General features: G+C 40.4%; 204 protein-coding genes and 5 tRNA genes (2 of these 209 cut by a window edge). 85 read left to right on the top strand and 124 right to left on the bottom strand.

Annotation, left to right across the window (positions count from 1 at the left end):
* From BBW65_RS04275 to fusA, 4 genes are all read left to right on the top strand, one after another.
* Positions 1 to 1,910: the 3' portion of a DNA-directed RNA polymerase subunit beta/beta' gene (locus tag BBW65_RS04275; protein ID WP_066340200.1), read on the top strand. Its footprint begins 6,736 nt before the window's first position; only the last 1,910 of its 8,646 coding nucleotides appear in the window; its start codon lies off the left edge, out of view; the stop codon is at positions 1,908 to 1,910.
* 102 nt (positions 1,911 to 2,012) lie between these two features.
* Entirely contained in the window at positions 2,013 to 2,396 is a 384-nt protein-coding gene (rpsL, locus tag BBW65_RS04270) for a 30S ribosomal protein S12 (protein ID WP_066340197.1), read from the top strand.
* 12 nt (positions 2,397 to 2,408) lie between these two features.
* Positions 2,409 to 2,876: a 30S ribosomal protein S7 gene (gene rpsG, locus BBW65_RS04265; RefSeq protein ID WP_066340194.1), complete on the top strand. Its 468-nt coding sequence runs from the start codon at positions 2,409 to 2,411 to the stop codon at positions 2,874 to 2,876.
* Between the two features lie 58 nt (positions 2,877 to 2,934).
* On the top strand, positions 2,935 to 5,013 hold the full coding sequence (fusA, locus tag BBW65_RS04260) for an elongation factor G (RefSeq protein ID WP_066340191.1): 2,079 nt from the start codon (positions 2,935 to 2,937) through the stop codon (positions 5,011 to 5,013).
* Positions 5,014 to 5,054: 41 nt separating this feature from the next.
* On the opposite strand, the gene BBW65_RS04255 is transcribed toward fusA, so the two are convergent.
* Positions 5,055 to 5,555, bottom strand: coding sequence for a flavodoxin (locus BBW65_RS04255; RefSeq protein ID WP_066340188.1), 501 nt, complete (start codon positions 5,553 to 5,555; stop codon positions 5,055 to 5,057).
* Positions 5,556 to 5,794: 239 nt separating this feature from the next.
* Entirely contained in the window at positions 5,795 to 5,923 is a 129-nt protein-coding gene (locus tag BBW65_RS08095) for a hypothetical protein (protein ID WP_267886400.1), read from the bottom strand.
* Positions 5,924 to 5,973: 50 nt separating this feature from the next.
* Here BBW65_RS08095 and BBW65_RS04250 point away from each other — a divergent pair, with 50 nt between their 5' ends.
* The 8 genes from BBW65_RS04250 to BBW65_RS04215 all read left to right on the top strand — a co-directional run bounded on the left by BBW65_RS04250 (position 5,974) and on the right by BBW65_RS04215 (position 13,163).
* Complete coding sequence (locus tag BBW65_RS04250) at positions 5,974 to 6,885, top strand: alpha-1,2-fucosyltransferase (RefSeq protein WP_066340185.1); 912 nt, start codon at positions 5,974 to 5,976, stop codon at positions 6,883 to 6,885.
* A 397-nt stretch (positions 6,886 to 7,282) separates the two neighbouring features.
* On the top strand, positions 7,283 to 8,371 hold the full coding sequence (gene prfB / locus BBW65_RS04245) for a peptide chain release factor 2 (protein ID WP_066340183.1): 1,089 nt from the start codon (positions 7,283 to 7,285) through the stop codon (positions 8,369 to 8,371).
* A complete protein-coding gene (locus BBW65_RS04240) occupies positions 8,361 to 8,858 on the top strand; it encodes a hypothetical protein (RefSeq protein WP_199919383.1) in 498 nt (165 codons plus the stop codon). Before prfB ends, BBW65_RS04240 begins: the two co-directional genes overlap by 11 nt.
* Entirely contained in the window at positions 8,858 to 10,126 is a 1,269-nt protein-coding gene (locus BBW65_RS04235) for a peptidase U32 family protein (protein ID WP_066340179.1), read from the top strand. The genes BBW65_RS04240 and BBW65_RS04235 overlap by 1 nt, the downstream gene beginning before the upstream one ends.
* A gap of 9 nt (positions 10,127 to 10,135) precedes the next feature.
* Positions 10,136 to 10,582, top strand: coding sequence for a DUF3972 domain-containing protein (locus BBW65_RS04230; protein WP_066340177.1), 447 nt, complete (start codon positions 10,136 to 10,138; stop codon positions 10,580 to 10,582).
* Positions 10,572 to 11,435, top strand: a complete 864-nt coding sequence (locus tag BBW65_RS04225) for a damage-control phosphatase ARMT1 family protein (protein WP_066340173.1) — start codon at positions 10,572 to 10,574, stop codon at positions 11,433 to 11,435. The genes BBW65_RS04230 and BBW65_RS04225 overlap by 11 nt, the downstream gene beginning before the upstream one ends.
* 31 nt (positions 11,436 to 11,466) lie before the next feature.
* A complete protein-coding gene (locus BBW65_RS04220) occupies positions 11,467 to 12,228 on the top strand; it encodes a leucine-rich repeat domain-containing protein (protein ID WP_066340170.1) in 762 nt (253 codons plus the stop codon).
* 329 nt (positions 12,229 to 12,557) lie between these two features.
* Entirely contained in the window at positions 12,558 to 13,163 is a 606-nt protein-coding gene (locus tag BBW65_RS04215) for a hypothetical protein (RefSeq protein WP_066340168.1), read from the top strand.
* Between the two features lie 69 nt (positions 13,164 to 13,232).
* Here the strand turns inward: BBW65_RS04215 and BBW65_RS04210 are convergent, their stop codons facing one another.
* Entirely contained in the window at positions 13,233 to 13,886 is a 654-nt protein-coding gene (locus BBW65_RS04210; RefSeq protein WP_066340167.1) for a hypothetical protein, read from the bottom strand.
* A 189-nt stretch (positions 13,887 to 14,075) separates the two neighbouring features.
* On the opposite strand from BBW65_RS04210, the gene typA reads away from it, so the two are divergent.
* The 4 genes from typA to BBW65_RS04190 all read left to right on the top strand — a co-directional run bounded on the left by typA (position 14,076) and on the right by BBW65_RS04190 (position 19,808).
* Positions 14,076 to 15,875, top strand: a complete 1,800-nt coding sequence (gene typA / locus BBW65_RS04205; RefSeq protein ID WP_066340164.1) for a translational GTPase TypA — start codon at positions 14,076 to 14,078, stop codon at positions 15,873 to 15,875.
* Positions 15,876 to 15,885: 10 nt separating this feature from the next.
* Positions 15,886 to 16,491 carry an NAD(P)H-dependent oxidoreductase gene (locus BBW65_RS04200; protein ID WP_066340160.1) on the top strand — a complete coding sequence of 202 codons (606 nt, stop codon included), beginning with the start codon at positions 15,886 to 15,888 and terminating at the stop codon, positions 16,489 to 16,491.
* Between the two features lie 11 nt (positions 16,492 to 16,502).
* Positions 16,503 to 18,869, top strand: coding sequence for a ribonucleoside-diphosphate reductase subunit alpha (locus BBW65_RS04195; protein WP_066341808.1), 2,367 nt, complete (start codon positions 16,503 to 16,505; stop codon positions 18,867 to 18,869).
* A gap of 210 nt (positions 18,870 to 19,079) precedes the next feature.
* Positions 19,080 to 19,808 (top strand): hypothetical protein, encoded by a 729-nt coding sequence (locus BBW65_RS04190; RefSeq protein ID WP_066340157.1) that lies wholly within the window; start codon positions 19,080 to 19,082, stop codon positions 19,806 to 19,808.
* Positions 19,809 to 19,817: 9 nt separating this feature from the next.
* Here the strand turns inward: BBW65_RS04190 and BBW65_RS04185 are convergent, their stop codons facing one another.
* The 11 genes from BBW65_RS04185 to purE form a co-directional block, all read right to left on the bottom strand.
* A complete protein-coding gene (locus BBW65_RS04185) occupies positions 19,818 to 21,146 on the bottom strand; it encodes an anaerobic C4-dicarboxylate transporter (protein WP_066340155.1) in 1,329 nt (442 codons plus the stop codon).
* 17 nt (positions 21,147 to 21,163) lie between these two features.
* Positions 21,164 to 22,585 (bottom strand): aspartate ammonia-lyase, encoded by a 1,422-nt coding sequence (gene aspA, locus BBW65_RS04180; protein WP_066341806.1) that lies wholly within the window; start codon positions 22,583 to 22,585, stop codon positions 21,164 to 21,166.
* A gap of 213 nt (positions 22,586 to 22,798) precedes the next feature.
* A complete protein-coding gene (locus BBW65_RS04175) occupies positions 22,799 to 26,386 on the bottom strand; it encodes a phosphoribosylformylglycinamidine synthase (protein WP_066340152.1) in 3,588 nt (1,195 codons plus the stop codon).
* A 9-nt stretch (positions 26,387 to 26,395) separates the two neighbouring features.
* Positions 26,396 to 27,637, bottom strand: a complete 1,242-nt coding sequence (gene purD, locus BBW65_RS04170) for a phosphoribosylamine--glycine ligase (protein WP_066340151.1) — start codon at positions 27,635 to 27,637, stop codon at positions 26,396 to 26,398.
* Positions 27,638 to 27,645: 8 nt separating this feature from the next.
* Complete coding sequence (locus BBW65_RS04165; RefSeq protein ID WP_066340148.1) at positions 27,646 to 28,809, bottom strand: phosphoribosylaminoimidazolecarboxamide formyltransferase; 1,164 nt, start codon at positions 28,807 to 28,809, stop codon at positions 27,646 to 27,648.
* Positions 28,810 to 28,811: 2 nt separating this feature from the next.
* Positions 28,812 to 29,504, bottom strand: coding sequence for an IMP cyclohydrolase (locus BBW65_RS04160; RefSeq protein WP_066340146.1), 693 nt, complete (start codon positions 29,502 to 29,504; stop codon positions 28,812 to 28,814).
* On the bottom strand, positions 29,501 to 30,088 hold the full coding sequence (gene purN / locus BBW65_RS04155; RefSeq protein ID WP_066340143.1) for a phosphoribosylglycinamide formyltransferase: 588 nt from the start codon (positions 30,086 to 30,088) through the stop codon (positions 29,501 to 29,503). The genes BBW65_RS04160 and purN overlap by 4 nt, the downstream gene beginning before the upstream one ends.
* Positions 30,082 to 31,104, bottom strand: coding sequence for a phosphoribosylformylglycinamidine cyclo-ligase (gene purM, locus BBW65_RS04150; protein WP_066340141.1), 1,023 nt, complete (start codon positions 31,102 to 31,104; stop codon positions 30,082 to 30,084). Before purM ends, purN begins: the two co-directional genes overlap by 7 nt.
* Positions 31,101 to 32,525, bottom strand: coding sequence for an amidophosphoribosyltransferase (gene purF, locus BBW65_RS04145; RefSeq protein WP_066340138.1), 1,425 nt, complete (start codon positions 32,523 to 32,525; stop codon positions 31,101 to 31,103). Before purF ends, purM begins: the two co-directional genes overlap by 4 nt.
* Positions 32,525 to 33,238 (bottom strand): phosphoribosylaminoimidazolesuccinocarboxamide synthase, encoded by a 714-nt coding sequence (purC, locus tag BBW65_RS04140; RefSeq protein ID WP_066340134.1) that lies wholly within the window; start codon positions 33,236 to 33,238, stop codon positions 32,525 to 32,527. Before purC ends, purF begins: the two co-directional genes overlap by 1 nt.
* Positions 33,231 to 33,734, bottom strand: a complete 504-nt coding sequence (purE, locus tag BBW65_RS04135) for a 5-(carboxyamino)imidazole ribonucleotide mutase (RefSeq protein ID WP_066340132.1) — start codon at positions 33,732 to 33,734, stop codon at positions 33,231 to 33,233. Before purE ends, purC begins: the two co-directional genes overlap by 8 nt.
* 215 nt (positions 33,735 to 33,949) lie before the next feature.
* On the opposite strand from purE, the gene rpsO reads away from it, so the two are divergent.
* Positions 33,950 to 34,222 (top strand): 30S ribosomal protein S15, encoded by a 273-nt coding sequence (rpsO, locus tag BBW65_RS04130; RefSeq protein WP_066340130.1) that lies wholly within the window; start codon positions 33,950 to 33,952, stop codon positions 34,220 to 34,222.
* Between the two features lie 1,674 nt (positions 34,223 to 35,896).
* A complete protein-coding gene (locus BBW65_RS04115) occupies positions 35,897 to 36,937 on the top strand; it encodes a bifunctional 3,4-dihydroxy-2-butanone 4-phosphate synthase/GTP cyclohydrolase II (protein ID WP_066340119.1) in 1,041 nt (346 codons plus the stop codon).
* On the opposite strand, the gene BBW65_RS04110 is transcribed toward BBW65_RS04115, so the two are convergent.
* From BBW65_RS04110 to BBW65_RS03930, 36 genes are all read right to left on the bottom strand, one after another.
* Positions 36,920 to 38,464, bottom strand: a complete 1,545-nt coding sequence (locus BBW65_RS04110) for a class I SAM-dependent methyltransferase (protein WP_066340116.1) — start codon at positions 38,462 to 38,464, stop codon at positions 36,920 to 36,922. The genes BBW65_RS04115 and BBW65_RS04110 overlap by 18 nt on opposite strands.
* 1,367 nt (positions 38,465 to 39,831) lie before the next feature.
* Entirely contained in the window at positions 39,832 to 40,620 is a 789-nt protein-coding gene (locus BBW65_RS04100; RefSeq protein ID WP_066340112.1) for a glycosyltransferase family 2 protein, read from the bottom strand.
* Positions 40,610 to 41,482 (bottom strand): glycosyltransferase family 2 protein, encoded by an 873-nt coding sequence (locus BBW65_RS04095; protein ID WP_066340110.1) that lies wholly within the window; start codon positions 41,480 to 41,482, stop codon positions 40,610 to 40,612. The genes BBW65_RS04100 and BBW65_RS04095 overlap by 11 nt, the downstream gene beginning before the upstream one ends.
* Complete coding sequence (locus tag BBW65_RS04090) at positions 41,475 to 42,800, bottom strand: UDP-glucose dehydrogenase family protein (RefSeq protein WP_066340107.1); 1,326 nt, start codon at positions 42,798 to 42,800, stop codon at positions 41,475 to 41,477. The genes BBW65_RS04095 and BBW65_RS04090 overlap by 8 nt, the downstream gene beginning before the upstream one ends.
* Before the next feature lie 46 nt (positions 42,801 to 42,846).
* A complete protein-coding gene (locus BBW65_RS04085; protein WP_066340105.1) occupies positions 42,847 to 44,541 on the bottom strand; it encodes a phosphoethanolamine transferase in 1,695 nt (564 codons plus the stop codon).
* Between the two features lie 3 nt (positions 44,542 to 44,544).
* Positions 44,545 to 45,549 (bottom strand): dTDP-glucose 4,6-dehydratase, encoded by a 1,005-nt coding sequence (gene rfbB / locus BBW65_RS04080; protein ID WP_066340102.1) that lies wholly within the window; start codon positions 45,547 to 45,549, stop codon positions 44,545 to 44,547.
* Positions 45,546 to 46,421 carry a glucose-1-phosphate thymidylyltransferase RfbA gene (gene rfbA / locus BBW65_RS04075; RefSeq protein WP_066340098.1) on the bottom strand — a complete coding sequence of 292 codons (876 nt, stop codon included), beginning with the start codon at positions 46,419 to 46,421 and terminating at the stop codon, positions 45,546 to 45,548. The genes rfbB and rfbA overlap by 4 nt, the downstream gene beginning before the upstream one ends.
* Positions 46,422 to 46,466: 45 nt before the next feature.
* Positions 46,467 to 47,558: a DegT/DnrJ/EryC1/StrS family aminotransferase gene (locus tag BBW65_RS04070; protein ID WP_066340095.1), complete on the bottom strand. Its 1,092-nt coding sequence runs from the start codon at positions 47,556 to 47,558 to the stop codon at positions 46,467 to 46,469.
* A complete protein-coding gene (locus BBW65_RS04065; protein ID WP_066340093.1) occupies positions 47,551 to 47,916 on the bottom strand; it encodes a sugar 3,4-ketoisomerase in 366 nt (121 codons plus the stop codon). The genes BBW65_RS04070 and BBW65_RS04065 overlap by 8 nt, the downstream gene beginning before the upstream one ends.
* On the bottom strand, positions 47,917 to 48,840 hold the full coding sequence (locus BBW65_RS04060; RefSeq protein WP_066340091.1) for a glycosyl transferase: 924 nt from the start codon (positions 48,838 to 48,840) through the stop codon (positions 47,917 to 47,919).
* A gap of 79 nt (positions 48,841 to 48,919) precedes the next feature.
* A complete protein-coding gene (locus BBW65_RS04055; protein ID WP_066340085.1) occupies positions 48,920 to 49,780 on the bottom strand; it encodes a methyltransferase, TIGR04325 family in 861 nt (286 codons plus the stop codon).
* Positions 49,777 to 50,697 carry a glycosyltransferase gene (locus tag BBW65_RS04050; RefSeq protein WP_066340082.1) on the bottom strand — a complete coding sequence of 307 codons (921 nt, stop codon included), beginning with the start codon at positions 50,695 to 50,697 and terminating at the stop codon, positions 49,777 to 49,779. The genes BBW65_RS04055 and BBW65_RS04050 overlap by 4 nt, the downstream gene beginning before the upstream one ends.
* Positions 50,691 to 52,109 carry a hypothetical protein gene (locus tag BBW65_RS04045; RefSeq protein WP_199919382.1) on the bottom strand — a complete coding sequence of 473 codons (1,419 nt, stop codon included), beginning with the start codon at positions 52,107 to 52,109 and terminating at the stop codon, positions 50,691 to 50,693. The genes BBW65_RS04050 and BBW65_RS04045 overlap by 7 nt, the downstream gene beginning before the upstream one ends.
* Positions 52,106 to 52,876: a flagellin modification protein PtmA gene (ptmA, locus tag BBW65_RS04040; RefSeq protein WP_066340076.1), complete on the bottom strand. Its 771-nt coding sequence runs from the start codon at positions 52,874 to 52,876 to the stop codon at positions 52,106 to 52,108. The genes BBW65_RS04045 and ptmA overlap by 4 nt, the downstream gene beginning before the upstream one ends.
* Positions 52,867 to 53,568: a GNAT family N-acetyltransferase gene (locus BBW65_RS04035; protein ID WP_066340073.1), complete on the bottom strand. Its 702-nt coding sequence runs from the start codon at positions 53,566 to 53,568 to the stop codon at positions 52,867 to 52,869. The genes ptmA and BBW65_RS04035 overlap by 10 nt, the downstream gene beginning before the upstream one ends.
* Before the next feature lie 40 nt (positions 53,569 to 53,608).
* Positions 53,609 to 54,643, bottom strand: coding sequence for a hypothetical protein (locus BBW65_RS04030; protein ID WP_066340066.1), 1,035 nt, complete (start codon positions 54,641 to 54,643; stop codon positions 53,609 to 53,611).
* A gap of 9 nt (positions 54,644 to 54,652) precedes the next feature.
* A complete protein-coding gene (locus BBW65_RS04025; protein ID WP_066340063.1) occupies positions 54,653 to 55,969 on the bottom strand; it encodes a glutamate-1-semialdehyde 2,1-aminomutase in 1,317 nt (438 codons plus the stop codon).
* A complete protein-coding gene (locus tag BBW65_RS04020; RefSeq protein WP_199919381.1) occupies positions 55,959 to 57,029 on the bottom strand; it encodes a nucleotidyltransferase family protein in 1,071 nt (356 codons plus the stop codon). Before BBW65_RS04020 ends, BBW65_RS04025 begins: the two co-directional genes overlap by 11 nt.
* A complete protein-coding gene (locus tag BBW65_RS04015; RefSeq protein ID WP_066340057.1) occupies positions 57,026 to 57,682 on the bottom strand; it encodes a cytidylyltransferase domain-containing protein in 657 nt (218 codons plus the stop codon). The genes BBW65_RS04020 and BBW65_RS04015 overlap by 4 nt, the downstream gene beginning before the upstream one ends.
* Positions 57,670 to 58,443 carry a Gfo/Idh/MocA family oxidoreductase gene (locus BBW65_RS04010; RefSeq protein ID WP_199919380.1) on the bottom strand — a complete coding sequence of 258 codons (774 nt, stop codon included), beginning with the start codon at positions 58,441 to 58,443 and terminating at the stop codon, positions 57,670 to 57,672. The genes BBW65_RS04015 and BBW65_RS04010 overlap by 13 nt, the downstream gene beginning before the upstream one ends.
* A gap of 122 nt (positions 58,444 to 58,565) precedes the next feature.
* Positions 58,566 to 59,276: a PIG-L deacetylase family protein gene (locus tag BBW65_RS04005; protein WP_066340053.1), complete on the bottom strand. Its 711-nt coding sequence runs from the start codon at positions 59,274 to 59,276 to the stop codon at positions 58,566 to 58,568.
* Positions 59,269 to 60,327, bottom strand: a complete 1,059-nt coding sequence (locus BBW65_RS04000; protein ID WP_066340041.1) for an N-acetylneuraminate synthase family protein — start codon at positions 60,325 to 60,327, stop codon at positions 59,269 to 59,271. The genes BBW65_RS04005 and BBW65_RS04000 overlap by 8 nt, the downstream gene beginning before the upstream one ends.
* Complete coding sequence (locus BBW65_RS03995; RefSeq protein ID WP_066340038.1) at positions 60,318 to 61,220, bottom strand: glycosyltransferase family protein; 903 nt, start codon at positions 61,218 to 61,220, stop codon at positions 60,318 to 60,320. The genes BBW65_RS04000 and BBW65_RS03995 overlap by 10 nt, the downstream gene beginning before the upstream one ends.
* Positions 61,217 to 61,981, bottom strand: coding sequence for a GNAT family N-acetyltransferase (locus BBW65_RS03990; RefSeq protein WP_066340037.1), 765 nt, complete (start codon positions 61,979 to 61,981; stop codon positions 61,217 to 61,219). The genes BBW65_RS03995 and BBW65_RS03990 overlap by 4 nt, the downstream gene beginning before the upstream one ends.
* A 119-nt stretch (positions 61,982 to 62,100) precedes the next feature.
* Positions 62,101 to 62,682: an acetyltransferase gene (locus BBW65_RS03985; protein WP_066340031.1), complete on the bottom strand. Its 582-nt coding sequence runs from the start codon at positions 62,680 to 62,682 to the stop codon at positions 62,101 to 62,103.
* A gap of 33 nt (positions 62,683 to 62,715) precedes the next feature.
* On the bottom strand, positions 62,716 to 64,509 hold the full coding sequence (locus tag BBW65_RS03980; RefSeq protein ID WP_199919379.1) for a formyltransferase family protein: 1,794 nt from the start codon (positions 64,507 to 64,509) through the stop codon (positions 62,716 to 62,718).
* 41 nt (positions 64,510 to 64,550) lie between these two features.
* Complete coding sequence (locus BBW65_RS03975; RefSeq protein ID WP_066340023.1) at positions 64,551 to 65,171, bottom strand: acyltransferase; 621 nt, start codon at positions 65,169 to 65,171, stop codon at positions 64,551 to 64,553.
* Entirely contained in the window at positions 65,168 to 65,926 is a 759-nt protein-coding gene (locus BBW65_RS03970) for an SDR family NAD(P)-dependent oxidoreductase (protein WP_066340022.1), read from the bottom strand. The genes BBW65_RS03975 and BBW65_RS03970 overlap by 4 nt, the downstream gene beginning before the upstream one ends.
* Positions 65,927 to 65,929: 3 nt before the next feature.
* A complete protein-coding gene (locus tag BBW65_RS03965) occupies positions 65,930 to 66,154 on the bottom strand; it encodes a hypothetical protein (protein WP_066340020.1) in 225 nt (74 codons plus the stop codon).
* Positions 66,151 to 67,194 carry a 3-oxoacyl-[acyl-carrier-protein] synthase III C-terminal domain-containing protein gene (locus BBW65_RS08090; protein ID WP_267886399.1) on the bottom strand — a complete coding sequence of 348 codons (1,044 nt, stop codon included), beginning with the start codon at positions 67,192 to 67,194 and terminating at the stop codon, positions 66,151 to 66,153. Before BBW65_RS08090 ends, BBW65_RS03965 begins: the two co-directional genes overlap by 4 nt.
* Positions 67,185 to 67,841, bottom strand: coding sequence for an acyltransferase (locus tag BBW65_RS03955; protein WP_233702139.1), 657 nt, complete (start codon positions 67,839 to 67,841; stop codon positions 67,185 to 67,187). The genes BBW65_RS08090 and BBW65_RS03955 overlap by 10 nt, the downstream gene beginning before the upstream one ends.
* A 266-nt stretch (positions 67,842 to 68,107) precedes the next feature.
* A complete protein-coding gene (locus tag BBW65_RS03950) occupies positions 68,108 to 69,448 on the bottom strand; it encodes an ANL family adenylate-forming protein (protein ID WP_066340016.1) in 1,341 nt (446 codons plus the stop codon).
* Positions 69,441 to 70,169 (bottom strand): SDR family NAD(P)-dependent oxidoreductase, encoded by a 729-nt coding sequence (locus tag BBW65_RS03945; RefSeq protein WP_066340014.1) that lies wholly within the window; start codon positions 70,167 to 70,169, stop codon positions 69,441 to 69,443. The genes BBW65_RS03950 and BBW65_RS03945 overlap by 8 nt, the downstream gene beginning before the upstream one ends.
* A 9-nt stretch (positions 70,170 to 70,178) precedes the next feature.
* Positions 70,179 to 70,463: a hypothetical protein gene (locus BBW65_RS03940; protein ID WP_066340012.1), complete on the bottom strand. Its 285-nt coding sequence runs from the start codon at positions 70,461 to 70,463 to the stop codon at positions 70,179 to 70,181.
* Positions 70,464 to 70,499: 36 nt separating this feature from the next.
* Positions 70,500 to 71,666 (bottom strand): LegC family aminotransferase, encoded by a 1,167-nt coding sequence (locus BBW65_RS03935; protein ID WP_066340008.1) that lies wholly within the window; start codon positions 71,664 to 71,666, stop codon positions 70,500 to 70,502.
* The gene (locus tag BBW65_RS03930; protein ID WP_066340005.1) at positions 71,659 to 72,663 is read right to left on the bottom strand and encodes an NAD-dependent 4,6-dehydratase LegB; all 1,005 of its coding nucleotides are present in this window, start codon (positions 72,661 to 72,663) and stop codon (positions 71,659 to 71,661) included. Before BBW65_RS03930 ends, BBW65_RS03935 begins: the two co-directional genes overlap by 8 nt.
* A gap of 88 nt (positions 72,664 to 72,751) precedes the next feature.
* Here BBW65_RS03930 and BBW65_RS03925 point away from each other — a divergent pair, with 88 nt between their 5' ends.
* Positions 72,752 to 73,027 carry a glycosyltransferase family 2 protein gene (locus BBW65_RS03925; RefSeq protein ID WP_066339999.1) on the top strand — a complete coding sequence of 92 codons (276 nt, stop codon included), beginning with the start codon at positions 72,752 to 72,754 and terminating at the stop codon, positions 73,025 to 73,027.
* Complete coding sequence (locus BBW65_RS03920; RefSeq protein WP_066339996.1) at positions 73,008 to 73,862, top strand: hypothetical protein; 855 nt, start codon at positions 73,008 to 73,010, stop codon at positions 73,860 to 73,862. The genes BBW65_RS03925 and BBW65_RS03920 overlap by 20 nt, the downstream gene beginning before the upstream one ends.
* 6 nt (positions 73,863 to 73,868) lie before the next feature.
* Here the strand turns inward: BBW65_RS03920 and BBW65_RS03915 are convergent, their stop codons facing one another.
* The 8 genes from BBW65_RS03915 to BBW65_RS03875 form a co-directional block, all read right to left on the bottom strand.
* Complete coding sequence (locus BBW65_RS03915; protein WP_066339995.1) at positions 73,869 to 75,116, bottom strand: hypothetical protein; 1,248 nt, start codon at positions 75,114 to 75,116, stop codon at positions 73,869 to 73,871.
* Complete coding sequence (gene panC / locus BBW65_RS03910) at positions 75,107 to 75,934, bottom strand: pantoate--beta-alanine ligase (RefSeq protein WP_066339993.1); 828 nt, start codon at positions 75,932 to 75,934, stop codon at positions 75,107 to 75,109. Before panC ends, BBW65_RS03915 begins: the two co-directional genes overlap by 10 nt.
* A complete protein-coding gene (gene pyrF, locus BBW65_RS03905) occupies positions 75,931 to 76,605 on the bottom strand; it encodes an orotidine-5'-phosphate decarboxylase (RefSeq protein ID WP_066339992.1) in 675 nt (224 codons plus the stop codon). The genes panC and pyrF overlap by 4 nt, the downstream gene beginning before the upstream one ends.
* Complete coding sequence (gene nusB / locus BBW65_RS03900) at positions 76,584 to 77,003, bottom strand: transcription antitermination factor NusB (RefSeq protein WP_066339989.1); 420 nt, start codon at positions 77,001 to 77,003, stop codon at positions 76,584 to 76,586. Before nusB ends, pyrF begins: the two co-directional genes overlap by 22 nt.
* Positions 77,004 to 77,471 carry a 6,7-dimethyl-8-ribityllumazine synthase gene (ribH, locus tag BBW65_RS03895; protein ID WP_066339987.1) on the bottom strand — a complete coding sequence of 156 codons (468 nt, stop codon included), beginning with the start codon at positions 77,469 to 77,471 and terminating at the stop codon, positions 77,004 to 77,006.
* A gap of 9 nt (positions 77,472 to 77,480) precedes the next feature.
* Positions 77,481 to 78,308, bottom strand: coding sequence for a 3-deoxy-8-phosphooctulonate synthase (gene kdsA, locus BBW65_RS03890; protein ID WP_083986050.1), 828 nt, complete (start codon positions 78,306 to 78,308; stop codon positions 77,481 to 77,483).
* Positions 78,275 to 78,904, bottom strand: a complete 630-nt coding sequence (locus tag BBW65_RS03885) for a carbonic anhydrase (protein WP_066339982.1) — start codon at positions 78,902 to 78,904, stop codon at positions 78,275 to 78,277. The genes kdsA and BBW65_RS03885 overlap by 34 nt, the downstream gene beginning before the upstream one ends.
* Positions 78,905 to 80,079: 1,175 nt before the next feature.
* Complete coding sequence (locus BBW65_RS03875; RefSeq protein ID WP_066339979.1) at positions 80,080 to 84,864, bottom strand: autotransporter outer membrane beta-barrel domain-containing protein; 4,785 nt, start codon at positions 84,862 to 84,864, stop codon at positions 80,080 to 80,082.
* Positions 84,865 to 85,144: 280 nt separating this feature from the next.
* Here BBW65_RS03875 and BBW65_RS03870 point away from each other — a divergent pair, with 280 nt between their 5' ends.
* From BBW65_RS03870 to BBW65_RS03835, 8 genes are all read left to right on the top strand, one after another.
* Positions 85,145 to 85,789, top strand: a complete 645-nt coding sequence (locus tag BBW65_RS03870) for a LysE family transporter (RefSeq protein WP_066339977.1) — start codon at positions 85,145 to 85,147, stop codon at positions 85,787 to 85,789.
* 64 nt (positions 85,790 to 85,853) lie between these two features.
* A complete protein-coding gene (locus tag BBW65_RS03865; RefSeq protein WP_066339975.1) occupies positions 85,854 to 86,609 on the top strand; it encodes a J domain-containing protein in 756 nt (251 codons plus the stop codon).
* A 10-nt stretch (positions 86,610 to 86,619) separates the two neighbouring features.
* Complete coding sequence (locus tag BBW65_RS03860; RefSeq protein WP_066339974.1) at positions 86,620 to 87,285, top strand: hypothetical protein; 666 nt, start codon at positions 86,620 to 86,622, stop codon at positions 87,283 to 87,285.
* A gap of 9 nt (positions 87,286 to 87,294) precedes the next feature.
* The gene (locus BBW65_RS03855; protein WP_066339973.1) at positions 87,295 to 88,101 is read left to right on the top strand and encodes an NAD(+)/NADH kinase; all 807 of its coding nucleotides are present in this window, start codon (positions 87,295 to 87,297) and stop codon (positions 88,099 to 88,101) included.
* A gap of 1 nt (position 88,102) precedes the next feature.
* Positions 88,103 to 89,602, top strand: a complete 1,500-nt coding sequence (locus BBW65_RS03850; RefSeq protein WP_066339971.1) for a DNA repair protein RecN — start codon at positions 88,103 to 88,105, stop codon at positions 89,600 to 89,602.
* The gene (locus BBW65_RS03845; protein ID WP_066339970.1) at positions 89,599 to 90,912 is read left to right on the top strand and encodes an NFACT family protein; all 1,314 of its coding nucleotides are present in this window, start codon (positions 89,599 to 89,601) and stop codon (positions 90,910 to 90,912) included. The genes BBW65_RS03850 and BBW65_RS03845 overlap by 4 nt, the downstream gene beginning before the upstream one ends.
* A 9-nt stretch (positions 90,913 to 90,921) precedes the next feature.
* A complete protein-coding gene (locus tag BBW65_RS03840) occupies positions 90,922 to 91,218 on the top strand; it encodes a hypothetical protein (protein ID WP_066339968.1) in 297 nt (98 codons plus the stop codon).
* A 2-nt stretch (positions 91,219 to 91,220) separates the two neighbouring features.
* A complete protein-coding gene (locus tag BBW65_RS03835; RefSeq protein WP_066339965.1) occupies positions 91,221 to 92,120 on the top strand; it encodes a glycosyltransferase family 2 protein in 900 nt (299 codons plus the stop codon).
* A gap of 1,262 nt (positions 92,121 to 93,382) precedes the next feature.
* Here BBW65_RS03835 and BBW65_RS03830 read toward each other — a convergent pair.
* From BBW65_RS03830 to ybeY, 8 genes are all read right to left on the bottom strand, one after another.
* On the bottom strand, positions 93,383 to 93,997 hold the full coding sequence (locus BBW65_RS03830) for an outer membrane beta-barrel protein (protein ID WP_066339963.1): 615 nt from the start codon (positions 93,995 to 93,997) through the stop codon (positions 93,383 to 93,385).
* 60 nt (positions 93,998 to 94,057) lie between these two features.
* Positions 94,058 to 94,708, bottom strand: a complete 651-nt coding sequence (locus BBW65_RS03825) for an outer membrane beta-barrel protein (RefSeq protein ID WP_066339958.1) — start codon at positions 94,706 to 94,708, stop codon at positions 94,058 to 94,060.
* A 70-nt stretch (positions 94,709 to 94,778) separates the two neighbouring features.
* A complete protein-coding gene (locus BBW65_RS03820; protein ID WP_066339955.1) occupies positions 94,779 to 95,438 on the bottom strand; it encodes an outer membrane beta-barrel protein in 660 nt (219 codons plus the stop codon).
* A 106-nt stretch (positions 95,439 to 95,544) separates the two neighbouring features.
* Positions 95,545 to 96,249, bottom strand: coding sequence for a uracil-DNA glycosylase (gene ung / locus BBW65_RS03815; protein WP_066339953.1), 705 nt, complete (start codon positions 96,247 to 96,249; stop codon positions 95,545 to 95,547).
* Entirely contained in the window at positions 96,246 to 96,527 is a 282-nt protein-coding gene (gatC, locus tag BBW65_RS03810) for an Asp-tRNA(Asn)/Glu-tRNA(Gln) amidotransferase subunit GatC (RefSeq protein WP_233702011.1), read from the bottom strand. The genes ung and gatC overlap by 4 nt, the downstream gene beginning before the upstream one ends.
* Complete coding sequence (locus tag BBW65_RS03805) at positions 96,514 to 97,386, bottom strand: shikimate dehydrogenase (RefSeq protein ID WP_199919378.1); 873 nt, start codon at positions 97,384 to 97,386, stop codon at positions 96,514 to 96,516. Before BBW65_RS03805 ends, gatC begins: the two co-directional genes overlap by 14 nt.
* Before the next feature lie 6 nt (positions 97,387 to 97,392).
* The gene (locus BBW65_RS03800) at positions 97,393 to 97,815 is read right to left on the bottom strand and encodes a DUF411 domain-containing protein (RefSeq protein WP_083986046.1); all 423 of its coding nucleotides are present in this window, start codon (positions 97,813 to 97,815) and stop codon (positions 97,393 to 97,395) included.
* Positions 97,816 to 97,828: 13 nt separating this feature from the next.
* Entirely contained in the window at positions 97,829 to 98,242 is a 414-nt protein-coding gene (ybeY, locus tag BBW65_RS03795; protein WP_066339939.1) for an rRNA maturation RNase YbeY, read from the bottom strand.
* A gap of 88 nt (positions 98,243 to 98,330) precedes the next feature.
* Between ybeY and speA the strand changes: the two genes are divergently transcribed.
* The 3 genes from speA (at position 98,331) to BBW65_RS03780 (ending at position 102,562) form a co-directional block, all read left to right on the top strand.
* The gene (gene speA, locus BBW65_RS03790) at positions 98,331 to 100,181 is read left to right on the top strand and encodes an arginine decarboxylase (RefSeq protein WP_066339937.1); all 1,851 of its coding nucleotides are present in this window, start codon (positions 98,331 to 98,333) and stop codon (positions 100,179 to 100,181) included.
* On the top strand, positions 100,181 to 101,164 hold the full coding sequence (locus BBW65_RS03785) for a glycosyltransferase family 9 protein (protein ID WP_083986044.1): 984 nt from the start codon (positions 100,181 to 100,183) through the stop codon (positions 101,162 to 101,164). Before speA ends, BBW65_RS03785 begins: the two co-directional genes overlap by 1 nt.
* A 189-nt stretch (positions 101,165 to 101,353) precedes the next feature.
* Positions 101,354 to 102,562 (top strand): argininosuccinate synthase, encoded by a 1,209-nt coding sequence (locus tag BBW65_RS03780; RefSeq protein ID WP_066339935.1) that lies wholly within the window; start codon positions 101,354 to 101,356, stop codon positions 102,560 to 102,562.
* 72 nt (positions 102,563 to 102,634) lie between these two features.
* On the opposite strand, the gene BBW65_RS03775 is transcribed toward BBW65_RS03780, so the two are convergent.
* The 3 genes from BBW65_RS03775 to BBW65_RS03765 are packed head-to-tail and all read right to left on the bottom strand — an operon-like array spanning position 102,635 to position 106,216.
* Positions 102,635 to 103,003, bottom strand: a complete 369-nt coding sequence (locus BBW65_RS03775) for an META domain-containing protein (RefSeq protein WP_066339933.1) — start codon at positions 103,001 to 103,003, stop codon at positions 102,635 to 102,637.
* A 17-nt stretch (positions 103,004 to 103,020) separates the two neighbouring features.
* Complete coding sequence (locus tag BBW65_RS03770) at positions 103,021 to 103,593, bottom strand: rhodanese-like domain-containing protein (RefSeq protein ID WP_066339931.1); 573 nt, start codon at positions 103,591 to 103,593, stop codon at positions 103,021 to 103,023.
* A 1-nt stretch (position 103,594) separates the two neighbouring features.
* The gene (locus BBW65_RS03765; protein WP_066339928.1) at positions 103,595 to 106,216 is read right to left on the bottom strand and encodes a valine--tRNA ligase; all 2,622 of its coding nucleotides are present in this window, start codon (positions 106,214 to 106,216) and stop codon (positions 103,595 to 103,597) included.
* A 145-nt stretch (positions 106,217 to 106,361) separates the two neighbouring features.
* Between BBW65_RS03765 and BBW65_RS03760 the strand changes: the two genes are divergently transcribed.
* Genes BBW65_RS03760 through BBW65_RS03745 form a run of 4 tightly spaced genes read left to right on the top strand, consistent with a single transcriptional unit; the run spans position 106,362 to position 109,834 of the window.
* Complete coding sequence (locus BBW65_RS03760; RefSeq protein ID WP_083986042.1) at positions 106,362 to 107,510, top strand: exo-alpha-sialidase; 1,149 nt, start codon at positions 106,362 to 106,364, stop codon at positions 107,508 to 107,510.
* On the top strand, positions 107,507 to 108,073 hold the full coding sequence (locus tag BBW65_RS03755) for a hypothetical protein (RefSeq protein ID WP_233702010.1): 567 nt from the start codon (positions 107,507 to 107,509) through the stop codon (positions 108,071 to 108,073). The genes BBW65_RS03760 and BBW65_RS03755 overlap by 4 nt, the downstream gene beginning before the upstream one ends.
* Positions 108,073 to 109,038, top strand: coding sequence for a tRNA 2-selenouridine(34) synthase MnmH (mnmH, locus tag BBW65_RS03750; protein ID WP_066339924.1), 966 nt, complete (start codon positions 108,073 to 108,075; stop codon positions 109,036 to 109,038). The genes BBW65_RS03755 and mnmH overlap by 1 nt, the downstream gene beginning before the upstream one ends.
* Positions 109,039 to 109,093: 55 nt before the next feature.
* Positions 109,094 to 109,834, top strand: a complete 741-nt coding sequence (locus tag BBW65_RS03745; RefSeq protein WP_066339922.1) for a tetratricopeptide repeat protein — start codon at positions 109,094 to 109,096, stop codon at positions 109,832 to 109,834.
* Positions 109,835 to 109,851: 17 nt separating this feature from the next.
* Here BBW65_RS03745 and rsfS read toward each other — a convergent pair whose 3' ends face one another.
* The 4 genes from rsfS to BBW65_RS03725 all read right to left on the bottom strand — a co-directional run bounded on the left by rsfS (position 109,852) and on the right by BBW65_RS03725 (position 113,724).
* Positions 109,852 to 110,199 (bottom strand): ribosome silencing factor, encoded by a 348-nt coding sequence (rsfS, locus tag BBW65_RS03740; protein ID WP_066339920.1) that lies wholly within the window; start codon positions 110,197 to 110,199, stop codon positions 109,852 to 109,854.
* Positions 110,200 to 110,248: 49 nt separating this feature from the next.
* Positions 110,249 to 111,178 carry a ribose-phosphate pyrophosphokinase gene (locus tag BBW65_RS03735; RefSeq protein ID WP_066339917.1) on the bottom strand — a complete coding sequence of 310 codons (930 nt, stop codon included), beginning with the start codon at positions 111,176 to 111,178 and terminating at the stop codon, positions 110,249 to 110,251.
* Between the two features lie 73 nt (positions 111,179 to 111,251).
* Positions 111,252 to 113,066, bottom strand: a complete 1,815-nt coding sequence (locus BBW65_RS03730; protein ID WP_066339914.1) for a menaquinone biosynthesis decarboxylase — start codon at positions 113,064 to 113,066, stop codon at positions 111,252 to 111,254.
* A 49-nt stretch (positions 113,067 to 113,115) separates the two neighbouring features.
* A complete protein-coding gene (locus tag BBW65_RS03725; RefSeq protein WP_066339911.1) occupies positions 113,116 to 113,724 on the bottom strand; it encodes a hypothetical protein in 609 nt (202 codons plus the stop codon).
* 153 nt (positions 113,725 to 113,877) lie between these two features.
* Between BBW65_RS03725 and ppk1 the strand changes: the two genes are divergently transcribed.
* The 8 genes from ppk1 to BBW65_RS03685 all read left to right on the top strand — a co-directional run bounded on the left by ppk1 (position 113,878) and on the right by BBW65_RS03685 (position 122,296).
* Positions 113,878 to 115,881, top strand: coding sequence for a polyphosphate kinase 1 (ppk1, locus tag BBW65_RS03720; RefSeq protein ID WP_066339909.1), 2,004 nt, complete (start codon positions 113,878 to 113,880; stop codon positions 115,879 to 115,881).
* A 58-nt stretch (positions 115,882 to 115,939) separates the two neighbouring features.
* Complete coding sequence (pyrD, locus tag BBW65_RS03715; protein WP_066339892.1) at positions 115,940 to 116,986, top strand: dihydroorotate dehydrogenase (quinone); 1,047 nt, start codon at positions 115,940 to 115,942, stop codon at positions 116,984 to 116,986.
* Positions 116,987 to 117,153: 167 nt separating this feature from the next.
* Complete coding sequence (locus tag BBW65_RS03710) at positions 117,154 to 118,404, top strand: M16 family metallopeptidase (RefSeq protein ID WP_066341798.1); 1,251 nt, start codon at positions 117,154 to 117,156, stop codon at positions 118,402 to 118,404.
* 1 nt (position 118,405) lies between these two features.
* Positions 118,406 to 119,284, top strand: coding sequence for a 4-hydroxy-tetrahydrodipicolinate synthase (gene dapA / locus BBW65_RS03705; protein WP_066339890.1), 879 nt, complete (start codon positions 118,406 to 118,408; stop codon positions 119,282 to 119,284).
* Positions 119,281 to 120,051, top strand: coding sequence for an enoyl-ACP reductase (locus BBW65_RS03700; protein ID WP_066339888.1), 771 nt, complete (start codon positions 119,281 to 119,283; stop codon positions 120,049 to 120,051). The genes dapA and BBW65_RS03700 overlap by 4 nt, the downstream gene beginning before the upstream one ends.
* Positions 120,052 to 120,063: 12 nt before the next feature.
* Complete coding sequence (gene pgsA / locus BBW65_RS03695; protein ID WP_066339884.1) at positions 120,064 to 120,591, top strand: CDP-diacylglycerol--glycerol-3-phosphate 3-phosphatidyltransferase; 528 nt, start codon at positions 120,064 to 120,066, stop codon at positions 120,589 to 120,591.
* 2 nt (positions 120,592 to 120,593) lie between these two features.
* Positions 120,594 to 121,640, top strand: a complete 1,047-nt coding sequence (gene rseP, locus BBW65_RS03690) for an RIP metalloprotease RseP (protein ID WP_066339881.1) — start codon at positions 120,594 to 120,596, stop codon at positions 121,638 to 121,640.
* Between the two features lie 2 nt (positions 121,641 to 121,642).
* Positions 121,643 to 122,296: a YggS family pyridoxal phosphate-dependent enzyme gene (locus BBW65_RS03685; RefSeq protein WP_066339877.1), complete on the top strand. Its 654-nt coding sequence runs from the start codon at positions 121,643 to 121,645 to the stop codon at positions 122,294 to 122,296.
* Here the strand turns inward: BBW65_RS03685 and BBW65_RS03680 are convergent.
* The 15 genes from BBW65_RS03680 to BBW65_RS03610 form a co-directional block, all read right to left on the bottom strand.
* Positions 122,286 to 122,666 (bottom strand): hypothetical protein, encoded by a 381-nt coding sequence (locus BBW65_RS03680; RefSeq protein ID WP_066339875.1) that lies wholly within the window; start codon positions 122,664 to 122,666, stop codon positions 122,286 to 122,288. The two genes, BBW65_RS03685 and BBW65_RS03680, sit on opposite strands and share 11 nt — an antisense overlap.
* Positions 122,667 to 122,873, bottom strand: a complete 207-nt coding sequence (locus BBW65_RS03675; RefSeq protein ID WP_066339873.1) for a PP0621 family protein — start codon at positions 122,871 to 122,873, stop codon at positions 122,667 to 122,669.
* Positions 122,867 to 123,403: a 16S rRNA (guanine(527)-N(7))-methyltransferase RsmG gene (gene rsmG / locus BBW65_RS03670; RefSeq protein ID WP_066339869.1), complete on the bottom strand. Its 537-nt coding sequence runs from the start codon at positions 123,401 to 123,403 to the stop codon at positions 122,867 to 122,869. The genes BBW65_RS03675 and rsmG overlap by 7 nt, the downstream gene beginning before the upstream one ends.
* On the bottom strand, positions 123,400 to 124,449 hold the full coding sequence (gene queA / locus BBW65_RS03665) for a tRNA preQ1(34) S-adenosylmethionine ribosyltransferase-isomerase QueA (RefSeq protein WP_066339865.1): 1,050 nt from the start codon (positions 124,447 to 124,449) through the stop codon (positions 123,400 to 123,402). The genes rsmG and queA overlap by 4 nt, the downstream gene beginning before the upstream one ends.
* Positions 124,446 to 125,174 (bottom strand): twin-arginine translocase subunit TatC, encoded by a 729-nt coding sequence (tatC, locus tag BBW65_RS03660; protein WP_066339863.1) that lies wholly within the window; start codon positions 125,172 to 125,174, stop codon positions 124,446 to 124,448. Before tatC ends, queA begins: the two co-directional genes overlap by 4 nt.
* A complete protein-coding gene (gene tatB, locus BBW65_RS03655; RefSeq protein WP_066339861.1) occupies positions 125,167 to 125,568 on the bottom strand; it encodes a Sec-independent protein translocase protein TatB in 402 nt (133 codons plus the stop codon). Before tatB ends, tatC begins: the two co-directional genes overlap by 8 nt.
* A 417-nt stretch (positions 125,569 to 125,985) precedes the next feature.
* On the bottom strand, positions 125,986 to 128,709 hold the full coding sequence (locus tag BBW65_RS03650; RefSeq protein ID WP_233702111.1) for an AAA domain-containing protein: 2,724 nt from the start codon (positions 128,707 to 128,709) through the stop codon (positions 125,986 to 125,988).
* A gap of 49 nt (positions 128,710 to 128,758) precedes the next feature.
* Complete coding sequence (locus BBW65_RS03645; RefSeq protein ID WP_066339852.1) at positions 128,759 to 130,120, bottom strand: McrC family protein; 1,362 nt, start codon at positions 130,118 to 130,120, stop codon at positions 128,759 to 128,761.
* On the bottom strand, positions 130,092 to 132,254 hold the full coding sequence (locus tag BBW65_RS03640; RefSeq protein ID WP_066339850.1) for an AAA family ATPase: 2,163 nt from the start codon (positions 132,252 to 132,254) through the stop codon (positions 130,092 to 130,094). Before BBW65_RS03640 ends, BBW65_RS03645 begins: the two co-directional genes overlap by 29 nt.
* Before the next feature lie 134 nt (positions 132,255 to 132,388).
* A complete protein-coding gene (locus tag BBW65_RS03635) occupies positions 132,389 to 133,165 on the bottom strand; it encodes a tRNA 2-thiocytidine biosynthesis TtcA family protein (RefSeq protein WP_066339848.1) in 777 nt (258 codons plus the stop codon).
* On the bottom strand, positions 133,140 to 133,346 hold the full coding sequence (locus BBW65_RS03630) for a hypothetical protein (RefSeq protein ID WP_066339845.1): 207 nt from the start codon (positions 133,344 to 133,346) through the stop codon (positions 133,140 to 133,142). Before BBW65_RS03630 ends, BBW65_RS03635 begins: the two co-directional genes overlap by 26 nt.
* 28 nt (positions 133,347 to 133,374) lie before the next feature.
* Entirely contained in the window at positions 133,375 to 133,995 is a 621-nt protein-coding gene (locus tag BBW65_RS03625) for an outer membrane beta-barrel protein (RefSeq protein WP_066339844.1), read from the bottom strand.
* Positions 133,996 to 134,200: 205 nt separating this feature from the next.
* A complete protein-coding gene (locus BBW65_RS03620; protein WP_066339838.1) occupies positions 134,201 to 135,205 on the bottom strand; it encodes a virulence RhuM family protein in 1,005 nt (334 codons plus the stop codon).
* 18 nt (positions 135,206 to 135,223) lie between these two features.
* Positions 135,224 to 137,026, bottom strand: coding sequence for an AAA family ATPase (locus BBW65_RS03615; protein ID WP_066339830.1), 1,803 nt, complete (start codon positions 137,024 to 137,026; stop codon positions 135,224 to 135,226).
* 23 nt (positions 137,027 to 137,049) lie between these two features.
* A complete protein-coding gene (locus BBW65_RS03610) occupies positions 137,050 to 140,886 on the bottom strand; it encodes an Eco57I restriction-modification methylase domain-containing protein (protein WP_066341797.1) in 3,837 nt (1,278 codons plus the stop codon).
* A 439-nt stretch (positions 140,887 to 141,325) separates the two neighbouring features.
* On the opposite strand from BBW65_RS03610, the gene ndhC reads away from it, so the two are divergent.
* The 13 genes from ndhC to BBW65_RS03540 are packed head-to-tail and all read left to right on the top strand — an operon-like array spanning position 141,326 to position 154,162.
* On the top strand, positions 141,326 to 141,685 hold the full coding sequence (ndhC, locus tag BBW65_RS03600; protein ID WP_066339827.1) for an NADH-quinone oxidoreductase subunit A: 360 nt from the start codon (positions 141,326 to 141,328) through the stop codon (positions 141,683 to 141,685).
* Positions 141,676 to 142,182 (top strand): NADH-quinone oxidoreductase subunit B, encoded by a 507-nt coding sequence (locus BBW65_RS03595; protein WP_066339825.1) that lies wholly within the window; start codon positions 141,676 to 141,678, stop codon positions 142,180 to 142,182. The genes ndhC and BBW65_RS03595 overlap by 10 nt, the downstream gene beginning before the upstream one ends.
* Positions 142,175 to 143,860 carry an NADH-quinone oxidoreductase subunit D gene (locus BBW65_RS03590; protein ID WP_066339823.1) on the top strand — a complete coding sequence of 562 codons (1,686 nt, stop codon included), beginning with the start codon at positions 142,175 to 142,177 and terminating at the stop codon, positions 143,858 to 143,860. Before BBW65_RS03595 ends, BBW65_RS03590 begins: the two co-directional genes overlap by 8 nt.
* Positions 143,857 to 144,348 (top strand): NADH-quinone oxidoreductase subunit NuoE family protein, encoded by a 492-nt coding sequence (locus tag BBW65_RS03585; RefSeq protein WP_066339821.1) that lies wholly within the window; start codon positions 143,857 to 143,859, stop codon positions 144,346 to 144,348. Before BBW65_RS03590 ends, BBW65_RS03585 begins: the two co-directional genes overlap by 4 nt.
* Entirely contained in the window at positions 144,335 to 145,561 is a 1,227-nt protein-coding gene (nuoF, locus tag BBW65_RS03580; protein ID WP_066339817.1) for an NADH-quinone oxidoreductase subunit NuoF, read from the top strand. Before BBW65_RS03585 ends, nuoF begins: the two co-directional genes overlap by 14 nt.
* On the top strand, positions 145,554 to 146,948 hold the full coding sequence (locus BBW65_RS03575) for a 2Fe-2S iron-sulfur cluster-binding protein (protein WP_066339814.1): 1,395 nt from the start codon (positions 145,554 to 145,556) through the stop codon (positions 146,946 to 146,948). Before nuoF ends, BBW65_RS03575 begins: the two co-directional genes overlap by 8 nt.
* Positions 146,945 to 148,222 carry a complex I subunit 1/NuoH family protein gene (locus BBW65_RS03570; RefSeq protein WP_066339811.1) on the top strand — a complete coding sequence of 426 codons (1,278 nt, stop codon included), beginning with the start codon at positions 146,945 to 146,947 and terminating at the stop codon, positions 148,220 to 148,222. Before BBW65_RS03575 ends, BBW65_RS03570 begins: the two co-directional genes overlap by 4 nt.
* Positions 148,212 to 148,709 (top strand): NuoI/complex I 23 kDa subunit family protein, encoded by a 498-nt coding sequence (locus BBW65_RS03565; RefSeq protein WP_199919480.1) that lies wholly within the window; start codon positions 148,212 to 148,214, stop codon positions 148,707 to 148,709. The genes BBW65_RS03570 and BBW65_RS03565 overlap by 11 nt, the downstream gene beginning before the upstream one ends.
* The gene (locus BBW65_RS03560; RefSeq protein ID WP_066339810.1) at positions 148,709 to 149,200 is read left to right on the top strand and encodes an NADH-quinone oxidoreductase subunit J family protein; all 492 of its coding nucleotides are present in this window, start codon (positions 148,709 to 148,711) and stop codon (positions 149,198 to 149,200) included. Before BBW65_RS03565 ends, BBW65_RS03560 begins: the two co-directional genes overlap by 1 nt.
* Positions 149,193 to 149,501, top strand: a complete 309-nt coding sequence (gene nuoK, locus BBW65_RS03555; protein WP_066339807.1) for an NADH-quinone oxidoreductase subunit NuoK — start codon at positions 149,193 to 149,195, stop codon at positions 149,499 to 149,501. The genes BBW65_RS03560 and nuoK overlap by 8 nt, the downstream gene beginning before the upstream one ends.
* Positions 149,491 to 151,293, top strand: coding sequence for an NADH-quinone oxidoreductase subunit L (gene nuoL, locus BBW65_RS03550; RefSeq protein WP_066339799.1), 1,803 nt, complete (start codon positions 149,491 to 149,493; stop codon positions 151,291 to 151,293). The genes nuoK and nuoL overlap by 11 nt, the downstream gene beginning before the upstream one ends.
* Positions 151,290 to 152,777, top strand: a complete 1,488-nt coding sequence (locus BBW65_RS03545) for a complex I subunit 4 family protein (RefSeq protein WP_199919479.1) — start codon at positions 151,290 to 151,292, stop codon at positions 152,775 to 152,777. Before nuoL ends, BBW65_RS03545 begins: the two co-directional genes overlap by 4 nt.
* Entirely contained in the window at positions 152,774 to 154,162 is a 1,389-nt protein-coding gene (locus BBW65_RS03540) for an NADH-quinone oxidoreductase subunit N (RefSeq protein ID WP_066339792.1), read from the top strand. The genes BBW65_RS03545 and BBW65_RS03540 overlap by 4 nt, the downstream gene beginning before the upstream one ends.
* Before the next feature lie 38 nt (positions 154,163 to 154,200).
* On the opposite strand, the gene BBW65_RS03535 is transcribed toward BBW65_RS03540, so the two are convergent.
* Complete coding sequence (locus BBW65_RS03535; protein ID WP_066339790.1) at positions 154,201 to 154,530, bottom strand: hypothetical protein; 330 nt, start codon at positions 154,528 to 154,530, stop codon at positions 154,201 to 154,203.
* Between the two features lie 473 nt (positions 154,531 to 155,003).
* On the opposite strand from BBW65_RS03535, the gene dnaJ reads away from it, so the two are divergent.
* On the top strand, positions 155,004 to 156,119 hold the full coding sequence (gene dnaJ / locus BBW65_RS03530) for a molecular chaperone DnaJ (protein WP_066339788.1): 1,116 nt from the start codon (positions 155,004 to 155,006) through the stop codon (positions 156,117 to 156,119).
* An 8-nt stretch (positions 156,120 to 156,127) separates the two neighbouring features.
* On the opposite strand, the gene BBW65_RS03525 is transcribed toward dnaJ, so the two are convergent.
* Positions 156,128 to 157,834 carry a cation:proton antiporter gene (locus tag BBW65_RS03525; protein ID WP_083986036.1) on the bottom strand — a complete coding sequence of 569 codons (1,707 nt, stop codon included), beginning with the start codon at positions 157,832 to 157,834 and terminating at the stop codon, positions 156,128 to 156,130.
* A 173-nt stretch (positions 157,835 to 158,007) separates the two neighbouring features.
* Between BBW65_RS03525 and BBW65_RS07865 the strand changes: the two genes are divergently transcribed.
* Together BBW65_RS07865 and BBW65_RS08085 are read left to right on the top strand one after the other, a co-directional pair.
* Positions 158,008 to 158,226 (top strand): hypothetical protein, encoded by a 219-nt coding sequence (locus BBW65_RS07865; protein WP_199919478.1) that lies wholly within the window; start codon positions 158,008 to 158,010, stop codon positions 158,224 to 158,226.
* A gap of 898 nt (positions 158,227 to 159,124) precedes the next feature.
* Positions 159,125 to 159,253, top strand: a complete 129-nt coding sequence (locus BBW65_RS08085; protein ID WP_267886406.1) for a hypothetical protein — start codon at positions 159,125 to 159,127, stop codon at positions 159,251 to 159,253.
* A gap of 1,085 nt (positions 159,254 to 160,338) precedes the next feature.
* On the opposite strand, the gene BBW65_RS03505 is transcribed toward BBW65_RS08085, so the two are convergent.
* Positions 160,339 to 160,497: a hypothetical protein gene (locus tag BBW65_RS03505; RefSeq protein ID WP_199919477.1), complete on the bottom strand. Its 159-nt coding sequence runs from the start codon at positions 160,495 to 160,497 to the stop codon at positions 160,339 to 160,341.
* A 99-nt stretch (positions 160,498 to 160,596) separates the two neighbouring features.
* Between BBW65_RS03505 and recR the strand changes: the two genes are divergently transcribed.
* Positions 160,597 to 161,172 (top strand): recombination mediator RecR, encoded by a 576-nt coding sequence (recR, locus tag BBW65_RS03500; RefSeq protein ID WP_066339777.1) that lies wholly within the window; start codon positions 160,597 to 160,599, stop codon positions 161,170 to 161,172.
* Here recR and BBW65_RS03495 read toward each other — a convergent pair.
* The 14 genes from BBW65_RS03495 to BBW65_RS03420 form a co-directional block, all read right to left on the bottom strand.
* A complete protein-coding gene (locus BBW65_RS03495; RefSeq protein ID WP_407645235.1) occupies positions 161,169 to 162,146 on the bottom strand; it encodes a tRNA dihydrouridine synthase in 978 nt (325 codons plus the stop codon). The two genes, recR and BBW65_RS03495, sit on opposite strands and share 4 nt — an antisense overlap.
* Before the next feature lies 1 nt (position 162,147).
* Complete coding sequence (nspC, locus tag BBW65_RS03490) at positions 162,148 to 163,344, bottom strand: carboxynorspermidine decarboxylase (protein WP_407645234.1); 1,197 nt, start codon at positions 163,342 to 163,344, stop codon at positions 162,148 to 162,150.
* Positions 163,345 to 163,357: 13 nt separating this feature from the next.
* Positions 163,358 to 164,320, bottom strand: a complete 963-nt coding sequence (locus BBW65_RS03485; protein ID WP_066339766.1) for a chemotaxis protein — start codon at positions 164,318 to 164,320, stop codon at positions 163,358 to 163,360.
* 263 nt (positions 164,321 to 164,583) lie between these two features.
* Positions 164,584 to 168,666, bottom strand: coding sequence for an autotransporter outer membrane beta-barrel domain-containing protein (locus BBW65_RS03475; RefSeq protein WP_083986034.1), 4,083 nt, complete (start codon positions 168,664 to 168,666; stop codon positions 164,584 to 164,586).
* A gap of 356 nt (positions 168,667 to 169,022) precedes the next feature.
* Complete coding sequence (locus tag BBW65_RS03465; protein WP_066339738.1) at positions 169,023 to 169,994, bottom strand: Gfo/Idh/MocA family protein; 972 nt, start codon at positions 169,992 to 169,994, stop codon at positions 169,023 to 169,025.
* The gene (locus BBW65_RS03460) at positions 169,981 to 170,457 is read right to left on the bottom strand and encodes an acyltransferase (protein ID WP_066339735.1); all 477 of its coding nucleotides are present in this window, start codon (positions 170,455 to 170,457) and stop codon (positions 169,981 to 169,983) included. Before BBW65_RS03460 ends, BBW65_RS03465 begins: the two co-directional genes overlap by 14 nt.
* A gap of 9 nt (positions 170,458 to 170,466) precedes the next feature.
* A complete protein-coding gene (locus BBW65_RS03455; protein ID WP_066339732.1) occupies positions 170,467 to 172,053 on the bottom strand; it encodes an N-6 DNA methylase in 1,587 nt (528 codons plus the stop codon).
* A 3-nt stretch (positions 172,054 to 172,056) separates the two neighbouring features.
* On the bottom strand, positions 172,057 to 172,746 hold the full coding sequence (locus tag BBW65_RS03450; protein ID WP_066339730.1) for an outer membrane beta-barrel protein: 690 nt from the start codon (positions 172,744 to 172,746) through the stop codon (positions 172,057 to 172,059).
* A gap of 42 nt (positions 172,747 to 172,788) precedes the next feature.
* Positions 172,789 to 173,160 carry a hypothetical protein gene (locus BBW65_RS03445; protein ID WP_066339729.1) on the bottom strand — a complete coding sequence of 124 codons (372 nt, stop codon included), beginning with the start codon at positions 173,158 to 173,160 and terminating at the stop codon, positions 172,789 to 172,791.
* A gap of 28 nt (positions 173,161 to 173,188) precedes the next feature.
* Positions 173,189 to 173,626 carry a type II secretion system protein gene (locus BBW65_RS03440; RefSeq protein ID WP_066339726.1) on the bottom strand — a complete coding sequence of 146 codons (438 nt, stop codon included), beginning with the start codon at positions 173,624 to 173,626 and terminating at the stop codon, positions 173,189 to 173,191.
* Positions 173,627 to 173,636: 10 nt separating this feature from the next.
* Positions 173,637 to 174,326: a 5'-methylthioadenosine/adenosylhomocysteine nucleosidase gene (locus tag BBW65_RS03435; protein ID WP_066339722.1), complete on the bottom strand. Its 690-nt coding sequence runs from the start codon at positions 174,324 to 174,326 to the stop codon at positions 173,637 to 173,639.
* Positions 174,323 to 175,264: an ACP S-malonyltransferase gene (fabD, locus tag BBW65_RS03430; protein WP_066339720.1), complete on the bottom strand. Its 942-nt coding sequence runs from the start codon at positions 175,262 to 175,264 to the stop codon at positions 174,323 to 174,325. The genes BBW65_RS03435 and fabD overlap by 4 nt, the downstream gene beginning before the upstream one ends.
* 64 nt (positions 175,265 to 175,328) lie before the next feature.
* The gene (locus BBW65_RS03425) at positions 175,329 to 177,308 is read right to left on the bottom strand and encodes a methyl-accepting chemotaxis protein (RefSeq protein WP_066339714.1); all 1,980 of its coding nucleotides are present in this window, start codon (positions 177,306 to 177,308) and stop codon (positions 175,329 to 175,331) included.
* A gap of 51 nt (positions 177,309 to 177,359) precedes the next feature.
* Positions 177,360 to 178,487, bottom strand: a complete 1,128-nt coding sequence (locus tag BBW65_RS03420) for a DegT/DnrJ/EryC1/StrS family aminotransferase (RefSeq protein WP_066339711.1) — start codon at positions 178,485 to 178,487, stop codon at positions 177,360 to 177,362.
* Positions 178,488 to 178,590: 103 nt separating this feature from the next.
* Here BBW65_RS03420 and htpG point away from each other — a divergent pair, with 103 nt between their 5' ends.
* Genes htpG through BBW65_RS03395 form a run of 5 tightly spaced genes read left to right on the top strand, consistent with a single transcriptional unit; the run spans position 178,591 to position 184,551 of the window.
* Positions 178,591 to 180,441 carry a molecular chaperone HtpG gene (htpG, locus tag BBW65_RS03415; protein ID WP_066339708.1) on the top strand — a complete coding sequence of 617 codons (1,851 nt, stop codon included), beginning with the start codon at positions 178,591 to 178,593 and terminating at the stop codon, positions 180,439 to 180,441.
* A 25-nt stretch (positions 180,442 to 180,466) separates the two neighbouring features.
* Positions 180,467 to 181,204 (top strand): hypothetical protein, encoded by a 738-nt coding sequence (locus BBW65_RS03410; RefSeq protein WP_066339705.1) that lies wholly within the window; start codon positions 180,467 to 180,469, stop codon positions 181,202 to 181,204.
* A 26-nt stretch (positions 181,205 to 181,230) separates the two neighbouring features.
* Positions 181,231 to 183,627, top strand: coding sequence for a heavy metal translocating P-type ATPase (locus tag BBW65_RS03405; RefSeq protein ID WP_199919476.1), 2,397 nt, complete (start codon positions 181,231 to 181,233; stop codon positions 183,625 to 183,627).
* The gene (locus BBW65_RS03400) at positions 183,624 to 184,202 is read left to right on the top strand and encodes a phosphatase PAP2 family protein (protein ID WP_066339704.1); all 579 of its coding nucleotides are present in this window, start codon (positions 183,624 to 183,626) and stop codon (positions 184,200 to 184,202) included. Before BBW65_RS03405 ends, BBW65_RS03400 begins: the two co-directional genes overlap by 4 nt.
* Before the next feature lies 1 nt (position 184,203).
* Entirely contained in the window at positions 184,204 to 184,551 is a 348-nt protein-coding gene (locus BBW65_RS03395; protein ID WP_066339703.1) for a fluoride efflux transporter FluC, read from the top strand.
* Here the strand turns inward: BBW65_RS03395 and BBW65_RS03390 are convergent.
* The 4 genes from BBW65_RS03390 to flhA are packed head-to-tail and all read right to left on the bottom strand — an operon-like array spanning position 184,548 to position 189,195.
* Positions 184,548 to 185,729 (bottom strand): cation:proton antiporter, encoded by a 1,182-nt coding sequence (locus BBW65_RS03390; protein WP_066339702.1) that lies wholly within the window; start codon positions 185,727 to 185,729, stop codon positions 184,548 to 184,550. The two genes, BBW65_RS03395 and BBW65_RS03390, sit on opposite strands and share 4 nt — an antisense overlap.
* Before the next feature lie 9 nt (positions 185,730 to 185,738).
* Entirely contained in the window at positions 185,739 to 185,960 is a 222-nt protein-coding gene (locus tag BBW65_RS03385; RefSeq protein WP_066339699.1) for a hypothetical protein, read from the bottom strand.
* Positions 185,957 to 187,003: a DHH family phosphoesterase gene (locus BBW65_RS03380; protein ID WP_066339696.1), complete on the bottom strand. Its 1,047-nt coding sequence runs from the start codon at positions 187,001 to 187,003 to the stop codon at positions 185,957 to 185,959. The genes BBW65_RS03385 and BBW65_RS03380 overlap by 4 nt, the downstream gene beginning before the upstream one ends.
* Entirely contained in the window at positions 187,003 to 189,195 is a 2,193-nt protein-coding gene (flhA, locus tag BBW65_RS03375) for a flagellar biosynthesis protein FlhA (protein ID WP_066339693.1), read from the bottom strand. The genes BBW65_RS03380 and flhA overlap by 1 nt, the downstream gene beginning before the upstream one ends.
* A 968-nt stretch (positions 189,196 to 190,163) precedes the next feature.
* Here flhA and argB point away from each other — a divergent pair.
* From argB to BBW65_RS03335, 7 genes are all read left to right on the top strand, one after another.
* A complete protein-coding gene (argB, locus tag BBW65_RS03365; RefSeq protein ID WP_066339689.1) occupies positions 190,164 to 191,009 on the top strand; it encodes an acetylglutamate kinase in 846 nt (281 codons plus the stop codon).
* 5 nt (positions 191,010 to 191,014) lie between these two features.
* Positions 191,015 to 191,479 (top strand): hypothetical protein, encoded by a 465-nt coding sequence (locus BBW65_RS03360; RefSeq protein ID WP_199919475.1) that lies wholly within the window; start codon positions 191,015 to 191,017, stop codon positions 191,477 to 191,479.
* Between the two features lie 94 nt (positions 191,480 to 191,573).
* Positions 191,574 to 191,993 (top strand): 50S ribosomal protein L13, encoded by a 420-nt coding sequence (gene rplM, locus BBW65_RS03355; RefSeq protein ID WP_083986030.1) that lies wholly within the window; start codon positions 191,574 to 191,576, stop codon positions 191,991 to 191,993.
* Between the two features lie 10 nt (positions 191,994 to 192,003).
* Positions 192,004 to 192,393, top strand: coding sequence for a 30S ribosomal protein S9 (rpsI, locus tag BBW65_RS03350; protein ID WP_066339684.1), 390 nt, complete (start codon positions 192,004 to 192,006; stop codon positions 192,391 to 192,393).
* A 35-nt stretch (positions 192,394 to 192,428) separates the two neighbouring features.
* Positions 192,429 to 193,238 carry a TIGR00282 family metallophosphoesterase gene (locus BBW65_RS03345; RefSeq protein WP_066339680.1) on the top strand — a complete coding sequence of 270 codons (810 nt, stop codon included), beginning with the start codon at positions 192,429 to 192,431 and terminating at the stop codon, positions 193,236 to 193,238.
* A gap of 7 nt (positions 193,239 to 193,245) precedes the next feature.
* Entirely contained in the window at positions 193,246 to 193,425 is a 180-nt protein-coding gene (locus BBW65_RS03340) for a hypothetical protein (RefSeq protein ID WP_066339678.1), read from the top strand.
* 514 nt (positions 193,426 to 193,939) lie between these two features.
* Entirely contained in the window at positions 193,940 to 194,650 is a 711-nt protein-coding gene (locus tag BBW65_RS03335) for a hypothetical protein (RefSeq protein ID WP_066339677.1), read from the top strand.
* Positions 194,651 to 194,660: 10 nt separating this feature from the next.
* Here BBW65_RS03335 and BBW65_RS03330 read toward each other — a convergent pair whose 3' ends face one another.
* The 4 genes from BBW65_RS03330 to BBW65_RS03315 all read right to left on the bottom strand — a co-directional run bounded on the left by BBW65_RS03330 (position 194,661) and on the right by BBW65_RS03315 (position 197,808).
* Positions 194,661 to 195,242 carry a hypothetical protein gene (locus BBW65_RS03330; RefSeq protein WP_066339674.1) on the bottom strand — a complete coding sequence of 194 codons (582 nt, stop codon included), beginning with the start codon at positions 195,240 to 195,242 and terminating at the stop codon, positions 194,661 to 194,663.
* Positions 195,243 to 195,398: 156 nt separating this feature from the next.
* Positions 195,399 to 196,631 carry a sensor histidine kinase gene (locus tag BBW65_RS03325; RefSeq protein ID WP_066339672.1) on the bottom strand — a complete coding sequence of 411 codons (1,233 nt, stop codon included), beginning with the start codon at positions 196,629 to 196,631 and terminating at the stop codon, positions 195,399 to 195,401.
* A complete protein-coding gene (locus BBW65_RS03320) occupies positions 196,624 to 197,259 on the bottom strand; it encodes a response regulator transcription factor (protein ID WP_066339669.1) in 636 nt (211 codons plus the stop codon). Before BBW65_RS03320 ends, BBW65_RS03325 begins: the two co-directional genes overlap by 8 nt.
* A 9-nt stretch (positions 197,260 to 197,268) precedes the next feature.
* Entirely contained in the window at positions 197,269 to 197,808 is a 540-nt protein-coding gene (locus BBW65_RS03315; RefSeq protein WP_066339668.1) for a PepSY domain-containing protein, read from the bottom strand.
* A 259-nt stretch (positions 197,809 to 198,067) separates the two neighbouring features.
* Between BBW65_RS03315 and BBW65_RS03310 the strand changes: the two genes are divergently transcribed.
* From BBW65_RS03310 to BBW65_RS03295, 4 genes are all read left to right on the top strand, one after another.
* Positions 198,068 to 203,338, top strand: coding sequence for a S6 family peptidase (locus BBW65_RS03310; RefSeq protein WP_066339666.1), 5,271 nt, complete (start codon positions 198,068 to 198,070; stop codon positions 203,336 to 203,338).
* 110 nt (positions 203,339 to 203,448) lie between these two features.
* The gene (gene dndC / locus BBW65_RS03305) at positions 203,449 to 205,206 is read left to right on the top strand and encodes a DNA phosphorothioation system sulfurtransferase DndC (protein ID WP_233702107.1); all 1,758 of its coding nucleotides are present in this window, start codon (positions 203,449 to 203,451) and stop codon (positions 205,204 to 205,206) included.
* Positions 205,206 to 207,224 (top strand): AAA family ATPase, encoded by a 2,019-nt coding sequence (locus BBW65_RS03300; RefSeq protein ID WP_066339664.1) that lies wholly within the window; start codon positions 205,206 to 205,208, stop codon positions 207,222 to 207,224. Before dndC ends, BBW65_RS03300 begins: the two co-directional genes overlap by 1 nt.
* Positions 207,225 to 207,232: 8 nt before the next feature.
* Positions 207,233 to 208,714: an FtsK/SpoIIIE domain-containing protein gene (locus BBW65_RS03295; protein WP_066339658.1), complete on the top strand. Its 1,482-nt coding sequence runs from the start codon at positions 207,233 to 207,235 to the stop codon at positions 208,712 to 208,714.
* A gap of 133 nt (positions 208,715 to 208,847) precedes the next feature.
* On the opposite strand, the gene BBW65_RS03285 is transcribed toward BBW65_RS03295, so the two are convergent.
* Positions 208,848 to 209,714, bottom strand: coding sequence for a hypothetical protein (locus BBW65_RS03285; RefSeq protein ID WP_066339653.1), 867 nt, complete (start codon positions 209,712 to 209,714; stop codon positions 208,848 to 208,850).
* A 224-nt stretch (positions 209,715 to 209,938) separates the two neighbouring features.
* Between BBW65_RS03285 and BBW65_RS03280 the strand changes: the two genes are divergently transcribed.
* A complete protein-coding gene (locus BBW65_RS03280) occupies positions 209,939 to 211,588 on the top strand; it encodes a DUF262 domain-containing protein (RefSeq protein WP_066339652.1) in 1,650 nt (549 codons plus the stop codon).
* A 1,601-nt stretch (positions 211,589 to 213,189) separates the two neighbouring features.
* Here BBW65_RS03280 and BBW65_RS07860 read toward each other — a convergent pair.
* From BBW65_RS07860 to lolA, 8 genes are all read right to left on the bottom strand, one after another.
* A tRNA-Glu gene (locus BBW65_RS07860) sits at positions 213,190 to 213,265 on the bottom strand.
* An 18-nt stretch (positions 213,266 to 213,283) separates the two neighbouring features.
* Positions 213,284 to 213,360: transfer RNA gene (locus tag BBW65_RS03275), tRNA-Asp, on the bottom strand.
* Positions 213,361 to 213,379: 19 nt separating this feature from the next.
* A tRNA-Val gene (locus BBW65_RS03270) sits at positions 213,380 to 213,455 on the bottom strand.
* Positions 213,456 to 213,490: 35 nt separating this feature from the next.
* A tRNA-Glu gene (locus BBW65_RS03265) sits at positions 213,491 to 213,565 on the bottom strand.
* A gap of 30 nt (positions 213,566 to 213,595) precedes the next feature.
* Positions 213,596 to 213,671 (bottom strand) — tRNA-Lys (locus BBW65_RS03260).
* A 125-nt stretch (positions 213,672 to 213,796) separates the two neighbouring features.
* The gene (gene thrC, locus BBW65_RS03255; protein ID WP_066339651.1) at positions 213,797 to 215,251 is read right to left on the bottom strand and encodes a threonine synthase; all 1,455 of its coding nucleotides are present in this window, start codon (positions 215,249 to 215,251) and stop codon (positions 213,797 to 213,799) included.
* Between the two features lie 30 nt (positions 215,252 to 215,281).
* Positions 215,282 to 216,808, bottom strand: coding sequence for a Na+/H+ antiporter NhaC family protein (locus BBW65_RS03250; protein ID WP_233702105.1), 1,527 nt, complete (start codon positions 216,806 to 216,808; stop codon positions 215,282 to 215,284).
* A 50-nt stretch (positions 216,809 to 216,858) separates the two neighbouring features.
* A complete protein-coding gene (gene lolA, locus BBW65_RS03245) occupies positions 216,859 to 217,371 on the bottom strand; it encodes a LolA-like outer membrane lipoprotein chaperone (protein ID WP_066339649.1) in 513 nt (170 codons plus the stop codon).
* 125 nt (positions 217,372 to 217,496) lie between these two features.
* On the opposite strand from lolA, the gene secA reads away from it, so the two are divergent.
* From secA to BBW65_RS03200, 8 genes are all read left to right on the top strand, one after another.
* A complete protein-coding gene (secA, locus tag BBW65_RS03240) occupies positions 217,497 to 219,989 on the top strand; it encodes a preprotein translocase subunit SecA (protein WP_066339646.1) in 2,493 nt (830 codons plus the stop codon).
* Positions 219,986 to 221,203 (top strand): ABC transporter permease, encoded by a 1,218-nt coding sequence (locus BBW65_RS03235; protein WP_066339641.1) that lies wholly within the window; start codon positions 219,986 to 219,988, stop codon positions 221,201 to 221,203. The genes secA and BBW65_RS03235 overlap by 4 nt, the downstream gene beginning before the upstream one ends.
* A gap of 95 nt (positions 221,204 to 221,298) precedes the next feature.
* Positions 221,299 to 222,969: a 4Fe-4S binding protein gene (locus tag BBW65_RS03230; RefSeq protein WP_066339639.1), complete on the top strand. Its 1,671-nt coding sequence runs from the start codon at positions 221,299 to 221,301 to the stop codon at positions 222,967 to 222,969.
* Positions 222,966 to 223,682 carry a TorD/DmsD family molecular chaperone gene (locus BBW65_RS03225; RefSeq protein WP_066339637.1) on the top strand — a complete coding sequence of 239 codons (717 nt, stop codon included), beginning with the start codon at positions 222,966 to 222,968 and terminating at the stop codon, positions 223,680 to 223,682. The genes BBW65_RS03230 and BBW65_RS03225 overlap by 4 nt, the downstream gene beginning before the upstream one ends.
* 78 nt (positions 223,683 to 223,760) lie before the next feature.
* A complete protein-coding gene (locus tag BBW65_RS03220; RefSeq protein WP_066339629.1) occupies positions 223,761 to 223,982 on the top strand; it encodes a twin-arginine translocation signal domain-containing protein in 222 nt (73 codons plus the stop codon).
* 11 nt (positions 223,983 to 223,993) lie between these two features.
* Positions 223,994 to 226,819, top strand: a complete 2,826-nt coding sequence (locus tag BBW65_RS03210; RefSeq protein WP_083986026.1) for a molybdopterin-dependent oxidoreductase — start codon at positions 223,994 to 223,996, stop codon at positions 226,817 to 226,819.
* Between the two features lie 10 nt (positions 226,820 to 226,829).
* Positions 226,830 to 227,444, top strand: coding sequence for a formate dehydrogenase FDH3 subunit beta (gene fdh3B / locus BBW65_RS03205; RefSeq protein WP_066339620.1), 615 nt, complete (start codon positions 226,830 to 226,832; stop codon positions 227,442 to 227,444).
* Between the two features lie 8 nt (positions 227,445 to 227,452).
* A complete protein-coding gene (locus BBW65_RS03200; RefSeq protein ID WP_066339618.1) occupies positions 227,453 to 228,454 on the top strand; it encodes a formate dehydrogenase subunit gamma in 1,002 nt (333 codons plus the stop codon).
* Between the two features lie 74 nt (positions 228,455 to 228,528).
* Here the strand turns inward: BBW65_RS03200 and gpmI are convergent, their stop codons facing one another.
* Both gpmI and uvrB read right to left on the bottom strand, forming a co-directional pair.
* On the bottom strand, positions 228,529 to 230,001 hold the full coding sequence (gpmI, locus tag BBW65_RS03195) for a 2,3-bisphosphoglycerate-independent phosphoglycerate mutase (RefSeq protein ID WP_066339611.1): 1,473 nt from the start codon (positions 229,999 to 230,001) through the stop codon (positions 228,529 to 228,531).
* Between the two features lies 1 nt (position 230,002).
* Positions 230,003 to 230,686: the end of an excinuclease ABC subunit UvrB gene (gene uvrB, locus BBW65_RS03190; protein WP_066339609.1), read on the bottom strand. 1,296 nt of this gene lie beyond the right edge of the window; only the last 684 of its 1,980 coding nucleotides appear in the window; its start codon lies off the right edge, out of view; the stop codon is at positions 230,003 to 230,005.

The raw sequence follows: 230,686 nt of genomic DNA, 5'->3' as shown, positions 1-230,686 counted from the left end.
TCCGCACTCCTGTCACTTGTAAGGCAGAAAAAGGAATCTGCTCTAAGTGCTATGGTCTCAATCTTGGAGAGGGCAAGATGGTCAAACCAGGGGAGGCTGTGGGAGTGCTTGCAGCTCAATCTATTGGTGAGCCGGGAACTCAGCTCACTTTGAGAACTTTCCACGTGGGTGGAACGGCTTCAAGAAGTGCAGAAGAGCGTCAAGTTGTTGCAAGCAAAGAAGGGATCGTGCGATATTACAATATTAGAACTTTCTCAAACAAAGAGGGCAAAGCAATCATTGCCAACCGCAGAAACGCCGCTATTTTGCTTGTTGAGCCAAAGATCATCGCTCCATTTGATGGTAAGGTGCAGATCGAATCTGTGCATGATGAAGCCATCGTCTCTGTCATAGCCAAAAAAGAACAAGCGAAGTTTGTTTTGCGTAAAGATGATATTGCCAAACCAAATGAACTTGCAGGAATCAGCGGAAATATCGAAGGTAAATTGTTCTTATCTTGTGAGGCGGGGGACAATATTCAGAGTGGGCAGTGCATCGTAGAAATCATCAACGATGGTTGGAATGTTCCAAATCGTATTCCTTATGGAAGTGAGCTTAATATCCAAGATGGGACATCGATCGCTCAAGATATTTTTGCACAAGCGTCAGGGGTGGTCAAGTATTATGCGTTGGAAGTGGATTCATTGCGTAGAATGGACAAAATCAAATCCGGCGAAGTGGTGAAACATCAAGGCTTGTTTGCTGTGATTATTGATGAAAACGACAGAGAGGCTTGCAGATATTATATTGCCAAGGATTCCAAACTTGCTGTTGCTGATGGATCAATGGTCAAAGTGGGCGATGCAGTTGCTCAAGCACACAATCAGTCCGAAAAAGTCATTGCGACTTGGGATCCTTATAGCACACCTGTGATTGCTGAACTTGCAGGACGCGTGGTTTATGAGGATATTATCCCGGGGATCACTGTTGCTGAGCAGATTGATGAGAGCACAGGGCAGACTTCTTTGGTGGTCAATGAGTATTTCTCCAATACTTATAAACCAGCTATCACGATTGAGGATAGCAATGGCAATAAGACAACTTATCGTTTGGAGGCACAGACATCGATTATGGTGGCTGATGAGAGCAAGGTGGAGTTGGCAGAGATCATTGCCAAAACTCCAAAAGCCCTTGCAAAATCCAAAGATATTACAGGAGGTCTCCCTAGAGTTTCTGAACTCTTTGAAGCGCGTAAGCCAAAAGACATCGCAATCCTCTCTGAGCTTGATGGTGTCGTGAGCTTTGGCAAACCTGTGAGAGGCAAAGAGAAAATCATAGTGACTGCCGAAGATGGTCGCGTCGGAGAATATTTGGTGGATAAAAACAAAAAAATCTTGGTGCATCACAATGAGTTTGTTCACGCAGGTGAGGCGATGACAGATGGCATCGTTTCAAGTCACGATATTTTGAGAATCAGCGGTGAAAAAGAGTTGCACAAATACATCATCAGTGAAGTGCAACAAGTTTATCGCCGTCAAGGTGTGAGTATCGCAGATAAGCATATCGAAATCATTGTGTCTCAAATGTTGAGGCAAGTGAAGATTGTTGATAGCGGTGATACCAAATTTATAGAAGGCGACTTGGTGAGCAAACGCCATTTCAAGCAAGAAAATGAGCGTATTATGAGGCTTGGAGGTTCTCCAGCTATTGCTGAGCCAGTATTGCTTGGTATCACAAGGGCAGCCATTGGAAGTGATAGCATCATTTCTGCTGCTTCATTCCAAGAGACAACAAAGGTTCTGACAGAGGCTTCAATCGCTGCCAAAACAGATTATTTGGAGGATTTAAAAGAAAATGTTGTCTTGGGTCGTATGATTCCTGTTGGAACAGGTTTTCATAAAAACTACAAATTCAAGGTAAGGGTCAATTAGTGAGGTTTCTTATGTAGTTTGAAGCTACATAAGATTAAAACAAGCAAAAATAGGATAGAATGTCCGCATTTTTTATTTTAATTTTATTAAGGGAGTTAAATCGTGCCTACGATACAGCAATTGATTAGAAAAGAAAGAAAAAAAGTTGTCAAAAAGACAAAATCTCCAGCATTGGTTGAGTGTCCTCAAAGAAGAGGCGTTTGCACTCGTGTTTATACTACGACACCCAAGAAGCCAAACTCGGCGTTAAGGAAGGTTGCAAAGGTTAAGCTTACAAGCAAATTTGAAGTGATTAGCTACATTCCGGGTGAAGGTCACAATTTGCAAGAGCACTCTATCGTTTTGGTAAGAGGCGGAAGGGTCAAAGACTTGCCTGGTGTGAAGTATCATATTGTTCGTGGAGCGTTGGATACTGCAGGTGTGGCGAAGAGAACTGTATCACGCAGTAAGTATGGTGCAAAAAAAGCAAAAGCTGATAAGAAATAAGGAGTATAGACAATGAGAAGAAGAAAAGCCCCAGTGCGAGAGGTTTTGGGAGATCCTGTGTATGGGAATAAGGTGGTGACAAAATTTATCAACAAAATGATGTATGATGGCAAAAAAAGTGTGGCTGAGAAAATCATTTATGCCGCATTTATGAAAATCGAGGAAAAAAGTGGAGAAAAGGGGATTGAGACATTTGAAAAGGCATTAGAAAAAGTGAAGCCTTTGGTTGAGGTCAGAAGTCGTCGCGTTGGTGGTGCAACTTATCAAGTGCCTGTAGAAGTGCGTCCTGCACGACAACAATCTCTCTCGATTCGTTGGATTTTGGAGGCAACACGCAAAAGAAATGAACGCACAATGATTGATCGTTTGGCAAATGAATTGATTGATGCAGCCAATGATCGCGGTGCAGCTTTCAAAAAAAGAGAAGATGTGCATAAAATGGCTGAAGCTAACAAAGCTTTTGCACATTATCGCTGGTAACTTACGCGCTCCTTTTTGCGGGAGCTGATTCTCCAAACATTAAAATTAAGGAAAAACAATGGCAAGAAAAACCCCATTAAATAAAATTAGAAATATTGGTATTGCTGCTCATATTGATGCTGGTAAAACGACTACTTCTGAGAGAATCTTGTTTTATACAGGTGTGAGCCATAAGATTGGTGAGGTGCATGATGGTGCGGCAACGATGGACTGGATGGAGCAAGAAAAAGAAAGAGGGATCACAATCACCTCTGCTGCAACGACTTGTTTTTGGAAAGATTGCCAAATCAACTTGATTGACACTCCGGGGCATGTGGATTTCACAATCGAAGTTGAACGATCTATGAGGGTGCTTGATGGTGCGGTAGCAGTTTTCTGTTCTGTTGGTGGTGTGCAACCTCAAAGTGAGACCGTATGGAGACAGGCAAATAAATATGGCGTCCCAAGAATGGTTTTTGTCAATAAAATGGATCGTATCGGAGCAAACTTCTACAATGTAGAGGAGCAAATCAAAGCAAGGCTCAAAGCCAACCCTGTGCCTATTAATATCCCTATTGGTGCTGAAGATTCTTTCAAGGGTGTGGTTGATTTGATTGCGATGAAAGCGATTGTTTGGAATGATGAAACAATGGGTGCAAAATATGACATCGAAGACATTCCTGCGGATTTGATTGAAAAAGCCAATGAGTATCGCGAGAAGCTTGTTGAAGCCGCAGCAGAGCAAGATGAGGCTTTGATGGAAAAATATCTTGGGGGAGAGGAGCTTAGCGTAGAGGAGATCAAAAAGGGGATCAAGGCGGGTTGTTTGAGTATGAATCTCATTCCAATGCTTTGTGGTTCCTCATTCAAAAACAAAGGTGTGCAAACATTGCTTGATGCTGTGATTGATTTCTTGCCTGCACCAACAGAGGTTGTGGATATCAAAGGGATTGATCCAAAAACAGAAGAAGAGATCAGCGTAAAATCTGGAGATGAGGGAGAGTTTGCTGGACTTGCTTTCAAAATCATGACAGATCCATTTGTAGGACAGCTTACTTTTGTGAGGGTGTATCGTGGAATGTTAGAATCAGGAAGCTATGTTCTCAACTCTACAAAAGGCAAAAAAGAGAGAGTGGGTAGATTGCTCAAAATGCACTCCAACAAACGCGAGGACATCAAAGAGGTTTATGCAGGGGAAATCTGTGCTTTTGTGGGCTTGAAAGACACTCTCACTGGAGATACACTTTGTTCAGACAAAGATCCTGTGATTTTGGAGAGGATGGAGTTCCCAGAGCCTGTGATCCACATCGCAGTTGAGCCAAAAACAAAAGCTGATCAAGAAAAAATGGCTGTGGCTCTTGGCAAACTTGCGGAGGAAGATCCAAGCTTTAGAGTAAGCACTCAAGAGGAAACAGGGCAAACTCTCATCGGTGGAATGGGTGAGTTGCACCTTGAGATCATTGTGGATCGCTTGAAGCGTGAGTTTAAAGTGGAAGCAGAGATCGGACAACCTCAAGTGGCATTCCGTGAGACTATTCGTGGCTCTGTAGAGCAAGAATGCAAATACGCCAAACAATCCGGTGGTCGTGGGCAGTATGGACATGTTTTCATCAAGCTTGAGCCAAAAGAAGCGGGAAGTGGATATGAGTTTATCAATGATATTTCTGGTGGTGTGATTCCAAAAGAATACATTCCTGCGGTGGATAAAGGGATCCAAGAAGCGATGCAAAGCGGTGTGTTGGCAGGTTATCCTGTAGTGGATTTCAAAATCACACTTTTTGATGGAAGTTACCACGATGTGGATTCTAGTGAAATGGCGTTTAAAATCGCAGGTTCTATGGCTTTCAAAGACGCTTGTCGCAAGGCAAATCCGGTATTGCTTGAGCCTATGATGAAAGTCGAAGTCGAAGTGCCAGAGGAATATATGGGTGATGTGATTGGGGATCTCAATCGTAGAAGAGGGCAAATCAACTCGATGGATGATCGTATGGGGCTAAAGATTGTCAATGCGTTTGTGCCATTGGCTGAAATGTTTGGATACTCCACAGACTTGCGTTCTGCGACACAAGGGCGTGGAACTTATACGATGGAATTTGATCACTATGGCGAAGTTCCATCAAATATTGCCAAAGAAATTACAGAGAAACGCAAAGGCTAACCTCTGTCAAGCACAAGAATCTCTCTTGTGCCAAACGACTATCACTGAAATTGAGGTTTGATATTTTCAACCCACTCTCTAATCCTACTATCTGTAAGATCATCTTGATTGTCTTCATCTAGAGCTAACCCGATAAATTCTCCATTGATAATGGCTTTGCTATCGCCAAAATCATAACCATCGGCTTTGGTTTGACCAATGATTGTGGCTTCTTTGGTTTTCTCATAAAGATAAAAAAGGCAATCACAATATGTGTCACTGTAGGTGTCTTGATCCCCCATTCCCACAAGTGCGATGACTTTGGATCCAAAGTCAGAAGGCGAAAATTGATCAAGGATCCTATCCCAATCATCTTGAAGCTCTCCGCTACCATAGGTGGAGCTTGCAAGAATCAGATTGTCAAACTTCAAAACATCTTCTTTGCTGGATTTGGCAATATCTTGCAACACGGCATTTTCCTCACCCAAAGCCTCCATAATTTTTCTACAAGCACTTTGGGTGTTGCCACCATCGCTACCATAAAAAATTCCCACTTTTTTCATCACGGACTCCTTTGTATGATTTCCACACCCCACACTAAGATATTTAGCAGAAAAAGATAAGTTTTTGTTTAAAGTTGAGAATAGTTATTGGAATCTTTTGTTGATGCAGACAGCAAAAGTTTGGAGGGAATGGCTATTGATCTGACATCTTGCAAGAGTGATTCTGATCTAGGCTAACTATTTTTTGTCTTTACTTCTTTTGCGATGAGCCCACTAAAAGCAAAATGTAAAGATTTGACTTAATCGCTGAGTGTCTTTTGCTTATCGTTATTGGGCATCGAGCTATACGCAGATATGGGAGTGCGAGGTTTGCGACATAAGTCATAATCGATGATTGATGGCATTGTTTTGTGAGATAAAAGTGACACAAATGCACTAAAATATCAAGATGATAAATTATTTGGCTTAAAGGTTTGCGATGTTTTCAGTTAGATTGATGGGTGGGCTTGGAAATCAAATGTTTATTTATGCATTTGCCAAGGCAATAAAGGCTCAAGGCTATCCTGTGAGGCTGTTTTATTATGATACCGATTACAATGTGCCTCAAACGCACAATATTCGCAATTTGGAGATAGTGGATTTTGGGCTTAATTTGCCTATACAACGCCTCTGTAGCAAAGGAATACATCGAAATGTCAAGAGAATCATTGCTTTTATACATCGCAAGATTGCAAAATATTTATTCACATTTGTCTCTGATTGTCACAATGTTTCCCCTACAAAAGATTTTCTAGATACTCTTAATCCTAATGCAATGTTTAATGGCTATTTCCAAAATGTTGTATTTTTCGATCATCTCAGAGAATCGTTGTTGCGGGATTTTACACTCAAAAGACCTCTCACACCTGCCAATGAGGCTTTGAAACATCAAATCTTGCAAACCCCCAATTCTTGCTTTTTGCATATTCGTCGCGGCGATTTTTTGCCACTTCCTGAGTATATTCAACTCGATTCCACCGCATACTACAACAATGCAATCAAGGCACTAAAAGACAAGATCTCAAAGCCCCATATCTTTGTTTTTAGCAATGACATTGCTTGGTGCAAAGAATTTTTCTTGGATTCTTTGGATCCACTTGTGATTGAAAATGTGACATTTAGCTTTGTAGAAAACAATGATGAAGGCAATGCGATTGAGGAAATGGAACTAATGCGTTCTTGCCAACACGCCATTATTGCTAATTCTACATTTAGCTGGTGGGCTGCTTATTTGATTGACTCTGCACAAAAACTCTGCATTATGCCACAGAGATTTTATGGCATACAACAAGAGGAGAATTGTGATATCCCCCCCCCCCCACATACTCTCGCCGTTTATTCCAAAAACTAATGGCAGTTGGATAGTGGTCGGCATTTAAGAGCGACGATTTTGCAAAGTTTGGTTTTTAATCAGAACTTCGTCGCTCAGAATCCATTGAGTCTTCTTGTGGGCTCTTGCTGTTTTCTAGTTTATATACACATACAACGCTGACAAAGAAAAGCTGTAGAAAAACTATTGTTTTGTATATGTTTTCAGGCTTATACGCATTTTAGGTCCTTATAAATTCTGCGTCAGAGCATTGCGAAAAGATTGCTATTTTGGGGCAGTGGAAAAAATAAAGCTTGGAAACAAAGATGAAACAAAAGAGTGGAATCTCAATACAATTCACTCAAAGCAAAACCATCAGAGTCTCACCAGTGTTTTGGAGGTTGTGATAAAATAAGAAAAACCCAAATAAAGTGAGACAATGGACCATTATCAATACAGCGAACTACTCAAAGAGCTTGACAACAAATGTCAAAATATCGCCCAAATCATCAAGCCCCACTCCATTCAAGCACAACTTGAAGACATTGCGGCTTTGGAGCAAGATCCAAGCTTTTGGAGCGATGTCAAGAGGGCAGGAGAGATGGGCAAACAGAAAGCGAAGCTTAAGCGTTTGTTGCAGACTTATGAGGATGCCAATGGGGCTTTGCAGGACGCTCAAGAGCTATTTGAGCTTGCAGAGGGCGATGAGGGGATCCTCCAACAGCTTTTCCTCCAAAGCCACGAGTTGGAGGAGGCGATCAAAAAAGTTGAGATCGAAGTGATGTTGAGCGATGAGTTTGATTCTGCCAATGCCATCATTACTATCCAGCCCGGAGCCGGTGGGACAGAGAGTCAGGATTGGGGGAGTATTTTGTATCGTATGTATTTGCGATGGGCAGAACGCAGGGGATTCAAAGTGGAGCTTTTGGACTATCAAGACGGCGAGGAGGCAGGGATCAAGGGCGTGGCTTTTATCATCAAAGGTGAAAATGCCTATGGATATATGAAAAACGAAAATGGCGTGCATCGTTTGGTCAGAATCTCCCCATTTGATGCCAATGCCAAACGGCATACGAGTTTTTCAAGCGTGCAGGTTAGCCCAGAATTGAGCGAGGACATCGAGATCGTGATCGAAGAAAAAGACATCCGAATCGACACCTATCGTGCCAGTGGGGCAGGGGGACAACATGTCAATAAAACAGAATCAGCCATTCGTATCACGCACCTTCCCACAGGGATCGTGGTGCAGTGCCAAAACGACAGAAGTCAGCACAAAAACAAAGCCACAGCATTCAAGATGCTACAATCCAAACTCTATGAGCTTGAGAAAGAAAAACAAGACGCCCCAAGCAACAATCAAGACAAAAGTGAAATCGGATGGGGACATCAGATCAGAAGCTATGTGTTGGCACCTTATCAGCAAGTGAAAGACTTGCGAAGCAATCTCGCTTATAGCAATGTTGAGGCGATTTTGGATGGGGATTTGGATGAAATGATTGAGGGGGTTTTGGTGCATGGTGCAAAATAGTATTTCACAAATCGAAGAATTACTATTGCTGATCGTGGGTGCAAAAGAAGACAGCCTTGAAATGCTCAAAGCCATTGACAAGCTTAGCGCTTTCACGACGCAAATGCAGGGCAGGAATTCTTATATCCAGCATTGTTTGCAAGAGCAGTTGCGACTTTTTGCCCTTTTGGCAGAGCAAAATCCTCAAATGCCGATTTTTCAGAGTGCCCAAGATCAGATCAAGGAAGCCTTGACACATTCTCTCGCACTTGATCAGTTGGGGCGTAGGTGCCTTGAGGTGCTAGATGTCCGTGCGAGTTCGATGCAAGGGAGCGAGGGGATCGGCAAAGCACAGACATTGCTCAAAAGCGTGATCGCTTGTTTGGATATGTTGATTGGGGAGAAAATCAAAGAGCTCAACCAGATCACCTCTTTTAATCAAAGTGCCAATCAAGATACGCCAAACCAAAGTTTGCAAAATCTCAAACTCCACTTTAAAGGAAAATAATGACAAGCAAAGCCGAGTTGCTATCCCCAGCAGGAAACCTCACCAAGCTCAAAATCGCCCTTGCTTATGGTGCTGATGCAGTGTATGGAGGGGTGAGTCATTTTTCATTACGCAATCGTGCGGGCAAAGAATTCACACTAGAATCATTCAAAGAGGGGATTGATTATGCACATAGTTTGGGCAAAAAAGTGTATGTCACAATCAATGGATTCCCTTTCAACTCCCAGCTCAAGCTTTTGGAAAACCATATTCTCAAAATGGCTGAACTCTCGCCCGATGCTTTTATCATCGCTACACCGGGGGTCGTGCGATTGGCAAAAAAACTTGCTCCACATATCCCCATCCACCTCTCCACACAGGCTAATGTTTTGAATGTCCTTGATGCAGAGGTGTTTTATGAGCTTGGAGTCAAAAGGATCGTAGCAGCGCGTGAGATGAGCCTCTCTGATGCGGTAGAAATCAAAAAGCACCTTCCAGATTTGGAGCTTGAGATTTTTGTGCATGGCAGTATGTGTTTTGCGTTTTCAGGCAGGTGTCTGATTTCATCTTTGCAAAATGGCAGAGTCCCCAATCGTGGGAGCTGTGCCAATGATTGCCGCTTTGATTATGAGTATTATGTCAAAAACCCCGATAATGGCGTGATGATGAGGCTTGTAGAAGAAGAGGGCGTGGGGACACATATTTTCAATGCCAAAGATCTCAATCTCGCCTCTCACCTTGTAGAGATCCTTGCAAGTGGGGCGATTGACGCCCTCAAAATCGAGGGACGCACCAAGTCCAATTATTATACAGGAATCACTGCTAGAACTTATCGCAACGCAATTGATGATTTTTATGCCAAGCGTTTCAATAGCTTGAAATACCAAGAGGAGCTTGCAACGCTCAAAAACAGGGGCTTCACCGATGGTTATATTATGCATCGCCCCTATGAGCGTAGCGATACACAAAACCACAAAACAGCAATTAGCGAGGGGAGCTATCAAGTCAATGCCGAAGTGAGCGAATGTGGCAAGTGGTTTTCTTGTCGTCATACGATCAGGGTGGGCGAGAGCAAAGAGATTGTTGCACCCCATCACACAAATATCGAGTGCGTCAATAATGAAATCGGATACATCTATGAGCAAAATGGAAGATGGTTTGTGCGATTCCATAAGCTTGTCCTTGAAAATGGTGGGGAACTCAGCGAGATACATAGTGGGAATGTCAATCGTGTCGCCCTCCCTCACCCTCTCCCTCCGTTTAGCTTCCTAAGAGAGAAGTTGCATTAGGAGCGATTGATGCGAGATTGGACAAATTTGGAGGATTTTATCACTCAAACCCAATGTAGCAAAAAGCAGGTTTTGGAGCTCATCAAAAAACAAGAAATTGAAGCCAAAAAAATCAATGGAGTGATTTGTGTGCGTGAAAAAACAAATGCCCTAAGCACGATCCCTCAAGCCTTTGATTCTGAAAGCAGTGCATTGTGTGTGCAAGAAAGCATTGGGGGGATTTTGGAGATTCATTCCAAGTTTGCTATTGCCAAAGATGAAACAATCGCAATGCTCAAAAACGAAAACGAGTTTTTGAAAAATATGATTTTGTCCATTCAGGAAAACTATTCTGAAGATAGAAGCACGATTGCTCTTTTGAAAAAGGAGATTGAGGCTTTGAGAGAGGAGCATCAAAACTTGCAACAAAAATACAAATTGTTATGGAGTAGAAAAACTTCCAAAGATGAAAGCTAAAAAAGAATGTTTCTCTTGCCTACTCAATCAGGCTAGGGTGTGGAGCGAGGATGTAGCGGGTTATCAGAAGCTCTTAGATAGTGTAGTGCGAGATGAGAGTGGGGCTAGTCTGTGGCTCTCTCCCCCACAAATTGCTATCGATCTTTATGGCAAGATTGCCAAAGAATGCCAAAGCAAAGATTTGTATCAAACCATCAAGCAAGAATGTATCGCGAAAGCCTCTGCATTGCTCAAGCGTTTCCATACAGAGGATTTGAGCTTGGAAGAGGCGGTGAGGCTGTGTGCTTTGGGGAATGTGATTGATTATGGTTCTGCAAGTGCATTTGATATTGATTCGTTTGATTTTGCCTCGACATTGGGGCAGTTGGATTTTTGTATTTTTGAGTTTGAGGCATTTGTAGAAAACATCAAACGGGCAAAAAGCCTCGTGGTGCTTGGGGACAATGCAGGAGAAAATCTTTTTGATGAGTTGCTGATCCAACGACTCAAAAGAGAGTTTGAGAATCTTGACATCTATTATTTTGTGAGGGGAGCGCCTATCATCAATGATGTGACTTTGGCAGATTTGGATTCCCAAGAATGTCGCGGGATTTTTGACATCGCTGAAGTCGTGGATAGCGGGGTGAGAAGCCCCGGTTTTGTCTATGAGGATGCAACCCCTAAGGCTCAAAAGATTTATGACACTGCTGATGTGGTTTTGTCTAAAGGTATGGGGAATTTTGAGTGCTTAGAATCTATGCAAGATGCGCGTGTGTTTTTTCTTTTGAAAATCAAATGCAATGTGGTGGCAGAGGTGCTTGGAGAGCCACTGGGCAAAATGGTTTTGAAGCAAAACACAAACCAACGCAGATGAGGTAAGTATCCAATCAAACAAGGAGTGATATATGGAAAAATGGGCAATAGATTTCATCAAATGGTGTGATCAACATCAAATCGAGGTTCCTAGGACACAAGAAGAGCTTGAGAATCTAGAAACATTCAAAGCTGTGGGTAAGCAACTCACGGAACTCCACCCAAATATTTTCTATCTGAAGCGTCTTTTTAGGCTTATTCTTGATGACAATCTACTGAAAGATCTGCCATTGCTACCACCTAATGTTTTCACAATCTCAATGAAAAAGAATCTACTCATCGAAGTGCCTCAAAATATTGCCAAGCTTGAGGATTTGAGAAATCTTGCGTTGGGACGGAATATGATCAGAGAGATTCCTAGTTGGATTGGCAAATTCCCAGCACTCTATTCTTTTGAATGCCACGAGAACCACATCAAATCCCTTGAGCCATTGTCTCAATCAACTTCTTTGAATATTTTGGCAGTGCCATTCAATGAGATTGAGGATCTGACACCTGTGTATCATCTGACAAATCTCACGATACTAGATTTTTCAGGCAACAAAATACAAGCCTTTGATTCTAGAATCAGAAATCTCAAAAATCTTGAAGTGTTGGCAGGGATCAAAAACAAAATCGTGAAGTTTGATTTGGTGTTTTTGATCAAGAGGTTTTACAAGATGAGGGTGTATCTTGAGCTTTCCTCAGGGATGAAATTGAACTGCTATCTCTTGATGAAAAACATATTGAGTTCGCCATTTGCTAAGGCACTTGCAATCAAATACTACAAGCGACAGCAATTAGTAGAGGAGTGATGACAAGTAACACAAGGGGCATAAGACTTGATCAGCTAAGAGAATCAAAAATGAACAAAACAAAAAAATGATCAAAAATCCAAAAAATGTTTTAAAATTCTACATAAATTTCACAAAGGAAAGGATATAGATATGAAAAAAATCATATTGTCGTTGGTTGTAGGTTCGATGTTTGCAACTTCAGTGTTCGGGGGGGGGGGGTTACTCAAGAGCAACAAAAAGAGCTAGATAGAATCTTTGAGCAGCAAAAAGAGCTTGATCGAATCTTTGATGGATTAAGGGAGGCAATTTTAAGTAAGCCAGATTTAACAGATGCGAAAAGAAATGAAATGCTTGAAACATTGGCATTACAAAAGAAAAAGATAGAATCAAAATCTGATAGAGAGATTCAGAGCTATATTGATTCGTTCTCCAAAGAGAAGCAGGAAAAAATTCGAGCAGAAAATAAGATTTTTGGAATAACATTGGGTTCTTTAGGATTGACATCGGATACAATGTTTAATCTGGGGAAAACAGCCGTAAGATCTACATTGCTTGTAACTGCTGGTCCAAAATATAATATTACAAGACAAGAGTGGTCTCCGGCATTTCAAGATGGTTTTTACATAGGAATGCCTGTCGGAATAGGAGTGATGTTTAAAGGTGCGAGTAGTGCATTTGACACATCGTTTGTGATGCCTATTGGATTGGAGGCAAGCTATAAATTGGGTGGTGGTGGATTTGGATTTACAATAGGAACAAAATATGAATTTGCGTTGGAGGAATTAGGAACATTGCATATTGCTGATGTGTATGCAGGAATTCATCTAAGCACTTTCTTTTTTAGTGTGGGTTATATATTCTTTAGCAAGCAAAATATAACTCTTTTTAATCGCTCATTTGAAACTGATCCATTGAGTGGTGGGTTTAGCTTCCAATTTGCTGTCAGAATGTAATAAAACAAACCATCGCTTCTTTGTCTATTGCATACACGACGGATTGGGGGGATCCGTGTCTAGCAGAGATCAGAATCGATAAAAATAAGTGAGGCTCAAATAATTGGTGTAGCTCACGCTTGGATTGAGTTTTTGGTTTTGAAAACTAATCGTGCGATTGGGGATTTTGAGTGTTTCGATGAAGCGATAGCCTATCTGTATCTGGTGTTTGTCATAATAATAATGCAATGCAAAAGTTGGGAAAAGATCGTGTTGGGTGAAAAACGCCAAAGATTGGTTGTTGATGAGGTAGTTGTGGTAGATTTCAGCGTTGTATCCTAGCCCTATGCTTAGCCCTAGCGTGTGGTTACCCTCTTGGAAATAATCCCACAAAAGATCAAACTCCGTCCCGATCCAAAACGGCAAAACGCTTTGCGTCTGCACGCTTGCCATCGTGCTATCGTGGATTGTCATCAAAGCACGCATACCAAAATCTTGTGTCACATAATACTGATACCCTGCCAAAATCCCACCCATCACCATTGAGTTTGTGTTTTGCACTCCCCCCTCTCGCATCGTGATCGTGCCAAAAGTCGCCTCAAGCCCCAAAACAAAGCCGTTTTTATCTATTGATTCTGTGGGCTTGTCTTGTGTGGGGGTGGTTTGTGGAGCTTGTTCTCTCATATCCTCTTGAGAGATAAGCAGTGTGCAAATGCACAAGATTGATAACAAAACTTTTTTCATCACTATTCCTTTGGAAATAAAACGGCGATTCTAGCACAAAGACTAGAGCCGATGAATGGTTTTGGATTGCTAGATTTGTCAATGCCGCCTTCAAAAAATTCCAAAATTTTAAGTTAAAACATAAGCAAAAACATATAAAATTACAGCTATCTTTTACAAATTTATAAATCAAAACAAATCGGAGAAATGATGCAAAATATTAGAAATATCGCAGTGATTGCACATGTCGATCACGGGAAAACAACACTAGTTGATGGATTGCTAAGTCAGTCAGGGACTTTTAGCTCACACGAGCAAGTTGATGAGCGGGTGATGGATAGCAATGACTTAGAAAGAGAGCGAGGGATCACAATCCTCTCAAAAAACACAGCGATTGAATACAAAGGAACCAAAATCAACATCATTGACACCCCCGGACACGCCGATTTTGGAGGCGAGGTGGAGCGTGTGCTCAAAATGGTGGATGGCGTGTTGCTCCTTGTAGATGCACAAGAGGGGGTGATGCCTCAAACCAAATTTGTGGTGAAAAAAGCATTGAGCTTTGGTATCCGTCCAATCGTGGTAGTCAATAAGATAGACAAACCTGCCGCCGAGCCTGATAGAGTGGTTGATGAGGTGTTTGATCTGTTTGTGGCAATGGAGGCAAATGATTTTCAGCTTGATTTCCCTGTGGTTTATGCAGCAGCACGCGATGGGTATGCGATCAAAAATCTTGAAGATGAGAAAAAAAACCTAGAGCCTTTGTTTGAGGCGATTTTGGAGTATGTCCCTGCTCCTACAGGAAGCTCTGATAATCCTTTGCAAATGCAGATTTTCACCCTTGATTATGATAATTATGTCGGAAAGATAGGGATTGCGCGCGTGTTTAATGGGCGTGTCAAAAAGGGTGAAACGGTAATGCTTGCCAAAAGTGATGGGAGCAAAGAAACAGGTAGGATTACAAAGCTCATCGGATTTTTGGGACTTGCAAGGACAGAGATTGAGAATGCACAGGCTGGAGACATTGTCGCGGTGGCAGGATTCAATGCGATTGATGTGGGGGATTCTTTGGTTGATCCCAATCACCCAATGCCCCTTGATCCAATGCACCTAGAAGAGCCCACAATGAGCGTGTATTTTGCCGTTAATGATAGTCCTCTTGCGGGGCTAGAGGGCAAACATGTGACTGCCAACAAAATCAAAGATAGACTTTTGAAAGAAATGCAAACCAATATCGCAATGCGTTGTGAGGAAATGGGAGAGGGGAAATTCAAAGTCAGTGGGAGAGGGGAATTGCAAATCACGATTTTGGCAGAAAATCTCAGACGCGAGGGCTTTGAGTTTTCGATCTCGCGTCCAGAGGTGATTGTCAAAGAAGAAAACGGCACAAAAATGGAGCCTTTTGAACATCTTGTGATTGACACTCCTCAAGATTTTAGTGGGGCAATCATTGAGAAGCTTGGGCGACGCAAGGCGGAGATGAAAGCGATGAATCCGATGGGCGATGGCTACACTAGGCTTGAGTTTGAAATCCCTGCAAGAGGGCTGATTGGCTATCGTAGTGAGTTTTTGACAGACACCAAAGGAGAGGGGGTGATGAATCACTCGTTTTTGGAGTTCCGTGCGTTTAGTGGAAGTGTGGAGAGTCGCAGTAATGGGGCTTTGATTTCTATGGAAAATGGCGATGCTACGGCGTTTTCTTTGTTTAATATCCAAGAGAGGGGGGTGTTATTTATCAACCCTCAAACCAAAGTCTATGTGGGAATGGTGATAGGTGAGCATAGCAGAGATAATGATCTTGATGTCAATCCTATCAAATCCAAGCATTTAACCAATATGCGTGCAAGCGGAAGTGATGATGCGATTAAGCTTGTGCCACCTAGAGATCTCACGCTTGAGAGGGCGTTGGAATGGATTGAAGATGATGAGATTTTGGAGATCACTCCTTTGAATATTCGTATCAGAAAAAAATATCTTGATCCCAATATGCGTAAAAGAATGAAAAAATAAGGAGCTAACGATGAAAATGGTTGAAGCAATGCGTTCTTTGCACGCCTGCAAAATATTTGATGAGACTAGAGAGATCCCAAGCGATGAGTGGGAGCAGGTCTTGGAGATGGGGCGTTTGACACCTAGCTCGTTTGGATTGGAGCATACGCGTATTTTGCTCATTCGTTCCAAAACCTTGAGGGAACAAATCCAGCCCTTGTGTTGGAATCAAAAGCAGATACCAACTTGCAGTGAGCTTGTGATATTCAAATCCAAAGTCAAAGACATCATTGCTCCATCAGATTATATTGTGCAATATATGCAAAAGCTTGGATTGGATGAACGCTTTATGAAGCGTTTGCAAGAGTTTCAAGCTCAAGCTGACACACGCAGAAATCTTGAGGATTGGAGTATGAAACAAGCGTATTTGATGGCAAGTTCGATGGTCAATGGAGCGGGACTTTTTGGCATTGATTCTTGCTATATAGAGGGGTTTGAGCGTGAAGCTTTGGAGCGATTGCTGGGGATTGATCCTGAACTAGAGAGGATCGCATTGCTTGTGGCGTTTGGCTATCGTGTCAAAGAGCCAAAAGCCAAAACCAGAATCTCACTAGATGAACTTGTAGAAATTAGATAAAGAGGTGGATGATGCTAACAGTAGTCAAGCGTAGCGGTAGAGTAGAGTTGCTAGATATTTCCAAAATCCAAAAATACACAAGCGATGCTGTAGAGGGATTGGAGGGAGTGAGCCAAAGTGAGCTAGAAGTCGATGCCAAAATCCACTTCCGCGATCAAATCACCACAGAGGAGATCCAGCAGACTTTGATCAAAACGGCAGTGGATAAAATCGATATAGATTCTCCAAATTGGACATTTGTGGCAGCGCGTTTGTTTTTGTATGACTTGTATCACAAAGTGAGTGGATTCACGGGTTATAAGCATTTGAGAGAGTATTTTGAACGCGGAGAGAGTGAGGGCAAAATCCTCAAAGGATTCAAAGAAAGATACGATTTGGACGCACTCAATGACTATATCAAGCCTGAACGCGATTTGCAGTTTAATTATTTGGGGGTCAAAACACTCTATGATCGCTATTTGCTCAAAGATTCCCAAAACACACCCATTGAGTTGCCCCAACAAATGTTTATGGCTTTGGCGATGTTTTTGGCGCAAAACGAAAAAGACTGCAATGCTTGGGCAATGCAGTTTTATGATGTGATTTCAAAGTTTGAGGTGATTACAGCAACGCCGACATTGGCAAATGGACGCACCCCACGCCATCAGCTCAGCTCTTGCTACATTGGCAGCACACCCGATAATATTGAGGGCATTTTTGATGCTTACAAAGAAATGGCACTTTTGAGCAAGTATGGTGGTGGGATTGGCTGGGATTTTAGCAAAGTCAGAGGGCTTGGAAGCTTCATCGATGGACACAAAAATGCTGCAGGGGGCGTTGTGCCGTTTTTGAAAATCGCCAATGATGTGGCGATCGCAGTGGATCAGTTGGGGACACGCAAGGGGGCAATCGCGACTTACCTTGAAATATGGCATACAGATGTGCAAGAGTTCATCGAGCTTAGGAAAAATAGTGGGGAGGAGCGACGCAGGGCACACGATCTTTTCCCTGCTGTGTGGATTTGCGATCTTTTTATGAAAAGGGTGGAGGAAAACGCACAATGGACACTTTTTGATCCTTATGAGTGTCCTGAGCTTACGGAGCTGTATGGGGAGGAGTTTGAGGCAAAATATATCGAGTATGAAAACAACCCTGATGTGCTCAAAGAACACATTTCTGCCAAAGAATTGTGGAAAAAAATCTTGACAAACTACTTTGAGAGTGGGTTGCCATTTTTGGGATTCAAAGACAATGCCAATCGTGCCAATCCAAACGCACACGCAGGAATCATCAGAAGCTCCAATCTTTGCACAGAGATTTTTCAAAACACACAATTTAGCACCTACAAAGTCAAAGTAGAGTTTGAAGATGGGAGCGAGGTGGAGTTTGGCGAGTTTGATGAGGTGAGGACTGATTGTGGCGTCATCAAAAAAGCAAACAAGCTAACAAGTATTGATAGTTTGCAGGGCAAAAAAATATTCATCGCCCAAAAAGTGCAATATGGTGGTGCTACAGCAGTTTGCAACCTTGCAAGTGTCAATCTTAGCAAGATCCACACACAAGAAGACATCGAGCGTGTCGTGCCTATTGCAATGCGTATGCTTGATAATGTGATTGATCTCAACTTCTACCCCAATCGCAAAGTGCGTGCGACAAACTTGGCAAATCGTGCAGTTGGCTTGGGGGTGATGGGTGAGGCAGAAATGCTTGCGAGTGCAAAAATCCATTGGGGCAGTGATGCGCATCTAGAAAAAATCGATGAGATTATGGAGATGATCAGTTTCAATGCGATTAAAGCAAGTGCAGATTTGGCACAAGAAAAGGGGATCTACCCACAATTTGAGGGCTCAAACTGGAGCAAAGGGATTTTCCCTATCGATGTGGCAAACAAAGAAGCACTCAAGATCGTGGATCGTGGAGGGTTGTTTGGCACTTCGTGTGATTGGAATGCTTTGAGGGAAAAGGTCAAAATTCAAGGAATGCGTAATGGGTATTTGATGGCAATCGCTCCGACAAGCTCTATCTCTATTCTTGTAGGCACCACCCAAACGATTGAGCCTGTGTATAAACGCAAATGGTATGAAGAAAACCTCTCAGGGCTTGTGCCAGTGGTGGCACCCAATCTGAATCTAGAAACTTGGGATTATTATGTGAGTGCTTATGATTTGGATCAAACAGCACTCATTCGTGCTGCGGCAGTGCGTCAGAAGTGGATCGATCAAGGGCAGAGTGTGAATCTGTTTATCAGTCTAGACACGGCAAGTGGAAAGGCATTGAATGATTTGTATATGACTGCTTGGAAATTGGGGTTGAAATCAACTTATTATCTTAGGAGCCAAAGCCCCGAGGCAAAAGAACAAGTGATGGATCGCAGTGTCGAGTGTGTGAATTGTCAGTAGGATCCTCTTGATCTTGCTGATCTTTGCCCATTTTGTCACATATTTTGGTGCTGAAATCCCCACTTTTGATTGACTGATTAAACTTCTTGTAACTTTCACATGCTCTTTGTGTAACTTTATTTTATAAACAACGATGTTCTGCAATCTTTTCAAGTTTGATTCTTGAGTTTTGGAGTATAGTTATTGGCAACTAAAGCTTAAGGAGACAAAATGAATAGTAAGGTTTTAAGCGTATTGCTTGGTTGCTCTTTGTTGATCCCTGCGATTGCACAGGAAAAGCCCCAAAATGACAAAAGTGGGTTTTTGATGGGATTTGAGTTTGAAACCACACAAGTGGATATTTATCAAAAATTCACAACTACAACTGGAGGGCAGACAGAGTATTATGGCAAAAAAGATGAAACCCTATTCCTAGCAAGTGCTGTTTTGGGGTATCAGCATTATTTTGGAGAGATACAAGGGATTGCCACCAAAGTGACTCTAGGTGCAGGGCTCTATCCTGTTGAAGTGAGTACAAGTGGCATAAAGGTGGGGCAGAATCAATCTGTAGATTTCACCACGAGTTTTCTCCCTATCAAAAGCTCTGTGGAATTGAGTTATCTCCTTGATTTTGTCAATAGCGGTCTGCATTCTTTGGGGCTAGATTTGACATTGGGCTATGAGTTTGGTGTCAATCTTGTCGCACACTCTATGCAGCCGGGTGACAAAAATATGCTCACCACCCTTTTCACTCAAAACCTATACCCAAAGGTGGGATTGCACTATATTTATGGCAACCACCAATTCAATTTGAGTTACAAGTTTTTGAGGCTTCTCAACAAAGCCCAGCTTGAGATTCTCAATGGAGATGTGGTGTCTGAATGGAAGTTTCAATCATTTGCTTACAATCTCAAAAACAAGCCTTCTGACTTGAGTTTCAGCTATATTTATCGCTATTGATCCTGCCCCTTATATCATCAAGGGGGCAAGGATAAAGCCCAAAGACACAGAGAGGGCGATGGCTAACACTCCGGGGATGATGAAAGAGTGGTTGAATATGTATTTTCCGATTCTAGTCGTTCCTGTGTCATCCATCTGCACAGCTCCCAAAAGTGTAGGGTAAGTTGGCAAAACAAAAAGCGCACTCACTGCCGAAAACGATGCCACAAGGATATAGGCGTGTTCTGCGTGTTCTGCACTAATCCCCAATGCCACAATCACCGCAGGCATCAACGCTTTGGCTGTGGAGGCTTGAGAGTATAGGAGCATTGAGCCAAAAGCAAGTCCGACAGCAAGCAAATAAGGATACGCACTCACGATGTCTGAAGCATAGGTTTTGATTTCATCGATGTGAGCTTTGACAAAAGTATCGCCAAGCCACGCAACTCCAAGCACACAGATACAAGCCACCATTCCACTTTTGAACACACTAGAATCAGGAATCTTAGAGGGATTGATTTTGCAAAAGATAGTGATAAGTGAAGCCACAACTAGCATAAAAGAGATGATCGCTCCATCTCTTGGTAGTATGACAGGATCGATGAGTGCGATATTTTTGGAGATCGCACAAGCATAAAGCACCACAGCCAACACCCCAAGTGCAAAAAACAAAACAGAGAGTTTGGCTTGAGGAGTGATGATCCTTTGGGTATGTCCTTGTGGCTCTTCGACCAAATGCTGTGCTAGACGCTCTTGGAAGATTTGGCTATCTGAAAGTTTGGTATTGCTAAAAGTGCTGATGATGAATGCTGTGAGCATACACCCTGCAAAAGTCGTCGCAATCCAAATGCCCAAAAGACTAAGATAGCTCATTCCCAAAGGCTCTAGCACCCCTGTCATATAGATGACTGCTGCAGAAATAGGGGAGGCGGTGATTGCGATTTGAGAGGCAACCACTGCTATGCTGAGTGGCACAGAGGGCTTGATGTTTGCACTTTTGGCAACATCAATGGTTACAGGAATCATAGAAAAAGCCGTGTGCCCTGTCCCTGCAAAAAGCGTGAGAGTGTAGGTGATGAGCGGGGCTAGATAATTGATGTATTTTGGGTTTTTTCTCAAAATCTTTTCTGCAATATCGACTAGATATTCCATCCCACCTGCTACCTGCATAGCCGAGATAGCAGAAATGACAGAGGCGATGATGAGGATGACATCTGTAGGAATGCTCCCGGGGGTTAAGCCCAGTCCAAGCGTAAGGATGACTACGCCAATCCCTCCAGCATAGCCGATGCCAATCCCCCCAAGTTTCACCCCGATAAAAATAGCACCAAGCAGAATGATAATCTCTAAAATCAACATACCCTCTCCTTAGTGAGTTATTTTTGCATTTTTGCCTTATCTTCGATTGTCATGTGAGGCTTGAGCATATTTTCAGGTCGGAAAATTTCATCAAGCTGTGCTTGTGTGAGCAAACCTCTCTCTAGCACGATTTCACGCACTCCCTTTCCAGTGCTCAATGCCTCTGATGCGATCGAGGCGGAGTTCTCATATCCGATATAAGGATTGAGTGCAGTAACAATGCCAATGGAGCCAAAGACATAATCACGACAAACTTCCTCATTTGCAGTGATTCCATCGATACATTTACTTGCTAAAGTTTTCATCGCTTTGCCAAGCATTTCAATCGAGTTAAACAAAGAATATGCGACCACAGGCTCCATCACATTGAGTTGAAGTTGCCCAGCCTCTGCTGCAAAAGACACAGTGACATCATTACCAATCACCAAAAAGCACACTTGATTGACCACTTCAGGAATCACCGGATTGACTTTGCCGGGCATTATGGAGCTTCCGGGTTGCATTTTGGGTAGAGTGATCTCACCAATCCCTGCTCTTGGACCTGAGCTAAGCAATCTCAAATCATTGCAAACCTTTGATAGTTTCACTGCCACTCTTTTCAACACTCCGCTCACTTGGACATAGGCTCCATTGTCTTGCGTAGCTTCAATGAGATTGCCTGCAGTGATAAAAGGGCAGTTTGTCACTTCTTGAAGTTTTTTCTCTACGATTTTGGCATAGTCGGGGTGGGAGTTCATCCCTGTGCCGATAGCAGTCCCTCCCATATTCATTTCGCGGATAAGATTTCTAGCCTCTAGCACGCGATCGATGTCTTCGCCAATCATAATCGCAAAGGTTTTAAACTCTGCCCCCAAAGTCATTGGCACGGCATCTTGAAGTTGTGTTCTTCCCATTTTGAGAATATCTTTGAACTCTTCAGCCTTGCGTTCATAAGAGGCTTGCAAAAATTTCATATCTTCTGCAAGGGTGGTGAGATAGTTATAAATCGCAATCCTCATTGCTGTCGGATAGGCGTCATTTGTGGATTGGCTCAAATTGATATGATCGTTGGGGTGGCAGTATTTGTATTCTCCCTTTTTGTGCCCCATCAGCTCCAAAGCGATGTTTGCGATGACTTCGTTTGCGTTCATATTGGTGCTTGTGCCTGCTCCACCTTGTATCATATCCACTACAAATTGATCATTGTATTTGCCACTCATCACCAAATCACAAGCTTGAGAGATATAGTCTTTGAGCTCATCGCTGATGAGTCCTAGCTCATTGTTTGCCAACACTGCAGATTTTTTGACTTGTGCCAACGCAGTGATGAACTGCGGGAAGTTGGAGAGTCGGTCGTGGGAAATGTTGAAGTTTTCCAACGCTCTGCAAGTTTGCACTCCATAATACACATTCTCATCAATTTCTAGATTGCCTAGAAAGTCGTGTTCGATTCTTTTCATTTGCACTCCTTGAATATTTTTGAGGAATCTTAAAAATACAAACAAAATACTTAGTGCGAAAGCTTGTGCTTGTGGTTTTGTTTTGATCTGTGGATTCACAAAATGTTACCAATTTATTTTCGGGGTTTTGGGGAAATAACCAATATTCTCAATTTGATTGATGTGTCAGAAAAGGGTTAAAAAAAGATAACCCTATCTGATCCAACCCCCTTGTTATCGGAAGTAATGCACTGCTCCCTTGAAGATTTGCATATCAAAATTGCCTTGAATGTTTTTGAGCAAGTTGGGTTTGTAGCGTTCGGGATGTCCCATTTTCCCAAAGATTCTTCCATCTTGTGAAGTGAGGGCTTCAATCCCATAGCTTGAGCCATTTGGGTTGTATCTGATGTCATTGCTCACATTGCCTTCCAAATCCACATATTGCATCGCAATTTGCCCATTGCGTGCAAGCTCTTCTATGACTGAATCTTGAGCATAAAATCTCCCCTCTCCGTGAGAAATGGGTAGAGAATAAATCTCTCCGATTTGCATTTGAGAGAGCCAAGGTGAAGAGTTGGAGCAGACTTTCACACGCACGATTTTGGATTGGTGACGCAAGAGGGTGTTGTGCAGTAGTGTAGGGTGGTCTGCTTGTGAGGGTAGTATTTTGCCAAAAGGTAGAAGCCCTAGCTTGACAAGTGCTTGGAAGCCGTTGCAGTTGCCACCTATGAGACTATCTTGAGATTCCAAAAAGTGTGAAATGCTTTCTTTGATTTTGGGATTAAAAAAGAAAGTTTTGATCATTTTGGCTGATCCATCAGGTTCATCTGCTCCAGAAAATCCACCTGACAAGAAAAGGATCTGACTGCGTTTGAGCGAGGCGGAGAAGTTTTTGATTGATTGCTTGATGTGTTCTTGTGTGAGATTTTGCAACACTAGGATCTCAACTTCTGCCCCTGCCTCTTCAAATGCGTATTGAATGTCATATTCGCAATTGGTGCCAAAAAACACAGGGAGCAACACTCTAGGTTTGGCGTATTTTTGGAGAGGGGTGGGGGCAGGGGTGTGTTTGGCTGGTGGTAGTGTGGTGGGCGTTGAGGCGTGTTGGGTTTGCGTAGGATAGACTGATTGCAATGGCTGCTCATAGAGCTCTGATAGCACATCCAAAGAGAGTGAGGTTTGTTTGTGCGTGATGTGTGGAGCAAGAGTGGTTTTGCCCAAAAGGAGCAAAGGAAGCTTTTGTTTGCTCTCGATGATAAAAGAGCCATAAGACATATCAAAAATCTCTTCTAGTGCCACATCTTCAAACGCAAAACCAATGCGATTGCCCAAACACATTTTGAGTATGGCTCCTGCTATGCCACCAAAAGTCGGAGTGTAGCAAGAGAGTGCTTTGTGCTCTTTGATGAGCGAGTGGATGAGGTCAAAATGTGGTTTGAGGTTGGTGGGGAGATGGTTTGTGTCAAGCTCGGGTTTGATGAGATAGACAAAGCTATCGTGGGATTTGAATTCTGGTGCAATGAGATGTGTGCAATCTGATGCTGCAAAAGCAAAAGAGACAAAAGTCGGAGGGACATTCAACTCTTCAAAAGTCCCGCTCATTGAGTCTTTGCCTCCAATCGCACAGATTTCTAGCCTTTTTTGTGCTAGAAATGCCCCAAGCAAAGTCGCAAAAGGTTTGCCCCACTTGACTGGATCCTCGCCTAGTTTCTCAAAATATTCTTGAAAGCTTAGATAGATTTCTTCAAACTTCACGCCTGTTGCAATGAGTCTGCACACAGATTCTATGACGGCAAAATAGCCCCCTTTGAGTGGGTTTTGCTCACACAAGAATGGGTTGAACCCAAAGGACGCCACAGAGCAGGTTGTGGTTTGTGCAAATGGGATTTTGTGTGCCATCGCTTGGATGGGGGTGCTTTGGTATTTTCCTCCTAGTGGCATAAAAATCGTATTGCCCCCGATTGTAGAATCAAATTTTTCAATCAATCCACGCTTGGAGCAAATGTTGAGATCTTGAGCCAAGGATTGAAAATCTTGTATGAAGTTATATTGCTTTTTGGTGGATTCTTTGGGTCGTGTGATTTGCACGGCTGTGCTTCTTTTGGCTCCATTGCTAGTGAGGAGGGCTTTGGGGAGTTTGGCAACGACTTGCTGATGATGATAAAAAATAATCACTTTTTCATCGATCACTTTTGCAATGCAGCGGCATTCTAGATTTTCTTCCTCTGCAAGTTTGGCAAATAGGGCTACATCATTTGGGTTGAGCAAGATTGCCATTCTCTCTTGAGATTCGCTGAGTGTCAAATCATAGGCAGTCATCCCCTCGTATTTGCAAGAGATTTGATCTAGGTGGATTTCCAATCCATCGGCTAATTCGCAAAGTGCCACACTGATCCCCCCTGCACCCAAGTCATTGCATCGCTTGATGAGTTTGATTGCATTGGGATTGCAAAAGAGCCTTTGTATTTTGCGTTCCTCTGGGGCATTGCCTTTTTGGACTTCGCTCCCACAAGTGCTAAGAGAGTGGATATTGTGAGAGAGTGAGGAGCCACTTGCTCCACCGCAGCCATCACGCCCTGTTTTCCCTCCAAGCAACACGATGACATCGCCACTTTGGGGTGCTTGAGAGGACACCCATTCTTTGGGTGTTGCTCCCAAAACCGCTCCAAGCTCTAGATGTTTGGCTTTGTAGCCCTCGTGGTAGATCTCTTCTACCATTCCTGTAGCAACGCCGATTTGATTGCCATAAGAACTGAATCCATCTGAAGATTTGATGGCAATACTGCGTTGAGGGAGTTTGCCTTTACGCGTTTGTGAGATCGATTCTAATGGATTGGCACTGCCTGAGATTCTCATCCCTGCATACACATAGCCTCGTGCGGACAAAGGATCGCGAATCGCCCCGCCAATACAGGTAGAAGCCCCGCCAAAAGGCTCGATTTCTGTGGGGTGGTTGTGCGTTTCGTTTTTGAAAAACAAATACCATTTTTCATCGCCTTTGGGGGTGGTGACATTGATTTCAAGGGTGCAAGCATTTTGCTCTTCTGTTTGGGCGATTGATTTGGCTTTGCCCTGTGAGGTGAGATATGCACTCATAATCGTTCCCAAATCCATAAGAGAGATAGGCTTTTGTCTGCCTAGCTCTTTTCTTGTCTGCAAATAGTCTTGATAGATCTGCTCTGCCAATGGATCTTCAAAGGCGATCGAGGAGATCTCTGTGAGAAATGTCGTATGTCTGCAATGATCAGACCAATAGGTTTCGATGATTTTGAGCTCGAGTGGGTTGGGGTGTTGCAAGTATTGCTCGATGAGTTTGAGATCCTCTGCTGCAAGGTTGATAGGGGCTTGTGGCACATCATCTGTGGCTTGTGGGGTGTGATGGGATTTGCCAAAAACCTCTGTGGATTCTATGGGATTGATGAGGTAGGAGAGGATCGCCTCTTGCTGTGCCTGTGTCAAAGTGCCATAGAGTTTGAAAACCTGATGGTGCTTGAGCGTGGTGGGGGGGAGATTGAGCATTTGGAGGCATTGTATCGCTGAATATGAACGCTTGTCAAACTGCCCCTCTAGTGGTGCGATGCCAAAGAAAAAATCACAATCTTGCAAAGAGAGTTCTTCCAACATCTCATCGACTTGAGGTTCGCAAAAAACGATTTCTTGCACCTTTTGCAAGTCTTGTTTGCAAACTCCATCAATGCTATAAACATTGATGATTTCTAACTTCTCCAAAGTTTGGATTGCGAGGAGCTCTCGGATTTCTTGTGCTAACTTCTCTGCCTCATAGGCAAAAGCTTCTTTTTTTTGGACATAAATCTCAATCATAGCGATTCCTTATAATTTCCCAATGTCTTTGCGATAGTAGGCATTGGCAAAGCGTATCGATTTGAGTTGCTTATAGACTTGCTCTCGTGCGATTTGGAGTGTGGGTGCGGTGCAAGTCAGACTTAGCACCCTTCCACCAGAATTGACCAATCCCTCATCAGTTTGCTTCACTCCTGCAAAAAAAAGATTGGGCATATCAGAATAAGAAATCAGATGATTGGTTTGAAACTTTTGGGGATAGCCCTCTGAAGCAACGACGACACAGCAAGAAGAGAGGGGCTTAAAACGCACCTGCTCTTGCTTGAGGGTTTCATTATGAATGCTAAGCATAATTTCAAACAAATCACTCTCTAGTAGTGGCAAAATCGTTTGGGTTTCGGGATCTCCAAAGCGGCAATTATACTCAATGACTTTCACTCCATTTGTTGTAAGCATTAATCCAAAATACAAACAACCTTTGAATCTCCTCCCCTCTTGATTGAGACCTTTGAGTGTTGGCAAGAAAATGTTTTGCATACATTCTGCTTGGATTGCTTCAGTGTAATAAGGATTTGGTGCGATGCAGCCCATTCCGCCTGTATTGAGCCCCTCATCCCCATCCAAAGCCTTTTTGTAATCCATAGAAGAAACCATTGGGACAATCGTTTTGCCATCAGTAAAAGCCAAAATTGTCGCTTCTTTGCCCTCCAAAAACTCTTCGATCACAATGCGTTTGCCACTCTCGCCAAACACTGCATTTTCCATCAAGTCCTCAATCGCTTGGTGTCCTTGAGTGAGGTTTTTGGCGATAATCACTCCTTTGCCAAGTGCCAAACCATCGGCTTTGATGACTTTGGGAAATGATGTGGTGCTTAGAAACTCTTTGGCTTTTGTGGGGCAATCAAAAACCCAGTAGGGAGCTGTGGGGATAGAATGTCTATGCATAAATTCTTTGGCAAAGATTTTGCTTCCCTCCACAATGGCTGCATTGGCTCTTGGACCAAAACAAGCGATCCCATTGGATTCTAAAACATCAACCATTCCTTCCACTAGGGGGTTATCAGGAGACACAATCACAAAATCTATCCCCTCTGATTGGATACATTGAAGCACTTCAGTGTGATTGGTAATATCTGCTTTGAGACATATTGCCTCTTGTGACATTCCCGCATTGCCGGGTATTGCAAAGAGGGTAGAGATGTTTGGATTGTTTTTGATGGCTTTGAGGATGCTATGCTCTCTTCCTCCGCTTCCAATGATTGCAACTTTCATTTTGACTCCTAATGGTGGAATAGCCGACAATGCGTGAAAATCATCAATAGTTGATGTTTGTCGCAATATTCTATCAAGGAAGTATCTTGTTTGCTTCCGCCGCTTTGGGCGATGTAGCTCACACCGCTTTGCTCTGCTCTTTGGAGGTTATCCACAAATGGGAAAAACGCATCGCTCCCCAAGCTAACCCCTTGAATCTTTGAGAGATATTCTTGCTGTTCTTCTTGTGTGAAATGATTGGGTTTTGATGTGAAAAAATCCTGCCAAGTGTCAAAAAATGCCGGTTGGTGTGTGAGATAGGCATCGATGAGATTGTCTTTGGTAGGGCGATTGAGTGAGGGCAAAAATGGAAGCTCTAGCACTTTTTGATGTTTCCTCAAATGCCAAAGATCTGCTTTGGCACAAGCTGTGCGTGTGCAGTGAATCCGCGACTGCCCTCCAGCACCCACTCCGATAGCTTGACCTTGGTGGGCTAAAACAATGGAATTGGATTGCGTGTATTTGAGCGTGATAAGCGAGAGGATGAGATCGGTTTTGGCTTCTTGGGGGAGGTTTTTGTTTTGTGTCACGATGTCTTGCAAAACCCTCTCATCTAGCACGATTTCATTGCGTTCTTGCTCAAAGGTGATTCCAAAGACTTCTCTTTTTTCAAGAGAGGGTGGCGTGAATGTGGGATCTATTTCGATGATGATGTATGCTCCGTTTTTTTTGGTTTTCAAAATATTGAGTGCTTCTTGGGTGAAGTGTGGGGCGATAATGCCATCAGAAACTTCTTGAGCGATGAGCCTTGCTGTCATCTCATCACAACTATCACTCAATGCAATAAAATCACCAAAAGAGGACATCCTATCAGCCCCTCTAGCTCTTGCATAAGCTGTAGCGATGGGTGAAGCATTGACATCCAAATCTTGCAAAAAATAAGCCTGTAGCTCTGTTTGAGACAATGGAGAGGCGAGTGCAGATGAAGTCGGACTGAGGTGCTTGAAAGAAGTGGCACAAGGGGTGTTTGTCGCGTTTTTGAGCTCTTTGACAAGTTGCCACGCATTGAGTGCATCCAAAAAATTGATATACCCAGCATTTCCATTGAGGACTTGAAATGGTAGTTTGGTGCTATAGATTCTAGCACGACCTTGATTGGGGTTGCAGCCGTATTTGAGTGTGATCTCTTCCATATTTATTCCTTGTTTAAAATGATTGTGTTGGTTTGTTGGGTGGTAGGATGGATGCTTTGTGCAAACAGGGCGATTTTGTAATCTTTGTCTAGATTGTCCCATACTTCAGTGGCTAGTTCCTCTAGCGATTGTGGGATCTGTAGTGCTTTTGGTTCGCCGATAAAAGAAGGCAGTGGAGACCAATCTTGTGCATAAGTGTGCAAAAAATGCCCATAGCCCTCTACGCTAGGGTATTCATAGAAAAATCTATGGCAATAATGGGTTTGAAAAGATTTGATCAGACTCATTTTGTAAGAAAAGTCATCACCCTCTAGCGTGATGAGTGTGCTAATCCTTGGGGTGAAATGTGGGGCGTCAGGCTCAAACTCTCTCATCCTCAATGCTTCCTCAAAGCTCCCTCCCTTTTGAAGGGCGTCAAAGATGCTTTGGGTTTGATCGCCATTGCCTAGAATGATTTGGTTTTGGAAAGTGAGAAGTGGGGGATAAAAAGTCAGCGAGGTGTCTGCATCGGTGTCTTCTACCCGTGCTTGGATGTGGATTTGCCCATCTTTGGCGACAAATGTGCGATTTTGGCTATTTTGGCTACGCCCACTCAAAAAATACAACAAAAACGCCTCCTGTGTTTTTGGGCTTTTGCCTACGATGATTCCGCGTCCGAAGTAACGATGTGTCCGCAAAAGTTCTTGGATGTTCATTTGTTCTCCTTTAGGATTTGATTGATGAGTGTTTGCAAGGCTTGAGGCAAGATTTTTTGCTCAATGGTTGCTACTTTTTTCTGCAAAGATGAAGGAGTTTCTTTGGCAGAGATACGCACGGCTCTTTGTGCGATGATTTGACCGCCATCGACTACTTCATTGACCAAATGCACGCTTGCTCCACTGACTTTCACCCCGTATTTGAGAGCTTCTTGATGCACTTTGATTCCATAAAATCCTGCACCGCAAAAGCTCGGAATCAATGAGGGGTGGATGTTGATGATTTTGTTGGGAAATGCTTGGATGAATCGGGGGGATAGGATTTTGAGAAATCCTGCCAACACAATGCAATCGATTTTGTATTCCCTCATTTTTTCTAGAGCTTCTGTTTCAAATGTCGCAGGGTTGGTGAGTGCAAAAGAGGGGAGGTTTGAATCACTCGCACGCGTGAGTGCGTAGGCGTCTGCTTTGTTTGAAATCACCAAAGAGAGTTTGCCGTTTTTGAGTTTGCCTTGATTTTGATAATCGATCAAAGATTGTAGATTGCTTCCATTGCCTGAAACCAAAATGGCAATGTTTAGCATAAAAACACACCTTCATTTTGGCAAATCTCTCCCAAGATACAAACCTGCTCACCAGAGGATTGGAGGGTTGAGAGTGTGCGATCCACTTGAGAGGGATCGATGATGATACACATCCCAATCCCCATATTAAAAATCCCAAACATTTCCTCTTGAGAAATGCCACCCTTTTGGGCTAGAAAATCAAAAATAGGTTGATGAGGGATGGAGTTTTGGGAGATTTTGATCCCCAATCCTTGTGGCAAACTGCGTGGAATGTTTTCATAAAAACCACCGCCTGTGATATGGGCAATGGACTTGACCTCTAGCGTTGCTAGAAGGTTGAGCACAGAGGAGACATAGATTTTGGTGGGAGTGAGCAGGGTTTCTATGATGGGTTTGCCTTGAAAATCATAACTAAGCGGGTTGATGTGGTTGTCTTGCAAAATCTTACGGACCAAAGAAAATCCATTGGAGTGCAAACCGCTTGAGGCTATGCCAATTGCTATATCTCCTTGCTTGATCCTTGCTTTGTTGGGGATTTTGCTTTTTTCTACGATACCCACACAAAATCCTGCCAAATCGTATTCATCTTTGGCATAAAATCCGGGCATTTCTGCTGTTTCTCCACCCAAGAGTTGGCACCCAGATTCTATACACCCTTGAGCGATCCCCTCCACGATGTCTGCCACTTTGGTGGGGGTGTTGCAATCTAGAGCGATATAATCCAAAAAAAACAAAGGCTTCGCACCAGAACACAAAATATCATTCACACACATTGCCACACAATCAATCCCTATGCTCGTGTGCCGATCAAGCAAGAATGCAAGTTTGAGTTTTGTGCCTACTCCATCTGTCCCACTCACCAAAATCGGCTCTTGCATTCCTTGTAGTTGGAGTGGGAAAAACCCTCCAAAATCGCCGATTTGGTTGATTGTCCCTTGAAGTTGTGTTTTGGCGATATGTTTTTTGATGAGGTTTGTTGATTCGTATCCTGCATTGACATTGACCCCTGCATCCTTGTAGCTTGAGTGCTTCATTTCTGCTCCTTGTTTTCAAACTGATTTTTTTTGGTATTGTTTGGAATAGGCGTGGGGTAATTGCCTGTGAAACAAGCACTACAATAGCCTTGCAAACCTTTGGTTTGAAGCATATAATCCATTCCTTCTAGCGTGAGATAGCCTAAGCTATCAAGTCCCAAGAGTTTTTCTATCTGAGAGACAGAGTGTGCACAAGCGATAAGATATTCTTTTGAATCGATGTCTGTGCCATAAAAGCAGGGGTTGAGAAAAGGAGGCGATGAAACTCTCATATGGATTTCTTTTGCCCCTGCTCCTCTTAGGAGTTTCACGAGACGCTTGGTGGTATTGCCTCTGACAATAGAGTCATCAATGAGGATGATTTTTTTGCCTTTGATGTTTGGGAGGATGGGGTTGAGTTTGAGGCGTAGTTTTTCTATTCTTTCTTCTTGTGTTGGGGAGATGAAAGTGCGTGCGATATAGCGATTTTTGATGAAACCTACGCCATAGGGAATGTTTGATGCTCTAGCATAACCAATCGCTGCATCGATCCCAGAATCAGGGACCCCGATGACAATATCAGCTTCTACCGGATAGGTTTTTGCCAAAAACTCTCCTGCCCTCATTCTCGCCAAATGGATACTCTGCCCATCCAAAGACGAATCAGCTCTTGCAAAATAAATATACTCAAAACTGCAAGTTGTTTTGGGTTTTTGGTTGCAAAAAGTTTGGATGCTATGCACCCCTTGTTTGTCAAAGACAACAATCTCTCCGGGGAGAATGTCGCGAATGAAATTTGCCTCCACTGCATCAAGTGCGGAGGTTTCTGATGCGATGATGTATTCTCCCCTTGATGTTTGCCCATAGCAAAGAGGACGGAAGCCGTGAGGATCCCTCATCGCAATGAGTTGTGAGTGATCCATTAGGACCAAAGAGTATGCACCATTGAGGCTTTGGGCTGATTTTTGGAGTGCATCTTGGAGTGATGAGGAGGAGAGTTGGTTTTTGATGATGAGATGAGCGATGACTTCAGTGTCGTTGGTGCTGTGAAAAATCGAGCCTTCTAGCTCTAGTTTTTTTCTCAATTCATAGGCATTGACGATGTTGCCGTTGTGTGCTAGTGCTAGAGAATGTGCAATGCGGTTGATGAGTATGGGCTGGGCGTTTTGTATGTGGTTGCCCCCTGTTGTGCAATAACGCACATGCCCGATACAAATATCGCCATTCCCCAAATCTTGCAACGCTTGTGGGGTGAGCACTTCATTGACAAGACCGGTATTTTTGCAGGATTTGAAACAATCATTTTCATTGATGACGACACCACAGCTCTCTTGCCCACGATGTTGCAATGAGGACAATCCAAAATAGGCAAGAGAGGACATAGAAATACTTGTCGGAGAAAAAACACCAAAAACCCCGCATTCCTCTTTGATGTGTCGCATTATTGCCCTTTGGACAGAATTTTTTCTAGCACTACGCGATAAGATTCTGTGAGATTGCCCAAATCCTCCCTGAAACGATCTTTGTCTAGTTTTTCTTTGGTTTGCATTTCCCAAAAGCGGCAAGTGTCAGGAGAGATCTCATCTCCTAGACAGATCTTGCCCTCATCATCGATACCAAACTCTAGTTTGAAATCCACGAGTTGAATCTGGAGTTTTGCAAAATAAGGACGCAAAATCTCATTGATTTGCAGAGCCAAAGCTGAAATGCTTTCGATTTCTTCTTGTGTGGCAAGATTGAGAGCGATGATGTGATAGGTGTTGATCATCGGATCGCCCAAGTCATCGTTTTTGTAGCAAAACTCTAAGATCGGGCTATCAAATACTTTGCCCTCACTCACGCCGAGCTTTTTGACCAAAGAACCTGCTGATATGTTACGCACGATCACTTCTAGCGGGAACATTTTGAGTTTTTTCACTAGCGAGTCTGTATGATTGAGCTCTTGAATCAAATGCGTGTTGATATGGTGTTTGTGTAGCTCCTGCATCACAAGGTTGGAGATGCGATTGTTGAGCTCACCTTTTCCTGCGATTGTCTCTTTTTTGGCTCCATTAAACGCTGTAGCTTCATCTTTGTAGGAGAGTAGGAGTTGGGATGGGTTGCTTGTGGCGTAGAGTTTTTTTGCCTTGCCTTCATAAAGTGGTGGATTAGTCATTGTTGTCCTTTATCTGTTGGGTTAGTGTGGCGTTGTTTTGAAGGATTTTTTGAGCTTCTTTTTGGCGTTTGTTCAAGATTTTTTCATAAAGATCTGGGTGGTTTGTTGCCAAGATTTGTATGGCAAGTAACCCCGCGTTTTCTGCCGCATTGATACCGACACAGGCGACAGGGATCCCGCTAGGCATTTGCACGCTTGAGAGCAGAGAATCCATTCCTCCCAAATCGCTTGTTTTGATAGGGATTGCAATCACAGGAAGCGGGGTGAGAGAGGCTAAAACTCCGGCTAGATGAGCGGATTTGCCCGCCGCGGCAATCAATACAGAAAAACCATTTTGGATAGCATTGGACGCAAAGTCTTTGGTTGCTTGTGGGGTGCGATGGGCAGAGAGGATTTGGACTTCAAAATCTATCTGGAATTCTTTCAAAATCTCAAAGCACTTCTGCATTATTGGCAAATCGCTTTGACTTCCCATAACTACAGCTACTTTTTTCATTCTTTCAACCTTGGAAATGTAGTGTTGTGCCATATCCATAAAAAGATAATGAACAGATTATACATAAAAAATTAATTTTATTTTGAAAAATAAATCATTGGTCAATTTTGATGTGTTTGTGTGCCCATCATTGAGTAAAAAAAAAGTTTTTATAGTAGAATTACGCTCTCTTAAATATTATTTAAGTGAAATTAATACCATTCTAGGAGGTCATTATGGCTCAAGATATGGCGGATAAAAAAGCACTGATTGCTAAATTTGCCCGTGATTCGAAAGATACAGGTTCTAGTGAGGTGCAAGTCGCACTTCTAAGTCATCGTATTGCAAATTTGACAGAGCATCTTAGGGCAAATCCCAAAGATCACTCAAGTCGTTTGGGTTTGCTTAAACTCGTCGGACAAAGACGCGGTTTGCTCAAGTATCTCAAAAGAACGCAATATGAGCGTTATGCCAAATTGATTCAAGAACTTGGAATCAAAGATCGATAACCTTTAGCTCACTTCTCTTGGGAAGTGGGCGTGGTTGGCTATTTCTCCTTTCTCTCAAACTCCAATCAATCATCAAACCTCACCATTTCATCTAAGCACGGCAATTGGATTCCCAAACCAATCTTGTAGAATCAAAAGATTCAAGCGTTGCCACAAAGCTCATTTTGCAAAACGCTGTTCGCTGTCTCTCTTTTCGTTTCTTGCTTTTGCACAAGCACACTTTTGGGGGATTCTAGAATCTCCCAGATTCTCTTTTTTGGCTTGACAAAGCACACTCTTTGGAGGATTCTTGATTTGTTTCCTAGTTTTTGAGATTGCTTTTGCACAAGAACACTTCTTAGTTTCCAAATCCCACTTTGCTTTTTCTATAAGGGGGACAAGGGGGTTTATTGCGAGGCACCCCCCTTATCCCCCTTAAAATCCCCCAAACCCCTGCCCGCTTTTTGTGTGTTACCCACATTAGTTTGACTTTGTTTTGATTCTTTGGTGTTTTAAAGTTTGATTTTTAGATTCTTAGAATCTCTTTGCAATCTTTTAAAACTCCAAAAAATATAAACCCTCACTATTTTAATATAAGCACAAACAATCGCTGACCAAACCAACCTTGCAGAACCAAAAAAGATTCCAAGTCAATGTAATCTTGAACGAGCCTTGCTAATGCAATGCTGGGGTTATGGGGGTTGTTAAGGGGGATAAGGGGAACGCTGCTATAAGTTCCCCTTGATCCCCTTAAGAGAAATCCTAGGGGATTCTAGAATTGCATAAAGGGTACTTTGCTCAAGCCAACTTGAAAAGAAAGAATTCAAGCCGAGCCTGAAACACCAAAAGCCGTGCTTTCCCCAAAGCAACTCAAAGAAAAAGAATCCCAAGAGATTCTAGAATCGCTAGAAAACATTTCCCCAAGCCAAACTTCACAAGAAAAACACCAAGCCAAGCTTGAAAAATTAGAAAATGTGCTTTTGCAAAGGCAAGAATCAAAACAGCGAATCCAAAAGATTCTAGAAATACCAAAAAGAAGTATGAGGGAACAAGCAATGCAAAAACTGCGTAAGAAAATTTACAAGGGGGGAGAGACATTGGGAATAATCCCAACTCAATCTAGCCTCCATTTATGGACTTACTTCCTTGTATAGTTTGCTGTGTTGAAGAATCAATCAAAACTTTAGCTAGATTGAGTATAATGCCTCTTGAAGATTAATTTATTGAGCCAAAAGCTCAAGGATAGCTTTTACTAGCTCTACCAAAGCTAGCAGAAGCCTTATAAGTTGGAATACTAAATCCATACTTACCACCTCCTTTCACAAGGAAGCGTCCTTCTCCAACACAAATATGATTATACAAAATCAAAACTTCAAAACTCTCTCTACTTCAAAAAATCCATAGCAAACCGCTGACCAAACAAACCTTGCAGAATCAAAAGATTTAAGCATTGCCACAAAGCTCATTTGTGCAAACATCATTTGCTAGTCATTTTTGCGATTGGAATCTTATGGGATAAAATCAACATTCACCGCCACTTCCTCTCGCAAGGAAGCCCCCTCCTCCGACACAAATGCGATGATACAAAGCCAAAGCGATTCATCTCTCTATCAATCCACCCCCTCCCCCATCAAAGTTAAAAACTTATTTTAGATTTCTGATACAATCCCTCCAAAAATATCAATAAGGCTATGTATGTATAAACAGCGTGTCAAAGAGGCGATAGAAGCATTCAAAAATGGTGAAATGATCATCATTATGGATGATGAGGACAGAGAAAATGAGGGGGATTTGGTGTATGCGGGGATTTTTAGCACCCCGCAAAAAGTGAATTTTATGGCTCAAGAAGCTAGAGGACTCATCTGCGTTTCTCTGACGCAAGAGTTGGCAAATCGCTTTGAGCTCACCCCTATGGTTTCTTGCAATGATTCCAACCATTGCACAGCTTTTACCATCTCAATTGATGCAAGAGAGGCAACTACAGGGATTTCGGCATTTGAGCGTGATATGACGATCCGATTGTTGTGTGATCCTCAAGCGAGTGCGAGAGACTTTGTGCGTCCGGGGCATATTTTCCCCCTTGTGGCAAAAGAGGGGGGTGTGCTTGTCCGCACTGGGCACACTGAAGCAAGTGTGGATTTGTGCAAAATCGCAGGGATCGCCCCGATTGCCGTTATTTGCGAGATGATGAAAGAAGATGGGAGTATGGCAAGACGCGGAGATAAGTTTTTGGTTGATTTTGCACACAAACATCAACTAAAGATTCTTTATATTTCTGATTTGGTGCAGTATCGCCTAGCTTATGAGAATCTCCTCTCTCCTCAGCCGCCCATTCCCTCCACTTTGCTTGGCAAAGAGTGCCAGAGGATAGATTATGTCGATCATTTGCAACGCACCCATAGCGTTTTTGTCTTTGATACTTCTAGGGTTTCTAGTCAGCCTTTGGTCAAATTTTTTCACATTGGCAAAGATGTGGATTTTTTGAGCGATTTGCGTGCGTATCAATCTCTTGTAGGGGCGATGGAGTTGATAAGTAAAGATTGGGGGGTTTTGATTTTTTTGCAAACCCAAAACGAACTCAAAGGCAAAGAGTTTGGGATCGGAGCCCAGATCCTCAAAAGTTTGCAAATCAGTGATTTCCGATTTATCAGCTCCAAAAAGGAGGTGAGCCAAATGGGATTTGGCGGGTTTGGAGTGAATATCACCGAAGTGATTGCACTAGGAGAGAATCTGTAGTTTTTGCAGCACAGGAATCCAAGCTTGGATATTTTGGATTTGTTTTTCTAGCTCTTGCTTCACTTCCGCATCGCTCAGTGCTTTGCCATCTTTGGAGATTTTCTCCCCTTGTTTTTTGAGCTGCTGCATAATCAATTCCACTCGTTCGTTTTGAGATTTTTTGTGCAAACTTGCATAGATTGCAATCAGCTCAAAACGATTGAAAGAAACCGCTTCTGCAGTGAGTGGGCTGATGAGATGGTTGATGGAGTTTGGAGAGTGGAAGGCTTGTTCCAAAATATAAGTATTGAGTCTTTGGGTTTGTGGCATTGCTTGAGCTACCTTATCCTTTTCTTGCACGAGCTTGACATATTCTTTTTGTCCCAAAGCGATGAGGGATTCGATCATTTCTGTGAATTGCACTTCACGCTTGAGTTTTGAGGCAAGTGTCTCTCTAAGTTCTGCGACGCTAATGGGCTCATAGTTTTTGATCGCATCAAACAATGGCTCATAGAAGTCTTGATTGAGCTTGAGTGTGCCGCGATGTGTTTGGAGCGTGTAGTCCAACTGCTCAAATGGGTGGCTTAGGACGATTTGTAGTTTGTTGAGCTCCTCATTGCATTGTGCGTCGCTAAGCTGAACAGCACCTTTTGCAAAATAATCACTTCTAAAACTTGTAGCAAACATAAGATCTTTGAGCATTTCATAAATGGTGCGATTGTTAGAAGTTTGAGAGAGCAGTTGCTTTTCGTCATTAGAGAGTTGAAGCCCAATGAGGTGGTTGGCATAATTGCAGTATGAAGCAAAATCTAGCTTGGCACCTTGGAGTTGTTGGCTCATTTGTAAGAAATTGAGAGAAACTTGATATTCATTTAGTAGCTCGTGTGCGAGATACACATCATCCATTTTTTGCAAGGTTTGGAGCATTGCAATGCTTTGGGGGTTTTTGATCGATTCTGTAGAGGGTAGGGCGAGTAACTCACCAACAAACTCCAATCCCTCTCTTGCACGCACTGCACTTGGTTTGCCACTAGGTGTGAGGTAAGTGGCATACGCACGCAACAAATCACGCATCGGAGCCATAGCAGCCCAACCGGGTTGGCAGTTGTAGCTGATGAGACAAGCACCACCTACTGCGAGTTTTTGGCGGAGAAAATTGACGATTTGCTCACGCACTTCAGGAGAAACCCAGCTATAAATCCCGTGCAATGCGATGAAATCAAATTGGGGCAAATCTTTGCGATTCAAAAACTCCTCAAAGGAATCATCATAGATTTTCACATCAGCCCCAGAAATATTTGCAATGCTTTGTGCATAGGCAGCTTGAGAGGGATTGAAATCTGTGCCATACCACGAGGCATTGCCACTTGCAGCATTGAAATTGAGCGTGATCCCCTGCCCAAATGCCAATTCACACGCAGTGTCAATTTTGGGAGGCAGAAGCTTTTGAGCTAGGAAGCAGAGCTTGATTCTTAGGGGGTTGAGGGTGGCATAATAGCCTTTTGTGTAGGTAATGTCTGTCACATAGCCGTGATTCCAGTTTGACATAAGCACTCCTTGTGTAAGTATTTGATAAGGCAGGTATTGTAGCATTTTTGAGAGGAGAATGGGTGGTGTTGCGAAGTCTATCGTTTGGGGGGTTGCAAAGTGCAACATCAAAGGTTTGGGAATCTGTTTTAGCGATTCTAGAATCTCTTGGGATTCTTTTTCTTTGAGTTGCTTTGGGGAAAGCACGGCTTTTGGTGTTTCAGGCTCGGCTTGAATTCTTTCTTTTCAAGTTGGCTTGAGCAAAGTACCCTTTATGCAATTCTAGAATCCCCTAGGATCTCTCTTAAGGGGGGCAAGGGGAACTTATAGCAAGCGTTCCCCTTATCCCCCTTAACAACCCCCATAACCCCAGCATTGCATTAGCAAGGCTCGTTCAAGATTACATTGACTTGGAATCTTTTTTGGGTTCTACAAGGTTAGTTTGGGAAGCAGTTGTTTGTGCTTATATTGAAATAGTGAGGGTTGATAATTGATTAGAGTTTTTTGAGAGTTTGCAAAGATATACTAAAAATCAAAAACAAAATTTTTTACAAAGATTCCAAGAATCCAAGAATCCAAAGAATCAAAAATGCTTTCAAAAAGATTCCAAATATTCTGAGAATTTAAAGAATCTAAACAAAAACAAGAAACTAGAATCTAGTTTCAAATCAAAAAACCAACAAACAAGAATCAAGCTCAAACATTGCACTCTATCGTTGGGTTGTCACACAAAAAGCGGGCAGGGGTTTGGGGGATTTTAAGGGGGACAAGGGGGGTGCCTCGCAATAAACCCCCTTGTCCCCCTTATAAGAAAAAAAGCAAAGTGAGAATTGGTGACTAGAAAGTGTGCTTCTGCAAAACCAACTCCCAAAAACTAGCAAACAAATCAAGAATCACCAAAGAGTATAGAGCCTCTCAAGCTAACATCAAGAGCAGAAACTAGTCGCACAAAATGACTAGCAAATGATGTTTGCAAAATGAGCTTTGGAAATGATTTTGTTGAATCTATGGTTTTGTTTTTGAATCTTAATGTGGGCAAAGCACACTTGTGTTTCTCAAACTTGGCTTGTTTTCAAAAGAGAATGAGGTTTGTTCTGAAGTTTTCTTGTAGGCATTGCGTTGCACTCTGCAAATTTGCAAAAAGTTCATCGCTTTTGGCACTTTTCCCCAATAATTTTGCCTTCTACCACATATTTTGATTAAAAACTTGAAGCATTATTCTATATCTTTTAAGATTCTAATGGCTTCTATGAAATCCCCAACCCCTTTATCCCAGAGCATTCTGGCAATAAGCAAAAAACTTATTTCATCGTGTTGCTCCTTTTGGGGATAAAAATATTTTGTGTCAATTCCTTCACTATCTAAGAGTTTTGCAAAACAACTAATTGCTATATAAAGGAACTAAAAAATTTTGCCTTAAAAACGCTGATTAGCTTTCTTATTGGTTTTAGAATGATGAAGATTGGAAAAAATGAAAGTTTGTTGTTTCGCCAAGATTGAAAACATTCAAGATTTGCTTTTATGATATTCAAAAAGCTTTTGTTGGAAGTTCCACCAATACGCATCGTTACTAAAATATGTGGAATGTATGAGGAGCTAATGTTGTATTTTTGTAAGAATCTCAACATCAAATCATAATCTGCAGATATTGTATAGTGTAGGTTAAAATATCCAAATTGTTCAAAAATCTCTCTTTTAGCATAGAAAGTTGGATGTGCAGGATGCCATCCCAAAAAAAACGCATAGGGCGTATATTTTGATCCTATCCAATAGCGTGTGATTTTGTTTTTATCATTGATAAAACAGAGATTGCCAAATACACAATCTGTTTTTTGTGCATTAAAAGCTTTGGCAATGTGTAAAAGTGTGTCTGGAGAGAAAAAAAAATCATCAGAATTCAAAAAACCTATTACATCTCCACTGGCTTTTTGAATACCTTTGTTCATCGCATCATAGATTCCCTTATCTTTTTCACTAAAAATTTTTAAATCAATATGATTGGAGTCAAATTTTTCTTTATATTTTTGAATAATATTAAGAGTTTGATCTTGACTTGCTCCATCAATAATAATGCATTCAATGTTTTTATAATTTTGCTCAAGTATTGATTGAAGTGTATCTTTGATTGTTTCTTGACTATTAAAGGTTGTTGTGATAACTGATATTTTAGGACACATGTTTTGTCTTTTGATACAAAGCGATGAGGGGTGTCAGAATTTTTTTTGGGAGATAAATTTTTATCAATCGTTTTATGGTTGCATAAGGATAGTAAAAAAGAATGATTTTTGTAAGAATTATGGGGCTGTTAAGATTATGTTGCATAGCTATCTTAAAAATTTCGTTTGTGCAAGACAATTTAGCACTATCACTAGCTCCACCATTTGCAAAAGATGCAATAACGATGTCAATTTTTTTGAAGTTATACTTGTTGTCAAGAATCGTGTGTATTGTATTGTAATCGGCGGCGATTTTAAACATAAGATCAAATGGATATTGTTTTTGGATTTTAGTTTTAAGAAAGAAGCTTTGATGGCAGCAATTTCTAAACATTAGGCGAATATTGGAGCAATGAATTGGAGCTAATACAACGCGTTTTGCTTGATGGTTATAAATGATTTGAGTGTCCCCATACACTACATCATATTGAGAGATATTTTCTTTTGAGATTTTTTCAAGCACATTGCAATCATAAAACCTATCTCCACAATTCATAAAATTAATCCATTCTTTTGTAGCAAGAGCGATTCCTTTGTTCATCGCATCATAGATTCCCTCATCTTTTTCACTTAAAAACTTAAAACTAAGATTTGGATATTGAAAATGTAGTGCCTCAATATAGAGTTTGGAATCTGTTTGATTTTGCAGCGTGATTTGGGTATTTGAGTGCAAATACTCCAAAATAGCTTCCTTTGTCCCATCATTACTCCATCCATCTATAAGAATATATTCAATCTTATGATAGGTTTGAGAAGTAACAGAGCGTATAGTCTCTAGGATATGAGAGACATCATTATAGACGACTGTGACTATGCTAAACATCGATTTTTCCGATACATCTGTAAGTCAAATCAAACTTTTCAAAATCACAATTTGTATAGATATTGCGTCCATCAAAGATGATTTTTGCTTTTAGATTTGAGGCAATACGCGTAAAATCAGGAGAGCGGAACTCTTGCCATTCTGTCAGCACACAGAGTGCATCGCAATCTTGAAGTGCCAAATATTTATCTTGAAAATAGCTAAGATTTTTCAAATCCTTGAGATAAAATTTTGCATTTTCCATAGCTTTTGGGTCATAAGCTTGGAGTTTTGCCCCCATTTGATGTAGGGAGCGGAGGATAAAGAGCGAGGGGGATTCTCGCATATCATCTGTCTCTGGTTTGAAGCTAAGCCCCCAAATAGCAAAGGTTTTGCCCTCAAGTTTCTCTCCAAAATATTGTGTGATTTTATGCACGAAATGGATTTTTTGCTCTTGATTGACTGCTTGGACTGCTTGTAGTATTTTTGGTTGCAATTTGACATCTTTGGCAATTTTCTCAAGTGCTTGAATATCTTTGGGAAAACAGCTCCCCCCATAGCCAATACCAGGATAGATAAAATCATAACCAATTCGAGGATCGGATCCTATCCCGATTCTCACTGCATTAATATCTGCACCGACTTTTTCACAAATTTGACTCATTTCATTGATGAAACTGATTTTGGTTGCAAGCATCGCATTGGCTGCGTATTTTGTCATTTCTGCTGATTTGATGTCCATCGTGATGAAACGCTCTTTTTTGAGGGTGAATGGGGTATAAAGCTCTTGCATTATCTGTGTTGCTTTTGAAGAATCTGAACCGATGACAATACGATCAGGACTCATAAAATCTGCGATTGCTTTCCCTTCTTTGAGAAACTCCGGATTGCTAATCACATCAAAATCTATATGAATTTTGCGTTTTTTCAATTCGCTTGAGATCGTCTCTTTCACAAGGGTTGCAGTGCCAATAGGGACGGTGGATTTATCTACAATCACACAATATGAATCGATGTATGCACCTATTTGTTTGGCAACTGCAAGCACATAGGAGAGATCAGCACTTCCATCTTCGCCCATAGGTGTGCCAACGGCTATGAAGATCACCAAAGCGTCTTTGTAGGCATCTTGAGGATTGGTGGTGAAGAATAGGTTTTTGTTGAGATTTTCTTGGACGATTTCTTTTAGACCGGGCTCATAGATAGGGATAGAAGCTTGATTGAGGGCAGTGATTTTGTGTGTATCTACATCAAAGCAAGTGACACAATTCCCCATCTGTGCAAAACACGCACCACTCACCAAGCCAACATAACCTGAACCTACAATTGTGATTTTCATATACTCTCTATTTTTTGGATTTGAGAGATTATAACAGATTTATATTTTAGCGATTGATTGCATCGTAATTTTTGCCATTTTTGCCACCAATCATTCTGATTCTATTGGGATTGAATTTTTGATTGATGATACTTCGTGTCGGATCAAATCCGAGAGTTTTGATCCCTGCAATATCCAATATAGTATGGATTAGATCATCAGTCATATATTTGGAATCAACCGATGATTGAAGCTGTGTATAAAGTATGGGGTGATTTTGTATAAAAAGATCGGAGACATATACTAGCATTGGGATTTCAACCATAGGTTTGCTGATTCTGTCATCAGAATGACCGGCAAAATCGCTATTATTTTCATAAAGTTCTTCGCCGTGATCTGAGATATAAATCACAATCGCATCGCGATTTGTAAACTTTTTGATAATTTCACTCACGACATAATCATTGTATAGCACCGCATTGTCATATCGAGCGATTGTGCGTTGTTTTTTTCCGTGATAAAGCGAATCATCAAAAAAAGAAAAATGCGGAGGGTATCGATTCCCATAGGAAGCGTGTGTTCCCATCAAGTGAATTACAAAAAGATTGTATTTTTCCTTGTTGCTGTTTTGTTCCATATCAATGATTGGCAATAGTTTGCCATCGTGGAACACTTCTTCGAAATTTTGTTTATATTGTGAGGCAAAGTTGTATTTTTTGCTACTTGTAGCAATGACTGAAGTAACTCCACCATGTGTTTTTCCAAGTTGATTAGAGATCCAAAAAGTTGAATAATTAGCCTGATTAAAAAGAGTGATTAGATTTCCCAATGTATATACATCTTGCTTGTTATCTTCGTTTTCGTAGTTGAGAAATGTTAGCACTTTGCGAAGAGAGAGTGTTGTCTGTGCGTGAGGAGAAATCACATTGTTGTAGATGATGAGATTTTTTGTATCGAGTTTTGCCAAATTGGGGGTAGTGGGTAGATCATAGCCATAAATTTGCATATGATTTTTTTGCGTGGATTCGCCCAAAATCAAAACGATATTTTCGATTTTGTTTTTTCTTGTGAATTCGGTGCTTTGTGTTTGAAAATCAGTTTTGAGTTTGTCCAATAGATCTTTTGTTTGCTTGTTGTCATTGAAAGCTAGGTTGAAAGCACAGATTTGTCGCATTGGGATAAGAAAGGAGAAGGATTTTTTGTATTGACAACCGCTAAAATCATTTTTTAATGTATAGAAATCATATAGTGCAAAACACAAGCCTAAAAGAACAAATGGGGACAAAAAGAGTAATCCCCCCCCCCCACTATATTTAAAAGTTTTTTGGTTGCCAACAAAAAAACAAAGATATGCATAAAGGCTTGTCAGTAAGAATGCTCCAAGTATCCTAAAATTGAAATATAGTTCAACAAAAGATAGACTTTCTTGCAAATTGGTTTCAAATGCAGTTATTAGCATTGTCGCACTCAATGGTGCTTCAAAAGTGATCCAGCAAAAAATATCAATCAAAAACACAGCACAAGATATGAGGCTTGAGAGCCACATAAGGTAGCGACTTATCTTTTTGGGGAACATAGCAATGAGACAGAGAAAAGCCGCAAGAATGCAAGAAGAGAAAAAGCCAAAAAACAAACTACCTAATGATACATTGTTGTCAATCAGCAAAAGGAGATAGTCATAGGCGTATAACCCAAAAATAAATATATAAGTTCTAAAAAACAACATTTGATTGTCAAAGAAATTCCGATAAATTTTTTGCATAATTTATCCTTGTGATTTTAGATACCAAAGTATTGTTTGGTGTATTCCTGATACAAACGGGTAATGGGTGGTCCAATTGAGCTGATTTCTGATTTTTGACGCGTCGATTGCGTAACGATGGTCGTGCCCCAAACGATCTTTGACATAAGTAATTTGGTCTGAATATTTCCCTTTTGCTTTTGGATGCAGTTCATCTAGAATCTTGCACACTAGATGAGCGATTTGTATGTTTGTATGCTCGTTGTTACCACCAATGTTGTAAGTCTCTCCAAAATTTTGGCTATGGAAAACAAGATCGATCCCCGCACAATGATCCAAAACATAAAGCCAATCTCGAATATTTAAACCATTTCCATAAATTGGAATATCTTCTTGATTGATGGCTTTGCGAATAATGGTCGGGATGAGTTTTTCATCGTGTTGTTTTGGTCCATAATTATTGGAGCAGTTGGTAATGAAGGTTTTAAGTCCATAAGTGTGATGATAGCTTTTCACAAGCATATCGCTAGATGCTTTGGAGGCAGAATAGGGAGAATTTGGGGCGTAAGGTGTTGTTTCTGTGAAATATCCAGTGTCCCCCAAACTACCATAAACTTCATCTGTGCTAATGTGGTGGAAGATCCCATAAGGGGTTTTGTAATCAAAGGGATTTTTGAGCCAAAAATGCAATGCGGTTTGCAACAAAGAAAATGTGCCGTTGATGTTGGTTTGGACAAAAGCATTGGGAGAGGCAATGGAGTTATCAACATGAGATTCTGCAGCAAAATGAATGATAGAATCGATTTTGTATTTTTCAAAAATCTCTCCCAACAAATTAAGATCGCAGATGTCTCCTTGTATAAAAGTATGATTTGGGTGATGATAAAACTCATTCATATTTTCCAATTTTCCTGCATAGGTCAATACATCGAGATTGAAAATCTTGTAATGAGGATAGCGTTTTAAAAAATAATCAATAAAGTTGCTTCCAATAAAGCCTGCTCCACCTGTAATTAGAATATTTCTCATTGCTCTGCAATCTTTAAGATATATTGTCCGTATTGATTTTTTTCCATATTTTTTCCCAAGTTTTGAAGATCTTGGCGTGAAATATAACCCATTTTGTAGGCAATCTCTTCAATACAGGCGATTTTTAGTCCTTGTCGCTTCTCAATAATCTCGATGAAATTACTTGCTTCCAAAAGATGATCGTATGTGCCAGTGTCAAGCCAAGCGTAACCACGCCCCAAAAACTCCACCTGAAGTCTTTGCTCTTGTAGATAGAGCTGATTGATCGAGGTGATTTCAAGCTCTCCTCGAGAGGATGGGACCACTTGTTTTGCTTTTGTTGTGACATCATTGGGATAAAAATACAATCCAATCACTGCGAAATTGCTTTTTGGGCATTTTGGTTTTTCTTGAATCGAAATAACTTGATTGTTTTGATCAAATTCTACGATGCCATAATCAGAGGGATTATTGACATAGTAGCCAAACACAACTCCTTCCCTTTTTTCTTTGACTTTTGCCACACTAGATTGAAGTGTTTTGATGAGCCCTTCTCCATAAATCAGATTGTCTCCAAGGACAAGGCACACATCATCTCCTTGAATGAATTCTTCTCCCAAAATAAAAGCTTCTGCAAGTCCATTTGGATGATTTTGAATAATGTATTCAAATCTAAGTCCTAATTGCGAACCATCACCCAAAAGATCTCGGAATCTTTGAATATCTCTAGGAGTTGAGATGATTAAGATTTCTTTGATCCCTGCAAGCATAAGGATTGAAAGAGGATAATAAATCATTGGTTTGTCATAAATAGGCAAAAGCTGCTTAACAACACCTTTTGTCAATGGAAACAAACGAGTGCCACTTCCTCCAGCTAAAATAATTCCTTTCAATCAACTTCCTTTATAAAAATATGCAATTCTATCAAGTTTTGTGTTTTAGGTGATGGATTTCCATTTGTTGAGCGTCTCGATGACTTGCCAAATCTCTTCTTGGGTATGAGCAAAAGAGATAGGAAGGCTAAGGGTGGTTTGATGTATTGTTTCGGCAATGGGATAATTTGTATCAAAAATCCCTTGCATAGCTTCTTGCCTATGGGATGGGATGGGATAATGTATCTCTGTAGCGATATTTTGCTCAAAAAGATAGGATTTGAGCTGATCTCTTTGGGAATGCCTGATGTTAAAAATATGATACACATCAAAAAAATCTTTTTCGACAATAGGGCAGATAAAATCTTTCTTCAAATTTTCTAAATAGAGGCTTGCAAGTGTGCGTTTATGGGCAATAAGTTCATTCAAAGATTTAAGTTTGATACGCAAAAAACAAGCCTGGAGCTCATCAAGTCTTGAGTTGTAGCCAATATATTGATTGATGTATTTTTGTTTGGATCCATAATTGCGTAAAGCCCTAAGTTTTTCTGCCAATTGTGGATCATTTGTTGTGATGCCTCCAGCATCTCCAAGAGCCCCAAGATTTTTTGTGGGATAAAAGCTAAAACAACCAATCCCAAATGTCCCCACTTGCTTGTTTTTGTATCTTGCTCCGTGTGCTTGAGCACAATCTTCTACGAGATGCAAGTCATAATCTCGGCAAATAGAGAGAATAGGATCCATTTCACACGCTTTGCCATAGAGATGCACTATGACAATCGCTTTGGTTTTGGAGGTGATTTTTTCTTTGATTTTGTGTGGATCGATATTGTATGTGTGGATATTGGGTTCTACCAAAACGGGCTTAAGATCATTCCTCAAAATAGACAAAATGGTAGCGATATAAGTGTTGGATGGGACAAGCACTTCAGAATCTTTTGGCAAATTGAGTGCTTGTAGGGACAAAATTAGAGCATCAAGTCCTGATGCTACACCTACACAATATTTTGTGCCAACATATTGGGCAAATTCTTCCTCAAACTTTGAGACATTTTCTCCCAAAATAAACCACCCTTTTTCCAAAAAATGATGAAATTGTTCTTGGAACTCTTGGGAAAATCTTGCATTGGCTTTGCTTAAGTTTTCATATTCAATCATTGGGAATCTCCACAATATAGTCTGATGGATCGTAGTATTCTGATGCAAGGACAAGCAAGAAAGCTTGTGGTGAAAGGTTCTCAATCGTATGCCATTCGTGAGGCTCCAAAACTAAGCATTTTTGAGGAGAATCAAGCAGGAAACTTTGTCTGCATTGTTTTGTCTGTGTAACGATTTCGCAACTTCCCCCCAAACACACAAAGGCTTGAGTTGTTTTGATGTGTGCGTGTCCTCCTCGAGTTTGGGAAACATCATACATATAATAAACACGCTTGATTTCAAAAGGCAGAATCTTTTCAATAACACTCAAACTCCCTCTATCATCATTATGCGTAGGTATTTGTAGATAACAAGCCATTTAGATTCCAAAGTTTTTGAGATTATAGATATTGTATGTGTTGAGAAGTTTGCGTTTGATCCATCGCAAAGGCGTTTTCCAAGTGAAGTGTGGCTTGGTGCGTCCATCAAAATTTTGGGGATAAAATCGCATTCTCAATTGGAGCAAATGTTGGATGTAGGGAGCATAAATCGTTTTGATTGTGTGTGGGGGGAGAAAGTAAGGACACAGATCGATTTTGTCCTCATCGATAAATTTGAGATGATGAAAATGATAAAAAATAGGGGATATGTCGTGGTATTGTTGGATATTCCAAGGAGCAAGTCCGCCTCGAATATTTTGCAAAACATGCACACCCTCAAAGCGTTGTGTCCAATCATCAAGATACTTTTGATCTCCAAACTTTCCATTTTCAAAGCGTGCATAGCACCACTCAAAACAACGATCTTTCCACCATTGCAAAGCTTCCAAACCTTTTTGAGTAGCTTTAAAAGTCATAAATTGGACGCAATAGATTCCACTTGTGGCTTCTTGATTGTATTTTGGAGTGTAGTTGTGTTTGGTTAGCAAAACCGAATTATCTTGCATTTCATCTATCAAAATATTGGGATTATCAAAAAAGTATAAATCAGCATCAAGATAAGTGCAATGTGAGAGATTAAAAGTCTGAATGCAATAATCAATGATAAATGGAGTGCAAGTCCAGCAATATTCTCCCCTTGTGCGATCTTGCTTGACTTGAAGCAAATCTGGCGTCTCAAATTGTTCCATACTGATGATGGTGGTTTTGGGATGATTGATGTTTGTGAGAATATTGTAAGCGAGTGTATCAAAAGCCAAAATATAGAGATGGAAGTCTTGCGTATGTCGATTGAGGCTCTCAAGCATCGCAATGCCCCTTGTAAGATAGTTGGAATCAAAAAGAGTGCAGTAATTGTAAATCATACTTTTCGTGCCACAACAACAATGTTGAGAAAGATTCCAAAAAAGTTTGGGTGGAATTGTTGTTTTCTAAAAAAAAGTTTTAGTTTTTTAAGCATTGCTCCCTCCTTTTGAATGCAAAGCCCAAGAAAAATAATTCTTTTTGGTTGCAATCAATGTAGCTATCAAATTCATCAAACAAATCATACCCCCCCCCCCTGCTAGTTGTGAAATTTTGGAAAAAGTCTAGAAAGAAATGTTTGCTAAAAAGATGACAAGGGTAAGAAGAATGATAAATACGCTTTGGGACTTTTTGAATCGCAATGCGTGCTTGATGGTTTGTGCTAAAGGGTGTGCGATCAACAAGAATGCAATCAAAATCAAAATACTCTAAGATTGGCTTGAGTGTTTCAAAGGGTTTTTCAAGATATTGTAAAACACTTGATAAAACAAGGATTTTTGTATCTGAAGCTTTGAGTCGTGTCCCCGCCTCTTGATATGAGGAGTGGAAGAACAATGTGTGGTTTTGAAATTCTTTTTTACCTATTTGGATGATCTGCTCTTGTTCTAGAATATTCCAAGTAAATTTTGGAAGCAAACTCAAAAACTTGCGATTCTGATAATAAAGGCTTCCCAAACTACCTCCAAGATCAAGAATGAAAAGACTTTGTGCTTGAGTATGGGTGCAAAAAGCAAAAAGATTGCTAAGCAATGGATAGGGATAGGTGACCTCTGAACGATTGAAAATCAAGCTATCTCTCTCGACTTTTTCCTCATCATCTCTTGCTATTTTTGCTGATTGGACAAGCTGATGGATAAACATATTTGGATCATAGCCAATCGCATTTGTTTGTGCTTCTTGCCAAGATGTGTAGTTTCCAGTCCATTGAATGTTTCTTTGCAATAAAAGATTGAAACAATCTTTAATGATTGGAGGGCATAGTTTTTTAAAAATTGTTTTCACGAAATCCTCAAAAATTGCTTTGCTTTTTTTAATATTCTACAAAAAAATAACCCTTTTTGATTTTTAAAGAAAAAAATCAAAGCTTGTCTTGCTTCAAGATTCTCACGACACTTAAGCTTTGTGATACAAAACGATGTATCAGAAATAACCCCAAAAAACTCATTTTTTTTCGCATTTTTGAAATGTGTGCCATCTGTGCCAATATTTTCGACTAAAGAGTGTTTGGGGTATAGACAAAGCATATTTTTCAAAAAAGCAGAAGCATACCAACGGACCGCCCAAGAATTGTTTTTGCCTTTGATCTGATTTTTTAGCATTTGGGTGTAAGGGTAGGAGTTGTCAAGATCAAATTGTTTTTGCAATTTTTTTTCTTGAATCTCTTTTAGAAGTTGGCTCCCATCCTTTTGAAAATGTTTCCACGCTCTTTCCCAAGTGCCCCATCCCCAGCAATCCGCTCCTTTGAGGAAAAAAGTTGTATCTTGCATATTTTGAGGGTATTTGAGAGGAAAATTAAAAGCAGAAATACAAGCCACTTTTAGATCTTCTTCATACATAGCAAGTGCTTCATTCATATACTCCAAAAAACAAGGAGAGACGACAATATCATCTTCCAAAACAATGATTTTTCCATATTGATTCACAATGGAAGTTACACCATCGATGATAGAATCAGCTAAGCCAAAATTTCTCTCCCTCTCAATGATTGTGATGTTTTCAAAGCCCTCTATAGTGTGGATATATTCTCTTACTTCTTCAACGGCTTGTTTTGTTTTGGTGTCTTTTGGAGCATCTGAATAGATGAAAAGCTGACTTTGTGAGGCAAGGGGATTTTGCAAAAGTGCTTGTATCGTTTGGCGTGTGTGTGATGGACGATTATAGACAAATAGGACAATGGGGGCTAGAGATCGTTCTACCAAAGCTTCTCTCCTGTGGGTTTGATTGTTTTGGCATGTTCTTTGATAGTGGCAAAAAGATTATCATAAAAGTTAGCATCATTGGGATTGGCTAAATAAGGATTGATTTTTTGGATATTGATTTTTTTGTCTTTCAAAAAACCATCTTGAATCTTTTGGATTGCTGTGAGTAAATCAGCATAGGAAGTTACATGCAAAGTATGATCTAGCACTCCATATACACTTTCAAAGGGATTGAATAAAATAGCTGGAATATTATCAAATGCAGATTCTAAACTAATAGTTCCACCAAAAGTAGCAATTGCTTGTGCATTTTGCATCAGCTCTTTTGAGGAAATTTTGAGCGAAACTAATTCAACATTTTTCAATTTTTTGATCTCTTGATAGAGGCTGATGTTTTTGAAAAAATCCAAGTTGTTGATGAAATAATGAGAGACTTCATTGTTGAGCATAAATTGGTGTGGATGTTCTTTGACATATAATCTCCACCCATTAGGGAGGGCTTGGGAGAGCATTTTGATGATGGTAAGCTGACTTTCTAGGATCGTTTGTCCTATGATCGCAGCCTCTGGTTCAAGATGAAGGCTATAATAAATATATTTTTCTTTCAAATTAGGAATCACGGAGTGCTTGTCATAGTATCTTTTGAGTTGTTTGTATCTAAAAAAATAATAGAGTTTATCCCAATAAGAATAGGGGATGCCTAGTCGATCTTGCTTAAAATTTAACCTTGATAAACAAACAAGAAATTGTGAGAGCATCTCACCCCCAAGTTTTAATGCAAAATTTTTGATGATTCTTTTGATGCTCATTTTTTGATATTCTTTTGAAGTTTTGAGTGTGTAATAAATGATATTTTCTGCAGAAGCACAGATTGTCTGACTAACAAAAGGAATGTTTTTTTGTGATGTTGCGTAGTTTTCCTTGCGATTATTGTGGTTTTTGAGTGCTACAGCGGTATAGTGATAACCTTCAAGAGAATAGCAAGGGATTCCAAGTAGGCAGCATAGAGCAAAAGGGATATGATGATTAGGTGAAGCAAGATTGGCTTCTGCAGAAACCAAAATATCAATTTGATTTTGTTTGAAAATTTGTGCGAAAAAAGAGAGATGTTGATGATAGATATCTTTGGCTAGAGGATTATTGAGCATGATGCGATGGAGCATGGTTTCAATATCAATTTGAGCAAATTTCATTTTTGCAATCAAGCTATAATCAATACATTCAACGCTTTGAATATCAAGCAAAGCATTATAATCAATGATATGCAGAATCCTCTCTGGATATTGAGAAATAAGATCTAGGATTTTTTTGTGTTTTTCACATACTAGTGCGACAATCTTATCTTGAGAATGGGCGAGAATATACTCAAGCATATCGCCATCTCTATCGAGCAAAAATATATTATGTTTCACAATCCCCATCCATCATCAACAATAAGAATTTGTCCATTGACATATTTGCTCATATCACTCAACAGATAAATCAAAGTGCCATTAAGATCTTGAGGATCAAGCATTCCTTTGTTCGTGCAGCAATTGCGATATTTTTGCAGGAAACTTTGAGGTTGGTTAGCAAGGATTCCTCCCGGTGCAATGGCATTAACTCTAATGCCAGTGTTGGCAAGATATTTTGCCATCCAGCGTGTCATGTGATTAATCCCTGCTTTGATGATAGAATAATCCACTACGCTATCCATATCCGTGCCTACATAGTTTTCAAATTTTGGAGCATAAACTCCCATAATCGAGGACATCGATATGATATTCCCCCAACCTTGTTTTTTGAAATAAAGAGCAAATTGTTGGCTTGTAAGCACATAGCCCCCAAGCTGGAGTTTGAGATTTTGGCAAAAATCCTCAAAATCAAAATGATAAAAATCATTTTTCCCCCATAGCTTGGTGCGTGGATAGGCATTATTCACCAAAGCATCAATCTTGCCATATTCTTGATGAATCTTTGCAATCGCACTAGCAATACTTTCTTTTGCAGTGATATCCATTTCTACAAAAAGTGAATGCTCCTTTGAAGGATCGATTTGATGTTGAGCCTTTTCTCCAAGCTCTTGAGAAATATCTGCTATCACTGCAATCCCTCCATTTTGAATAATGGCTTGGCACAGAGATTTTCCGATAAGTCCAGCACCCCCTGTGATGATAACTATTTTGTCTTTTAGAAGCATTGTTTTTCCTTATGATGTAAAAATATTATGATAATACTCTTGGGATTCTTCAAAAAACTTTTGAAGTTTTTTGTGGATAGATGGCTTTGGAAGTTTTTTAACACGCTCAAGCATTTTTTCTTGAGAATCCCATAACCCCCCCCCCTTGAAGCAATAATCTTTTCATAGTCATCATAATGAGCAGAGATTCTTAAAACATCTACAACTTCAATACCTTTCACAAAAGCTTTTTGGAAAATCCCCTCAAGACGATAACCAATCAAGCTCATACGATGCGACCAAGGAATGAGCTTGATATGTTGTGCTGCTTCAATGCGTTTCAATCCAAGTTTGCAAAATCCATGTTCAGTGATTCTTGCAACAGCTTCTAGGGCTTCAAGAGGGTTTTTGCATATAAAATCTCCAATCACCAAGCCACTTCCAGCAGTGCGTGTTTTGTAATCAATATTCATTAAGCTAGTGGATCCAATAATTGTCCCATCTTTGTTTGTAACCATCAACAAAAGTCTTTCGTCCATCGCTCTTTTGAAAAACTCTATTTGTTTTTCACGAGTGTTTGGAAACACCCCGTGTTCTAAGAAAGCTGTTGTATGTGGATGATTAAACCATTTATACCAATCAGATGTTTCTGCAAGCTCTAGCGTTGGGATTCTCAAATCAATCACTTCACCTTCAATAAAAATATCTAACATTTTTCTAATCCTTCTTTTTTAAAAAAATCAATCTCTTCAATTAAGCATTCTTTATCAAAATATTTAATCCCTCGAATAAGAGGAGTAGCCCCCCCCCCACACCTCTTTTAAAGCTTGCAATATTGATTTGTTTCTCATCACTATAATCTCCAAAACCTTGCAACACTGAAAAATTAGAGGGTTGGCTCATATTGCAACTTACATAGCCCATCTTATGAAAATCACAAAAGGCATTCCAAAGTATGAGATGATAGATTGGAATCTTGCTTCCTTCGTATTTGGGATCATCAGCTCCACTATGATATGTAACATAATGAAAATGATGAAAAAAGTAGCAAAATCCAATAAAATCTTTGTTGTAACAAAGTCCAAATAGTGTTGCAAATCCATCTAAAAGCATTTGATATTGAATCTCAAAGCTCTCATCACTTCTAGTTTTGCGTCCAGAGCAGAGATGATGGAAATGGACATATTGATCGTGAATATCTTTGTTTGGATTGCTTTGGGTTATTTTATGAATTGAATAACACGATTTCTTCATATACGAATTAATAAGTGGTTTATAACTTTTTCTCAAGCGTTTTCGCATCTCTTCTTGAGGGAGAGTGAGATCAGCAATTGTATTGATAGATGAAGTATCAATATATCCATATTTTTTTAACAAAAGCATGTTTTCTGTATCAGACATCATTCTCTGATTGATAAATTGTGTGCTATATTGTGAATCAACATATAAACGAATGCTAGAGCAAGAAGTTTGGATTGCAATCTCATCTAAGAGATTGAAAAGATGCTTGGTTATCCTTTCATTCTCCCCAATAGGAATAGGAGTATAGCCACCATTATTGCTAATATGTTTCTTTCCATTAATTTCATAAATAGGACAATAGCAGATTCCTACACATTGTTGATTTTCGATTACTACAAAACTCTTGTCTTCTATGGGCTTAGCAATCAGGTGAAAATATTTGATGATATAAGGATGATAGCTTAGTGGCAATTGTTTCTTTTCTAAGAAACTCATGTAGTGTTTGAAATACTTCTGTTTATCTTGTTGTTTGTATAAAACTTCCATTTGCTACTCTCAATTATATTTTCTAAATACAGGTTTGATAGGAGAGCCTTGAAGTAAGGAGCTAACACTATTGTTTTCAATAGCTATTGCAAGAGTTTTGAGTGATTTTTCAAATGCATCAATTGTTTGTGATATTTCAGATTCTTGATGAGAAAAAGATGGATTGAGCGTTTGGACTAAAACATTATTTTTAATCATTTCTTGCATAAAGAGTGTTCTAAGAATAGAATCATTTTCTCCTTTTTGATTTGTAAAGACGAAGTATGGGCGACAATCAATTCCTGTGATTTGTGTGTATTGTGCGATATGGCATTCTTGGGCAATCTTATTGTAGGCTTCTTTTAAAGTTTTGCCTGTGTTCCAAATATGTTTTGTAATCTCATAATCATTTTGCATCAGTAATTCTATGGTCTTTTGTGCAGCTCGCAAATGATGTGTTTCTCCACCATAGGTTGTAGAGAGCAAAAATACGCGTTCTTGATTGTGGTTGATACCACCTAATTCCATAATTTCTCTTTTTCCAACAAGTGCAGATATCGAAAAACCATTTCCCATTGCTTTTCCAAATGTTGAGAGATCTGGGGTAACTCCATAAATGAATTGTGCACCTTTTGGATGAAATCTAAATCCTGATACCACTTCATCAAAAATCAACACAATATTGTGTTGTGTGCAAATTTCCCTAATTTTTTGGAGAAAATTATCAGTAGGCTCTTCTGTGGCTGCTGGCTCTAGGATAACACATGCAATATTTCCGTTATGCTCTGTGATTTTATCAATGAGACTTTGTGGATTATTATAATAAAAAGAATCTGTCAAAATTTGTGTGCTTTTTGGTATCCCTGCATTAACTACGGTATTTCCCATAAACCAATCATCTATGCTAAAAAACGCATGATCTTGACATCTTAGAACCATATCTTTTTTTGTGTATGCTCTAGCAAGTTTTACGGCTGCAGTTGTTGCATTAGAACCATTTTTGGAAAATTTTACCATTTGTGCTGATGGAATTGTATTGCAAAGAAGTTCAGCAACCTCTGCTTCGATGAATGAGGGGCGTATGAAATTACATCCATATTCTAATTCTTTGCGAATAACTTCCAATATAGGCTCATAAGCATGTCCTAATAAAACAGAGCTTAAGCCCATACCCCAATCCACAAATTCATTATTGTCAAGATCCCAAACTCTTCCTCCCTTGCCTCTCACAATAGCAAAGGGGCTAAGTTCTGGAAATTGGTCATCACCCTTGCTATAAGTATGTCCTCCACCAGGAATGAGGGCTTTTGCCTTGATTCTCCATTGATTTGATTTGTCAAAATTCATTTTGTTCTCCTTGTTTAAGATGTTTTTTGTGTTTTGCACGATAAAAATCTTCAAGATTTCCTATGTCAATCCACTCACTAATGGTGAAAAAACCGACTTTACCCTGTTTGTCAAGCACCTTTTGAATCAAAGTCGGCATATCCATAGGACTTTTATCATCAATTAAGGTTATAACTTCAGGATTGATGATATAGGCTCCGCAATTTATCATATAAGAATATTGTGGTTTTTCTACAATTTGACTGACACATTGTTTGTCATTTGATTCAATAACACCAAAAGGAATATCAACAGCGTATGGAAAAGCACAAAGTGTAATATCATTTTTGTTTTTTTGGTGCTGTTGAAGCATTTTGTTGTAATCAATGTTTGCTAAGACATCTCCATTGATGACAAAAAAAGGATGTTGCAAGAAGCGTTGAGCAAGTTTGATACTTCCACAAGTTCCAAGCTCTTTTTCTTCTTCAAGATATTGGATTTTGACATTGAATTTCTTGCCATTCTCAAAATATTCTTTTATGATTTGAGCTTTGTAATTAATGCTGATATAAAAATCCAAAAAACCTTGTTCTTGAAAGCTTTCAATAATTTCTTGCAAAATAGGCTTTGATCCTATGCGTAACATTGGTTTTGGGGTATGTTCAGTCAAAGGTCTCAATCTTTTTCCCAATCCACCTGCCATAATGACAACTTTATTTGGATAGAAATAAACTTCGTAATTTTCTTTGAAACCAAGTAAAATATTATTTTCATCAACAATAGGGATATGTCGAGATTTTTTCCAAGTTTTAAAATCATTATTTTGCTTTGTTTGCCCATAAATGATTTTTCTAGGATTGAGATTCATAATCTCTTTGACCTTTGTATCAGATGATAGATTTTTTTCAATCAAGGCTCTTCTCAAATCAGAATCCATAATCGATCCTAATAATTGTTTGTCATCATTGAGAACATACAAAACGGTTTTTCCATCACCATAAAAATCATTTTTTTCTAAAAAACTTGCAGCTTCACTAATCGTAGCGTTTTCGTCCAAAATAATTTCAGGAATAAACTTCACAATAATTCCTTCCATGAAAAAGTATTGTTAGGTTGAGATTCTATGATATTTTTTAGTAATTTATAATCTTCTTCATAATCCAATGTCCATCGAATATGTGAAAAATCTTCATCATTGAGATAATGTTGAATGTTAAATTCTTGCGGATGTGTATAAATATAATGTGTTACATGTTCAAGATCTTTTTGACTTACTGCTCTTTGATGCACTTTTTGGAGTGTTGCAAATGTCATAATTTCTGTATCTAAACCATCGGGGAATGTTCTTTTTAGTCCATTGGTTGTGTAATCTGCTAATGTTTTTAAATGCAATTCAATAATATCATCAATGATGCAAGGATCAATAATGGGGCAATCCCCAGTAAGTCTTACTACATGTGAGGGTTGATATTTTATCGTACACTGAAAGTAACGATCTAAGACATTATGCAGACTACCTCTAAAACATTCTACATTACTATGTTTTGTTATCTCTTCGATAATATCATCTTCATTGTTAGTTGATGTTGCCACTACCAATTTATCAATTTTTTTTGCTTGGAGGATTCTTTTGATTTCATATTCAAGCATGGTTTGATTTTTGACCTTCATTGCAACTTTCCCTGGTAGTCTTGTTGAACTCATGCGTGCTTGAAGAATTGCTAGGATTTGCATTTATTTAGAATCTCCTGACCTTTGATAAGAATTTCCATTTGTTTGAGTGTTTTAAGATTATTTTGAATTTCTGTTTGTCCTTTGATGCTTTGAACAAAATATTCTAGCATTCTTTTGAAGGATACAAAAGCATTGAGACAATTTGCTTTTTCATAATTTGTAGAAGAAAAAAACTCAAGTTGCAGCATCGGATATTGCATATTTCCCAAACAATCAAGCTGTATCAAAATATTCTCTTTTGTATAAATTGTTAAGGATTCATGTTGGCATCTATTAATCACAATATCTTGAAAATCAAAATCCAAAACCCCTCTAATGCCATCTAGTAGATGAATGGCATATTTTTCCCATGTTTTAGGAGTAATGCCTCTAATAAGTTTGATTTCTCCAAAATCTTTAATTCTTGTTTTGATAGAATCAAGTTCTGGAGAAAATTTAAGACTTGAAAAGCTAATGAGTTTGCCATTTTTTATATAGGGTTGAAAAATCTCACATTCTTCAAATGAAAGAGATAAAGGTTTGTCGATGAAAACATTTTTTCCAGCTTCAAGAAATGGAAGAGCAATTTCTATATGAGACCGCCAATCATCTCTAGCAATAATCACTGCTTGGACTTGATCAATCATTTCATGATAGGTTTGGCATATATGAGTAATATTTGATGCTTGTGCAATTTTTTGGCTTTCATTTAAATCCTGTGTCCAAATATGAGTGATATTTGCATCTTTGATTCCAAAATTATCTTTTTCTTCCTTTTGCAAATAGTTGAATATATTTTCCCAGCCACTCTGTCTCATTTTTTCTGCATTATAGTAATTGAATATTGCAGAAAAAGAATATGGATGTCCATTGCCATCACTTACCCCAATCATTCCAATTTTGATCATAAAATTTTCTCCTTTAATAGCATAAAAGCCTCTGCGTATTTTGGGGTTGCATTTGTTTCCACACCATTCTTATTGAATGCTCCCATAGTGCTACCACGATAAAGGGCTAGAGCCTTGATATTTTCTATTGAGCGAGGAAAGGGTGGAGGGGCAATCTCACTTGCATAGATAGACATAATTTCACATTTTTTTTCAATAAAATCAGAAATATCTACAAAAACATTAGGAATGAAGCTTTGATGTGGAAAACTTGGGGCAAAATCTGTTTCACTAAGTGTTTCCATCATCAAAACGCGTTCAATGCTTGGATAACGGAAAGATTTTGTGCAAGAAAAGGCACATTCAAAGATGATTCTATGATCACTATGGACATCATAAGCAAAGGGTAGATAGATGATATTTGGTTGAATCTCTTGAAAGATTTGAGAGATTTTGCCAATAATCTCACTGCGTGTGTATTCATCAACTCGCATTGTTTTGAGATTGAGAAAATGAGTAGAAGTGAAGCCATAGGCATCACTTACTTGTTTGATTTCTTCTTGGCGTTTTTGAATGACTTCAGGATGAAAACCTTCATCTTGAAAAATACTTGTGCAAAAAATGCAATGGATTGCATCTCCTTGTGCCTTGTGTCTAAGAAGAGTGCCTCCTGCACCAAGTGTTTCATCATCTGGATGGGTGGAGAGAATAAGAACTTGTTTAGACAAAGTAATCCCATATAAGCGTTGTGTCTTCAGCAATATCGTGCTTTGCTTTTCTTCCAATAAGCCATTTAGTCTCTGCTGGCGTGATTCCAGTGCCTGGGCGTTTATAGACAATATCATTTTCTGTAACAATTCCTCCCTCTTTGATACTGCGTGCTGTTGTCGCACTGCGTCTAAACTTTTCTCTTTTTTCTACTTCATCTTGAGAGATAACTTTGTATTTATTTCCTAAGCATTCAAAGATTCTTTGTCCCTCTTTGCAAATAATTTCCAAATCTTTTGAATCTGCAGAAACTTTGTGATCCCATCCTTCCATATCTTTATCAAGAGTAAAATGCTTTTCGATGATTTTAGCACCTTTTGCAATTGCAGCAAGAGTGATAGAATATCCTAATGTGTGATCTGAGTAGCCAATCTCACAATCATAAATTTTTTGCAATGTATTGATAAAATTGAGATTGACAATCTCATTGCGTGGAGGATAAATAGACACACAATGTAACATTGCAAAATTCTCATATTTTGCTTTTTTAAATAAATTGTAAGCTTCATCAATCTCTGAAAGAGAGGACATTCCTGTAGAGATGATGATGGGAAGTTTGGTTTGAATTGCTGAGAGAATCATTCTTGGATTATCTACATCCATAGAAGCGAGTTTGATAAAATCACTTTCAATCGAAGCTAAAAACTGAATACCATCTTCATTCGCTGCTGTGCAACCAAAATCAATACCTATTTTTTTGCAATGTTCTCTGAATATTGTGAGCTGTTCTTTTGAATTAATAAATGCTCTTATCTGCTCTCTTATGTTTGTAAGCCCTAATTTTTTGCTTTCCCATTTAGACACATTTTCTAACTTGACTTTGCCGCTATCAAGTTCATCTATGTATTGACTCGTTGATAGATTTGTTTCATCAAAAAACTGAAATTTGACAGCATCTGCTCCACATCTTTTCGCTTCATCAATCATTTTGATTGCCAAATCTGTATCTCCATTATGATTACAACCAATTTCTGCGATGACATATGGTTTAGTAAGTGCATTCAAATCCATTCTTTTATTTCCTCCAATGTTTTAATATTTTCCCACCACCACATAGGCTGTGGATCAAAGTGAGAATTAATGATGTGAATATATTTCTCACTATTATATCGCAAGAATTTTTCGAGCTCTATGATTTGATGGTATTTGTTTTGATACGCAGGGTGAAATTCACGAAAATGTTGGTAGTGGTTTTTTTTGACACGAATTCCCAAATCCAGGGAATGTTGATCAAGATAATGGTTGGCTCCGACAAAGGATTCTGGATGTTGCCTATAGTTTGTAAATGTATTTGATATGGCAACTCCAGACGCTCCTTGTAGAAGCATATGGGTTGCCAAAAACCAATCAAAGACAATGATATTTGATGGTAGGCGAAAATCATAAAGCTTTGTTTGTCTCAAATTAAGAGTGATGGCTCCAAGTCCGATGAAATTTTTATCTAGGATTTCTAAATGATTGTTGGTTGTTGCGGGTATATTTTTGGCTTGATGTATATTTGCAATTTTATTATTTAGTGCAGAGTCTGTGATCCGTGCATTGCAATAGCTAAAGTCATAGCTATGCATATTTTTTAATGTCATTTCAATGCGATTTGAATCTATTTTTTCATCAAAATCAACAAAGCAGAGATAGTCAAAATTTTGTTGGATTGAAGATTTGATGATGAAATCCCGAATTGCCGATGGAGTGGTTTGTCCTAATGGCTGAGAATAAAATATAATTGGCTGTGTATAATTCATTTGCTCTAGTTTTTTTTGAATCGCACTTTCTGAGATACCATCACAGAATAAAGCAAGTGTAAAATCTTTGTATGATTGAGCAAAAATACTTGTAAGACAATCATCTAAAAAATTATCAAACAATTTAGAAGGATATAAAACAACAGCAACGATAACTTTCAAAATACATCCGACATTAAAAGTTCTATCCTAAAAGAGGGATTTTGAATCAAGGGATTTAGAACTTTATATCCAAATGGATAATCAATGCTTTTTTGATTCTTCAATGCTTGATCTTGAGTGAGCACATTGTATAAGCAATCCGTTTTTTCCAAAAATGTGGCTTTTTCAAAATGCATAATATCTAGTGAATCTTCATATTTTTTCATAATCAAACCATTAGGCTTAGTGATATAGCTTACATTTGGTTTGGAAAGTCTCCAATGCATGAATTCTAAATCCTTTGTATCAAGATAAATCATCTCTTCTTTATGTTCAAGATGATAATTATTAACACTAGCAATAAAGGTATCTTCAATTTGCCAATCTAGTAATACCTTATGAACGATTACTGCAGTTTTATTGGGAAATCCAATAATGATATCGCAGTTTAAATCTCTAGCAAAATCATAGCTTTTTGTAGCAAGACTGCAGAAAACATCGTGTTTTCTTGCATTTTTGGCAACCATTGTTGTAACAGATAAAAAGACATTGTATAGATTTGTTTTTAGCGGAATGAAGGCATAGTGTCCAACAAGTTTGCGGTTTAAAAATGCAAGATTGACAATTGGATAATTAAGCGGATTTTCAAGATAGAGCCAAGTCCAGAGTTTTTCATCAAACTTTCTATCAAAGCATTCATAGAAAAGATTCAGAATTTCTTCTTTGAAAGGCAGAAGTTCTTCTTTTTTGTTGATATGTAAGTATTGAATATCTATTGACACTTGTTGATTTCCTATATCTTTTTTATTAAATGCACCTATTTCAGCTAATTTCTGATTTTATTATTAGTAAGGCTATATTTTACAATAACTCCACTGAATCTCTTTTGTGATTTGTATCTTCAAAATGGCAAGTTATGATAAATGATTTGTTCAGAATCGATAATTTTTCCATGTTTGATGTGCGTGTTGCTTCCTACAAAAGTTTTTTCTCCCAAGACACAATTGCCATTGAGAATAGCTCCTGTAGAAATATGGCAAAAATCTCCAATCACACAATCATGTTCAATGAGAGATTTTGAATTGATGATGCACATTTTTCCAATTGAAGTATTGGCGTTGATAAGTGCGTGGTGCATAATAATGCTTCCTTCTTGGATATGAGAATACTTTGAAACATAAGCTAGAGGAGAGATGATGATAGGGAGTGAAAAATCAAGTTTTTTGAGTGTGTGATAGACTTGCAAACGCGTATAAGGAGTTTTGATTTGACCAATTGTAATGAACGCATAGGGAATTGTCTCTCTAATGTTTGGAAGTTGCTCATCTCCACCTAAGATTGGATAATCAAAAATTTTTTGTATCCCTTGATGAAAAAGATTGGCATCTAAAATCCCTATAATACGGAATCTATTTTCTTGTTCAATCACATCAATACAAGATTTGCAATGCCCTCCTCCTCCCAATAAGATGAGAGGTTTCACGCACAATACCTTGCTAAGAAGAGGTATTCTGTATTATCCCCCCCCCCCACTTAGATTATCAGCAAAACGATATTTCAAAAAAAACGGATTATTATAATCTGCACAAAGTTCTTGATAAATTGCTTGATTATAAATCTTTCCTCCAATATAAAAAGGTTTGAGAATGGGTGAAAATTGTTTTTTGAATAAAAATAAGCTATCTTCTTTTGATGAGGTTCTGCCACCTCCTAAAATACAAGATTGAATGCCTTTGGATGATGCGATTTGAAAAAAACTCTCAAAAAGACCACACATAGGATTGATATTATTTTGGATAGAGGAATCAGAAGTAGCTCCAAGATGGTAATAACTTGTGTAATCATCATATAAAAACATTGCCATTCCACAAGTTTGCCCATTGATTTTTGCTTCCAATAGAATACATTCTTTAAATTTAATGAGTTTTTGAAAATATTCAAGATTGAAATAATAAAAGTTTTGAGCATTATTACGCTTCATAGTTTGGGTGTAGAGATAGTGAAATTGATGAGCATCATAGCTTTGATTGATAGATAGCTCTCGTAATGCCTTTCGAATTTTGCTTCTTATTCTTGATGGATAGTTTTGCCATCTTGTTTGTGGATTTGTTGTAACCTCTATAACTTCTCTTTCCATTTGAAATAAATCAAGCAATTGTGAAAAATTTTGAGAAAAATGACATAATGGGTGAAAGCGTATAAATTCTGCGATAATGTTTTCTTGCTGTGCTTTTTTTTCTTGCTGTAAAAGAGCTTCTTGAATAAAATCAAGATTTGATGTATTTGTGTAGTATCCAGCAAAACCATAAGGAGAGGCAATATCAAAATATTCACTCTTGTTAATGCGTGATTTGATTGCACGATTTGAAAAAACATAAGATCCTTTTTGGTAATGAAAATCAAAAATTTTTTGCTCTGTTTGTTTTGTTGCTTTGATATATGGGGTGGTTTGGTAAATATTTGTTTTTTGAGCAAGATTGATGCCAATTTTTAAAATATTGATATATTTTGATGGAATTTGAAGTTGCAGAAATACCTTATCTCTATTAAGCAAGATACAATCCTCATATACCATTACGATTTCATTTAAAACTGCGTTACAAAAATGTTTTTTCAAAAATGTATTTTTAATGATTTTCGCATCATAGATAGGAATAATATGATGTTTAAATATGATTTTTGCATATTGTTTTTTGATGCAAAAGGCTTGTATGTTTTGCATTATTTTGTGGGTATCCATATCCTCAAAATTGATATGCATCAAATTTTCTGTTCTAGTAAAATAACTCTCTTTTCTCACAGGTTGTATAGAACAAATAGAAAAATTTCGTTTTAGAGCTTTTTTGAAAGCCTCCACTTCTGCTAGAAAACACATTTGATAAAGCAATTTAAGAGGGATATTTGAGGAGTTATAGACTTGAATCTGACTGATTATCGCACCATCATCTATATTATCATTCATAATATGACATGTTGCACCTGTCGGTTGATTGAATAGAATCGCTCCATTGATTGGATGTGCTCCTTTGAGACTTGGAAGTAGAGAGGGGTGAATATTAATAAATATTTGATGTGGTTTTTTAAGCCTTTTAACAGGAAGTATAAAGGGGCATCCATTGGATACAAGAATATCAAAAGTATGTTGTTGTATCAGTTTGATAAGCTCTTCTTTTGTTGCAAATGATTGATGGGGTAAATTATTTGAGATGGAAATACCTTTTGGGATGAGTATGGAAGTCTCAAGTTGTGATTTAAGCATAAAATCCAAAACGCAGAATCGACTTCCGATAAAAAGAAATCTTTTATGCACATGTCACCTCTTGTGTTACATTGACAATGTAACTAAAGAGATTATGAGATGGTTTTACCCCCCCCCCCCATTATGTTTAAAAGCATTTCTTTTTCAAAACTTAAAACTCGTTCTGAAGAAATAGTGTAAATGCTTTTGGCAGGATTGCCACAATAATAATTCCATTTTTTAAATTTTCTTCCTAGATTTAAACTCATAGGTCCAAGACAAGATCCGATTTCAAATACGCTTCCGGGCATTACTAGACTATGGCTTCCTATATGAGAATGCTTAGTCAATACCACCTCTTTTGCTATGATGTGTCTGAATTGATTTGGGATACAAGGACCGATAAGATAGCCATTGACAAAATCATCACTAAGTGCAAATATTTTTGAATAAGAACTCATTCCACAATAATCTCCGATTTTTACCCCGATATTTCCTCCAGTAATTGATGAAAAAGCTCCAAGATGCACAAAATCTCCAATTTCTATTTTTCCACTTAGGATACAAAAATCATCGATTCTGACATAATTCCCAAGGCTAATTTTGCTTGGCGTATAGATTTTGGCTTGACGCGAGAGAAGGATATTTTTTCCAAGAGAAGCAAAACCGATATTTAATAGCTCTTCATAAGAATAAAACCCTTCATTATATTGTTTTTCAAAAAAGCATTTCACAAACTTGCCCCTCCATCAATAACGATATTTTGTCCTGTGATCCAATTAGAATATGGGCTTAGTAAAAAGCAAATAAGCGGTGAGATTTGCTCTACTTTTCCAAGCCCAAGGGGATATTCTTTTGTGATTTGTTGGATATAGGCTTCATCATACACCTTGCTCCATTCTTCAATCATTTCTGTCATTACAAATCCCGGAGATATAGCATTGATCGTATATTTTGGAGCAATTTCTAGTGCAATAGATTTGATTGCTGTATTGATTGCTGATTTTGTTGCAGAATAATTTGCCAATCCTTTTTGGGCTTTCACGCTAGAATTTGAGCTAATGATGACAAAACTTGAACCTTCAGGCGTTTTGGCTCGTCTGTCAATGAGGGCTTTGAGGATTTGTAGATTGCCAAAATAATTTGTATGAAAAAGTGTGAGCGCGGATTCTACAGACAGCACCGATGAAATCGGTGCTATCTGCTGGATTCCAGCAGATAGCACTGCTCCATTGACACTGCCATATTTTTTGATAATCTCTAATATCTCTTTGTCAAATGCGTTAATTTGAGTGATATCCTTGGAAATGCAAATAAAATTTTGAGGGTTTGGCATACTTTCTTTTTTTGTTTGTAGTTTATTTATATCGCGAGCAATTGCTAAGATTTTTGCACCCATTGCATTAAGGACATAGGCGACATGTGCCCCCATTCCACTACTTGCACCACTGATGAGAATTTGTTTGCCAGTAAAATCAAAACGATACATAAGCTAATCTTGAAGCTTTGCAAGTGCAATCAAATCTGAAACAGACTGACATTCTCTTAGGGTGTTGCCAGTTACTTGGATTGCAAAAAGCTGATCATAAAGTGCAATTAATGAAACGATTGCCAAAGAATCCCATTCTTCTAATTCATTCAATTTCATATTCTCTTCTAATGCCTCATCTCTTTGCAAAGCATCTTGTAATGCTAAAAGAAATTCTTGTTTTTTCATTCTAACTCCTTGTTATAGAATATGGGGTGAAATATTTGTGTATGTTTATCAAGATGAATAAGAGCTGTTGCCCAACTAAGTCCTACACCAAAACCACTCAAAATAACACGCAAATTTTTTTCTCTTTTTTGAGATAAAAGATCACAAATGGCTAATGGAATTGAAGCTGAGCTAGTGTTTCCATATTTTCCAACGCATTCACTAGGAGCTTTTGAAACATCTAATTCAAGCCTTCTTGCGATGTTTGAAATGATATAAGCATTGGCTTGATGAAAAAAGATATAGTCAATATCTTCAATTTTGTTTTGCGAAAATTGCAAAATCTCTTCAATAGCTTTAGGTTCTTTTTCAATAGAAAAATTGAAAACTTCAGCACCATCCATACATAAAAACGATGGATACTGATAATTTTTAGACAAATAAGGATTCTTTCTAAAACCACTATTTGGAACAATAATATTTTCCCATCCAGCCCCATCAGAATGAAGTGTGAAATAACTTTTTGCATTTGTATTTGAAATAAGTGTAGCACTTCCTGCATCTCCAAAAATTGGAGTTGTATTGCTATCATTGGGATGAAGCACTTTGCTCATTGTGTCCCCCACACAAAGAAGAATATTTTCTGCACCAGAAGATAGAAGCATAAAAGCCAAAAATAAACCATAAACATAGCCACTGCAACCTTGATTAAGATCAAAACAAGCACAATTTTGCGAGAGATTGAGTTTTCCGTGTAGCAGATGAGCATTATTAGGTTGAGAAAAATCAGGAGTTTGTGTAACAAAAATCAAAACATCAATTGGAGCATTAGATGTTTTAAGTAGAGTTTTGCTTGCTTGGAAACACAAATCTAATGTTGTTGTTTGATTATCAGCAATATAGCGTGTATCAAGTCCGATTGATTTTTTGATTCTCTGAGCTTTTTTGATATCCCCATTATAAAATTGTTGTGCTTGATCTTCAAGCTTTACTGCATTAGATGGGATACAACAAGCAATGGATTGAATCGCCCCAGAATGAAAAATTGTTTTCAAGCACACACCTTCTTTGAAGAAGGTGATATTATTTGTCTATCCCCCCCCCCCATTATATTTTGAGTTTTTAAGAATTCTTGTTCTAATTGCAAAATATCTTTTTTTCGCTCCTTGATGCGTTTGGCAGGAATCCCAAAATAAACACCCCAAGGTTTTGTTTCTCTCACAAGAAGACTCATCGCCCCAACGGCTACACCCTCTGCAAGATATGCTTTGGGAATAATCATAGATCCTGAACCAATAATGCAATGTTTTTCAAGAATAATTCTTTGTTTTTGAATTTGTTTAAAATGATTAGGAATGCAGGGATTTGTCATGCCTTCACCTGTATAATCATCACTGATTGCAAAAATTCTGACATGGCTACTGATACTACAAAAATCTTTAATAATCACTCCAACATCAGATCCTGTGATATTGCTTGATGCTCCAAGATGCACAAAATCTCCAATCTCTATTCTTCCACTTAGGATACAAAAATCATCGATTCTGACATTGCTACCGATTGATATTTTGGAAGCACCATAGATTTTTGCATTTTTTGAAATCAAAACATTTTTTCCAACACGCACAAAGCCTAATTCTTGAATCTCATTTTGGGTGTAAAATCCACAATTATTTTGTGATTGCATAAGAAAATCAATATTTTTCATCAATAGATAATCTTTGTTGAGTGATTAAATTTTTGAGAGTTGATAATTTTTTCAATCTTTTTACCATTTTTTATTATTTTTCTAAAGTCTATTGCAAAATTATATCATAAAATGCTTTGTTTATAAGAGGATTGTAAAAGCTCATAACCTTTGACACTTTTTCTCCAATGATTCTTGATATGCTATCACGCATTCCATAGGTGTTTTACAAATAATTCAAGCTCTTATTTGGTTTCTAAAACAAGAATGGCTCTAATGATTCTTATTTAGCTCTGTTTTGCAATATTCCTAACTTTTTTGAATCTCTCACTAGCTTGTAATTCTTCTTTTACAAGAACTTTTGATGGGATTTTGTAATTATCTATCTTTCCTTTGCAAAAACTTCTAATCATTTTTTTGATTTCATCTTTTTTGATTTTTTTAGAATCAATTACAACTTCACAACAAATACTTTGACCTGTAATGGCATTTTTTTCTCCATAAACTAGGCAATCTAATATGCCATCAATCTGCAAAATAATGCTTTCAATCTCTTGAGGCAAGACTTTTTCTCCTCCCACATTAATCATTTCTTTATTTCTGCCAATGATGCGAATGTATTCTTCACCATTTATCATTTTTGTTTCCACAAGATCGCCAGTTTTAAAATAACCATCTACAAAATTTTCCATACTTGCATTAAGATAGCCTAAAACTTGAGTTTGAGATTTGATCCATAATTCTTGATTAACAATTTTATATTCAATATTTGGATCAGAGATTTTCATAAAAAGAGAGCCTGATTTTTCACTAATTGTTTGCATAATTCCAACTTCGCTTGTTCCAAAGGTTTGCAAAAATTTTGTTTTTGGAAAAGCATTTTGCAATTTTTTCAAAAGAGTTTCGGGCATAGATTCTGTTCCATAAGAAATCATTTTTAGAGATGAAAGATTATGGTGTAGATGCACTTTGTTTAAAAGCATGAGATTGAGAAATGTAGGTGAAGTTGGAAGAATTGAAATTTTATGAGTTTCAATAAGATTTGCAATATGATGCACATCTTTTCTATCATTTGGGATAATGGCTGTTTGTCCTGTTGAAAGAATATTAAGAAGTGTATTGATTCCTCCAATGTGATCAAACATCAAAAATAAAAGCATACTGAGTTGCTTTGATTTTTTATTTTCAAATTTTTTGAGAATATGAGAGAGATTGTGGAGCATCGCTTTGGGTTTTCCTGTGCTACCACTACTAAAAAGAATTAATCCTGCATCATTAAGTTCAAAAAGATTTTGCTTAGGTTGAGAAATATGGATAATTTTTTCCATATCAGATTGTGCAATGAGAAATTCTGCATAACTTTCTTGTAATTTCTGATCTAATTCCTGAGGAGAGATAATAGGAATAATTGTATGTTGATTTTTCAGTAGAGCTAGAAATAAAGCAATGCTTTCAAGAGAATAATCACTTTGTATTGCGACTTTACTATGAGCTGGAATAGAATCAAGTAATTGATGATATTTGCTAATCTGCTCTAATAAATCTGCATAAGAATAAGAATGATGATTTTGCCAAATCGCAATTCTCTCTTTATAATCTTGTAATTTTTCAAATAAAAAATTATCCATTAACTCCCCCAAGATAAATGATTTGTCCACTAATAAAATCACTCTTTTCGTCTAAAAAAAACTCAATCACATTAAGACAATCTTGAAAATTTCCAAATCGCTTAATTGCCTGTCTTTGAAGTAGTGCATCTATTTTTTCTTTTGGAACATTTTTAATCAAATCTGTTGGAATAGGCGTAGGACCTACTGCATTAACTGTGATTCCAAATTCAGCAAGCTCAAAACTTGCGACTTGTGTTAAATTGGCAATTGCGGCTTTTGAGCTTGCATATACAGCCTCTCCTTCAAGTCTCAATGGAGTAGCAACTGTTGCAAAATTGACAATTCTAAAATGTGAAATATGTCCATTAGCTTTATTTTTCCTGCTTTGTTGAATCATAACTTTTCCAACTTCTCTTAAAAATAAAAAACTTCCAAAAACATTGGTGGAATAAATGTTTTTCATGGTTTTATAAGGAGTTAATAATAAGTGATTCATCGAGGCAATTCCAGCATTATTGAGCAAAACATCAATATTCCCAAATTCTTTTTTGATAGCTTTAATCATAGCAGCTACCTTTGTTTCATCGCTTACATCAAGTTCAAAATGGCAATAATTCTTGTGGGTAATGCTTGTTTCTCCTCTTGAACAACCACAAACAATATGCCCCAAAGACAAAAAGTGTTGGGCAAGTTCCTTCCCTATCCCTTTTCTAGTTCCAGTGATAACAAATACTTTCATCCCAAAACTTTATAAAAGACTTTGAATATATTGTGTGAGTGATGCCACATCTTTAAATGGAGAATTTCTTGAACTCATTGCTTTTTCATCAGCAAGAGTGATATTTTTGTCCATTTTTTCATCAATAAGCTGTTCTACATCAGTGATAAAACTTACAAGAGCTAGTGAATCTAAATTTCCATCTACACCATAAATTTTAGTTTGAGAATTTGGATTTTTTAATGCATCGTTTTCAAGCTCATCGGCTAGATTTTGAAGAGCTTGATAGATGATTTCTTCAATCTTGTTTTGCATCTTTATTTCCTTGAATTATAAAATTAAAACAAAAAATTATACCAAATTCACACTACTTGGCAAATTCACAATCCGCTCTTGTAGAAATATAGAATTGGAGAGATTATCGCATTGACATTTTGCAAACATCGGGGTTTGGTGATTGAGTTTCCAGATTGGGCGTGTCATAATGCCTCTTTTGTGGCTTTGGATCAAAAATGTATCTCTTTGATTGCTATTGTCAAGCAAAAGTGCATTAAGCCAAAAATTTGGATCTGTGCCATTGCGTGCTTGGATAAATTCAAATGCAGAATGAGAAAAGAAATCTTGATAATTTTTGGCAATTTGTTTTTTTGATTCTAAGAAAAATGGGAGCTGTTCTAATTGAGCAAGGGCAAGAGCGGCATTGATATTGGGCAAACGATAGTTAAAGCCTAATTGATTGTGATCATATTCATAAGGATGAGGAAGTTTTGCAGTGGTTGTGATGTGCTTGAGGAGCTTTGCAAATTCTGCATCTTGTGTGAGGATAATCCCACCGCCACCTGAAGTGATGATTTTGTTGCCATTGAAACTAAGAATGCTAGCAATTCCTTGAAGCCCTGTGTGGATTTTGCTTGTATCTTTGAATACATAGCTTCCCAAGCTTTCTGCACAATCTTCTACAAGCAAAATGCCCCATTCTTGGCAAATTTCTTGAATCTCAAAGATTCTTGCAGGATGCCCAAAAGTGTGCATAGGAATACAGGCTTTGATTTGTTTGCCTGTCTGATTGTTGAATGCTTTGTTGTCTTTTTTGGTTGCATTGTGATTTAAGAAGTGTTGCAATGCCTTGGGTGATAGAGAAAGAGAATCTAAATCCACATCAATATAAATAGGATTTGCTCCAGTATAAGCAATGGCATTGCTTGTAGCAATAAAGCTCAAAGATTGTGTAATCACTTCGCATTCTTGATTGATATGAAGTGCATGTAGCGTGGCATGCAAAGCACTTGTCCCATTTGTCGTAGCGATAGCATAGGCACTGCCACAAAACTTTGCAATCTCTTTTTCAAGGCGATTGACAAATTCCCCAACACTTGAGACATAGCCACTATCAATGCATGCATTGAGGTATTTTTTTTCATTGCCCAAAAACTTCGGTTCATGAAGGGGTATCACTTCCCCGTTTTTTGGTTTGTACAAATCGCAAATGAAATCAAAAATGCCTTCAAATTCACACATTATAAATGCCACTTTTATATTTTGCTAGATTTTTGCTCTCTTTAAACCAGTCAATCGTGATTTGGAGACCCTCTTTGATAGAATATTTTGGAGTGAAGCCTGTGAGATTGTGAATTTTTGAGTTATCACACCATAGCCTAAAAACCTCACTATTTTTAGGGCGGATTCTTTGGTTATCGGTGAGAAATGTAACATCACTTTGCATTAGCTCTTTGATGAGGTTGAGTGTATCACCGATACTAATTTCATAATTTGAGCCAATGTTAATGGTTTGACCGATACACTCTTGTGCAAGTGCAAGTGCGATGAAGCCCTCACAAGTATCTTTGACAAAATTAAAATCCCTTGTTGGTGTCAAATCCCCAAGCTTGATTTCCTTTGCTCCATTGGCAATTTGCGTGATGATAGTAGGAATCACAGCTCTTGCACTTTGGCGTGGTCCGTATGTATTGAATGGGCGTGCAATGGTGAGTGGCAAAGAAAAGGAATGATAAAAACTCATCGCAATGCAATCAGCACCGATTTTGCTTGCACTATAGGGGCTTTGGGGTTGTAAGGGATGCTTTTCATCAATTGGCACATATTGTGCTGTGCCATAGACTTCGCTTGTGCTTGTGTGAATGATACGCTTCACTCCATTTTCAAGAGAGGCTTGAGCAATATTGAGAGTGCCTTTGATATTGGTGTCTATGTAGCTATCTGGAGCGATATAGGAGTAGGGAATCGCAATAAGGGCTGCAAGATGAAACACCAAATCAACGCCTTTTGTGATGTGTTTGCAAAAGTGAGGATCGCGAATATCCCCACTAATCACTTCTATTTCTTGCAAGCAAGAAATATCCTCAAGCCAGCCCCAAGAATTAAAAGAGTTATAAAAATTCAAAGCCTTGATTTTGGCTTGGAAAAATGGAGATAGGGGATCTTGTGTGTGAGAATAAAGCATCTCAACTAAATGCGAACCGATAAAACCATCAGCTCCTGTGACGAGGATAACCATTTGCTTCCTTTTTTGTTTTGATTTATAATTATATACATAATTTGTTTAGAGGTATTTTGAGATTTTGAAATATAGCGAGGTGTTTGAAATGAAAAAAGTTGCGATTGTGATTCCAATCTATAATGTTGAAAAATATCTTAGAGAGTGTTTGGAATCTGTCATTCATCAAACCTATAAAAATCTTTGTATTGTTTTGGTTGATGATGCATCAACGGATAAAAGCTTTGAAATTGCAAAAGAATATTTTGACAAAGATTCTAGAGTTGTATTGATTTCTCACGATCACAATAGGGGTTTGAGTGCGTCTAGAAATACAGGATTGGATTATCTGTCTTGCAAAATAGGTGGGGGGGGGTATTTATGAGCATACAAGATTAACATCTCTCCCCGATTATCTGCATTTTTTGGATAGTGATGATTATTTGAGGCTTGATTGTATCGAGAAATGTCTAGAATTGGCTGAAGGATTTGATGCACAGGTGGTGTGGCATAGTCTTACAATCTACAATGAGCAGACTCAAGAGATGAGTAGTTCTAATACTTTTGCAGAGCTTGGTTTGAAAGAAGAATGCATATATGATGGTTTGGAGATTTTTGCAAGTCTTCCAGAACCACCTTCTTTTTCTTGGGCTTGGTGTGGAATGGTTCATTTTGATTTTTTGATACAGAATAACCTTAGATTTATAGAAGGTATTGAATCAGAAGATGCTCCATTTGGAATGCAGCTCTTTGCTTTGTCTTCAAAGATTATCATTTCTCATCTTGAATTATGTGTATATCGCATACGCCCAAACTCTATTAGTCAGCACACTTTGAGCAGGACATCAAAATCAAAAGATATCAGTTTCCCAGAATCTCTAAGTGATCTTGTTTGTGTTTTTCAGACTCCTTATGAGGTGAGACATTATAATTTTGCTTATTCTGCTTGTATCATTTGTCTTGTTATGGATGAATTTTTGAAAAATACAAATTTAAGCAAGGAAATGAAAGAGATATTGACTAGAATGATTGAACATCGAGCTATTTATGCTTTTGGGGGATTGACTTTTGGGGCGGATCCTAGAGATTGTCGTGCTATGTGCAAACAACTTCTTCCCTATTCTTCCAAAATACGCTTTGGTTCTAGAATGGCTTTTTATTTCCCATTAGTGTTTGCATTGCTTAAAAAGCTCAAAAATATGTTTCGCATCCAATCATAAGCTAGATCAGAAATACAGGCTCACGCCCCCTTGCACTTGGGTGATATTGGGGATTGCGTCATTGCCCAAATGTGTATTGTAGAGATTGAAAAACCCTTGCACATTTTGCGTGAAATTGAAGCCAAAGGTGAGATCAACCTCGTTTTGGCGATGGTGCAAAGCACTCAAAGCCGGATTGACAAAGGAAGCCGTGCCATAAAGCAGTGAGACAGACACAGCATCAATCTCTGTATAAAGCGTCCCATAAAAAAGCGTCGTATCTGTGATGCCACTAGATAAAACCTTGCCAATCCCCAAAGGAGAAATCGTATTGTTGATGAAATTGAGGCTTCCCCAACCGCTATATTTCCCACTTTGGATATACCCTACATTAAATCCTATCGTCACATCCTTGACTTTGCCCTCTATGTAGAATCGCGTGTCAAAATCGATACCATCGCCCCCTTTTGCACCATTTCTAAACTCAAAACTTCCCGCACTATTGAGATTGATCCCTAGCTTTGAGTTGGAAAACTTGTATTCTGCATTCGCACTTGCACCCATACCAAATGCGACAGAATACGAGGCAAAGGTATAAAACTTCGCCCAAAAAATATCTTGGAGATAGTATTTGACTGCGGTATAAAAATACCCGCTGTAGTTGTCGTTTGGCTCCACAAATCCCGACATTTGCGTCGCACTTGCCTCCCCATAACGCTCAAACCAAAAAAACTCAAGCATTAGATTTTCCAAAGAGCGATTGCGTATCCAAATCCCATCGACTTGATTGTCAATCCACTCATTTTGGATAGCAAACCTCCCTCCCTTGATACTCGTATCCCCATCAAAATATTCCATATAAGTATCGCTCAAAAGCATTTGGTTGAGTGGATCAAAATCTAGAGAGATGTCTCCTCTTTTGATATACCCTTGATTGCTAGAGGGTCCCCAATCTGAGTTTGTATGCCATTGCCAAATCGGATAGGCTCCACGAAATCCCACTGCAAATCGCATATTTTTGTAAAAAGCCGATCGGTATTGGATCCCCATCGTCAAAGCAAGGAAATAAGCGTCTTGGATGTAGCCGAGAGTTTGCGGTGCGGTGATGGAGTGTTTGGGTTTGTAATAATCGTTGAAAAGCCCGATGTCTCCTTTTGTCACCCCGTTTTTGAGAGCCTCATCAATAGAATCATAAGCCTTGAGCGAAGAGAGTAGGGGGATACCAAACAAAGCAATCGATGTGCAAACGCGTAAAAGTGTGGGGGTTAGAGCCATAGATTGTCCAATAATCGCGTATTGCCGACTTTGCAAGTCAATAGCACAATGGTTTGGTTGGGGATAATGTGGCTTATTTCCTCTAGGGAATGGTTGCAAAACGCAAGATACTGCACTTCAAGGTTTGTAAGTCTAGCAAGAGCTTGGGTTTTGAGTGTTTGTGTGTCGGTGATTCCTTGCTGGATGAGTGCTTGGATGTGTTGGAGGGTTTGGGGGATCGCCTGTGCTAGAGTGCGTTCTTGCTTGGAGAGATAGACATTTCTTGAGCTAAGTGCCAAACCATCGCTATCACGCACAATCGGACAACGCACGATCTCAATATCCAAAAACAAATCTTTGATCATTTTTTCAATGAGCAGGAGTTGCTGTGCGTCTTTTTGCCCAAAATAGCTACGCGTAGGTCGCACGAGATTGAAAAGCTTGAGCACAATTTGCAAAACGCCATCAAAATGCCCCAAACGATGAAAACCCTCAAACACATAGCCCATTTGCTTTGGGGGATTGAGAGTGATTTCATCATTGGAAGCATACATCGTGCTGATTTCTGGGATAAAGACTGCATCGATCCCCAAACTTTGTGCCATTTCCAAATCCTGCTCTAGCGTGCGTGGGTAGCGTGATAAATCTTCATTAGCCCCAAATTGTGTGGGATTGACAAAAATGCTTAGGAGTGTGTGTTGATTCTGTGTCTTTGCTTGTTGCAAAAGGCTGAGGTGTCCTTGGTGCAACGCCCCCATCGTCGGCACAAACCCCACGCTTGTATTTTGCAACGCCTGACGCCAAATCAGCAAATCGTTTATTGTTTTGAGGATTTTCATTGTGCGATCTCATCAAGGATTTGTTGTGCGATTTTTGCAGGATTGGCATCATTATAAATCGGACGCCCCACCACGATGAAGTCTGCAAGAGCCTCTTTGGCATTTCTAGGCGTAGCGACGCGTTTTTGGTCTTGAGTGTGTTGCAAATCTAGGCGTATGCCCGGCGTGAGCGTGAGGAGAGAAGTTGTGTTTTTGATGTGCAAACTTTCAAAAACAGAGCACACGACACCATCGCACCCTCCCTCTTGAGCCAAAAGAGCGAGAGTTTGGGCGTGGGTTTGAATCGGGGCATTATACACTGGCACAAAGCTTGGATCATCAAAGCTCGTGAGGGCGGTGACTGCAAAGATGAGGGGTTTGTCTCCACCAAGACTTGTGACTGCACGCATTGCTTCAACCCCTGCACTTGCGTGGATCGTGAGGAGATCGATCCCCAAATGATTGCATTCCTCAACGGCGGTTCGCATAGTGTTGGGAATATCATAGAGTTTGAGATCCAAAAAAATCTTGAAACGCGGATTGATGGCTTTGATTTGCTCCAAAAACTCCTTGCCATCGCGGATGAAGCTCCTCAAACCCACCTTCACCCAAATCTCAAAAGAGCTAAGTTTGTCCAATAGGGCTAAGTTTTGTGCCCTAGATTCCATATCTAATGCGACACAGAGCTGCACTTATGTTCCTTTTGTATAGCGTCCAAAACCCCATTGATGAAGCGTGGAGCGTGATCGCTGCCATAGAGTTTGGCAAGTTCGATTGCTTCATTGATGATGACTGGTGCGTCTGTGCAAGTGAAACAAATCTCATAAACCCCCAAACGCAAAATCGCCCTCTCGATTTTCCCAATCCTCTCGATATCCCATTCTTTGAGGTGCAGACTGATTTTGTCATCTAGAGTTTGCAAAGCACCCAAAACGCCATTGAGTAGCCCAAGTGCAAACTCTTGTTGTTTGTTACGGATCTTTTTTTCTTCCAATAGGTTTGGTGCTTCAGAGAGTATGTTTTCATTACCGCTGTCATAGGCATAGAGCAGTGTCACAACAGCTTCCCTAGCTTGAGCTCTTGTCGCCATTTATTGCAACGCACCATAAAGATTGATAAGCTCGATGAGGGAAGTCATCGCTTCAAACCCCTTGTTTCCTGCCTTGCTCCCTGCCCTCTCAATCGCTTGATCGATGTTGTCTGTCGTAAGCACACCAAAGCTCACAGGCTTGTTGTATTGGAGTGCCATATTGGCAATCCCTTTTGTCGCCTCTGCTGAAACATAGTCGAAATGTGGAGTCCCTCCACGAATGACAGCCCCAAGAGTGCAAACCCCATCGTATTTGTCGCTTTGTAGCAATCTTTGGAGCACAAAGGGGAGTTCATAAGCACCCGGTGCCAAGACTAGAGAGAGGTTTTTTGCCTCCCCTCCGTGACGCAGGAAGCAGTCTTTTGCCCCCTCGATCAATCGATCTGTGATGATGTGGTTGAATCGGCTTGAGAGTATGGCTACTTTTTCTGTGCCATTGAGTTGGAGTGTGCCTTGAATGATTTGCATAATAGTCCTTTAGTGTGAAATAGAATCGATGAGCAATAGTTTCTCAATGAGCGGATTGAGCTCTTGGGTGGGGATCATATTGGGTCCATCGCTTAGGGCGATTGATGGATCAAAATGCGTTTCCATAAAAAACCCATCAACACCCACCGCCGCTGCAGCCCTAGAGAGCAATGGGACAAAAGAGCGATCTCCACTGCTTTTGCCGCCCCCTCCACCGGGCATTTGCACGCTATGAGTGGCATCAAAAACCACAGGAGCAAATCTCCTCATAATCTCAAGACTTCTCATATCCACGACTAGATTGCCATAGCCAAAAGTGCTACCACGCTCTGTGAGCCACACTCCTAGCCTTTTGCTCTCCTCATAAGTCGCCTCTTGCCCCCCTCGCGTTTTGATGGCTTTGAGCACGCTGTATTGCATATCTAGCGGATTCATAAACTGCCCTTTTTTGATATTGATGATTTTGTCTGTTTGGGCAACAGCGACAATCAAATCGGTTTGACGGCATAGAAATGCAGGGATTTGGATCACATCAGCGACTTTGGCGATGAGTGGGGCTTGGTGGGATTCGTGAATGTCGGTGATGATTTTGTAGCCAAATTCTTTTTTGATTGTGGATAGAAGCTCCAAGCCCTCCTCAATCCCCGGACCACGATAAGAATCAAGGCTCGTGCGATTGGCTTTGTCAAAGCTTGATTTGAAATAAAAATCAATTTTTGGATTTTTGGCGATTGGCTCAAGGAGACTCGCGACTTTTGAGAGATTTTCATAGCTTTCGATGACGCAAGGTCCGCTCATTAGTATCATTGTTCTTCCTTTGGTTTGATCACTCTGAATTCTTTTGTGTGCAAATCATAATTCATTATTTCTCCAGTCGGGATTATATAATACCAACCAAAAATATTAAGTTGCTTTTCCTCCCACTTTTTTTTGATAAACGGGTAGTTGAGGAGGTTATCCACTTGCACTTCGATGTTGATTTGCTCTGTGAGCCAAATGCGTTTGGCAAATGAGTTGGGCTTGAGGATATCGACTTGATGACGCACGGGCTCTAGAAGCCTGATCCATTTTTTGAGATGTCTGGTTTCATCGCTGATGTCATTGTAGATAGCTTGACAAGCCCCGCAATTGCTATGCCCACAAACGATGATGTTTTGGACATTGAGCACCATCACTGCGTATTCTATCGCCGAAGTGATAGAGATGAAATGATTGTGTTGTGCATACGGAGGGACGATGTTGCCCACATTTCTGATGACAAAAAGCTCTCCGGGTTTGGTGTTGGTGATTTTGCTAGGTACGACTCTAGAATCCGCACAGCCGATGAAAAGTGTCTCGGGATTTTGCGTGCGTTGCAGACTTTCATAAAGCTCTTGATGTTCTAGAAAGTCTTCTTCTTGAAATTTAATCGCCCCTTGAATGAGTTTTTCCAAATATTGATTCCTTGAATTGAATTTAAACTAAAATGATTATAGCAACTCATTTTGTTTTTTTGTCTTTTTGGTGTCAAGCTTGTGGGATTTCTTGACATCCCTCTCTGACACAAATGTGATTATACAAAACCAAAGCAACCCAAACTTGAGGGAATCGATTTTGGAGCTTTGTTTGTGGGGGGTGGGGGGCTATGGCTTTGGGGGATTCTAGAATCTCTTGGGATTCTCTTTCTTTGAGTTGGCTTGGCTTGGATTCTTTCTTTTGAAGTTGCTTTGAGCAAACTACCCTTTATGCAATTCTAGAATCCCCTAGGATCTCTCTTGAGGGGGGATAAGGGGGTTTATTGCGAGGCACCCCCTTATCCCCCTTAAAATCCCCCAAACCCCTGCCCGCTTTTTGTGTGTTACCCACATTGCTTTGACTTTGTTTTGATTCTTTGAGTTTTTGAGTTTGATTCTTGTTTGCCGTGATTGTATGAAATAGTGAGTTTTTTTGAAGTTTTGATTTTGTATAATCATCTCTGTGTTGGAGAAGGACGCTTCCTTGTGGAAGGAGGTGGTGATGATGGATATATTTATTCTCATCATAAGGCTTTTACTAGCTTTGGTAGAGCTAGCAGAAGCTATTCTTGAGCTGATAGCTCAATACTAATTCGTTAAAGAGGCATTATACTCAATCTAGCCAAAGTTTTAGTTAATCTTCAACACAGCAAAAATATACAAGGAAGAAAGTCCTAAACGGAGGCTAGATTGAGTTGGGGTTTCCCAATGCCTCTCCCCCCTTGTAAATTTTCTTACGCAGTTTTTGCATTGCTTGTTCCCTCATACTTCTTTTTTAAGTTGCTTTTGCAGAAGCACGCTTCTTAATCATCAAATCTTACTTTGCTTTTTCTCTTAAGGGGGGCAAGGGGAACTTAGGGCAGCGTTCCCCTTATCCCCCTTAACAACCCCCATAACCCCAGCATTGCATTAGCAAGGCTTGTTCAAGATTACATTGACTTGGAATCTTTTTTGGTTCTACAAGGTTAGTTTGGTTAGCAGTTGTTTGTGCTTATATTGAAATAGTGAGGTTTCATATTTTTTGGAGTTTTTAAATGGAGGATTAGGGTTTGATGATTTGTGAGGGGTTTGCCCCTCACTTTTGATCTGCTACTCAAGCGGGAGGCTTGAGTGGATTAGTTGGAGGATCCTTTGGCTTCCTCTTGCTCCTCTGTTATTTGGACTTTGAGAGGTGCTTTGTTGTCCTCTTTGTCTGTCATTGTAGCTTTTGTGGCTTTGTCTCCGAAGCTATATCTTGCTCCAACATTCACTTGATAGAGCTTTTTGTATGTGTCTCCGAAGTTTGTCTCAACATCAAGATAAATTCTTGTTGCCTCTGCCACTTCGACATTGGTCCCGACATTTAGCACGAAGCGTCCATTGGAAGTGTAGGATTCTGTAGGTGTTGCCAAGTTTTCATTGGCAAAAGTGATTTTGTTTTTCCCTCCATTGATGACATCGTATTCATAGAATGTCCCCACATAGAGTGAAGTCGCCCAATCCTCACCTCTAAACTCTTTGCCAAAACTCGCACCTGCACGAGAACGCACAAGGAGGACTGATTGTTGGGTGGCTTTGAGATCACTCTCGCCAAGTTTGGCATTGAAATGAGAGGCACCAATATATCCCAATCCCAATTCCACTTGCGGATCTATAAACCAATCGTTGCCTGCACCTAGGGCAAAGCGATAGCCCACTTCATTGGAGAGTAAGAAAGCAGGGGTGTTTGCGTGACTAGATCCACCACTGATTTTGAAATCAGAAGTGATGTAGCTAAATTTGGCAATCGTGTCATTATACAAGCCTACATTGCTGATGTAGGAGTTATATACCGCCACTTCAAAAGCTCCAGATTTGATGTCATCTAGACTTCGACTAGCACCATCTTTGTCTTTGAGTGTGAGGCTTTTCCCAGATGATGTGGCATAAGAGAGTGCGACACCTATGTAGTTTTTGGCATTATCCAAATCAAGTGCATAGTCATAGCCTCCTTGTGCAGTCACATAGCTTGTTTCGACTTTGGCACCGAAGTTAGATTCTTGACTTCCACCAAACACTCTAGCCCAAGCCCCTTGATTGTAGGGGTTGTTTCTGAGATCTCCAAGTCTCTTGTTGATAGAGTTGAAGTTAGCTGTGAATAAATCAAAATTGAGTGCGAGGGCAGAGGAAGAGACTTTTTGGGTCACTTCACTTGCTCCAGAGAAGCGAATGTTTTTCAAGAAGTAGGTGGTGTAATCGCTTCCTGTTTTCGCATCGGAATCGGTTTCTTGTGTGTCCAATACAGCTATGAAGTTTTTGCCATCGCTAGTTGTGTTTGCTGTTGTTTTGAATTGAGCTACCGCAGAATCACCCTTTCCTTTTACTATGGCAAGGGCGATTTTTTCTGTTGTGCCATTTTTTCCGCTAGCAATGTTGTTGAGCTCTGTGGTATCGCCATTTTTGACGACAAGCTCAAGCGTTTGAAGATTCTCATTTTTTTCTTGAACACTCTCGATCACAACGCGATCTGCGTAAGTGTTGTTGCTAGATTTGGTTTTGGAAGCATAGAGTTTGAAAGTGTAGCTATGATTTGACAATCCTGTGCTATCACCAGCAGTTCCGATCGTGAGAGTGTTGTATGTAGCTGTGTCACCAGTGTTGTTGTTCTCACTAGAAATATCCACTATGGCGACTTTGTCATTAGAGCTAGCCTCTCTTGATAGTGAAGTGATTTTGTTGTCTGTTCCTCTCAATGCAAGAGTCGCACCATTTCCAAGAGTGGCATTAATTGCTCCGCCCGTAGTGAAGCTAAGTCCCTTTTCAAAAATCAGTGTATTGCCTGATTCTGCTCCTGTGCCTTGGACATTGAGATTTAAAACTTTGTTAGCTCCACTCACACTCACCGCGTTACTAATTGTTGTCGTGCTTGTGCCTGTTGTTTTGCCTACTTGAAGTGTGGGATCATCTCCTTGAGCTGCAACATCACTGCCAAGCGATAGAGAAGTGATTCTATTCTCACTGCCCTCTAGAGCCAAAGTAACTTTTTTACCAAGCTCTATGGCAAGCTCTGCATATTTACCAACTTTTACATCACCTGCAAAAGTAGTAGTGGTTTCACTAGCCCCATTAAGAACTAACTTTCCATATTTTTTATCACTATCACTATTACCATTAGTTACCGTGAGAGTGTTGAGCTTATTGGTTTGATTGGCTAATGTAAGCACGCCATTAGTTGCTGAACTTCCATTAAGAATCGCATTAATGTTTCCAGTTCCACTAAGTGCATTTGTAAAGCTAAGCTTTTGCCCCTTAACTTCGAGATTGAGGGTTTTGCCACTATCTACACTTACTGCATTTGCAATTGTTGTTGTGCCTGCACCTTGTGTAATCAGAGTGGATTCTGTAACATTGGCAGTAAGGGTGCTGATCGTATTGTTCGCACCTTGAAGTGTGAGGGTGGCTTTGCCATTCTCTCCTGCTGTTGCTCCCAAAAGGATCGTAGTGCTTCCGCTACCACTATTTGCAATCTCTTGTTCAAAGATTCCACTATTGCCTTTTTCTCCTTGTCCTGCAGTGACTTGAATCTTTGTTATGCCACTTGTTGTTGTAACTTTGTTTTTGAAAGTTCCATTTTCGCTATTGAAGTTGATTGCAAGTGTGCCTGCAGAGTGGGCGATGTCTTTTAGAGCATCACCATTCTTAAGTGTGAAACTTGAATCTTTGCTATTGAAGCTAATGGTTGTGCTTCCTTTCTCCTGTGTGCTAACCTCTCCTTTGATAATGGCATCGACTTTTTGTGTGGGGGTGCTAGTTTGTCCTATGATGATAGAAGTCAAACCACCAGCAGTAGATCCTTTTGCTGTGATTCCGCCTGTGAGGGTGAGGGTGGAATCTTTGTTGAAACTAATAGTAGTTTCTCCTCCATTACTACTCTCAATTGCCTGCTCTATTGTGGCATTGGCATTGTTGAGATTGAAATGTGTTTTGCCTGTTCCTGTGGTGGTGATTTTGTTGGTATCACCATTAGCTTCTATTTTCGAGCTATCTGTATTGAAACTAAAAGCGAGATTCCCTGCAGCGTTGCCGATGTCGCTTTTGACTTTGAGAGAAACCCCTGTTGCTTTGGGAGTGGTGGCAGATTCTGCTAAAGTGCCAAGATTGATTGTTGCGTTTCCTGATCCGCTAGTAGCAAGAGTGGTGATTGTGTTGGCTGCACCTTCTAGGGTGAGAGTGGTGTTGGTGCCATTGAGATTGAAAGTTGTTGTGCCACCATCAGCTGTTTCAATGTTCTTTTTTATGGTGAGGTTGGCAGAATCTTCTAGGGTGATGGCGTTGGTGCCACCAGCTCCAGTGTAAATAGCATAGTTGCGATTACTGCTAGTAGCTCCCCCTTGATTATCAATCCCATTTGTTCCTATTGTGCTATTGCCACTGCCAACAAAGATAGTGTTGCTAGAGCTAGCATTTGCAAAGATTCCATTATTGACGACTAACTCCTCTATAAGAATCGTATTTTGCCCACCACCCTTGCTAATGATAGTTTCGGCAGTGAGTGTGCCTGTGGCAATGTTGGCTGTTTTGGGTGTGGTTGTGGCTGTTGTATCGACAATCAAATCTTTGGCATCAGGGTTACTTATTTTATCTTTAAATTTCAAAAACCCCTTGCCGATGAAATTTTTCCTACCAGAACTCTCTGCTTGGATTGTGCTAATCTTTAGAGTGTTGTTTCCACCCTCAAGACTGATAAGATTGTGGCGATCACCCTGCTTGGTTCCTTTGGCTTGTAGGTTGTTAAGATGAAGAGTGGCATCTTTTTGGAATTGAATGAGGTTTTTGGCTTTTGTGCCTGCTGAATTGTTGGCTTCCTCAATTCCATCAGATTTATAAGCTGATGATGCAATGATGCTAACAAGTTTGCCCTCTTCTCCAATTTTTCCATTGTTTTGGAAAAGGATTCGATTTAGAGCATTGTTATACTTGGTATCGCCACTTGTAGTGACTGCAATTCCAGCTTCAGCTAAGATTGTCCCCTCATTTCCATTTTTTCCCTTAATGAAATTGGTTGAATTGTTAAATTCTTTGAAAGTGATATTGACATTAGTGCTACTTCCTTTTGGACTTCCTATAAATTTTTCTCCTGGACTATTGTGTCCATAAGTTTTGATATTCCCCTCAATCCCCCCATTTTCGCCTTCAAAAATGAAGTATTTTTCTGTGTGGCTCATAAGCTTTGTAGTGAGATTTCCTTTGAGCTTTGCTCCCTCTTGAAAGGTGAATGTTGCTTCAGTGCTAAGCTTCAAGTTTCCATTATAATCACCATTAATAATCTCAATATTGCCCTCCATATTTCCTTTGAAAATAGCATTTAATGAATTATTAAGAGAATGCCCAACTATGACTTTAAGATTGCCTTTGAGAGCAGTGCCATTTGTCACACCATTAAAATTTAAAAAAGTTTTGTGGTAAGTATCTGTTTTCATAGTTTGACCTACAAGCTCTGCATGCTCTCCAAAATCAATGGTGAGAGTGCTATCTCCACTTCCTAATTGGAGTCCTTTGGTTTCGTTAGTGAGTTTGAGTTGGGCTTTTTTTCCACCTACAGAGGCTGTGGTGGCATCTCCTGAATGAGTGCCACCACCATTTTTTATAAATTTGAGAGTGAAGTCAGTGATAGGGGTGGTTAGAGCGGAAAATTGCAGTTTGTTGAATTCTGAGCCATCTTTTGGCTCAATCTTTAGGGTTGTGAATTGCTGAAAATTTGTTCCTGCAGTTGTATCCCAACAAACCGCACTGCCACTAGTAGGACAAGAGACGGGATTTGCACTTGCAAAAGAAGTGCTGAGAGCTAGAGCCAAAGAAGTGGCAACGATAGGCTTGAAAAACTTAGAGGAATAAGCTTTGTTAATCCCCCCCCCCCTCGCTATTTGTCTGATTGAGTTCATATCAATCTCCTTTGTTTGAAACATCTCTCATCGTCTGAGACTATACGATTGTATATGAAAAGTTAATGACAAAAGATTTCAAATCAAAAAAAATTACAAAAAGTGTATTGTCGTGGAAGCAAATCGATGAAAGCCCTTTTGCTACAAACGCCTATTTATCGCGTTTGTGGGCGTTATTTTGAATGTTTGTAACAATTCTTCCAAGTTGTTGTGTGTTGTTGTATTGGATTGATTATCATTTGCGTTTTGGTTTGGGTGGGATGTCGGATAAAGGAAAACAATGCTTGAATTTTTGCTCTCTAGTGCTGTGCTAGGGATATTGTCTATTTGGGTGAGTGCGGTGGTGATGCCCGGTGCGGATATGTTTTTGGTCGTGAGGACGACAATCGCCAAAGGCAAAAAATACGCTATTGGCTCTGTGGCTGGGATCGTGCTAGGCACTTTGGTGTGGCTGGTGCTTGGGTTTTTTGCAATCGCACTTCTGCAGGAGGCAAATCTGCTTGTCGTGATTCAGATGTGTGGGGGGATTTATCTGGTGTATTTGGCGTTTGGGATTTTCAAATCGCTCGGGAAACAAGCGTGGGATCTAGAAAATGAGTTGCGGTTTGAGGAAACGGCGTGGAAAAGCTTCATACAGGGCTTATTGACCAATCTTTTGAATCCCAAACCCATCGTGTTTGTGAGTATTATTTTGAGTCAGCTTCCTCCAAAGGTGCCACTGGATTGTTTGCTATTGTTGCTTGGGATTATGCTGTTGATCCCTAGTGTGTGGTTTTGTTGTGTCGTGGAGTTTCTGAGCATCAAGAGGGTTTTTGAGCTGTTTATGCGTTATTCCAAACGCATCGATCAGGTGACGATGATTGTTTTTTTGGGCTTTGGGGTGAGTTTGGTGTTTCAGAGTGGGATGAAGTTGGCGGGGTTTTAGGTTTTGTCCCAAAGATTCAAAAATTTAAGTAAAATATCTCATCTTTCTTTAGGGTCAAAGGGTTATGAACATCGGCATTTATCCAAAATACATTCAAATACAAATTTGCGAAGATAATATGTTCCTCAACAAAATATTAGAAAATGCCAAGAGATATTTTAGCCACACACACAAGCTTTCTAATACGCTGTTGATTTTGGATGACAAACGCAAGGTCAAAAAAGAATATTTTTTGAATTGGGTTTATCATCTCCAAGAGTGCAAAAGTGAAATACGCGTGGTGGATTTGTTCAAATTCTCTCTTTTGCCCATTCGTATCAAAATCCTTAGACAAAACAGCATTGCACATTGCATTCGTATCCCTGTGGAGGTGCTTTCTCCATCGAGGATCCGACTCAAAATCCCTGCCAAAGATTTGAGGGTGAAGCGTGCGATTTTGGGATTGTTTCAGAGATTTATTTGTGATATTACAGAGGATGAGGTGTTGCTCAATAGCAATGCGAAGGGGTTTTGGGAAGAGTTTATGATACTCATTCAAGAGAGGATTGTGGGGAATCTTTTGTTGAGTTTTGATTTCAAAAGACGCCAGAAGCACTTGACACGCCAAGAGTTGCATTTGGAGAGTGAGTATTTGCTCCTAGATTCTCAAATCGGCGATGATTTTGAGGCTGTGCGTAAGCGTTATATCAGACTTGTGCGTCAATACCACCCTGATAATGTCTTTGGAGAAAATGCCGATTTGGTGCAATGTTATCAGCAAAAATTTTTACTCATTCGCAATGCGTTTGAGACAATTCGTGCGAGTTTAGCAAAAGCATAAAGGAGAAAATATGGATTTGAGTAGCAACAATAATGCACCAAGTGGAGAAAACAAAAGAAAAGGGTTTTTTGCTTTTGTTTTGGGGTTTTTGAGTATTTCGATTTTGCTGGGGGTTTTGTGTTTTGGGGTTTATTATTTTTTTGTGAAGCCTAGATTGGCTGTGCAGATACAAGATATAAGTGCCATGCAGACTTCCAAAGAAGTCAAGATGGAACAAAAAATCAATACTCTCACCAAAGAGATAGAGGGCAAAAACGAAGAGATCGCAAACTTGCAGAAAGAAAACCAACTTCTCAAAGATCAAACAAAAGACGCGATCCAAAGATTGCAATATGTGATCAAGCCACAAGCCAAAGTTGTCGCAGAATGCTATGACGCAAGAGTGGGGCAATACACCCTTTCCAAACAATGCAAAGCCAATCTGACTGCAGGGATCAAAGCATTGCTTGTGCAAAAACAAAAGATTATAGCTCTTGAGGTTGTGGGTGTTGTCGATGATTTGAAATATCGCGGTCCCGGGTCAAGACTCAAACAAGAGGGATTGGCTTCATTCCGTGCCAAAGAGGTGTTTGTCTATCTCAAGTCATCTTTGCCCAATATGGCAGTGTTTCAGGGATTGAGCGTGCAGAAGAAAAACAAACGAGGGTTTTTCATCCGTGCTTATGTTTTGCAATAGTGTGAGAGAATGCTAACCCAAAAATGTATCGGCATTTTTTTGCGTCCCAATGTTGCCCAAGCCAAGCTCACAGAGTGCCTTGAGGTGCTTGAAGAGTTTGGGTTTGAGGTGTTGTGCAAGGGGCTGGATTTCACAGAGCAAGACATCAAGAGGATGGAGCAAGAATGCGATTTTTTGATTTCTCTTGGTGGGGATGGGACTTTGATTGCCACAATGCACCAAACCCACGCATTGCCAATTTTGGGGGTGAATGCAGGGTGGCTTGGATTTCTGACTATCCCACTATCTGCATTTAGGGCGTTTATCCAAGATTTGTGTGAGGGGCAATACACCCTTGAGAGATACAAAATGCTTAGCGTATGGCTTGATGAGCAAAAGATATGCAATGCAATCAATGAGGTTTTGATTTCCAAAAAGGATCTCCCCACGATGGTGCAAATCGATGCCAAAATCGATGCCAAAATTTTCAATCATTATCGTTGTGATGGGTTGATTGTCGCCACCCCTTTGGGTTCTACGGCTTATAACATTTCAGCAGGGGGGAGTGTGGTGCATCCCAAATGCAAAAGCATTTTGCTCACCCCTCTTGCTCCTCATTCTTTGACACAACGCCCGATGATCCTAGATGAAGAGGTGGTGCTAGAGTTTGGAGTGCTTGCAGATTCGCAAATCATCATCGATGGGCAAAAAGCTTTTGATTTGAAGCCTGATCAGTGCCTTAGGATTTGTTGCGAGGGGGATTGTATGTCTTTGCTTTATCCCAAAAATCACGATTATTTTGAAGTCTTGAGAGAAAAGTTTCATTGGGGCGTTTGAGATGAAAATCGAGAGAATGTTGATCAAAAAATCCCCCGCATTTGATGAGGCTTTGCTGTATTTTGACAAGGGGCTCAATGTCATTAGTGGGGCAAGTGGGGCAGGGAAATCAGTTTTTTTTCATTCCCTTTTGGCGATTTTTGGGCTCAAAGAGTGTAATGCTTTGGCACTTGAGGCGAGTTTGGAGGGCGTGGAGGATCTGGGGGAGTTTCTGGTAGAAGATGAGCTCGTGTTGCAAGTGTTCAAAAAAGACAAAACCCGTTATTTTCTCAACCACCAAAGTGCTTCCAAAAAACGCTTCGAGCAGATATTCAGCCCATATCTCAAATGGTTGAGCCACAAAAACTCCAATGAGTTGCAGAGTGATTTTTTGTTGAGATTGCTAGATAGTAGGATCGCAGGGCAGTGTGTGGAGGAGTATGCAAGGGGCTTTGAGCGATACCAAACAATCCAAAAACAGCTCCAAGAAGTCAGACTCCAACAAAAAAACATCGCAGAGCTTGTGGAGTTTGCACAATTTGAAATCGAACGCATAGAGAGTGTCAATCCCAAGCCGATGGAATATGAGGAGCTACTAGAGTATAAAAAACGACTTTCCAAAAAAGACAAGATAGAGCAACAGGCATTTGAGGCGTTGAGGGCGATTGAGGGAATGGTGGAGGTGCGTAAGTTTCTGACACTTGTGCAACAAGAAATCCCTCATTATGATGAGGTGCTATGCGAGGTGGAGGGACTCATTTTGAGCGAAAAAGAAAAGCTCAATGAGCTAAATGAAGAAAACGCTGAAGAGGTTTTGAATCGTTTATCGGCAATATCGGCGTTGATCGGGCGTTATGGTGGGGTTGAGGAGGCACTCAAACGCCTAGAGGAGCAAAAGCAGAAACTATCCTCTTATCAAAACCTAGACACAGAGGAAAAAGCCCTAGAGGAGCAAAGGGAGAGAATCTACCAAGAGTTGATGGCACTAGGGAGCAAGATCTCTATCAAACGGCAGGAGGCTCTGCCCTCTTTGATCGCTGAGCTCAATGCGTTGGGAGGGCTTCTCAAGCTTAGCAAGATCGATTTGAAATGGCAGGAAGTGGAGTTGCATCCTTTGGGGCTTGATGCACTTGAAATCGTGCTCAATGATTGTGGCTGTGAGAAATTGAGCTCTGGTGAATACAATCGTTTGCGTTTGGCGGTTTTGGCACTCTCCAATACGCAGGGGGTGCTGTTGCTTGATGAGATTGATGCCAATCTGAGTGGCGAGGAGAGTGAGGGAGTGGCAAAGGTGTTGCAAAAGCTCTCTAAGCAATATCAGATTTTTGCTATCTCTCATCAGCCCCACTTACCTGCACTGGCTGATAGGCATTTTGTCGTGCAAAAGACGGAGCAGGGGAGCGTGATGGCGGCTCTAGATGATCAGGGACGCGTGTATGAGATCGCTAGAATGATTAGTGGATCAAAGCTCAGCCAAGAGGCACTAGATTTTGCCAAAATGAAGCTGGGGGTTAGGGAGTGAAACTCTCAAGGCTTAAAGCAATCGCACAGATGTTTGGGGGCTATCAGCAGATGTATTCTTTGCGTCGTGTCGAGGAAAATCTGTTTTGTCTGTGTTTGGATTTTGATACTTTTTATTTGGATATGACAAGGGGGAGAAGTGCGATCTTTGTGAGTGAGGCGAAGATTTTGGGGAATGTCTATCAGTCGGCGTTTGATTTGGCACTTTTGCGTTATTGCTCTAGATCCAAGATAGAGCGTGTTTCTGTGGATGGGAACAATCGGATTTTGGTGTTTGAGTTTTGGTATGTGTTGCCCTATAAGCAGGAGAAGATGTATTTGCATTTTGAATGCACGGGGCGTTATACCAATGTGATTTTGTGCGATAGTGCTTATAGGATTGTGGATTGTTTGCACCATATCACTCAAGGTGTGCGTGTGATCCGTCCCAAAGCCCCTTTTGTCCCATTGCCCCAACCTCAAGAATGTGTGTGCAGTGAGGCAGAGCCATTGGAGGGGCTAAGAGATAGGCTTGGAGAAGTGTGTGAGCAACGCAATGCCCAAAAAATCTCGACCCAAAAAGCCAATCTCAAACTTGCTGTGCAAAAAAAATACGAGCAAACCCAAGAGATGTTGTGTGCCTTGCCCCAAGAAGAGGAATTACAACAAGAGGCAGACAAAATGCAGAAATGGGGGAGTTTGATTTTGGCACATTTGCACAAGCTAGGGCATTTTGAATCAACAATCAATTTGCAAGATATGGAGAGTGGGGAGTGTGTGGAAATCGCGTTTCCATCCAAGGTGTATGCCTATGCTCAAGGGGCAAATTACTTTTTTGCCCAAAGCAAAAAGGCAAAGAAGCGATTGCAAAACTTGCATTTGCAACAAGAAAGCCTCAAGGGCAAAATGGATTTTTTGCTCAAAAAACTTGCATTTATCGATCGGGCAGAGAGCTATGAGGCGTTGCGTATCTTTGAAACCAAAACTTCCAAAAGAAAAAAAGAGGGCAAAAAAGACTATGAGAGCTTTTTTTTGGACGCGTTCAAGGTGTCGATGGGACGCAATGCCAAAGAAAACATCAAGCTATTGCAAGACGCCAAAGGAGAGGATCTGTGGCTGCATTTGCAGGGGATCCCATCCTCTCATATGATTATCCATTGTGGGAAACAAGCCGTGCGTGAAGAGGTGATTGCTCAGAGTGCCAAGATTTTGGCAGGATTAAATGGGATTTTGGATAAAAATATTGTGGTCGATTATACAAAACGCAAGTTTGTGAAAATCGTTGAAGGGTCCAATGTGGTCTATGCCAAACAAAAAAGCCTAAGGGTTTGAGGAGGATTTATGTCAGTTACAGGAATCGGAAATCTTACTTATATCAACCAAAACGCACAAGTGAGCTCAAGTGTGCAATCTGCCAATCAACATCGGGCAGATATTGCAAATCTTGCCAATATGCAAGACTTCCAAAACAAGCTCGATGCAGTCGCAGAGGTGAGGAAACTTGAGGAAAACGAGGCAATCAATCCGGATGCAGATTCTCAAAACCAATCCCAACAACAAGACAGGCAAGAGTCGCCACAACAGCAAGAAGAGCAAGAGGCGGCTTCATCAGAACATTTGCTAGATATTAGGGCGTAGCGATGAGAATCAGTGGTTTCACTTTTATCAAAAACGGAAGTATTTTGGGCTATCCCTATATCCAATCCATCCTTTCTATTTTGCCTTTGGTCGATGAGTTTATCGTGAATGTGGGGGGGGGTGAAGATGACACTTTGGAGCAAATCCAAAAACTCGCCCAAGAGCATAGCAAAATCAAAATCATCACATCGGTTTGGTGTGAAAATATGACTGCCAAAGGCTATGTGTATGGACAGCAAAAGATGATCGCACAATTCCAATGCAGTGGGGATTGGGCGTTTTATCTGGAGGCTGATGAGGTGTTGCATCAGGAGGATTTGCCCAAGATTAGGAGTGCAATGGAGGCTTATCTTGATGATGATGAGGTGGAGGCTCTGGCGTTTTCTTATCTCCATTTTTATGGCAATGCTCATACGATTGCCAACTCTCCGGCGTGGTATCGTAGTGAAGTGAGGGCGATCAAAACTAGCGTGAGGAGCTATGCTCCTGATGGATTGTTTTGGGTGGTGCTAGACAAAGATAACAAAAACGGACGCTACCCTCGGGCGGTTTTGGTCGATGCGAAGGTGTATCACTATGGTTGGGTGCGTAGTGAAGCACAGATGACGCTCAAGCATCGCAAAGTGGCGAAATATTGGAAACATCAGCCTAGAGCTTATTCTTATGCAGAGATTGATTCAAAGGTGTTGGAGCGTTTTGAGGGCACGCATTCTTTGGTGGTGCAAGAATGGCTCCAAGAAAACACAGATGACTATGGGACTCCCAAGCTCTATCAACCCAATCCAAACCACAAGCTCACAAGTCGTGAGAAGCGTCATCGGATGATGATGTGTTTGGAGAAATGGCTGGGGTTGAGATTTTCCAAAAAACACTATCAGTTGGTTTCAAAACCTCCCAAATGATCCCCCTTCCGTCTCTCTGCCCCTCCTCTCCCTATCTGAAATTTCAAAATGTTTGTTGAGGCTTTAAGGGGCTTTGGTGCTTTGACAAAAGCACATTTTATAGTTTTCAAGCTTAGCTTGGGTTTCTTTTGAAGTTGGTTTGTTGGGAGTTATGCTTTTTTGGTGATTCTAGATTCTCTTGGATTCTCTTTTTTGGCTTTGGCTTGGGGGAACTCTGCTCTTTAGCAATTCTAGAATCTTTTGGATTCTCCTTCTTTGAGTTGCTTTGGCAAAAGCATATTTTCTAGTTTCTCAAGCTTAGCTTGGAGTTTTTCTTTTGAAGTTGGTTGTGGGAGTATGGCTTTTTGGTGATTCTAGAATCTCTAGGGGCTTTCTTTTCAAGTTGACTTTGAGCAAACCACCCTTTATACAATTCTAGAATCCCCTAGGATCTCTCTTAAGGGGGGGCAAGGGGAACTTATAGCAAGCGTTCCCCTTATCCCCCTTAACAACCCCCATAACCCCAGCATTGCATTAGCAAGGCTCGTTCAAGATTACATTGACTTGGAATCTTTTTTGGTTCTACAAGGTTGGTTTGGTCAGCAGTTGTTTATGCTTATATTGAAATAGTGAGGTTTGATGATTGATTAGAGTTTTTTGAGAGTTTGTAAAGAGATTCTAAAAATCAAAAATAAAACTTCTCAAAAAGATTCTAAGAATCCAAGAATCCAAAGAATCAAGAATTAAAAATACTTTCACAAAGATTCTAAAGATTCTAAGAATTAGTAAAGAAATACTAGAATCTAGAATCTAGATTCAAATCAATCAAATCAAAAAACAAACCTAAAACACCAAAGAATCAAAACAAAGTCAAACTAATGTGGGTAACACACAAAAAGCGGGCAGGGGTTTGGGGGATTTTAAGGGGGATAAGGGGGGTGCCTCGCAATAAACCCCCTTGTGTCCCTTATAGAAAAAAGTAAAGTGGGATTTGGTGATTAAGAAATGTGCTTGTGCAAAAGCAATCTCAAAAACTAGCAAACAAATCAAATCAAGAATTCCCCAAATCCGTGCTTCACTCAAACTAAGATTCAACAACCAAAGAATCCAATCGCACAAAATTACTGGCAAATGGCGTTTTGTAAAATGAGCTCTTTGGCGATTCTAAAATCTCTAGAGTTCTACAAGGTTAGTTTGGGAGGCGGTTTGCCGTGATTGTATTGAAGTAGTGGGGTTTGATGATTTTTGGAATCTTTTGGGAAAATTTGAAAAAGATTCAAAACTCAAAAAACATATTTATAACTCCCCAAAAAACTTGTTCTCACAAACACTCTCTTACCTCCGATCAGCATTTGTTTGCCATCAAAAAAACTGACAGAAGAAAGAGGGAGCTTCGCCACAAAATCCAAGCGATGGTGTCTAGCAATCAAAAAACTAAATCCCGTATTGCCGTAGAGATTTAGCAAATGGGGGCTTTGGGTGGCAATAGGCTTCTCACGCATCACATATTGATAGCCCACTTCAGCTCCACCAAAAATCCCTGCACTATAGTTGCCATCATTATACAGATCCAACATCAAAGCACCATTGAGGCTCAAATCCACAAAACGATAATCAGTCTGATCGTGTGTCTGCGTATAGCCAACGCCAACGCCAATCCTTGAGCCAAAGACATTGGCGACAATATGCTCATTACCAAAAACGAGATTCAATGTGTATCCACGCGATTGGTTTTCCAAACTATCAGCTAAGCTATTGAGAGTGATTGCTGAAACAGAGAAATTGTTTGGAGCTTCTGCGGTTTGTATCCCTTGAGTGCTATACCCAGCCTCAAAACCGACATACAATCGTGCCTCAAGCATTGCCAAAAAAAATGCGATAACACAAAGAATCCTCATTGATTCCCTTATTTTGGATTTCCCCTATACATTTTGGGCTCATAGCCCAAATGACATTTGTTAGAAAACAAACTTATAACTTGCCATCAAACTAGAATGCACAGGCACTCTAACGCCACCTAACACAGCCCTATCTGTAGCAATATTTAATGAGCCAAGATACATTTTTGCCAAAAATTCCAAACGATGATGATTGGCAAGCATTGCACTCACTCCTGCACGCCAAGAAAAATCAAGCAAATGTGATGCTATAGCTTTTTGGTTTGCACATCGTTCTGATGCTCTCATATCGTAATGATAATCCGTGCTTGCTCCACCAAAAATCCCCAAGCTAAACGCCCCTGTATTGACAAAATTGACCAATACATCAGAGCTCCAACCCACATTCAAAAACTCTGATACAACATTCGTGGCTTTTGTATATACCGAAGTGTAGCCCACATCAATCCCCCAGCGTGTGCCCAAATAATCTCCCCAAAAATTTTCTGATCCAAAAACTCCGCCAACACTATACCCCTTGACCCCATGATCAAAAGCTTTGAAAACGGTATCTACAGCAGGTAGCACCAATCGCATACTATTGGCAGTCAAACCTGTGCCATCAGCAATTGTGGCAGTATAGCCACCCTCGATTCCAACAAAAAATCGTGCTTGAGATACAGAGACCAATGCACAAGAGGCAAGAATCAAGCTCAATAATTTCTTTTTCATTTTTACTCCATTTAACACTATCAATCAAAAATGCTTGTTGCTAAGCGAGTGGGGCTAAGCCCACCACTTTTTAGAAGAGATATTTGTAACCTGCACCGATGGTTACAGCAGGTAATGCGGCAAAGGTCTTCTCCTTATTGCTTTTTGTTGCTGAAGCCATGTCCATAAAAGGAAGTTTGGCAAAGATTTCAAAGCGATTGCGTTGTCCGATAAGCGTAGTGACACCAGCACGCCCTACAAAAGTAAGAGTGTGTTGTTTGCTTTCGCCATTAGGGAAATAATATCTATAATCTGCCCCCACGCCTCCAAAAACACCAAAGCTAAAGTTCCCACGATTGACAAGATTTACCATCAAGTCCAAATCTGCCATAGAAACCAGTGCTCCAAGTTTTTCTTTTGCAAAACCCTTTGCATTTTGACCAAGATCTCCCAAACCAATAACAACACTACTATATCCTACTCCAGCATCCCATCTCAATCCGACATAATCACCGAAAAAATACTCCGAGCCCAAAGTCAGATTGAGCAAAAATCCTTCAGGATTGTTTTTGAACATATCTCCAATCTCTCCAACAGAGACGGTTTTGAAAACCATTTTGTCTGTAGTGGAATTGCTGTCAGGAATACCCAAAGCAGTGTAGCCACCCTCGATTCCAACAAAAAATCGTGCTTGAGATACAGAAACCAATGCACAAGAGGCAAGAATCAAACTCAACAATTTCTTTTTCATTTTTACTCCTAGTTTTGAGGTATCTGAACCATTTTCAGTTCTATGGAGTATATCGTATTTAAAATCTAAAATTTAAATTCCATTTACTACAAAAAGATAGAGAGTTTTACAAAATTTCCCACTTAATCGGTGACTTGCCCATTTGCTTCAATGCCTCATTGGCTTTGACAAACACTCCACTCCCCACAAAACCTTGTGCCAAAGGGCTAGGATGAGGAGCAGTGATCACGCAATGAGCTTGAGTGTCGATCAAACTTGCTTTTTTCTTCGCATAATTCCCCCACAACATAAAAACCACGCCCTGCAAATGCGTCGCAATATAAACAATCACAGCATCGGTGAATTGCTCCCACCCCCAATGGCGATGAGAAGCGGGCTTGCCCTGCTCTACGGACAAAATGCTATTGAGAAGCAACACCCCTTGATCGCACCATTTGGTGAGATTGCCACTTTTTGGCGGGTGGATCCCTAAACTTAGGTGCAATTCCTTATAGATGTTTTGCAAGCTTGGAGGAATTTTCAATCCATCAGGCACACTGAAACTTAGCCCCATCGCTTGAGGAACGAATCTACCATCAATCATCTCTCCTCCGTGATAAGGGTCTTGCCCCAAAATCACCACTTTCAAATCACTAGGCTTGACGCGATTGAGGGCTTCAAAAGTGTGTGAAGCCTTTGGGAAAATCACGCCCCCATTGGCTTTGCAGGCAAGATAAGATTCTTTGATTTTTGCAAAATATGGCTTCTCAAACTCTGTCCTAAGAGCCTGTTTCCACTCATCGCAAATCGCTATCGCATCGACATTAATCATTCGATAATTTTTGGAACAATGAAAAATCCATCTTTGGCATTGGGTGCTGTTGATAGCACCATATCCCTCACTCCGCCATCACGCACGACATCCTCCCTCATCGGCGTTTGCAAGTCATTGTCTAGCACTATATCATCCAAATCCAAAGCACCAAGATTATCCATAAACCCCACAATCTCAGAGAGTTGCTTTTTGGTGTCTTCTTTTTGATCCTGTGCAATCTCAATCATTCCAAGCTTCTCTAGTTTGCCCAACAAGACATCATCAATCTTCATCATTTCCTCCATAAAATATAGCTTCCATCGCCTCAAAATCTTCATCACGCCGTGTGAAAATCAAAAAGGCAAAAATTGCTTGATATACTAGCATATCTAACCCATCGATACTATGGCACTTCTGATCCAACGCACAAAATGCGGTTTTGGGACGCTGTGACAAAAACCCCCTCAAATCACGCAAGGTTTGGATTTGCGAGGAGTTGGCATACATCAAATCAATATTCATTTTGGAGTTTTCAAGGAGAGGGGAGAGGATAGCCTCTGCCAAAGGGAGAGATGAGCCATCAACCCCTGCACTTGTGGCATTGACAACCAAATCAAAGGATTGATTCTGCAATGTTTGGCATTGGTGTATCACCTCAAACCCCTCTTGTGCAAATGCTTCGAGCCTCTCTGCATTGCGATTATAAACACTTGCGGGGATTTTTCTGCTTTTGAGGGCATAGGCGACTGCTTTGGCACTCCCACCCGCCCCAAGAATCAAAGCATTTTCAAACTCCATCCCCTCGATACATTTCAAAAATCCCAAAACATCGGTGTTGTAACCTATGATTTTTTGATTTTCCCAAACTATGGTATTCACAGCACCGATCTCAACAGCCTCCCCTCTCACTTCATCGCAAATCGCAAACGCGTTTTGTTTGTATGGCAAGGTGATATTCGCTCCATTGAGCCTCAAAAATGTCGGCAAAAACTGCTCGAAGTCTGACAAAAGGATTTTTTCATACTTTGCATTGATGTGGAAATGCTCAAACAACGCAGAGTGAATGATAGGGGAGAGAGAGTGGGAGATGGGGTTACCCATCACGGCATAAGTTTGCATTTTGCCTCCTGTATCATACAAGCCAACATCTGTCAAACTCTCTCAATGCTGTGCCCAAACCCCAGTGCTCCCGTCTTTTTTGATGAAATACACCTTGTAAGATTCTTTTCTCCATCCTTGTTCCATACCCGGACTCCCTATAACCATACCCGGCACGCTAAGCCCCACAACACCTTGAGGTTTCTCCTCAAGCAAACGCTTTATATCTTCTGCAGGAATATGTCCCTCCAAAAAATACCCCTCCACTTCTGCAGTATGACAGCTTTGAAGTTCTTGAGAGATCTTGTGCTTCTCTTTGAGTTGAAGCCACTCATTTGTTTTCACCTCTTTCACCTCAAACCCATTTTCTCTCAAGTGCTTTGACCAAAGCTTACAGCAAGAGCAAGTGGGATTCTCATACACAACAACCTTCTCTTGAGCAAATGCAAACCAAAACACACTCAAAATAATCAGTAAAAAACGCATTTTTTCCTCCATATTAAGAATTACGGACTATGAGACTAGAGGGCAACCCCAAAGACACGATCATCTCTTCTTCTTTGGCACGATGCTCTCCATAATCCACCTCATGATCATATCCTAGCAAATGTAAAAATCCGTGAATGAACAACAGCCTGATCTCATCTTCTATGCTATGTCCATATTCTTGAGCTTTTTTGGCAATCAAAGTCGCACTCATCACAATGCTTCCCAAAGGGAGATTTGGCACATCTTGTTCATAAGGAAACGACAGCACATCGGTGATCCCCTCTTTGTTGCGATAGGTTTGATTGAAATGGCTCATCTCTTCATCTCCAAGGATCAACACTTCAATATCTTTTTGGCAATCACACAACGCTCCCCAATCAATCTCTTCGCACTCCAAAGCACTTCGATTCTCAAAATAAACCACTTCTTTTCCCTTGAATGATAAAACCTAAATTCTACATCAAAATGATATAATTTTGGCTTAGTCTAGATTCTCGCATAGGGGCTTACAAATGGTTGATTATGGCATAAATCTTTGGTCCAACAATGACTTCATTATCGAAGATGGCGTAGTAAAAGTCGGAACGCACACCAAACCCGCACTTATTGATATTGTCAAAGACATCAGGGAACAAGGATATAGAGGTCCTTTGCTTTTGCGTTTCCCACATCTGATCAAGAATCAGATTGATAAAATTTTCTCAAGCTTTACATCCTCTATCCAAGAATACAATTATCAAGGGGCGTTCAAAGCCGTATTCCCCCTCAAAGTCAATCAAATGCCCAATTTTGTGCTCCCCCTTGTAGAACTCAGCCAAGAGCTTTGCTATGGGCTTGAGGCAGGAAGCAAAGCCGAGCTGATCCTTGCGATGGCTTACACCAACAAAAACTCTCCAATCACGGTCAATGGATTCAAAGACAAAGAGATGATTTCTTTGGGGTTTATCGCTGCTAATATGGGGCATGACATCACCCTCACGATCGAGGGACTTAACGAGCTTGAGAGCATTATTGAAGTTGCTCAAGAGTTCAATGCCCCCTATCCCAAGATCGGCTTACGCATTAGACTCCATAGCAGTGGGATCGGTATCTGGGCAAAAAGTGGAGGGATCAATTCCAAATTTGGTCTCAATAGCACAGAGCTATTGGAGGCGATTGCACTGCTAGAGAAAAACAATCTTTTGCACCTTTTTACGATGATCCATTTCCATATAGGTAGCCAAATCAGCGACATTTCCCCACTCAAAAAGGCTCTGAGGGAGGCGGGGAATATTTATGCTGAGCTTAGGAAAAAGGGAGCCAAGCATTTGACTTGTGTCAATATTGGTGGGGGATTGGCAGTGGAATACACCCAACACTCCCAAAATCATCATCGCAACTACACGCTCAATGAGTTCAGTGGCGATGTCGTTTTTTCACTGCGTGAGATCGCCAAAAACAAAAAAGAACCCGAGCCTGACATTTATATCGAATCAGGACGCTTCATCGCCGCTTCTCACGCCGTTTTGATAGCCCCTGTGCTTGAGCTATTTTCACAAGAATACGATGAAAAAGCCCTCAAACTCAAAGACAAAAACCCCCCGCTCATCGAAGAGCTACTCGATCTCTATCAAAGTATCAATGAAAAAAACGCCATAGAGTATCTCCACGATAGCCTAGATCATATGGAATCTTTGCTGACACTTTTTGATTTGGGGTATATTGATTTGCAAGATCGCAGCAACACAGAAGTGTTGGTGCATTTGGTGATCAAAAAGGTGATCAAGCTTCTAAGACACAAAAACCACAATGAAATCATCAGAATCCAAGAGCAAATCCAAGAACGCTACCTGCTCAACTGCTCGTTTTTCCAAAGCCTGCCAGATTATTGGGGATTGGAGCAAAATTTCCCTGTAATGCCTCTTGATCGCCTCAACAAACGCCCAACACGCAGTGCGAGTCTTTGGGACATCACTTGTGATAGCGATGGGGAAATCGCTTTTAACCCCTCCAAGCCTTTGTTTTTGCACGATGTGGATGTGACAAAAGAAGAATATTTTTTGGGCTTTTTCCTCGTGGGTGCTTATCAAGAAGTATTGGGAATGAGGCACAATCTATTCACACACCCCACAGAGTTTAGCGTCGTGCTTGATTCAGAACTCAACAAAGGCTATGAAATCACAGATATTTTGGAAGCCCAAACGATTTTAGATGTTTTAGATGACATTGATTATGACACCAAAGAGATCGAAAGACGCCTCAAGCTCAGAATCGAGGAGCAAGAGAGCCTCAACGACGAAGACAAAAAAGACATACTAGGGCGTCTATATGTTATGCTTAGCGAAAATGTCTATCTCAAAACCATTGCTCCATTGGATAATTGATGAACATAGCATTTTATCGCGATGCACTGATTGGGGATAATCTTGTCTCAATCCCTGCGATGTATGCCATCAAAGCCCTTTATCCCTCTTGCACTCTTATCGTCTATACCAACACAATCGGCATTGAGCTTTATGCACAATACCGCTTCATCGACGCACTCTACAACCTTGACACATTCTCCCACCAAGAGCTCAAAGCCCATATTGATTCTTATCATTTTGATATTTTTATCCTCACCCAAGCCAACCGCTGGAGATGCAAACTCATCAACCAAACCAATGTCCAAAAAGTCATCTCGCTTCTAAGTTTGGGGAGTGTGTTTAAGCAAAAATTTCATACGATTTTCATCTCAAGAAATTTCAGCCCAACTCCTCAATACCAAAGAATGCTAAAACTTGTCAGAGAAATCAACCCTAGCCACTTTGATACACATTTCCAAGAGATTGATTTCAGCCCTATCATTTTGCAAACACAACCCAAGCACCAAGAGTTCGTGCAGAACTTCCTCTCTACCTATCCAAATATGCAAACCCTTGTGATGATCAATCCTTTCTCACGCACCTGCTCTCACAATCTAACCCTGCAAGGTTGGCTCCACCTTGCAACATCTTTAGCCTCTCTTTATCCACAGATTCTCTTCATCATTCCCACCTATGAGGGCAATCCTCAAACCCTAGAGCTCACCGATACTCCAAAAAATATTGTGATTTTTTACAACACCCCAGATTTGTTCAATCTCATCGAGCTCATCAAACGCCTCAAACTCCTCATCTCCCCTAGCACAGGCAACGCACACATCGCCAACAATCTCAAGATCCCTTTGTTGGGGCTTTTTTCTAAACGCGATACTATGCTTTGGAGGGGGGAAAATATGCAAATAGAAAATCTCATCATCATTCCTTGCAAAAAAGAAAAAATGACGCCAGATGTAGAACAAACTCTTATCAAAAAGGCTATACAAAAAGCTCAAGAGTTGCTATAAGCACCTTCTTGCACACTTTTAGCTTGTGGTAAGGTGGCACAAAAGCCCAAAAACTCCACAAAATCACAACAAATCATTTCCGCTAAGCCTTTGGCAAATGGATCAAGAATCGCCAAAAAAATTCTCAAAAGTGATGAACTTTTGCAGGGTTTTATATAATTATGCTTCAAATTTGACAAAGGAGACAAAATGAAAAAAGTCAAAAAAGTTGTATTGGCTTACTCTGGGGGACTGGATACAAGTGTGATATTGAAATGGCTTGGGGATACTTATGGTTGTGAAGTGGTGACTTTCACTGCAGACATTGGGCAGGGGGAAGAGGTCGAACCTGCAAGGGCAAAAGCACAACTGCTAGGAATCAAGGCAGAAAATATTTTTATCGAGGACTTGAGAGAGGAGTTTGTCAGAGACTTTGTGTTCCCGATGTTTAGAGCCAATACGCTTTATGAGGGGGAGTATTTGCTAGGCACGAGCATCGCGCGCCCATTGATTGCAAAGCGTTTGGTTGAGATTGCCAAAGAAGTCGGAGCCGATGCTATCGCACACGGAGCGACAGGCAAGGGCAATGATCAAGTGAGGTTTGAGCTTGGGGCTTATGCACTCAATCCTGCTATCACCATCATCGCACCTTGGCGTGAGTGGGATCTCAATAGCCGTGAGAAGCTCCTCTCCTATGCCCAAAATGCAGGAATCCCTATCGAGAAAAAACCCAATCAATCCCCATATTCTATGGATGCCAATTTGTTGCATATCTCTTATGAGGGGCAGATTTTGGAAGATCCTTATACGCAACCAGAAGAGAGTATGTGGAGATGGACTTGCTCACCTTTTGACGCACCTGATGTCCCCGAAGAGATTGAGATCGGTTTTGAGAAAGGCGATGCGGTGAGTATCAATGGTGAGAGGCTCACACCTGCCAAACTTCTAGAGCGTTTGAATCTCCTTGGAGGCAAACACGGCATTGGACGCCTTGATCTTGTAGAAAATCGTTATGTTGGAATGAAATCTAGGGGTTGCTATGAAACGCCGGGTGGAAGCATTTTGCTCAAAGCACACCGAGCAATCGAATCCATCACGCTAGATCGCGAAGAAGCACATCTCAAAGATGAGCTAATGCCTCGCTATGCTTCATTGATCTACAACGGCTATTGGTTTTCAAGAGAGAGAGAGGCTTTGCAGGCTTTGATTGACAAAACTCAAGAGTTTGTGGAGGGTGAAGTGAGATTGAAACTTTATAAGGGCAATATCATTGTGACTGGACGCAAATCTCAAAAATCTTTGTTTGATGAAGCATATTCTACTTTTGAAGAGGACAATGTCTATCATCAAGGCGATGCAGAGGGATTTATCAAGCTCAATGCTTTGAGATTTATCATCTCAGGGAAAATGCGTCGCTAGTTTGAATGGGGGGGCAAGTCGAGCTAAAGCAAGTGTGGGGCTAAAGCAGGTAGGGCTAAAGCAGAGAGTGTGTCATTGGGCGTAGGCATTTTTGAATTTGAGCACCCCTGCTTTGCTCCTTGCGATCAAGGTGTGATTGTCGCTTTTGATAAATGTGGCATTTTGAAAGGTGGCAAATAACTCTCGCTCCAAATCCATCGTTGCCACATCACAAGCCATCATCGTCGTGGCAAGATCTTGGATTGTGCGTTTTTGGATATTTCCAAAAAAACTATTGCAAAATCCGACGCCAAAAAAATCATTGCCCTCAAATTCGATATAGGGCTTGTTTGGGGTGTTGAATCCATCGATATTTTTGCCATTCATTGCCACCAAAAAATATTTTTCATTGGCAAAGAGGGCTCCCAACAATAGCAACAAGATATATAGATATTTTTGCATCAATTAGATTCTAAATATCAGCGGCAACAATGTGGTTTGGATTGCGTGATAGGATAGTTTGCCTCTTTCCAAGCTTTCAAGCCACCCACAAGTTGATAGATGTGTTTATAGCCAAGTTTATGTGCCCAGATACACGCTGAAGTCGCACGCGTTGGTGTGATTTGTTTCCCTTCATCATAAAACACAAGGATCGCTTCTTTGTCGGCACCGAGTTTTTTGAGAAAAACTTCTTGACTATCTCTGCTATTCCATTGCGTGGGGGCTGTATGATCATAGGGTGCAAACTCTAGAGTTTTGGCATTTTCTAAATGTCCTAGCAAATATTGCCCCACAGCCGATGTGTCAATCACTACGACTTGATGGTTTTGGAGGAGTGTGTGCAGTTTCTCTGCAGTGATCCATTTGAATCCATCTTTTTGTGCTGACTGGATCAATGCCTGTGCCTTGTTTTGCAACTCTTGACTGATTGGCGGTGTTTTTTTATCAAGTGTGGCACTCAAGGCTTGAGTGAGGCTATCATCAGATTTTTGATCCTGAGCATAACCTATGAACAACGACGCTAGAAATACAAGTGAAAAGATTGCTTTCATTTTAGCTCCTTAGATTTTGTAATTCTTCTTGCACTTTTTGCAATTTTTCTTGTGCGATTTTTAGCCCTTCTTGATTGCTAAGAAGCACAGATTCGGGGGCATTTGCTACAAACTTTTGGTTTTGAAGCAAAGCAGTGAGCTTTGCCACTTCAGCTTCGAGCTTGCCTTTTTGGTTTTCCAAACGCCCAAGGATTTGTTGGAGATTGGCTTCATTGAGCACAACATAGCATTCGCACAATCTCCCAATGTCTCCGATACTGCCTTGAGGTTTGGTATCGACAATCTGACATCGCGAGATTTTGGTCAGCTTCTGCAAAAAAGCAAACAGCCAGTCTGGGTGAGTGACTTTGGCTTTGACAAACACCTCTTTGATTTCAATGTTGCCAAGTTGGAGTTTGAGGCGACGCGTAGAGGTGATGATGTCTTTGATGATAGCAAACTCTTCTTGGATTTGTGTATCTAGAGTTTGTGGTTTTGGAAAGGGAGTGATCATAATGGAATCATCTTGAGTGAGCGATGTTTTGCGTAGTTTGTGGTAGAGATAATCGCTCAAAAACGGCATAAATGGATGCAAAAGCTTCAATGCACTCAAAAAGATACTTCCAAGCTCTGTAATGCTTTCTTTTTGCACTTTGGCAAACTCAATCCCCCAATCACAGAATTCATCCCACAAAAACTGCTCGATGATTTGTGTAGAATCATTGAATCGGTAGGTATCAAGTGCCTCTCTGAGTTTTTGTGTGGTTTGTGAAAATGATGAAGCAAGATAGCGTCCTAATGGAGTTTTGAAAGTTTCAAGCTCTTTGAAACAGGCGTCCTCTCCCTCCTGCTGTTGCAAATACAAAAGCAAAAAATTCCCCGCATTGAAAATTTTGTTGGCAAAATTTTTCGCCAAGTCTAGAGCTTTGGGATCGAGCCTGATGTTTCTACCTTGTATGCAGAGTTTGGCAAGTGTAAATCTCACAGAATCAGCACCATAAGTTTCAATCATCTCAAGGGGATTTACCACATTGCCTAGACTTTTGCTCATTTTACGCCCGTATTCATCGCACACAAGGGCGTGTAGATAGATGTCTTGGAATGGCAGGTTTTGGAGCGTGGATTGCCCTGCCAAAAGCATTCTTGCCACCCAAAAAAACAAAATATCAAATCCTGTGATGAGCAAGGAGTTGGGGTAGAAGTTTTGCAAATCCTCTTTGTTCCACACAATGCCCTCTCCCCAAGTCCCATTGCCCCACCCCAAAGTGCTAAAAGCCCATAGAGCAGAGCTAAACCAAGTGTCTAGCACATCGGGATCTTGGGTGATGTGAGAGCCGCCACATTTGGGGCAAGAGCAGGGATTATCCTCTGTGCTGACAAACTGCTCTCCACATTCACAATAAAATACAGGGATCTGATGTCCCCACCACAACTGCCTTGAAATACACCAAGGGCGTAACTCCCTCATCCAAGCATTGTAGTTGTTTTTCCATTGAGAGGGGAAAAACTGGCAACCTCCATCATTGACAGCCTTAATCGCAGTTTCTGCGATTTTGGGGGAGATGAACCATTGTTTGGAGATGTATGGCTCGACAATGTTCCCACAACGATAGCATTTGCCCACTTGATTGGTGTAGGGCTCGATTTTTTCTACAAAGCCCAAATCTTGCAGTTTTTGCACGATTGGCTCACGCGCCTCAAGGCGTTCAAGCCCCTCAAATTCTAGAGCATGGTGGTTTAGAAATCCGTTTTTGTCAAAAATAGTCAGAGATTCTAGTCCGTGTTTTTTGCCCACTTCATAGTCGTTCATATCGTGTGCGGGGGTGACTTTGACACATCCTGTCCCAAACTCCATATCTACTTTTTCATCAGCGATGATGGGGATTTTGCGATTGATGATAGGGAGGATGACATTTTGTCCGATAAGATGTGTGTATCTAGAATCATTGGGGTTAATCATCACAGCCGTATCCCCAAAAAAAGTTTCAGGGCGTGTGGTGGCGACGACTAGGTATTGGTCGCTATTTTCGATAGGGTATTTGAGGTGATAGAGGGAGGTTTGATTTTTTTCGTATTCCACTTCAATATCAGAGAGTGCGCCATCGTGGGTGCACCAGTTGATCATATAGTTGCCTTGATAGATATAGCCCTCATCATACCATTGCTTAAATGCAGTTTTGACAGCATTTCTCAAGCCCTCATCTAGAGTGAAACGCAATCTACTCCAAGCAGGGCTAATGCCCAAATGCTCCATTTGGGATAGAATCATCCCTCCACTCTCTTCTTTCCATTCCCAAACTTTTTTGACAAAATTCTCACGCGACATTTCTTCTTTTTTGATTCCTTGCTTGAGGAGTTGTTTTTCTACGACATTTTGTGTGGCGATCCCTGCGTGGTCCATACCCGGCTGATAGAGGGTGATATATCCATCCATACGCTTGTATCGCGTAATGATGTCTTGCAGGGTGAAAGTCAGAGCGTGTCCGATATGTAGGACACCTGTCACATTTGGGGGAGGCATCATAATGGCAAAATGCTTGTCTTTTTGGGCGATTTTGTGATTGCCATCAATTTCAAAATAGCCTTGTTGTTTTGTGTGCTGATAGATTTCTTGTTCGATCTGTTTTGCGGAATAAGTTTTCATCGGTGTCTGTGTCCTCGATACAAATATTAAAATTTGCTGATTTATTTGATTAGTTTGAGTTGATATTATGCCATTTTAAAAATTCAAATGTGCTAAAATCGGTGATTAAGAATACAATAATCAAGTTTTTGCGGAAGTGTATCGAATGGATAAAATATTTTTTTGCGGTATTTTGCTAGTGTTTATTGCTTGGAGTTTTTTGGGCAAACAAGAAAATGTGCCACCTAGTTTTTCTCTACCCACTATGACTCAAGCAACAGAGATTCCTATTTTCCTCAAAAACAATCTTGCTTCAATTAGCCACGCTCCTTCGGCACATTCTGCGACAATTGCGTCTTTGGATAACAATCGTTTGCTGGCAATGTGGTTTGCAGGGACTGGTGAGGGCAAAAGTGATGTTGAGATTTATGGAAGCGTGTATGATCCCCAAAACAATGCGTGGAGCGAGCCAAAGAGCTATTTGAATCGCAATCGATTGAGTTTGGATTCGCATCAATATATCAAAAAGCTAGGCAATCCCGTATTGTATAAAAGCCAAAATGGCACAATCCACTTGTTTGTGACAGCTGTGAGTCTTGGTGGATGGGCGACTAGCAAAATCTATCACTATATTTCACAAGACAATGCTCAAAGCTTCAGCTATAAGCAAGAGTTGCAATTGGGTGCTTTGATGAATCTAAGCTTTTTAGTGCGTACTCAACCTGTTGGTTTGCAAGATGGGGGGTTTTATTTGCCTATCTACCACGAACTTGCCAAAAAATATGCTTTGATTGCACACTTTGATCCATCGGGCAATATGCTTGAAGTGCGGAGGATAAATCCTGAAAATGGATTGTTGCAACCCTCAATCACAGCGATCAACCAAAAAGAATGTCTCGCAGTTTTTCGCAATTATGAGAGCGGACCTATGAAGGTGCAGAAATGTAGCAATGGCGGAATGTTGTGGGGAGAATTGCTTGATAGTAATGTGCTTAATGAAGGGAATACTGCAAATGTTGTCAATTTTGATGGAGAGATTTTGCTCATCCACAATACGCGTGAGGGTGTCCCAAGCGAATCTAGAGGGACATTGATTCTATCAAAACTCCAAGATCTGAAGTCTTTGAACGAGTGGCAGCAGCTTGAGATTCTTGATGTCGCACAAGGGGTGAGGAGTGGTGATCAAAGTGTAGAGGTTTCTTATCCCACAACGATTGTCAATGGGGATTTTGTAGATATTGTCTATACCAACAATCGCACGCATATCAGTCATATTAGATTCAACAAAAAATGGCTGATGCAAAGGGGTAAATGATGATTTTTTCTGCTGTGGTTTATACATTTTTGATCCTTGCCATTGTCGCAACTAGCCTCCAAAAGATTGGTAGAGAGATGCGTATGGTGCTTCTTGCTTTGGTTGGGGTATTGGTCAATCTCCCAATCATTTATCATTTGAGCATTGTGGAGTGGATCGTGAGCTTTTTGGCGACACCTAGCGTGTTTTTGGGAGTTTTGGCGGTTAGCTCGTTGATAGTTACTTTTTATGCACCCAAAGAGGTGCTTCTACCACCAACATCCAAAATCTTTATTGTGATTTTTGGGTTTGTTTTGTATCTTGGCTCTTTGAATCTACTATTTGGGTTTGATTTGACTGCGTTGAATTTTGAGTATCAGATTGTGATTGCCTCGATCATTATGCTTTTTGCATTTGTGGTGGATAAGTTTTTGGGCATTGTGTATTTGATATGTTTTTTCTTTTTTTGTCTTGGAATCGGAGAAAACATCTTTGTTTCGATGATTGATGTTTTGGTATGGGGCTATGCGATATTTGGGATTTTCCTTGATGGGGCAAGGAAAAAAGCACACCAACGATTTTGATGCGTCAATCTTTTCTACTTGATGTGCGTAGCCCAAAGGAATACAATGCCTCACACATTCCTACGGCGTTGAATTATCCTGTTTTGAATGATTGGCAGTATGCAGAGATTGGGAGTCTGTATCATCAAGATGCGTTGAGTGCCAAAAAACAAGGCAGTGTGTATGTGTGCCAAAACATCGCACGATATTTGCAAGAGGATTTGATTTTTCATCCAAAAAACAAGATTGTTTTGTATTGTGCGAGGGGAGGGCAAAGGAGTCGGAGTTTTTGGCATATTCTAAAAGAGATAGGGTTTGATTGTGAGCGTTTGGATGGGGGGTATAAAAGCTATCGCACCAAAGTTGTCAAGGCTTTGCAAACTCCGCCACGCCAAACATTTTTGACATTGTATGGAATGACAGGTTGTGGCAAAAGCGACTTGATCGCACTCAATGATTCTTGGAGCATTGACATTGAGGGCTTGAGCAAACATTATGGATCAAGTTTTGGAGATCAATCCAATGGCTTCCTATCTCAACCTAGCGGTGCGATGTTTGAAAACTCACTTTTTGAGGAGCTTGCTAGAAAAGAGGGATTGGTATTGGTAGAAGGAGAATCCAAAAAATTAGGCAAGATTGTTTTGCCCTCTCCTTTTTTTGAGGCTGTGCATAGGGGTAGAAAAATACTAGTGAGCACTTCGATGCCAAAGCGTGTAGAGAGGATTGTCAAAATGTATCACACCATCACGCCAGAACAATTCACAAGCAGTATGCACAAAATCAGACCCTATATCCACAAAAAATATTTTGTTGAAGTGCTAGAAGCTTATGATCGTGGGGATCTTGAGAGGGTGGCTTGGATTTTGCTAGAGAAATATTATGATTGCGTGTATCGTCAGCAACAATGCGAGTTTGAGGTTTTTGGCGATGATTTGCAAAAAGCAAATATGCAAATTGCGAGTATTTACAAAGAGTTGGCGTTCTAGGAGTAAAACTTCATAAATTATGTTTAGCCATTTGAATGACTGGTTAGGAGTGTTTATGAGAGTATTGCAGATTGTGTGTTTGTTGCTTGGTGTTTCTTGTGGGCTTTGGGCGATGAGTGAAAATGAGTGGAAGAGGACTTATCAGAAGTGCAATATGGGATCTGATCGTGCAGAGTGCCAAACATTGCTAGATAAGTTTCCTAGAAGCTTTGGTGCCCCATCCAAATGCTTCAGGGATCAGTGTTATAAGCTTGGGAATATTTACTATCATCTTGATTTGTTCAAACAAGCTGTGAAGTTTTATCAAAAAGCTTGTAAAGATGGCGAGGGGGATGGTTGCAATCGTTTGGGCTTGATGCAGGAGGCAGGGGAGTATTTCAAACAAGATCCCAAAAAAGCATTTGATTTCTACCAAAAAGCCTGTCAGGCTGATTCTGCGTTGGGGTGCTTCAATCTGGGTTTGATGTATTTTAATGGCGAGAGTGTGCCGCAGGATTTCTCCAAAGTTGTCAAGTTTTATCAAAGGGCTTGTGATTTGGGGGATTATGAGAGTTGTAATGCGTTGGGAATGATCTATCATAGCGATCAATGGATTGAGCCAAATGAAGATAGGGCGTTGGAGCTTTTTACAAAAGCTTGTGATGGCGGTATCGCACTTGGTTGCACAAACTTGGGTGATATGCACATCAAAGAGAGGCGTATCGGACGGAATCTAGAAAAAGCCAAAGAATCCTTTGGCATGGCTTGTGATCTTGGCGATGAAGAGGGGTGTGAGCTGTATGAGGTAATCAGATAGAGATCGCCCCTCTTTGCTTAATGTGTGTTTGGGGTGGAATGGATAAGAGAGTTCAAAAACTCTTCAAGATTGAACTTCTTGCGATGTTCTTCTGTGAAAATGTGGATCATAATCTCCCCCAAATCAGCAATAATCCAATCCTCACTTTCTTCCTCTGTCCCATAAAATGTTTCACCAAGTGGCTTGAGTTGGGTTTTGAGTGTGTCAAGCAACGCAAAGGAATGTTTGCCCACAAGTGCAGTTGCAATCACAACTACATCTGTAATGTATTCTTTGCCCTCCAAGCTAATCACTTCAATATTTTCAGCCTTTTTGTCATCCAAAATCTGTGTAATCCTTTGAACACGCGTTTGTAAATCAGTCATTGCAACCCTTTTCTTAAATATGTCATTGTATCTAGTGATGCCAAATCCCCTAGCTAAAGAGGGAATTCACGCTCTCATCATTGTTGATTCTGCGAATCACTTCTGCAAACAATGGAGTGACGCTAAGAATCTTGATTTTTGAAGATTGTGCAGGAAGTGGGATTGTGTCTGTGAGAACCACTTCATCCAAAGCACTCTCATTGATTCTCTTGATCGCTCCTCCGCTTAGCACCGCATGTGTTCCAAGTGCCATTACGCTTTTTGCACCGCGTTTTTTGAGCACATCTCCTGCCTTGCACATCGTCCCAGCAGTGTCAATCATATCATCAACCAAAATCACATCTTTTCCTTCCACTTCTCCGATGATGTTCATCACCTCGCTGATATTAGCCCGTTCTCGCTTTTTATCCACAATCACAAGATCAAGCCCTAGTTGATCGGCAAAATATCTCGCTCTGGCAACTCCTCCAATGTCTGGTGAAGCGATGACAGGTGCGGGGAGGTTTTTTTGTTTGATATAGTCGCGAAATACGATGGAGCCATAGAGGTTATCCACAGGAATATCAAAAAATCCTTGAATCTGCCCTGCGTGCAAATCCATTGTTACGATACGATTGACACCTGCTGTTTCTAGGAGATTGGCTACAAGTTTGGCAGTGATTGGCACTCTTGGAGCAGCTTTGCGATCTTGTCTTGCATAGCCAAAATAAGGAATGATAGCATTGATTGTGCGTGCTGAACTGCGTCTAAACGCATCAGTCATCACCAAAAGCTCCATTAGATTATCATTTGTTGGAGCACAAGTGGGCTGAATGATGAAAATATCTTTGCCTCGCACAGATTCTGTGATTTGCACGCTGATTTCTCCATCACTAAATTTGCCAATCATTGCATTTGCCAAAGGAATATCCAAAAACTTCGCAACCTCTTGACTAAAATCTTTGTAGGCAGTCCCAGTAAAAACCTTAAAATCTCGCATCATTAAATCCTTGTATTAAAATAACTGAAAGCATAAAACAATCTAACCTAAAACAAACTAAAATCTTCCAAAATCAGCCCAAATTTTGTTGCCCCAAAATATCAAACTTCTTCAAAAACGCTTCATCAACTTCTAGCAACCCCATTTTGCGTAATTTTTCAATCACTTTGGGAGAGCAGTTGGTGTCTTGGGGCCACTCTCGCAAATGCCCATCGCACTCTTCTTTGTCTGTCGCATCGATGTATAGCACTCCTTGATGAATCAATACATCGCGTTTGGCATCAATGTTGTTTGCCACCCTCCACACAAGCATATAGGGATTGCAAATATCGTTTTTCTCTGCATCAACGGCGACTACAATGCCTAGATGATTAGAGATCGGATAGAGTGATTGGAGCATAATGCGTTGATGATTTTTCTCTACAGCAATGACACAGATTGGCGTGTGTGTGTGGGTGAAATATTGGTGGATTTGTTGAGTTTGAGGGAGGAGGGAGGAGATTTTTTGCTCCAACTGCATATCATCAAGGATTTGCAAATCTGTGCGTTTGTATTCTGTTTCCAAAACCTCAAGCCCTAGTTTCCCCCCTTGTGCATAATGAGGCGAGGAGTGATCAAGGGCATCGCACACTCCCTCTGTGATCAATAGATGATCAGTGTTGAAGCGATTGAGGATGTATTCTGTGATTGCTGTGTAGTGTGTGAGTGGTGGGGAGGAGTGTGGGAGGAAGATTGCGTGTTTGACAAAACTCATCTGTCCTATTCCCCAAAAAGCGTGCATAAGTTGCTTGGAATGTGCGGGGTATTCTGGTCGTATTTGAGCCAAAATGAGATTGTGGAACACTCCATTTTCAGGCATATGATAATCCACCAATCCGTGTGTGGTGGTCTGAAGCAAGGGCAAAAATACGCGTTCTGTGAGATAGCCCATATATTTGTCTTCTAATGGGGGTTTGCCCACCACCGTGGCAGGAAATATGGGAGCATTTTTGCGTGTGATGGCACTCACTTCAAGCACAGGATAAGGTTCTATCGGCGTGTAATAGCCGGTATGATCGCCAAAGGGTCCTTCATCTTGAAGTGCATTCACATCAACCCAACCCTCAATCACAAAATCTGCATCATAGGGCACCGCAAGTGGATTGGTGAGGCATTGCACAAGTTGGGGATGTTTTTCTCTGATCAATCCATACAATGCAAGTTCAAAGGCTCCATAAGGCATAGGGGCTTGACCACACCAAGTATAGAGTGGATCACCTCCCAATGCGATACTCACAGGCATTTTTTGGTTGGCTTTTTTGTAATCGTGGAAAAAATGATTGGAATCTTTGTGGATTTGCCAATGCAGACCTAGATGTTTATCATCATAGACTTGCAAACGATATAAGCCTAGATTTTTCAACTCTCCATTGAGGCTTTGGGTATAGACTTGCCCCATCGTGATAAAAGCCCCACCATCAAGCTCCCAAGTCTTAAGCACAGGGAGGTTGAACAGCGAAGTTTCCCTAGATTCTTGACACATTGCTTTGCCTTTGTAGATTTTGGGGATGGCGTGTCTTAGTGCAAACAATTCCCGTGCTTTTGTGAGCTTTTGCATTAGGGTTTTGGGGGGATTGAGCTTGAGCAGGTTTTGGATTTGTTGGGCGATGTCTTGAGGATTTTTCTGGAGAATCAAAGAGAGAAGTTCAAAAGAGCCAAAAATATTAGTTAGCACGGGATAGTCGAGCTTTTGTTGATTCCTAATAGGGTGGGTGAAAAGCAGAGCTTTGGGATTGTGCTTCTTGACTTCGATATAAGAGAGATGAGGGATTTCAAGCTCAACATCAAGAGGGGTATCAATGATTTCGAGAAGATTGTGTTTTTGTGCCAAATGGATGAAGTTTTGCATAATCGACCTTGGGGTTGGTGTGTGGGGGTGGGGAGGAGCCTCCCCGAGCTTAAAACGCTAGACCTAGTGTCAGGCTTGTTGTGAGAAGTTCTAAATCAAGAGAGTGTCCGTTATCATTGCCTCCAGGGAAGTGAATGCCTGTTTTTTGCCAACTCCCATTGATGCCAAGGGTGAGAAATGGGATCAAAGGCACATCAAGCTTCGCACCAAAATTCACAGCCCAAGTGTCCTTGAGGCTTGAATCCCCACCATAACCGCGTGTGAAATGAGAATAACTTGCTCCAATGTAGGGAGTGAGATTGATAAGTGGGATTTGATAGCCAATCACCCCACCATATTGCAAGTTGCCAAATTTTACCTTATAGTCGATTGCTTCTATATCATTGAAGCGATTCTGTAGTTCTTCATAAGTCACCTGTGGGGCGATCATCAAGCCTCCGATCCCTAGCCACAAACGAGCGTAGCCACCATAGGCTAAATGATCTTTATCGGCAATCGACGCCTTGTGTCCGTTTTGAGTTACAATCAAATCACCCTTTTTGTATCCCACACTTCCTCCCAACTCCGGAGAGATCACAAAGAATCCGAGATTGATGGCACTTGCCACACTTGCCAAAAAGCCACTCATCAAGAGAGCTACTAACCATTGTTTTTTCATCGTTATACTCCGATAGATTGAAATTGATTCTTAAATCAAGAATAACTCTTAAATGTTATCACATTTTTTTGTTTGCTATAATCCTTGGATTAGAGAGTTTGATACACCTTGCAACATTTGGAAATGAAGTAGTCTTACAAAGGGCATTGTTAAATGAAAGAAATATTTTTTAATCGAGAATTGTCTTGGCTCAAATTCAATCAGCGTGTTTTAAACGAGAGTGAAAACCCAAACGAGCCTTTGCTTGAGCGTTTGAAATTTATCGCAATCTATGGAATCAACTTAGATGAGTTCTATATGATTCGCGTAGCAGGACTCAAAAAGCTCTACAATCAGGGGTTTGGTAAGATAGGGATTGATTTGATGACCCCCAAAGAGCAATTGCTCAAAATCGAGCAAGTGCTAAGAGAGCAGAAAAAGACTTTGGAAAAAAGCTATTTTCAAATCCGTGATGCTCTGAAAGATGAGGGGTTGCATATCCTTTCTTTTCAAGAACTTGGAGCAGAACAGAAAAAAAGGGCAGAAGAATATTTTTATGCAAACCTATATCCTGTGATTGTGCCTTTGGTGGTGGATTTTGTCCATCCATTTCCACATCTCAACAATTTGAGCTTTGGGATTGTGTTGCGTTTTCAAAACATCACAGATCCCCAAGTGTCCAAATTCGCCCTCATCAGAATCCCAAGATTTTTCCCGCGATTTGTTGAGGTGGGAGCGGGGCAGTTTGTCTTGTGTGAGAGTATCGTTGGAGAGTTTTCTAGAAGTATTTTTGAGGGCTATGATGTCAAAAGCTGGTGTCCTTTTAGAATCACGCGTAATGCAGATCTAGAGATTCAAGAAGAAGAGGCAGATGATTTTATCGAGTTGCTCAATGAGAGCCTCAAGGCAAGAAAAAATGGTGAGATCGTGAGGCTTCAAGTGGGCAGATATACAGATGAAGCTTTGCTCGATTTTTTGAAAACCCACATCCCCTTGCAAGATCAAGATATTTTCCAATATGACTTGCCTTTGAATCTTGGTGCATTGTGGGAGATTGTGACAGAAGTGCAATATCCGCATTTGCGTTCTCCTCATTTCCAGCCCGTTCTCCCCAAAAGTTTGCAAGATTGCGATATTTTTGAGGTGTTGGATCAAAGAGATGTGATGCTATTCCACCCTTATGAGAGTTTTGATCCTGTGGTGCAGTTGATCGAACAAGCAAGTTGCGATCCTGATGTTCTCTCTATCAAAATGACACTCTATCGCGTAGGCAAAGATTCTCCGATTGTTGAGGCATTGATACGGGCAGCAGAGCATAAGCAAGTCAATGTGCTTGTGGAGCTTAAAGCAAGGTTTGATGAAGAAAACAATTTGGAATGGGTCAAGGCTTTGGAGGAGGCAGGGGCACATGTGCTGTATGGGGCGACAGGGCTAAAAGTGCATTCCAAAATCGCTCTAGTGTTGAAACGCGATGCAAATATGGTGCGTGGGTATATCCATATTAGTACAGGCAATTACAATATCAAGAGTGCCAAAGTCTATACTGATGTGAGTTTGCTTAGCTCAAGAATGGAGCTAGTGGAAGATGGGGTGAAGTTTTTTCATTCCTTGTGTGCAGGGTTGGCTAATGAAACTAGGCTCAAAACAATCTTTATGGCACCTTTGCAAATCAAACAAGAGATGTTGAGATTGATCGCAGAGGAACAAAGGCAAGGGGAAAAAGGGGAGATGATTTTGAAAATGAATGCCCTAGTCGATGAAGACATCATCAACGCTCTTTGTGCAGCTTCTTGTAGTGGGGTGAAAATCACTTTGATTGTGAGGGGGATTTGTGCTTTGCGTCCGAAGCTTAGGGGGGTGAGTGAAAACATCCGCGTGATTTCAATCATAGGTAGGTTTTTGGAACACGCAAGGATTTATTATTTCAAACATAGCGGAGTTTTTTTCTCTAGTGCAGATATGATGACAAGGAATCTCCAAAGGCGTGTGGAGTTGCTTGTGCCTATTGAGGATGCAGAGTTTCATCAACGGCTTTTGGAGTTTTTGGAAATGCAGAGCCGAGACAATGTGGGGGCGTATGAGCTTGGAGAGGATGGGGAGTATAGCAAGATTCTTGGGGGAGATTATAGTTCGCAAAAAGAGCTTGAAAAGCTAATGCGTTCTATGCAGGGAAAATAAGTTGTTTCTTAGGCAATGTCAAAAAATGGTAGCATTGCAAAATAAAATCGTGGAGTGAGTGATGTATGGTTTCTTGAAAAATTTCATATTCCGATTTGATCCCGAATTTGATCATCGTATCGCCGAGTTTTTGCTCAAAAATGTCGTGCCATTGCCGTTGATTAGCGATTGTGTCGCAAGTCAATGTTGTTTTTTTGATGAGAGTTTGCGTAGCGAGGTGTTGGGTTTGCGATTTGCCAATCCTGTGGGGCTTTCTGCAGGATTTGACAAAAATGCCACAATGCTCAAAGGGCTTTCTACTTTGGGGTTTGGGTTTGCAGAAGTGGGGAGCGTGACTCTTCAAGCACAAGAGGGCAATCCAAAGCCACGGATTTTTCGCTTTGCTGATGAAGAAAGTTTGCAAAACTCTATGGGATTCAATAATGATGGTGCAGAAGTGATGATGCAACGCCTCAAAGCACTCCGTCCTTTTGTGTTGCCACTTGGGGTCAATCTAGGGAAAAACAAAGACGCTCAAGATGCCTTGAGCAATTTTGAGCAAAATTTGGACAAGCTTCAAGAGGTGGGGGATTTTTTCATTTTCAATCTCTCTTCGCCCAATACTCCAAATCTGCGTGATTTGCAAAATGAGGATTTTGTGGCTGAATTGTTTGCAATGGCGTGTGCAAAAACAAACAAACCGCTTTTGCTCAAAATCTGCCCAGACAATGAAATCACTCACTCTCTCAAAGTCGTTGAGCAAGCAATCAAAAGTGGAGCGAGTGGAATCGTCGCAACAAACACAACCAAAGACTATTCTTTGCTCAAAGCTCCCAAAGAAAGCGGTGGCGTGAGTGGCAAAGCATTGCGTAACAAAAGTCGCGAAGTGTTTTATGAACTAGCAAAAGCGTTTTTTGGCAAAACCACTTTGATTGCTTCAGGTGGGATTTTTGATGGTGAAGAGGCTTATGATAGGATCAAGATGGGGGCGTCTTTGGTTGAAGTTTATTCTGCATTGATTTTTGAGGGTCCTAGCGTGTGTGCTAGGATCAATCAAGAGATCTTGCGTCGATTAAAAAAAGATGGATTTTCCAATATTTCTGAAGCAGTCGGAGTGGATTTATGATGAAAAAATTATTTGTAGCGAGTGTTTTTGTATGTAGTTTGTATGCAGAGGGGTTTATCACGGATTTTTCTCAGGCAGGGGGTCAGTTGCAGCAGCCCCAAACTACGCAAGAAAAACCACAGAATCAACATCAAACAATCACACCACAAGAGGAGCAACCTTTGCAAATGACATCAGTGTTACCCAAATATTTTTCCAAAAAATTAGAGAATGGTTTGGAAGTCTATGTGATTCCTATCAAAAATGGCAGTTCTGTGATTGAAACCAATGTGTTTTATAAAGTCGGAAGTCGCAATGAGGTGATGGGGAAGAGCGGGATTGCTCACATGCTTGAGCATCTCAATTTCAAATCCACAGAAAATCTCAAAGCAGGTGAGTTTGATGAGATTGTCAAGAAGTTTGGAGGCTTGACAAATGCCTCAACAAGCTTTGATTATACGCGTTATTTTGTCAAGTCAAGTGCTAGAAATTTGGATAAATCTTTGGAGCTTTTTGCAGAATTGATGCAAAATCTCAACCTCAATGACGCAGAGTTCCAGCCTGAGCGAGATGTCGTGGCAGAGGAGCGTCGTTGGAGGACAGATAACTCTCCGATTGGTTATTTGTATTTTAGATTTTTCAATACAGCTTATATTTACCACCCTTATCATTGGACACCCATTGGGTTTATGGATGATATTAAAAATTGGAAAATTGAAGACATCAAAGAATTCCACAAAACCTATTATCAACCCCAAAACGCCATTATTGTGGTAGCAGGAGATATTGAGCCACAAGAAGTCTTTGATGGGGCACAGAAATATTTTGCTTCTATTCCAAATCACGCAGAGATCCCAGAGGTTTATACGATTGAGCCCAAGCAGGACGGGGCAAAGCATATCGAGATCAGCAAAGATTCCCAAATCCAATATTATGCCTTGGGTTACAAAATCCCAAACTTCAAGCACGAAGATCAGGTGGCTCTTGAGGTGATTAGCTATCTTTTGAGTGGTGGCAAAAGCTCTCTTTTGCACGCAGAGCTTGTGGATAAAAAGCAAGTCGCATCAGAGGCTTATGTCTATCCTATGCAATTGCGTGATGGCGGGGTGTTTTTAAGCATTATTGCAGGAAATTCAGATGTCAAAGCAGAGGTTTTGAGAGATGAGGTCCAAAACTTATTGCAACAACTCAAAGATGGCAAGATCTCCCAAAAAGATCTCCAAAAAGCCAAAATCAATATGCGTGCAGATTTTATCCGCAGTTTGGAAGATGCCTCCAGCGTGGCTTCAATGTTTGGGGAATATTTGGCAAAAGGGGATTTGGAGCCATTGCTCAATTATGAGCAAAAACTACAAGAGATCGATATGGCAAAAATTATTGATGTGGCAAACAAATATTTTGTCTTACACAATCAAACAAGTGCGATTTTGAGGAAATAATATGATCTCAGGAGCAATGAGTGCATTGATAACACCTTTTAAAAATGGAAAAGTGGATTATGCTACTTATGAGAGATTGATCCAAAGACAAGTCCGCCATGGAATGGATGCTTGTGTGCCTGTTGGCACAACTGGAGAATCCGCCACATTGTCACATCAAGAGCATATGGAGTGTATTGAAGTGGCAGTGAATGCATGCAAAGGCACTCAGATGAAAGTTTTGGCAGGGGCAGGGAGCAACTCCACACAAGAATCCATAGAACTTGCTCAATTTGCACAAAAAATCGGAGCCGATGGGATTTTGTGTGTCACGCCTTATTACAACAAGCCTACGCAAGAAGGCTTGTTTGAGCATTACAAAGCAGTGGCTCAAAGTGTGGAAATCCCATTGATGCTTTATAATGTTCCCGGACGCACGGGGGTCAATATCCAGATAGAAACAGCCTTGCGACTTTTGGAGATAGAAAATATTTTTGGTATCAAAGAGGCGACAGGAAGCCTTGAGCGTGTCGTAGGTATCCATAGAGAAGCCCCAAAAAGTGTGATCGCAAGTGGGGAGGATGCCATCAATTATCCGATTTTGGCAAGTGGGGGGAGTGCCGTGATTTCTGTGACAGGCAATTTGTTGCCTGATAAGATTGCAGATCTTACACATTGTGCGATGCGTGGCGAGTATCAAAAGAGTCGAGAAATCAATAGCACATTGTATCCGCTCAATCAAGCAATGTTTTGTGAAACCAATCCTGTTCCGGTGAAAACGGCAATGTTTTTGGCGGGATTGATAGAGGATTTGGAATTTCGCTTACCTTTGGTAAAATTAACCAAAGAAAATCTCTGTAAGTTGGAGAAAATTCTAGAAAAATATGAGGTGTTACAATGAAAGGAAAAACTTTAGTCATTAGTGGAGCAACAAGAGGGATAGGCAAAGCGATTTTGTATCGTTTTGCTCAAGAGGGTGTGAATGTTGCTTTTACATACAACAAAAATGAGGAGGAGGCACAGAAAATCGCTCAAGATCTTCAATCGCAATTTGGTATCAAAGCCAAATATTATCCCCTCAATGTGTTGGAGCCAGAGCAATATACAGAATTGTTTCAAGAGATTGACAAAGATTTTGATCGTGTAGATTTTTTTGTAAGCAATGCGATTATTTATGGGCGTAGCGTTGTGGGGGGATTTGCTCCGTTTATGCGTCTTAAGCCTAGAGGATTGAATAATATCTATACTGCCACAGTCCTTGCGTTTGTTGTGGGTGCTCAAGAAGCTGCCAAAAGGATGAAAGAAGTAGGTGGTGGAGCGATAGTATCATTGAGTTCTACAGGTAATCTTGTATATATGCCAAACTATGCTGGACATGGGAATTCCAAAAATGCAGTGGAAACTATGGTGAAATATGCTGCTACAGAGCTTGGCGAGTTTGGGATTCGCGTAAATGCAGTGAGTGGGGGACCGATTGACACAGACGCACTCAAAGCATTCCCTGATTATGATGAAGTCAAAGCCAAAGTTGAGGAGCAATCTCCTCTTGGTCGTATGGGACAGCCACAGGATTTGGCAGGGGCTTGTTATTTTCTCTGCGATGATTCACAAAGTGGGTGGCTTACAGGACAGACAATCATTATCGATGGTGGCACGACATTTCAATAATATGGGGTGGCAATGAGAAATATACCTAATGCTTTGACGATTTTTCGCATTTGCCTAGCTTTTTTGGTGATGGCAATTATTTTGTATATGGATTTATCAAGCGGCATTACGCGTTTTATGGCTTGTAGTGTGTTTTTTGTTGCAAGTGTTACAGATTTTTTTGATGGCTTTATTGCGAGGCGTTATGGTTTGCAATCAAGGTTTGGAGAGGTGTTTGATCCATTGGCAGACAAAATGCTAGTTTTGGGGGCTTTTATCGCATTGCTTGTGGTCAATCTAGCGAATCCTTGGGCGGTTTTTCTGATTTTTAGCCGTGAGTTTTTGATCACAGGGTTACGCACCGTGATGGCAAATACCAAAATCAGCCTTGCAGCTAATATGATGGGCAAAGTCAAATCCGTATCTCAATATTGGGCGATTGGGTGTTTGATCGCAAATATTTTGCCCGGAATGTGGAATGATTTCTTTTTGTGGCTTTCTGTTGTCCTAACAATCGTTTCTGGCTATAGCTATGTGCGTCAATATTTTAAAGAGTTTTAGAGATGATTTCAGCACTATTGGCGTTGTCATTTTTGATTTTTTTTCACGAATTGGGACATTTCCTCGTTGCGCGTTTTTTTGGGGTAAAAGTTGAGGTTTTTAGCATTGGCTTTGGCAAAAAGCTAGTGAGCAAAACGATTGGAGATACAGAATACGCCCTCTCTCTCATCCCTCTAGGTGGATATGTGAAAATGAAGGGGCAAAATGATTCTAATCCTTTGGAGCAATCTCAAGATGTAGATAGCTACACGAGCAAAACTCCTTTGCAGAGGATTTGTATCTTGCTTGCTGGTCCTTTGTTTAATATCTTGCTTGCATTTTTGATTTATTGTGGATTGGGGTATGGGGAGAGGCAGGTGCTTTTGCCCATTGTGGGTGAGGTGGAGCAGGGTTTCCCTGCAGAGCAAGCAGGAATCTTGAGTGGGGATAAGATCGTAGCGATCAATGGGCATTCTTTGCGTTCTTGGAATGATCTTGTGGAGAGTGTTTTGGCTTCCAAAGCGTTGCATATACAGGTGCAAAGAGATGGGAAAATGCTAGATTTTGAAGTGATACCTACACAAATGCAAAGGCGTAATATCTTTGGCGAAGAGCAAGAGGTGAATGTCATAGGGATCAAAGCTTCAAATCAGATCGGTTATGCACATTATGGGGTGGGAGAAGCGATTTATAATGGTTTGGTTTTGACTTGGAATAATAGCTTGTTGATTTTTGAGGGGATCAAAAAGCTGATTGTGGGTGTGGTGCCTACAAGTGAGGTGGGGGGTGTGGTGTCGATTGTGCAAGTGATGGACAAAGCGAGTGCAAGTGGCATTGTGAGTTTTTTGGCTTTGCTTGCATTGATTTCTATCAATTTGGGAGTTTTGAATCTATTGCCAATCCCTGCATTGGATGGTGGGCATATTGTGTTTAATCTTTATGAGCTTGTGAGCAAGAAGCCTCCGAGTGAAAAGGTTTTTTTGTATCTGACTTTGGGGGGATGGGCGATTTTGTTTGCTTTGATGAGTTTGGGGCTATATAATGATTTCAATCGCTTGTTACAGGAATAAGTATGAGTGGTTTGCAAAGTGTGATTGCCAAAATTGAGAAGGCGCGTCTAGCATACGATGCACACCAAATCATCAATCTTGTCGCAGTGAGCAAGTATTGGGAAACCTCACAAATCATCGAGCTTTATTCTCAAGGGCAACGCGCGTTTGGAGAAAACAAAGTGCAGGATTTGAAAACCAAACACCAATTGCTTGAGGCATATCCTTTGGAATGGCACTTCATCGGCAGAATCCAAGAAAACAAAATCAACGCATTGATTGATTTGAAGCCAAGTTTGATCCATTCTATCGAGAGCTTGAAACTTGCAGAGGCTTTTCAAAAAAGACTTCAAAGAAGTGGGATCTCTCAAAGAGTGTTGCTGCAAATCAATTCCTCTCAAGAGGAGAGCAAAGCAGGGGTGCATCCTCAAGAGGCAAAAGAAGTCTATCTTGCGATCAAAGAGAATTGCCCCAATTTGATTTTGGAAGGGGTGATGACTATCGGTGCACATACACAAGATCAAAGCGTGATTGCCAAAAGTTTTGAATGCACCCAAAAGATTTTTGATTCTTTGCCTAGTGCTTCAATCCTCTCTATGGGGATGAGCGGGGATTATGAACTCGCGATTGCCAATGGTGCAAACCTCTTGCGTATCGGAAGTGCGATCACTCCTTAAGCACACTTGCTAGGATCACGCCATCTACGCGTTTGGCAATCATTTCTGCAATCTCTTGCATATCATCGATGACAAAGAGGATTTGAGTATCCAAAAGATAATCTCTAGCAATTTCTTGAAGCTCAAAAAGAGAATGCGTGATGATGTATTTTGCTCCAAGATTGGCATAGATGACAAGATCGCTTGGTGTTGAAGCATAGAAGGCATAACACACTTGGTTTGTGTGGCAAAAGGTGGAGATGTGGAAATCCTCATCTTCTGTGCTAGAAAACCATACGATTTCATTTGCCAAAGTGTGATTGATGTCTTGGATCGAGTGGATTTTGACAAACTTAGGATAAGGGATTGCTTGATGTCCGATGATGAGCATTTAGTTTCCAAGCAAACAATTTTTGGAGCAGTAGTAGTGCCCGTTGGACAAAATCGCTTCTTTTTGAGAGATAAAAGTCTGACATTTGTGGCATTCAACCATTGTTTCATCATCTTGATTGGGGGTTGTGGGGCGTGGCGGTTTCCTCAAAAACCAAAACCACACAACACCAAAGAGCAATCCCAAAAATATAAGTGTTTTTAGCATTGTATCCTCCGATAGAAATAGATTCGCTGGGTGTTGGAAGCAAATAGCTCATTTGGTGCGATTTCTTCACCCTCAAGCTTGAGCTGACTGCCTTTATAAAACAAAAACGCACCTTTTGATTCAAGATGCTTCGCACTCATCGCAATCAAAAGTGGCGTTGAAGTAACGGCTCTTGAGGTGATGAGATCAACTTGTTGGGGTATTTTAGCATTTTGGAGGGTGGAATGAAAGATATGGACATTGGAGAGCTTGAGCTCAATGCAGAGCATTTTGAGAAAACTTGCCCTTTTGAGGCGTGGCTCTGTGAGATAAAACACGCTTTGGGGTTTGGCGATTGCAAGAGGGATTGCAGGGAAACCACAACCTGATCCAATGTCTAATGCGGTCTTGAAATCATCAATAAATTCTAGAGGATAGAGGCAGTCTGTGATGTTTTCTCGCACTTCTTCTGGGGTTTTTGCCCCTGTGAGATTATGGACTTGATTCCATTGGAGCAGAAGTTGGCTGTATCGTTGGAGTTTTGTAGTCATAGGATCAGCATTCCATCGCCATAGGAATAGAATCTGTATTGGGCTTGAATGGCTTCTTGATAGATTTCTAGACATTTTTTGCGTCCCACAAGTGAGCTTACAAGCATAATCAGCGTGGATTTGGGGAGATGGAAATTTGTCAGCAAGGCATTGATTTTTTGTGGGGGATTGTGTGGATGCAGAAACAAATCGCACTCTCCATAGATGTGGGATTGCGTGGTGTGCGTGGGGGGGTTGCGGTGGAGATATTCTACGACTCTTGCAGTCGTGGTGCCGATACATAAAATATGGGAGGCTTGAGTGATGTTGCGATAGCTTTCATTGCTAAGTGCGAAGCTTTCTGTGTGGATCTGATGATCTCGGATGTCTGGAGTTTGCACACTCAAAAATGTTCCTGCTCCTACATTAAGAGTCACAAAGCAGTGTTTGAAATGTTGGAGAATCTGATCGATTTGACTGAAATGCAATGAAGCTGTGGGTGCTGCCACAGAGCCTAAGTTTTTGGCAAAGACACTTTGATACTCTTGTGCGTCTAGTGGGCGATCTTGGCGTTTGATGTAGGGTGGCAAAGGAATGTGACCGATTTTCTCTATTTCACAAAGAAGCTCAGATGGAGAGATGGGGCGGGAATCTAGCTCAAAGCTTACGATTCTAAACCCATCTTCTAGCAATTCTTGCACTTGCAATGTGAGGTTTGGAGACAAAGAAATGGTTTGCCCCACTTTGACTCTGCCTTTGATTTGAACCAAGAATTGATGATGGGCAATGTGACGATGATAAAAAACTTCTACTTGCCCTCCGAGCGTGTGATCGGCGTGGATTTTGTTGCCATACATTCTGGCTTTGATGACTTTGGTGTCATTGAGGACAAAGAGCGTATCGCTTGGCACAAAATCATAGAAATGGAAAAAATCGCTATGAGTGATCGTGTCTTTTTGTCTGTCATAGACAAGGAGTTTCGCACTTTCTCTTGGCATTGCAGGGAAAGTGGCGATGAGGTTTGGTGGTAGATGATAATCATAGCTTGAGAGTTGCAAATCTATCATTCTTCTTCTTTGGAAGCGGGATTGACGCATTTGGCAATCAAGATAGATAGCCCATAAAGCCCCATCAGTGGGATCGCCATAAAGAATTGTGAGAGGACATCAGGAGGGGTGATCACCGCAGAGATGATGAAAATAATCACAATAGCGTATTTGAAAAATCCGATCAGGGTTTGATCTGTGATGAGCCCGACTTTTGCCAAAAAATAGCTCAATACAGGGAGCTCAAAGGCGATACCAAAACCAAGAATAAGTCGCGTAAAAAAAGTCACATAACTCTCCACGCTGATATTAGAATCAAATTGCGTATTTCCAAACATCAAAATATATTTAATCACAAAAGGAAACACGACAAAATAGGCGAAACTCGCACCAATGGCAAACATAATACTTGCAAAAAACACAAATGGCAAAACGACCATTTTTTCGTGCTTGTATAATCCGGGGGCGACAAAAAGCCACATCTGCCAAAAAATCACAGGCATTGAGATCACAAGAGAGGCAAAAAAACTGACTTTCATCGCTGTAAATACTCCCTCAGCAGGAGAGAGTTGCACAAGTTTGCCTTTGACACTTGAGGCAAACGCTTGATCTAGAGGCACTTTGATCAGTGCAAAAAGATATTCCCAAAATGAAAAACACAAGACAAAAACGACAATCAAAGTCAGCGATGAGATGACTAAGCGTTTGCGTAAATCTTGAATATGGGGTTTGAGATTTTCAAACATTTGTAGGATCCTTTTTGTAGCCAATTTCTTCAGGCTGATGTGGAGTGGTATGTGTTTGGTTGCTTTGTGAGCTTGGTGTGTTTGGCTCTTTTGGGAGAGGGGGCTTGGTATCTTGAGACACATCTAGAGGTGAGTCAAAGGTGTCAAATCTTGTATCGGCGTTGATCTCATCGAGGTTTTTGGCGATGGATTCTTTGTATTGCAAGGCTTCTTTTTTGAGTTCGGCGATATTTAGCTCTTGATCAATACTAGATTTTGCATCATCCATTGTTTTTTTGACTGCTCTAAAAAATTTCGCCAAATCAATCATCGCACCGGGAAGTTTCTCTGGTCCCAAAAAAATAATCGCAATCACAACCACCACAAAAATCTCAAAAAATCCCATTCCAAACATTAGTAAAAAGCCTTGAATAAAAATACTTCAAATTTTACACTAATCACATCAAGAAGTGCGAGAAGATTCTGATCGAAATGCCAAATTGGGTTGATTGAGATGGGAGTTTGTGGGAGATGTTTTGTTTTCGGTGGCTAGGGATTGCAAAATGAAGGTTTAAATACCTTTATAAATGTTGATTTATAAAGAAAGACTCAAGATCGCTTCAGAGGATTTTGTTGATCCTGTTTCAATAGATTTTTGCAAAGATTCTCTTGATTGATTTTGGTGTTATATCCAAACTCACATTCTTTTAGGCATTTTAATTTGTTTGAATATTTTATTGAGTGTAATTGACAGAAATTCCACTTTTGAGATTTTTGAAGCTTCAATATAAATTGAAAGAACGAAATATATTATCAGACTGACTCAAAGTTCCTAATAAAGTTTTAAGTTATCTTGGGTCTTAAAATTTAGCACATTTTCTAATGCCTTCTTGATACGCTCTTCCTCTTGGCTTTCTGTGGTGTTTAAACGCAAAAGGGGGATGTGATATTGCTGGCAAATCTTATTTTTGAGCCCATCGCGTCTTTTTTGTTTTTCTTGTGTGTGGAATGCATAGCCATCTACCTCAATGGCAAGCACAAGAGATTTATCCATAATATGATAGATAACAAAATCAAAATGACTCCCGTGCTGAATGAATCGCCTCTCTTCTTCATCGGTGTGATGAGGGGTAATGAGGTTGGCAAGTGGGACATAAGAGACAATATCAAGCATTCCTTTATAGTGATTCTCTAATACCCTTTGAATCACAATATAAACAAGATTTTCAGAATCAAATGCCGAAATTCTTTTCCTGCCTTTGAGATAATCCTCTCTTGCTTTTGCATTGGCTTTATACAAAAGATCAAAGATGGATTTGATATTGCTTGTTTTAATTTCTCCCTTATGATAGGTGATATATCTCACAAAATCACTAACATTGCTTTGTGTCTGTGTGAATGTTTTGGAAGTGATAAGAATAAATCTTTTCTTTGCTCTTGTGATTGCGACATTGAGGAGTTTGGGATCATCAATGAAGGGATTATTTTCATTGGCTGTTGTTGTGAGAATAATTACTTCTTTTTCTCTGCCTTGATAACTATGAACGGTATCGACTTGAATCTCTAAAGAAGCATATTTTTTGATACACTCATTAATACAAGCAACCTGCTCTCTATAGGGTGCAATAATGCCTATATCATTAGGTGGGTATTTTAGTTTGGGCAATACTTCATTGCAAACAACATCGGCTTCTCTTTGATTGTGCATTCCTCTAGCGTGATTACCCCTCTCTGTATAAATAACTTCTAAAGCTGGTTCATCTTCTCTTTCATCACTAAGAATAACAAGTTCATTACCATAGAATCTTTTATTGCAGAAATTAATGATTTTAGGATGGCAACGATAATGCTCCTTAAGTAATGTTTTGGGGAGATTGGTAAATGATGCAATGATAGAGCTTAAAAAAGAATGAGAAAGATAATGGAAATTTTGTGGGAGTGTGTAGTTTTTCTCAATGGCTTTAATTTTGTCGCAATCTTGGCTAGTGATGACATTGGGCAATTGCTTGCTATCCCCTACAACCACGATATTTTTAGCACACAGCAATGCTAGAGAACCTGTCACCAAATCCACTTGGGAGGATTCATCAACAATAATATAATCTAATAAAAACTCCCTAAAGTCAAAACAACGCCTAATAGAATGTGTGGTGCTAAAAATAATAGGATAGTTTTTGCAAAATTCTTGTGGTTTGCTATAAATCTGTTTTTCATCAAAACTTGGGGGTTTTTGGTAGTTATTTTTGAGATAAGAAAATAAGAGTGTTTTGGAGATAGAGGTGAGTTTTTTGAGAATATCTTGCTTTTGAAGCTTTTTGAGTTTATCAGCATTCCTGCTTAAATCCTCTTCTATCTCTCTGATTTTTTGCTTATAATAGGCATATTCAAAAGCTCTGGTTATTTCCTCTGGTGATTGCTTGTAAAATGCCCAATTTCCTATACGCCCAATAAAGCATAATTTGCACACAAGCAAAAATCTCAAGAATCTATATTTGCATTCTTGTAATGCAATTTTGGAGAGGAGAAGTTTCTTGGAATGTTTTTGTAATTTTGTAACATAGAGGGGTGGGAGGGGCATTTGATTTTTGAAATATTTAAACTCAAGTTCAAGCTCATAGAGTAGATTTTTTTGGAGTGCAATATGCTCTTGGAGATGAAAGATTTCTTGCACTTTAATATTAAGATCTTGAAGTTTTTGATGTTCTTTATCCCTTTGTGCCTTGCCAAGCCTCTGTATATCATTTAAAATATATGGTGTGCTTTTATCTTGCATCTCAATAAAACTCTCAACATTTTCTTTTTTGCCAAGATTTGCACATAAATACTCCAGCCCCTCCTGCTCTAATTTTTCAAACACATTTCTTGTAGCACTATTATTGTTAGAAAGCACAGCGACATTTTTACCTTCATAGAGAATATTGGCAATGATATTGAGGATACTTTGGGTTTTACCAGTTCCAGGAGGTCCCTCAATCACGCTAATTTGAGATTTCATCGCATTTTGGATAGCAAAAAATTGAGAAATATTAAGTCCAAATGGAGAGAGAGTTAAAGCTATTTCTCTGCTTTGGATGGGCAATCTATTAAGATAAGGATAAAAGGCACACTTTTTTGACATATCTTTGATTTTGCTATAGAAGTCTTGAAGCATAGTGGGCTTTTGATCGTCAGTGTTAGAAGGTTCATCAGGTTTTTCAGGCTTTATACCCACAATGCCTGCAATTTCTTGGAGATACTCAAAATATGAGCTATTTGCATTGTCCTTTTTGACTGGCATATCTTTATAGCAAATCAATCGAATCTCTCCATCAAAGAAAAACACCTTGCAATAGTTATCAAAGCGTAGAATTTTCTTGACATTGAAAAAATCAAAATTTTCTCTATCAAGTGTCTTTGGGTTTGCAAGAAAGACAATGCTAGATTCTTTATAATAATAGGATTTGGGGGAATTTAAAAAACACACTTCAAATTTATCATCAATAAGATTGATACTCTTGATTTCTGTTGTTTTATCCTCATTTTTAATAAGAACAAGAAATTTTTCAATATCCATCATCGCCTCATTGCATTTTAATTATTCTACAAACATTTGAGCATTGATTCTTTTAAGTTCCTAAAGGGGCAAAGAGAATCTTAACCTGCACACTTTGAGTGTCTTTGTTTTCTTGAGTGCAAAAACTCAAATAGCGACTTGCTTCAAAACACCATTCTCTCTCTTGCTTTTGGATTGCTTTTGTTTTTTCACACAAAGGATAGATAATCCAAACTTCTTTGGCTTGGTAAGAGCAGGCATAAGCCCACATTTGATACAAATCAGCTTGAGAGACTCCACATTTTCTCTCATCACTTGAGCCATCCAAAATCTTCCACTTGGTATCAAGGATTTTTATCTCCCCTTTGTCCTTTACCAACATATCAGGCTTAAGTGCGAAAAGTGGCTCATTGTTATTTTTGATAAGAAATTGACTTTGTGTTTGAAGCTTGATAAAAAGATTAGGATTGTTTTTTGTAAGCATCGTAGCCACATAGGATTCAAAAAGTTTTTCCATTGAAAAAAGCAAGGCGAAATTTTGCTCTTTGCCACTAGAGGAAGTGAAAGACTTCTTATACAAAAAGACTTTGCACCACGCTAGAATTTTTTCATAATAGGAGAAATGCCTCAAGCCCTTGCATTGCTCAAAATCTTTGTCTATATTTTGACTAGGAGGGATATTCTCAAAAAGCTCAAGGGATTTTTGGACTTCAAAGCGTGTCCTAGCAGAAGTGGCTCTAGTTTTGAGAAATAAAAGCGTAGATTTGATAATCCTATTTTGTGCAATATCTGCAAGATATGCATCAGTTTCTATGAAAAAACGCTCTTTGTGAATGAGATTTTGACTCATCTGTTCTTTGAAAAGCAATTTGCCTTTGAGGTAGGTGAAATTCTCCTGTATGCTCACATAATCGTGACGGATTCCTTTTTGATAGAGGATTGCAAACTCTCTGCAAAAGTTTTGAATAAAAATATCCAAAAGGGGTATTTTGCTCGTATCCAAAGAAGCAGTTTGTGATAGTTTGAAAGGCAAATCTTTCAAGGTTTTAAGAAAGGTGATAAGAAGTGCTTTTGCAGATTGATTGTTATCTTGAGATGTTTCAAAGTTTTGAGTTACAAAATTCTCAACTTTATAGCTTTTTTGCAATGCCTCCTTTGTGTATTTGGGCAAACCCTCTTGTGTGTCCTGATCAAAGCATTTAGGCAAAATCTCTAGTGTGCCATAGCGAGTTTGAATCACTCCTACATGATTTTGGGCTTTGAGTCTGCTTACACCATCAAATCTCAAAAATTTTCCATTGCCTTTGCCTTTGGCAAAGTCCCCTAGTGATTCAAAAAAACGCCTTGCTCTATCTTTGTCACTTTGCAATTTTTTTGCGATGTCATCAACCCCAAAGGATTGATACTCAATGATCGGGTAGATTAGAGGTTTCATCGGTTTTTTGAGTGTTGTAGATATTAATATAATTTTGAGAATCATTCCAAAGTGGCTTTTCAAATGAGGCAATGCTATAAATGGCTTTGTCTTCAATATTAATTTCAAGATTTTGAAAGCCGTTGCAATTTATAATTTTTAAACGCTCTTCATCCTTGACTTTTTCAATCATTTTATTACCATTTAGCACGGCGTAAATAAAAGCATAATCATTATAAAAATACTCTTGAAGCAAAGGAATAATTTTGTTTTGAAACACATTTTTAAGCTCATTGAGAGTTTTTACTTCAAGCAAAAATGTATGTCCGATTGTTTTTTCACGATCAAGCAAAAATTCTATGCGTTGATTCATCTTTGTAAGCATTTCATCTAGCTTGATTCCTGTATCATTTCCTTTGTCATCATTAATCTTAATATCTTTTAATTTATCAGGTTGAGGCATCATCTCTACAAACTCAAAGCGTCTGCGTAATGCAGTATCTAGTGTGGTGATGCTACGATCTGCTGTATTCATCGTTCCGATGATATAAAGATTGCTTGGCACACCAAAAGATTCTTGACTATAGGGCAACTGCACTCTCAAAGCCTCGCTTTCACCTATGCGTTTGCTTGGCTCAATGAGGGTAATAAGCTCTCCAAAAATCTTGCTAATATTTCCACGATTGATTTCATCAATGATAAGAACAAAAGAATCTTGATAATTTTCTAATGCCCTCTTGCATATCTCTTTGAAAATTCCATTCTTGATTTCATATTCCATAGCATTAGATTCTATAGAATTAGAAACTGCCTCTATAAGCTTAGGCTTAATCCCCTCGACAAATTCCTCATAACCATAGCTTTGGTGGAATGTCACAAACTCGATTTGCCCATTCTCACAATACTTATCAAACTCCTCTTTTGCCTCTTCTCTAGAGCTTGTTTTTACGCCCAAAATCTTTAATGCCCTATTGATTGTGTGATAGGTTTTGCCTGTTCCCGGAGGTCCATAGAGGATTTGATTGAGAGGTTGTTTCATTGCTTGTTCCTTATTTTGCGTGTTTTTTGTTTTTTCCTCCTTATTTTGAATGTCTTTGTTGTCTTGATAAAAGGAGAGCAAATCATCAAGATTTTCAAGATTTGCTTGTGTAATGATATTGCGGTGCAGGTCCTTGCAATCTGAACCCTGCACATTCATTTTTCTCGCAATGTCTTCTAAATAGTTTTTGGTGAAAAACGGACAGACAGATGGTGAATCAAAATTTTGATAGATGAATGCTATTTTCCAAGGAAAATAGTTTTTTGTATTAGGATTTGACCCCAACTCATCAGGCATTTCAATCTCTTTGTCATCTGTAGCACCCTTATCAATGATTTGTAAGAGGCATTTTTTAATCTTTTCAAACTTTTCTTTATTCTTGTCTGAATCTCCATTTGGATCAATTGCACTGCTTTGTTTTGTTTGTGCTTGAATTCCTTTTAGGTTTTCAAGTTCGGCAAAAAATGATGTTCCATTTTTATTATTGTAGTCTTCCCACCCCATTTTCTCTATTCTTTCTTTGCTCCATTTTTTTCTAAAATCTAGGATTTGTTTCTTTGCCTCTTCGTTTGATAGAAATTCTGCTTCAAAACCCTCTGCCAAAAATTTGTTGAAGTAATCTGCAAGTTCTAAAAATCTATCTGTAATTTCATCTAATTTAAGTTCTTCCCACTTAAAGATATAGCCCCCTGATTCCTCCAAGATACCTTCTTGTTCCATTTGATTCACGGCTTTGCAACGAGAGTTGTTGATGTCTGCTTCAGGAAAAGCAAATTTGAGGCAGTAAGTGCCTTCTTTGTGCAAATAGCCAAACCAAATATATACACCCATTTGCAAAGATGGCTTTTCGCCATTGACTTTTGTTGCTCCAAACAAATCTTGACGATAAAAAGAGATAGAGGGATTTTTACTTAAATTTCCACTTCCAAAACGTGGGTGACAAATATAATTTAAATCTCTCAAAACCTTATCTGATTTTTCCTTTATTGCCTCTTCTGCTTTTTGAATTGCTTTTGTTACTTTACTTTCATATTTTCCAACACACTGATCCACTTGCCTAACAAACTCTTTAAGGCACCCTTGAAAAATCTCTCGCTGTTGTTTGCTAAATTCCATAACACTTCTCCTATTTTGATATTTTGTTGAATTATATTATTTTATTTTTTTTTTTTTTGTCAAGCTCATATCGGTAGAATCACGCTGTTTGCGTGGTTTGGAGCGATTGCTCATCGGTGGCAAACTGCCACCCTTCAGTCCTGTTGGTCTAAAAATTTCGGATCAAAGAGGCTTTTTGTATGGACATTCCCCAATGCCACTTTCAAAGAGGTGAAAAAATTAGGATTGAATTTTTCTAATTCTTTGAGCATTTGTTTGGTTTTTTCTCTTGCAAATGGCTTTTTGTCATCTTTTTGCCAATTAATAGGGCAGTTGCAATCTGGTGCGATGTAGATATTGTTTTTAGCAATGAAGTCTATGATTTGTGCCTCTCTTACAAAAATCAAAGGGCGGATTACCCACAATCCATTCTCTGCTTGATAAATCGGGGGCATAGAACGCAAAGCACCGTTATAGCTAAGATTCATCATAAAGCTTTCAGCTGCATCATCGAGATGATGTGCAAGGGCGATTTTGTTGTAATTGCCCTCAAGTGCCTTGGAATACAAAGCACCCCTACGCATTCTGGAGCAAAAACTACAATAAATCGTCCCCTCACGACGATTCTCCTCTAAGATTTTGTAAATATCAGTGCGATAGAGCTCATAGGGAATATTGTTTTGCTCACAATATTCAAAGATATAATCATACTCCCCTCCCCTCCCATAATCAACGGTTAATGCCTTGAATTCAAAATTAAAAGGTGCGTATTTTTTCAATCTTGCCAAAAGTGTCGCTAGAAGTATAGAATCCTTCCCCCCACTTAGCCCCAAAAGTATCCTATCCCCCTCTTTGATGAGATCAAATTGTGCATTTGTTTGCCCTGTGATTCTTAAGATTTTTTTGCTAATCTCGATGTCTTGTTTTTCCATAAAATTTCCTAGTCGCGTCAAATGTGGATAGTTTCAAAGATTGTATTTTACTATCTTTGGAGCAATATGCGTTTTGCTTGATGAGATGTGCTTGTGTCAAACCATTGCCAAAGCTTGAACGCTTGGCGATGTGTGGTGCTGTATCAATAGGCAAGGGGGATCGCTCCCAATCCCCATTCATTTCTATATATGCTCAGATTCTTTTATCATCAAAAAATATACCGATAACCCACCACAAAACTTGTGCGTGCAAAAGAATCTAGTCTATCAAAACCTGAATCTAAACCGATAGAAGCACTAGGGAGTTTTGCTATCAGATCAACTCTGTGGTGATTGTCAAGCATCGTGCTAACCCCCATACGCCAACCCACATCCAAAACATGAGTCACATCTTCAGAATCTTCAAATCTAGACAAAACATAATTATAAACCACGCCCACTCCGACAAAAACACCCACACTAGAACTTCCATTGTGAAAGAAATTGACCATCAAATCACTAAAAGATTCTGCCTGAAAAGATTCTGCGTGTTCTGCAAACCCTTGAGAGTAGATAGAAGTGTAGCCAACACCAAGCCCATTGCGTGTCCCAACATACTTCCAATAAAACCCCTCATACCCCAAACTTGCACCAAGGCTATAGCCACGCGTCCCATTGCGTATCGCTTCGGGAGTCGCATCAATCCAAGGAAGTGCCATCTTGATATTGCTATCACTCAACCCATAGTCAGACTGCACGGCATATCCCGCCTCGATACCAACAAACCATTTCGCCTGAGCAACTGCACAAAAAGCCAATGAAGCCACCAACAAGCTCAATACTTTTCTCATTTTCACTCCTTTTGCTTGGATTTGGCTTTTATATTACTACAAGCCAATCGAAAATCCAAAGACAGGGGAGTCATCTTGCCTTTTGTGTAGCGATTTTGCAACTTAGGGAGATTTTGTCATTTGAGGATTGCCCCACCCCTTTTGCTTCTAATCCTAAAACCCTAAAATCATTTCCAAAGAGTAGAATTTGGCTTTTTTAAGACACTTAGTGCCTTGATTTCGCTTGTAATTCTTTGTAAATTGTATCAATTTCATCTTCATCTTGTTGATTGGCTAGGGCTTTTCTCTGCTCTTTGCGTTTAAAATCAAAGCGTGCATATTGTTCATAAGCAAAACTCTCCATTGCTTCTTGAGAGATACTCCCATTGCCCTTTAAAAGCTCTTTGCCTTGAAATTTAATGAGCAAATCCACATTTTCTCTCCAAAAGTCCATACTAAGCGTTTTGTTATCTTTTACTCTAAGTTCAGCAGATTCCAAAAACACATTTACCAAGCGATTGAGGCTATCAAGCTCCTCTTCTTTGAGATAGTTTTTGGCAATCAAAATATCGCCCTTTCTCACCACCTTGCCTTTCCAGCTTGTAAGCCCCATATTGAGTGCATCGGCATTTGCTCTTTGATAGATAATCTCACTAGCAGTTTGATGAGTAATGGCATACAAAAGCTTATTTTGGGTTTGTGCAAAAAACATTTGTGTCGCCTTATCTGTCGAATCATAATCCACGCTCAAGGCAAACAAATCACGCACCTTTTGATAAAACCTTTTTTCACTCGCTCTAATATCTCTAATCTGTTCTAAAAGCTCATCAAAATAATCTGTGCGTCCATTTGGATTTTTGAGTCTATTGCTATCAATCAAGAAGCCTTTTTGCAAATAACTTTGCAGATTTTCATTAGCCCATTTGCGGAACTGCACGCCCCTTTTGCTTCTAACCCTAAAACCTATGGCTAAAATCATTTCCAAAGAGTAGAATTTAACCTTATATTGCTTGCCATCTGTGGCAGTTGTCAAGTATTCCTTGACAACTGATTCTTCCCTTAATTCCATATCTTCAAAGATATTTTTGATGTGCAAAGAGATGTTTTGTTTGGAGGTGTCAAAAAGTTTGGCAATAGAATCTTGACTAAGATACACACTCTCTCCTAGTGCATACAGCTCGACTTTTACCTTTTCATCTTGCGTAGTGTAGAGAATGATGTCATTTTGCATTTTGATACTCCTTAAAAATCAATCTTTTGGCATTTTTATCACAACGCTTGAGATACGCTCTTGTAGATTTTGGCATTGCTCTTGATTTTGTTGATTTTGCTGTGTGGGTTGGGCTGATATGCCAAATTGCTTTTTGATTTCATTAACAAGAATCTTAATACCCATAAGCTCGTGTTCTTTAAACCTACGCCTAGCAAATTGTTTTTTCTTTTTAAGTTTCCATTGTGGTGTATCAGAAAAATTGTATTGTGATTCTTGATTTTGGATATATTGCTCATAACAATTCTCGATTGTAAAATCTCCTGATGAATTTTGTCCTTGAGAAACTAACATTGTTTTAATCCCAAACTTTTCAACTTTTGATTGAGCTGATTTTCCCTCGTTATCATCATCACAAAGAAACAAGCATTTTTCTTTTAATTGCGGTTTTAATTTATCAATCATATCTGCATAATACTCCATTTTTGAAGCACTTCTACAATTAAAGATTCGAAATGATTGTGGAATATGCTCACCTTTTTGTTGTCTATCAATTTCAATATACCGCTCCAAGTGTTTTTTATCTGTCTCGCCCTCAACAAACAAAATCAAACTTGATTCAATTAACAATTCAATATTAGCTCTAATTTCTTCAATCAAAACACCACTAGAAAGCCTTTCCATACTCTCTATTTTTGTTGTTTTCTCAATTTCTCCATCTTCCATATAAAACAAATCTTCATCTTCACAATAAGCGACACTTGAGAGAGAATGCGTTGTCATAATCACTTGGCAATCAAACTCTTTGACAATCACATCTTTTAGAATCTCAATGAGCATTTTTGCCATTTTGGGATTGAGATGTGCATCAGGCTCATCAAACAAGAAAATCATTGAATCTAATGGACTTTTCTCATATCTCCACATAAACAAAGAGGTGATGATTTGCTCTCCTGTGGAGAGTTCGCTAAGAGGAACAGAAATGCCTTCTTGATTTTGACAAATAAGTTTTGGTTGGTTATTTTCATTAGGTTCTAGCACAAGAGTGTATTTGGAATAAGCTTTTTTAAGCAATTTATTCACTTGATCGAGAGGATTTTCTCCTAATTCCTCTTTGATTTTTGCTTTGATTTGATCCACATCTTTTATCTCATTATCAAGCCTATCTCTTAATCTAGTTTTTTTAATATAATAATTGCCAAAAAATGAAAGCAAAGCTGTTTCATTAAAAATAGTTCGTTGTGATTCAAAATCAATATCCTGAAGTTCATCTAGCCATTTCTCAATCTCTTTTTGATTACTAAGATAAAATTTCTCCTCACTCATTCCATTACGCTCAAAATGCTTTTTGTATTGAGATAAATCAAGAGATTGCCTGTAAGAATTGCAAAACCCTTGTGCTTCTTTGGAAAAAGAATCAAAATTTCTATTGATAAAATCTTCAAATGTTAAGCTTTGGGATACTTCTTGGAGATACAAATGATTTGCACTTTCTGTTTTTGCGAAATTAAACATACTCTTTGGATTACTCAAATCTGTCTCTATTATAAACTTTTGACGCAATATATTTTTGTGTTCTTCTGCTCTTCTAGCAAACTCATCACTATATCCCGCACCCCCTAATTCAAATTTATCATAGTATTCTATTATCGCATTAATTCTTTGATGTTCATTGAGAATAAATCTCCCCTCTCTGATTCCATTAAGCAATGCACTCTTTCCACTTCCATTTTCCCCTGTAATCACTGCAAATTTTGGAATATCTTCCCATTTAAACAATGGTGTAATATTCTTGTAATCTTGATTTGCCTCAATACTTGTGATATATGTATTATCTGCCATTCATTCTCCCTTTCACCAAATCATCATTTATCCCAAAGACTCTTAAGCAAGGCGATGTAGCTAGGTTGTTTGTTTTGCAAAACTTGGAAAGATTCAAGCAAGTGGTAGAATTCTTCTTTGGTGAGTTTGTAGATCTCTGTTGCTATGGTGATATCTAGTTGTGCTTTGATTGTGTCGTAGGCTTTTTGTGTGCTTGGCATATCTATGTTATGAAACTCTTCTTTGAGGCTTGTGAAATGCTTCTTTTTGTCATTAAAAAGTTGGAGTTTTAGAGCATCAAAAGCAATGTTTTGATAAAGACTAGATTGCAAGATTTCCTCATCACTGGGTTGAGGGATTGGGAGTCGCTCTAAGTAAGTTTTACTCACATTGATTTGCACCATACCCCTAAGGATAAAATCCACCACCAAGGCATTAAAAATCCCTAAGGCAAAGAGGAGTCTAAGATGGCTTGTAGTCTTGTGGGTGATATGTCCTTGTGAATCTACAATGTATTTTTTGACACTACTTGCAAACATACTATGCCCAAAACCACAATCTTTGGGCAAAAGGCTAAAAATTCCCGTGCGTTCATCAGTGTCCCTTGCAATTCCCCTAAAGCCTAAGCGATAAAAACTCCTATCATATTTGATGATAGAATCCTCTAATTCTGTGATGGATTTGCCCTGTGCAATAGAATCCAAAAGTCTTGTGTATTCTTTGTTATTTAATCTTAAATCCTGTTTTAGCCTATAAATCTCCTTGCTTCTTAGCCTCTTATCAAATGCCTTAGAATCCAAAAAATATTGTGCCTCTCCAAATTCTGCATTGTTTTGATGAATCATCTTGCCCTCATAAAGTGGCAATAATCCTTCTTGATAGGATTCTATAAATAAATCTTTATCTGCTGTCATATGAAGTTCATTTCTAAAATCAAGCCATTCTAAAGAAAGGGGCTTGAAAGCTGCATAGCATTTTTTGAGAATCTCCAAATCAGCTTTGGAGCGCACTTCTTGGAATGCAAGTTGGGAGGGGCTTAGGGCTTTGATTTCTGCAAAAGTGGTGGCGATTGTGTTGTGATTATCATAGATGGCATCAATTTGTGTTTGATAAAACATTGTTTTGATGGTGTGGTCTGTGCTGGATTTGATATTTTTCACTTGCATTAGGGCAAATTTATAGCGTAAATCTACATCGGTGAAAATCCCCTCTCTATTTTCAAAACTATAGAAATATTCCAAAGTCTTGTTTTCTAGGATTTCTTGACGCAAAGCCACACTGCCTTCCTCTAGCATTAATGCACTGGGCAAAACATAATTAAGTGAGCCTCCTTGAGCAAGTAGGCTTAGATTTTTCTCAACAAAAAATCTAAAGAGATTCCCATCACCACTGCCCCTATTTAGAGGATAATGTATTTTGTAATAGTTGTTATTAGAATCAATGAAGGCTTTTTGTTTCTCATATTCCTGTTTGATATAAGGTTTGCTAAGGAGGTTTTCACACACTTCTTTTTTCTTGGATTTACTAAGGGTGCGATAATCACTTTGATATTGAGGGAAAAAGTCACTATCACTAAATTTGGTCTTATCCCAAGGTGGATTGCCCACAATCACATCAAAGCCCAAAAATTTATCCTCTTTGACTAATTCTGGAAACTCGATTTCATAATTGAAAAAGCGATATTTTTTAGCATAGGATTCTATAATGCTACGCAGTTCCTGCCATTCTTTTTCATCTTTGTTTGTTAAATACTCTATGTTGCTATGTTCTAGTTTTTCAGATTCTTTTAATTCGTTGCTACTCATAAAGCTTTTTGCATTGTATAGATTCAAAAAAAGATTGAGTTTATCTAAAATGGGGCTAATCTCATTTTGATAAATATGCTTTGATTCTTTAATGTCTTGTTCTGTATTATCTTTTATGGAATCTAGTTTGTCAAACACAAGGCTTAAAGCATTAAACTCATTTAAAAAAGCGTCAATGAAAAGGCTCGCTCCTTCTTTTTTGCTCTTTTTTTGTTGTAGGGTATCATAATAACTTTTAAAATGATTTATGCTTGTGCCAATCAACGCATTGCCACATTTGATATGATGCTCTAGGAAGCTTAGAGGTGTGCCAAAGATAAAGCTATCAATCCAAAGTGAAAGCTTTGTTAGCTCTATGCTAAAGGGGTTTAAATCAACGCCAAAAATCACTCTTTTGAGTAAAAGCCGTTTTAGAATATCGCTTTCATCTGCCTTATAGCCTTGAATAAAGACACAAATATTATTTTGCACTGCTTGTTTTTCTTCCTCATACAAATTTTTGAGTTCAGGGAAAGAATCAAAATCCTCTTGAACGATTTGTGTGATTTGGTTTAGGGCTTCTACTAGGAAATGCCCACTTCCACAGGCATTATCCAAAATCTTAAAATGCAAGATATTGCTAGGATTTAGCTTGTCTTTCAAAGCAGAACGCACAAGAAATTTGGTAATAGAATCTGGGGTATAAAAACTTGCGGTGCTTTTGCGAGAATTGCTGGTGTTTTTTAGATAAATTTGTCCTTTTTGATAAAATTGTGCTGTGTGGATAAGATTATCTTTGGCTATCTTTGCATAATCATAGCTATCAAAATACCCTTCAGTTGATTTCAAATCCTTGCCTCTTTTTTTGGATTGATATGCAAGATAAAAGAGATCTTCTTGTGCAATTTCAAAGAAATAGGAGAGTAGCCCCTCATAAATAGTGCCTAGATGTGCCACACTTAGAGTGCGATAATCACGCTTGAAAGGCAAATCTTTTTCTTTATAATAAAAAAGTGCGTCTAGAATCTCTCTAAGCTCTTTGTTGTCAAAAATCTTTGGGGTTTGCAAAAGGGGCGTGTTGTGTGTGTCAAAAAGTCCCCCATTAAAGATTGGCATATCAAAATTTGGTTTGCCCTCATTGTAGATTCTAAAAATATCTTCTAGCTTACCATAAGCTTCATAGCTATCATTCTTTACTTGTTGTATTGAATCTAGAAGTTTATGGAGGCTGATTTCATCTTTGAAACAAGAATGCTTGTCTAATATCTCATCAAACTTGTCTTCAAAATAGGCGATGAAAAGCAGACGAAAAATGAAATAAAGGGCATTTTGGTAGATGTCTTCAAGAGGGGCATTGGGGTTTTTGGCATAAATACAAGCACCGATGCGTTCAAAAAGCGAATTGTTGCCATTGGTCCCATAGATAATGGATTGCAAATCATCTTCAATAGAGATTTTGGATTGGGTGTTTTTCTCTAGCGTTTCTTGCATTGTGTTTTTGAGATTTTTTGGGCTTTGAGAGAAATTTTGGGCTTTAAAGATGTGATAGAAATATTGGAAAGCTTGTAAGTCATCTTTGAAAATGATGGATTCTAAATTGACTTCATAGAAAATCTTTTGAGCGCTCAATTTTGAATTATCATAAAAACGCCATATTCTGCCATTAGTGAGGAATCCAAAATCAAGCTTTAGATTGCTAAGATAGCGTAAAAGCTGAAAATGTGGATTGTCTTTGACTTGCTTATTATCCACTTCTACATTATAGGCTTTGGATTCTAAAATCACGGAAATATAGGCATTGCTAGAGTGTCTTTCTTGTTTGGATAAATCTTGATAAGAACGCTTAGCCTCTGCAGTTACAAAAAGTAAAAAATCTGGTTTTTCTAGTTTGCCTTGAATGATTTTTTCATCTTGCCTGATGCTGTGCCAATCTAGTATTTCTAATACTCTAGCGATAAAATCATCTTCGAATTGATGCTCATTTTGGCAAGAGAATCTCTGTGCATCATAGAGTGCTTTGATGCGATCAAATACGCGTTGGACTTCTGTTTGCGTGCCTTCAAAATCGTAGATTTTGGGGAAGCTAACTTGGAGCATATATGTGGTGAAAAGGTTGTTGGACAAAAAATCAAATGTTTTCAAGATGTGCCTTTGGTTTGAGGTTGAAATATTTGCAAGATTATAACAAATGCCCAAATTGTCTTGTGGGTTGCAAAATTTGGTGTGAAGCGTTTTGCTATATCATCATCTATCTCATCAGAAATTTTGGCACAGAAAATAGAATTGCTACATATTTTCACATTTGTTTTGGCTGGATTTGGATTCCCGCTTTTGTCGCATATTGATAATGAGTTTGATCGATGATGTGCTTGATGAAATTTTGCTAGTGCGATGTTTTCTCTGGCTTTGGATTTACTTTGCTATCAAAGTTAATTAATTCTTGACTACAATTATTGACATCATTCTACGGCTAAATGAGGTCTTTGAGAGATTTTACTAAACCACAAAACAAGCGTTTTGGGTGATTTGAGGGACAATGAGTGGTAATCTTATCTTGAGTTTTTATCTGTATGTGTTTATTGTTTGTTCGTTGATTGGGGTGTTTTTCTTGACCAAAAAAATAGGTCCAAGCAGACAAAATCCTGCCAAAAACAAAACCTATGAGAGTGGGATTGTGAATTTTTATGGGGGGATCAACTCAAGTATCAATGTCAAATATTATCTCGTGGCGATTGTATTTGTCATCTTTGATATAGAGGCGGTGTTTATGTATCCGTGGGCTGTGAGTTTGCGTGAGCTTGGTGAGTATGGGCTTGTGGTGATGTTTGTCTTTATGGCAATCTTGCTTGTGGGGTTGTTTTATATCTACAAAAAGAAGATTTTAAGATGGGAATAGAAAATTTAGTTCAAAACGATGTGATTTTAACGCGACTTGATGCGTTGTTTAACTGGGGTAGGAAAAACTCTCTGTGGCCTATGATTTTTGGGACTGCTTGTTGTGCGATAGAGTTTATGAGCTCTGTTTCTTCAAGACACGATCTCTCTAGGTTTGGTGCAGAGGTGATGCGTTTCTCTCCTAGACAGGCAGATTTGATGATCGTGGCTGGAACGATTTCTTTCAAACAAGCTCCGATTCTCAAAGAGATTTATGATCAAATGTGCGATCCAAAATGGGTGGTGAGTATGGGGGCGTGTGCGTGTAGTGGCGGGTTTTATGATAACTATACGACTTTGCAAGGAATCGATCAGATCATTCCTGTTGATGTTTATATCAGTGGCTGTCCTCCCCGTCCTGAAGGTATCATCGATGCAATCGTGGCAATACAAGAAAAAATCTCTAGTGAATCAATCAAAGATAGGCACAAAGATTTCAAAGGATTACTAGATGTTTGAAGAGCTTTTATCAAGATTTCATCCCATAAAACATAGCAATGTCAATGGACTTTTGAGCATACAAATCAATCCTAGCTTGATTGGTGAAGTGGCTTTGTATATTCGGGATACTCTTGGCTTTGAGATATTGGCAGATATTGCGTGCGTGGATAATCTACATCTTGACACTTCCAAACGCTTCAGCCTTTATTATGTTTTTCGCAAAACAGACGGGCGGGAGGTGTGTGTCTATTTGGAGCTTGATCTAGATGAGAGGGTGACAAGCATTGAGGGGATTTACAAAAGTGCAAATTGGGCGGAGAGGGAATGCTTCGATCAGTTTGGGGTGCAGTTTGAAAACCACCCAAACCTAAGGCGTATCCTCAATCACAAAGATTTCAAAGGGCACCCTTTGAGAAAAGACTACCCCATCACAGGCTATCAAGTGCTGTATGAAAGCGATGATTTGGTCGATGAGATGAAAAACCAAATGCACAGAGAGGGGCTTGTGAGCGAGGAGAATGAGGAGTTCAAAACCAAATACACATTTTTGAATATCGGACCCTCTCACCCGGCAACGCACGGAACGATCAGGAACTTTGTGGCATTGGATGGGGAGAAAATCATCTCTTGTGTCACAGAGATAGGGTATTTGCATCGCGGATTTGAAAAAGCTTGTGAGAACCATAGCTACGCTCAAATCATCCCCTACACAGATCGCTTGAACTACTGCTCTGCTTTGCTCAACAATATCGGATATGCCAAAGCGATTGAGGATGTGCTAGGAGTGACTCTGCCAGATCGCGGGATTTTTATGCGTGTGATTTTGGGTGAGTTGGCTCGGATCATCGATCACGAAGTGTGCTTGGGTGCGATGTTTGTGGATATGGGGGGGCTGACAAATTATTGGTATCTTTATAACCCTAGAGAGAAAATCTATGATTTTTTATCCAAATTGACAGGTGCGAGATTTACAAACTCATTTGCAAGAATCGGCGGTATGGCAAATGATTTTTATGAGGGTTGGCAAGAGGAGCTTTTGGCTCACCTCAAAGAGGTAGAAAAAGGCGTTGATGATACGATGGTGCTGATTGAGAAAAATCGTATCTATTTGGATAGGGTGCAAAATATCTGCAAAATCAGTGCAAAAGAGGCGTTGAGCTATGGGTTTAGCGGTCCCAATTTGAGAGCTAGTGGAGTGGGATATGATTTGAGAAAAGACAAGCCTTATTACTACTATGATAGCTTTGATTTTGAAGTGCCTGTAGGGAGCGAGGGGGACATCTATGATCGTATGTTTGTGCGATTTTTTGAGATCAGAGAATCTATCTCAATCATCAGACAAGCGATCAAGCGTATTCCAGAGGGCAAAATCAGCATCGAGGACAAAGAAATCTTTTTGCCCCCCAAAGAACAAGTGTATTCCAATATCGAATCCCTCATCAACCACTTCAAACTTGTCTTTGATGGGATCAAGCTCCCAAAAGGACATTTTTATAGTGCGACTGAAGGGGCAAATGGGGAGCTTGGGTTTTTTATCGTGAGTGATGGCAAACCCAAACCCTACAGAGTGAAGCTCCGCCCCCCTTGCTTTTATGCACTCAACGCATTTTCAAGTATGGTGCGAGGTGCTTTGATCGCTGATAGTATTTTGAATCTAGGCAGTTTGAATATCATCGCAGGAGAACTAGATAGATGAAGTTTGAATTTACTCAAGAACAATTAGACGCATTGCATAGGCTAGAACAGCAGGTCGATGACAAAAGAGCACTTGTGTTGCCCTCTCTTTGGATAGTGCAGAGGACAAAAGGCTATATAGAAGCCGAGGATATTAAATATCTAGAAAAAACCCTTGGGGTGCGTGCGATGTTTTATTCTGAAGCGATTGGGTTTTATTCGATGTTTAACTCAAGCCCTAAGGGTAAGTTTGAGCTGAAGTTTTGCAAAACCATCACTTGCAAATTGAGGGGAGCTGATGCACTGATCAAGTTTGCAGAAGAGCTTTTGGGAATCAAAATGGGTGAAACGACAAGCGATGGGCTGTTTAGTCTAGGTGAGAGTGAGTGTCTTGGGTATTGTGAAAAAGCACCTTGTATGCTGTGTAATCTTGAGCAAATTGATACTTTGGATGAGAAAAAAATCAGTGATTTGATAGAAAAATCAAGGAAAAATGATGCAAGTTGTTAGTGCAAGATTTGGGATTGAAAATGCCCATAAAATTGAAGTCGCCAAGGCTTATGGTGCCTATGAGGATTTGCCCAAAATCCTTCAAATGGATAGAGAAGCAATCGTAGAGGCTGTGGATAAGAGTGGTTTGAGAGGCAAAGGTGGGGGCGGCGGTCATTGTGGCACGAAGTGGAAAAATATGTTAGCTTGGGAGAGTGAGAAGCGTTATTTGGTGGTCAATGGCGATGAGAGTGAGCCCGGAACCTGCAAGGACAAATATATCCTCAATCTGGATCCACATCTACTCATCGAGGGGATCATCATCGCCTCTTATGCGTTGAAAGCCAATCGGGCGTATGTGTATATTCGTGGAGAGTATGAGAGGGAATATCTCTCTTTGAGCCAAGCGATCAAAGAGGCACACAAAGAACTCAATGGCTTTGAAATCATCGTATGTAAGGGGGCAGGAGCCTATATCTGCGGAGAGAAATCTGCACTTCTAGAATCTATAGAGGGCAAAAGAGGACACCCAAGACTAAAACCACACAACAGAGCAGAACCTGATTTTTTGTTTGGCTCAGCCTGTGTGGTCAATAATGTAGAAACAATCGCAAGCGTGCCATTTATCGTGAAAAAGGGTTGGGAAGCCTATCGCTCTGTTGGGACAGAGAAAAGCCCGGGGACATTGTTGTTTTCAGTCACAGGTTGCGTGAATACTCCTTGTATCAAAGAAATGCCTTTTGGGACAAAAATGATTGATTTTATCAATGAGTTTGGTGGTGGCGTATGGAAAAACAGAGAGCTCAAAGCCGTGATTCCCGGGGGCTCAAGTGCTACGATTTTGACAAAAGAAGAGGTTTTGAGGGCTACTTTGGATTATGAGAGCCTTGGGGAGTTTAGGAGTTCGCTTGGCACGGGTGGGATGATGGTTTTTGATGATAGTGTGAGTATGCCTGAAGTGCTGTGCAATCTCCTTGAGTTTTATACAGAGGAGAGTTGTGGGCAATGCACCCCTTGTAGAGAGGGCTGTGGCTGGGCGTTGAGAGTGGTGGAGAAAATGCTCAGGGGCGAGGGAAGTCTCAAAGATTTGGACACACTCAAAGATATTTCTTATATGCTTGATGGCAAAACCATTTGCGTTTTTGCCCCTGCCGTAAAAGATGTCATTATGGGCTTTATCACAAAATTTGAAGATGAGTTTGTCGCATTATGCAAGGAGGGGAATAATGGTTGAAATTATCGTAGATGGGGAGAGAGTTAGCGTTGATGAGAGAGGCAATCTCATCAGTGAGCTAAAAAAGCACAATATAGAAATCCCTCATTTTTGCTATCACGAAGCACTGGGAGTGAGCGGGAATTGTAGAATGTGCCTCATAGAAGTTGTGGGGCAGAAGCGTCCTCAAATCGCTTGTGACACACCAATCAAAGCAGGAATGGAAATCAAAATCAATAGCGAGATGACTAGGAAAATCCAAAGAGGGATTTTGGAGCTTGAGTTTATCAATCACCCTATCGATTGCCCTGTGTGCGATCAAGCAGGAGAATGCTCCTTGCAAGAATACTATATGAGCTATGATAAGGCTGATTCAAGAGTGAGGCTGACAGAAAAAGTCCGCAAAACCAAAAAAGAAGACTTCGGAAGCAATGTCATACACGATGCGGAGCGTTGCGTGCTTTGTCGGCGTTGCGTGCGATTTACAGAGATTTGCACTCAAACCTATGAGCTGGGGGTCGGCAATCGTGGGGAGCATAGCAAGATTATTTTGTTTAATGATGAAAAGATCGATAATCCTTATGCGGGAAACATCGTAGATGTCTGTCCTGTCGGGGCGATGACTTCTGCGGATTTTCGCTTCAAAAAAAGAGTATGGCATCTCAAAAACACTCCTGCCATTTGTCAAGGGTGCGAGAGGGGCTGTGCGATATGGGTGGATAGCAGTCAAGATAAATATGAAGAACAAAGGATTTATCGCTTTAGACCGCGTGTCGATGAGGCAGTCAATGGGCATTTTATCTGTGATTATGGACGCTATAGCTACAAAAATGAACAGATTCTGGTGCAAGAAAATGTGCAGGGTTTGCTTGACACGCTCAAAGAGAGATTGCTCCATCAGGCAGGAGAATGTGATTTGTTGATGACTTCCTCACTCTCGCTTGAAGAAATGTTTGCGGTGGTGCATTTTGCCAAAGATTTTGGGCTAAAAGTCTATGGTTATGATGATTTTGTAGATGAAAGCTTTTGTGATACTCAAGGGCTAAAACTACGCTACCCAAACAAAACAGCCAACAAAAAAGGACTGGATTATTTTGTGGAGCATTTTGGGGTTTTGCGAGATCTCTCCACTCTCAAGGACAAAGTGGTCGTTTTGCATTTGGGAAGTGGGATTGAGCGGTTGAATCTTGCAAACAAGCAAACCATTTGTATCGGATCTTTTGAGGGGGCAGATTTGATTTGTGCAAGTGCATATCATCGCGATGGACATAGTGTCAATGTGGATAATAAGCTTAGGACAAGCAAGGCGAGTTTTGGCAATCAATCCTTGAGCATTGAGCAGATAGTGGGTGCGATTGCCGGGAAGCAATATGAATTTGATCTTGATATTTTAAAGGTATTTGAATGAGCGAAGTGGTTTTGATTCTTTTTAGAATTGTTTTTATTCTGATTTTTGCACTCACATTTGTGCCTATTTTGGTTTTGCTTGAACGCAAGATTTCTGCTTTTATTCAAGATCGTCCCGGTCCCAATCGGACAAATATCGGAGGCATTCGACTTGGTGGGGTGGTGCAATCACTTGCAGATGCCCTCAAACTGATGATCAAAGAGGACTTCACCCCCTCAAGCATTCGTTCCAAAGTGCTTTTTACCATTGCTCCGATGATTTTGTTTTTGATGAGCTTGATGACGATTGCTGTCATTCCGTTTTCTGATTATTTCACTCTTGATGGTGTGCAATATCTGATGCAGGCTATTCCTTTTGATGGGGGTATGCTATGGTATCTTGGAATGGCGTCTTTGAGTATCTATGGCATTATGCTTGCAGGATATTCTTCCAACAACAAATACTCGCTTCTAGGATCACTGAGAGCCGCCTCTGGTGCGATCAGCTATGAGATCCCTCTAGGATTGGCAGTTGTGAGTATGATGATCACTTATGGTTCGATCCATCTCAATGATTTTGTGCATTACCAACAAGGCTCGATCTTTGGTTTGCCCTCTTGGGGGATTTTCATCCAACCTTTGGCAGGAGTGATTTTCATTGTTTGTGCTTTTGCAGAGACAAACAGAGCCCCCTTTGACCTTGCAGAGGGAGAGAGTGAGATCGTGGCAGGTTATCATCTAGAATATAGTGCGATGAGCTTTGCGATGTTTTTTATGGCGGAATATATTGCGATGGTGGCAATGAGTGCGTTGATCATCACTTTGTTTTTTGGTGGATACGCATTGCCCTATCTTAGCACAGCTGATCTTTTGGAGCATTATCAAGTGATTCTTGTGGCAATGGCTTGTTTGACGACTCTTTTTGGGATTGGATTTGTGCGTTGGATCGGCAAAAACAATGTCACGCGTTACAAAACAAACAACGACTTAAGGAAGCGTGAAAACAAATTCTACACGATCGCGACTTTTGCGGTTGTGGCGGTTGTGGATTTGGTGTGTGCGTTTTTGTATTTCAATGGACTAGAGAGCTTTGGCAAAGAAGTATTGGTGACTTTGCTCTATCTAGGTATTTTTACGCTCAAAACCTTTGTGATGCTCTTTGTATTTATCTGGGTGCGTTGGACAATCCCAAGATTTAGATACGATCAGATTCAGAGGCTGGGTTGGGAGAAGCTGATGCCTCTAGCAATCCTAAATATCATAATTACAGCAGTGGTGGTGATCTATGGCAATTAAAATCAAACACATACAGAGAAAAAAGACTCCCTTTTTGCAACGAATCTATCTACCCTATATCTTTGCAGGGATGGCTAGGACATTGAAGCATTTTTTGCAAAACGCAAGCGATACTTCCAAAATCGAGTTTTTGGAATATCCTGAGCAAAAGCCCCAAGACATCACCAAACGCTATAGGGGATTGCACAGATTGACAAAAAACGAGCAGGGAGAGCTCAAGTGCGTAGCCTGTGATATGTGTGCTACCGCCTGTCCTGCTGATTGTATTTTTATCACAGCCAAAGAGTTGGAAAATAGCAAAGAAAAAGCCCCTTTGACTTTCAGTATCGATTTGCTTGAGTGTGTGTATTGTGGGCTTTGTGTAGAGGCTTGTCCCAAAGATGCCATAAGAATGGATACGGGCATTTTTACCAAAGTGGGCAATAGTAGAGAATCTTTTTTGATTGATATCAAAACCTTATCGGAGCGAAAGGAGGGGGAGTTTTAATGGAGCTATTTTTGTTTATCAATTTTGCGAGTTTGGCAATTTTGGGGGCGTTGGGATTGGTTTTGTTTCAAGCACCAATCTATGGAGCTTTGAGCTTGATTGTCACAATGGTTTCTATCGCAGGGCTTTATCTTTTGCTGTTTGCCAAAACCCTCTTTCTGATTCAGATTGTTGTGTATGCTGGGGCGATTATGGTGCTTAGTGTGTTTGTGATGATGTTTTTCAATATCACTACCCATAGGCTTTGTGTCGAGTTCAAAAAATCCGCCCTTTTGCCGTTGGTGCTTTGTGCTGGATTTTTTTATCTTTTGATTGATGCGTTATGGAAACTGCCCAATGATTTTGAGGTCGCTCCGTTTGATTTTGGGGAGATTGAGAGTTTGGGGATTTATCTTTTCAATCATTGGAGTTTGAGTTTTGAGGCGATTTCTTTGCTTCTCACTATCGCATTGATTGGCGTGATTGCAATTTTAAAGGGCAAAAATGTTTAAACTCTATCTATTAGTGGCTTTGATTTTGTTTTGTATCGGGACTTTGGGTGTGTTGGTCAGAAAAAATATTTTTACTATTTTTATGTCAATCGAATTGATGCTCAATGCTGTGGCGTTGATGTTTGCAGTGTTCGCTAGGGAAAATCTCAACCTTGATGGGCATGTGATTGTGATGCTTATCATCGCACTTGCAGCGGCTGAAGCGAGTTTTGGCTTGGCTCTCATTGTGCTGTTGTATAAGAAAAAGCAAAGTTTGCGTATCACTGATTTTAATGTGCTAAAGGATAAAAATGTTGATTGATATTGTGATTTTAGCGCCACTATTGGGAGGCATTGTTTTGGGTTTGGCATATTTGGGCAAAAATCGTTTGCACCTCTCTCAATCAGCCTTTGCGGTTTTGGGAATGATTGCACCTGTGATAAGCTTCGTGTGTATGGCATTTTTGTTTGTGGATTATACGCACACTCAAGATCTCAAAGCCTTTACTTGGATTGATGTGGGGATTTTCAAAATCAATATAGGGTTTTATCTGGATGAGTTGAGTGCGATTATGGGGGTGTTTGTCGCGTTTTTGGGGATGCTTATCCATCTGTATTCTGTGGGCTATATGGACAAAGATGAAGGGTTTGGCAAGTTTTTTTGTTATATGAATCTGTTTTTGGGAAGTATGTTTATCCTTGTGCTTGCTGATAATCCTATCTTGATGTTTGTGGGTTGGGAAGGAGTGGGGGCTTGTTCGTATTTGCTGATTTCGTTTTATTTTGATTCCAAAGCAAATGTAAAAGCAGGAAATAAAGCTTTTATCCTCAACAGAATCGGGGATTTTGGCTTTTTGATTGGCTTGATTAGTCTTTATCTTGTCGCATCGGTGGGGGGATTTGACTATGAGGCATTATCCAAAGCCTATATTCCCAATGATATAGCGACTTTTATCGCGTTTTGTTTCATCTGTGGGGCGTTAGCCAAATCTGCACAGATTCCACTTTATACTTGGCTTCCTGATGCGATGGCTGGACCTACGCCTATCTCTGCCCTTATCCACGCTGCGACAATGGTGACTGCAGGTGTGTATATGGTGGTGAGGTTTGATTTTTTATACAAAGATTTAAATGAAGTGCTAGAAGTCCTTGCTTATATTGGTGTGGCAAGTGCATTGTTTGCTGCCATTATCGCTACAAAAGCAACAGACATCAAAAAGATTTTGGCATATTCTACGATGAGTCAGCTAGGCTATATGTTTGCAAGTCTTGCCTTTAGCTCTCAGTCTGCCTTGTTTCATCTATTCACACACGGGTTTTTCAAAGCTCTTTTGTTTTTGGGGGCAGGTTCTATCATCATTGCACTCCACCACGAGCAAAATATTTTCAAAATGGGTTCTTTGCACAAGCACAAAATTTTGTTTTATCCGATGCTCTTTGGCTCTCTAGCAATCAGTGGGATTTTCCCTTTTGCGGGATTTTTCTCAAAAGATGCGATTATCCTTGGGGCGTTTTTGAATGGGCATTATGTGATGGCGTTGATTTTGCTTTTTGTGGCCGGATTGACTGCTTATTATGTGTTTAGGTTGTTTTTCTTGGTGTTTTATTCTCAAAACCAAGCCAAAGAAGTGCATCAAGTGCCTTTTGTGATGAGTTTTGTCAATGTGATTCTCTCCATCTTTGCACTGATCGGTGGAGGCGTTGGGGTATTTTTGCATTTGGAGCATATTAGCCTGACACTTGAGATCATCGGTGGATTGGTGAGCTTGTTTGTCGCATTGCTTGGGATTTTTGTGGCTTATAAGAAATTTTATCGCTATCAAAACACTCAAGAGGAGATTGGGTTGTTTGAAAATCTTGTGATTCACAAATTTTATATCGATGAAATTTATGACTTGGTTTTTGTCAGAAGTTTTGCATTTTTGAGCAAGTTTGTCCGCGAGATTTTGGATGCCAAAGTTTTCGATCCTTTGGTGATGAAAACTGCTCGATTGTTTAAAATCGGCGGATTGATCTATGCCAAATGGACACAAAACGGACTTGCAAACACTTATGCGTTTTATATGTTAGCCATTCTGTTAGCCCTTATCATTTATCTAAAGGTTGGTTTATGATGTTTCTTCCTTATGTCTTGAGTTTGATGATTTTTCTCCCCTTTAGCGTGGGTGTGATTATGATTTTGTTTTGCAATGATTTTGTTGCTAGAGCATTGGCTTTTGTCACGACGCTTGTGGTGGCACTTCTTGGGTTTATGCTGTTTTTTGCATTTGATGCTGGTGGGGGGATCCAATTTGTCAATCACCTGCCCTTGGTGCCTCAATATGGCATTAATTACTTAGTCGGTGTTGATGGGATCAATCTGTATATTTTGCTTGTGATTGCTTTTTCATTTCCTCCATTGTTTTTTATTCTCAAGAGGACAGACAAAGGCTATTGGGCAAATATGTTGTTGATGCAAAGTGGATTTTTTAGTGTAGTTTCTTCCTTGGATTTGGTGTATTTCTATGCGGGTTGGGAGATGATGCTTATCCCGATTTTTATCATGGTGGGAATCTATGGGAGAAATCCTGAGCGCGCTGCATCGCTTCTCAATATGATGTATTATGCGATCTTTGGCTCTATGGTGATGCTTGGGGCAATCATCTATCTTGGGGTGCAACATTATGAGGCTTTTGGCTTTTTTAGCTTCAAACTTGCAGATTTGATTCGGACTCCTTTGGATGTTGGCACACAGAGTGTTTTGTTTTTTTGTTTTATGTTGGCTTTTGCAATCAAGTTGCCTTTGTTTCCGTTCCACCTTTGGCTTAGCAAGGCTTATACCAACTCTATCACCACGGCGACTTTTATGCTCTCTGTGATTGCCTCAAAAATGGCGATCTTTGCAACTTTGCGTTTTGTGTTGCCTTTGTTTCCAGCCTCTTTTGTGGAGTATTCAAGCTGGTTTATTTTGCTAGGCTTGTTTTCAATGCTGTATTTTGGGACTTCTGCTTTTAGGGCAAAAGATTTCAAAACCTTACTTGCCTATGCTTCTGCCTCACATCTTGGCTTGATTGTAGCGGGTGCATTTGCTTTGAATGTGGAGGCGATGATGGGGGCGATGTATCAAGTGGTGGCACACGCGATCACAAGTGGAGTGATGTTTTTGCTTGTGGGGATCATCATCAGGCAATTGGGGACTAGAGAGATCAGCCAACTTGGGGGAATTGCAATGAGGGCACCTGTTTTTGCGACTCTGTTTGCTATCGCTATGATTTCAAGTGTGGGTTTGCCTGCGACGATTGGGTTTATGGGGGAGCTTTTGATTATTTTTGGATTGTTTGAGCTTGATCTCATGTATGGCATTCTTGCGACGACTTCTATTGTGATTGGAGCGGTTTATATGTTTGTGGTGTATCGAAGAGCTATTTTGCAAAACACAAATGAAAGGACACAACATTTCAAAGATCTCAAAATCTCTGAAACTCTTGCTTTTATGGTGGCAATTTCAATGATTTTTGTGATGGGGATTTATCCCAAACCTTTTTTGAAAAAAATAGAGCCTACGATGCAGACGCATTATGAAAGCTATATCAAACCAAATCTAGGGGTTGCAAAATGATGTTTTTACCCTATATCCTCGCTTTAGTTTTTGCGATTGTGAATATCTTTTTGTGTGTGAGCAAAATCACCAAAAAAACAGGGATCCTTTGGAATATCGTCTTTTGGCTGATAGTTTTGGGGGCGTTTTTTGTCGCACATTCTAGTTTTGCCAATGGAGACTTGATGGGGTTTGCGGTGGGCTTCATCGTCTTTGATGAATTTTCATTTTGTTTTGGGGTTGTGCTGTCTGTTTTGATTTTGATTTTTTTGACTTCTAGTTTTTACAATGATGATCTTGTATACTACAAGCACGAAATGCTTACTTTGGTGTCTTTGGTCGGTTTGGGATTGTTGCTGATGAGCTTGAGTGCTGAGCTGATTTTCACATTGATTTGTCTAGAGATTGCTTCTATCGGTCTTTATGCGATGATTGCCCTCAATAGCACTGAATACAAAAGCATCGAATCTGCCTTCAAATACTTTTTGCTTTCTTCGTTGATGAGTGCGTTTTATCTGCTTGGGTCGGCGATTATTTTTGGGGTGAGTGGCACCACAAGGTATGCACTGATTGACATACAAACAGATTTTTTGAGTCTTGTTGGGATGATCCTTGTGCTTTCTATGATGTTTTTTAAGATTGGTATTTTTGGATTTTATCGCTGGAGTTTGGATGTGTATTATGGTTCAAGTATGAATATCACTGGGTTTTTTGCCTCTGTGTTCAAACTTGCGAGTTTTACTATTTTGATCAAATTTTGCTTCGCGTATCCAAGTGCCAATCTGCCAATATTGCAAGGGATTTTTGCATTTTTGGCAGTGCTTAGTATGTTTGCAGGGAATCTTTTGTCTATCAAAGAAAACGATGTCAAAAAGATCTTGATCGCAGCAAGTATTGTGCATTCAGGTTATATTTTTATCAATCTCTCCGCGGGAGAACCTTCTTTGTATCCTGCTTTGTATTATCTCTGCACCTATGCGATTGTGACGGCGTTTGCTTTTGGGATTTTGAATGGGATCTTTGGAGATAGGGAGATTAGGATTGCAGATCTGAGCGGTCTTTACAAAAATCATCCGCTTGAGGCATTTGCATTGACAATCATTTGTCTATCTTTTGTGGGATTCCCTTACACAGTCGGATTTATGGGCAAACTTTTTGTGTTTTCTAGTGCAGTGGAGGGGGGGCGTATTGATCTGTTGATTTTTGGTGTCATCAACACGATCTTGTCGGTTTATTATTATCTACGCATAATTATCAGCATTTATTTTGGAAGTGATGAGGTGCAACTCACTTGCGGACGCTTCAAAAGTCTTGGTTTGCTGTCTTTGTTGGCTGTGTTTTTTGTGATTTTGGAGGGTAGTGGGATTTTCTCTATCATCACAGCATTGGGTCTTTTGCCACGATAGCTTCTCGCAAAGCCCTAGTGGTGTGGGGCATTGATAGATCAAGAGATGGTATCTGTGATTTTTTGGAGCAGTTTTCTGCCGATAGAGCTTTCATCTTTGTTTTGCAGACATTGCGTGAGTAGTTCATCTTGCTTATCGCGTCTCAAATATCTGAAATTTTTGTAGGCAAAAAGAGAATAATCTTTGACAATCAGAACATTTTGTTGATTGAGTAGATACAAAGAGCCATAGACGCTATCTACATCATCATCTTTTGTATAAAATTGGGCAAAAACAGCCCCTCTCGCCTTTTTGCCCAAACTTGTCCAAAAAACATTTCTTTTTTCTGTGATTTTGATTGTTTGATTGAGAAATTTTATGCTTTGCATTGAGTGTCCCATTATTGAAATTGCTTTATACAGAACTATATTTTCATTTTTATGCAAATGGTTGGTGTTACAAAGTTTATCATCTTTGATGTTTTGTATTTCTTAAAGATTGCAAACCATGTTGGCGTGTTTGGCGTAGCAGAAGCGTGACTTTGGGTGTTTGGGCTTGGTTTCAATCTTTGGGAAGTGTGTTGCAAGGCTCGTTAAATCAGCCAACAAATCAAGAATCCTCAAAAAGCATCGCCCCCCCCAAACCAATCCCAAAACATTGGCAAACAGCATTTGACAATAAGATTCTAGAAATAACTTGATTTGATCATCCCAAATGGGAGGGAGATGCTTGATTGGGTTTGCCAAACGATTATCCAAGCAAACGATGACAAAAAGTATCAAAGCCGATTGGACTTTTGCACACTTTGGAGTTTGGTTTGATAGAATTTCAATTTTTACAAGTTTAACACAAGGGCATCACTTTGGAAGATTTTGACTATTATGAAATATTGGAGTTGAGCAAAACCGCCTCCCAAGAACAAATCAAAAAAGCTTTTAGGAGAAAGGCGATGCAGTATCACCCAGATCGCAACCCCGATAATCCTCAAGCAGAAGAGCAATTCAAAAAAATCAATGAAGCCTATGAAGTCCTAAGCGATGAAGAAAAACGCGGGATCTATGATACTTATGGCAAAGCAGGTTTGCAGGGTGGAGGACGAGGTGCAGGGGGATTTGAGGGCTTTGGAGATATATTTGGAGATATATTTGGCGATTTTTTTGGTGGGGGCAAAAGCACAAGGAGACAAAGAGACGCTCTCAAATTTGCACTTGATTTTGCAATCGATCTAGAGCTAGAGTTCAAAGAGGCGATTTTTGGGTGCAAAAAAGAGATCTCTCTCTCATACAAAATCGCTTGCAAGACTTGCAGTGGCAGTGGTGCAAGCAAAAAAAACACCTGCCCACAATGTCAAGGGCATGGGCAGATTGGAATCAGACAAGGCTTTATGACTTTTGCACAGACTTGCCCACAATGTCAAGGCAGTGGTGAAGTGGTATCAGAACAATGCCCAGATTGCAAAGGCAATGGCTATGAGGCACACCAAGAAACTTTTGAAATCAAAATCCCAGAGGGCGTGGATAATGGCAACCAAATCCGCGTCGCACATCACGGAAACCAAGACAAAAATGGCAGTCGTGGGGATTTGTATGTGCGTTTGTATGTCAAAGATGATGAGCATTTCATCCGCGATGGAGAAAATCTCTATGTCGAAGTGCCTGTTTTTTTTACTTCAATCATTTTGGGTGCAACGATCAAAATCCCCTCTCCTCGCAAAGAGCTAGAGCTTGAAATCCCCTCTGCTTCCAAAGATGTCAAGCCTTTCATTTTCAAAGGCTGCGGTGTCAAAAGTCTAAGAGGTGGCGGATATGGCGATCTAATCGCACAAATCAAAACCATCTACCCCACCAAACTCAACAAAGAGCAAAAAGAACTTCTAGAAAAACTGCACCAAAGTTTTGGCGAACACAGCCAACCCCACAAAAGTATGCTAGAACAAGCCTGTCAAAAAGTCAAAGACTGGTTCAAAGAGTTCAAATAAACCCAAGCCTATTCTTTGGGTTTGTCATCGCAAAGCTCCAATGCCCGACACGCAAGGATTTTGGCAATCTCTTTTTTCTCATTGATGATCAAATCAAGATCCAAGCCCTCCAAATCGTATTCTTCTGATTCTGTGGAAACTTTGGCAATTACGCGACAATTTGGTGCTTTTTGCAAAATGATTTCACAGATGTTTTGCAAGTGGCTTGTGTGATCGATCGCCACGATGACTGCGACACTTTTTTGCAGATTGAGTTGCTCTAGGATACTCTTTTGTGCGATATTCCCAAAAATCACATTGTCCCCCGCACTGATCCCTTGCTCAACCTTGCTTAGATTGTAATCTATGGCAATATATTTCACATTGTTTTCTTTCAGATACGCCACCGTGGCTTGTCCAAAGTTGCCATATCCACAGACGACGATGTGGTCCTCTATCTTTGTTGGCATTTGCACGGCTACTTCCTGATGAGATTCTTGGGCGATTTTTTTGGGCAAGAAAACATCTGCGATGGCACGCAGATTTTTCAGAATAAAAGGGGTGGCAATCATTGACAAAATCGCCATCAAAGTCAAAACCTGCTGCAATGAATCTACAGAAAAATCTTCAGACAAAAGTTTGTAATGGATACAAAGCTGCAGCAATGGATTGTCGGTATCAAAAGAAATGATATTGTGCGTCCTTGCAAGTAAAAAGATAGCAAAAGAAAACTCCCCAATCTGACAAAGAGACAAAGCGGTTTTGAGAGACATTTTGGCACTACGCCTAAAAACCCTCAAAATCGCAAAAATAACCCCGATTTTTAGCAACATCACAAGGAGCAAAAACATCCCGATGATAAAAAAATGTTGCATCAAAAATTCCACATTGACTTGCATTCCCACAGTGACAAAAAACAATCCCAAAAAAATATCACGGAAATGTGCCAAATCCGCTTCTACCTGATATTTGTATCTAGAGCTTGAGATCACCATTCCTGCCACAAATGCTCCCAAAGAATGAGAAAAACCAAAACGCTCACTCAAAAGCGAAGCACCCAACACAATAAAAAGCACTGTCCCCACAAAAATCTCATCCATTTGTGTGTCTGCAGCAAATTTCAAAATACGCGTCGCCATAAACTTGCCGGGGACAAACAAAATGAAAAGCACCACAATCGCAGAAATCAAAGTCTGAGAGACCATTGGCAAAAATTCTTGATCTTGATTCCCAAGCATTGACACCATCAGCAAAATAGGAATCACTGCAATATCTTGCATAATCAAAATGCCCAACGCATTTTTGGCATACTCTCTGCCCATCGTTTTGCTCTCCTCAAAGCTCTTGAGGACAATCGCTGTAGAGGACAAAGAAAAAGCACTTGCGATCACAGAGGAAGTCGTCGCTCCCATTTTGAACACAAAAAAACAAATGCAAAAAAACAGCACAGAAGTCAAGCACACTTGCAACGCCCCAAAAAACAAAACCTCTTGTTTCATCGATTTGATTCGTGTGAAGCTAAACTCTAGCCCAATCATAAACATCAAAAACACGATCCCTAATTCTGCGATTTCATTCAGTTCCCCCAATTCACTCATTGTGTGCAAATCAAACACATACACAATAATCGTCCCTGTGACAATGTAGCCGATGATGACAGGGATGTCGATCCTTTTGAAAACGATATTGATCAAAACTGCGATTCCTAACGCCAACACTCCGATTGCAAAACCCATTTACTTCCTTCATTTGTATTTTTCCAAAGCACACTTATACCAAAATCACCAAATCCAAACAACACAAAATATCAAGATATTTGCAAGTGCGACAAATGGTGGGATGGGATATGTGCTCAAAATATTTTAGATTATATCTCAAAAAAATATCCCAAAATTCAAGAGAGGAGATTGTGTTTGGCATTGCACAAGTCTCAATGCCTTTGGTGCGTTTCTCAAATGAGTTTTTAGAATCCTTTGCAATCTTTGCCAAAACCCTAAAAACCCAAAACCCCACTATTTCATACAATCACGGCAAACCGCTGACCAAACTAACCTTGTGGAAGCCAAAGGATTCTAGAATTGACAAAAGTGCGGTTTTGCAAAACGCTGTTCGCTGTCTCTCTTTTTGATTCTTGCTTTTTCAGAAGCACACTTTTGAGGGATTCTAGAATCTCTTAGTTTCTTTTTTTTGGAGTTGGATTGAGAGGCTCTATATTCTTTGGTGATTCTTTTGGTTGTTGAATCTTGGATTGAGTGAAGCACACTTTCTAATCACCAAATCCAACTTTGCTTTTTCTCTATAAGGGGGACAAGGGGGTTTATTGCGAGGCACCCCCCTTATCCCCCTTAAAATCCCCCAAACCCCCTGCCCGCTTTTTTGTGTGTTACCCACATTAGTTTGATTTTGTTTTGATTCTTTGGTGTTTCAGATTTGTTTTTTGGTTTAATTCTAGATTCTTGGAATCTTTGAAATCTTTTTGAAAAACTTTGATTCTAGATTTTTATATTTCTTTACTAATCATTAGATTCTTGTTGCAATCTTTTAAAACTCTAAAAAACACAAAACCCTCACTATTTCATATAAGGCAATGCAAACCGCTTCCCAAACCAACCTTGTAGAACCAAAAAAGATTCCAAGTCAATGTAATCTTGAACGAGCCTTGCTAATGCAATGCTGGGGTTATGGGGGTTGTTAAGGGGGATAAGGGGAACGCTGCTATAAGTTCCCCTTGACCCCCTTAAGAGAGATCCTAGGGGATTCTAGAATTGTATAAAGGGTACTTTGCTCAAGCCAACTTGAAAAGAAAGAATTCAAGCCGAGCCTGAAACACCAAAAGCCGTGCTTTCCCCAAAGCAACTCAAAGAAAAAGAATCCCAAGAGATTCTAGAATCACTAGAAAACATTTCCCCAAGCCAAACTTCACAAGAAAAACACCAAGCCAAGCTTGAAAAATTAGAAAATGTGGTTTAGCAAAACAAACTTCAAAAAAGAGAATCCAAAAGATTCTAGAAACACCAAAAAGAAGTATGAGGGAACAAGCAATGCAAAAACTGCGTAAGAAAATTTACAAGGGGGAGAGAGGCATTGGGAATAATCCCAAACTCAATCTAGCCTCCATTTATGGACTTTCTTCCTTGTATAGTTTGCTGTGTTGAAGAATCAATCAAAACTTTGGCTAGATTGAGTATAATGCCTCTTGTTATGTTTTTATAATTGAGCGATTAGCTCAAGAAAAGCTTTCACTAGCTCGGCTAAAGCTAGTAGAAGCCTTATGATGAGAATAAATATATCCATCACCACCACCTCCTTTCACAAGGAAGCGTCCTTCTCCAACACAAATATGATTATACAAAATCAAAACTTCAAAAACACACAAACCCTACTAAGTCATCAAAGCAATGAAAACCGCTGACCAAACCAACCTTGTAGAACCTCAAAGGATTCCAATGTAATCTAATTCTTTTATCGAGATTACTTTCGCCAAAGCACACTTCTTAGTCGCCAATTCCCACTTTGCTTTTTCTCTATAAGGGGGACAAGGGGGTTTATTGCGAGGCACCCCCCTTATCCCCCTTAAAATCCCCCAAACCCCCTGCCCGCTTTTTGTGTGACAACCCAACGATAGAGTGCAATATTTGAGTTTGATTCTTGTTTGTTGTGAAGTTGCATGGTGTGGGATAAACTTACAAGGAGAGGCAGGAGAATCTCCACCCAATCTAGCCTCCATTTATGGACTTACTTCCTTGTATAGTTTGCTGTGCTGAAGAATCAATCAAAACTTTAGCTAGATTGAGTATAATGCCTCTTGTTATGTTTTTATAATTGAGCGATTAGCTCAAGGATAGCTCTCATTAGCTCTAGCAAAGCTAGTAAGAGCCTTATGATGAGAATAAATATATCCATCACCACCACCTCCTTTCACAAGGAAGCGTCCTTCTCCAACACAAATGTGATTATACAAAACCAAAACTTCAAAAACACACAAACCCTACTAAGTCATCAAAGCAATGAAAACCGCTGACCAAACCAACCTTGTAGAACCTCAAAGGATTCCAAGTCAATGTAATCTTGAACGAGCCTTGCTAATGCAATGCTGGGGTTATGGGGGTTGTTAAGGGGGATAAGGGGAACGCTGCTATAAGTTCCCCTTGATCCCCTTAAGAAAAACACCAAGCCAAGCTTGAGAAACTATAAAATGTTATTTTGCAAAACCAAGCAAAAAAGAGAATCCCAAGAGATTCTAGAATTGTATAAAGGGTGGTTTTGCAAAAGCAACTTCAAAAATAAACCCCAAAGATTCTAGAATCACCAAAAGAACATAGCTCCCGCAAGCCAAACCCAAAAAACAGAATCCAAAAGTTTCAAGCATTGCCACAAAACTCATTTTGCAAAACATCATTTGCCAGCATTTTTTTTGCGATTGGATTCTTTGCTTAAGTAAGCCGATGCACTGCGACAAAGTGCATCTCCCAACTTGCTTATGTGATAAAATTCAAGAATGATTAAATATAGATTAGAAACTTTTCAAACTTTGGTAGAAACACTAGAGCAGATCCCAACCATTGGCAGAAAGACAGCAGAAAAAATCGCCTACACTCTAAGTGTCGAGGACAAAAAGCTCGCCCAGTCTATCGCTTCTGCGATTATGGGGGCAGCCAATCACATCAGAAAATGCCAAACTTGCCAAGGGCTGAGCGAAAACGAAGAATGCGGAATCTGTATAGACACAGAGCGTGATAATGGGGAGTTGTGTATCGTGCAACACGCTAGAGATATTGGGATAGTGGAGAGTGTGGGGTTTTTTAAGGGCAAATATTTTGTTTTGGAAAATCTAGATGAAGTGGATTTTGAGAAGCTTCAGAGGCGGATTCAAGATTGTGGGATTTGTGAAGTGATTTTTAGCTTCCCACCCTCACTTTCTAATGACGCTTTGATGCTGTTTGTGGAGGATCGTTTGAGTGCTTGTCAGCTCTCTTTTAGCAAAATCGCACAGGGGATTCCTACAGGAATCGCTTTGGATCATATCGATCATCTCTCTTTGATGAGGGCGTTTCAGGGTCGGATAAAGATCTAGATACTTTTTTGATTGAGATGGACGATGTCGGGAATGGGAGCAATGGAGCTAGAGCCAAAAAAATCAATGATACTTTGACGCATCTCTCTGGGGTCTTTGAGGCTATTGACAAGATCTCGATATTGACTAGCTTGGGCTTCCCCTTTGGCATAAGCGTGGAGATTTTTTCTAAACATCACGCACCCATATTCTCCATAAAACTCCAACATCAAATCAAAATGTTGCAAGACAAGATCTTGCTTGAGTAGATTTGGGAGTTCTTGCGTTTGGTTTTTGATTTGCCAAAAAATCCAAGGGTTGTTGAGTGCGGCGCGTCCGATCATCACGCCATTTGCCCCAGTGTATTCGCGGACGGCTTTGGCTTGGGCGGGTGTCGTGATTTCTCCATTGGCGATCACAGGCACTTTGATGATTTGCTTCATCTGCCTAATGCTTTCATAATCGATCCGTTCTTTTTTGTATCCATCGCTACGCGTCCTCCCGTGGATGACACAGAAATCCACTCCGCTATCATTGATCGCGTGGGCAATTTCGATGGGGATTTTGCGATCATAGCCCAAACGCACTTTGACACTTGAGTAGGCTTTGTTGCTTTTGTCTTTGATGAGGCGTAGGCAGGACACCATTTGATCGAGATTTTTGAGCAAACCACTTCCATTGCCGTGGTTTGAAACTTTGGGGGCAGGGCAACCACAATTGAAATCGATCACATCGATCCCATCGGTTTGATTGAGCAATGCAACGGCTTTTTCCAAGACTTCGAGTTTGGAGCCAGAGATTTGCACGGAGTAGGGGGTTTCAAAGGGGGATTTTTGAATCATTTTGAGAGTTTTGGCACTTTGGTAGGCGAGTGCGTGGGAGCTAATCATTTCGCTCACCGTGAGATCTACGCCAAATTTTTTGACTACAGAGCGGAAGGGCAAATCCGTAAATCCCGCAAGTGGTGCGAGTATGAGGAGATTATCAAAATGCAGTTTAGCCATTGCGTTGCTCATAATAAGAATAATCAAAGGATTTGAGGAGTTTGAACTCCCCATTTTGTCGGATAGTGCCAAGTGCGGGCAGTGGCACGCCATTGAAAGTCGTGTTTTTGACAATGGTGTAGTGAATCATATCTTTGAAAATGATTCTATCTCCGATTTCTAGTGGGCTATCAAAGCTAAAATCCCCCATTACATCGCCAGAGAGGCAAGTGGGTCCCCCAAGTCTGTATCTGTATCTCCCCACATCGCTTCCCAAATCATCCTCTAGTCCAGAGGAGCTAAGCTTGCTAATCATAGGGCGATAGGGCATTTCAAGGCAGTCGGGCATATGTGCAGAGGCAGACACATCCAAAATCGCGATCTCTCCGTCATTGCAAACAATATCAACCACCTCGCCGAGCAAAAACCCGCACTCCCACCCCACAGCTTCACCGGGCTCTAGAAAAATCTCTGTGCCAAATTCAGCCCTCATTTCTTGCACGAGTTGGATGAGCAAAGGGAGATCGTAGCCTTGTTTGGTGATATGGTGCCCTCCACCTAGATTGATCCATCGCATTTGGTGGAGATAGGTGCTGAAGTGGTGTTTGATGTGGGCGATTGTCCTCTCCAAGACATCGCTATTTTGTTCGCAATGTGTGTGGAAGTGCAAACCGCTAATCCCCTCCAGTCCGTATTTTGCTACGCCTTCTTGAAAAGCTTCAGGCGTGATCCCTAGTCTTGATTTGGGGGCACAGGGATTGTAAATCATCGGAGAAACTTCGCTATACAAGGGATTGAGTCGCAATCCTATTTGGATGGGGTGTTGGGCATTTTGATTGTGTGCGGTGATGAGTGGGCGAAATCTTTGCCATTGGGCAAAAGAGTTGAAGATAAGATGTGTCGCCATTGGCAGGAGTGCAAGGATCTCACTTTCTTTGTATGCAGGGGAAAAGACGCAAACCTCTTTGCCATCGCCATAGGAGCCAAATCTCTCATATCCCAATCGTGCCTCATATTCTCCGCTTGCAGTCGTTCCGCACAAGTAGGGTTTGAGCAAATCAAAGCTTTGCCAAAAAGCAAAGCCTTTGAGTGCGATGAGGACTTTTGCACCGCTTTTGTTTTGGAGGTCTTGGAGGATTTGTGCGTTTTTGAGTAGTTTGTCCTCCTCTAGCACATAGCAGGGGGAGGGGATGTGTCTGAGTGTTTGAATATTCATCGAGTTTCTAAAATTCTTGATTGCACAAAAATTGTTTGATGATTTCTTGGATTTCTTTGGGGTTGGATTTGGAGATGAATCCATTGGCATCAAGGGACATCGCCATATCTTCATTGCTACTTCCACTCATTGAAGAATTCACTACCACAGGGATATGAGCGGTGTTAGGATTGTTTTTGACTTGCTTAATGACTTCAAACCCACTTGTTTCAGGCATTTCCAAATCGGTGATGATGAGTCCGATGTCATCGATATTTGTCCGTTCATCAAAGAGATAATTGAGCAAAGTTTTGCCATTATAAAAATCTCTGTGACGGATACCGAGCTTGTTGAGGATCGTTTGCATTGTTTTGAGAACCACAGGGCTATCATCTGCAAGTAGAATGGTTTTGGAAACTTTGAGATTGTCAAGCGAATCAAGCTCTTTGGCTTTGTCAAGCTCAATCCAAGGGAAAACATCAATGAGCATTTTTTCAATATCCACAACTTGCACCAAACGCCCATCAAAATATTGCGTTTTGCTCACAAGTTTGCCATTTCCTGCATCGCTATTAAATCCAATCCCTTGTTCGATCTCTTCCCATTTTTTGTTGAGAATGCGATCGGCTTGGTAGATTCTTACGCCAATTGTCCAGCGTGAAAACTCACAAATCATAATGATTTCTTCGTTGCGATTTTCTGTGATTGCATAATGATCGAGATTTTTCTCAGGTTCATTGGAATTGTAGTAGAACCATTTTTTCATATCAATGAGGGGGATTGTCATATCTCTAATGGTGATCAGCCCCTCAATCAGGGAGTTTTTCTCATAGGTGATTTTTGTAATGTCCCCTGTATATTTGACAATTTCACGGATTTTGAAGACATTGATCGCATAAATATCTCCAGCTTGTTCCAAGAAAAAACATAGTAGTTGCAACTCATTGTTTTTGTGTAAGTTTGTCACTTGGACGATATTTGATAGGTTCATCGCAAATTCCCAAATTGGCATATAAAAATAGAGAATTCTAGCACACTTTGTAGCAATAGATGTTTGTTGAGGTTTGAAAATTTGTAAGAATCAGATTCCCTACCCCAAAGGGTAGAAGATGATTCTAAAGAATCTAAATGAAAACAGCACAATATTTCTCTGTAGGAGCATTCTAAGGGGCATTTGACACCAAATGCCCCACCAAAGGCTCTCTCCAAAGTTAGTTTTACCCCTTTTGTTATGATCCCCCCCTTATTACCCCCTTATTTCTTCTCTACTCCTTTTGGAGCTTCAGTATTTCCTACTCTCAAAGGAGCAGTGGTTTGTGCTTTTGCATTCTCAATGCTTGTTTTCTCTCCAAAGCTATATCTAGCTCCTAGATTGAATTGGAGTTGTGTCCTTAGTTTGTCTCCAAAGCTTTTCTCTACATCCACATAGACTCTAGTGGATTGATTAAGCTCTAGATTGCTTCCTACATTTAAGACCACTCTACCATTGGAAGCAAACTCAGGATTGTAAGCTTTTGTTGTGCTTGTCGTGAGTTTATTAGATCCTCCTGTGACAAGATCATATTCATAGAATGTTCCAACATAAAGAGAGATGTTTTTGTCTTGTTCTACAATCTTTTTACCAAAACTAGCTCCTAGTCTAGTTCTAGCCAAAAACACACTCTCTTGGAGTGCTTTGAGTTGATTGCCTTTACCACTTCTAGTTTTCATCTTGGTGGTGAAGTCAGATTGATTGAGATAACCTAAGCTTAACTCTAATTGTGGATCAATGAAATAATCTTGTTGTTCTCCTAGAATGAAACGATAACCCACTTCATTGGAGAGAGTGAATCCTAGATTGTTTGCAGTGTTGTTGTGATCACTACTATTGCTCAAAGAAAAATCAGAAGTGATATAGCTGAGTTTAGCAATTGTGTCATTATAAAGACCTACATTGCTCACATAAGAATTATAAAGAGCAATTTCATATCCACTTGATTGGATATTGGAGAGATAGATAGTATTGATACCACTCACATTGATTGCATTGCTAGCTTGAGTGGCTTTGTTGCTCTCACCCTTAGAGTGCATATAAGAGAATGCAAGTCCTATGTAGTTTTTGGCACCCTCTGTTTCTAGTGCATAATCATATCCTCCTTGAGCAGTCACATAGCTTGTGCGTGCTCCTAATCCAAAGTTAGATTCTTGGAGTCCTCCAAACACTCTAGCCCATACTCCTTGAGTGTAAGGATTATCTCTAAGTTCTCCCATTCGTTTGTTAAGAGAATTGAGGTTTGCAATGTATAAATCATAATTGATAGAGAGAGCAGAAGTGAGAGCTTGTTGGGTGGTATTATCCACTCCTAGACTGATTGCTTTGCCTAGGAAGTAGGTGGTGTAGGTATTGTTGCTAGCAGTGCTATCAACTTTGCCATTTGCTCCATTGACTTTGCCATTTGCATCTGTGGCTACTTTGACGAATTCGACTTGAATCTTTTCTCCACCATTGATTGTTTCAATGGAGGTGAATGTGGCTAGGGCGTCATTGACATTATTGCTATCATCTCTATTTTTTATGGTAGCGACGGCAATGTTGTGTTCTGTCTCTGTGCCACCACTTGAATATTTGATACTTGAAGTTTGGCTAGGATCGATAGCAACGGCAATCTGTTCTTTGAGAGCAGTGTTGCCTTGATTGTTGTTTCCTACACTCAAGATGACAACACGATCAGAATAGGCGTGTCCGTAAGTGCCACCACTTGCTCCTACATCCACTCCTCCGATTTTGCTACCTGTTTGTGTTGCTTCAGTATCCACAGAGACAACAAAGGTGAGGTTGCTTGAAGAGAGTCCTACACTTTGTGAATCTGCTTGGTTTGTTTTTCCAATCTCTAGGAGGTTGAAGTTGTGGGGTGTTCCTAGTGTGGCTTGGGCATTGCTTGAGAGATTGAGGGTGGAGTTGGCACCAGTGGCAGAAATGGTGGTGATTTGATTCTTTTTTCCTTGCAATGTGAGGGTGGAGTTGCCGTTAAAAGCAATGTTTGTCACACCTGAATTACTTGTTTCAATCGCTTGTTCTATGGTTGCATTGGCACCATTTTTAAGATTGAAAGTTGTGGTGGCGTTTGCACCATTTGTTGTGATAGTGCTAGTATCACCCCCAACCGCCTTACTCACTCTTGAATCCCCTGCATTGAAATTGAACTCTATATTTCCTGAAGTGTTTTCAATGTTGTTTTTGAGCTTGAGGGTGGTTATCGCTCCATTGCCTGATGTTGGAGATTGGAAGTTAAAAATGGTTTGGGCAGAATCACTAGCTTGTGTGATACTATTGTTTCCACCCTGAGCAGTTGCTTTTTGATTTGTAATGCTTCCTTGCACTTCTACACTTTTGCCATTGGCAATGTTGAATTCTGTGGTGTTTTTATTGTCTATATTTGCTCCACCTTGAGTAAAGATATTGCCTTTAATCGTTGTGTTATCACCATTCACATTAAAGGTAAGTTTGGCATACTGATCACCATTATTACACCCTACGATGATATTTCCCATCCCACTTACATCACCACCACTTTTGACATCAAGCTCTCCATTATTACCATTGAAGTTGAAAGTCATTCCATTTTTGCTACTTCCCCCTCCTCCAACTTCTATTCCAACATTGCTAATCACACTACCATTAGCTCCATTGGTGCCGTTGCCTTTGATCTCGATCTTGTTGTTATCTCCATTGAGGCTGAATGTTGTTTCTGTGGCATTCCAAGCGTGCATTACTCCCTTTAATAAAGTAAGCTTAGTGTCTGATCCTTCAAGACTGAATGTATTGCTACCACTTCCATTAGTAATATGTGAGGTGGTAACGATAGAATATCCTCCACTTGCTGTGCCGTCGCCTTGGATCCCACTTGCACCGATTGTGCTAGCCCCACTGATAAAAATGTGATTGCTTCCGCCAGCACTTGCGTAGATTCCATTTGTAACCTCTAGATTCTCTATAAAGATTCCATTTGTTCCCCCTACATCAGTAGCGGTTTTGATAGTTCCAGCAGTGAGTGTGCCTTTGGCAATGTGTGCTTTTGCATACTCAGAATCAGCAAATTTGCTTTCGTCAATGCTTATTGTCAAATCTTTGGCAGTGTCACCATTTATAAGTGTCAAAAAGCCCTTGCCGATGAAATTGCGTCCATTAGAACTTCTTGCTTCGATTGTATTGATGTTAAGAGTATTTGTTTCGGTTGCTTCAAGGCTGATGATATTGCTACGATTGCTAAATGTATACTCTGATACTTTTAAATTATCAAGATAGAGAGTGGCTTGTTTTTTGAATTGAATGAGATTATGTGCTTCAGAGGCACCAGGTTTCCAAGCAACAGCGTGTGCGATAATACTCATACGATTATTATTTTCTCCGATTTGTCCCTTGTTCTCAAAAAGGATTCTATTAACAGCATTGTGTTTTTTTTCTCCAAAATCCCCCCAGTTATATCCCGCTTCGGCTAAAATTTGTCCATTTGGTTTTTTGATGGAGTTGATAGCATTAGGATCGCTTACTTGTTCTTTGAAAGTGATATTAACATCACCACTAGAACCTTCTCCTGATGTTCCATTTGATGCTCTATAAAATCCATAATTCTTAATCTCTCCCTCAATGTTTCCATTTCCCCCTTTGAAAATAAAATGTTGTCCTCCATCTACTATTTGTGCTGTTAAATCCCCTTTTAAACTTGCTCCATTGTCAAAGGTAAAATTTGATTTAATTTTTGTGTAGATATTGACACCAGGCTGTCGTTGGGCAGTGATATTGATATTTCCCTCCATATCACCTTTGAAAGTGGCTTCTACTTTATCATTAGTAAATTCTCCAGCCTTGATTTCAATATTTCCTTTGAGGGCTGTTCCTAGTGTGCTTCTACTGCTTCCTGTTACGCCTTCAAAATTTAGAGTAGTTTTGCGAGAAAAATCTCCACCATAAAATTGCCCAAAATCAATCGTGAGAGTGCCGGTGCCGTCATTTTTCAATAGAAGTCCCTTGCCCACATTGGTAAGCTTGAATTGTGCATTTGCTCCACCTAGCTTGAGGGTGGATCCCGTCAAAGTGGGCGTTGCAAGAGGGTCTTTTTGAAATTGGAGAGTTAGGCTATCAAGAGTTGTGCTTCCATTTTTAAAAAGCTGATTGAAAGCTGGAGGCGTGGTTCCTGCCTTGATTTCCACCACATCGGTTTGTTGGAAACCTGTGCCATCTGTGCTATAGCAAATCGCACTGCCACTAGGACAAGGTCCAGTTGCTCCACTTGCCACGCTCACACTGAGAGCCAATGCCAACGAAGTGGCGATGAGGGGTTTGTAAGATTTCATCATACCCCCCCCCCCACAGAGATTTTTCGCTTATTTTGTGCTGAATTTTTCATTTAAAACACTCCTTAAAATACTGGATAAAGATTGAGATATTTTGTGTATCCAAAATATCAAGCCTTAAGATTATATAAACAAGAAAGCTTATTATATGTTAAATATTATTAACATTAGTAAAATATTTATTATTTTGTGCAATCTGCCAAATGTCCTCTGATACCCCAACTTTTTGCGTGTTTTGGATTGTGTAATCTTTTGCACCAATGTTAAAAATCTTGACAAATTTAGAATGCCCTAAATCAAACAGATTGCAAGAATCCTCCAAGAAATGCGATAGCAAAGAAGTCAAAACGAATATGGAGCTATGGAGTTGAGATCGCCTCCAAAGTCCTAATCACACGCAAGGTGTGCTCCACATCCGCTTGGGTGTGCGTGGTGAGGTTGCTGTAGAAGTATGCTATAGAGGCATCTAGCGACATATAGGAGGGCAATGTCGGGGTGACCTCTTCGCCTAGTCGGTATTGCACCATTTTGGTGTATAGGCTGTTTTTGTCTAGCTCGTCTTGGATGATGACACCGCTCTCAAAGATTTTGATTTTGTCTTTTTGGGTGTCATCATAGATCGCACTTTTGAGTGTGCCACCAATCATCATTTCACGCACTTTGACTGGGCTAAGCCAAGAGACGCTGATAGTGAGGATAATGCCACTTTTGAGCTCTATGTTGATGTTGGCTAGGGCGTCGTTGGGGTAGTTTTGGTATTTGCGTGAAAAGGTGCTGATGTTTTTGATGTCAAGCCCCACAAGATAGTCGATGATCGAGAGATCGTGGATTGCTAGATCCCAAATCACATCTACACTGCTTTGGAAAAGTCCGAGATTGATTCTCCTTGAGTTGATATAGACGATGTCGCCAAAGGTGTGAATCTGCTCTTTGAGATAAGCCACTGCAGGAGAGTGCAAAAAGATATGATCGCAATGGATGATACATCGGTTTTGACTTGCAAGATCATAGAGGATTTGCGCTTCTTTTTCGCTTGTGGTGAGGGGTTTCTCCACGAAGATGTGTTTGTGGTGTTGCAGGGCAAGTCGTGCTAGAGTGAAATGTGTCTGTGGGGGGGTGATGATGAAAAGCACTTCTATGCTTTCATCTTTGAGGATTGCCTCATAGGAGGGGTAGGGGGTGAATGTGTAGAGTTTCTGGGCTTCTTGGACGCGTGTGGGATCTGCGTCATAAATGGTGATGAGTTCGAAATCATCGTATTTGGTGAGGGTTTTGGCGATGTTGATCCCCCAATATCCATAGCCGATAATGGCAGATTTAAATTTTTGCATGGTTTTTCCTTGGGAGTGGGGCTATTTGACGGGCGGGGTTGCCTGCATAGATCCCACTTGTGGTGATGTCGCGGGTTACGACGCTTCCTGCTCCGATCACAACATCATCACAGATGGATATGGGCAAAATCGTGGCATTGGAGCCTATGGATACGCGATTGCCGATGTGGGTGGGTCGCCAATCTTGGGGCGTTGGGGCAGGGAAGCCCTCTGAAAACAAATCATTGATAAACATCACGCCATGTCCGATGAAGCAATCCTCTCCAATATGCACAAGGGAGCAGATGAAGCTATGGCTTTGGATTCTAGTCCTTGCACCGATGTGGGCGTTGGACTGGATTTCTACGAAAGGTCCGACAAACACATCATCGCCTAGTGTGCATTCATAGAGATTGCAAGGGGTGATGACTCGGGTGTTTTTGCCGTGTTTGACATCGCGTATGGAGGAGGCAATCGTGTGCATAATGATCCTTTATTGTAGTGAGGTTTTGAACTCTTGGAGTTTTTGCTCGAAGTCTTTTTGCTCTTGAGCTAGGGTGAGAAACTCCCCAAACTTTGAGGCATAACGCAAAAAATCTTGGGGGATTGGGAGGTTGGCGATACTGGGCAAATCTGTGATTTCTTGGAGAGTGTTTTGGGCTTGGTGGCTGAGCAGATACATAAACAGGGCTTGAGCGTGCAAAGAATCAGTGGCTGAAAGGACGATGATCCCGACATTTGCGATGTAGGTGTGGGGGAGCGTGGGGGGGAGGATGGTGAGTTTGGGAGTGTTGGAGCGTAGAGTGATGAGGATGTCGTAGGGTTTGAGGGCGTATTGTTGGATTTTTTGGACATCGCCTTGTTGGCGTCGATGACTAGAGTGCTCTGTGAAGCCCAAAGGGGCGAAGTCATTCACTCCGATTTCAAAAAACTCTATTTTGCTATCTTTTTTGCCCCCATAGACGCGTTGCCCCCTTGAGATAGAGGCGATTTGGTGGAGTTGGAGGGAGGGGGAATGGGTCGGGGTGGTGGCAAAAAGCGAATCAAGGTCTTTGAGTTTTTTGGAGTGTGGGGAGGTGCTTTTGCTTTGGTAGAGTGAGAGGATAGTGTCAAGGTGGGTGAGCTTGTTGTAACGCCCACTTTTGAGATAAAAGCTTGAAGCGTCGATGTGGAAAATCTCTTGGGCATTGTGGGTGAGAATGAGAATGCAAAAATCGTGGGTTTGGAATGGGAAGAGGTTTTTGGGTAGCTCGATGATACATTCTATTTTGTTTTGGAGGGCGGTTTTGAGCTTTTGCTCTAGGGATTGGTTTTTGAAAATTGAGGTGCGTAGGAGGAAAACGCCCTTGCGTTTGAGATGCACTAGAGAGTGGGAGAGGAAAATCAGCTCAGGATAGAGTTTGGAAAAGATCCCACCAAATCGTGCGTCATCGCGAATGTATTGGGTGCCGATGTGTGTGTTGAGCGGGGGGTTGCAGATGATTTTGTCGAATTGCTCAAACCCCTCTTGTGTGCGAAAACTCGAATCCTGCAAAATGTCATTGCAATGCAAATGCACCTCTGAATGCCCACTGAGTTGGCAGAGTATTTTGGCGATCTTGCTTGATTGCTCATCAAGCTCCTCTCCATAGATAGGGCTTGTTTGAGGGAGTTTGAGAAACAAGCTACCAATCCCAAAGCACGGATTGTAGATACTCTCACCCTCTTGAATCTCAAGCAGTGCGATGAGTAGCGTGCTAAGCTCCAAAGGGGTGGAATGGAAATAGAGCTGGTGGTTTGTCTGCTTCTGGGTGATGTGGTCCAAAAAATCGCTCAAAAGAGAGATAGGGGTCTCATCGACGACTTTGAGGATTTTGGGGAGGTTGAGATTGAGATTGGGGGGAATGAAATCAGGGAAAATCTCTGCGAGGGCTTGAGAAAATGGGGCGTGGATTTTTTTGCGTTTGCGTGCAAGCTCTAGAAGTGGTTTGATTTGGTTGTGTTTTTTGAGCAAAAAACACTCTATGAGGATGAATAGGGAGTGGGTGATATGCACCTCATAGCGTTTGATGTAGTCAAAGCAATCTAGTAGTTTTTTCACGCCTCAAAATCGCTCCGCGATAAAATCAAGCGTGAAATAAAATGGGGCTTGTTTGGCATTGCTGTTGCCTTCTTTGTAGATCGTGGTGGGAACTACAGGCAAACGCATCATAAACTCTACTCCATAGCGACGATCCACCATCGCACGCACACCAAGATTGAATCGAAAATCAAAGTTGAGATATGAGCTAGGGTCGCCTAAAAGTGATTTGTAGATGAGATCGCCTTGTTTGGCATAGGTTTCTCCCACGATCGCTCCCATCCCCATACCTGCAATCGCATCAATGCTTAGGCGATTTTCTTGGAAGACTTGAATCATCGTATCCACATTGAGAGTGTGTGCTGTGGAGAATCCATAGGCGTCATAAGTGCCTTTTTGTGGCATATTGAACTCTCCAAAGGGTGTGAGATTGAGGTCTAGGTTGTAGTAATAACGCAATCCAATGGTGGGGATAATGTAATGATACCAACCCAATTTGGCACTAAGGACAAAAGAAGCGAAGCTTTGGTTGCGTTCTAAGAGTTTTTTGGTCGTTGGGGTGTAAATGTTGTTGAATGTGAGGGCGTTTGCTCCCACTCCGATACTAACTCCACCAAAAAATCCACTAAAGATTTCTTTTGTTTGTTCGACGACGCGTAATTCCGCAAAACAAAAAGAAAAAAATGTCAAAAAGGTCAATAAAAATTTTCGCATAGGTAAAGACTCCAAAAAGTGAATTGAAAAATAAATTTTAAATTATTTTTGTAATTTTTTACCTAGAAATTTTTGGCATAGGGGGTTTGAGAGGTTGCAATAGATTTTTGGTTTGCTTGAGAGGTTGTATGGCTCGATGTTGAAAACAAGCTTGGTGGAGAGGATGTGGGCGATGAGTTTGCGTCCTTGCAAGGCAAAAAAGCACCGCGGATTTTGTGTCTGGGTGAGCGATTGCAAAATAGGCATCGGGTGGATGGGGGCATCATCAAGGAGTTTTTGGGCGTAGAGTTGGGTGAATTGGGAGTTTGCGTGGTTGAGTTTTTCTCTAAGGTGCTGGAGGCATTTGGCTTGGTTGAGATTGGGGAGTTTGGGGAGATAGATTGAGGCTAGGGCAGAGAGAATGATCAGGCACAAAATGAGTTCAAGGAGGCTAAAGGCGGGATTAGTGGCTGAAAAGTGGGAATCGTTGGGTTCCATTTTGGTAGAAAGAGGCGAGTTTGGAGCAAAGTGGGGAGTTGGGCTTGGGAGTGAAATGCAGGAGGAGGGTTTGCTGTGAATCAAGCTCAAGCCGAATGCAAGAGTTTGCCGTATCCACTTGCCCGTCTCTAGCAAGGGTGATCGCTTGTTGATCGATGATCCAACGCGATGGGCTAAACCCTGCGGTTTTGTATAGCCATTGGATATTGACTGCTTGTGGCTGGACATCATTGGCGAAAATCTCGCGTTGAATGGCACTGATAGCTAGAGTGATGTCGCTTTGGATACTCACACTTTGTGCGTCGGTGCGTGTGACATTGAATTTTGGGATAGCGATTGCACTCAAAATCCCGATGATGACAATCACAAAAACAAGCTCAAGCATACTAAAAGCATTTCTCAAAGTGTGATCCTTAAAGTCCTTTTGCTAGCATTGCTTCTACAAAATCCGCAGAGGCTTTGGCACTGAGTTCTAGAAATTCATCAAAGCTCATATCAGCTTCTCCGTCTGCACTATCGCTAATAGAACGCAAGATACAAAATGGCACACTTAGCAAATGGCAAACATTGGCGACACTTGCCCCCTCCATTTCTACAGCATCGGCTTGGAAATGTTGGATGATCCATTGCTTTTTGGCAGTGTCGGCGATGAAGCTATCTCCACTTGCGATGATCCCCTCTTGTAGTTTGATCCCCTTTTGCTGTGCGACTTCTCTAGCGATTTGGTTGAGATGAGAATCTGCGTGGATATAAACACTGCTTTGGGGGATGAAACCTAGCGGATGCCCAAAGGCAGTAATATCCACATCGTATTGGCAAAGTTTGTCTGCGATGATGAGATCGCCCACTTTGAGCGAGGGGTTGAGACTACCTGCGACCCCACTGAATATAAGCTTCTGGCATTTGAAATGCAAAATCATCGTGCTAGCACTCAATGCGGAATGCACCTTGCCAATTTTGCTATAAGCCAAAATCAAAGTGTGGTTGCCATAAGGGATTTTGTAAAATGTATTGCCCCCAACTTCCTCTGATGTGTGGTTGGGGAATTTCTCTAGAAATGGGGTGATTTCTTCTTGCATTGCTCCGAGTATTGCGATGTTCATAGGGATTCCTTTGTGTTGAGTTGTTGTAGGCACTCTTTGAGTGAGGCTGTGTCGCTGATAGTGAGTGTGGGTTTGTCTGTGATTCGTCTGTTTAGTCCTTTGAGGACATTGCCATTGCCAAACTCGATAAACATTTCCACCTCTTGTGCAACTTTTTGGATACTTTGTTTATAAAGCACGGGCATTGTGAGTTGCTGTGTGAGCAAAGGAATCGCCTCTTGTTTGGTCGTATAGGGTTGCAAAGTCGCATTGGATAGAATCTGATGAGAAAAATCATTGGTGATTGTCTCTTGCAACAAAATCTGGAAATCTTGACACATTCCCTCAAGTAGTGGGCAGTGACTTGCAATCGAGATGGGGAGGAGCAAGGCTCTTTTGGCTCCGAGTGCTTTGAATGAGGATTCACAAGAGAGGAGATCTGCTTTTTTCCCTGCTATCACCACTTGCCCCTCGCCATTGTAGTTGGCACACCATATTTCTTTGCCCTCTTCTCTTTGGGAGAGGCAAAACTCTTCAAGTTGGTGATCTTCAAGCCCCATTACCACCATCATCCCTGCTTCTTTGTCTGCACAAACTTCACTCATCAACAATCCGCGTTTGTGTGTGAGTGCAATCGCATCTTCAAAACTCATCGCATTGGCTAGGGCGACTGCTGACACTTCACCTAGAGAATGCCCAAGGGCGATGAGGGGGGATAGGTTGCTCTCTTCTTGCAAAATATGATGAGCAATCGCACTCACCAAAAAAATCGCAGGTTGTGTGTATTGTGTGAGATTGATTTGTGGATTTTCTTCAAAGAGTAGGTTTTGCATATTGAGCCCAAGTGTATCACTGGCACATTCAAATAATTCTTTGGCAATAGAAAAGTTTTGGAAAAAATCTTGACCCATTCCGATACTTTGGCTTCCTTGACCGGGGAAAATAAAAGCAAGTTTCATCATTTATCCTTGTGCTATTGATTGAGTGTAAAGAGGGTTTGTGTGGGGTGTGGGGAAGTGGAGGCTACCACTTTTTAGAACTAGCCTCACCCACGATATTATCTGCCATACTGGCAACTTCTTTGGCGATTTTTTCTGTGTCATCGGCGATCTGGACATTTTGTTTTGTCACATTCTCAAGTTCAGAAATCGCTTCATTGATACTTGAGATACCTGTCGCTTGTTCTTTGATACTCTCGCCCATTTCATCGATAGATTGGACAAGAGTGTTGGTGTTGGCTTCGATTTCGCTCAGTGATTTTTGTGTGCGTTCTGCCAACTTTCTCACTTCATCTGCAACTACCGCAAATCCACGCCCATGCTCACCGGCTCTAGCTGCTTCAATCGCTGCGTTGAGTGCCAAGAGGTTTGTCTGCTCTGCAATATCACTAATGATGGTGATAACATCTTTAATGTCTGTAGAGTATTTGGTTACTTCTTGAGTTTTGGAATTGACCATTCCCATCGCTTCATTGATTTTGCGAATTGTGTTGGCACTTTCTTGAAGTGAAGTGGATTGTTTGGAGCTTCCATCAAAGAGAGTTTGCACTGATTCTTTGAGTGTGAGAGACTTGCTTTGTAGCTCTTTGCCTTGTTGGAGTGAGCTACTAAGCATTGAGGCTAGAGAATCACGCAACATATTGATGTTTTGCATTAATGTATCCAATGCACTATGGACTTGAATGCCGTTGAGGGAAAGTTTGTCTGTGTAATTGTAGGCTGTGTAATTCTCCAAAGCTTTGTTGATGTGGATAAAGTGTTCTTTGATAGTGAGAATCATCGAATTGACACTATTTTTGAATTCCTCTAGTGACGCATTGGTTGTAGAACCTTGAATGATCACATTGAAGTTTCCTTTTTGCACTTCATTTGTTGCATCTTTGGCTTCTGTGATGAGTGTTTGATCGGAGATGATTTGAGCCTCAATGCTTTGGATGTTTTCATTGACAATTTGTGCCATTACGCCAAACTCATCTTGCGAAGTGATGTTGATAGGTTCTGTTTTTTTGGATTTTCCATTGAGGAATGAGAAAAATCCAAGCAGACCATTTTGGATAGATTTGATTGGGCTTAAAAGTTTGCGAATCAATATGAATAGAACGGCACAAGTGATGAGTATCAAAATGCTTGTAGTCACTACTTGTTGGAACAAAATAGAATTAAGGCGTTTTGCATAGTCTCCATTGGCAACTGCAGAACAGATAGTCCAGCCAAATTCTTTGATAGAAGAACACATCTTTGTCAAACTGAGACGCTCATTGATGTTGTAGAAGAATGGTTTCTCATCCCCAGCTTGTTTGAATGTGTTGATAAAAGTATCAAGTGTTGGATTTTTCTTGAGCAACAATGAAGAGTTGGGATACACAATAAGCATATTGCGATTATCGATTAGAAAATCATAAGAGTTTGGTGAAACTTTGTCCATTGATAATTCTTCGCGGATGTTTTGCAATGGAAGATCTCCACCAATCACACCAACAATCCTGCCATCAACAATCAAAGGTATGGAAATTGTGACAACTAGCTCTTTTGTCTGTGTGTCATAATAAGCATCGCTCAAGCTCCAAGTCTTTGTCCGCATTGCGTTTTTATACCAATGTCTTTGTCTAGCATCGTATTTGTGGGTTTCCATTGTCATCACATAGGGTTCCCTTTGGAGTGCGTCGGCAACCAAAACATGCCCATTGTTGGCAAAACCAATATAAACAGAGATAAGATCACTCGCATCCAAGAAGCTCGCAAGCATTTTTCCCAATAGTGCGTGATCTTGCATTTTGACAAGATCGAGTTCTTTTGTGAATTTGGTCAAGTTTGTTTTGATTGTATCGACTTGATTCACAATAAAAGTTTTATTGTTACGCACTTGATTTTTTTGAACATCTTGAATGATGTCTGTAATCCCTTCGCGTGCCTCTCTGTAAGAGATGAAAGAGAGTAGGATAAAACCAACTAAGCTTAATGAGCCAATAAAAATCATCGACTTCCAAACAACACTTCTAAACATAACATCGTCCTTAAGTTGAAGATAAAAATCGGACAATTCTATCAAAAAAAATCAGACATTCTCAAGGCTTTTTAAACTTTTTGCAATTTCTACAATCTCTTTTTCTCCAATATGCTCACCCATAGGAATAGAGAAGATCCTATCGCAAAATTTATGGGCATTTGGGAGACTTCTAGCGAGAATGGGGGTTTGGGTATTGAGCTTGAGTTTGGATAGAGGGATGGGGTAGTGGATTGCGGTTTGAATCTGCTGATTGGCTAAAGCTTGCATGATGTGTTGGCGTTTTGATGGGTCATCTAGGGCAACAACATACAGATGCCATACGCTACGATTTCTTTCATCTATGATGGGGGTGAGAAGATTGGAACAATCTTTGAGATATTGTGCATAAAGTTGTGCGTTATCTCTGCGAATCTCATTCCATTGGTGGATATATTTGAGCTTCACACTCAAAATCGCACTTTGGATTCCATCTAATCTTGAATTTCTGCCTAGATAAATATGTTCATAACGATTGCTCTCACTTCTTCCGTGATTGGCAAGACTTGAGGCGATTTTGTAGGTTTCTGCATCGTTGCAAGTGATAGCCCCTCCATCGCCATAAGCTCCTAGATTTTTGCCCGGATAGAAGCTGAAACAACCCACATCACCGATGTTTCCTGCTTTTTTGCTCGTCCCAAACACAGAGATTTCTGCTCCAAAGCTTTGGGCACAATCCTCGATGACTTTGAGATTGTGGTTTTGGGCTATGGTGAGAATGCTTTGCATATCGCAGATTCTCCCATAGAGATGCACCGCCATAATGCTAGAAGTGTTGGGGGTGATGGCTTTTTGAATCGCTTGGGGGCTGATACAATAATCCTCATCACAATCCACCAAAACAGGCGTGAGTCCTGCATTGACAATCCCCTCAAGAGATCCGACAAATGTGTTGGCTGGTAAAATCACTTCGCTTTTGGGTTTGAGAGAGAGAGCTTTGAGGGCGATTTCGATTGCGTCTGTTCCGTTGGCGACACCAAGGGCGTATTGAGAGCCTACCGCATGGGCAAACTCTGCTTGAAACTTTTCCAAATATTCCCCACCTACAAATGCACCCTTTTGTAACACCATATCGATCGCTTGATGGATTTCCTCTTTGATAGATTGGTATTGGGATTGTAAATCTAAAAATTTAATCATAACGAACGCCTTGTGATTTGATGCTATGCCCCAAATTTTATCATTACCTTGATTTGATTTGTTATAATTTACATTAAAATTTAAGGTTAAGGAAAATTAAGAAATGGCAAAGCATACTTTTCAAACAGAGATTTCACAACTTTTGGATTTGATGATTCACTCTCTTTATTCCAACAAAGAGATTTTTTTGAGAGAATTGGTGAGCAATGCAAGTGATGCACTTGATAAACTCAACTACCTCACTCTCACTGATGAAAAATACAAAAGCTTAGAGTTTTCTCCAAAAATCAGTATCACTTTTGAGGAGGATAAAAGTATCACAATCACAGATAATGGGATTGGTATGAATGAGGAGGATTTGAAAAATCATCTTGGAACGATTGCCAAATCTGGCACAAAAAGCTTTTTGCAATCACTTAGTGGGGATAAGCAGAAAGATTCTGCATTGATTGGGCAGTTTGGTGTGGGGTTTTATGCGGCGTTTATGGTGGCAGATAAGATTGTGGTGCAAACCAAAAAAGCTGGAGAAGATCAAGCGTATGCGTGGGTGAGTGATGGCAAAGGTGAGTTTGAAATCACACAATGTATCAAAGCAGACTATGGGACACAAATCACGCTCTATCTCAAAGAGGGCGAGAAGCATTTTGCAAGTCGCTGGGAGCTTAAAAGTATCATTGACAAATATTCTGATCACATTGCTTTTCCGATTTTCTTGGAATACACAGAGAAAAAAACTGAAGAAAAAGATGGCAAAAAAGAAGAGATCATTGAAGAGAAAAATGAGCAGGTTAATTCTGCCAAAGCACTATGGAAAGTAGCAAAAAGTGAGCTAAAAGATGAGGATTATAAGGAGTTTTACAAATCTCTCTCTTATGATCAGGCTGAACCATTGGCGTGGATTCATACAAAAGTAGAGGGCAATCTAGAATACACAACGCTTTTTTATATCCCTAGCAAAGCCCCTTTTGATTTGTATCGTGTGGATTATAAATCTGGCGTGAAGCTTTATGTGAAGCGTGTGTTTATCACAGATGATGACAAAGAGTTACTCCCCTCTTATTTGCGATTTGTCAAAGGGATTGTGGATACAGAGGATTTGCCTTTGAATGTTAGCCGTGAGATTATCCAACAAAACAAGATTCTCTCTACGATTAAATCTGCTTCAACCAAAAAAATCTTGGCTGAAATTGAAAAAATCAGCAAAGAGGAAGAAAAATATCAAGAGTTTTATGCTCAATTTGGCAATGTGCTCAAAGAGGGGCTTTATGGGGATTTTGAAAACAAAGAAAAGATCCTTAGTTTGCTAAGATTTTATTCTCATACGCAGGGCAAACTCATCTCTCTCAAAGATTATAAAAACGCAATGAAAGAGGGGCAAAAGAGCATTTACTATCTAATGGGTGAGAATCTAGAAGTGCTCAAAAACTCTCCAACTCTTGAGAAATACACACAAAAGGGCTTTGATGTGCTTTTGTTTGCCGATGAGATTGATGGCTTTGTAATGCCTAATGCTGGTGAGTTTGATAGCGTAAGCTTGAAAGACATCACAAGTAAGGAGGCACTTGAGGAACTCGGAGAGGAGATTGGTGAAGAGGAGAAAAAAGAGTTTGAAGCATTGATTGCGACTTTCAAAGAATGTATCACTGATTCTCTTTCTGAGGTGAGATTGACACACAACCTAACCTCTCCTCTATGCGTGCTTTCAACAGCCAACAATCCAATGATGGCAAACCTTATGGCACAAATGGGGCAGAAAGTGCCTCAAGACAAGGTGCTAGAGATCAACACGCAACATCCGATTATCCAAAAACTCAAAGCGTTAAATGATTTGCAAAAGAAAAAAGATATGATTGCTTTGCTTTATGGTAATGCAAAGCTACTAGAGAGTGGAGCATTGGGCGAAGCAAAGGAGTTTTGCTCCAAGCTAAATGCCTTGATTGAGCAATCACTATAAGCGAAGTAAAATATAAGGAAGCAAAATGAAAAAGATATGGTGTCTGATCGCATTGTTTGTATTTGCTAGTGGTGCGGATTTGAAAACTCAAATCGCCAAACTCATCAAAGACAAAACAAATACGCAATTGGAAGTGAGCAAGGTGTATGATCTAGCAGGAAGCAAAGATCTTAAAATCGTAATGCTTGAAAGCAAGGCTGACAAAGAGAAAATGCTTGTTTTGGCAACGGCTGATGGTGCTGTGATTGTGGGGTTGAGCAATGTGTTTATCTCTGAAAATCCAAAAGATTTGGCATTGTTGAGTGAGCTCTATCAACAGACAATGCCACCAGCCAAAAAACCTGACCCCAAAGTGTTGGATAAATTTTTTAGCACTCTTAAATCAAGTCGCTATATCACTTTGACATCTGATAGCAAAAACAAGACGCAAACCACCTATATCGTATCAGATCCTAGATGCCCAAGTTGCCGCAAAGAGCTAGGCGAAGTGGAAGAGCGACTTAAAACTGGTGATGTGAAAATACTACTTGTCTCATTTTTGGGCAACGAATCTGCGATCAAGGCAAGTTTGATTTATGAGAAATTGATTGGCGTGAAAAACACGCAAGAAAAAATCAAAATCATGAAAGAGATCTATGATCCTAATTTCAAACCCTCAAAACGCGAATCAATGATTAGCACAAAGCAAGTGGAAAAAAACACTGCAGATGTCACAGGCGTTGGGATCGAGAGTGTGCCTCTTGTGCATACTATCAAAAGATAACTTGAGATTTGTTTGAAAGCGGTGATTTGATTCCTTGCAATCATTGTCAAAATATATTTCCCAAAGAGGCTTTGATAGAAGTCGATGAGGCAGAAGAGAAGTTTTTCTTCTGCTGCAATGGTTGCAAAAATGCTTTTTTTCTCCTGAAGGAATACCATATCGAAGGGTTTTATTCCAAAATCAAGACACTCACACCAATACAAAAAATCCCACAATTAGAAAGTGCTTATTATGACAATGAGGCATTTGTGCAGCATTATGTCAAAAAGCTTGAGGGTGGGGGAGAGCAGGTGGAGTTTGTCATCGGACATATCCATTGTTCTGCGTGTGTGTGGCTGATCGAAAATGTCATCGCTCAAATGCAAGGGGTGGAAGACATACAAATCCATTACACCAATCATCGTGCCAAAATCAAATGGAATCCACAAAAAACCAAACTCTCCACGATCGTGCAAACAATTTATGACTTGGGCTATGATGTGAGTGTGGGGCATTTGAGTGAGGCAAAAGAGAAGCAGCAAAAAAGAGAATATTACATCAAGCTCATTGTGGCTGTGTTTTGCACAATGAATGTGATGTGGATCGCAGTCGCCCAATATGCAGGGTATTTTCAAGGAATGCAAGAGGGGGTTAGGGAGTTGCTAGGCATTGCTTCGTGGATACTTGCTTCACCTGTTTTGTTTTATAGTGGGAGTATTTTCTACCAAAACGCTTACACTGCACTCAAGCGTGGGATGGTGGGAATGGATACCTTGGTGTTTAGCGGTGCTTTTTTGACTTATGTTTATTCTATCTATGCCTTTTTTGTTGGGGGGGAAACTTATTTTGAATCGGTGAGTATGATTTTGACTTTTGTGCTTGTTGGTAAGTTTTTGGAAGTGAGTGGGCGTAATAGTGCAGGGGAGGTTTTGGAGCTTTTGTATGCACAGATTCCTCAAAGTGTGAGGGTGATTAGGGGGGGTGAGAGGGTGCAGGTGTTGCCACAAAATGTAGAAGTTGGAGAGTTGATTGAAGTGTTTGCGGGGGAAAAAATCGCACTTGATGGGGTGCTTGTCTCTTCAAATGCTTTGCTTGATGAGAGGGCATTGAGTGGAGAGGCAGAGCCTACAAGCAAACAATCAGGCGATTGTATTTTGTCTGGAAGTGTGAATCTATTTGAAAATTTTATCTATGAAGCGAGGAAAAGTTTTGAAGAGAGTGCTTTGAATCATTTGATTGTTTTGATGGAGGATTCTCTCAAGCATAAGCCACAGATTGAGAATCTTGCAAACACGCTTTCTTCAAAGTTTTCCAAAGGGGTGTTGGCACTTGCACTGATGACTTTGGGTGTGTATCTTTATGGGGGGGATTCACGAGCTTTGAGTGTGGCAGTGAGTGTGATTATCATCGCTTGTCCTTGTGCTTTGGCTCTTGCGACGCCAATCTCTAGCATCGTAGGGTTGGGGCGTGCATACCAAGAGGGGATACTTTTCAAGCAAAGTCGATTTTTGGAGACTTTGAGTCGCATAGATTATGTGTGTTTTGACAAAACAGGCACCCTCACTCAAGGGGAGCCACAGGTGATTGATGAAAAGCGTTTGGGGGATTATGATGTGGCACAACTTAGGGCGTTTCTAGAATGTAGCACGCACCCTATTGCTCAAGGTGTCTTGGAATATTTGCCCAAAGCACAAGGGGATTATGTCGTCAGGGATTTCAAAGTGCTTGAGTGTCGCGGGATTGAAGCTAGGGTGGGGGATGATGTGATGTGTGGTGGGAGTGAAGAGTTTTTGAAGGAAAAAGGCGTGATAGTAGAGGGGGATCAATCTTGGAGTGGAAGTTTTTTTGGCTTTGCTCTCAATGGAAAATTGCAAGGAGTGTTTTTGCTCCAAGATCGCCTCAAAAGCGATAGTTTGGCATTGATTGAAGGACTCAAAAAAATGGGCATTGGAATGTGTATTTTGAGTGGAGATAGGGAGAGTAGCGTCAAAGAGGTGGCAGAGGAGCTGGGTATCCAAACTTATTTTTCTCAACATTCGCCCACACAAAAGCTAGAAGTCGTGCAGTCTTTGCGTCAAGAGGGCAAAAAGATTGCAATGATTGGTGATGGGATCAATGATATTTTGGCTCTCACTCAAAGTGAGGTGGGGATGAGTATCGTTGATAAAAGTGATTTAGCTCTGCATTCTAGCGATATTGTTTTGCTAGAAGATAAGATGTCTTTGGTGCTAGGTGCTTTTGTCATTGCACGCCAAACTTTTAAGAATATCAAGCAAAATATTGCTTTTAGCGTTCTCTATAATTGCATCACGATTCCTTTGGCGATGATGGGCTATGTTTTGCCTATCGTTGCGGCTTTGAGTATGAGTATGAGTTCTCTTGTGGTGGTGGGAAATGCTTTGAGATTGAAAAAAATAACAATCTATCCAAAAGGAGAAAAATGAGAATTGTTGGTTTGATTCTGGCTTGTCTGCTTTTGCAGAGCCATTTGAATGCACGAGGCAAATTTGAGCAATTTGGGGATATTTTCAAACTAATGCCTTTGTATGTTGGGGTGGCAAGTATTGCGATTGAGGATTGGAAAGGGCTGTGGCAACTCGCACTTGCTACAGGGGTGACGCAACTCACCACAGAGGGGATCAAAGCCCTAGATGAGAAAATAGCACGCAATGGCAATGAAAGCAAAATGCTGTGGGCGAGGCGTCCGGGGTTTGATGACTTCAAAGGAATGCCAAGCGGTCATTCTGCAGGAGCGTTTTCAGGAGCGGCTTTTGTGTATTATCGTTATGGGTGGAAAGCTTCTATCGCTCCTCTTGTTTTGGCAACTTTGACTGCAGCTTCGCGTGTGTATGCAAACAAGCATTCGATTTTGCAGGTGAGTGCAGGTGCGTTAATCGCGTGGGGGTATGCTTATTTATTCACAACTCCCTATCAGCCTCAAATCTGTGTGACACCAGAAATCGGAGAGGATTCTCAAGGGGGCAAAAAAGTCGCCCTTAATTTGTCCTATCAGTTTTAGTATGTTGTATTTTTGGATTGGGCTAGGCAGTGCGGTTGGTGGGATTATGCGTTATTTGGTTTTGATGTATCTGCCTTGGAATTCTTTGTGGGCTTTGTTGTGTGTGAATGTGCTAGGGAGTTTTTTGTTTGGCTTTTTGGTGCAGTGTATGCAGACTGAAGAGTTGAGACTAGCTCTCCTTGTGGGATTTCTAGGCTCTTTTACGACATTTAGCACCTTTAGCTATGAAGTTTTGATGCTTTTTTTGAATGGGCGTTGCGTGTTGGGTGGATTGTATGTCCTCTTGAGTTTGGGGTTGTCTCTAGGGGCGGTTTGGGGAGGAGTCTTGTTGGGACCCAAAACGCTCTAGTTGTCTATAGGGCGTTTTGCTGTGGTGGGTTGTTTCCAAAAATAAAAAATCAACTTGATTAAAATCATAAAGCTAATCCCCTCAATCATCGCAGCAAGGACAAAGGCATAGTAGGTTTGGTGTGTGATGATTTCAAGATTGAGTCCTAGTGTCGCTGTGGCGACCAAAAATGTCAAAGGCATCGCATCGCTAAGGGCATACAAAACTAGATGTTTGGCATTGTTAAAATAACTCCTAAAAGCAATCCAAGCAGACACAGAGCGGATCGCAATCATTGTGCCTAGAATATAGAGTGCTTGTTTGATGATTTTTGGATCTGCAAACAAAGCCTTGAGATCAAGAGTCGTGCCTACATAGACAAAGAAAAATGGCACAAAAAATCCAAACCCGATGAAATTGAGCTTCTCGTGGAGTTGGCGATTGCTTCCAAAGAAAGTAGAGATGATCATTCCTGCGATAAATGCCCCAAGCACAACTTCCAAATCCAAAAGATGCACAATGCTAATAAGGATAAAAAAGAGCATCGCACCAAAGCGTAAATCGCGAGTTTCTCCCTCTTGATTTGGGATGATAATCACTTTGAGAAATGGAAACCACCAAAACAAAATTTTGAAGCATTTGAAAACAAGTGCTGTAAAAAGCAAAAACAAGACCAAAACCCCCAAGGTTTGGTAGAGTTCTTGACTCAAGCCATAGGTGTAGGCACCATTTAGCACGACAAGCACGCAGATACTTAGCAGTTCCCCAAGCACGGCGACTCTCAGTGCGAGATTTAGCCAAGGTTGCTCTTTGCCGTATTCACGCACGAGTGTCATAATCATACCAACACCCATTATCGGAAATGTAGCAATGTAGATAGGGGAGAGCTTGAAATATATCACAAGAGAGATAGAGATCCCATAAAGCAAACAAAAATACATCAATACGCGACGCAAAAGGCTTTTGGTGAGTGTGGCAAAAGTTTTGAGATCCACTTCAAGCCCACACAAAAACATCAAAATCAAGAATCCAATCTCTGCAGTGTGCTGGACTGATGGCATATTTGGAGAGAGATTGAAGTATGTGACAAGTGCTCCTAGAAGCATCTCGACAACCACGATGGGAATCTTGGTGATACCACTGACAATCGGAGCTAGGGCAATAAAAATGGCTAAAATGGCAAAGGGTAAAAATTCCATTTGGGATTCCTAAAAATATTGGGGGTATTTTTCCTTGAGATTGTGAATCAATGCAATCATTTGCTCTTGACCATAAGGGGTTTGCTCATCAAAGGCATCAAGTTCTTTGAGATAGCAGTCTATCAAAGTATCGATGTGTTGTTTTTGGGCACCTGCAAAATGCAATGCAACTGCCAACATATCCATCACCTCCAATGCAAGTTCTTGCAATTCGATCTGTAAGTCTTTCATTCTCTCTCCTTTAAGGTTTCTTGAATCTGATTTCTAATGTCTTCATAGAAAAAACTTTCTTTGAAACTATCAAGCTTCCCACCTGAAGCATTTTTGTGTCCTCCGCCATTGAAGCATTGTGCTGCTATTTGGCTGACATCGCATCGGTTGTTGGCACGCAAACTAAGATTGCCACGCATATTGATGTCGATAAAAAAATCAAAATCGCTATTTTGGCATAAGAATTGATTGCCAATCACGCTTGTTGAGCCTAGCCCATAGGTGAGAAGTCCTTTTTTGTCTTGATAGGTGATGAGATAGCTGTCTTTGTTTGCTTCCAATAGGGTGACAAGATAGTCTGCCAAAATGTTATCCATCGTTTGTGTGAGTGGATCTCCGCCAAAGGCTTGTTTTTTGAGTTGATAAAATTGATTATCTAGCGTCACTTCGGCATTTGGGAGATTGATGATGTCTTGAAGTGCGTCAAGGAAAAAAAACTTGATTGCTCGATTCTGTGTGTCAAACATCGTGCGTGTCGGGTCTTTGAGCTGGGCGATGATCCCCATCATCACTTTGCCAAGTTCAAATTGTTTTGCCTCTTTTTTCCACAAATCTACGCAATTAATCATTGAGGTTAGATTGGCAAGATATTCAGCAGTCGAAGAATCTAGCAATGGATAAGATGTGCTCAGGGTGTCAAAAGTGATTTGGGTGGCACTGCGTGAGGTGTCCAAAAAATACCAATGGAATTTTTTCGCACTTTCTTCGCCACTGATATGGTGGTCTAGCAATTTGAGAGTGATGTCAATGCCTTGAATTTTGAGCTGAGCGATCTCATCTTGGAGGAGGATGGATTCTTCAGGTGTGAGATTTAGGTCTGTGATGAGTAGAAGGGCTTTGCTAGGTTTTTGGGCTTTGATGAGATCAAAGATTTCATTGAGACGCACTTGGATTTCTTTGCCATAGTTGGCATTGAAGAAAGTGATATTGCCAAAGAAATGTTTGGCAATGTATTGAGCACCATATCCATCCAAATCGATATGGGAGAGGTGATAGACTTGCATTATTGTCCTTTAAAATCAATTTCAATCGGTTTGTTCAAAATCTCAAACTCTACATTGGGATCAAGCTCTGTATGGCTCAAAATCACAATATCCACTTTGTATTGTTCCATTTTTTCATAGAGCGGACGCCTTAGCTTGTTATCCACAAGCAGGACAACGGGCTGGATACCATTTTGCATTACTTTGATCATTTGCTCTTGCAATGTGTCTTTGAGCTTTTGGGTTTCGTTGATCGTGAGGAGGAGCGTGGTGCTTGTCCCGTGTTCTTTGAGCTTTGTGATGAGGTAATGCTCCGTTTGGTTGTCAAAGATTAGGAGTTTGAGCACACCATCATCGGATTTGAATAGATTCGTGATAGTTCGTGCAAGTTTGGTTCGGACTTGTTCTACGATGATTTCTACATTGTTTTGTGTCGCACTTGCAATGTCTGTGATTGTTTCTAAGATTGTGAGCATATCGCGGATAGGGATTTTTTCTTTGAGCAATTCTTGCAAGACTTGACGGATCGTCCCTGTGGGGATTTTGTTGGCTTCTTCAATGATTGCAGGATAAGAATCATTGAGGCGATTGAGAAGTTTTTTCACCTCATCTTTGGTGATAAATTCTGGAGCATATTGCTTGATGAGTTCAGAAATATGCGTAGAAACAACTGTGGATGGATCAATCACGGTATAGCCTTGGATGATTGCCTCCTCTTTGTCTTTGGCTTCGATCCACAATGCGTCCATTCCAAAAGCAGGTTCTTTGGTAGCAATGCCTTCGATAGCACTGCCAACATAGCCTGTATCCATTGCCAAGAAATGATCTGGCAAGACTTCACCCTCTCCGATTTTGATACCTTTGAGCATTAGCTCATAATGCGTTGGGGCAAGTTGTAGATTGTCTTTGATTCGCACTTTTGGGACCAAAAAACCAAAATCTGAAGCGATTTTTTTGCGGATCCCACGAATGCGTTCCAACAAATCCCCATTTTGTTTCACATCTGCAAGTTTGATGAGTTGATACCCCAAAAAGAGTTCCAAAACCTCGACTTTCAAAACATCGTTGATGATTTTTTCTTCTTCTTTTTCGATTTCTTCTTCTGTCTTTTTGGGTTTGGCGATTGGGGCGTGTGAAGCAGGATCGGGGATTGTGGCTTTGGTATTTGTGGCTTTGCCCAAAAACTTCTCAAATGGTGCAAAAAGAGAGCGTTTCTCTCCCTCACCCATCATATAGGCAATGCCAAAAAAGAAAAGGCTCAAGAAAAACATTGGGATTTTTGGGAACCCGGGAATAAATACGCCAAAAAACAAAATCGTTGCCAAAATACTAAGAATCTTTTGACTATTGACAAGTTGTGTCACCAAATCTTGGGCGAAGATTTTGTTGTCGTTTTGTGTCGTGCGTGTGACGATGATACCTGTGGCTGTGGAGATAAGCAGGGCAGGGATCTGTCCGACAAGTCCATCACCGATTGTAAGGATTGTAAAAGTTTCTGCACTTTGTGTGATGCTCAAGCCATATTGCATTGAGCCAATCAAAAAGCCCCCCACGATATTGACAATCGTGATGATGATTCCTGCGATCGCATCCCCTTTGACAAATTTACTCGCTCCATCCATCGCTCCATAAAAATCCGCCTCTTGAGCCAAAGCCTCACGACGCTTTTTGGCTTCTTGTTCATTGATAAGCCCTGCATTCATATCCGCATCAATCGCCATTTGTTTGCCGGGCATCGCATCAAGAGTGAATCTCGCTTTGACTTCTGTAACACGCGTAGAACCATTGGTGACAACCATTAGATTGACAAGCACAAGGATACAAAAAACGATCACACCAATCACATAGTTCCCCCCAACGACAAAATTCCCAAAAGCAGTAACAATGCTACTGACTGCTTCAGGTCCTTTGTATCCCTCGCTCAAAATCATTCTTGTCGTAGCAATATTGAGCGCCAAACGATAGAGCGTGACAATCAGAAGCAATGTAGGAAAAGCCGAAAAGTCTGTGGGCTTTTTGATATAAAGTCCGATGAGGATGATCAACACAGACAAGGCAATTGAAATGCTAAGCAAAAAGTCCAAAATCCCACTTGGTAGAGGGATGATAATGATCGCCAAGATGGCGACTACAAAGCCTACAACGCTTAAATCTTTGGAGCCAAAAATGGCTTTAAGATTGGTTTGTAGAATCTGTATTGCCTTATCTTTCAATCTATTTCCTTAGTGGTTTGGGGTTTGAGAGCTGCCATTTTACATTGTTTGAAGTAAAAATTCAATCCTTGCAGAAGTGCATTGTGTTTGGGATTTGCTATAGCGATTTTTGATTGATTTTGCCAAAGGCTTGAAGGAGTTGATTTGTGGTGATTCTAGAATCTCTTAGATTCTTTGTTTAGGCTTTACTTTGGCAAAAGCACATTTTCTAGTTTCTTAAGCTTGACTTGAATACTTCTTTTCAAGTTGGCTTGAGCAAACCACCCTTTATACAATTCTAGAATCCCCTAGGATCTCTCTTAAGGGGGGCAAGGGGAACTTATAGCAAGCGTTCCCCTTATCCCCCTTAACAACCCCCATAACCCCAGCATTGCATTAGCAAGGCTCGTTCAAGATTACATTGACTTGGAATCTTTTTGGGTCCTACAAGGTTGGTTTAGGAGGCGGTTTTCATTGCCTTTATAGCTTAGTGAGGGTTTTTGTATTTTTTAGGGTTTTTTGAGAGTTTGCAAAGAGATTCTAAAAAACAAACTTGAAACACCAAGGAATCAAAACAAAGTCAAGTTAATGTGGGTAACACACAAAAAGCGGGCAGGGGTTTGGGGGATTTTAAGGGGGATAAGGGGGGTGCCTCGCAATAAACCCCCTTGTCCCCCTTATAGAAAAAAGCAAAGCAAGCTTCAATGACTAAGAAGTGTGCTTCTGAAAAAGCAACTCCAAAAAAAGAAACTAAGAGATTCTAGAATTGCCAAAGAGCATAATCTCTCAAGCCAACTTTAAAAACAGAATCAAACTTCAAGCTTGAGGCAGCCTGTCTGAATTGATTTTTGAGATTTTAGTCATTTGATTTTGGCATTGGGTTTGTATCGATGTTTTTGATTAGTGAAATATTTGAGCCATTGCAAAAACTTTTCGGTTCGCATTGTAGTTTGCGATATAATCCAAAAATTTTCAACTTAGGACAAACAATGAATCGCTTGATGACAGCTGAGATTTTGCTTGATGCACTTCCTTTTATCAAAAACTTTCGTGGAAGTCGTATGGTGATCAAGTATGGGGGATCTGCACAGCTCAATCCCGAACTAAAAAAACAATTTGCCAAAGACATTGTGATGTTGTATATGCTTGGGATTTGCCCGATCATCGTGCATGGTGGTGGCAAAAGGATCAATGAGGTTTTGGAGATTTTTGGAATCGCAAGTGAGTTTGTCGATGGTTTGCGTGTCACTTCTGCGGAGTGTATGGAAGTTGTGGAAATGGTTTTGAGTGGGCAAATCAACAAAGAGTTGGCTTATTTTCTGACACTCAATGGGGTGAAGGCAGTGGGTATCAGTGGCAAAGATTCCTCTCTGCTCAATGCTAGGGCAAAAAGTGGGGGTAGATTTGGCTTGACTGGGGAGATCATCGGAAGTAATATTGAGATGTTGGAGGCATTGCTTCAAGGTGGGATTGTGCCTGTGATTTCGCCTGTCTCTGGAGATGATAATGGCAACTCCTATAATGTCAATGCCGATGAAGCGACTTGTGAGATCGCCAAAGCTCTCAAAGCCGACAAAGTGATTTTTTTGACCGATACGCAAGGGGTGCTAGATCAAAATGGCTCATTGCTCAAAAGTATCAAGACTTCAGAAGTTGGGGGTTTGATTGATGAGGGCGTGATTAGTGGTGGAATGATTCCAAAAATCTTGGCTTGTGTGGAGTGCTTGAATGCGGGGGTGAAAAAGGTGCATATTGTCGATGGTAGAGTGGAGCATAGTTTATTGCTTGAGCTTTTTACAAGTGGTGGCATTGGAAGTGAGATCGTTTTATGCTGATCAAAATGCGAGTTGGTTTTTTTGAGGCTTTGTTTATCAAATGGAGAACTCGTGCATTAGGAACAGAAGTGGATAGATTGATTTTTCTACTTCCTATTTTGATTTGCATTGGTTCGGAGAATTCTGAACAATGTCTAAAAAATGCACGCAAGATTGTTTTTGCACAAATTCGCTCAAAATATCTGGCAAACTTGGTGTTTAAGCGTATTTTGATGAAAGTCAAAAAGTATCTCAAAAATGAAGAAGCGTTTAAAGAAAACCGACAAAAAGCCTATGAAATAATTGTGCAAAATATTCAAATGTTTGGCATTGTGCTTGATGTTTTGGAGGGTGTGGATTTGGAGTTGGCACGCATTACAATGATTGTCAAAAAAGCGTATGAAGAAGAGTTTAGCCTCCCTGTTGAGACCAAAAGGCTTTTGGAATATCAAGAACGGCGTTATTTTAACGATCATAATGTGATTAAGTAGCTTATTTTTTACTTAATTTAAGAGATATTTAAGATGATATATAATAAAATCCGTGCTTTGTTATAAAAATTTTATTTTGATGAAAGGCAAGACAATGGAAATAACAAAAATTGCAAAGGAAGATCAGATTGATCGCAAATGGATTGTTCTTGATGCAAAGGATAAGGTATTTGGTCGTCTTATCACAGAGGTGGCAACATATCTTAGAGGAAAGCACAAAGCGTGTTTCACTCCACATTTGGATTGTGGTGATTTTGTAGTGGTGATCAATGCCGCTGAAGCAAAATTCACAGGATTGAAACTCGAAGATAAAGAATACTTCACACATTCAGGTTATTTTGGAAGCACCAAAAGCAAAACTCTCAAAGAGATGCTAGAAAAGAATCCAGAAAAACTTTATCATCTAGCCGTGCGTGGAATGTTGCCCAAGACAAAATTGGGACGCGCAATGCTCAAGAAGCTCAAGGTTTATCGAGGAAGTGAGCATCCTCATACTGCACAAATGACAAAGTAAGGGAGTTAAGATGGCAAAAGTTTATGCAACAGGAAAAAGAAAAACAGCGATTGCTAAAGTTTGGTTACAAAATGGAAGTGGGAAACTTAGTATCAATGGTGAGAGCTTGGACACTTGGCTTGGAGGACACGAGGCAATCAAAATGAAAGTGATGCAACCTCTTGTTTTGACAAAACAAGAAAAATCTGTAGATATTGTCGCAGTTGCTTTTGGTGGTGGTTATTCTGCACAAGCAGAGGCATTGAGACATGGGATCTCAAAAGCACTCAATCAATACGATATTGCATTTCGTGCTATTTTGAAACCAAAAGGTTTGCTTACTCGTGATTCTAGGGTTGTTGAGCGTAAAAAATACGGAAAACGCAAGGCAAGAAGAAGCCCACAATTCTCAAAGAGATAATTTCTTTCTTACGCCTTTGTGCGTAGGATTTTGATATGACGCTTGGACTGATTGGCGATATTGTTGGAAAACCTGCTAGGGTTTTACTTGCCCAACTACTTCCACAAATCAAACAACAATACAAAGTAGATTTTGTCATTGCAAATGGGGAAAATGCTTCGCACGGTTTTGGAATCACACACGAACATATAGAGTTTTTGCTCAAAAGCGGTGTGGATGTCATTACAGGTGGGAATCATAGCTTCGACAAAAAAGACGCTTTTGCGTATTTACAACATCACACACGCATTTTACGCCCACACAATGCTTCACCATTACTTCCTGGCAGTGGGGTTTTTGTGGGTGAGATTTGCGATGAAAAAATTGCGGTGCTAAATCTTATGGGGCATTTTGGAATGCCTCATTGCCAAAACGCTTTTTTGTGCGCCAAAGAAACTATTGCAAAGCTCAAAGAGCAGGGGGTTGCAAATATTATCATTGATTTTCACGCTGAGGCAACAAGTGAAAAACGCACAATGTTTGAAATGCTCAAAGGAGAGGTGTCTGCGATTTTTGGCACGCATACGCATATCGGCACTGATGATTTGATGATTGAGGATGGGAGTTTTTATGTGAGTGATATTGGGATGTGCGGGGCTTTTGATAGTGTGATTGGAATGGATCCCAAAGCACCGATTCAGAGAGCTTTGAATGGTGTGGGGGTGGGGAAATTTGAAGTGAGCGAGAGTTCAAAAGTCATATTCCAAATGGTGATTGTTGAGCTTGAAAACACACGCGTAAAACGAGCGTTCAAGTTGCGTTATTTGCAAAAATGGTTGCCGACATTAGAGGCGATTGTAATTTAGGAGCTGTATGAAAAAGGAAAGAGAAAAAAAACCTTGTTTTTTTTGCAGGGGATTGAGGTTAAGAAAGATTGATTTTTTGTTGATTGTCATCGTGTGTGTCATAATGTATTGGGCAAACCAATATCAAATGCGTGAGATTGAGCACTCTCAAGGAGGCAATACCCCAGCCCTTATTGAAACCAAATAAACATTAGGAGCGATAGATGTTTTGTACTTACTCTCTCAATCTTTGAAGTATCCATAGACAAGTGTTTGTGGGGTGATGAGCAATTAGAATCAGGGAGTGAAAACAACAGGGAGCCAAAAGCTCCCAACTGCTAAAATGCTTTTTGTTATTAAAATAAGGCATAATAGCAGTGCTATAATTGGCGTTGTGTTCATTGCGTGCTCCTCCTTTCGAGGAGTGCAAATTTCCCTTAGTGGAGCGGCAATTCCACCCAAGCCCCCAAGTTAATGCTATTTTAAACGCCCCTAGCAACCAAATACCAAAACTCCATTCCTTAAAACCACTGCCAAAATACAACTTATTATTAATTTATATATCAAGGAAACAAATGGAGCTATTTATTTTTATAGTTTGCACAATATTATTTGTGCAAGGCTTCTTAGATCCATTCTACTATACTGCAATAGTCTTACGGATCTGCAAAAACAACCAAAAAAAGAAAAAGGACTAGGATCCTAAATATTCTTACGACGCAATGCGAAAAATTTCCAATACAGCAGGTGCTTTAGACGCAATGCGTTATTCTACAGCAAGCTCATCCCTAGATGGTGCTCAAAAACTTGGAGCAGTTTCACAAACTGGCAATCTCAGTCAAGTTGCACAAAGAGGAGCAACATTTGCAGGAATGAATGATGCCAACAAACTAGTCGGACTAGGACAATCAATGGATAATTCAAATGTCGTCCAAGAACTCTCAAACCTTGCAAAACTCTCCCCTGCAACTTCTCAAAGAATCCAACAAGCCCTTGCCAGCAATGATAAAACCCAAGCCTACAAAATCTTTGCTCAAAACACCACAGGCACAAACATTTCAGGATTTGGTGGCTTAGGACAATTCAATCTCGCAGTCTCCCCAAATCGACCCGATGTCTCAGGCAATGTCTCCTCCGCTCTCTCTATCTCAGGAGGCTACACTGTCAATATGGGGTATGTCAGTTCAGCCGCAGCCTACGCACTAGGTGGAGCTGACGCAGCAAGAACACTTGCAGGAGCAGAATCAGTATCCAACGCCATTGGCAACGCACTCAACAATTTCGCCTCTGTCACCCCGTATGGAAAACATATACAAAACCTCAAAAAAATCACAAGCGTATTCCAAAACAACCGCCAAAACAGCAATATGGTGGGGAATAATATACCAAATAATGGTGGAGCAGGGGGAAGTGGAATTCCCACAATCCCCTAATTAAATAAGATTAGGAGCAAAGCTCGAGTGGATAATTTAGAAATGCTGTGTTTGTTTCAATGCCTTTTTTGTATCTATCTTTCTTGAGAATATACCAAGTATCATTTGCAACTGCCTTAACAAACACAAACTCATTCTTTTTGACTTTTTCAAACATTTCAGCTCTTGTGATGTTAAATTCAATTTGAGCATAATCGACATAGGCTGTTTTATCATTCTCGGTTCTCTCAATCAACGCATCCCTCAAAGCATTATATCTTGCCAACTTCAAATCCACAATATTCGCATTGCGTCTGATCTCATTATAATAAAACTCCTCAACCATTGCCACAAACTCAGGATTAATCCCCTCATTATCAATCATCCCATCATACACATCATCACGATTCAACCCCCTAAACACATACTTAGCTTTAGACAACGCCCTAAGGTATCCCATCTTATCATTCTTAACCAACCACCCAAAATAATCATCACTTGCCAAAATCCCCTCAATCTCCACAATCTGTTCTGCAAGTTGCTTCTTTGCACGATTATCCCAAAAACTATTCACCATCTCTGCCAATCTAATAGAACCAACAATGTTTGACATTTTTACTCCTTTACAAAAGAATGAGTGATTATACCTCAATTATGGATTCAAATCTGATTCCAAAACCAATCAGAATCCACAAAAAACATCAATCCAACAAAACAAATAGGGGCGGGTGGGCGGGTCCCCCCCCCTCGAAAGTCCGGATCTGCGATCTTAAGATCGCAGATCCCATGTGAGAGTGAAAACACTACCTTGACCGACTTGACTTGTGCAGGAGATGTGGATGTGGAACTCATCGCAAATCTGTTTGATGATATTCAGCCCCAAGCCAAATCCACCCTTACTACGATCAAACCTTTGGAATCTGTGGAAAATATAAGGCAGATTTTCCTCTTTGATACCATAGCCATTGTCTTGGATGGTGAGTATGGCTTGTTTGCCCTCTTGTCGCAGTGCGATTTGCACTAGTCCATTTTTGGGCGTGTATTTGTATGCGTTGCTCAAAAGATTGTCCAAAACTAGCGTGATACTTTTGGGATTGGCATCAAGAGAGAGTGGGGCAAGCTGGGAGGAGATAGAGATGTTTTTTTGTGCAAAAAGTATTTCAAAAAATTCCAACCTCTCTGTGATGAGCTGTTGCATTGGGATTTGGGTGGATTGATTTTGGATTTGTCCAAATGTCGTATAAATCAAAGAATCATAAATGCTCTCTAGTGTTTTGGCGGCAATGAGGATAGAGGAGAAGCGTTTTTTGTCTTTGTCGTTGAGCTGATTGACATCAATCCCACTCACACTCATTTGCAAGATACTCACAGGGGTGTTGATTTCGTGCGTGCTATCTTTGATAAACAAATCCAAATCTTGGATTTTTTGATGCAATGGCTTGAGGGCTAGTCGCACAAGAAAAAAGCCCACAATGCTCATCATTACCACAAGTAGGCAAAACAACCCCCAAACCTTGACACGCAGTTGCCACAAAGGCGTGGCGATGTCACCCCCATCTATGATGATACGATATTTGTCTTCGTTGCGATGGTGGAGTTTTCGCTCAAAATTTGGGCGTCCAAATGAAGTCAGAATCGCGTGATTGTCGATGATATAAATCCCGTTTTCTAGTGGGACTGCTTTGGGATTGATTTTCATATTGCTATAAAGCAAGGTGCCATTGACATCAAAGACGCTCACCAAAAACCCTGCTTCCAAAGAGACGGATTGTAGAAGTGCCTTTTGTCCCTCCAAAGATCGAGTGTAGGCTCTGTATTTGCCGCGTTTTGCGGCGATGTATATTAGTTTTTTGCCTAGATTCTCCACATCGTGAAAAGAGCGGGTTTTGAGGGTGTTGAGTTCCCCAAAATACCAAACGCTAAACAAAACGCAGAGAAAAAAAGTATTGCTCAGTATATAGAGTGCAAGGATGCTGAAAGTTGTTTTTTTGGCTTCACTCATAGCAATAGCCCAACCCCCTTTTGGTTTTGATGTGCTCTTTTCCGATGTAGATTCTGATGTTTTTGATATAGACACGCAGGGCATTGAAGCTTGGCTCTTCATACCCCCAAAGACGACATGAGAGATCCTCCAAACTCAGATAAGTGCCTTTGTTTTCAATGAGCATTGCTAGGAGCTCGTTTTCTTTGTTGGTGAGAGGAAGGAGAGCAGAATCTTGATAAAGCAATTTTTGCACACAATCAAAATACACGCCATTGGCAAACTCGATGGTTTGGCGTGTTTTGAGTAGGCGTGTGATGCGTAGGTATAGCTCCTCAAGATCAAAGGGTTTTTTGAGATAATCATCACAACCGCTTCTGTATCCTTCTTGCAAGTCTTGGATGCTATGAAGGGAAGTTGTGAAAATCGTTGGGGTTTGGATTTTGTTTTGCCTCAAATGCTCTAGGAGGGCAAAGCCATTGCCTAGAGGCACCTTGACATCGAAGATGAAAAGTTCGTATTGGTTTTCTGTGGCTTTGATGAGGGCGTCATCGGCATTGTCAGTCACCTCCACTTCAAAGCCTTTGGAGATGAGAAACTCCTCAATCATTTCTGCCAATATCACTTCATCTTCAAGCAGTAAAATCATATTTCCTCTTTAAAATATATTTAGGTATGCAACACTCACACAAAGGAGTGTCCCAGCCAAGATAGAAGTGAGCATTTTACCTTTTTCTTTTGAATTAAAACTGATGATTAGACCGCTGATGTAGAATACAAAAAGAGCGATTGCAAATGCGTAGTTTAGTAGGTTGAAAGACCAATCACCCTTGCCTTTGTGGAGCATAATCAAATCCCCCATAATATTGCGATTGGTGACTGTCAAAACGCTGTTTGGTCCTTTGGGCTGCAAAGTCACGCTGTAGTCTAGTGTCCCTATGACAATTCCTCCACGCTTGAATGCTTTGGGAGTGGTGGATCGTGGTAGGGGAATATTGTTTTGCTGTAGCGTTTGCAAAATAGTATCAAGGGCTGTTGATTCTTGAAAGGGTTGCTGGATCACAATCGTTGTAGTCTCCGCTCCTGTGTTTTGATCATCTCCTTTCAAAAGAGCAATCCCTGTGATTGCAAAAACTAGTGCCATAGGCAGAAGCAACAAGCCGGTGTATATATGCACCTTTCTCATTATTTTTTTCATTTTGACCTCCTAGAGTAGATAATTTGGATACAAGGATTTTAAGTAGATAATGTAAGGTATAAATAAAGAAATCTCTATGACAGAGTAAATATTACCCACAGGAAAAAGATGTGACATGAATCGATTGGCACTTATATGAAATGTGTGCTAGAATATTTCATCATCTAGATAGAAAAGTTAGAGGTGGCGAGGTTTATTCAAAACAAGCTGAGCCGATTATGTCGTAATGAAACATTACTAATCGTCGTATGGATGAGCTATGAAAAGTAAAATTTGTATATCGGTGATCCTATCTACTTGTCTTCTTAGCAGTGCAAATGCACAAAGAATCAATATCGAAAACTTTTTTTATCGTGATTTTTTGGATATGGGACAAAACAAAGGTGCTTTTGTAGCAAACAAAGAAAATGTAAGCATTCAATCGGGCAAAATCCCTAATCTTTCCGTGAAATTTGATATGCCTTTCATTGATCAATCCCCAAGATCTAACAATGGCAATGTCACTGCTTTGGGTCGCAACTTCGCTGTGACGGCAGTTCATGTGAAAACTCCAGAAAACGATACAAGATATATGAATACTTGGGGGCAAACCAATTATGATAAACCTCTTGACAAAGGTAAATACGGAACAGATACAAAATTTTATCGTTATAGAAAATATATAGTTGAAGGACAAGCAAATCTACTAGATACAAAAATTAATGAGACAACAGCGAGTTCCCACAAAGACGATCCAAAAAATAAGCAAAAAATAGAAGCATTGAGAGAGGCTTACAAGAATTTAAAAAAAGATGAAAATGGCAAAGTGATTGTATTTCAGGCAGGACAAGGAAATTTGCAGTTATCGGGAGGGCAGAGACCTTGGACAGGGGGGCAGATCGGAATAGCGGGTTTTGAGGGATTGAGAGGTGGAGGGTTTGGAACCCTATGGGATGATCCTTTTTATTATCGAGTTAGTGGGGGACATAATACTGACTATGGTTTGGGGATTGCATACGCAATAGACACCAAATTCAGCAATGCAATCACGGTTGGTGATAGTGGAAGCGGACTTTTTGCGTATGACACAGAGAAAAAACAATATGTGCTTTTGGCTGTTGCTTCAGAAATTTTTGCAGGTACCCCTATAGCTAGATTCTCGTTTGTAGCTCAAAGTGATTTTGATCATTTTAAAAAACAATATGAGCAAACAATAGATTTGAAAGGTGGTGAGAATTGGGCATATCAAAACAATGGGCTTACAGACAATACGCATTGGAAGGGTATTGTAGATAACAAAGATATAATCTTTGAGGGTGGTGGCAAGGTTGAAATACAACAAAATATATATCGCAATATCAGTGGGCAAACAGGCGGGTTTGTCTTTGAGGCAATAAAGGATGCTACTGCAAACAAACCAACGACTTATACATTTGTGAGCAAAAATGGCAATACAAACTTTGGATTTGATGGTGCTGGATTAGATATAGGAAAAGATGTAACTGTAAATTGGAAAATAGGTTTTATAGAAAAGAAAAAAGGTGTAGGTGATGCTTTACATAAAATTGGTGAAGGAACCTTAATAATACAAGACTTTACCAATCAAGCAGGTGATAAACATATTGGTTATTTGCGTGTTGGTGAGGGTAAAGTTGTTTTTAAGGCAGATCAACAACGATTTAATGGAATCTATATTACAAGTGGTCGCTCTACAATCGAGTTGGACAAACTAGAGGGGATAGGGGCTACTAGAGATGGTGAAGCTTATAAGCTGGAGCAAAAATCAAGCAATGAGATGGGAATTTATTTTGGAAATAATGGTGGAAATCTTGATCTGAAAGGAAATAGCCTAACACTCAATACAATTTCAAGCAATGATGCAAATGCAAAGATTGTCAATACAAAAGCTGGAAGTCCAAGCATAATAACTATTGAGGGTTTGGGTTATGATGATAGGAAAAACAAAACCACAGATAAAGCAGATACTATCATTCACGCAAGTTTTGGTTTGCCTAATACAACAGGCTATCAAAATAATCTCAAAATAAAATATGAGGGTGGCACTCAAGACAATCAAGCTAGCTTGGTATTTGATGGGCATGTAAATATTAAAGGATTAGAGATAAGCAATAGGGCTAATGTCACTTTGCAGGGACATCCAACTACACACGCCTACATCTCAAAAACAGAAATATTGAACAAGGTTGTAGAGGTAGAAGGAAGCAAACTGCCGACTTGGATGGATTTATCGCGTCCTAGCACCTTGGAACAGCCAGATTGGGATCGCAGGGAATTCAAAATTCAAGAGATTGAGTTAAAGAATTCTAATTTGAATATAGGGCGTGAAGCCACACTTGAGGGCAAAATAAAAGCGACAGATAATTCTGCTATAAATTTTGGTGGCAATATCAATCACTTCATCGATAAAAAAGATGGCAAAAATACATCAGGCAATGGTTTTAGCTATCAGCAAGAAGTTGAGAAAAAAGCTTTGGAGCTAGAAACACAAGCAATCGCAAACAAGACAATCCACTTTCATGGTGAGATTGACATAAGTAGCGGAAGCATAACTTCTAGAATCTTTGATTTAACTTTGTCAAAACTTTCTATGACAAATAACGCTACACTAGACGCAGATTATTTGATTTTGGAGAAAAAAGATAGCAATAATGCACCTATAATGACTATCGATACCACTTCAAAAGCAACTATCAAAAATCTTTTGTTCAAAAATGTTGGAAATGATGATAGCGGCAATATTATTAAGATTAATGGAAGTGGCAGTAACGCTAACTTTAAAGTAACAGAGGGTTTGGGTTTTATTAAATCAACCATTGACAATCTTTCAAGTTTTTTAAGTAGCAATAATCCAAACATAACCCCACAAAATAACGCGTATGATATCTTTGTCTTGAGCGAATCAAAAGTAAAGGGTGAGACTACAAAGATACAAGGAAATGTAGAGGTAAGCAATCAATCTAGCCTTACACTGCAATCGATTGCACTAGATAGTGCAAAACATATCATCATAGATGGCAAAAATTCTAAACTAGACATTAAAGACAAGATCACTTCTAGTGCAGAGAATACTAGGATATTGGTCAATGGGACATCAGCTACACTCAAAACGGCACAGGGCATAGAACTAACAGGAACAAATGTTAGAAATGCAACAAGCAAATCGCAAATCTCTATCATAAATGGCGGTGTGCTTGAATCTAGTATCAAAGCAACCCATACAAATCTTGATATGTATATGGACAAAGATTCACGCATTGCTACAAATCACAAATTGGAAAGCAACAAGTCAAACATCAATTTGGTGGTCGAGGGTGGCAATGCAAGTGTTTTTGATATTGATGCCAAAGCAGGGAGCGACATCACACTGCAGGGGATACAGACAGATGGGGAAAATGCAGTATTTTATAAGGGTGAAATTACAGCTGATAGCTCAAAGATCACTTCAAAAAATGGGGATATCAATGCAAAGGTGGATTTGCAACAAGGTGCTATATTGGAAATACAAAATGGCACTTTGATACTAGATGATAAACGCAATAGCATAAAATTGGCAGGTGATAATACGACATTGAGCGTTGATACAATCTTGGTAAAAGATGTGCAAAATAATAAGAATATAGAGATTGCAAAAGGGAGTGGTGCAAGTCTGAATGTGAAAAATTTCACCGCAGAATCTAGCAAATTTCAAATACAAAATTTGTATGGTGAAAATGTCACTTTGCGACAAAATGCAGAAATGACTTTTGATAATGCTAATAACCCAATGATTCATACAAGTGTGAAAAACATAACTTTGGAAGCAGGCTCCAAAATAAAAGTGGGCGATACGGGCAATCCAAGCACCTTGAGGCTTGAAAACAACAGCATAGACATACAAATAGCAAAAGGCTCTGCAATAGAGATGAACCAGCTTGATGCAAAAAATTCAAGAGTGAGTATGGTGTTTGAGGAAACTCCGAGCGGTTTTTCTATCAATGCACACGACAATAGCAATGTTTCTATCAATACATATCATTATAACAATGGCAATGCCACAAATATCAAGACAGATGGTAGCTCAAAAATTGATTTTGATACTTTGAAAGTCGCTAGAAGTGATCAGCCCCTAGTGCTTGATGCAAATGTCGTTGTAAAGAAATATCTATGGATTGATGAAACATCAAAACACGCAAGAAAAAAGCGAGATATCAATCAAGTATCAAACGACACAGCGGGTGAAAAACTTTATGCGATCAATATGAAAGATGATAAGGTTTTGACGCTTGAGGATGGTAGCATTCTTGCCGTATCTGTTGATGACAAAATAGCAAATGATAGTCAAATTTTTGATCGATACCATACGCTAGTAACGGGCGAGATACAAGACAAACGCAGTGACAAAAGAATCAAATTGCAATTTAGCGGGAACCAAACCCTGTATTACACGACACTTACAGAGAATGACAAAATCTCTATCAAATTCAGCAAGGAAGATCCAAGCAGTTACAATGAATTAAAAAAGAATATCAAGAATGATCAGTTGCTAAAGATTTTGATACAACATAATCCAAACGATAAATATATCCAAATGGCAGGTAATGCAAGTCAATATACTGAGCTAGAAAGACAGCTCAATCAGCTTGACACACGCTTGGAGAGAATGGCAAAAGCAAATAGCGGTGCTATGAGTGCAAAGATACTGCATAGCAACAATGATGTGATCAACAATCATCTCATAGACGCACAAACTAGGCAATCAGGTGATGATTTGTGGTCCAATGTGGGCGGCGGCTATTTTGGACAAAATGATGGGAAGTTGGTATTGTATGGCGTGGATTTCGGTTATGACAAAACAATAGCACTTGCCCAAAGCTCCTATGTCTTTGGTGTGATGGCAGGGATTGGTCAAGCTAGGCATAGTGCATTTAATATGAGCGACAATACATTGTTCTACAATGTAGCACTATATGGTTTAGCCATATTTGATGCAAATGAGATACAAAGCAATGTGCATTTTGCTTATCTTAGTGGCGATAGGACACTAGATCAAGATATGAGTGATCATTTCAGAAGTAGCACTTATGGCGTGTTGTGGAGTAATTCTTATAAATACGGATTCAAGCTTCAGGCATTGGGACAATATCAGCAGACGATCAAACCTATTGCTATTTTTAACTTCGAGACTAGCAAGATAGGGGCTATCAATGGCTCTTATTACAAACAAAAAGCATATAGCGATTTCACAGCGTCGGTTGGTGCAGGGGTGGAATACAATGCTGCAAAATCTACCACTACTTATGTTGCACAATTAATACTGCTAAAAGATGTTTATTCTTCTTCTGGTGGCATTGATGTTTCTTTGAAAAATGCACAAGAGTATAAAAACTATAAAATCAATAACAATCTAGCAAACGCACAATTCAATCTGTTTGGTCGCAATGATTTGAGCAATAGTTGGTCTATCAAGTATGGTGTATCTGCTCTTGCTGATATTGCCGGTGATTTTGGTGTAAAGGGTCATTTGACAATAGGATATAAGTTTTCAAAATAAAAGATCAACAGAGTGATGAGGTGAGATTTGAGATTGCAATCAAAGAGATTGTGATTTAGAATCAGTGATTCCAAATCGCACTGCAAAACACATCGAAGGAATTTGTTATAATGCCCCTTTTGATATTTGGTCTATGGGGTATAATCTTGGACATTATGGCTTTGGATAGCAATACATTCGCAAAACAACACACTGAATTTATGATTATTGATACAAGATCATCTGTTGCCTATGAAGTTGCACATTTGCAGGATTCTATCAATTTGGCGACAAAAGATTCTATTGCAACATTTATCAAGCGTTGTTTTGACTCAAAAGATTTATCTTCACCCCCCCCCCCCACTTATAAGCCACTTTTATTTTTATGCTTTTCAGCCAAGGGCGCAAAAGACTTGGCAAAGTTTGCGATGCCTTTGTTGCAAACTTCGCATTATCCCTTTAAAGAGGTGTATTATTTAACATCTGGGGTGATGGAGTTGTATGACTCTGGATTTGTATTTGTCGAAAACACCCTGTGCCAAACTCCACAATCAACCTATCTCAATGACATTATCACACAAACAAAAGATGAGCTAAAAAGGCAGTTTTTAGGCACGACTCGTGCGTGGATTATTGCTTTTAGTGGAGGCAAAGATTCCACTTGTATTTTGCAATTGTTTTATGAAATGCTAGCAAGTTTGCCAAAACATTTACAAAGACAAAGCTATGCTATTGCTTCAAATACACTTGTAGAAGCCCCACATATTGATATATTTTTGCATAATGTGCTAGATTCTATAAATACTCATGCTAAAAACAATGGGATTCCATTTGAGATTTTGCAAGTTTCACCAAGTTTGCAAGATGACTTTTGGGTAAATCTTATTGGCAGAGGTTATCCAAGTCCAACAAGGACATTTCGCTGGTGCACTGATAGATTAAAAATCACGCCAAGCAAAATGGAAGTAGCAAGAATTGTGCAAAAGTTTGGTTCTGCATTGCTTGTGCTTGGGGCAAGAGAACAAGAATCTACAAACAGAAAAAGATCTATGCAAAAGCGGATTTTAAACAATCAAGGCTTTTCAAAACACGATGATTTCCCAAATACAATGACTTATGCACCACTTAGCAAATGGAGCACTGATGATGTATGGGCGTATTTGAGCACGCATAAACCTTTGTGGGAAAAAGATCATAGTGAGCTTTTTAGACTCTATGCGAAGGCAAGTGGTGATGAATGTCAGTTTGTTACGCATTTATCACAAAGCAGTTGTGGTGGGAGTAGATTTGGCTGTTGGGTTTGCACTGTGGTGAATGAGGATAAATCTTTGCAGGGTTTTATAGACACAGGCGAAGCATATTTAAAACCCCTCAATGATTTTAGAAATTATATAAAGCTTTTGCGAGAAGATAAGAATGCTAGAGCAGATTACAAAAGAGATGGTAGGGCAGTCTATAAAAATGGAGGGCTTGGACCATTTCTAAGTAAAACACGCATAGAGATACTAAGAAAGCTTTTGGAAGCAGAAGCAGAGTATATAAGGCTTGGTGGAGTAGGAGAGCTTATCAGCTCTGAGCAGATTCTAGGGATACAAAAGGAATGGGACAGGGATTTTGATTTTGAAAATACTGCATTGCAAATAGCAAGACAATTTGATAAAGGAGTGCCAATGAAAGATGAAAAGCAAAATATTTTGCATGAAGAAATATTAGAAGAGATTGTGACAAACAATGATGGCGTAGAGCTTGATGATGTCAAAGCCTTATTGCACAGAAGTATTGAGATCTACAATACACACGGACGCAGAGGTGTAAATAGTGCACCAGCAAAAATCAAAGAAGAGATTGAAAAACTCATAGATGACAAAAGCACAAAAGAGGAGCAGTAATGTTTATAGAAAAGATTACTATTTGCAATTTGTTTGCTTACTATGGGGAGAAAAGCGTTGTGTTTAGGCAACACGACAGCAAAAAACTTTATTGTCTTTATGGCAACAATGGCTTTGGGAAAACAAGTTTTATCCGTTGTGCCAAACTGCTTTTTCTTGGCACAGGTTTGAATGAGGGCAAAGCCCCAAGCTTGATTGCGCAATTTTATAAAGAAAAAACATTGCCACCAAAAACACTCATCCTTGGGGATCAAAACTTCAATGGGATCTTGAATAAATACGCATTGAATGAATGGCAAAGCGAGTATTATGTAGCTTTTGAGGGGAGTTTCAAGGGACAAAGATTCTATATAGAAAGAAGATTTGACAATGTTTTGACAAGAGAGGTGCAAGAGAATCTTAGATTGGAGCTTGATGGTGTCGCGTATGAAAATAATGACGCACAAGATAAGCTATCAATGATGTTGCCCCCTTTGTTTTTGGAGTTTTTCTTTTTTGATGGCGAAGAAATAGGAAGCATTTCAGACAATATACGCACAGGATTGAAAGAAAAAATGGAAGTGATTTTGCAGATTACGCCACTTGAAATCTTGCTTGAACGCATGGGAAAAATCCGCAGAGAATTGATAGAAAATGAAGAGAAAAATGAGCGAACCAAAGAGCAGTTGGAGTCCAATGCGAGAAAACAAGATGACGCCCAGCAGGATTTGGAAGTTGCAGAAAGGCATATCAACGCCCTCTCTGCAAAAATGCAAGAATTACAAGAATATATCAAAAACGAACAAGCGACACTCAACACACTTATTGCAAACACAGACAATGACAGAAAACTACTCATTAGCAACAAAGATCACACAGAGAGTAACCTAGCCAAAACAAAAGACAGCCTCAAAGAGGGCTTAAAATACATTGTGAGTGTGGCTAATGATGAGCTTACGCAATCACTCCAAGCCTATATGCAAACCTTGCAACAATCCGTGCTCAATGATGATGTGGAGGGCTTTGATAAGATTGTTGAAATAGCGGGAAATGAAATTTTGAAAGAAATTATAGCCAACGACAAACGAGTCGCAAGCGATCAAAGAGAACTTGTCCATAAGCTTACTCTTGATTTCTTGCACAAGATGAAAGAAATGATCATCACCCAAAATCTCCCCAAATCTTATATCCCATATAATCAAATCCAAGCGATTGAAACTGCTATTGCATTTACAAGAGATAAGCCACTCATCAAAGACATAAATGAAGCCTATGATTTGAAAAAAGAGATAAAGGCTATCGTGGATACGCTCAATGAGTTGTATATTGATGAGGACAACAGAAGCAAACAAGAGGAGATTGAGAAAGTTATCAAAGATTATCAAGAGAAGTTGGCACAGAAAGAGGGAGAGTATATAGCAGAACTAGAGAAAAGACTAGGGCTTAAACATAAAATCGAAGAGTTGGAAAAAGAAAAAACTCTGCTTTATGCAAGGATCAACACCGAACGCATTAGCAAAAAACTCAGAATCCTAGAGTGCCTTCAAGATGTAGTGACACAATACAAAGAACGCTTGATAGACACATTGAGAGATGAGCTTTGCAGAGGGATAGAGCAAAACTATAAGACTTTATTGCCCAATGACAATATCATGTCTGTGGAGATGGGATCAAATTTTGACATTACGCTCAAGGATATTGATGGAAATGAAATCAGTGTCGCAAATCAAAGTAGCGGACAAAAGCAAATTCTAGCAATTGCTATCTTTTGGACGCTAAGCCAGTTATCACATTCTACAATACCACTTATTATTGACACCCCACTTGCAAGAATTGATTCTGCCAATCGCAAAAGGATCATACAAAACTATTATGCTCAAAATTCTCAAGTGATAGTGTTGCCACACAATGGCGAAATGGGTTTGCAAGAATATGAGTATGCCAAGCCCTATATCGCAGGGCTTTATAGGATTGATAATAGTGGAGATAGGGGACATGCTGAAATCAAAATCGTGCAAGATGCTAGTGAGTTATTTTAGGAGTAAATATGGCAGATTTTTATACAAACCAAACAGAAGAAAATCTTATTTATCGTGTTATCAAAGAGGGCTTAGGCTTTGAATCTGAAAACGATATTCCAAAATATCTGATTTTGCGTTTAGCCCTAGCTTTGGCTTTGCGGCTAAAGACTGAGCCACTAGATTCAAATCTTTGGGCAGAGAGGCAATTGGGCGGAAGCAAAAGCAAAGAATACCATTTGGGGCAACTCACAGGCAAAAATAAGGGTGCAAATGAAGATATGGATCTTTTGTATAGGGCATTGCTTACAGAAAAATTTCAGCCATATTTGAAAGAGGATTTGTTTAGTGATGATAAGGCTTATATTGCTTTGCTTGGCAAAAATATCCAAAGAGGACTTTTTGAGATTTATCATTCTTGGAAAAACAATGATTGTTTTTATCAATGGTGCAAGGACAATTTAGGCTTTAGTTTGCAAACAGCCCAAGGCGTAGAAACTCGCATTGATTCGACAAAATCACAAGATTCTGCACTTTTTGAAAAGATAGAAGACTATTATGCCAAACATCATATTTCCCTTACACATCTAGGGACTTTTGATTCTTATAGGCATAGAATCTGTAAGGTTGAGGTAAAAGATTCTAGCAAATTGCAAAGCTTTGAAACACAGGCTAAACTGCTTGATAAAATCTTAGGATTGCCTAGTGTAAAAATCACTTCTTGCAAGGCTCAAGGACTAGCAAGGACATACAATATCGAAGAAGAAAAAGAAGAGGGAGAGTGGAATTATCCTAGCAAGGCAGAGATTGAAAATGCCCTTTGTGCCTTGCAATCAAAGCAATGCAACCTCCCTATTTTTGCAGGATTTGACATAGAGAAAAAGCCCTTTTATTTTGATTTGGTAAAAGCCCCTCATTTGATTGTTGCAGGGATGACAGGTAGTGGAAAAACTATATTTTTGCAAAGCGTCATAACCTCTCTTTTGAAAAGCAAAAAAGCAGAAATTGTAGTGATAGATCCAAAAAGTGGCATTGATTATCAAGCTTTTGGCGACAAAATAAGACTTATTATAGAGACTGAAGAGGCATGTCAATTTTTGGATGATTTGATAGAGGAGATGAAAGAAAGAAACGAGAGGATGAGGGATTCTCAAGTGAGTGATATAGAATCTCTTGGTTTGCCATATAGAGTTGTGTTTGTTGAAGAGCTAAATTTTATTGTTGAGAATAACAAAGAGATTGAAAAGAAACTTGCCAAAAATATGTTTATCGTGCGTCAAGCAGGGATCCATCTCATACTTGGTATGCAAAATCCTGATTCTAAAAATCTAAGCAGTAATCTACGCAGCAGTGCAAGTCGCATAGCCTTGCGTGTGGCTAAGGCAGAAAACTCTAGGGTGATCCTTGGTGAATCTGGAGCTGAAAAACTCACTGCCAAAGGTGATATGCTCATAAAACTAGAGGGTGCAAGTGAGCTAAAAAGAGTTTTTGGCGTCAAACTTGAGATGTAGCCAGAACAAAATCGCACGACTAGCACGACTCGCTCTATCCTGAAGCGAGGTGAGCAGAGGGTGCGTTTGTGCCCCCCCCCTCATTGCAAATTTGCTATATGGGCATTTGCCCCCACATCCCTCAAGCCAAATCCTAAAAATCACAAGAAAGTGTCAAACCAAACGCACTTGTAAAGTTTGCAGGTTCTATAAACTCTCCTGCCGGTCTGCCATTTTTGTAGGCTTGAAGCACATTAGATTTGGCAATCTCCCAATGGTCATAATATGCCAAAACTTTAATCGCCCCTTTGCTAAATGGGAACTTCATTCCAAGTGCAAAACGCCCACCCTCCCCCTTTTTCTGCGTAAAAAACAAATCTTTGTCATATCCGACATCTGTGAGGTGCGTGGTGTTGTGCCCGAATAACAAGAAGCGATGTTCTGCAAGGGCGATAAAAGCAAAGTTTGCACTAATTGGGATTTCCCCACTCACCCCAATAGGCAAAAAGACATAGCCCTGATAGCGTTTATAAGAAGCCTGAATGCCGGGCTGATCAATCACTTGATTGTATAAAAAACGATAACCCAACCCCACATAAACAAACAACACCTCTTGTTCTTGCTTGAAAAACGCCACTCCGAGTTTTGGCACGATCCCAGCATAATAATCCGTAGAATCCGTGTTGTATTTTTTGACCCCTATGACATTACCTGCATTGTCGCTATATGCAATCCCGCCATCATAGTGATTGGCACCGATGTGTGTGGCAAAATAAAAATCATTTTCAAATTTAAACATCTTTTGCCTAAATTCTGTATTGACATTGAGATTGAGCATCGAGCCTCCGACATTCATAAGCCCCGGCTCTTCGTAATAATAGCTTTCTATCCCCACTCCTATATTTGTCGTGAAATTGGAGGGTTTTTGATGGTTGGTGGGGGCTTTGTTGGTAGTCGGAGTGTTGGGTTTGGCTTGTAATCCCAAGCACAATGCAAGGCATAAACAGATGAGCTTTTTCATACAGACTCCTTTTGGCGTGATGATGGATTGTATTATTTTTTGGTTCAAGAGAACTTAAGAGAATTTTCCTCATCAATATTCAAAGATTTTTTTAAACATCGATTGCATTGCGTGCATTTGAGCCTTTGTGCAATCGTAATGAGTGCTTGAGGGCTAGACATTTGACAATCAAAAAATCTACGATAAAATTTAGTTTTTAATTTCGATGATTCAAAGGAGCAATGATGACACCATACAAACATTCACTCAAAGAGTTTTTTGAAGGCGAGAAGGAGTTTTCTATCCCCGTGTATCAGAGGGCGTATTCTTGGGAAAAATCTCAATGGCAGGTGTTTTTGGAGGATTTGGAGGAAGCGACTAAGGGGGAAAACCACTATTTCTTTGGCAATGTTTTGCTAGAGAAAACAGAAGATGGCAAATTTGAAGTGATTGATGGACAGCAAAGGCTTACGACAATTGTGATTTTTATGCGTGCTTTGATTAATGTCTTAAACAATGAGACTGCAAGGCTAGAAGAGTGGTATTTGATCCAACAAAACAAGCCCAAACTCAATGCTGTGGAGTATGATAGGGATTATTTCTATGATGTGATTATCCGTAATGATGACAATACACACAAGCCACAAACGCCATCACAAAAGCGTATCAAAGGGGCAAAAGAGTTTTTCACAAAAGAGCTCAAGGCACAAAAGACAGAAAGGCTTGCAAAAATACTTGATGCCCTAGAAGAAGCAGAGATGCTTCAAATCGTATTTGCAAACAAAAAAGATTCTGTTTTGATGTTTGAATTGCAAAACAATCGTGGCAAAGAGCTAACAAATATGGAAAAGCTCAAGAGCTATCTTGCATATCAAATCTATACTTATGCCGACAAAGAGGGTGCTGAATATAGGCTCAAAAGAGTGGCAGAGATTTTTAAGGAAATCTATAGGGTTTTAAATGACATCAGGATATTGGATGAAGATGCGATTTTGCAATATTTCAATATGGCAAAATATGGTTTTGGATATAGAGAAAATGATGATACTTTGAGCTACAAAAGCAAACTCAAAAAAATTGAGGACGCAGAAAAGCTTGATTGGATTGATAGTTATGTCAAAGAGCTCAAAGATGCCTTTATGGATTTCAAAACATTTGAAAACCTAAAAAGCGAGTATAAAGACTATTTGATTGATTTGAAGGTGTGGGAAATCTATCCCTTTGTCATCAAAGCTTATACACTTTTTAGAAATGATACAGCAAAGCTAGAGAGGGTATTCAAAGCCCTTGAGGTGATTGCTTTTAGAGATAAGCTTGTCAAGACAAGAGCTGACTTGGCATCAAGGCTTAATCAAGTGCTGAAAAATTTCACTAGTGTAGAAAAGCTTGAGGAGGGTATCAAAGAGATTTGTAGTGGATATTGGGGTAATCGTGCTATCTCTGATGCAATCAGACCAAAGGAATATTCATTGGGTAGAATCGCCCCATATATTTTTATGCGTTATGAAAACTCTTTGCTCACACAAAATACAAAAACAAAAGGATATGGATTCACATTGGATCAAATCAAAAATCCACAGATTGAGCATATTGCCCCACAAACAGAAAATAAGCAAGGGGGACAAGCGAGTGGGTATTGTGAATATGATCAAGAATTCAAGGAACGCTATTTGCACTACATAGGCAATCTCATGCTGATAGACCAAGCACACAATGTGGTGATTGGCAATAAGCCCTTCAAAGACAAGCTAGATAGCTACAATAACTCTCCTATGCAACAACACAAAGAAATCAACGATTTTGCCAGTGATGGACGCTGGGATAAAGATTCTATTGGGAGGCGATATAGGAAACTAGAGAAGTTTATCCTTGATACTTGGAGTCTCAAGGATTAAATCCATAGACTTCAGGCAGAGCGTGAGTTTGGAGAGGGGGAGGGGGTGAGGCTCTTGCAAGTTGATAGGCAACCACTCTCTCTAGCATTTGCTTTGATTGTTTGTATCGCTTTTGATTTGAATCTAGATTCTTGTCTTGTTGTGAAATTGTATTGTGTGGGATAAACTTACAAGGAGAGGCAGGAGATAAACTCCACCCAATCTAGCCTCCATTTATGGACTTACTTCCTTGTATAGTTTTTGCTGTGCTGAAGATTAACTAAAACTTTGGCTAGATTGAGTATAATGCCTCTTGTTTTATTTGTTAATGAGCGATTAGCTCAAGGATGGCTTCCACTAGCTCGACCAAAGCTAGCAGAAGCTTTATAAGTTGGAATACTAAATCCATACTTACCACCTCCTTTCACAAGGAAGCGTCCTTCTCCAACACAAATGTGATTATACAAAACCAAAACTTCAAAAACCCTCACTATTTCATACAATCACGGCAAACCGCTGACCAAACTAACCTTGTAGAACCCAAAGGATTCTAGAATCGCCAAAAGTGCGGTTTTGCAAAACGCTGTTTGCTACCTCTCTTTTTGATTCTTGCTTTTGCACAAGCACACTTTTGAGTGATTCTAGAATCTCTAAGACTTCTTTTTGGAGTTGGCTTGAGAGGCTCTATACCCTTTGGTGATTCTTTGGTTGTTGAATCTTAGTTTGAGTGAAGCACGGATTTGAGGTGATTCAAAGTTGGCTTGAAGCTTTCTTTTTGGGTCATTTTTACAGAAGCACACTTCTTGGTAATTAAATCTCACTTTGCTTTTTTCTATAAGGGGGACAAGGGGGTTTATTGCGAGGCACCCCCCTTATCCCCCTTAAAATCCCCCAAACCCCTGCCCGCTTTTTGTGTGTTACCCACATTACTTTGACTTTGTTTTGATTCTTTGGTGTTTTGAGTTTGATTCTTGTTTATTGATTTGAATCTAGATTCTTAGAATCTTTGAAATCTTTTTGAAAAACTTTGATTCTAGATTCTTGTATTTCTTTACCAATTCTTGGAATCTTTAGAATCTCTTTGCAATTTTTTAAAAACTCCTAAAAACACAAAAACCCCACCAAGTTATAAGGGCAAAGAAAACCGCTAACCAAACCAACCTTGTAGAACCAAAAAAGATTCCAAGTCAATGTAATCTTGAACGAGCCTTGCTAATGCAATGCTGGGGTTATGGGGGTTGTTAAGGGGGATAAGGGGAACGCTGCCCTAAGTTCCCCTTGACCCCCTTAAGAGAGATCCTAGGGGATTCTAGAATTGCATAAAGGGTGCTTCGCTCAAGCCAAGATTAAAAAAGAAAGCTCCAAGCCGTGTTTGAAAAACTAGGAAATGTGCTTTTGCAAAACAAACCCCCAAAAGAGAGAATCCAAGAGATTCTAGAATCACCACAAAATCTGTGTTTTACAAACTAATTTCAACATATCAAGTTAAGCCCAAAATCCCTGACAAACAGCATTGGACAAAGATATTCCGACACTCGATTGAAGCAAAGTTCTAAAGACATTTAGGTTTTGCAGTGAGCGAGGTTAGCCAATCAATCCTTTTTGGACGGATTTGAGTTTTGTGGCGACCCTTAGAAGATTCGAACTTCTGTTCCTACCTGGAAAGGGTAGTATCCTTGGCCACTAGATGAAAGGGTCGTAAAGTGTTTGAAGTAATGGCGGAGCGGACGGGGCTCGAACCCGCGACCCCCTGCGTGACAGGCAGGTATTCTAACCAGCTGAACTACCGCTCCAGAATCTGAGGAGATGATATGGTGGTCGCTATAGGACTCGAACCTATGGCATCCACCTTGTAAGGGTGGCGCTCTACCAACTGAGCTAAGCGACCAAATTCTAAAAATCACCAAATTGTTTGAAGTAAAGTGGTGACCCCTAGGGGACTCGAACCCCTGTAGCCACCGTGAAAGGGTGGTATCCTAACCGCTAGATGAAGGGGCCACTTATCAAATTGATTAAACCCAAAAATAATGGTGACCCGTGTTGGATTCGAACCAACGGCCCACTCCTTAAAAGGGAGTTGCTCTACCGACTGAGCTAACGGGTCATTTCGTTAAAAAAGTGTAATTATATTTTTTTTGTTTGCCAAAGTCAATAGATTTTGCATATTTTGTTGAAATTTGCATCAAAAAGCCAAATCTAGCGGCATTTGGCAAGGGGTGCAGAAGGAGATTATCGGGTTTGCAACCATTGGCAAATCGCATCTTTGACTTCTTGGGATTGGAGTGGAGTGGGCTCTCGCTCTTGCACTTCAAAGAGTTTGGCGATAGAGTGGTGGAGCGGGAGTTTGTATGTTGTTTGCAAAAAAGCAATCGCTTCTTGATCGCTGAGATGCTGACCTGTGAGCGCAAATGCAATAGTCGGGCTAAACTTGCTCCATTCTGCAGTGGAGCAAACAAGCGTTTGAGAATCTTTGGGGAGTTTTTTGGCACAAAAAAGTGCCACTGCCGTGTGCGGATCGATGATGTGATGGGATTGTGCATATTCTTTGATGGTTTCTAGACATTCTGTGTCATCGCAGTAGAACGCATCAAAATACATTCGCAGTTGGCTCAATTCTGATGGAGTGAGCTGGTATTTTTTGTCCTTGTCAAGTTGTTGCATCAAGTCTTTGGTGCGTCGCTCTCCATATAGTGCGAAGAGAACGCGTTCTGTGTTGGAGCTTTTGAGAATATCCATAGCGGGAGAATGGGTTTGCAAGAGTGATTTGCTAGAAATGTCATAGATTCCTGTTGTAATCCACTCTGTGAGGATGTTGTTGGTGTTACTTGCGATGATGATTTTGCGGAATGGCACCCCCATCATTTTGGCATAAAACGCCCCTAGTGCATTGCCGAAGTTTCCACTAGGAATGACACTATAAATCTCATCGCTAAGCTCGATGTGTCGTTGTTTGCATAGTTGCAAATAACCCCAAATGTGATAAATGATTTGAAACGCAATACGCCCAAAATTGACAGAGTTAGCCGCCGAAACGGCGATATGTTGCTCCTTGAGCATTGCGACAAACTCCGTATCATTGAGCAGGGTTTTGAGAATGTTTTGTGCTGTGTCAAAATCTCCATAGATAGGCAAAACTTTGAGATTGGAGGCGTTTTGTGTCGTCATTTGCAGTCTTTGGACATCGCTTGTGCCAAGATGAGGGTAGAAACATACGACATTGATATTGTCCATCCCCTTGAAGCTTTCTAGTGTCGCAGGACCTGTGTCCCCACTTGTTGCAGTGAGAATCAGATAGCGTTCTTTTGGGGTGATGGAGCCAAACAATGAAGCTAAGGGTTGGAGTGCCATATCTTTGAACGCTCTTGAGGGTCCGTGGTAGAGTTCTTGGATATGCAAAGTCGGTGAGAAATGTGTCAGCGGAGCAGGGTTGGTAGGGTTGTCGAAAGTCTCATAGCGTTGAATGGCTTGAGATAAAAAATCTGTTTGCAAATGGAGATGTTCAAAAATAGCAAAACAAAGCTCTTTGTAATCAAGATCGATAAGTGAGGATAATGCAAGAGGGGCAAAATCTTTGAGAGTGTGTAGCCCACCAAAATCAGCCTGTGGGTGCAAAATGGCATCCTCAAAAGATGTGTTTTTGTTGTCTATATCTCCACGCGTTTGAAAAAAGATGCGATTGTCCATTGTTAGCCTTTTGTGTTGGGTTGATTGGATCTAGGCTTTGATATTGCCTAAATCTTGAGAGAATCTTTGCTTGAGTGCATAGAAGATCCCTAGAAACACAATGCCACTGCCCAAAAATGCAAGTGCCACACTTTGGGTGAAGCTTAGCATCATAAATCCTAGCAAAGCACATCCCGCAGAGATCCCAGCATAAGGGAGTTGCGTGATGAAGTGGCTTTGTAGAGAGCATCCTGTGCCGACAGAGGATAGGATAGTCGTATCTGACATTGGTGAAGTATGATCCCCATACACCGCACCAGCCAACACCGCAGAAATCGCAAAAATGCTATTTGTGCCACCTTGAAGCGAAAACTCAATCGCAATAGGAATCATAATCGCAAAGCACCCCCAGCTTGTCCCTGTCGCAAAAGCGATAAAAGCAGAGATACAAAACAAAAAGATAGGGAGAAGCTTGAGGCTCTCTTGGCTTAGGAACTCTTTTGCGACAAATGCAAGTTGCTCTCCTGTTTTGAGATCTTTGATCACTGAGCCAATCACAGCAGCAAAAATCAAAATAACAATCGCAGGGCACATTGATTTAACGCCTCTCAAACAGATTTGGGCATAGTTGAGATTTTTGATTCTCAACGACATCACAAAAGCAACTGCAAGTGCAACGATTCCACCAACAAAGAGGGAATAATAAGTGTCTGTGGCATCGAGTATTTTGAGTATTTCACTTGATTGACTTGATTTGCAACCTGTGTAAAAAATCATAAAAATGATAGACACGATCAAAACTAGTATTGGGACAAAAAGCATTGAGATAGAGCCTGATGGGATTTCCTCTTGATGTTGTGAGGCGGAGGCTGAACCGACATTGAAGTTTTTTTGCATTACGGGGAGGTTGATTTGCCACCAAATTGTGAGGATCACGCCAAGCAAGGCAAACCAAGCATAGAAATTGCTAAGAGTGCATTCTAGTAGAACAAGCAATGCTCCAGAAGTGTTTGGTGGTAGGCTCTCAGAGAGTAGTCCAACGATATAAGCACCCCAGCTAGAGAAAGGGATGATGATGCATATCGGAGCAGAAGTGCTATCTACGATATAGGCAAATCGCTCCTTGCTAGAATAATTGAGATGATTGAATGGTTGGGTGATCTGTCCCACCGTGAGGGCATTGAAATAATCATCGATAAAAATAATCACCCCAGCGATGAAGACTACGATTTCTGAACTACGCGTATCTTTGATTTTGCCTCTTGCCCATTGCACAAAAGCACCAATCCCCCCAGACCGGATAATCATCTCTGACAAGATGCCCAAAAAGATCAAAAACAAAAAAATATAAAGCTTTTCCCAATTTAGCTCAAACCCTTGCTCACCAAAGGTGTAAAAAACCGATGAAAACTTGTGATAAATGTATCCCAAAATTTCCCAAAAATCACCACGATGGATGATAGCTCCACCCAAAACAATCCCCACCAATAGCGAAGGAATGATTTTTTTGGTCCATAAAACCATCAAAATCACAACAAGCGGAGCTGACAAGCTCAACAAAAGATTACTATATTGCAAAATACACCTCTTATCATTTATAAAATCAAAACATCATCTTATCTAAAACTTCACTCTTTAATCACATCTACTCCCTTTGGAGGTGTAAAATCAAAGAAATTTTTGGGAAATGTTGGGTTGATTTTGACATTTTTGAGCTTAATCAATACTTCATTACCGAGCGTATCTTGATATTGTAGTGTGGTGGGAATCCCCTCGCTAGTGTGCAGACGATAGAGGGTTTGATTGATTGTTGAGAAGTAGAGGTTGGGGTTTTGGGGATCTTGCTTGGCGTGTTGAATGATGGAGAGAAAATCAAGCTGTTGTTTGATTGGGGTGAAGGTGACTTGAGAGAGGTTTGGCTCATAAGAAATCAGTGTATCTTGAATGATATAAATCTCCTTTTTGAGAGGGGTGAGATATTCCCATTTGGCTAGATTGGAGCTTTGGATATACATTTTGCCTTGATAGATGATTTGATTGTCTTGAATGGTTTGTTCAAAGTCTGCCTGCAAACTTTTAATCTTTTGATTAAGAGAAAATAAGGCATTGCTTAAAGCTAAAATTAATAAAAACTTTTTCATTTTGGACCTTTAATCACACACTTTTGAAGTGCTTGTGTTAGAATAAAATATTTGAAATTATATTTGATTCTCATAATTTTAGAGTTTTAAGTCATTTGGATATTTTGTCATAAAGGCGGTGAGCGATGTTTGGAACAATTTTTGGTGCGATTTTTGGAACGCGTAATTCTAGAATGCTAAAAACATACGAAAAAAGAGTAAAAGCAATCAATGTGCTAGAATCGCAGTATCAAAGTTTGAGCGATGAGGAGCTAAAAAGTGCATTTTTGGCATTGAAAAATAGGGTGCTAGAGCAGGGGGCATGTTTGGAAGATGTGCTCAATGATAGTTTTGCAATCACTAGAGAGGCTAGTCGTCGTTTGTATGACAAGCGTCATCACGATGTGCAACTTATTGGTGGAATGGTGCTTCACGATGGCAAGATTGCAGAGATGAAAACAGGGGAGGGGAAAACCCTAGTGGCTTCTCTAGCAGCTTCTTTGAATGCGATGGTGGGCAAAAGTGTCCATATCGTAACCGTCAATGATTATCTTGCCAAGAGGGACGCACAAGATCTCAAAGAGCTTTATGAGTTTTTGGGTTATTCTGTGGGGGCAATCACCTCTGATGTGGGGGAAGAAGAGCGTGTGCAGATTTATGCCTCTGACATTGTTTATGGCACCAACAATGAGTTTGGCTTCGATTATTTGCGTGACAATATGAAATATTCTTTGGAGCAAAAAACCCAAAAAGTCCATTATTTTGCCATTATTGATGAGGTGGATTCGATTTTGATTGATGAGGCACGCACGCCGCTTATCATTTCGGGACCCACCAACAAAAAAATGGAAAACTATCAGCTTGCCAATAGCGTAGCCCAAAAGCTTGAGAATGAAAAAGATTTCAATATCGATGAGAAAAGCCGTGTGATACTGCTCACCGAAGAGGGCATACAAAAGGCAGAACAACTATTTGGAGTGGATAATCTCTACAATATCGAAAACGCCTCTTTGGCTCATCATCTAGACCAAGCACTCAAAGCAAATTATCTTTTCATCAAAGACAAAGATTATGTTCTTGCCAATGGTGAGGTGGTGATTGTTGATGAATTCACAGGGCGTTTGAGTGAGGGTAGGCGTTTTAGCGAGGGATTGCATCAAGCCATAGAAGCCAAAGAAAATGTCGCCATCAAAGAAGAGAGCCAAACTCTAGCTGATATTACTTTTCAAAATTACTTCCGTTTGTATGACAAGCTTGCAGGTATGACAGGAACTGCACAAACAGAGGCAGGAGAGTTTTTGCAGATTTACAATCTTGATGTTGTGAGTATCCCTACAAATATTCCGGTGCAACGCAAAGATTTGAATGACTTGATTTACAAAAGTGAAAAAGAAAAATTTGACGCCGTGGTCGCCAAGATTGAGGAGCTATATCAAAAAGGACAGCCTGTCCTTGTTGGGACTGCAAGTATCCAAAAAAGTGAGTTGTTGCACGAATTGCTGAAGCAACGCCGAGTGCCACATACGGTTTTGAATGCCAAACAACACACAAAAGAGGCAGAGATCATCAAAGACGCAGGGAAAAAGGGAGCCGTGACGATTGCGACCAATATGGCAGGGCGTGGTGTGGATATCAAGATTGATGATGAGATTCGTGAGCTTGGGGGATTGTATATCATTGGCACGGAGCGACACGAGAGCCGTAGGATTGACAATCAGCTTAGGGGGCGTAGTGGGCGACAAGGGGATCCGGGTGTCAGTCAGTTTTATTTGAGTTTAGAGGATAATTTGCTCAGAATCTTTGGATCTGATAAGTTTAAAAATGTGATGGAAAAGCTTGGGATGAAAGAGGGGGAGCATATCGAGTCCTCTTTGGTGACAAGAACCGTTGAAAATGCTCAAAAAAAGGTCGAGAGTTTGCATTTTGAATCAAGGAAGCATTTGCTAGAGTATGATGATGTGGCAAACGAGCAACGCAAGGCGGTGTATAGCTTGAGAAACCAGCTTCTAGATGAGAATTATGCGATTGATGAAAGGATTGCACAAGATCAAAAAGAGCTTGTAGGACAAATCTTGCAAGAGATTGATGATGTGGAGCAAATCGCCCCTCATTTCAAAGAAGCGTTTGGGATTGAGCTAGAAAACATCCAGAGCCTTGATGATACAGAAGCGTTGTGCGATACGATTGTGGAGCAACTCACCCAAAAATATGATCAAAAAATGAGTATGATTGATGCAGGTGCGCGTCAAGAAATCGAACGCCTCGTGTATCTGCAAACTCTAGACAATGCTTGGCGTGAGCATTTGTATATGATGGACAATCTCAAAACAGGAATCGGTTTGAGAGGATACAACCAAAAAGATCCATTGGTGGAATACAAAAAAGAGAGCTACAATCTTTTCTTGGAGTTCCGAGCCTTACTCAAAAGCGAGACTTTGAAGATCTTGCATTGGCTCAAATTGCAACCCCATCAAGAAGAAGCCAATCAAAAAGCCAAAAAGAAACTTGAGCAATCCGCCCCACTCTTTGGCAACAAAACCGCAAGAAATGATATGTGCCCTTGTGGCAGTGGCAAAAAATACAAGCAATGTCACGGCAAAAGTGGTCCCAAAAAGGGGCTTCTAGCTCAAAAACAATGAAACTTGCTTTTTTTCTGCTTCCCAAATATCTCAAACTAGATCGCACCCAGCCTTTTATTTTTGTCACGGCACTTTTGGCGTTTTTGGGGATTGGGATTGGGGTGATGGTGCTATGTGTGGCGATGGCGATTATGAATGGCGTTTCTAAGGAATTTCGAGAAAAAATTATGCTGATGAATTACCCATTGAGCGTGAAATCTCTGAAAGGAGCGTTGGTGCCACAAGATTTGCTCTATTCGTTGCAGATAGAGTTTCCAGATCTTAGATTTAGCCCTTATGTGCGTTCCCACGCGTTGATCAAAACTCCTTATGGGATCAATCCTGCTGTGATTTTTGGCGTAGATTTTGCACAAGAATCAGAGATCAACCCGATCCTCAAACAAACGCTTGTTGATACAAATGCCCAAGATTTGAAGGATTTTGGTTTGGTTTTGGGGCGTGAGTTTGATGAGGGGTTTGGGATCAAGCCCAAGCAAAAGGTCATCCTTTTTTTCACAGAGCTTGTCCCACATAGTATAGGCTTCACGCCTGTTAGCAAACGATTTGAAGTGCAGGGGTTTTTTCATTCAGGGATTGGTGCTTATGATCGTGCCTATGGCTACACGAGTTTGCAATCCCTGCAAAAGGTGCGTAACATCGCTGATAATCTTTATGATGGGATCCATATTGATTCTGCACAACCTTTGCAAGATTATGAGCGTATTGCCAAATTTTTGAAACAAAGGTTTGGTTATTCTTATTATGTAGAGGGGTGGTGGCACCAAAATGGCAATTTGTTTTCTGCAATGGAGCTTGAAAAACGGGCATTGTTCATCGTTTTGTTGCTGATTATTTTGATGGCTTCACTCAACATTATCAGTTCGCTTTTGATGGTGATTATGAATCGACGCAAAGAGATCGCGTTGCTTTTGAGTATGGGGGCAAGTCAGAAAGAAATCAAAAAGTCTTTTTTTGTTTTGGGCAATAGTATCGGAATGGCGGGGATTTTGTTTGGTTTTGTTCTAGCGTTTGTGGCGATGAAAATCCTAGATAAATTCCCTATTGTTTCATTACCTGCAAATGTCTATGGCACGACAAAATTGCCATTAGATTTCTCTTTGCTAGATTTTGCTTTGATCGCGTTGGGAAGCATTGTGATCGTGCTATTTTCGGCTTATTATCCTGCAAACAGAGCTTCAAAAATCAATCTACTTGAAGTGCTACGCAATGAATAGGTGGGCTTTTGTTTGTTGTGCGTTACGGATTCTAGCTTGTAATTAAGTTATAATAACTTACCAAAAAAATTAAGATAAAACTAAGAAGAGTTATTATGTTTAATCTGACAACCACATACCATTACGCCCCAGAGCTTGCAGAGCAGTTTTCAGAAATCCACTTCAATTCTCACCATAACCATCACGCGATTTCCAATCTAGACAAAAATTGCGATATGTATGCCCCAGAGATTGATTGGTATCTCTCACATTCCCAAGACGCCCCACAAGTCCAGCTTGATAAAATTTACAAAATGTTTCAAAATCGCCTTGCAATTTATGACAATGCACCTTTTAAGATTCTAGAGCAAGAGGTGGGTTTGAAGCTTTTGATTATCGGCTATGAGGGTGCCAATAGCCAAGAGTTGATAGACAAATCACAGGCTTTGGGCTTTTTGCCTATGTTGGTCCATCCTAGTGACATCATCAGTGTGAGTGGCAAAATCGGAGAGTTTGAGGCTGTGTGTCGCAGTGAAACAATCCGATTTGATCAAGCGGTGCTATTTGTGCAAAACCCGACACTTGAGAAGTTTCTAGGCATTGTGAGCGTGCAGGATTTTTATAATGTAGAGGAGATGTTGAGCCTTTTGCTTGATAGAAGGGGGACATACCGCTACAAAACGACAATTTTATACAATCCAAATTCCTGCCAATACCATCACAGGCGTCCTGATAAAAACGGAGAGGGCTATTGCCACAAATGCGTAGATGTCTGCCCTTCTTTTGGGGTGGATAAAAATGACAATCTGATGGAGCTAGTGTTTTCGCAAATCGATTGCAAAGGCTGTGGGGGTTGTGTGGCGACTTGCCCTACGGGTGCGATTGATTTTGCTCCTTATACGATTGATTGCTTGATGCAGGGCTTGAAGTATTATCGCAACACAGCAGTGCTGTTGATACCTGAGGAGTTTTTGCCACTTCTGCAGGATTATGAGATCCCCTCCCATTTGACGCCTTTGATCATCCCTAGAGAGAAATTCCCTTCTGAGCTTCATTTGTTGAGTATCACTCAAGAGAGTGGCTATGGCTGTATATTTTTTTCACCAGTGGTTTCACGCCCATCACAAGAGGCGATTGAGCTAGTCAATGCGATTTATCAAAACATTTTCAAACAAGATGCAATTTGGGTGGCTAATGATGTGGAGGCTCTAAGAAAGATCGAGCATTTGCCCCAACCCATCGTGCAGTATTCTTATGCACCAAGCCCAAATGAGCACAAACGCAAACATTTTGCCGAGCGGTTGAGGTTTATGGTCAAAGATGGGGATTTTGGGCGTGTGGAGAGTGGCAAAAGTGGCAAAATGATACGCTATGGCACAATCAGCGTCGATGCACAAAAATGCACCTTGTGTTTGAGCTGTGTGGAGTCTTGCAATGTCGATTGTCTCACTGCCAATCATTCCAAATTTTCACTCCAATACAAACCCTATCTTTGCACGACTTGCGGGTATTGTGTGGAGACTTGTCCAGAAGATGCGATCAAGCTTGATTTGGATGGTATCGCACTCAATCCCTCTTGGTTTGAGATGCAAGTCGTCGCACAAGATGAGGTTTTCCATTGTATCGAGTGCCAAAAACCCATAGGCTCCAAAAGGGCGATTGAGAAAATCAAAGACAAAATGGCAGGGTTTTTTGCTTCTGATTCTGCCAAGCTTAGGACTTTGGAATGCTGCAGTGATTGCAAGGTCAAGATTATGTTTAAACACCATTTTGAGGATGAGGCATGAAAGAGGAAGAGATACAGATCAACAAAGCACGAGGGATGTATTATGCCCTGCTTGGAATGTTTTTTAGCTACCAGTCTTTGTCCAGACATCGCCAAACCGCTATCGCGATTTTGGAGCAGATTTTTGCCAATGCGATCAATGATCAAACCCAAAAAGATGCACAAGTGTTGCTCAATGAGTTAGAAGCCAATGGCACTGCAAGAATCGAGCAAGAATTTGATGCTCTTTTTGTGGATAACTTCACTTACAAATGTATCAATCTCACGGCGAGTTATTATGATGAGGGGTGGGAGTTTGGGGAGAAATGCTTGAAGATTCGTGATTTGGTTTTGGAGAGTGAGTTTCGGCGTAATGAGGAGTTTGTGGAGCCTGAAGATCATCTTGGATTTTTGCTGATGTTTTGTTCTTCGTTGCTTGAAAAAGCCAATCCGTGTGCAATCGCAATGTGCCAAAAAATCTTTGCAGAAATTTTGAATGATTATGTGAATTTCGTGGTTTTGGAAACTTTGAAAAGCAAAAAGGCTCATTTCTATAAATCTGTAGTCAAGATTTTGGGGAGTTTCGCAGAGTTTGAACGCTTATACCTTGATGTGACTCCACCTCCTTTGGAGGAGTTTGTCGATTTGCAAGATTTGAAAGCACAAGAGAAAAAAGCAAAATGGAAAAAACGCGTCAAAGCTGATATGGATGAAGACACATTGAAACAAAAATAAATGTGTCTTACGCTATGGGTTTGAGCAAACCTGTAGCGTAGGGCACAGACTCTACTATCCTAGCTACAAAGGAGAAAAATGGAAACAAATCAATTTTCACAAGAAAAATCACGCCGTGATTTTTTGAAAAATGCTGGAAAAACTTCAGCAGTGATTGCCGTTGGTGGTTTGGCACTTGCAGGTTGTGCAAATGACAAACCAAGGAGTCAGAGTGGTTTTGCCACTTCAACACACAAGAAAAAAGAAGTTTTGTATAGAAGTACCAAGAATTGGAACTCTTACTATGCATCTGCAAAATAAGGAGGCAAGTGATGAGTGAATATATCGCACAGACTTTTTCACCCCTCAGAGCATCGCGTCGTAGTTTTTTGAAGATGAGTGCTTTGGGTGTTGGTGCAGGAATTGCATCGTTGAATGCAAGTGAGGGCGTTGTAAGACAAGCAACACAAGAGGAACTCAAAGAGGCTTATCCAGATAGCCAAAAAATCAAAACAATCTGCACGATTTGTTCTGTAGGTTGTGGAATCATCGCAGAGGTCAAAAATGGCACTTGGGTGCGTCAAGAAGTCGCTCAAGATCACCCTGTGAGCCTTGGAGGACATTGCTCTAAGGGTGCAGATATGATTGATATGGTGCGTAGTGCCAAAAGAGTCAAGTATCCGATGAAAAAAGAAAACGGGGAGTGGAAAAGAATCTCGTGGGAACAAGCCTTTGATGAGATTGGATCTAAACTTGCAAGTCTCAAAAATGAGCACGGAGCTGATAGTGTCCAATTCTTTGGAAGTGCCAAAGTGAGCAATGAGCAATGTTATTACATTCGCAAATTCTCAACTATGTTTGGCACCAACAATATCGATCATCAAGCGCGTCTCTGACATAGCTCTACAGTCGCCGGTGTGGCGAATACATTTGGTTATGGAGCTATGACAAACCATCTTGGAGATATTCAACACTCTAAGGCAATTATCATTTTTGGAGCCAACCCTGCAGTCAATCACCCTGTTGGATTCCAACATTTCCTCAAGGCAAAAGAGAGAAATGGAGCCAAGCTCATCGTGATTGATCCGCGTTTCACAAGAACCGCAGCCAAAGCTGATATGTTTATCCAGATTCGCGGTGGGACAGATATTGCTTTCATTTATGGAATGCTCAATCTGATTTTCAAAAACAAATGGGAAGATCAATCATTTATCGCAGATCGCACATTTGGAATCGAAGCAATCAAAGAAGAGGCGAAAAAATACCCTCCAAGCGTAGTGGCAGACATTTGTGGAGTGACTGAAAAGCAACTGATGGAAGTCACGAAACTCTATGCACACACAAGACCGGGCACACTTGTTTGGGCGATGGGATTGACACAACACAGCATTGGGACAGGCAACACAAGAATCGCCCCTATTTTGCAACTTGTGCTTGGCAATATGGGACGCAGTGGTGGCGGCACAAACATCTTGAGGGGACACGACAATGTGCAAGGTGCGACAGATTTGGGTTGTCTCTCTGATAGTTTGCCCGGATATTATGGTTTGAGTGAGGGGGCGTTTAAACATTGGGCAAAAGTGTGGCAAGTGGATTATGAGTGGCTCAAAAGTCAATTTGATCCTGCAACAATGAATAAAGCAGGTTTTACGCTTTCTCGTTGGTGGCAAGGCGTATTGCAAGAGGAAGAAATCCACAATGGAAAATCAGGCAAGATTCGCGGACTTTTCTGTTTGGGCAATGGTTTGATTTCAACTGCACAGACCAACAAAGTCGCTCAAGCCCTTAATGAGCTAGAGCTGTTTGTCGTTGTTGATCCTTTCCCACATGATGCGATTGCTTATACTCAAAAAAGCGATGGAGTGTATCTGCTTCCTGCTGCTTCTCAAATGGAGACAAGTGGATCTGTGACTGCGACCAATCGTTCAGGGCAGTGGAGATTCCAAGTTGTCAAGCCTTTGTATGAGAGCAAACCTGATGAGGAGATCCTCTTTGAACTTGCGAAGCGTCTAGGGTTTTATGAGGAATTCACAAGAGCTCTAGGTGATGGCAAAGGCAATTTTGTGTGGCCCGATGATGCGACACGCGAGATTAATTATGGAATGAAAACCATCGGATTGAGTGGTTGGACTCCAGAGCGTCTCAAAGAGCATACACTCAATTGGCATCTTTTTGATTCTGTAACACTCAAGGGACGCGGACCTTTGCAAGATAGCTTCTATGGATTGCCTTGGCCCTGTTGGAATGAAAAACACCCGGGAACGCCAAACCTCTACAATATCAGTATCCCTGTGATGCAAGGCGGTATGGGATTTAGAAACAACTTTGGGTTGGAGCAAGAGTTGGATGGCAAAAAATACAATATGCTTGCATCTCAAGGCAGTGTGCCTCCAAAGTCGAGCCAAAAAGGTGGCTATCCAGAGATTACAGCAGACAATATCGAGGAGCTAACGGGCAAAAAACTCACAGCCAAAGAAAAAGAGATTGTCAAAGGTAAGAATTGGAAAACAGACTTGAGTATGACACTTGTCAATAAAGCACTTGAGGCAGGGCTTTGTCCTTATGGAAATGCAAGGGCTAGAATGTATGTCAGCACTTGGGTGGATAAAATCCCGTTGCATCGTGAGCCTATCCATACCCCACGCCCTGATTTGATTGCCAAATATCCAACTTATCCAGACCAACCCAATCAGTTTAGGGTGGCGACCAAATTTGCTTCTCTGCAAAAAGATTGGACCAAAGAGTTCCCATTGCAACTCAATACTGCAAGGATTGTGACTCATAGCGGACAAGGGATCGAAGCACGCGTAAGCTTGGCACTCACAGAAATCAATCCAGAAATGTATTGCCAAATCCACCCAAATACTGCCGGAAATTATGGAGTGAATGAGGGGGATTTTGTATGGATTCATAGTCCAGAGGGCTTCAAAGCAAAAGTCAAGGTGAGACTAAGCTATAGCGTCAAAGAAAATGTTGTGTTTGCTCCATTCCATTGGGCAGGAGTAATGCAGGGTGAGAGTTTGGAGGCGTATTATCCTCAAGGGTATGTGCCATACAGCATTGGGGAATCAATCAATGGTGTGACCAATTATGGCTATGACATCGTGACACAAATCCCTGAAACCAAATGCGGACTTTGCCGTATTCAAAAAGCATAAGGAGTGAGCAATGACTGAAGGTTTTGTTTCTCAAAGTCGGATTAAATTTTATTGCGATGAAAATCGTTGTATCGATTGTCACGGATGTGATGTTGCCTGTAAAGAGGCTCATCATTTGCCTGTAGGTATCAATCGCCGTCGTGTGATCACACTCAATGACGGGATTGAGGGCAAAGAAAAAAGTGTCTCTATTGCTTGTATGCATTGTTCTGACGCACCTTGTGCCAAAGTTTGTCCTGTGGATTGTTTCTATGTGCGTGAAGATGGCATAGTCTTGCACGACAAAAAAACTTGTATCGGATGTGGATATTGTCTATATGCTTGTCCTTTTGGGGCACCACAATTTCCAAAATCAGATATTTTTGGCTCAAGAGGGGCGATGGACAAATGCACATTCTGTGCTGGAGGTCCTGAAGAGACACATTCTCAAGAAGAATACAAACTCTACGGACAGAATCGTATCGCAGAGGGCAAAGTCCCTGTGTGTGCAGCAATGTGTTCAACCAAAGCTTTGCTTGCAGGAAGTAGTGATGAGGTGAGCGACATTATCGCTCAAAGAGCGATTGCTAGAGGAAGTGGAACGCCATCTGTCCCTTATACTTGGTCCAAAGCGTATGGTGGATGAGGTGTGAGATGAGGGGCATTAGCGTTTTATTATTTTTATTCCTCTTTTTGAGTGGAGCTTTTGCTAATGAAAAACAGCCGAATTTTTCTCAAAATACAGAGATTTATGGCGTGAAACAAATTGAGCAAATCAAAAATTGGGGGTGGGATTCTCCTACTGCAGGAGTGATTGGCAATACGCCTCAAGGGGTGGCAGTGGGACCACTTGATAGTGGTAAGCCATTGAGTGGGATCCAAGATGCCAAAGGATTGGGTGAGCTTTTTACGCTTTTGCAAAACAAATTTTTTGCCCCTATCTTTTTGGCGATCATTGTGTTGGTGCCTGTTGCATTTGCGACACACCTAATGCTCTTTGGTTCCAAACGCTTCGCACATGGCGTGAAGTATAAGATTTTTTCTACTTACAATATCGCAGTGCATTGGCTCACCGCTGTGCCTTTTATCGTGATTTGTATCACAGGCTTGATTATGGTGTTTGGTGCTCAGCTTGGTGGAGGGCTTTTTGTGAGACTAGCGCGTGATTTGCACGCGATCTCCACTCTTGCGTTTGTGGTTTTTGGTCCTTTGATGTTTTTGATGTGGGTGAAAGCTTCTTTGCCCAAATCTTATGATTTGAAATGGCTTTTGATGCTTGGGGGGTATCTCACAAAGGGTGACACTATCAAAACTCCTATTCCTTCAGGGCAATTCAATGCGGGGATGAAAATGTGGTTTTGGGTTTGCACAATCGGGGGATTTGTGATGGTTATCACTGGGGCGATTATGTATTTTCAATTTGCTCCTATCAATGCCCTAAGGTTGAGCGCGATTATCCACAATGTCTTAGGGTTTGCAATCATTGCACTTTTGATCACACACATTTATATGGCTGTGTTTGCGATTGAAGGGGCTTTGAGTGCGATGGTGGATGGCACAATGGGGGAGGAGGAACTAGCGATTTTGCATTCTTGCTATTATCAAGAACTTCAAGCAAGTGGGGAGCTTGAGCGTAAAAAAGTCGCACACTCCTAACCCACACAAACAGAGGCTTCCTCTGTTTGCAAACCAATCAATCTTTTTTGTTTTATTTTTGAGCCATTTGTTCCTCAAAAAAGTGGTTTTTGCATTTGTGTGGGTATGGGAAGTCCCATAATCTTAAGAATCGTCGGAGCGATGTTTGCAAGTGTCCCATTATCTAGACTTTGTATTTGATCACATAATGCGAAACACCACACATCACCAATAGTGTGGTTTGTGAGAATGTTTCCATCTTGATCTCTCATTTCTTCGCAATTTCCGTGATCGCTTGTGAGAATGAGTGCGTAGTGGTGTTGTTGGCAGGCTTGCAAGATTTTGAGCAATTCTGTATCTACAGCTTCAACTGCCTTGATCCCTGCTTCAAAAACCCCCGTGTGTCCCACCATATCGCCATTGGCAAAATTAACAACGATAAAATCAAAGCCATCTTGCATACATTTGAGCGTTTGCTCTCCCACTTCCTCTGCACTCATTTCAGGCTTGAGATCATAAGTTGCCACTTTTGGGCTTGGGATCAAAAAGCGTGATTCGCCATCAAAAACCTTTTCTCTTCCACCATTGAAGAAAAAAGTCACATGGGCATATTTCTCGGTTTCTGCGATGTGGGCTTGTGTGAGTTGAGCTTGAGAGATGATACTTGCAAGGGTGTGCGTGAGGTTTTCTTTGTTGATAAGAGTGGGCAGGGGGAAGTTCTCATCATAAGGAGTCATACAAAGCAAGAAAAGATCTTTGAGTGGAGGGCGTTGGAAGTGGTTGAAATCTTTGCTACCTATCGCAAAAGTTAGCTCACGCATACGATCTGATCGGAAGTTGAAAAACAAAAAAGCATCTCCATTTTCAACCCCATCAAATGAGCCAAAAGCCGTAGGTATGATAAATTCATCAGAAATATTGTCTTGATAGCTTTGTGCAAGATATTGGCTTGGAGTTTGTGTGGTTTTGGGATTTGCAGAGATAATGCAATCATAGGCTGATTGGATTCTCTCCCAACGCCTATCTCTATCCATCGCATAATATCTCCCACTCAAAGTAGCGATTTGTATGTTTGCAGACAGGTGGGGTTGTAGCGTGTCAAGAAAGGTTTGAAGGCTTTGAGGTGCGACATCACGCCCATCGGCAATGATGTGAATCCAAACTCGATTGTCTGATTGCTTTAGCTCTTTGAGAATGCCTACAAGATGAGCGATGTCAGAATGCACACCACCATCACTCACCAATCCAACTAGATGGATATTTTCTCGCGTTTTTAGCGTTTGAAAATGCTCGTTTGCAAACAATGTCTTTGAGTGAATTGCTTGGTTGATTTTGAGCAAATCTTGCAAAATCACCTGCCCAGATCCTAGTGTCATGTGCCCCACTTCAGAGTTTCCCATTTGATTGTTTGGTAGCCCAATGCTCTCTCCATAGGTGCGGATGAGAGAATGTGGAGCATTTGCAAAAAGCCAATCATAAGCAGGTGTTGCCGCACTTTTGAACGCATTGTATTTGTCTTGAGTGGAATGTCCTATACCATCTGTAATTACCAAAATCACTTTTTGCATACTAGCTCCCTTGTTGTAGTTTTTTGATCTCATCTCGGATTCTTGCCGCCTCTTCAAACTCAAGCTTTTTGCTTGCTTCTAGCATTTTGGCTTTTAGCTCTTTGATAATCCTTTCTTTTTCGCTTTTTGGGATTTTGGCTTTTTTGTCATATTTTTCATAAAGCAAGGCTTCGTTTTCAGGCTTGAGCTCTAGCTCCACTTCACGCCTCACGCTCTTGGGGGTGACATTGTGCAAAGCATTGAACTCCATTTGTTTGGCACGACGATAATCAGTCGTTTCACAAGCTTTTTTCATTGATTGCGTGATTTTTTGGGCATAGAGCAGGACTTTGCCATTGAGATTTCTTGCAGCACGCCCCATTGTTTGAATGAGACTTGTCTCACTCCTCAAAAACCCCTCTTTGTCAGCGTCCATAATGGCAACCAAACTCACCTCCGGCAAATCTAGCCCCTCACGCAAGAGATTGATTCCCACAAGCACATCAAACTCACCTAGTCTCAAAGAACGGATGAGATGATTTCTCTCAATCGCGTCAATCTCGCTATGCAGATATGCAACCCTAATCCCTGCATTGGCATAATACTCGCTCAATTCCTCTGCCATTTTTTTGGTGAGAGTGGTAATCAGCACACGCTCATTTCTAGCGATACATAGTTTGATTTCTTCCAAACAATCTAGCACTTG

The organism is Helicobacter enhydrae (assembly GCF_001693335.1).
GTDB lineage: Bacteria > Campylobacterota > Campylobacteria > Campylobacterales > Helicobacteraceae > Helicobacter_G > Helicobacter_G enhydrae.
Note: the sequence above shows the minus strand (reverse complement) of the source record. Positions and strands in the feature narration are given on the sequence as shown.

Excerpts from the sequence above, each read along its gene's own strand:
- pgsA (WP_066339884.1), top strand. The coding sequence starts at position 120,064 with ATGAGAAATATACCTAATGCTTTGACGATTTTTCGCATTTGCCTAGCT.
- BBW65_RS03590 (WP_066339823.1), top strand. The coding sequence starts at position 142,175 with ATGTTTGAAGAGCTTTTATCAAGATTTCATCCCATAAAACATAGCAAT.
- BBW65_RS03300 (WP_066339664.1), top strand. The coding sequence starts at position 205,206 with ATGTTTATAGAAAAGATTACTATTTGCAATTTGTTTGCTTACTATGGG.
- rfbB (WP_066340102.1), bottom strand. The coding sequence starts at position 45,549 with ATGAGAAATATTCTAATTACAGGTGGAGCAGGCTTTATTGGAAGCAAC.
- BBW65_RS03280 (WP_066339652.1), top strand. The coding sequence starts at position 209,939 with ATGACACCATACAAACATTCACTCAAAGAGTTTTTTGAAGGCGAGAAG.
- BBW65_RS03225 (WP_066339637.1), top strand. The coding sequence starts at position 222,966 with ATGAAAGAGGAAGAGATACAGATCAACAAAGCACGAGGGATGTATTAT.
- rpsO (WP_066340130.1), top strand. The coding sequence starts at position 33,950 with ATGGCTCAAGATATGGCGGATAAAAAAGCACTGATTGCTAAATTTGCC.
- BBW65_RS04235 (WP_066340179.1), top strand. The coding sequence starts at position 8,858 with ATGACAAGCAAAGCCGAGTTGCTATCCCCAGCAGGAAACCTCACCAAG.
- nusB (WP_066339989.1), bottom strand. The coding sequence starts at position 77,003 with ATGGCGACAAGAGCTCAAGCTAGGGAAGCTGTTGTGACACTGCTCTAT.
- BBW65_RS03400 (WP_066339704.1), top strand. The coding sequence starts at position 183,624 with ATGAGAATTGTTGGTTTGATTCTGGCTTGTCTGCTTTTGCAGAGCCAT.
- BBW65_RS03340 (WP_066339678.1), top strand. The coding sequence starts at position 193,246 with ATGAAAAAGGAAAGAGAAAAAAAACCTTGTTTTTTTTGCAGGGGATTG.
- ung (WP_066339953.1), bottom strand. The coding sequence starts at position 96,249 with ATGATTAATGTCGATGCGATAGCGATTTGCGATGAGTGGAAACAGGCT.
- purF (WP_066340138.1), bottom strand. The coding sequence starts at position 32,525 with ATGCGACACATCAAAGAGGAATGCGGGGTTTTTGGTGTTTTTTCTCCG.
- fabD (WP_066339720.1), bottom strand. The coding sequence starts at position 175,264 with ATGAAACTTGCTTTTATTTTCCCCGGTCAAGGAAGCCAAAGTATCGGA.
- BBW65_RS03780 (WP_066339935.1), top strand. The coding sequence starts at position 101,354 with ATGAAAAAAGTCAAAAAAGTTGTATTGGCTTACTCTGGGGGACTGGAT.
- BBW65_RS03965 (WP_066340020.1), bottom strand. The coding sequence starts at position 66,154 with ATGAAAAAACAAGAATTTCTTTTAGCATTACAAGATGCTTTGCAAAGA.
- BBW65_RS04160 (WP_066340146.1), bottom strand. The coding sequence starts at position 29,504 with ATGAACATCCAAGAACTTTTGCGGACACATCGTTACTTCGGACGCGGA.
- BBW65_RS03390 (WP_066339702.1), bottom strand. The coding sequence starts at position 185,729 with ATGGAATTTTTACCCTTTGCCATTTTAGCCATTTTTATTGCCCTAGCT.
- BBW65_RS04115 (WP_066340119.1), top strand. The coding sequence starts at position 35,897 with ATGTATAAACAGCGTGTCAAAGAGGCGATAGAAGCATTCAAAAATGGT.
- BBW65_RS03835 (WP_066339965.1), top strand. The coding sequence starts at position 91,221 with ATGAGAATCAGTGGTTTCACTTTTATCAAAAACGGAAGTATTTTGGGC.
- nuoK (WP_066339807.1), top strand. The coding sequence starts at position 149,193 with ATGTTTAAACTCTATCTATTAGTGGCTTTGATTTTGTTTTGTATCGGG.
- BBW65_RS03235 (WP_066339641.1), top strand. The coding sequence starts at position 219,986 with ATGAAACTTGCTTTTTTTCTGCTTCCCAAATATCTCAAACTAGATCGC.
- gatC (WP_233702011.1), bottom strand. The coding sequence starts at position 96,527 with ATGATGAAGATTGATGATGTCTTGTTGGGCAAACTAGAGAAGCTTGGA.
- BBW65_RS03785 (WP_083986044.1), top strand. The coding sequence starts at position 100,181 with ATGAACATAGCATTTTATCGCGATGCACTGATTGGGGATAATCTTGTC.
- BBW65_RS03640 (WP_066339850.1), bottom strand. The coding sequence starts at position 132,254 with ATGGAATTTAGCAAACAACAGCGAGAGATTTTTCAAGGGTGCCTTAAA.
- BBW65_RS04215 (WP_066340168.1), top strand. The coding sequence starts at position 12,558 with ATGCTTGAAACATTGGCATTACAAAAGAAAAAGATAGAATCAAAATCT.
- BBW65_RS03850 (WP_066339971.1), top strand. The coding sequence starts at position 88,103 with ATGAAAATCGAGAGAATGTTGATCAAAAAATCCCCCGCATTTGATGAG.
- prfB (WP_066340183.1), top strand. The coding sequence starts at position 7,283 with ATGGACCATTATCAATACAGCGAACTACTCAAAGAGCTTGACAACAAA.
- BBW65_RS03940 (WP_066340012.1), bottom strand. The coding sequence starts at position 70,463 with ATGCAAAACAAGATTGAAGAAATCATCTATCAAGCTCTTCAAAATCTA.
- BBW65_RS03635 (WP_066339848.1), bottom strand. The coding sequence starts at position 133,165 with ATGGAAAAACAAGACATCGAGATTAGCAAAAAAATCTTAAGAATCACA.
- BBW65_RS04250 (WP_066340185.1), top strand. The coding sequence starts at position 5,974 with ATGTTTTCAGTTAGATTGATGGGTGGGCTTGGAAATCAAATGTTTATT.
- BBW65_RS03775 (WP_066339933.1), bottom strand. The coding sequence starts at position 103,003 with ATGCAAAAATATCTATATATCTTGTTGCTATTGTTGGGAGCCCTCTTT.
- BBW65_RS03545 (WP_199919479.1), top strand. The coding sequence starts at position 151,290 with ATGATGTTTCTTCCTTATGTCTTGAGTTTGATGATTTTTCTCCCCTTT.
- BBW65_RS03685 (WP_066339877.1), top strand. The coding sequence starts at position 121,643 with ATGAGTGGTTTGCAAAGTGTGATTGCCAAAATTGAGAAGGCGCGTCTA.
- BBW65_RS03925 (WP_066339999.1), top strand. The coding sequence starts at position 72,752 with ATGAAAAAAGTTGCGATTGTGATTCCAATCTATAATGTTGAAAAATAT.
- BBW65_RS03945 (WP_066340014.1), bottom strand. The coding sequence starts at position 70,169 with ATGAAAGTATTTGTTATCACTGGAACTAGAAAAGGGATAGGGAAGGAA.
- typA (WP_066340164.1), top strand. The coding sequence starts at position 14,076 with ATGCAAAATATTAGAAATATCGCAGTGATTGCACATGTCGATCACGGG.
- rpsI (WP_066339684.1), top strand. The coding sequence starts at position 192,004 with ATGGCAAAAGTTTATGCAACAGGAAAAAGAAAAACAGCGATTGCTAAA.
- BBW65_RS03830 (WP_066339963.1), bottom strand. The coding sequence starts at position 93,997 with ATGAGGATTCTTTGTGTTATCGCATTTTTTTTGGCAATGCTTGAGGCA.
- BBW65_RS03320 (WP_066339669.1), bottom strand. The coding sequence starts at position 197,259 with ATGATTTTACTGCTTGAAGATGAAGTGATATTGGCAGAAATGATTGAG.
- BBW65_RS03825 (WP_066339958.1), bottom strand. The coding sequence starts at position 94,708 with ATGAAAAAGAAATTATTGAGCTTGATTCTTGCCTCTTGTGCATTGGTC.
- BBW65_RS03950 (WP_066340016.1), bottom strand. The coding sequence starts at position 69,448 with ATGGATAATTTTTTATTTGAAAAATTACAAGATTATAAAGAGAGAATT.
- BBW65_RS03680 (WP_066339875.1), bottom strand. The coding sequence starts at position 122,666 with ATGCTCATCATCGGACATCAAGCAATCCCTTATCCTAAGTTTGTCAAA.
- BBW65_RS03820 (WP_066339955.1), bottom strand. The coding sequence starts at position 95,438 with ATGAAAAAGAAATTGTTGAGTTTGATTCTTGCCTCTTGTGCATTGGTT.
- BBW65_RS04070 (WP_066340095.1), bottom strand. The coding sequence starts at position 47,558 with ATGATTGAATATGAAAACTTAAGCAAAGCCAATGCAAGATTTTCCCAA.
- rplM (WP_083986030.1), top strand. The coding sequence starts at position 191,574 with ATGGAAATAACAAAAATTGCAAAGGAAGATCAGATTGATCGCAAATGG.
- BBW65_RS03485 (WP_066339766.1), bottom strand. The coding sequence starts at position 164,320 with ATGAACCTATCAAATATCGTCCAAGTGACAAACTTACACAAAAACAAT.
- BBW65_RS04220 (WP_066340170.1), top strand. The coding sequence starts at position 11,467 with ATGGAAAAATGGGCAATAGATTTCATCAAATGGTGTGATCAACATCAA.
- thrC (WP_066339651.1), bottom strand. The coding sequence starts at position 215,251 with ATGGACAATCGCATCTTTTTTCAAACGCGTGGAGATATAGACAACAAA.
- htpG (WP_066339708.1), top strand. The coding sequence starts at position 178,591 with ATGGCAAAGCATACTTTTCAAACAGAGATTTCACAACTTTTGGATTTG.
- BBW65_RS03295 (WP_066339658.1), top strand. The coding sequence starts at position 207,233 with ATGGCAGATTTTTATACAAACCAAACAGAAGAAAATCTTATTTATCGT.
- BBW65_RS03475 (WP_083986034.1), bottom strand. The coding sequence starts at position 168,666 with ATGATGAAATCTTACAAACCCCTCATCGCCACTTCGTTGGCATTGGCT.
- BBW65_RS03730 (WP_066339914.1), bottom strand. The coding sequence starts at position 113,066 with ATGCAAAACTTCATCCATTTGGCACAAAAACACAATCTTCTCGAAATC.
- tatC (WP_066339863.1), bottom strand. The coding sequence starts at position 125,174 with ATGTTTGAAAATCTCAAACCCCATATTCAAGATTTACGCAAACGCTTA.
- BBW65_RS04195 (WP_066341808.1), top strand. The coding sequence starts at position 16,503 with ATGCTAACAGTAGTCAAGCGTAGCGGTAGAGTAGAGTTGCTAGATATT.
- BBW65_RS03435 (WP_066339722.1), bottom strand. The coding sequence starts at position 174,326 with ATGAACATCGCAATACTCGGAGCAATGCAAGAAGAAATCACCCCATTT.
- rseP (WP_066339881.1), top strand. The coding sequence starts at position 120,594 with ATGATTTCAGCACTATTGGCGTTGTCATTTTTGATTTTTTTTCACGAA.
- ptmA (WP_066340076.1), bottom strand. The coding sequence starts at position 52,876 with ATGCTTCTAAAAGACAAAATAGTTATCATCACAGGGGGTGCTGGACTT.
- fusA (WP_066340191.1), top strand. The coding sequence starts at position 2,935 with ATGGCAAGAAAAACCCCATTAAATAAAATTAGAAATATTGGTATTGCT.
- rpsG (WP_066340194.1), top strand. The coding sequence starts at position 2,409 with ATGAGAAGAAGAAAAGCCCCAGTGCGAGAGGTTTTGGGAGATCCTGTG.
- ndhC (WP_066339827.1), top strand. The coding sequence starts at position 141,326 with ATGAGTGGTAATCTTATCTTGAGTTTTTATCTGTATGTGTTTATTGTT.
- BBW65_RS03505 (WP_199919477.1), bottom strand. The coding sequence starts at position 160,497 with ATGATGTTTTGCAAAATGAGTTTTGTGGCAATGCTTGAAACTTTTGGA.
- BBW65_RS04255 (WP_066340188.1), bottom strand. The coding sequence starts at position 5,555 with ATGAAAAAAGTGGGAATTTTTTATGGTAGCGATGGTGGCAACACCCAA.
- BBW65_RS03560 (WP_066339810.1), top strand. The coding sequence starts at position 148,709 with ATGGAGCTATTTTTGTTTATCAATTTTGCGAGTTTGGCAATTTTGGGG.
- BBW65_RS04185 (WP_066340155.1), bottom strand. The coding sequence starts at position 21,146 with ATGTTGATTTTAGAGATTATCATTCTGCTTGGTGCTATTTTTATCGGG.
- BBW65_RS04165 (WP_066340148.1), bottom strand. The coding sequence starts at position 28,809 with ATGGAAGAGATCACACTCAAATACGGCTGCAACCCCAATCAAGGTCGT.
- BBW65_RS03675 (WP_066339873.1), bottom strand. The coding sequence starts at position 122,873 with ATGCTAAAAACACTTATATTTTTGGGATTGCTCTTTGGTGTTGTGTGG.
- BBW65_RS03575 (WP_066339814.1), top strand. The coding sequence starts at position 145,554 with ATGGTTGAAATTATCGTAGATGGGGAGAGAGTTAGCGTTGATGAGAGA.
- BBW65_RS03610 (WP_066341797.1), bottom strand. The coding sequence starts at position 140,886 with ATGCTCCAAGTTAGCTTCCCCAAAATCTACGATTTTGAAGGCACGCAA.
- BBW65_RS03840 (WP_066339968.1), top strand. The coding sequence starts at position 90,922 with ATGTCAGTTACAGGAATCGGAAATCTTACTTATATCAACCAAAACGCA.
- BBW65_RS03710 (WP_066341798.1), top strand. The coding sequence starts at position 117,154 with ATGACATCAGTGTTACCCAAATATTTTTCCAAAAAATTAGAGAATGGT.
- BBW65_RS04100 (WP_066340112.1), bottom strand. The coding sequence starts at position 40,620 with ATGTGTCCTAAAATATCAGTTATCACAACAACCTTTAATAGTCAAGAA.
- dndC (WP_233702107.1), top strand. The coding sequence starts at position 203,449 with ATGCCCCTTTTGATATTTGGTCTATGGGGTATAATCTTGGACATTATG.
- BBW65_RS03310 (WP_066339666.1), top strand. The coding sequence starts at position 198,068 with ATGAAAAGTAAAATTTGTATATCGGTGATCCTATCTACTTGTCTTCTT.
- aspA (WP_066341806.1), bottom strand. The coding sequence starts at position 22,585 with ATGAAAAGAATCGAACACGACTTTCTAGGCAATCTAGAAATTGATGAG.
- BBW65_RS03865 (WP_066339975.1), top strand. The coding sequence starts at position 85,854 with ATGAACATCGGCATTTATCCAAAATACATTCAAATACAAATTTGCGAA.
- BBW65_RS04085 (WP_066340105.1), bottom strand. The coding sequence starts at position 44,541 with ATGCAAAAAATTTATCGGAATTTCTTTGACAATCAAATGTTGTTTTTT.
- BBW65_RS03625 (WP_066339844.1), bottom strand. The coding sequence starts at position 133,995 with ATGAGAAAAGTATTGAGCTTGTTGGTGGCTTCATTGGCTTTTTGTGCA.
- panC (WP_066339993.1), bottom strand. The coding sequence starts at position 75,934 with ATGAAAATCCTCAAAACAATAAACGATTTGCTGATTTGGCGTCAGGCG.
- BBW65_RS03915 (WP_066339995.1), bottom strand. The coding sequence starts at position 75,116 with ATGGCTCTAACCCCCACACTTTTACGCGTTTGCACATCGATTGCTTTG.
- BBW65_RS03540 (WP_066339792.1), top strand. The coding sequence starts at position 152,774 with ATGATGTTTTTACCCTATATCCTCGCTTTAGTTTTTGCGATTGTGAAT.
- BBW65_RS03325 (WP_066339672.1), bottom strand. The coding sequence starts at position 196,631 with ATGAGTGAAGCCAAAAAAACAACTTTCAGCATCCTTGCACTCTATATA.
- BBW65_RS04175 (WP_066340152.1), bottom strand. The coding sequence starts at position 26,386 with ATGATTGAGATTTATGTCCAAAAAAAAGAAGCTTTTGCCTATGAGGCA.
- BBW65_RS03200 (WP_066339618.1), top strand. The coding sequence starts at position 227,453 with ATGAGGGGCATTAGCGTTTTATTATTTTTATTCCTCTTTTTGAGTGGA.
- mnmH (WP_066339924.1), top strand. The coding sequence starts at position 108,073 with ATGCGTCAATCTTTTCTACTTGATGTGCGTAGCCCAAAGGAATACAAT.
- lolA (WP_066339649.1), bottom strand. The coding sequence starts at position 217,371 with ATGAAAAAGTTTTTATTAATTTTAGCTTTAAGCAATGCCTTATTTTCT.
- BBW65_RS03765 (WP_066339928.1), bottom strand. The coding sequence starts at position 106,216 with ATGAAAACTTATTCCGCAAAACAGATCGAACAAGAAATCTATCAGCAC.
- BBW65_RS03700 (WP_066339888.1), top strand. The coding sequence starts at position 119,281 with ATGAAAGGAAAAACTTTAGTCATTAGTGGAGCAACAAGAGGGATAGGC.
- BBW65_RS03420 (WP_066339711.1), bottom strand. The coding sequence starts at position 178,487 with ATGATTAAATTTTTAGATTTACAATCCCAATACCAATCTATCAAAGAG.
- purD (WP_066340151.1), bottom strand. The coding sequence starts at position 27,637 with ATGAAAGTTGCAATCATTGGAAGCGGAGGAAGAGAGCATAGCATCCTC.
- BBW65_RS03955 (WP_233702139.1), bottom strand. The coding sequence starts at position 67,841 with ATGAAAAATATTGATTTTCTTATGCAATCACAAAATAATTGTGGATTT.
- BBW65_RS03330 (WP_066339674.1), bottom strand. The coding sequence starts at position 195,242 with ATGTCAAACATTGTTGGTTCTATTAGATTGGCAGAGATGGTGAATAGT.
- BBW65_RS04200 (WP_066340160.1), top strand. The coding sequence starts at position 15,886 with ATGAAAATGGTTGAAGCAATGCGTTCTTTGCACGCCTGCAAAATATTT.
- BBW65_RS03385 (WP_066339699.1), bottom strand. The coding sequence starts at position 185,960 with ATGAAAGACTTACAGATCGAATTGCAAGAACTTGCATTGGAGGTGATG.
- gpmI (WP_066339611.1), bottom strand. The coding sequence starts at position 230,001 with ATGCAAAAAGTGATTTTGGTAATTACAGATGGTATAGGACATTCCACT.
- BBW65_RS03380 (WP_066339696.1), bottom strand. The coding sequence starts at position 187,003 with ATGCAAGTCTATCACCTCTCCCATATCGATTTGGATGGATATGGTGCT.
- BBW65_RS03525 (WP_083986036.1), bottom strand. The coding sequence starts at position 157,834 with ATGGGTTTTGCAATCGGAGTGTTGGCGTTAGGAATCGCAGTTTTGATC.
- nuoF (WP_066339817.1), top strand. The coding sequence starts at position 144,335 with ATGCAAGTTGTTAGTGCAAGATTTGGGATTGAAAATGCCCATAAAATT.
- BBW65_RS03875 (WP_066339979.1), bottom strand. The coding sequence starts at position 84,864 with ATGAACTCAATCAGACAAATAGCGAGGGGGGGGGGGATTAACAAAGCT.
- BBW65_RS03565 (WP_199919480.1), top strand. The coding sequence starts at position 148,212 with ATGGCAATTAAAATCAAACACATACAGAGAAAAAAGACTCCCTTTTTG.
- BBW65_RS03595 (WP_066339825.1), top strand. The coding sequence starts at position 141,676 with ATGGGAATAGAAAATTTAGTTCAAAACGATGTGATTTTAACGCGACTT.
- BBW65_RS03395 (WP_066339703.1), top strand. The coding sequence starts at position 184,204 with ATGTTGTATTTTTGGATTGGGCTAGGCAGTGCGGTTGGTGGGATTATG.
- BBW65_RS04060 (WP_066340091.1), bottom strand. The coding sequence starts at position 48,840 with ATGATTTACAATTACTGCACTCTTTTTGATTCCAACTATCTTACAAGG.
- BBW65_RS03345 (WP_066339680.1), top strand. The coding sequence starts at position 192,429 with ATGACGCTTGGACTGATTGGCGATATTGTTGGAAAACCTGCTAGGGTT.
- queA (WP_066339865.1), bottom strand. The coding sequence starts at position 124,449 with ATGATAGATTTGCAACTCTCAAGCTATGATTATCATCTACCACCAAAC.
- BBW65_RS03735 (WP_066339917.1), bottom strand. The coding sequence starts at position 111,178 with ATGCGAGATTTTAAGGTTTTTACTGGGACTGCCTACAAAGATTTTAGT.
- BBW65_RS03970 (WP_066340022.1), bottom strand. The coding sequence starts at position 65,926 with ATGTATCGTTTTGATTTTACTGGCAAACAAATTCTCATCAGTGGTGCA.
- recR (WP_066339777.1), top strand. The coding sequence starts at position 160,597 with ATGATTAAATATAGATTAGAAACTTTTCAAACTTTGGTAGAAACACTA.
- dapA (WP_066339890.1), top strand. The coding sequence starts at position 118,406 with ATGATCTCAGGAGCAATGAGTGCATTGATAACACCTTTTAAAAATGGA.
- BBW65_RS04025 (WP_066340063.1), bottom strand. The coding sequence starts at position 55,969 with ATGAATTTTGACAAATCAAATCAATGGAGAATCAAGGCAAAAGCCCTC.
- BBW65_RS04035 (WP_066340073.1), bottom strand. The coding sequence starts at position 53,568 with ATGTTAGATATTTTTATTGAAGGTGAAGTGATTGATTTGAGAATCCCA.
- BBW65_RS03760 (WP_083986042.1), top strand. The coding sequence starts at position 106,362 with ATGGATAAAATATTTTTTTGCGGTATTTTGCTAGTGTTTATTGCTTGG.
- ppk1 (WP_066339909.1), top strand. The coding sequence starts at position 113,878 with ATGAAAGAAATATTTTTTAATCGAGAATTGTCTTGGCTCAAATTCAAT.
- BBW65_RS04000 (WP_066340041.1), bottom strand. The coding sequence starts at position 60,327 with ATGGATTTGAATGCACTTACTAAACCATATGTCATCGCAGAAATTGGT.
- BBW65_RS03425 (WP_066339714.1), bottom strand. The coding sequence starts at position 177,308 with ATGTTTAGAAGTGTTGTTTGGAAGTCGATGATTTTTATTGGCTCATTA.
- BBW65_RS03360 (WP_199919475.1), top strand. The coding sequence starts at position 191,015 with ATGCGAGTTGGTTTTTTTGAGGCTTTGTTTATCAAATGGAGAACTCGT.
- speA (WP_066339937.1), top strand. The coding sequence starts at position 98,331 with ATGGTTGATTATGGCATAAATCTTTGGTCCAACAATGACTTCATTATC.
- BBW65_RS03410 (WP_066339705.1), top strand. The coding sequence starts at position 180,467 with ATGAAAAAGATATGGTGTCTGATCGCATTGTTTGTATTTGCTAGTGGT.
- BBW65_RS03220 (WP_066339629.1), top strand. The coding sequence starts at position 223,761 with ATGGAAACAAATCAATTTTCACAAGAAAAATCACGCCGTGATTTTTTG.
- BBW65_RS04030 (WP_066340066.1), bottom strand. The coding sequence starts at position 54,643 with ATGGAAGTTTTATACAAACAACAAGATAAACAGAAGTATTTCAAACAC.
- BBW65_RS04110 (WP_066340116.1), bottom strand. The coding sequence starts at position 38,464 with ATGTCAAACTGGAATCACGGCTATGTGACAGACATTACCTACACAAAA.
- BBW65_RS04210 (WP_066340167.1), bottom strand. The coding sequence starts at position 13,886 with ATGAAAAAAGTTTTGTTATCAATCTTGTGCATTTGCACACTGCTTATC.
- BBW65_RS04225 (WP_066340173.1), top strand. The coding sequence starts at position 10,572 with ATGAAAGCTAAAAAAGAATGTTTCTCTTGCCTACTCAATCAGGCTAGG.
- BBW65_RS04230 (WP_066340177.1), top strand. The coding sequence starts at position 10,136 with ATGCGAGATTGGACAAATTTGGAGGATTTTATCACTCAAACCCAATGT.
- secA (WP_066339646.1), top strand. The coding sequence starts at position 217,497 with ATGTTTGGAACAATTTTTGGTGCGATTTTTGGAACGCGTAATTCTAGA.
- BBW65_RS04190 (WP_066340157.1), top strand. The coding sequence starts at position 19,080 with ATGAATAGTAAGGTTTTAAGCGTATTGCTTGGTTGCTCTTTGTTGATC.
- BBW65_RS04095 (WP_066340110.1), bottom strand. The coding sequence starts at position 41,482 with ATGTTTAGCATAGTCACAGTCGTCTATAATGATGTCTCTCATATCCTA.
- BBW65_RS03935 (WP_066340008.1), bottom strand. The coding sequence starts at position 71,666 with ATGTGTGAATTTGAAGGCATTTTTGATTTCATTTGCGATTTGTACAAA.
- rsmG (WP_066339869.1), bottom strand. The coding sequence starts at position 123,403 with ATGACTACAAAACTCCAACGATACAGCCAACTTCTGCTCCAATGGAAT.
- ribH (WP_066339987.1), bottom strand. The coding sequence starts at position 77,471 with ATGCAAATCATTCAAGGCACACTCCAACTCAATGGCACAGAAAAAGTA.
- purN (WP_066340143.1), bottom strand. The coding sequence starts at position 30,088 with ATGCTAAACATTGCCATTTTGGTTTCAGGCAATGGAAGCAATCTACAA.
- BBW65_RS04090 (WP_066340107.1), bottom strand. The coding sequence starts at position 42,800 with ATGAAAATCACAATTGTAGGTTCAGGTTATGTTGGCTTGGTGAGTGGT.
- BBW65_RS03800 (WP_083986046.1), bottom strand. The coding sequence starts at position 97,815 with ATGCGTTTTTTACTGATTATTTTGAGTGTGTTTTGGTTTGCATTTGCT.
- purM (WP_066340141.1), bottom strand. The coding sequence starts at position 31,104 with ATGAAGCACTCAAGCTACAAGGATGCAGGGGTCAATGTCAATGCAGGA.
- BBW65_RS03315 (WP_066339668.1), bottom strand. The coding sequence starts at position 197,808 with ATGAAAAAAATAATGAGAAAGGTGCATATATACACCGGCTTGTTGCTT.
- BBW65_RS03855 (WP_066339973.1), top strand. The coding sequence starts at position 87,295 with ATGCTAACCCAAAAATGTATCGGCATTTTTTTGCGTCCCAATGTTGCC.
- BBW65_RS03335 (WP_066339677.1), top strand. The coding sequence starts at position 193,940 with ATGCGAAAAATTTCCAATACAGCAGGTGCTTTAGACGCAATGCGTTAT.
- BBW65_RS03535 (WP_066339790.1), bottom strand. The coding sequence starts at position 154,530 with ATGCAAAGCATAAAATTTCTCAATCAAACAATCAAAATCACAGAAAAA.
- nuoL (WP_066339799.1), top strand. The coding sequence starts at position 149,491 with ATGTTGATTGATATTGTGATTTTAGCGCCACTATTGGGAGGCATTGTT.
- BBW65_RS03585 (WP_066339821.1), top strand. The coding sequence starts at position 143,857 with ATGAAGTTTGAATTTACTCAAGAACAATTAGACGCATTGCATAGGCTA.
- BBW65_RS03860 (WP_066339974.1), top strand. The coding sequence starts at position 86,620 with ATGGATTTGAGTAGCAACAATAATGCACCAAGTGGAGAAAACAAAAGA.
- BBW65_RS03570 (WP_066339811.1), top strand. The coding sequence starts at position 146,945 with ATGAGCGAAGTGGTTTTGATTCTTTTTAGAATTGTTTTTATTCTGATT.
- argB (WP_066339689.1), top strand. The coding sequence starts at position 190,164 with ATGAATCGCTTGATGACAGCTGAGATTTTGCTTGATGCACTTCCTTTT.
- BBW65_RS03870 (WP_066339977.1), top strand. The coding sequence starts at position 85,145 with ATGCTTGAATTTTTGCTCTCTAGTGCTGTGCTAGGGATATTGTCTATT.
- rsfS (WP_066339920.1), bottom strand. The coding sequence starts at position 110,199 with ATGACTGATTTACAAACGCGTGTTCAAAGGATTACACAGATTTTGGAT.
- purC (WP_066340134.1), bottom strand. The coding sequence starts at position 33,238 with ATGACTAATCCACCACTTTATGAAGGCAAGGCAAAAAAACTCTACGCC.
- BBW65_RS08085 (WP_267886406.1), top strand. The coding sequence starts at position 159,125 with ATGAGGGAACAAGCAATGCAAAAACTGCGTAAGAAAATTTACAAGGGG.
- fdh3B (WP_066339620.1), top strand. The coding sequence starts at position 226,830 with ATGACTGAAGGTTTTGTTTCTCAAAGTCGGATTAAATTTTATTGCGAT.
- tatB (WP_066339861.1), bottom strand. The coding sequence starts at position 125,568 with ATGTTTGGAATGGGATTTTTTGAGATTTTTGTGGTGGTTGTGATTGCG.
- BBW65_RS03285 (WP_066339653.1), bottom strand. The coding sequence starts at position 209,714 with ATGAAAAAGCTCATCTGTTTATGCCTTGCATTGTGCTTGGGATTACAA.
- BBW65_RS03645 (WP_066339852.1), bottom strand. The coding sequence starts at position 130,120 with ATGAAACCTCTAATCTACCCGATCATTGAGTATCAATCCTTTGGGGTT.
- BBW65_RS03460 (WP_066339735.1), bottom strand. The coding sequence starts at position 170,457 with ATGCACACGATTGCCTCCTCCATACGCGATGTCAAACACGGCAAAAAC.
- purE (WP_066340132.1), bottom strand. The coding sequence starts at position 33,734 with ATGAAAAAAGTAGCTGTAGTTATGGGAAGTCAAAGCGATTTGCCAATA.
- BBW65_RS03450 (WP_066339730.1), bottom strand. The coding sequence starts at position 172,746 with ATGCGAAAATTTTTATTGACCTTTTTGACATTTTTTTCTTTTTGTTTT.
- BBW65_RS03630 (WP_066339845.1), bottom strand. The coding sequence starts at position 133,346 with ATGAATGGGGATTGGGAGCGATCCCCCTTGCCTATTGATACAGCACCA.
- BBW65_RS03650 (WP_233702111.1), bottom strand. The coding sequence starts at position 128,709 with ATGATGGATATTGAAAAATTTCTTGTTCTTATTAAAAATGAGGATAAA.
- BBW65_RS03620 (WP_066339838.1), bottom strand. The coding sequence starts at position 135,205 with ATGCAAAATGACATCATTCTCTACACTACGCAAGATGAAAAGGTAAAA.
- BBW65_RS04015 (WP_066340057.1), bottom strand. The coding sequence starts at position 57,682 with ATGCAAATCCTAGCAATTCTTCAAGCACGCATGAGTTCAACAAGACTA.
- BBW65_RS03930 (WP_066340005.1), bottom strand. The coding sequence starts at position 72,663 with ATGGTTATCCTCGTCACAGGAGCTGATGGTTTTATCGGTTCGCATTTA.
- BBW65_RS03745 (WP_066339922.1), top strand. The coding sequence starts at position 109,094 with ATGAGAGTATTGCAGATTGTGTGTTTGTTGCTTGGTGTTTCTTGTGGG.
- BBW65_RS04065 (WP_066340093.1), bottom strand. The coding sequence starts at position 47,916 with ATGGCTTGTTATCTACAAATACCTACGCATAATGATGATAGAGGGAGT.
- BBW65_RS03725 (WP_066339911.1), bottom strand. The coding sequence starts at position 113,724 with ATGAAAAAACAATGGTTAGTAGCTCTCTTGATGAGTGGCTTTTTGGCA.
- BBW65_RS03615 (WP_066339830.1), bottom strand. The coding sequence starts at position 137,026 with ATGGCAGATAATACATATATCACAAGTATTGAGGCAAATCAAGATTAC.
- BBW65_RS03770 (WP_066339931.1), bottom strand. The coding sequence starts at position 103,593 with ATGAAAGCAATCTTTTCACTTGTATTTCTAGCGTCGTTGTTCATAGGT.
- BBW65_RS03230 (WP_066339639.1), top strand. The coding sequence starts at position 221,299 with ATGTTTAATCTGACAACCACATACCATTACGCCCCAGAGCTTGCAGAG.
- BBW65_RS03465 (WP_066339738.1), bottom strand. The coding sequence starts at position 169,994 with ATGCAAAAATTTAAATCTGCCATTATCGGCTATGGATATTGGGGGATC.
- BBW65_RS03755 (WP_233702010.1), top strand. The coding sequence starts at position 107,507 with ATGATGATTTTTTCTGCTGTGGTTTATACATTTTTGATCCTTGCCATT.